Consider the following 228,015-nt stretch of genomic DNA (forward strand, 5'->3'; position numbering starts at 1 on the left):
TTAACCGGTAGCACGTCGCTAGATCTTGTCAGGGATGAACTCTTCACCAGCATGGGTGAGGTAGAGGATCTCCTGCAGCAGTTTCTGGAAGACAGACAGAATGGCAGTCTGTTGCAGCAGTCGATCGAGGGTCTGCAGCAGTTGCGTGGCACCTTGGCGCTGATTGAGCTCAAGGGGGCTGCCGAACTGCTCGACGAGATGATTGAGCTGGCCACCGACATTCCGGTGCATGAAGGCGAGCAACGTAACGAACCTTTGGCGGCCCTGTGTGACGCCCTGTTTCTGCTCCAGCGCTACCTGGATCAGGCGCGCCAGGCTGGCAGCGAACGCCCGGAGTTGCTGCTGCCGATGATCAACCAGTTGCGCCGCCATCGCAGCGGCGCAGCGCCCTTGCCAGACAGCCATTTCTACCCGCTGCCGGTGGCAGGCTTGCCGCTGAATCTGCGCCCCGGGGTGACAGAAGACCCGAACCCGAAAACCTTTGCCCGCCTGCGTCAGATGTATCAGTTGGGCCTGCTGGGGCTGCTGCGCGAAGACGCTGCCGCCGCCACGCCGCTGATGCAGCGCGCGCTGCTGCGTTTTGAAACCTGCATGAGCAGCCGTATGGCGACCCTGTGCTGGGTTGCCGGAGCGGCGCTTGAGGCTCTGGAGCAGGCCGGACTCGAGCTGACCCCGGTGCGCAAGCGCCTGTTTGCCCAGCTCGACCGGGAAATCAAACGCCACGGCGCCGCCAACGATGGCGCTTTCAATGACGAGCTGCTGCGAGAGCTGCTCTATCTGGTTGCGCTGGCCGACTCCAGCTGCATGCGCTGCCAGGAGGTATCACGCGCCTATCAGCTGCCCGATCCGGGCTACACCGAAATCGAAATTCAGGATGCCTTCGCGAAGTTGCGTGGTCCGGGCATTGATGTGATGCATTCGGTCGCCGAAGCCTTGCGCGAAGAAATTACTGCCATCAAGGATTTGCTGGACCTGCTGGCACGCAATGCCGGTGACCCGGAACAGTCGCTTGAAACCCTTAACGGCAGCCTGGAACGTCTTTGGAAGACGCTGAACATGCTGGATATTCGTGCCGAGTCCGAAGGGATCAAAGCGGCTGCCGCCCAGCTCAGCCGCTGGGAGAGTGGCGATATGGTTGCGCTGGAGCAGGTGGCTGATGCCGTGCTGCGCGCAGAGACGGCGGTCAACCGGCTTGATGCGTCCGGCGATGAAGCTGAGACGGCGACCGCCGATGGGGCTGGTTACGGCGAGCCGCTGGAGCTGAAGGAGGCGCGCATCGTTTTGATCGAAGAATCGCAGGCGGGTCTGGCCCTGGCCAAGCGGGCGATCACCGCCTATATGGAATCGGGCAATGATGCCATGCACCTGCTTAACGTTCCGCCGTCACTGGAAACCGTGCGCGGCGGCCTGGTCTTCCTGGGCATGACGCGTGCGGCCAATGTGATTCAGATGGCCGCCAGCTTTATCCGCGAAACCATGCTTGAGCGCAAGCAAGTGCCGCAGGATGCTCAACTGGAGGTGCTGGCCGACGCCTTGACCAGCATTGAATTCTATCTCGAGTCGGCCGAGCGAGCCGCCGTCGCGACCGGCGATGTACTGGCGCTGGCGGAGGAAAGCCTGGCCGAGCTCGGCTACGCCGTATCGGGGACCCCCTCTGCATGAGATCTTTCCGGCTGTTTGAACCAGCCACCCGTTTGCAATCGACCGCCTCGCAAGGGGTGGTTGTGGTCTATCACCAGAATCAGTTTGCAATGTTCGAGGGGCGCTTGCTGCTCGATCCGGATCAGGTGATGTACTTTGGTGATACCGGCCATCGCCTGATGCTTGGGCATGTGGATGGGCGGCCCTGCGAATTGATTCACCTGAGCAATACGCTGGATATGCCCGGTGTCAGCTGGCACGGCCTGCGTACCCTGATCGGTCAGGTGGATGATGCCCTGTTTCGCCTGCTTGGCTTGGCTCAGCAACTGGATGCCTGGTATCGCGGCCACCGTTTCTGCGGCAGTTGCGGCGGTGCGATGCAGCCGCGAGAGGATGAGCGGGCGATGGAGTGCCAAGCCTGCGAGCGCCGGGATTACCCGAAGCTGGCGCCGTGCATCATCGTTCTGATTACCCGTGGTCGAGAGATTCTGCTGGCCCGTGCGCCGCACTTTCCGCCTGGCTTTTTCAGCACCCTGGCCGGCTTTATCGAACCGGGTGAATCCGCCGAGGAATGCCTGCACCGGGAGGTCAAGGAAGAGGTCAATCTGGAGGTCGACCAGCTGCGCTATCTGGGCAGCCAGAGTTGGCCTTTCCCTAATTCGTTGATGCTCGGGTTTCACGCCGAGTATGTGAGCGGCGAGATTGTGCCGCAGCCCGGGGAAATCGAAGAGGCGCACTGGTGGTCAGTGGATGATTTGCCACGGCTGCCACCCAAGGGCACTATTTCGCGCTGGCTGGTGGATTGTTACCTGGCCCAACTTGACGGCGCGCCGGTTCCGCCCGTTCCCGCCTGAGCTACGCAAGGAGTCGCTGGGTATGCAATTTTTCGGACTGGCCTTGATCGCTGCTGTGCTGGCAGCGCTGCTGGTACTGCTGGTCGTGCGCTATGGCTGGCATTTGCGCTGGTTGGCAGGCTGGGTGAAAGGCAACGTGCTGTTGCTGGGCTTGGTGCTGGCGACCCTGATCGGGCTGCTCGCATGGGATCTGCAGTATTTCAGGGTGATCGAGCCACGCACCACGGCGGGCACCCTGACCTTCAGCAAGGTAGGTAATCAGCAGTATGAGGCGGTGCTGTCCGGTGCGGGAGAAGAGCGCAGGGTGCGCTTGACCGGTGATCTCTGGGAGCTTGAGGTAGAGGTGCTGCGCTGGCACGGCCTGGCGAGCCTGATTGGCCTGCAGGACGGCTACCGGATGCATCGGCTGCTGGGGCGCTATATCGCACTGGAACAACAGCGTGATGCCGGTAGCGCGCTGTCAGCCAACTTCAACCCCACGCCGGCCTGGCGTGATCTGTGGGTCTGGGTTGATCGGCTGGAAAGCCAGGCGATGGTGCAGGCTGATGCCTTTGAAGTGCGCTTTGTGCCCCTGGTGGATGGTGCGCGCTTTGCCCTTGAGGTCGGCCCCACCGGCCTGACGCCAGAGCCGTTGAATGCACAGGCACGCGCGGCCATGAAGGGGCTGTGAGCGCTGTCCCCCCGAGCGTGTCGCTACGCAGAAACAAAAAAGGCTGCCCGTGGGCAGCCTTTTTTATTGCCGGCTGGCAATCAGGACAGCATGCCGCCGTCGACGTTGATGGCAGCGCCGGTAGTGTAGCTGGAGGCTTCGCTCACCAGGTACAGCACGGTGCCGGCCATTTCGGACGGGTCTGCTGCACGGGCCAGCGGGATGCGCTCCAGTGCCGGCTTGAGGATCGCGTCGTTGGTGGTCAGGGCTGAGGCGAACTTGGTGTCGGTCAGGCCTGGCAGCAGGGCGTTGCAGCGGATGCCGAACTGAGCGGTTTCCTTGGCGAAGACCTTGGTCATGTTGATGACCGCTGCCTTGGTGATGGAGTAGATGCCCTGCAGCTGGCCGGGCACGACGCCGTTGACCGAGGCGACGTTGAGGATGTTGCCGCCGCCGTTTTTGCGCATCAGCTTGCCGGCTTCTACCGACATGAAGAAGTAGCCACGGATATTGACGTCAACGGTCTTCTGGAAGGCGCCCAGGTCGGTGTCCAGCACGTTACCGAAGTAGGGGTTGGCAGCAGCGTTGTTGACCAGGATGTCCAGTTTGCCGAACTGCGATTCAATCGCTGCAACGGTGGCGACGATCTGCTCCATGTCGCCGATGTGGCAAGCCTGGGCTGACGCCTTGCCACCGGCGGCGACAATGGCGTCGGCTACGGCCTGGCAGTCTTCGACCTTGCGGCTGGAGATGATCACGTGCGCGCCCTGCTGGGCCAGCAGCTTGGCGATGGCTTCACCGATGCCGCGGCTGCCGCCGGTTACCAGGGCTACTTTGCCGTCGAGGTCGAACAGTTGGGTCTTTTGCATGGCTTGATCCTTGATCTCGTTCTGCCTCCTTGCAGAGGCGCTGATTGGATGCCGCGCAGCGGCCGCAGATAACTGCGAGCGCCGGGCAGGGCGACATGACCGCTTAATCTAAAGCAGCGATGGGGCAGTAACAAGGAATGTGTCAGAGGATTAGACAGGGTGTTGCCGGAGCATTGGCTGGATCAATGGGCCACCGGCTGCAGGGCGCAGCTGGTGGCGCTACTTGGGGTTAGTGGTTGTTCTGGCTGGCGATAAAGGCGCGCCAGCCGCCAAAGCTGGTAATGTCGCGTGCGCCCTGCAGTGCGGCTGGCTCGCAGATGAACCCCTTGACCCAACGGCCATCGGCCAGTTGCAGGTTGCCGATGCCCAGCGGCGGCGGAATTTCGGCAACAAATTCGCCGAAGCGGGCTATGGGTACATCCCACAACTCGACGATGATTTGTGCGCCATCCTCGTTGACGCGCGCCAATCCCGGTTTGGGGGGGACGGTGCCGGGCAGGGCATACAGGCGGTAGTCGGCGCAGGTCAGGGTCTGCTCTACCAGGCAGGCGTCGCGGGTGGTGAGCTGGAAGTTGAGCGGCATGCCGGTCAGGTGGGCGCCAACCACCGCAACGCGAACGGAACCGGGTGCGGGCGGGGACGATTCGGCCGGCGGCGGGCAGGGGCGGTCGGTGGCCCCCAGTCGTAGTGCCATGTGCTGTTGCCAGCGTTTGCCGAGGCTGGCCAAGGCGTGGTCGTGCCAGGCTGGAGCAATCAGCGTGACGCCCGCTGGCAGACCGTCTGCGCGGAACCCTGCCGGTACGGCCAGCGCGCTGAGGTCGGCCAGGTTGGTGAAATTGGTGTAGGTGCCAAATTGGCTGTTATACAGCACCGGCTCATCCTGCATCTCGCTGATACGGCGAATGGTCGGTGAGGTAGGGACCAGCAGGGCGTCGAAGTCAGCCAGCAGCAGGTTGATCTGGCGCGACAGCTCGGCACGGGTGTATTCCGCACGATAGGCGTCGCAGGCGCTGTACTGGTCGCCGCCGGCCGTAATCGCGCGTACCACCGGGTCCATGTCGTCCGGGTTGACGCCATCGACAGCAACTGTCCGCTCCGCCACCCAGGAGCCCTGATACAGCTGGGCTGCCAGTTCGGCAAAGGGGCTAAAGTCGATCTCGCACAGCTGGGCTCCCAGCGCCCGCCATTGCTCCAGCGCGGCCTCGTAGGCGGCTTGCATCTGTTGGTCGCCGTGGAACTCGGGGTTGCTGGCAATCGCCAGGCGCGGCGCCTGAGGCATACCGACCGGTGCACTGCCAGGATTGGCGCGGCTATAAGGGTCGGCAGGGTCGAAACCGCCAGCGATGCCGGCGACCTGCTCGGCATCCTCTACGGTCAGGGCGAAAACGGAGATGCAATCCAGCGTTCTGCAGGCCGGCAGCAGGCCGGTATTGGGCAACCAGCCGCGTGTTGGCTTGAGGCCGACGATGTTGTTGAAGCCGGCCGGTACGCGACCCGAGCCGGCGGTGTCGGTGCCCAGTGCAAAGGGCACCAGTCCGCGGGCGACGGCACTGGCTGAGCCCGAACTGGAGCCGCCGCTGACGTACTCGGGGTTGAAGCTGTTGGCGACTGCGCCGTAGGGAGAGCGGGTGCCCACCAGCCCGGTGGCAAACTGATCCAGGTTGGTCTTGCCAATCAAAATGGCACCGGCCGCACGCAGGCGGGTGACCACGGTCGCATCGTTATCGGCGACACGGCCAAAGGCTGGGCAGGCGGCAGTCGTCTGCCATCCGGCAGCATCGATATTGTCCTTGATCGCAAAGGGCACGCCGTACAGCGGCAGTGTTGTCAGGTCACCATTGGCAGTGTCCAGCTGGGCTGCCAGTGCTTGTAGTTGGCCGGTCAGTTGCTCGGCGCTGGCTAGGCTGATCCAGGCGTTGTCTGTCTCGCTTAGCTGGGCGCGCAGAGCGGGCAGCAGCGTGTCGGGGGTGACGCCGGGTTGTTGGTAGGCTTGCTGCCATTGGCTCAGGGTGAAACCGGTGGTGCTGTTGCTCATAGTGTTGAATACCGTCTTGGATACAAGATGGTATTAACTAAAGCAAGTCGCATGCCTCTCTGGCTAATATCAGTGTAATCAGTTGGTTAGATGTTTTTGAAGCAAAGGGGGGAGTCGGTGGAATGGCTGTGTGCCCGGTTCTGGGGCGCTTTGCCTGGTGGTCTGCCTGATTGCGGGGCAGAGAGGGGGCCAGGGCGGCGCCCCTCCTTGGCTGTCGGCCTCAGGCGGGGAACAGTTCGCCCAGCTTGAGGGCCAGCATCATGTCGCCTTCAGCGCGCAGCTTGCCGCCCATGAACGCCTGCATGCCGTCGGTTTCGCCTGTCATGACGCCGACCAGGGTTTCCTTGTCCATGATCAGGGTGACGTTCGGATCGGCGGCTTCGCCTTTGGCCAGAGCGCAGGTGCCATCCTTGACGGTCACGTTGAAGTTCTCGTCGTCGGTGATGTTGAACTGGAATACCAGATCCAGACCGGCTGCAGCGGCTGAGTTGAACTTGGATTCCATCTGGCTGGTGATTTCTGCAACGGTAGTCATCGGTCGTTCCTATGCTGGTTGAAGTGACGGGGCTGGATGCGCCGTCGCGGTTATCTGTAGCTGATCCATTCCGGACGCTGGTGGATGTCCAGGTGCGCCTGGCTGTTGAAGGCAGCCAGGCTGACCTTGTCCGCCCGGTACTGCAACCGGCTGACAGAGGTATTCACGATTTGCCAGTTCAGCTCAAAGGCGCTGGTGGCTGGCATTTGCGTGATCAGTTGCAGGGCGGCGGTAATGGTGCCGCCCGAGGCAAAGATGGCGATGTTCTGGCCGCTGTCGGTGTTGGCTGCCATGACGCGCTGCAGACCGCCGGCTACCTGATCTACATAGCTTTGCCAGGTGGGGCAGCCCTGCGGCGGGTTATCGTCGGTGATCCACAGGGTCACAGCCATGCTGAAAATACGCTGGAATTCCTTGCGGTATTGCCCGGCATTGGCGAGGTAGAAGTCGGTGTCGGCGATGTGATCACGCACCCGGGGCAGGTAGGCTGCCATGACGGGATCAGAGTGGTATTCGTTGAATGCCGGATCGATCTGTATATCGGTTTCGGGTTGGCGCAAGCCCGCCAGGCAGTGACGGGCGGTGTCTATCTGACGGCGCAGATCGCCTGCATAGCAGGCATCAATACGCAGGCCGCAGCGATGCAGAAACTCGCCGCACAGCTGGGATTGGCGCACGCCCAGCGGGGACAGTTCATCGTAGTTGGCTGCGCCCAGCGACGCCTGCCCGTGTCTGATCAGGTAGATACTGCCCACAATCCCCGGTCCCGTTTGCTGTTATGCGTTGAGGTTAGGCTTGAGCTGACGAGGCTGTCAATACAAAATCATACGAGCGTTTGAATTTTGCCAGCGCCGGCGCCGCCCATGGACAGGGCGTTGCTGTATGCTTGAGCGCCAACGCAGGCTATTTGAACAGGGTGGAGAGCGCAGTGGAATGGTTTGATCAGTATGTCTTTTTCCTCGCCAAGGCGCTGACGGTGCTGCTGGTTGTTGGTGCGCTCATCGTGCTGGTCGCGGCCAGCAGGGGCCGTGGCAAGCGGGCAGAGGGGACGCTGCAGGTCAGTCGTCTGAATGACCGTTTCCAGCGTATGAACGAGCAACTGAGCGAGCTGGTGCTCAGTAAGCAGGCACGCAAGGCGCAGCTCAAGGCCCGCAAGCAGGAGGCCAAGGCGCGCAGCAAGGACCCGCAGGCGGACGAGCAGGGGCGCGTCTACGTGCTCAACTTTCACGGTGACATCAAGGCCAGCGCGCTGGAGAACCTGCGTCACGAGGTCAGTGCGGTGCTGGAAATCGCCCGCCCGAGCGATGAGGTGCTGGTGCGCCTGGAAAGTGGCGGTGGCATGGTCCACGCCTACGGGCTGGCGGCTTCGCAGCTGGTGCGAGTGCGCGAGGCAGGGATTCCGTTGACTATCGCGGTCGACAAGGTAGCGGCCAGCGGCGGCTACATGATGGCCTGTATTGCCGACCGCGTTCTGGCAGCGCCCTTTGCCATGCTCGGCTCCATTGGTGTGGTGGCTCAGTTGCCCAACGTGCATCGTCTGCTGAAGAAGCACGATATCGATTTCGAGATGCTGACGGCTGGCGAATACAAGCGCACACTGACTATCTTTGGTGAGAACAGCGACAAGGGGCGGGAGAAATTTCAGGAAGATCTGGAAACCATCCACCGCCTGTTCAAGGCGTTTGTGGCCCGCTACCGCCCGACACTGGATATTGACGCGGTGGCAACCGGCGAGGTCTGGTTTGGTAGCGAAGCCCTGTCGCGCGGCCTGGCCGATGAGATCAAGACCAGCGATCAGTATCTGTGCGAGCGCGTTCGCCAGGCTGACGTCTTTGAGGTGCAGTTTGAACAGCGTAAGCGGCTGCAGGAGCGCCTGTCCGGCGGCCTGTCCCAGACGGCTGACAAGCTGTTGGTCACCTGGGCTTCACGCTTTCACAATCAACGATTCTGGTAGGAGCGAATATGTCTGAATTCAAGGCGTTGGTGGTATCTGAGCAGGACGGACGCTATGTTTCGGCCGTGCAGCAGCGGCACGTGGATGAACTGCCCGAAGGCGACGTACTGATTCGTGTGCGCTACTCCTCGCTGAACTACAAGGATGCCCTGTCCGCCAGCGGCAACAAGGGCGTCACCCGGAACTACCCCCACACCCCGGGCATCGATGCGGCGGGTGTAGTGGAGGCCAGCTCTGCGTCAGAGCTGGTGGCGGGCGATGAGGTGATTGTGACCGGTTACGACCTGGGTATGGGCACCGCTGGTGGCTTTGGCCAGTATATTCGGGTGCCGGCGAGCTGGGTCATCAAGCGTCCTGAGGGGCTGTCCCTGCGTGACAGCATGGTACTGGGGACTGCCGGTCTGACGGCGGCCCTGTGTATCGACAAGCTGGAGCAGGCCGGTCTGACGCCTGGTCAGGGGCCGGTACTGGTGACCGGCGCGACAGGGGGCGTGGGCAGTATTGCCGTGGCCATGCTGTCCAGCCTGGGGTATGAGGTGGCCGCCGCCACTGGCAAGGCGCTGCAGGCCGAGATGCTCAAGCGCCTGGGTGCCAGTCAGATTGTTGACCGTACCGCGCTGCAAAGCGGCACAGAAAAGATGCTACTCAAGGAGCAGTGGGCAGGGGCGGTGGACACCGTGGGGGGCGATATCCTGTTCAACGTGGTCAAGTCGCTGCGCTATGGCGCCAGCGTCGCCACCTGCGGGATGACCGCCGGCGGAGCCTTTGCCGCGACTGTGTTCCCGTTCATTCTGCGCAACGTCAACCTGCTGGGGGTGGACTCGGTCGAGCTGCCACTGGTGGTCAAGGCGTCGATGTGGGATCGGCTGTCGCTGCAGTGGAAGACCGATCTGCACAATCTGGAGCGGGAAGTTTCGCTGGAGGAGCTGCCCAACGAGATCGAGCGTATTCTGGCCGGCAAGATGACCGGGCGCGTGGTGGTCAATCTGGATTAGTCGGCTGGCAGCATGTATCAAGCAGTCATAAAAAAACCGGGGCTCAGCCCCGGTTTTTTTGCGCCTCAGGCGCGGCGGCGGAACAGCGGTAGCGGCTGATCGGTCGCTGCCTGATAGGTGTTGGAAAAGTCTTTCAGGCTTTCCAGCGCCTCATCGGCGTTGCGGTCGGCACGCAGGGCAAAGGCGTCAAAGCCGCAGCGCTGCATGAAGAACAGCTGATCACGCAGGACATCGCCAATGGCACGGACTTCGCCCTGGTACTGGTAGCGGTCACGCAGCAGGCGGGCGTTGGAGTAGTTGCGACCGTCGCTGAAGACCGGGAAGTTCAGCGCGATAACCTGGAACTGCTGCAGGTCATCGGCAATGCTTTCCACTTCCTCGTCGCTGTCCAGCCACACACCCAGACCGCCATCACGGGCTTTCAGGGCATGGCTGTGCTCCAGCCACAGTGCCAGCGGCACGATGATACTGTCGCTATTGGGCAGGCCGTCCAGGGTGGCGTCCTTGTCCAGCAGGTGCCAACTGTCGTTGACCACCTCACCGTTCTTAATTAGCCGCTGCATACACGCGCTCCTTGAAGGGTGCCATGCCGATACGCTTGAAGGTATCGAGGAACTGTTCTTCGGGGGTGCGGTTCTCGATGTAGACATCGATCACCTTGGTCATCACGCTGGGCATATCTTCGGCCGAGAAGGACGGGCCGAGGATCTGGCCGATGCTGGCATCGCGACCGCTGTTGCCGCCAATCGAGACCTGATAGAACTCCTGGCCTTTTTTGTCGACGCCCAGTACGCCAATGTGCCCCACATGGTGGTGACCGCAGGCGTTCATGCAGCCTGAAATGTTCAGGTCCAGATCGCCGATGTCGTGCAGGTAGTCCAGGTCATCAAAGGTGCGCTGGATGGCTTCGGCGATCGGAATCGACTTGGCGTTGGCCAGGGCGCAGAAGTCGCCGCCGGGGCAGCAGATGATGTCGGTCAGCAGGCCGATATTGGGGGTCGCAAAACCATGCTTGCGGCAGGCTTGCCACAGCTCGTACAGGTCGCTCTGGCGTACGTCGGCCAGCACCAGATTCTGCTGGTGGGTAACGCGCAGCTCGCCGAAGCTGAACTGATCGGCCAGGTCGGCAATGGCGTCGAGCTGTTTGTCGTCGGCATCGCCCGGGGCAACCGCGGTCGGCTTGAGCGACAGGGTAACCGCGGCATAGCCCGGTACCTTGTGGGCGTGCACGTTACGCAGCGCCCAGTTGTTGAAGCCCTTTTCGGCTTCACGCTTGGCCAGGTAGTCGGCGTCGTCGCCGCTGAACTGCTCGTAGGCAGGCGCAGAGAAGTGGCCGGCAACACGATCCAGCTCTTGCTGGGTCAGGGTGGCCGGGCCGTCCTTGGTGTGCGCCCATTCGGCATTGACCTTCTCGGCGAAGACCTCGGGAGTCAGAGCCTTGACCAGGATCTTGATGCGCGCCTTGTACTTATTGTCACGACGGCCATAGCGGTTGTAGACACGCAGAATGGCATCGAGATACGTCAGCAGGTGCTGCCAGGGCAGGAATTCGCAAATCTGCGAGCCGACAATCGGCGTGCGGCCGAGACCGCCACCCACCAGCACGCGGAAGCCGATGTCGCCGGCATCGTTACGTACAACGTTCAGGCCGATGTCGTGTACGCCGATGGCGGCACGGTCCGCCTCAGCGCCGTTGACGGCAATCTTGAACTTGCGCGGCAGGAAGGCGAATTCCGGGTGGAAGGTAGACCACTGACGGATGATTTCGCACCACGGACGCGGGTCAACCAGCTCGTCAGCAGCAACGCCGGCAAACTGATCGGTCGTGGTGTTGCGGATACAGTTGCCGCTGGTCTGAATGGCGTGCATCTGGACTTCGGCCAGGTGGGCCAGAATATCCGGCACGTCTTCCAGGGCCGGCCAGTTGAACTGCACGTTCTGACGGGTACTGAAATGTACATAGCCCTTGTCGTACTGACGGGCAATCAGGGCCAGTTTGCGCACTTGTCTGGCAGAAATCAGGCCGTAGGGGATGGCAACGCGCAGCATTGGCGCGTAGCGCTGAACATACAGACCGTTCTGCAGGCGCAGCGGCAGGAATTCGCTCTCGCTCAGCTCGCCGGCGAGAAAGCGGCGGGTCTGATCGCGGAACTGCTTTACGCGGTCCTCGACGATCTGCTGATCATATTCGTCGTAGATATACATACAGAAACCTGTTCATGGGGCACTGCTGGCCCCTTCTTTAGTCATGACCCTTCAGGCTTGGGCGGGCAGACAATAGCAGTTTTTGAATATGCACAAAAGGAATGTTTATCTATATGTTTAGATCGATTTTGTACATAAAAAGCGGCCTTGAGAGCCGTGTTGGAATGGTCTTAACTGTTATCTGACATTGCACTACAACCATAACAACAAGACAGAGGGCTTTTATATGACAGACCACAACCTGCAGGAGAGCAGTGCGGGCGAATCGTCCCTGGACGCCATGGCCGCGGTTGCCTTGATTCTTATCGTGGTGGTGGCTGCTGTGTTCTGGGTCAGTGGCCAGTAGGCCTGCTGTCAGCCAGCAGCGACATGCAATACCAGTTTCACGACCCCCAGTACGCAGAGGACAAATAGCAGGGTAAAGCCAACACCGGCAATAATAAAGTGGCTGGGTTTACCCTGACTGAAGTCGCGCTCGCGGGCCCGGTTGCTCTGCACGCCCAAGGCGGCAGCCAGCACGCTGGAGAGGGTGTCGCGCAGGCGCATCGGCTTGTCGTTCGGCTGTTGTTGATCTGACTCGCTCATGGGCACAGCTCCGTTAGGGTGCTCTGCCAGCTTAGGTGCTTAGCGGCTCAAATGCGAATGTCGGCCCAATGCCGGCGACGCCACATCAGCGCAAAAATCATTGAGTTGATACAGCGATACAGGCTCTGCAGCAGCCACACCAGCAGCAGGCCGCCGCCCAGTAGCGGTCCGGCAATATAGGCGCAGGGCAAAAACAGCAGCCATTGACTACCCAAGTTTACGGCCATGACGGTGCGGCTAGCGCCAGCGCCCAGCAGCGCCTGGGTGAGGACCAGGGCGGTCGCATCCAGGCTCATGCCCAGGCCGGTAATGCGCAGCGGCCATTCGCCGAGGTCGATCAGTGCCGGGTCCTGGGTAAAGAGGCCAAGAATCAGATGTGGCGCCAGCCAGAACGGCATGCCCAGTACAAAGAGCACCAGAATAGCCACGCGGACCACGTCCCAGCCCCAGCGATAGGCCTGCTCCGGCTCTTGCCTTCCCAGGCTGTGACTGACCAGTGTGGTGGCGGCCATGCCGAGGCCCACGCCGGGCAGAATCAGGAACAGCGCCAGGTTGACCAGCACATGGGCGATGGCCAGCTCGTCGGTGCCGATGCGCGCGACAATCCAGAACAGGGTGGTAATTCCGGTGGCGAAGAAGAACTGCTGCAGTGAATTGGGCAGGGCCAGGCGCAACATGGCGCGAATCTCGGTGCCGCGTGGTCGAGCCCGCAGGAAGCCGTGTTCGCGCCCGCCATGCAGGGTGATGCCGAAATACAGCGCCGAGCCCAGCAGCATGGCGATCGCGGTGCCCATGCCCGAGCCTTCGGCGCCCATCTCCGGCAGGCCGAAGCGGCCGAAGATCAGGCCATAGCTGATCAGCACATTGGCGACATGCATGATGATCAGAATCTGCAGGTAGCGGCCGGCCCGGTGGGTGCCGTTCCAGTAGCCGCGAAAGGCAAAGTTGGCGCCCACTGCAACGATGGCCAGCACGCGCCACTGGAAGTAATGGGTGCCTATCTCGACCACTGCAGGGTCGTCGGCGAGAAAGCGAATGATGCGCTCGGCCTGGGTCCAGCACAGCAGAGTGAGCGGCACGGCGAGCAGCAGAGCAATCAGCAGGCCTTCGTTGAGCGGACCGGCAATCCGGTTGGTGTCACCGGCGCCCTGGCGGCGTGCCACCATGGCCTGCACCCCGGCGCCCAGTCCCATGACCAGCGCAACGGCCATGAAGTTGGCGTAGCTGCCCAGCCCCACACCTGCCAGCGCCTCGCTGCCCAGGCTGCCGACCATGGCGGCGTCCACCAGGTTAAGCAGGCTCTGGCTCAGCATGCCGCCCATAATCGGCAGCCCGAGCACGGCGATGCTGCGCAGCCGTGCGCGGGAGGGGAGCAGGGCCATCAGTTGTCGTAGCTGAGGTTGGGTGCCAGCCAGCGTTCGCTGACTGCCTGATCCTGACCTTTGCGGGCACTGTAGGACTCAACCTGATCACGGGTAATCTTGCCGACCGCGAAATACTGGCTTTGCGGATGCGAGAAGTACCAGCCGCTGACGGACGCCGCCGGGAACATGGCGAAGTGCTCGGTCAGGGTCACGCCGCTGGTGCCCTCAGGATCGAGCAGCTTGAACAGCGTGGCCTTTTCGGTGTGATCGGGGCAGGCGGGATAACCAGGTGCCGGACGAATGCCGCGATACTGCTCACGGATCAGGCTGTCATTGTCCAGCTCTTCGGCGCTGTCGTACCCCCAGTAGTTCTTTCGCACCTGCTCGTGCAGCCATTCGGCGCAGGCCTCGGCCAGACGGTCGGCCAGCGCCTTGACCATGATGGCGCTGTAGTCGTCTCCCTTGGCCTCATACTCCTTGGCCAGCTCTTCGGCGCCGATGCCGGCGCTGGTGATAAAGCCGCCGACGTAGTCGGTCTTGCCGCTGTCTGCCGGGGCTACAAAGTCGGCCAGCGACAGGTTGGGCTTGCCTTCGGGCTTGATGGTCTGCTGGCGCAGGTGGTGCAGCAGGGCCAGCGGTTCACCTTGCGGGTCAAACAGCTGGATGTCGTCATGTGCGACCTGCTGGGCCGGCCAGAAACCGAAGACCGCGCGGGCGCTGATCAGTTTCTCGTCGATCAGGCGGGTCAGCATGCTGCGGGCGTCGGCGTACAGCGCGGTTGCCGCCTCGCCAACCACTTCATCTTGCAGGATGCGCGGGAACTTGCCGGCCAGATCCCAGGAGATGAAGAAGGGCGTCCAGTCGATATATTCGGCCAGCACCCGCAGATCGATGTTGTCCAGTGTCTGCACGCCGAGCGCGCGCGGGGTGGGCGGCTGGTAGTCGGTCCAGTCGAGCTGCAGGCGATTGTCGACCGCCTGTTGATAGGTCAGGTATTCGGTGCGCGCCGAGCGGTTGGCGGTGCGCTCGCGGACTACGGCGTAATCCTCGCGAATCTGCTGCACGTAGCCCGGCTTGAGCTCCTTGGACAGCAGCGAGGTGGCCACGCCGACCGCACGAGAGGCGTCGGTCACGTAAATCACCGCGTCGTTGTGATAGTGCGGCTCGATCTTCACGGCGGTGTGCGCCTTGGAGGTGGTGGCCCCGCCGATCAGCAGCGGCAGATGGAAGTCGCGGCGCTGCATTTCCTTGGCTACGTGGACCATCTCGTCCAGCGACGGGGTGATCAGACCGGAGAGACCGATGATGTCGCACTTTTCGTCGATGGCGGTCTGCAGAATTTTCTCCGCCGGCACCATCACGCCGAGATCGACGATGTCATAACCGTTGCAGCCTAGTACCACGCCTACGATATTTTTGCCGATATCGTGCACATCGCCTTTTACCGTGGCCATCAGGATCTTGCCCTTGGCCTCGGGGGTGTCGCCCTTTTCCTCTTCAATAAAGGGGATCAGGTGCGCGACGGCCTGTTTCATGACCCGGGCAGATTTGACCACCTGTGGCAGGAACATCTTGCCGGCACCGAACAGGTCGCCGACCACGTTCATGCCGGCCATCAGCGGGCCCTCGATAACTTCGATCGGGCGCTTGGCCTGCTGGCGAGCCAGTTCGGTATCTTCGACGATCCAGGCGGTGATGCCCTTGACCAGCGAGTGCTCAAGGCGTTTTTCCACCGGCCAGCTGCGCCATTCTTCGTTTTCTGCTTCCTTGGCGGCGCCGTCGCCCTTGAACTGCTCGGCAATGGCCAGCAGGGCGTCGGTGGCATCAGGGTTGCGGTTGAGGATCACGTCCTCAACGCGGTCACGCAGTTCGGCTGGGATTTCGTCGTAGATCTCCAGCTGGCCGGCGTTGACGATACCCATGGTCAGCCCGCTGCGAATGGCGTAGTAGAGGAACACCGAGTGAATCGCCTCGCGCACCGGGTTGTTGCCGCGGAACGAGAAGGACACGTTGGACACGCCGCCCGAGCTCAGTGCGTAGGGCAGGTTGTCGCGGATATAGGCGCAGGCATTGATGAAGTCGACAGCATAGTTGTTGTGCTCTTCGATACCGGTAGCCACGGCAAAGATGTTGGCGTCGAAAATGATGTCTTCCGGCGCAAAGCCGACTTCGTTGACCAGGATATCGTAGGAGCGCTGGCAGATTTCGTTCTTGCGCGCTTCGGTATCAGCCTGACCGGCTTCGTCGAAGGCCATGACGATGACGGCCGCGCCGTAACGTTTACACAGGCGCGCGTGCTGTTTGAACTGTTCAACCCCTTCCTTCATCGAGATCGAGTTGACGATGCCCTTGCCCTGAATGCACTTGAGGCCGGCCTCGATCACATCCCACTTGGAGGAGTCGATCATGATCGGCACGCGGGAAATATCCGGCTCGCCGGCGATCAGGTTGAGAAAACGCACCATCGCCGCCTTGGAGTCGAGCATGCCCTCGTCCATGTTGATGTCGATGACCTGGGCTCCGGCTTCTACCTGCTGCAGGGCAACCTCAAGCGCTTCGGTGTAGTTTTCCTCACGAATCAGGCGGGCGAACTTGGCGCTGCCGGTAATGTTGGTGCGCTCGCCGACGTTAACGAACAGCGATTCCCGGGTAATGGTGAAGGGTTCCAGGCCGGAGAGACGGCAGGCTGGTGCGATCTCCGGGATCTTGCGCGGCGGATATTGGGCAACGGTCTCGGCGATGGCGCGAATATGCCCGGGTGTGCTGCCGCAGCAGCCGCCGACGATGTTGAGGAAGCCGGCGCGGGCAAAGTCTTCGATGACCGCAGCCATTTCTTCCGGGGTTTCATCGTACTCGCCGAACTCGTTGGGCAGGCCCGCGTTGGGGTGCGCCGAAACAAAGGTATCTGCCTTGTTGGACAGTTCTTCCAGATAGGGGCGCAGGTCCTTGGCGCCCAGGGCGCAGTTCAGACCGATGGATAACGGCTTGGCGTGGCGCACCGAGTTCCAGAAGGCTTCGGTGGTCTGGCCGGATAGGGTGCGACCGGAGGCATCGGTAATGGTGCCGGAGATCATGATCGGCAGTTCGATGCCGTCGTCTTCGAAAACCTGCTGCACGGCGAAAATGGCCGCCTTGGCATTCAGGGTATCGAAGATGGTTTCGATCAGAATCAGGTCAGCGCCGCCTTCGATCAGGCCGCGAGTCGATTCAATGTAGTTTTCTACCAGTTCGTCGAACGTGACGTTGCGGTAGCCCGGGTCATTCACGTCCGGTGAGATGGAGCAGGTGCGGCTGGTCGGGCCCAGCACCCCGGCGACGAAGCGCGGGCGGTCCGGGTTTTCGGCGGTCTTCGCGTCACAAACCTGGCGGGCGATGCGGGCCCCCTCGACGTTCAGCTCATAGGACAGCGCCTGCATGCCGTAGTCGGCCTGGGAAATACGCGTCGCGTTGAACGTGTTGGTTTCGATGATGTCGGCGCCGGCGTCCAGATAGGCTTTCTGGATGGCCGATAACACCTCGGTCTGCGTCAGTTGCAGCAGGTCGTTGTTGCCCTTGACGTCGCTGGGCCAGTCGGCAAAGCGTTCGCCGCGGTAGTCCGCTTCTTCCAGCTTGTAGCTCTGGATCATGGTTCCCATGCCGCCATCAAGAATCAGGATGCGCTGCTGCAGGGCGTTACGCAGGGCGGTCAGGCGGGTGCTTCGGTCAGGCATGGGTACTCCGGGAAAGGCGCGCTGAAAAGCCGAAAATCATAGCACGGCGCGGGCTTGGGTGGCAGTTGGCTGCTGCCTGGATAATAACCAAGTAAAAAGGTAGGGCTTTATTCGCGAGCGTGCATCCCTTACACTTGCGCCCTATAAGGTCATTGAGTACGAGGCATTTCATGGCAGGCATTGTTTTTACCCAGGCGGCAGAGGACTACCTCGCTGACCTGCTGTCCAAGCAGGATACTGAAGGCGTCGGCATTCGGGTGTTCATCACTCAGCCGGGCACCCCCTACGCGGAAACCTGTATTGCCTACTGCAAGCCCGGGGAGCAAAAGCCGGAGGACGAGCTGCTCAAGCTGGACTCTTTCAATGTCTGGCAAGACGCCGTCAGCGTGCCTTTTCTCGAAGAGGCGCTGGTGGACTTTGCTACCGACCGCATGGGCGGCCAGCTCACCATCAAGGCGCCGAACGCCAAGGTGCCGATGGTCAACGACGACAGTCCGCTGAACGACCGCATCAACTACCTGCTGCAAACCGAGATTAACCCGGGACTGGCCAGCCACGGCGGTGACGTCAAGCTGGTGGATGTGATTGAGGGCGGTATTGCGATCCTGCAGTTTGGTGGCGGCTGTCAGGGGTGCGGCATGGTCGATGTGACTCTTAAGGAGGGCATCGAGAAAACCATGATTGCGCGGATTCCCGAGATCAACGGTGTGCGCGACGCTACCGACCACAGCGTTACCGAGAATGCCTACTACTGATTTGGCAGCAACCGCTCGTCGTGGCCGTGCATAAATAATCGGCGCCGGCCTGACGTATGCTTGCGCCGGGCCGCAGCTGTAGCGCTATACTGCTGCAAACAGGCTGGCCTCGTGCCAGCGCTTGTTCCATCGGCACGATGAGGCGACGTTATGGCAGGGGTTCTGGATACGGTTGACCAGCGCACGCGACTGGTTGGTGAAAACCGACTGGAAATATTACTGTTCCAGCTTGCCGGACCGCAGCTGTTTGCGCTCAACGTCTTCAAGATTCGCGAAGTCCTCACGCTCCCGGCGTTGACCCAGATGCCCCAGCGCCACCCAAACGTGGTCGGCGTTATCCACCTGCGCGGGCAGACCATTCCAGTGATTGATCTGTCCGGTGCCATCGGTTTGCAGCCGCAGGCTGTGGATGCCAACAGCACCATCATCGTCACCGAGTACAACCTGTCCGTACAGGCGTTTCTGGTGCGGGCGGTCGATCGCATCATGAACCTCAACTGGGACGCCGTGCAGCCACCTCCGCGGGGCGCAGGGCGCGCGCATTATCTGACCGCCATCACACGGCTGGATAACATGCGTCTGGTTGAGATCATTGACGTCGAGAAGGTGTTGGCGGAAATCGTACCGTTCAATACCCGGGTCAGCGATGCCTTGCTGGAAGACCCGCTGCTGCAGCGCGCCCGCGGGCGCGAAGTGCTGGTGGTGGATGATTCGCCGACCGGTGTCAATCAGGTGCGTGACACGCTCGCGCAGCTCGACCTGCAGCTGCATGTGGCTACCGACGGGCTGAAAGCCCTGCGCATGCTGCAGGGCTGGGCCGACGCCGGTGAAGACCTCAGCGAGCGCCTGCTGATGGTGATCACCGATGCCGAGATGCCGGAGATGGATGGCTATCGTTTAACCACCGAGATTCGCAAGGATCCGCGCCTCAAAGACCTGTATGTGGTGCTGCACACCTCGTTGTCCGGCAACTTCAACAAGGCCATGGTCGAGAAGGTCGGCTGTGACGGCTTCCTGTCCAAATTCCAGCCCGACCAGCTGGTCGAGGTGGTACGTACCCGGCTGCAGCGGCTGGAGTCCTGAGCGCTGCTGGCTCAAGGCTCCAGATAGCGCTCGTGCTGTTCCATCACTGGCTGCTGAATGCCGAGTTTCTCACCGTAGATCACTGCATAGCTAAGTACGCTCTGCACGTATTTGCGCGTCTCATCGAAGGGAATGGCCTCAATCCACACGTCTGATGGCAGGCTGCCCATGTCGCGGGTCCACTGACGCACGCGCCCCGGTCCGGCATTGTAGGCGGCGGAAGCCAGTACCCGGTTGCCAGCGAACTGGCGATGCAGGCCAGACAGGTAGGCCGCACCCAGGGCGATGTTGCGCTCGGGGATCAAGGCATCCTCATTACCGGAATAAGGGATGGCGTAGCGTCGAGCAGTTTCCCGCGCGGTGGCCGGCATCAACTGCATCAGGCCCATGGCGCCAGCGTGTGAGCGGGCGTCGGCCATGAAAGCGCTTTCCTGACGGGTGATGGCATAAACCCAGGTGGAATTGATTTGGCGTGTCTGGGCCTGATCCTTGATTGATTGCTGATAGGCCATCGGGAAGCGGATATCCAGATCGTCCCAGTACTGTGCCTGGCTGATGCCGCGGATGGCCGGGAAGTACCAGGCCATCTGGTTGGCCAGGACGGCCTGTGCAATCAGCTGCTCGCGGTTGAAGCGGTCACCCGCGTGATACCACTCGCGGCGAGCATTGATCACTTCATTGCGGTCCAGAAACTCCTTGGCGCGCAGGGTGCCCGGGTCTTGCTGCACGCTCTGCATGACCGCGTCCGGCACGCTGGCGCGCTGATGATTCAGGGCGTAGGGCTGACGCGCTCGTTCTGCTGCGAGAAAGCCGTAGAAATCGCGCTCCTGCGCCAGCGCCTGATAGTCGCTGACCAGTTCGCCCACGCCGTTGTTGGCCAGTTGCGCACTGCGCAGACGCCAGTAGCGCCAGCGGCTCTGCCCGGCCAGTGAAGGCGGCAGTTGCGCGGTAAGCTGGCTGGCGGTATCCCACTGGCGGGTCCGCAAGGCCAGGCGCACGCGCCACTCGCTGACGTCGTCATCTTTCATCTGCGGATCGTTGGCTGCCATGAAGGGCAGGGCGGCCGGGTCGACCTTTTTGGCCAGACGCACGCCTATATCGCGGGTGATCGCCAGGCGGTCTTCCTCGGCGTACGGCAGATCCTTGTATTGCCGCCACAGGCTCAACGCGGTGCTCGCGTCATCGCGGCCGAGTCGGCGCAGTGAGACGGTGGCAATGTCGGCCATGCGCTGGGGCGGCAGGCTGCGATAGGCGCTGGCATCGCGGAGTTTGGTTGGCTGGGTGGCGGTATCGACAAATAGAGTCGCCAGCGCCTGGTTGTCCTGCATTAGCTTGGTCAGGTAGCGGGCCAGGGCGTCTTGGCGGTACAGCAGGGCCAGGCGGATACGTTGCCAGACCACGTCGTCGTTTAAGCCGCCGGCGGCGCGCCAGCGATCAAACAGCGGGTCGCAGGCGTTGGGCTGTGAGCGACCGACAGTCCAGAGTGTCTGGGCCTGCTGCATGGCGCCGGCTTGGTCGCCCATATCCCATTGGTGCATAGCACGGCGGCAATCCAGGCTGGCGTTGCGGTCAGCCTCCTGGTACTGCTGGTCAAATTGCTGCCATTTGCCCTGGCGCGCCAGGCGGGTCAGCCAGCGGTCTTTCAGGCGGCTGGCAAAGGGCAGGGTGCTGTGATCGCGAACAAAGTCGGCCAGGTCCTGATCGGTGGCACTGTCGAAAGTCTGGTTCAGGTAAGCCTGGCGGATGTAGGGGTAGAGCACGTAGTCGCGTAGCCCCGGCTCCAGCTGTCGAAACTGCTCCCACTGCTCCTTGTCGATGGCCTCCAGCGCGCGATCATAATTCAGGCGCTGGCTGTCCAGGCGAGCATTGGCCTGGGCCAGCACGGGCAGCAGCAGGCCGGCAAGAAGAGTACAGGTGAGAAAGGAGCGGGTATGGCGACGCATGATTCTCCTGCCGCGAGGGCGTTGCAAGCTCGGTAATTGTCGTTGCGGCTGTCTGCTTTGCTGGCTGCAGCCGATTTGCGCACAGCTTAGCCTGTTGCCTGACGGCGGCATAGGGCCGGCATGTGAAATGGCGCACAGCGGTTATCGGCACGCCCGCCACAGGGTAGACTATGCGGCTTGCAAACCAACAGGTGAGTTATGGCGCTGCTCTCGTTCTCTGATGTATCCCTGGCCTACGGCCTCAATCCGCTGCTCGACAAGGTGAGCTTTCAGCTCGACCGGGGCGAGCGCGTGTGTCTGATCGGCCGCAATGGCGCCGGCAAGTCCAGCCTGTTCCGGCTGGTGACTGGTGAGCAGGGCGCTGACGAGGGCGATATCTGGTTTGCGCCGGGTTTGAAGATTGGTCAACTGCCGCAGGAGCTGCCGGCGGCCGACGACAAGACCGTTTACGACGTGGTCGCCTCCGGCCTGGCTGGGGTGGGCGAGCTGCTGGCCGAGTACCATCACCTGATTACTGGCGAGATGGGTGATGCGGAGCTGGCGCGGCTGGAGAAGGTGCAGGTTCAGCTCGAAGCCAAAGATGGCTGGCGGCTGGATCAGTTGGTTGATACCACACTGACGCGGCTCGGCCTGCCGGCCGACAAACAAATGTCCGAGCTGTCTGGTGGCTGGCGCCGCCGCGTCTTGCTGGCCCAGGCGCTGGTGGCTGAGCCTGATGTGCTGCTGCTGGATGAGCCGACCAACCATTTGGATATCCATACGATTGCCTGGTTGGAGTCGGTACTGCTGGAGTTTCGCGGTGCCGTACTGTTTATTACCCACGATCGAGCCTTCCTGCAGGCGCTGGCGACGCGCATTCTGGAGCTGGATCGCGGCCAGCTGATTGACTGGCAGGGCGACTACCGCAGCTTTCTTGAGCACAAGGAGCAGCAGTTGGCTGCCGAGGCCACGGCCAATGCGCTGTTTGACAAGAAGCTGGCGCAGGAAGAGGCCTGGATTCGTCAGGGCATCAAGGCGCGCCGCACCCGCAACGAAGGCCGTGTGCGGGCCCTCAAGGCGATGCGGGACGAGCGCGCCCAGCGTATTGAACGTCAGGGCAAGGCGAGCTTCCAGCTGGAAACTGCAGAGGCCTCCGGCAAGCGGGTTATCGAGGTCGAGCATGTCAGCTTTGCCTGGCCTGGCCGCGCGCCGCTGGTGCGTGACCTGTCGCTTAACGTGATCCGCGGTGACCGGATCGGTCTGATCGGCAACAACGGTTCCGGCAAAAGTACGCTGCTCAAGCTGCTGCTGGGGCAACTGCAGCCGACCAGTGGTCGCATTCACAGCGGCACGCGCCTGGAAGTGGCTTATTTCGACCAGCTGCGGGACCAGCTGGAGCCGGAAAAAACGGTCATCGATAACATCTCCGAAGGCCGTGATTTCATCGAAATCAACGGCGAGCGTCGACATATCATCAGTTACCTCGGCGATTTTCTGTTTTCGGCCGAGCGCGCACGTACGCCGGTCAAGGCGCTGTCCGGCGGTGAGCGCGCGCGCCTGTTGCTGGCGCGTCTGTTCAGCAAGCCGGCCAACCTGTTGGTGCTCGATGAGCCGACCAACGATCTGGACGTGGAAACCCTGGAGCTGCTGGAAGAAGTGCTCGCCGGTTTCGACGGCACCGTGCTGATCGTCAGCCACGACCGGGCGTTTCTGGATAACGTGGTCACCAGCAGCCTGGTGTTTGAAGGTCAGGGCAGGGTGCGTGAGTATGTCGGCGGCTATGCCGACTGGCTGCGGCAGGGCGGCAGTGTTGACCAACTCGCGGAGTGGGGTGAGAAGGCGCAGCCGCAGAGTGCACCGGTTGCCGAGCCGACCCCTGAACCAGCTGCGGCAGCACCGGCAGCGGCCGCCAAGCCCAAACTCAGCTACAAGTTGCAGCGCGAACTGGACGGGTTGCCTGCTGTATTGGAGGCGCTGGAGGGTGAGCTTGAAGCCTTGCAGGCGCAGGTCGGCGATCCCGAGTTTTATCTGCAATCGCATGAGGTGACCGCGCCGGTGCTGGCGGCAGTGGAAGCCAAACAGGCCGAACTCGACGCCGCTATGGAGCGCTGGGCGGAGCTGGAAGACCAGGCGGGCGGCTAGACCGCTTCGCTTTAGCTGCAAGCTACAAGCCAGGGTGGGCTGTTCTCCCGGGTTTCTCTTGCAGCTTGAAGCTTGCGGCTTGCAGCTCCCGCAGGGCCGTTAGCCCTTCTTCCCCAGTCGTACCGCAATCACGTCGCACGGCGCGCCGTGCAGCACGTCGTTGGCGGTGGAGCCCAGCAGCAGGGCGAGGCCGTGTCGACCGTGGCTACCCACCACAATGAGGTCGCATTCCTGATCGGTGGCTACCCGATGAATCTCCTGGCGCGGATGGCCAAAGGCGATCTGCAGGCATTCGTCGGGCAGCCCGTAGTCGGCGGCAAACAGCTGCATGCGTTCCTTGGCCTGTTCAAACTGCTGCTGCTGCAGCATTGACAGGTCCATGGGTACATCCCCCCCGTACGCCATCGCAAGCGGCTCGACCACATGCAGTAGCGACAGCTTGGCGTTTAGTGCGTTGGCCAGCTGCATGGCGTGGTCGGCAACCGCCCGACACTCTTCAATCAGATCGACGGCTACCAGAACGTGTTTGTACAGCATGGGCTCTTTCTCCTTTTTTGCTCGGATACTAGGCGTTGCCCCAGCCTGATCGCAAGCGGTGCGTTGTTGATAGCGCTTCAGGTGGCCCGGCAAATGCTGCCGGCCTTTTATTTTCAAGCGCTAGCGCGTTGTTTTGAGCGTTGCGCTTTCACCAGTTTGCGGACGTTTAACAGCGTACAAAGTCAGCATACGCCGCCTGGTAGCGATGGCCCAGCGCCAAGCATGCGACCGAATGGCGCCAGACGCTCTGGCGCGCCGGTCGACCGGCTTCTACAGTAGTCTGTTGGTATGCTGGCGCGTTGATTTTATGCGTGCCGGGCTTTGCTAGGTATACTTCGCAACCTATTGTTTTTTAATGACTTTGAATCTAGGTGCAGAGGGGCGTACGCTAGTGCCTGGCGCTCAGGCGGTGCGCCGGCAATTGACAACCGCCAGGAATTAAAAGAAGGTGTGCGCACCCGAATCAAACGGTCGTATGAATTTTTTGGTTCATCCCGTCCCGGATAATCGGGATCGTTCATGACACGGGCTTGGCCTGACGCCCCTAGCGGCAGTCAGGTCGGTCGGTGTTTCTCATGTGCTTTTCATAGCGTGGAGATCAGTTGATGATTTACGAAGGTAAAGCCATCACGGTTCAAGGCCTTGAAGACGGCATCGTCGAGCTCAGATTTGATCTGCAGGGCGAGTCGGTCAACAAGTTCAACAGCGCCACTCTGTCCGAGCTCGATGCGGCAGTGCAGGCCATCCAGAACAACGCCGACGTTAAAGGCGTTGTTGTCACCAGCGGCAAGGACGTATTCATCGTCGGCGCCGACATCACCGAATTCGTCAGCACCTTCAAGCTGCCTGAAGAAGACCTGGTTGCCGGCAACTTGTCCGCCAACAAGATCTTCAATGCCTTCGAAGACCTGAATGTTCCCACTGTTGCAGCCATCAACGGCATCGCACTGGGCGGTGGCCTGGAAATGTGTCTGGCTGCGGACTTCCGTGTCATGGCCGCCAGCGCCAAGATTGGTCTGCCGGAAGTCAAGCTGGGTATCTACCCGGGCTTTGGCGGCACCGTTCGTCTGCCGCGCATTATCGGTGTCGACAACGCTATTGAATGGATCTGCGGCGGTACCGAGCAGCGTGCTGACAAGGCGCTGAAAGCGGGCGCAGTTGACGCTGTTGTTGCTGATGACAAGCTGAAAGCGGCTGCCATCGACGTGATCAAGCGCGCCATCGCCGGCGAGCTGGACTACAAGGCCAAGCGTCAACCCAAGCTGGAAAAGGTCAAGCTGAACACCATCGAGCAGATGATGGCGTTTGAAACCTCCAAGGGTTTCGTCGCCGGTCAGGCTGGTCCGAACTATCCGGCACCGGTTGAAGCGATCAAGACCATCCAGAAAGCCGCTAACCACGGCCGCGAAAAAGCGCTGGAAATTGAAGCCGCCGGTTTTGCCAAGTTGGCCAAGACCTCGGTTGCTGCCAGCCTGGTCGGCCTGTTCCTGAACGATCAGGTGCTCAAGCACAAGGCCAAGAAGTACGACAAGCAGGCTGCCGACGTCAATCTGGCCGCTGTTCTGGGCGCGGGCATCATGGGTGGCGGCATCGCCTACCAGTCTGCGGTCAAGGGCACCCCGATTCTGATGAAGGATATCCGCGAGGAAGGCATTCAGCTGGGTCTGGATGAAGCCTCCAAGCTGCTGGGCAAGCGCGTAGCCAAGGGTCGCATGAAGCCCGAGCAAATGGCCAAGGCGCTGAACGCCATCCGTCCGACCATGTCCTACGGCGACTTCAAGGAAGTTGACCTGGTGGTCGAAGCGGTGGTCGAGAACCCGAAGGTCAAGCACGCGGTACTGGCTGAAGTTGAAGGTCAGGTGACGGAAGACACCATCATCACCTCCAACACCTCTACCATCTCCATCACCTATCTGGCTGAAGCGCTGAAGCGCCCGGAAAACTTCTGCGGCATGCACTTCTTCAACCCGGTACACATGATGCCGCTGGTTGAGGTTATTCGTGGCGAGAAGTCCAGCGAGAAGGCGGTTGCCACCACCGTTGCCTACGCCAAGAAAATGGGCAAAACCCCGGTTGTGGTCAACGACTGCCCCGGTTTCCTGGTCAACCGTGTTCTGTTCCCGTACTTCGGCGGCTTCGCTCGTCTGATCGGCATGGGTGCGGACTTCCAGCGCGTTGACAAGATCATGGAAAAATTCGGCTGGCCGATGGGCCCGGCGTATCTGATGGACGTTGTCGGCATGGACACCGGTCATCACGGTCGTGACGTCATGGCTGAAGGTTACCCGGATCGCATGGCTGACAAGACCCGCACTGCTGTTGACGTCATGTACGACGCCGGCCGCTTGGGTCAGAAAACCGGTAGCGGTTTCTACGCCTACGAGATGGACAAGAAGGGCAAGCCGAAGAAGGTGGTCGACGCCAAGGCATACGAACTGCTGAAAGAAGTGGTTCTGGAGCAGCGCGAGTTCACCGACGAAGAAATCATCGAGATCATGATGGTTCCGCTGTGCCTGGAGACCGTACGCTGCCTGGAAGACGGCGTTGTCGAGTCTGCAGCTGACGCAGATATGGGTCTGGTCTACGGTATCGGCTTCCCGCCCTTCCGTGGTGGCGCGCTGCGCTACATCGACACCCTGGGTGTGGCCGAGTTTGTTGCCATTGCCGATAAATACGCCGAGTTCGGCGCCATGTACGCACCGACTGAGAAGCTGCGTGAAATGGCGAAGAACGGTCAGAAATTCTTCGGTTAACCGCGGAACGTACAGAGCGAGAGTAAACCTATGAGCCTGAATCCGAGAGACGTCGTTATTGTCGACTTCGGCCGTACCCCGATGGGCCGTTCCAAGGGTGGCATGTACCGCAACGTGCGTGCTGAAACCCTGTCCGCCAACCTGATTACCGGCGTACTGGCACGTAACCCGAAGATCGATCCGGCGGAAGTTGAAGATGTAATCTGGGGCTGTGTAAACCAGACCCTGGAGCAGGGCTGGAACATTGCGCGCATGGCGTCGCTGATGACCCCGATCCCGCACACCAGCGCTGCGCAGACCGTCAGCCGTTTGTGTGGTTCTTCCATGAGCGCGCTGCACACCGCCGCCCAGGCGATCATGACCGGCAACGGTGATGTGTTTGTCGTCGGTGGTGTCGAGCACATGGGCCACGTGGGCATGATGCACGGTGTTGATCCGAACCCGGCCCTGTCGCTGTATGCCGCCAAGGCGTCCGGCATGATGGGCCTGACTGCTGAGATGCTGGGCAAGATGCATGGCATCACCCGCGAGCAGCAGGATGCCTTTGGTGAGCGTTCTCACCGTCTGGCCCACAAGGCCACCGTTGAAGGCAACTTCAAGGACGAGATCATCCCGATGGAAGGTCATGACGAGAACGGCTTCCTGAAGCTGTTCACTGAAGACGAGACCATCCGCCCGGAAACCACCCTGGAAAGCCTGGCTGCACTGCGTCCGGCGTTCAACCCCAAAGGTGGTACCGTGACTGCGGGTACCTCCTCGCAGATCACTGACGGCGCCTCCTGCATGATCGTGATGTCCGCAGAGCGCGCTCAGGCCCTGGGTCTGGAGCCGCTGGCGGTCATTCGCTCGATGGCGGTTGCCGGTGTTGATCCGGCGATCATGGGTTACGGTCCGGTTCCGTCCACCAAGAAGGCGCTGCAACGCGCTGGCCTGAGCATGAGCGACGTTGACTTCGTTGAGCTGAACGAAGCCTTCGCTGCCCAGGCGCTGCCGGTTCTGAAAGACCTGAAGCTGCTGGACCAGATGGACGAGAAGGTGAACCTGCACGGCGGCGCCATCGCCCTGGGTCACCCGTTCGGCTGCTCCGGTGCACGTATTTCCGGCACCCTGCTGAACGTCATGAAACAGAACAACGGCACCATCGGTATCTCTACCATGTGCGTTGGCCTGGGTCAGGGCATCACCACGATCTTTGAGCGTGTCTGACGGCTCTGGCTGGTGACTAAAGCCGAGGCCCTGTGCCTCGGCTTTTTTATTGCTGTGAGGAGGTTGTATATGCGTCCAGGACGCTATCGGCACTATAAAGGAAAGGACTATCAGGTCATCGGTCTGGCGCGGCACTCCGAGACCGAGGAACCCCTGGTGGTCTACCGCACTCTGTACGGTGATTTTGATCTCTGGGTCAGGCCGCTCGCCATGTTCAACGAGCAGGTCGAGGTTGACGGGGAGCAATATCCACGCTTTACCTTTATCAGCGAAGACGTGTAGGCTCTGGCCCTCCAGCCTGTCCGGCAGTGTTCTGCCAGAAGAGGTTGAGTGTCAGCTTCGAGTTCAGTTCGGGTCAGGAAAACAAGTATCCATGGGAAAAGCACTGGTCATTGTGGAGTCGCCAGCCAAGGCCAAGACAATCAACAAGTACCTCGGCAACGAGTTTGTGGTGAAGTCGAGTATCGGCCATATTCGCGACCTGCCCACCAGCGGCAGCGGCAAGACCGAAAGCAAACCCAAAGGCGGGCGCAAGGCTGCTGCCAGTGAGCAGGAAAAGCAGCAGAAGGCGCGTGCCCAGTTGGTCAAGCGCATGGGCGTCGATCCAGAGAACGACTGGAAGGCGCACTACGAGATCCTGCCCGGCAAGGAGAAGGTCGTCGACGAGCTGCGTCGCCTGGCCAAAGACGCTGATACCGTCTATCTCGCGACGGACTTGGACCGCGAAGGGGAGGCGATTGCCTGGCACCTGCGTGAGAGCATCGGTGGTGACGATTCGCGCTACAAGCGCGTGGTGTTCAACGAAATCACCAAGAAGGCGATCCAGGAAGCCTTTGCCGAGCCCGGCGAGCTGGATATGAATCGGGTCAACGCACAGCAGGCACGCCGTTTTCTGGATCGCGTGGTCGGCTACATGGTGTCACCGCTGCTGTGGCAGAAAATTGCCCGTGGCCTGTCTGCCGGCCGGGTGCAGTCGGTAGCCGTAAAGCTGATTGTTGATCGCGAGCGCGAGATTCGTGCTTTCGTGCCGGAGGAGTTCTGGGAGGTTCACGCCAAACTGAACACGCCAAAGGCCGAGAGTGTGCGCTTTCAGGTCGTCAAGCAGAACGGCGAGACCTTCCGTCCGGGCAACAAGGCAGAGGCTGATGCGGCCCTGGCGCTGCTGAACAAGGCGGCCTACAAGGTTGCCAAGCGAGAGGACAAGCCAACCAGCTCGCGCCCCAACGCGCCTTTTATCACCTCCACGCTGCAACAGGCCGCGAGTACGCGCCTGGGCTTCAGCGTAAAGAAAACCATGATGATGGCCCAGCGTCTGTATGAGGCGGGTTACATCACTTATATGCGTACCGACTCGACTAACCTGTCGGCGGACGCAATTGACATGGCGCGCAGCTACATCGAGAGCAACTTCGGCGCGCCATATCTGCCAGAAAAGCCCAACCTGTATAGCAGCAAGGAGGGCGCGCAGGAGGCTCACGAAGCCATTCGCCCCTCCGACGTGAAGCTCAAGCAGACCGATCTCAAGGGCATGGAGCGTGATGCCGAGCGCCTGTACGAGCTGATCTGGCGTCAGTTTGTGGCCTGTCAAATGACGCCGGCCAAGTACCTGTCCACCAATATTCAGGTGGCTGCCGGTGACTTCGAGCTGCGCGCCAAGGGCCGCATCCTCAAGTTTGACGGTTACACCCGCGTGATGCCGCAGCAGGGTAAGGGTGGTGAGGATGAGGTGCTACCCGAGATCCAGGTTGATGACGTCATGGCGTTGCAAGCCTTGGACCCCAAGCAGCACTTTACCAAGCCGCCGGCGCGTTATGCCGAGGCAAGCCTGGTAAAAGAGCTGGAGAAGCGCGGTATCGGCCGTCCTTCGACCTATGCGTCGATTATTTCCACCATTCAGGATCGTGGTTACGTGACGCTCAACAATCGCCGCTTCTACGCCGAGAAGATGGGCGACATCGTGACCGAGCGCCTCAACGAGAGCTTTCCGAACCTGATGGACTATGGCTTTACCGCCAACATGGAAGAGTTGCTGGATGACGTGGCGCAGGGTGAGGTGCTCTGGAAGAAGGTGCTGAACGATTTCTACAGCGACTTCAGTGCCAAGCTCAGCGCCGCCTCTGCATCGGGTGATGACAAGGGAATGCGCGCCAACCAGCCGACGCTGACAGACATTGCCTGTCATGAGTGCGGCCGGCCCATGATGATTCGTACGGCGTCGACTGGCGTATTCCTCGGCTGTTCTGGTTACGCGCTGCCGCCGAAAGAGCGGTGCAAGGCGACCATCAACCTGGTGCCGGGCAACGAAGTGGCCGCCGATGATGACGAAGGTGAGTCACGCGTGCTGCGCGGCAAGCGTCGCTGCGGCCTGTGCGGCACGGCGATGGACAGCTACCTGATTGATGAGCGGCGCAAGCTGCATGTCTGCGGCAATAACCCGGATTGCTCTGGCTTTGAGATCGAAGAGGGGCAGTTCAAGATCAAGGGTTACGATGGCCCGACGCTGGAGTGCGACAAGTGCGGCAGTGAAATGCAGCTGAAGACCGGTCGTTTCGGCAAGTACTTCGGCTGCACCAATAGCGAGTGCAAGAACACCCGCAAGTTGCTGCGCAATGGCGAGGCCGCGCCACCCAAGGCAGACCCGGTGCCCATGCCTGAACTGAAGTGTGAGAAGGTGGACGATGTCTACGTCTTGCGCGACGGGGCTTCTGGTCTGTTCCTGGCAGCAAGCCAGTTCCCGAAAAACCGGGAAACCCGCGCGCCACTGGTTAAAGAGTTGCTGCCGCACAAGAGCGAAATCGATCCCAAGTACCACTTCCTGCTGGATGCGCCAGTTGCTGACCCGGATGGTAACCCGACCGTGGTGCGCTATAGTCGCAAGACCAAGGAGCAGTACGTACAGACGGAAGTTGAGGGCAAGCCGACCGGTTGGCGTGCATTCCACGATGGCAAGCAATGGTCGGTGGATGACAGTCGCAGCAAAAAAGCCAAGCGTTGAGGTGATCAGCCATGGCCAATGAAGCTTATACCCGTACCAATCAGGCGCTGTTCTTTGCACGCAAGGCGATCGAATCCTGGCAGCAGGCCGAGAGCAGCAATGCGCTGGACGCCCTGACCCAGGCACAGTACCACCGCGAGCACGCAGTGTTTCACCTGTATCGGGGAGCGCTGGCGCTGATCCATGAGGTTGCCGACCGCTATCGCTGGCCGCTGGTGGACGCGCGCCAGGTGGAAGCGGTGCTGGTGCCGTCGGTAGTGCAACGTTTTCCCGGCCCGGAGTTGGCTGAGCTGACTGAGTTGGCTGACAGTAACGGCACCTGGCTGGCGGGCGTGATTGGTGCCTGGCAGCGCCTGCAAGCGCCGCCAGTGCCGGCTGACAGTGGTGCTCAGTCGCTGATAGCGAGCAGTGCGGTTGCGACGACCGAGTGGAGCGGCAGTGATGCGCAGGAAGCCCTGCAGGCGCTGTCCGAGCGTGTGGCGGCATACCGCGACGGCATACAGGAGTGGTAGTGCGGATGCCCTGAAGGCGGCGCTGTGTTACACTGCGCCGCTGTCATACAGGAGAACCGCGTCATGTCTTCACCCTTTCTGGAAATCGTCGAACTCGCCAACGGTAAGGTGGCGCTGCGTCGTTCCGACGAGGAAGGGGAGCCGTTGCTGGTAATCGAGTTTTCCGACGATGCACGTGAATATCTGCAGGGTAACTACATTGAAGTCGCCAAGGTCATGATCAGCGCAGGCATGCAAATGGCCGGGCAGATGATGGATGATGAAGACGAGGATGGCGAACTGATCCCGGAGGATCGGGTTCTGCATTGAGTGCCGAACAGACACAAAAAAGGCCAGCTTCTCAGCTGGCCTTTTTCTTTGTGTCAGCCCAAATGCACGTTCAGGCTGTGGCAACGGCCGATACGGGCGGCGCGCTCAAGCCGTGGCGCGCTGCAGCTGTCCTTGTCCAGCCAGCTGACCACGGTATGGCTGCCGCCCATCTTGAGTAGGTCGCAGCACAGGGTCAGCGTGTCCATGCCAGTCTTGGAGCGCACAATCATGATGCGCTGCGGGTCAAGGTTAGCGCCGCGCAGCCATTGCTGGCTTACGGCTGCCGGCGGATCGATCAGTGTCAGCCAGCGGCGGCTGCTACGCGTGCTCAGATCTCGCAGTACCGGGGCAAGCCATTGCAGGCACTGACGCGCGCTGCCTTGCAGGCTCATCTCGCTGTAACTGCCTTCCGTGTCTTCGACTGGTTGCCTGAGCGTGGTATCAAGGCGCTCGTGTTTAAGTCGGCTGGCCATCAGAGCGTTGTGAAACAGGTCGGCCTGGGTCAGGGTCTGTTGTTCGGTGCGGGCGTACTGCATGATCAGCTCCTCAGCGACGGATAACACCGACGCTTAAACCTTCAATGGTAAGTTCCTGTTCGGTGAGGTCGACTTCGATCGGCTTGAAGTCCGGGTTTTCTGCAATCAGTGAGACCTTGCGGCCCTGCTTCTGGAAGCGTTTTACCGTCACTTCTTCGCCGAGGCGCGCCACGACGATCTGGCCGTTGCGGGCTTCGCTGGTGCGGTGCACTGCCAGCAGGTCGCCATCCATGATGCCGATGTCGCGCATACTTTCACCCTGAACGCGCAGCAGATAGTCGGCGCGCGGCTGGAAAAAATCCGGATCAATGCGGCAATGATCCTCGACATTCTCCAGCGCCAAGACCGGGGCGCCAGCGGCAACGCGGCCGATGACGGGCAACTGGCCGTCGCTGCTGTCGGTTTCCGACTCGGGCAGCCTGATACCACGGGAGGCGCCGGGAATCATCTCGATGGCGCCCTTGCGTGCCAATGCGCGCAGATGATCCTCGGCGGCGTTAGGGGATTTGAAGCCCAGTGTCTTGGCGATGTCGACGCGGGTGGGGGGATACCCGTTGCCGTCCATGTACTCCTTAATGAAGGCCAGAACCTGCTGTTGTCGTGCGGTTAGCTTCTGCATGGAAGGGTGCCTGTGTTTTTATCCAGTAGCTGTGATTATATACAGTTAACTGTGCTCGACAACCCTGAATTTGATCTGGCGGTTCACTGGCGCTGTTTAAAGGGCAATGGTGTGGGGTGTGCCTGAGGGTAATGCGGGTGTCCTGCATGAGGGGGTGGGAAGGGTTGACGGTATTTCGTTTTAAACGTATGTTTGAAACGATTGTTCGCTTTTATCCTGTAGGTCAACCGGGGAGGGACGCATGGCGCAGTCTGATACCGTCAAGCGCATTCTGGATGCTGCCGAGCAGCTGTTTGCGGAAAAAGGCTTTGCCGAAACGTCGCTGCGTTTGATTACCAGTAAGGCCGGGGTCAATCTGGCTGCGGTTAATTACCACTTTGGTTCAAAAAAGGCGCTTATCCAGGCGGTCTTTGTGCGCTTCCTTGACCCCTTTGTCAGCAGTCTGGAGCGTGAGCTTGACCTGCGCGAGCAGCGCGGCGATGCGGCACAGCAAAGCCTCGAAACCCTGCTTGAGATGCTGGTCGATCAGGCGCTGGCGGTCAAGCCGCGCAGCGGCAATGATCTGGCAACATTCATGCGCTTGTTGGGGCTTGCTTTCAGCCAGAGTCAGGGGCACCTGCGCAAATACCTTAGCGAGGTATACGGCAAGGTGTTTCAGCGTTACATGGGCTTGGTGGTGGGGGCTGTCCCGGGCATTCCTCCGCAGGAGCTGTTCTGGCGCGTGCATTTCATGCTCGGTAGTGCGGCGTTTACCATGTCCAGCATGAAGGCATTGCGCGCCATTGCTGAGGCTGAATTGGGCGAGCCACGCCCGGTGGACAGCGTTTTGCGCCTAATGGTGCCCTTTTTGGCTGCAGGCATGCGTGCCGACAGCGCCGTCGCCCAGGATCACGCTGCGCTCGCCTGATCATGCCGCATTTACCTCCGCTGCGCTGTCCGCTATGGTGTGCGCAGCGTTGGAGGTGACATGCAGCTCGACCGTATCCATATATCCCTTTCTGACCAGCAACTCGTCGGTTATGCCGAGGGGCAGGTGGTATGTCGTTATTCCGTTTCAACTGCGCTCAATGGTGCAGGCGAGGCTGAAGGCTCCGGTTGTACTCCGCGTGGCCGACACCGAATTCGTGCGCGTATTGGTGGGGGGCAGCCGAGTGGCGCGGTGTTTATTGGCCGCCGGCCAACCGGCGAAGTCTGGTCGCCAGAGCTGGCAGCTGCCTTTCCCAAGCGTGACTGGATTCTCAGTCGTATCCTCTGGTTGTGCGGTGAGGAGCCGGGCTTTAATCGCGGCGGCGATGTCGACTCCCAGCGACGCTACATCTATATACATGGCACTGGCGATGACCAGCCAATGGGGCGGCCCTTGTCCCACGGCTGTGTGCGCATGCGTAACGCCGAGATGGTGGAACTGTTCGCACGCACGCCGGTCGGTTGCATAGTCCAGATCGACGCCTGACTTTGGCTGCTCATTTGGCCTTAGCAGGCGTTTTTTAGTGTTTCATCAGGAGATTTTGCATTGAAACAGGGTGCATTGATGCTGGATCTGCCCGGCCTGTGGCTGCAGGCGGAAGATCGGCAGTTGTTGCGTCAACCTGAAGTGGCCGGTTTGATTCTGTTTGCCCGCAACACCGAATCGCCGCAGCAAGTGACCGAGCTGGTGCGGACCATTCGCGCTGAGCGTCCGGATATGCTGATTGCGATTGATCAGGAAGGCGGGCGTGTGCAGCGCCTGCGCCGCGATGTGCTGCGTTTGCCGGCGTTGGCCGATGTGGCGGCGGTACCGGATGAGCGTGCAGACGAGGTGGCGCGCACAGCAGCCTGGGTAATGGCGACTGAGATGCTTGCCTGCGGTATCGACATCAGCTTTGCGCCGGTGCTGGATCTGGATTACGGCCGTAGCCAGGTGATCGGTAATCGCTCTCTGGGCGGCGACCCTGAGCGTGTTTCCCGTCTGGCCAGTGCCTACCTGGATGGCTTGCATGCTGCCGGCATGGCTGCCACGGGTAAGCACTTCCCAGGCCATGGCTGGGCTGAAGCCGACTCGCATTTCGCATTGCCGGTCGATGATCGTCCGCTGGAGGAAATCCGCCGCACGGACCTGGTGCCCTTCGCACGGCTTGCAGCCAAGCTGGACGGCATCATGCCGGCCCACGTTGTGTACTCGCAGGTCGACAGTTTGCCGGCCGGTTTCTCGCTGCGCTGGCTGCAGGAGATTTTGCGCGCGGAGCTTGGCTTTGATGGTGTGATCTTCAGTGATGACCTGACCATGGCCGGAGCGCACGCGGTTGGCGGTATCCCCGAGCGCATCGACGCCGCTCAGGCGGCCGGTGGCGACATGCTGCTGATCTGCAACGACCGGGCGGCGGCAGAAGAAGGGCTGGTGCATGCCCAGCGCATTGGCTTGCAAGCGCCGGCGCGTATCGCCCGCATGCTGGCTCGTCGGCCTGTCATGTCTGATTACCGCGCCACGCCACAATGGCGTGCGGCTGTGTCCGTACTAAAGGAGTTTGAGCTGGTTTGAATGACTTACTGGAACAGCTGCCTGAGCAGATAGAGCAGCTACCGTTAATTGGTGAATTCTGGATTTACCAGGTCTTTGCCGTGGTGTTTTCGGCCCTGGTACTGGCTTATATCGTCAAGCGCGTGCTGGATCACGTTCAGCGCCGTGCCGAGCAGACTCGTAACATTTGGGACGACGCTCTGGTCGATGCGGCGCGTCGTCCGGCGTGGGTGATGATCTGGAGCATGGGCCTGATGTGGGCAGCCCGGATTACGGCTGTGCAGATGGATCAGGCGCTAGAGCAGGTGCTCGATCAGATTCAGCGGGTGTTGCTGATTGTGCTGTTGGCTTGGTTCCTGTTGCGCTTGATGCAGCAGATCGAGCGCCGACTGGTCGATCCGCGCTACCGCGACAAGCCGGCGGACCAGACCACGGTGAGCGCCATTGGCAAGCTGTTGCGCGCCTCGGTGGTGATTACTGCCGCGCTGGTTATCCTGCAATCGCTGGGCTACAGCGTTTCCGGGGTGCTGGCCTTTGGTGGTATCGGCGGGCTGGCGGTCGGCTTTGCCGCCAAGGACCTGCTGGCCAACTTTTTTGGCGGCTTGATGGTGTATCTGGATCGCCCCTTTGTGGTCGGCAACTGGGTGCGCTCGCCTGATCGCAATATCGAGGGGACTGTGGAGCACATCGGCTGGCGTCTGACCCGTATTCGCACCTTCGACAAGCGCCCGCTGTACATCCCCAACGCGATCTTCAACAACATCGTGGTGGAAAACCCCTCACGCATGACCCATCGACGGATCTACGAGCATATCGGTATCCGCTATGCCGATATCGGTCGCATGGAGCAGATCGTCGGCGACGTCCGGCAGATGCTCCAGGGGCACGAAGACATTGATCAGGACCAGACGCTGATGGTCTTTTTTGATCGCTGCTCGCCGTCGTCGGTGGACTTTTTCATCTATTGCTTCACGACGCCGGTGTGGGCGGAGTTTCATCGGGTCAAGGAAGATGTCTTGCTGAAGATTCTCGACATTATCGAATCCCATGAGGCGCAGGTTGCCTTCCCCACCTCCACCTTGCACCTGCCTGACGCGTTGGCGTTGCGCCGCGCCCAGGCGGGCGAGGGCGAGCCGGGGCCTGAGTCTCGCTCTGAGCAGGCGGTGGACGCATGAGCGGGCTCTGGGGGGTGATTGGCGGCACCGGGCTGAGCCTGCTGGAAGGGTTGCAGTTGACCGGCGAGAGCCGTCCGCAGACACCCTGGGGCGAGCCTTCTGCTCCGCTGGTACACGGCGAGCTGGCCGGCCAGCCGGTCTGCTTTCTGGCGCGTCATGGGCATCCGCATACCATTCCACCGCATCGGGTGAATTACCGTGCCAACCTCTGGGCGCTGCGTGAGGCGGGCGTCAGTCGCATCATGGCGGTCAACGCGGTGGGCGGTATTCACGCTGACCTGCCGACCGGTCGCTTTTGTGTGCCGGACCAGTTGATTGATTACACCTGGGGGCGGCCTTCCACGTTTTACGAGGACGGTCTGGACGACGTGGTGCATGTGGATTTCGCCGAGCCCTATGACGCGTCCGTGCGGGCCGAGCTGCTGCGCGCAGCGGCGGCGCAGGGTATCAGCTGTCGTGACGGCGGCGTGTATGCGGCCACCCAGGGCCCGCGTCTGGAAACGGCGGCAGAAATTCGCCGTCTGGAGCGCGATGGTGCCGATGTGGTCGGCATGACCGGCATGCCGGAAGCGGGCCTGGCGCGTGAGCTGGGTCTGGCCTATGCCTGTCTTGCCTTGGTGGTGAATCCGGCTGCCGGCAAGTCGACTGAGGTGATCACCATGGCGGCGATTGAAGGTGTGGTAAGGGCGGGGATGCAGCAGGTGCGTGACCTGCTGCAGGCCGTGCTGGCGTCGGCGGACTGAGCCGCCGATCGCGGGTCAGCGTCGAATGGTGACCAGCATGCCGAGGCTTTGATGGTCCAGATAATGTACTTCATTCGGACGCAGGGCGCGGGTTTGGTGCAGTTGCTCGGATACCACTGACGAGCTTGTCTGGATGCCGAGTCCGGCAGCAGGGCGGTTGCGCCAGAAGGCGACCTGCAGCTCGGTCAGGTTGTCCTGGCTGAGGCGAACCAGACCCTGCACCGGATAGATGCTGTTGTCAGCCTGGCCGCGATGCAGTGCCACCACCAGGTCGTTGTCCAGCGGCTGCGACCAGGCCTGATGCAAGTAAATTTCATAGCCACTTTGTTCGAGTTTGCGGACCTGACTGTCGAGTTGATAGCGGGTCTTGTCGATGCTGCGTACATCGGCGCGAGCCGTCGAGGTCAGGTCGACCGCGTCGGCGCTCCAGTCCAGGTCTGGCGGGGTGCCTTGCACCAGCGGGGAGGACGGCTGGCCAAAGAAGACCACCTCAACCAGGTAGTCCTCCGCCTGAGCGATTGGCGCGGCGGCCAGCAGGGTGGTCAGCAGTAGCAGGCCGAGCGCGTTGCTCAACTGTTTCATGGGCGTTTTCCTTTGCCTTGTGGGGTGTTGGGCGGGGTTTCTGTGAGGCGCTCCAAGAGTGCCTCCACGGTGTTCAGGCGCAATTCGGCATTGCCCATCGGGGCATTGAAGCGGAATACCGTGGCGCCTTCAAGACGGTAGCGCTGCGGGCTGTCCTGAATCATGCGCACCAGAATCATCGGGTCGATACGCGTGTCGGCGGCAAACTCGATGCGGCCGTGTTCGGCGCCGACGTCGATCTTGCTGATACCCAGCGGTTCGCAGTGCAGCTTGAGTGCAGTAATGCGGAACAATGTCTTGACCTGCTCGGGCAGCAGGCCGAAACGGTCGATCATTTCTACCTGCAGGTCCTTCAGTGCCTCGTCATCGGCCGCGTTGGCGATGCGCTTGTAGAGGATCAGTCGCGCGTGCACATCTGGCAGATAATCCTCGGGGATCAGCGCGGGCAGGCGGAGATTGATGTCGGTGCCGCCGCCCAGCGGTTGTTCCAGCTCGGGCTGCTTGCCCTGCTTGATGGCCTTGACCGCGCGCTCCAGCATTTCCATGTAAAGGGTGAAGCCAACTGCCTGGATTTGACCGCTCTGGCCATCGCCGAGCAACTCGCCGGCGCCGCGAATCTCCAGGTCGTGGGTGGCCAGCGTGAAGCCGGCGCCGAGGTCCTGGGCGGCGGCGATGGCTTCCAGGCGCTTCTCGGCGTCGCTGGTGACCTTGCGGCCCTCCGGTGTCAGCAGATAGGCGTAGGCCTGGTGGTGGCTGCGGCCGACGCGGCCGCGCAGCTGATGCAGCTGCGCCAAACCGAATTTGTCGGCGCGCTCAATGATGATGGTGTTGGCGCTGGGCACATCGATGCCGGTCTCGATAATGGTGCTGGTCACCAGGATGTTGAAGCGGCGATGGTAGAAATCGCGCATCACCTGTTCCAGTGCGCGCTCAGGCATCTGACCGTGGCTGATGCCAATGCGCGCCTCCGGCACCAGTTCGGCCAGGTCTGCTGCGCACTTCTCGATGGTTTCTACCTCGTTGTGCAGGTAGTAGACCTGGCCGCCGCGCAGCAGCTCACGCAGGATCGCCTCCTTGACCACGGGCTTCTGCTGGACCATGACAAAGGTCTTGACCGACAGGCGACGGGCTGGCGGTGTGGCGATGATCGACAGATCGCGCATGCCCGAGAAGGACATGTTCAGGGTGCGCGGAATCGGCGTGGCGGTCAGGGTCAATACATCGACTTCGCTGCGCAGGGCTTTGAGTGCCTCTTTCTGGCGCACACCAAAGCGGTGCTCTTCGTCGATGATCACCAGACCGAGATCCTGGAACTGCACATCACCCTGCAGCAGCTTGTGGGTGCCGATCATGATATCGACCTTGCCCTCGGCCAGCTCGGCAGCGGCGGTTTTGACTTCCTTGGCGGACTTGAAGCGCGACATCACCTCGACGCGCACTGGCCAGTTGGCGAAGCGGTCCTTGAAGCTGTTGTAGTGCTGCTGGGCGAGCAGGGTGGTGGGCACCAGAACGGCGACCTGCTTGCCGCTGTGCACCGCCAGGAAGGCTGCGCGCATGGCGACTTCGGTCTTGCCGAAGCCCACATCGCCGCAGACCAGTCGGTCCATCGGCTGGTTACTGGTCATATCGCTGACCACTGCCTCGATGGCGGCAGCCTGATCGGCGGTCTCCTCGAACGGAAAGTCGTCGGCAAAGCTCTGGTAGTCCTGCTCGGGGTTGGCAAAGCTGAAGCCCTGGCGAGCGGCGCGACGGGCGTAGACGTCGAGCAGTTCGGCGGCCACGTCGCGGACCTTTTCGGCGGCCTTGCGGCGCGCCTTTTGCCACTGGTCGGAGCCCAAGCGGTGCAGTGGCGCGCTGCCGTCGTCGCTGCCGGAGTAGCGCGCAATAAGATGCAGGTTGGCGACCGGGACGTATAGCTTGGCCTCGTCGGCGTATTCCAGCACCAGAAACTCGGCTTGCTGATCCTCGACCGTCAGGTTGGTCAAGCCGAGGTAGCGGCCGACGCCGTGGTCGATGTGCACGACGGGCGCGCCCTCGCGCAGTTCGGTCAGGTTGCGAATCACGGCATCGCCGAGATCGGTGGCCTTGCCGCGGCGGCGGCGCTGCATCACGCGCTGACCGAACAGCTGACTCTCGGCGATCAGGGCTACGCCCGCGCTATTGATCTGCATGCCCTGGTCGAGCGGGGCGATGGTAATGGCGACCTTGCTCTGGCTGGCTGTGAACGCCGGCCAGCTGTCAATCGGTTCTGGCTTGAGCTGAATGCGGGCCAGCAGCTCGGTCAGCGCCTCGCGGCGACCGGCGGTCTCGGCGACAAACAGCGTCCGGCCTGCGTGCTGATCGAGAAAACGCTGCAATGCCTGTAACGGGTTTTCCAGCTTGTTATCGATGGCCAGTTCTGCCGGTGCCGGGCAATCGAACACGTTGGCCTGTGGCTCATTGGGCTGATCCTGATGGCAGATAATGCGGGGTTGGCGCTTGAGCTGGGCAAACGCCTCCTCCACCGGCAGAAACAGTTCGCCCGGAGGCAGTAGCGGGCGCGTAGGGTCAACACCCTGTTCGCTGTGGCGAGTACGCACGTCTTGCCAGAAATGCTCGGCGCTCTGTTCGATGCCGGGCAGGGTAAACAGCCGGGTATTGTCCGGCAGGTAGTCGAATAGGCTGGCCAGCTCGTCAAAGAACAGCGGCAGGTAATACTCGATGCCGGGGGGGACCAGCCCCTCGCTCAAATCCTGATACAGCGGGCAGCGACGGTGGTCGACCTCGAAGCGCTCGCGAAAGCGCGCCCGAAAACCGGTCAGGGCCGACTTGTCGAGCGGGAACTCCTTGGCCGGCAGCAGGTGAATGCGCTCAACCTTGTCGATGGAGCGCTGGCTCTCGGGGTCGAAGGTGCGCAGGGTTTCGATTTCCTCATCGAACAGGTCGATGCGGTAGGGCAGGTTGCTGCCCATGGGATACAGATCCAGCAGGGCGCCGCGCACTGCGTAGTCGCCGTGTTCATACACGGTGTCCACGCAGCGGTAGCCGGCGGCGTCCAGATTCAGGCGCATCTGGTCGATGTCCAGCCGCTGGCCGACTTCCATCAGCAGCACTGAGCCGCCGAGGAAAGCCCGGGGCGGCAAGCGATGCAGGACCGTAGTCATCGGCACCACGAGAATGCCTTGTTCGATACGCGGCAGCTGAAACAGGGTTTTCAGGCGCTGGGAAATGATGTCCTGGTGCGGCGAGAAGCGGTCGTAGGGCAGGGTTTCCCAGTCGGGGAAGCTGATGACCGGCAGCTGCGGTGCAAAGAAGCGCAGCTCCTGTTCCAGGCTGTCGGCCGAGGCGCTGTCGGGGGTGATGACCAGACTCAGGCCGGCGTGCTGCTCGGCTCCTTCGGCGATCGCCAGCGCCCGGGCTGCGCCCTGCAAACCGGTCCAATACAAGCGATTGCCGGTGGTGGTCGTCAGAGGAGGAGATAGCAGCGGCTGTGATGCAGGCATGCGATGACTCTTGGGTTGGTTCGGGTTGCGCTGGCCAGCGGCCGGCTGACGAAGGCAGGCAGTTTACCGCGCTCGCCACCTTTGTGCCCATGTCGGCTGGTTTTTTGCGAATCATTGCCTATGACGGCCACTGAACGCATAATATGCGCCCTTTAGTTACCAAGACTTGGAAGGTATAGCCGTGACTCAAGCGCAATTTGAGCAGTGTCTGGAAAACTGGACGGACCGTGAAGCCACCGCCGAGGCGATGATTCCTCTGATCGGCCGCCTGTACCGTGAACATAACGTGGTGACGTCCATTTATGGACGTGGCCTGGTCAACCGCTCGGTCATCAGCCTGCTGAAATCGCACCGTTTTGCGCGTCAGATCGACGATACCGAGCTGTCCGTTCACGACACCTTCCCGGTCCTCACGGCGCTGCTGGATATGAACCTGGGCCCGGCTTCCATCGATCTGGCTCGTCTGGTCAACAAGTTCCGCGCCAGCGGCAGCGACGATCTGGATGCCTTCCTGCGTGACGAGCTGGCCAGTGTTATCGGCAAGGCTGGCGAGCGTCGCCACGGTCGTGACGTTGTGCTGTACGGCTTTGGCCGTATCGGTCGCCTGCTGGCCCGCATCATGATCGAGAAGTCCGGTGCCGGTGACGGCCTGCGTCTGCGTGCTATCGTTGTGCGCAAGGGCGCTGCCAATGATCTGGCCAAGCGTGCCAGCCTGCTGCGCCGGGATTCGGTTCATGGTTCCTTCCAGGGCACCATCACTATCGATGAAGAAAACAACACCATCACTGCCAATGGCAACCTGATCCAGGTTATCTACGCCAGTGATCCGACCAGCATCGACTACACCTCCTACGGTATTGAAGATGCGATCATTGTCGACAACACCGGTGTATGGCGTGACGAGGCCGGCCTGTCTCAGCACCTGGAGTGCAAGGGTGCCAGCCAGGTTGTACTGACTGCGCCGGGTAAGGGTGACCTGAAAAACGTGGTGCACGGTATCAATCACGCGGTCATCACGCCGGAAGACAAGATCATCTCCGCTGCGTCCTGTACCACCAATGCCATTGTGCCGGTACTCAAGGCGATCAACGACAAGTTCGGTATCGTTAACGGCCACGTTGAGACTGTTCACTCGTACACCAACGACCAGAACCTGATCGACAACTTCCACAAGGGTAATCGTCGTGGTCGCAGCGCGGCGCTGAACATGGTCATCACCGAGACTGGTGCTGCCAAGGCGGTTGCCAAGGCGCTGCCGGAGTTGGCTGGCAAGCTGAGCGGGAATGCCATTCGCGTGCCGACGCCGAACGTCTCTATGGCGATTCTGAACCTGAACCTGGAGAAGTCGACCGATCGCGACGAGGTTAACGACTACCTGCGTCACATGGCGCTGCACTCCGAGCTGCACAAGCAGATCGACTTCACCAACTCGCAGGAAGTGGTGTCGACTGACTTCGTTGGTTCCCGTCACGCGGGTGTAGTGGATGCTGAGGCAACCATCTGCAATGACAATCGCGTCATCCTGTACGTCTGGTACGACAACGAGTTTGGCTACAGCTGCCAGGTTGTTCGCATTCTGGAAGACATGGCCCACGTCAATCCGCCGGCATTCCCGGCCTGATTCGCGGGTACTGACAAAAAAGGCGCTTCGGCGCCTTTTTTGTTGCCTGCTTGCCAGGTTACTTGAGCAGGGCGCTGCGTAAGCCCTCGGATAGCCCGTCTTCGTCGAGCCAGATGCCAAGATACAGAGTCGCCAGCCCGGGTGTGTCGCTGCGGTAGGCCAGGCTGTCGTTGTAGTACAGCTCCAGGCTGCCGTCGGGCCTGCGATCCAGGCTGTAGGTGTCTCCGGCGCTGACATCGCGGAACGCCTCGTGCAGGGCTGTGAGCTCATCTTGCCACTGCTCCACTTGCTCGCTGCCATGCTGACGCTCAAGGGTTGTCAGTGCGGCTTTGGTCAGATCGTCCCGGTCGATGTTGCGGTGGTAGCGCAGCGTTAGGCGCAGCGGTTGCTCGCTGGCCAGCGCCTGCGCAAGAGGTGTGTCGGGGGTGCTGTAGAGCTCGGCGGTGTAGACGTCGACCAGCAGGTAACGGAACAGGTGCTGGTTGCGCAGCTCAAGGGCGGCGTCGGCGGTGCTGGCGCAGCTCATGGTCAGCATCAGGGCAAGGGTCAGGGGGCGCAAGGGTAATGGCATGGCTTGACTCGGCTATGATGGTGGTGCCTGTTCAGTCTAGCCTGCTCTGTTGTCGCCACCCTGAACATACAGTGTTTCCGGGTGTTTCGAGATTGGCGGCAGGGGTGGAGGGCTCCATAGATTTCATCAATGTAAGCCATATAAAAAGGGAAAAACCCAAGTGGCTCAGTAGCATTGAAAAGTCATGCTCTTTATACTTAGAGGGATTTTTTATTGGGGTTTGTGGTCGCCTTGCCCTGTTCGTTTGCACCTGCTGTCAATCGGTTTTCGGCGCATGCATCTGTTCGCGTAAGCGGTCCGCCCTGAAAGATTCCACCAAGTGATTAGGCTAATCGTATGATAAAAATCAAACGGGGCTTGGATCTGCCGATCACCGGTTCTCCTGAGCAGCGTATCGAGGACGCACGTCCGGTACGCAGCGTCGCTGTTGTTGGCTTCGACTACCACGGTATGAAGCCGACCATGGAGGTGCGCGAAGGGGATCGGGTCAAGCTGGGGCAGATTCTGTTCAGCGACAAGAAAACACCCGGTGTCGTGTTTACCGCGCCTGCGGCTGGCACCATCAGTGCCATCAATCGCGGTGAGAAGCGCGTATTGCAGTCGGTTGTCATCGATATCGATGGTGACGATGCGGTCAGCTTTGACGCCCATAGTGCTGCTGCCCTTGAGCAGCTGACCGATCAGCAGGTCCGTGACCAGTTGATCGCGTCCGGTCTCTGGACCGCACTGCGCACCCGCCCGTTCAGCAAGACGCCCGCCGTTGATGCCAAGCCCAGTTCGATTTTTGTCACTGCCATGGATTCCAATCCGCTGGCGGCTGACCCGGCTGTGATCATCAAGCAGCACGCGGCTGAGTTCGAGAACGGCCTGAAAGTCCTGGCCCGTATGGCCAAGGTCTGGCTGTGCAAGGCCGATGGCGTCGCCCTGCCGGGCGAAAGCGTCAGCGGCGTCAGCACTGAAAGCTTTGCTGGTCCGCACCCGGCTGGTCTGGCCGGCACGCATATTCATCACCTGGATCCGGTTAGCGAGACCAAGAGCGTCTGGCAGATCAACTATCAGGACGTGATCGCGTTCGGCGTGCTGTTCACCGAAGGTCGCATCTGGACGGATCGCTACGTTGCTCTGGCTGGCCCGCAGGTTGAAAAACCCCGTCTGCTGAAAACCCGCCTGGGTGCCCAGCTGGACGAGCTGACCGCGGGTGAGCTGAAAAGCGGTGAGAACCGTCTGATCTCCGGCTCGGTATTCGGTGGCCGCGTGGCCCGTGGCCCGGTTGCTTTTCTGGGGCGTTTCCACTCCCTGGTATCCGTGCTGAAAGAGGGCAACGAGCGTCAGATGCTGCATTACCTGCGTGCTGGCGTTAAAAAGCACTCGGTACTGAACATCTTTATTTCCAAGCTGAATCCTTCCCGTCTGTTCGACTTTGACACCAGCACCAACGGCAGTCCGCGTGCCATGGTGCCGGTAGGCAACTACGAGATGGTCATGCCGCTGGACATCCTGCCAACCCAACTGCTGCGTTATCTGGTAGTGGGTGATACCGACATGGCGCAGAAGCTGGGCGCTCTGGAGCTGGATGAAGAAGACCTGGCGCTGTGCAGCTACGTCTGTGCTGGCAAGTACGAGTACGGCCCGATTCTGCGGGATAACCTGACTCGCATCGAGAAGGAGGGCTGACATGGGCCTGCGTTCATTCCTCGACAAGATCGAGCACAACTTCGAAAAGGGCGGCAAGCACGAAAAGTGGTATGCCCTGTACGAAGCCATCGATACCTTCTTCTACCGCCCGGGCAGCGTCACCAAGACCACTGCCCACGTGCGTGACGGTCTCGACCTCAAGCGCATGATGATTACCGTATGGCTGTGCACCTTCCCGGTGATTTTCTACGGGATGTACAACATCGGTTTCCAGGCCAACACCATCTACGCAGGTAACCCTGATCTGCTGGCCGCTCAGGACAACTGGCGTCTGGCGCTGATTGCCCTGTTTGCCGGTTTTGATCCGGCGAGCCTGTGGGATAACCTGATCCACGGTGCTGCCTACTTCCTCCCGGTCTACGCCGTGACCTTCCTGGTCGGTGGTTTCTGGGAAGTGGTCTTTGCCTCCATCCGCAAGCATGAAGTGAACGAAGGCTTCTTCGTTACCTCCATCCTGTTTGCCCTGATCGTGCCGCCGAGCATCCCGCTGTGGCAGGTCGCGCTGGGTATCAGCTTCGGTGTGGTTATCGGCAAGGAAGTGTTTGGCGGTACCGGCAAGAACTTCCTTAACCCGGCGCTGACCGGCCGTGCGTTCCTGTTCTTCGCCTACCCGGCGCAGATGTCCGGTGACGCGGTCTGGACCGCTGTTGACGGTTTTGCCGGCGCGACCGCGCTGAGCATGGCGGCTTCCGGTGGCATCGAGCAGGTAGTCGGTAGCGGCCTGACGTGGCTGAATGCCTTCTACGGCAATATGCAGGGCTCCATGGGTGAAGTGTCCACACTGGCCATCTTCATTGGTGGTGCGGTGCTGCTGATGACCAAGATCGCCAACTGGCGCATCGTTGCCGGCGTGATGCTCGGCATGATCGCTACCAGCCTGCTGTTCAACGGTATCGGTTCTGACACCAACCCGATGTTCGGTGTGCCGTGGTACTGGCACATGGTGATTGGCGGCTTTGCCTTCGGCATGATCTTCATGGCGACTGACCCGGTGTCGGCCTCCATGACCAATACCGGCAAGTGGATCTTTGGTGCGCTGATCGGTCTGATGGTCATTCTGATTCGCGTCGTCAACCCGGCATTCCCTGAGGGCATGATGCTGGCGATTCTGTTTGCCAACCTCTTTGCTCCGCTCATCGACCACTTCGTGGTTCAGGCCAACATCAAACGGAGGCTTGCACGCAATGTCCAGTAAGAAAGAATCCGTTGCCCGCACGCTCACGGTAGCGCTGCTCGTCTGTCTGGTCTGCTCGGTGGTGGTGTCGGCTGCCGCTGTGGCACTCAAGCCGGTACAGACCACCAACCGCCTGCAGGACAAACAACGCAACATCCTGCAGATCGCCGGTCTGTATGACGAAAGTCGCAGCATCGAAGAGCAGTTTTCGCAAATTACGCCGCGTCTGGTCGACCTGCGCACTGGCGAGTTCAGCGATGCACAGGATCCGCTGACCTTCGATCAGCAGAAGGCCTCGAAGGATCCGGACATGTCCCAGCAGCTCACTGGTGAGCAGGACATTGCCAGCATCCGTCGTCGCGCCGACTACTCCACTGTCTATGTTGTCGAGAACACTGATGGCAGCATCAAGACCCTGATCCTGCCGATTCACGGCTATGGTCTGTGGTCGACCCTCTATGGTTTCATGGCGCTGGAAAGCGACCTGCAAACCGTGGTTGGTCTGGGCTTCTATCAGCACGCTGAAACCCCCGGTCTGGGTGGTGAAGTCGATAACCCGAACTGGAAAGCGCAGTGGCAGGGCAAGGTCGTCTACGATGAGTCTGGTGATGTTGATATCAGTGTCGTCAAGGGCAGCGTCGATCCGAACAGCCCGAAGGCCGAACACCAGGTTGACGGTCTGGCCGGTGCCACACTGACCAGCCGCGGTGTTGAGAGTCTGGTGCGTTTCTGGCTGGGTGAAGACGGCTTCGGTCCGTTCCTCGATCATCTTCGTGCAGGGGAGGCATAATCATGGCTAAAGCCACTGCAAGACAGGTTCTGTTCGAGCCTATTTTCAGCAATAACCCGATCGCCCTGCAGATCCTCGGTATCTGTTCGGCGCTGGCGGTTACCACCAGCCTGAGCGTGACCCTGGTCATGTGTATCGCGCTGACCTCGGTAACCGCGCTGTCCAACTTCTTTATTTCCATCGTGCGTAACCAGATCCCCAGCTCGATCCGCATGATCGTGCAGATGGTGATCATTGCGTCGCTGGTTATCGTGGTTGACCAGGTGCTCAAGGCCTACGCCTACAGCATCAGCAAGCAGCTGTCGGTATTCGTCGGTCTGATCATCACCAACTGCATCGTGATGGGTCGGGCTGAAGCTTTCGCCATGCAGAACCCGCCGCACATGAGCTTCCTGGACGGTGTCGGTAACGGTCTGGGCTACAGCTTCATCCTCATCTGCGTTGCGGTTGTGCGTGAGCTGCTGGGTGCCGGCAAGCTGTTCGGTATCGAGATTCTGCCGGTGGTCAACGCCGGTGGCTGGTACCAGCCCAACGGTCTGCTGCTGCTGCCGCCGTCTGCGTTCTTTATCATCGGTCTGATCATCTGGGGCCTGCGCTCCTGGAAGAAAGATCAGGTGGAAGAGGCTGAGTTCAAGATGGCGCCGCAGAGCCGTGCCATGAAGGAGGCAATGTAAGCCATGATTGAACATTACATCAGCCTGCTGGTGCGGGCGATTTTCGTCGAGAACATGGCGCTGGCCTTCTTCCTGGGGATGTGTACCTTCATCGCCATTTCCAAGAAGGTGCAGACGGCGCTGGGCCTGGGTATTGCGGTGGTCGTGGTACTGACCATCACGGTTCCGGCCAACAATCTGATCTACACCTATCTGCTCAAGGACGGTGCGCTGGCCTGGGCTGGCATGCCGAACGTCGACCTGAGCTTCCTGGGTCTGCTGAGCTACATCGGTGTGATCGCGGCGATCGTGCAGATTCTCGAGATGTTGCTCGACAAGTTTGTACCTGCGCTCTACAACGCCCTGGGGGTGTTCCTGCCGCTGATCACTGTGAACTGCGCCATCATGGGTGCGTCGCTGTTCATGGTTGAGCGCGATTACGCTTTCGGTGAGAGCGTGGTTTACGGTGCGGGTGCCGGTATCGGTTGGGCGCTGGCGATCGTTGCCTTGGCGGGTATCCGTGAAAAACTCAAGTACAGCGATGTGCCGGATGGTCTGCGCGGTCTGGGCATCACCTTCATTACCGTTGGTCTGATGTCGCTGGGCTTCATGTCCTTCTCCGGCGTGCAACTGTAAGAGGAGCTGTAACTGATGAACATGGAAATCTATCTGGGCGTCGGGATGTTTACCGCGATTGTATTGTCGCTGGTAGCCATCATTCTGATTGCCCGTTCCAAGCTGGTCAGCAGCGGCGATGTCACCATTGAAATCAATGGTGAGCGCACGGTTACTGTTGCTGCCGGTTCCAAGCTGTTGAATACCCTGTCGGCCAACGGCATTTTCCTGTCTTCGGCCTGTGGTGGCGGCGGTACCTGCGCCCAGTGCAAGTGCATCGTCGAAAGCGGTGGCGGCGAAATGCTGCCGACCGAAGAGTCGCACTTCACCAAGCGCGAGGCGAAGGAAGGCTGGCGCCTGTCCTGTCAGACTCCGGTCAAGCAGGACATGAAGATCGAGGTGCCGGAAGAAGTCTTCGGTGTGAAGAAGTGGGAATGCACCGTGGAGTCCAACCCGAACGTGGCTACCTTTATCAAGGAGCTGACGCTGAAGCTACCGGAAGGCGAGAACGTCGACTTCCGCGCCGGTGGTTATGTCCAGCTGGAATGCCCGCCGCACACCGTCAACTACAAGGATTTCGACATTCAGCCGGAATTCCGTGGTGACTGGGACAAGTTCAACCTGTGGAAGTATGTGTCGAAGGTGGATGAAACCACCATCCGTGCTTACTCCATGGCGAACTATCCGGAAGAAAAGGGCCTCGTGAAGTTCAACATTCGTGTTGCTTCGCCGCCGCCCGGTCGTGACGACCTGCCGCCAGGCAAGATGTCTTCCTGGGTGTTCTCGCTGAAGCCGGGCGACAAGGTGACCGTGTACGGTCCGTTCGGTGAGTTCTTTGCCAAGGATACGGACGCCGAGATGGTCTTCATCGGCGGTGGTGCCGGCATGGCGCCGATGCGTTCGCACATCTTCGACCAGCTCAAGCGTCTGAACTCCAAGCGCAAGATGAGCTTCTGGTACGGTGCACGTTCGCTGCGTGAAGCCTTTTACGTTGAAGAGTACGACCAGTTGGCGGCCGAGAACGACAACTTCAAGTGGCATCTGGCGCTGTCCGATCCGCTGCCGGAAGACAATTGGGAAGGCCCCACCGGCTTCATCCATAACGTGTTGTTCGAGAACTATCTGAAGGACCACCCGGCGCCTGAAGACTGCGAGTTCTACATGTGTGGACCGCCGATGATGAACGCATCCGTGATCAAGATGCTGCAGGACCTTGGCGTTGAACCCGAGAACATCCTGCTCGACGACTTCGGCGGCTAGTACATGCGTCTGAGCGTTATCCGGCCCGTTATTGCTGTTGCTCTGGCAACAGCAATAACGGGCTGTTTCAATTCTGTAGATCCGGTTTCCGAAATGTACGGCGCCACCATGGGCAGCACCTATTCGATCAAATGGGTGCCGGTCGATGATGCGCCGGACACAGAAGCGCTACAGGCCGATATAGACGGCATGCTGGCGCGCTTTGACGCCGAGGTGTCCACCTGGCGTTCCGATTCCACGCTGGCACAGTTCAATGCCGCGCCGGCGGGTACCTGCATGGACATGCCGGAATCCGTCCTGACAATGATGATGCAGTCCGATCGTCTGAGTGCAGAAAGTGATGGCGCGTTTGATGTGACGGTGGCGCCATTGCTCAAGCTGTGGGGCTTTCACGGCGATCCGCAACTGCAGACCGTGCCGGACCAGCAACTGCTTGACGAGGCGATGGCCCAGGTCGGTCAGCAGCATCTGCATATCGGCCATGGCCAGCTGTGCAAGGATGTGGCGGTAACGGTAGATTTCAGCAGTATCGGCGCCGGCTATATGGTGGACCGGGTGGCTGAACGACTCGAGCACTATGGCATCAAAAGCTATATGGTGGAGATTACCGGTGAGCTGAAGGCCGTGGGTCGTAAACCGGGTGACCGGCCATGGCGTATCGCCGTCGAAGAGCCACGGGATGATAATCGCGTGGCCCAGATTATCCTGGCGCTGGACGGTGAGTCGGTGTCGACCTCGGGTGACTACCGCAATTACTTCGAACTCGATGGGCAGCGCTATTCCCATACGTTCGACGCCCGGACCGGTCGGCCCGTGATGCATCGACTGGCGGCGGTGACGGTGCTGGATGACTCGGCCGCCCGTGCCGATGGTCTGTCTACGGTGCTGATGATCATGGGAGAGAAGGCTGGCTGGGATTATGCTGTCAGTCACCAGATCCCCGCGTTTTTTGTCGTGCGTGCGGGCGACGTGTTCGAATCTCGCGCTACCCCGCACTTTAATGCCCTGATTGAGGGCGAGGAGTAACTCATGGTTTGGCTTCTGGCGTTTGCCCTGATGCTGTTGCTGTTCGCCGGCATGGCGGTCGGCGTAATGATGGGCCGTAAGCCGATTGCCGGCTCCTGTGGCGGTATCGGCGCGGTTGGCGTCGACAAGGCCTGTGGTATCTGTGGTGGTGACACCACCAAGTGCGAAGAGGCGAGCGCCAATGCTGGTGTGGTCCAGCGCCCGCGTACGGATCTCGCTCACGACGCGACCAAGGTCGACTAGGGCTCCATCGCCCTGCGTGGCACTCTGAATTGCCTGTTGAAACAAGGAATACCGAATGGCCGTATACAACTACGACGTAGTGGTGCTGGGCTCCGGCCCAGCGGGTGAAGGGGCGGCGATGAACGCCGCCAAGCACGGTCGCAAGGTGGCCGTCGTGGAGGAGCGCAAGGAAGTTGGCGGCAACTGCACGCACCTGGGGACCATTCCGTCCAAGGCGTTGCGTTACTCGGTCAAGCAGATTATCCAGTTCAACACCAACCCGATGTTCCGCCAGATCGGCGATCCGCGCTGGTTCTCCTTTCCGGACGTACTGCGCAGTGCCGAGAAGGTGATGGGCAAGCAGGTTGCCTCGCGTACCAGCTATTACGCACGTAACCGGGTAGATGTGTTTTTCGGTAAAGGCAGCTTTGCCGATGAGCACACGCTGGAGATTGTGGATGGCTCCGGCGTGGTCGACAAACTGATTGCCAAGGAGGTGATCATTGCGACGGGGTCGCGCCCGTATCGCCCCGCAGACGTGAATTTCAGTCACCCGCGTATCTATGACAGCGACACCATTCTCAAGCTCAACCACACGCCACGGACTCTGATTATCTACGGCGCTGGTGTCATCGGCTGTGAGTACGCGTCGATTTTCTGCGGTCTGGGTGTGAAGGTGGATCTCATCGACACCCGTGACCGCCTGCTCAGCTTTCTGGACGACGAGATTTCCGATGCGCTCAGCTACCACCTGCGCAACAGCAGTGTGCTGATCCGGCATAACGAGGAATACGAGAAGATCGAAGGTGTGGACGGCCGCGGCGTGGTGCTGCAGCTCAAGTCAGGCAAACGCCTGAAGGCTGACGCGCTGCTCTGGTGCAACGGGCGGACCGGTAATACCGACGGCCTGGGGCTGGAGAACGTGGGCCTGCACCCCAATGGTCGCGGCCAGCTGGAGGTAGACGAAAACTACCGCACCAGCGTGCCGAACATCTACGCCGTGGGTGATGTAATTGGCTGGCCGAGCCTGGCCAGTGCTGCGTTTGACCAGGGGCGTTCGGCGGCCGGCAACATCGTCAGCAACGATGCCTGGCGCTTTGTCGACGATGTGCCGACCGGCATCTATACGATTCCGGAGATCAGCTCACTGGGCAAGACCGAGCGCGAGCTCACCGAGGCCTGTGTGCCTTACGAGATCGGGCAGGCGTTCTTCAAGAGCATTGCCCGAGCCCAGATCAGTGGTGAGCCGGTGGGCCTGCTGAAGATTCTGTTCCACCGCGAAACCCTGGAAGTGCTTGGCATTCACTGCTTTGGTGACCAGGCGGCGGAGATTGTGCACATTGGTCAGGCCATCATGAACCAGAAAGATGGCGCCAACACCATCAACTACTTCGTCAACACTACCTTCAATTACCCGACCATGGCCGAAGCCTATCGTGTCGCGGCACTGGACGGTCTGAACCGTCTGTTTTGACCAGCAGGGGCGCGCTAGCCGCGCCCCTGACTCACTTCCATCGCTCTTGCCGGGTAGTCCGTGATCAGACTGTCGACGCCCATGTCGATCAATTGCCGCATGCGTGCGGCGTCGTTCACGGTCCAGACCGAGACGTGCAGGCCCTGTGCCTGTGCCTGGCGCAGCCGCTCGATGTTGCACAGCTTCCAGTTGAGTATCAGGTAACGGCAGCCGTAACGGCGCGCGCTTTTCAGCGGGTTGAGCAGCCCATACTCTTCGACCAGCCCGGTAGGCAACGCAAAACCGCTGCGTTTGGCGTAGCGCAGCAGGGTGCGGCTGGCCGAGGTCACCACCACCTTGTCGTGCAGCTGGTAGCGCTCCACCAGCGCCATGATGGCATTCAGCACGATGCGTGACTGGCGCTCGGACCCGCTTTTGACCTCAAGTTGGTAGTGCTCGAGCTGCGGGCAGGCCTGAAACAGCTGCTCCAGGGTTGGGATCGGGCAGGGTTGATCCCAGCCGGGCAGGCCCAGGCGGGCATCCATGCGGTTCAGTTCGGCAGCCGTGTGCTGGGCCACCTTGCCGCGTAGCCCGGTGGTGCGCTTGAGGGTCGGGTCGTGAATGATCATCAACTGCTGGTCAGCCGACAGGTGCAGGTCCAGCTCGACCCGGGTGACGCCGGCTTCAAGCGCCTTGTGGAAACTGGGCAAGGTGTTTTCCGGTGCTTCTGCCCGTGCACCGCGGTGTCCATAAATCAGTGTCATGTCAGATCAGGGCGCCTTGTGCTGCCGGACGCTGTTGATCACCTTGTCGTACTCGAAGTAGACGCTGAAGCCGGGATAATCCCAGCGTGTGATTGGCGGCTGACCGACCGCAGCATGGCGGCGGCTGGGCTCGCCCCAGCGTGCGCTGACGCTGTCGAAGCTGGCGCCGCGTTGGGGCAGGGCGCCCTGGTTGCTGCCAGCCTGTTCTCCAACGGGGATGCGCAGGGTATCAGCCTGGGTGGTGGTGGCCAGCAGCAGGCTGGCGCCAAACAGCAGGGCGGAGAGGCTTTTCATGGTGAGTTCCTTTCAGGTCGATTTGGCGGCGCGTATATCTTGCGCCTGTTTTTGCAGGATATGCCGAGCCAGTAGTTGGCGTTGGGCATCGTTGATGACATCAAAGTTCACTGCAATGCGCCAGGTGCCGGGCGTCTGAGCCGATTCGCAGCGGGTGACGCAGGCTGGCATGACCAATCCAAGTGGCGCGGGCAGCAATACCATGCGCACGGCCAGCCAGCTGTCTTCGGGGAAGGGAGCAGGGTAGTCAAAATCGACGCCGCCCTCGCTCAGACTGACTTGCCGGGGGGCGCCAAGGTCCGCTATCAGCTCCTGCGCCACCGCACGGCCGAGCAGGTCGATGCGTTTATTGATGATCTTCAGGTATTGCGCCAACGCGCGGTCGCGCTCGCTGATCTGGCGCAAAAGGTGCTGCGACTCATAATCGAGCATGTGCATATCGGCCAGCAGGTTGAACAGGGTGCTCTGTTGAGCATCGAGTTCTACCTCTGGACCGTCGATGGGACTGCACTCAAGAAACACCTGATCCTGAATGCGAAAGAACTCACGGCGGTCTTCATGGTCTGTGTGCATGGCGATTCTCGTTGGGCGCTGATGACAGGCGCTGACCAGCCTCCGTCGTTCAGTGTAACATGTCGCGCACAATTCACCGGCTGGGGCCGGATACAAGGTAGCCTGCTTTTCATGTTCAGACCCTTACCCTTTTTTATCGGCCTGCGATATACCCGCGCCAAGCGGCGTAATCACTTCATCTCCTTTATTTCACTGATTTCCATGCTCGGTCTGACGCTCGGTGTCATGGTCATGATCCTGGTGCTGTCGGTGATGAACGGCTTTGATCGCGAGTTGCGAACCCGCATCCTGGGCATGGTTCCGCATGCGACCATCAACGGTTATCAGCCCATCGATGATTGGCGCTCGTTGGCAGAACAGCTGGAGAGCAACCCCAAGGTTGTCGGCACGGCGCCCTTCATTCAGCTGCAGGGCATGCTGACGCATAACGGCAGCGTGGCTCCGGTGCTGGTCAACGGGATTGACCCGCAGGCCGAAAAGCGCGTCTCCATCCTGCAGAACCACATGCAGTCCGGGTCGCTGGATAATCTGGCCGAAGGCGAGTTTGGTATCGTCATTGGCGAGTTGATCGCCAAGCGTTTTGATGTCGCGCCCGGCGACAAACTCACCTTTGTGCTGCCCGAAGCCTCGGTTACGCCGGCTGGCGTGTTCCCCCGTCTGAAGCGTTTCACTGTGGCGGGTGTGTTCAAGGTCGGCGCGGAGCTGGATGGCTCGCTGGCGATGATCCATGTTGCGGATGCGGCGCGCCTGAGTCGCTGGCAGCCGGGACAGGTTCAGGGCGTAAGGCTGCAGTTGCAGAACCTGTTCGAGGCGCCGCAGGTGGCCTGGGATCTGGTGCGCGAGCTGCCGGGCGACTACTACGCTCAGGACTGGACGCGCACCCATGGCAACCTGTTTGCGGCAATCAAGATGGAAAAGACCATGATTGGCCTGCTGCTGATGCTGATCGTCGCGGTGGCGGCGTTCAACATCATCTCGACGCTGGTGATGGTGGTAACGGACAAAAAGGCCGATATCGCGATTTTACGCACCCTGGGCGCCACGCCCGGCTCCATCATGGGCATCTTCATGGTGCAGGGCTCGCTGATCGGCGTCGTGGGTACGGTCAGCGGCTGCATCCTCGGCGTGCTGGCGGCGCTGAATGTGTCCGATATGGTTGCGTGGCTGGAGCGGGTGCTGGGTATCCAGTTCCTCAGCTCGGATGTCTATTTCATCAGCTATCTGCCCTCAGAACTGATCTGGAGCGATGTTGTGGTGATCTGTACCACCGCCCTGAGTTTGAGTTTCCTTGCTACCTTGTATCCCGCTTGGCGGGCATCGCGTACCGAGCCGGCGGAGGCCCTGCGTTATGACTGATGTCGTTCTCGAATGCCGTGATCTGAGCAAGGAATACTCGGTCGGCCCGCAAACCCTGCGGGTGCTGGATGAGGTCCAATTGCGCTTGCTGCGTGGCGAGCGCGTCGCCATTGTCGGCAGTTCCGGCTCAGGCAAGACCACCCTGCTGAACATGCTGGGCGGGCTTGATACGCCTACCTCGGGCGAAGTGCGACTGGCCGGCCAGCAATTGTCGACGCTGAAGGAGTCTGAGCGCGGTCGCCTGCGTAACCAGCAACTCGGGTTTGTCTACCAATTCCATCATCTGTTGCCGGAATTCACCGCCCTGGAGAACGTGTGCATGCCGCTGCTGATCGGTAAAACGCCGATCAGCGAGGGGCGTGAGCGCGCCACCGCGATGCTGGAGCGAGTAGGGCTGGGCGAGCGGATTGGTCATAAGCCGGCCGAGCTGTCTGGTGGTGAGCGTCAGCGGGTGGCCATTGCCCGTGCCCTGATCAGCCAGCCGGCCTGTGTGCTGCTGGATGAGCCGACCGGTAATCTGGATCAGCAGACTGCTGAAAGCATTCAGCAACTGATGCTGGAACTCAGTCAAACCTTGCAGACTGCCTTTCTGGTGGTCACACATGATCTTGCATTGGCGGCTCGCATGGACCGCACCTTCACCCTCAAGCAGGGGCAACTGCGCGAGCAGGTCTGAGCGCCGATTACTCGGGCGACTGGCGACGGCGTCGCAATTTGCGGCGTTGCCAGTTGCGCGATACCCAGATGCGCCAATACAACAGCGTCAGGACGTAGCCCAGTCCGGCGATGACCGTGCCAACGATCAATGAGCCCAGCAGCAGCGGCTGCCAGATGTGCTGCAGCTCGGACATCAGCCAGGTGAAGGACAATTCCATCGGCATGCTGCGCTCTGGTGCGCCCAGCAGCAGCGTGCCGACCTTGTACTGGGCGAAGAAGATCGGCGGCATGGTGACCGGGTTGGTCAGCCAGACCAGGCTGACCGAAATCGGCAGGTTGGAACGCGCAACGATGGCTACCGCGGCTGCCACGGCCATCTGCATCGGGATGGGCAGGAAGGCGACGAACAGGCCAACGGCCATAGCGCGGGAGACGCTGTGGCGGTTGAGATGCCAGAGGTTCGGATCGTGTAGCAGGTTGCCCATGAACTGCAGGGACTTGCTGCCTTTGATCCGATCCGGGTGAGGCATCATGCGTTTGAGAAAACGGCGTGGCATCGCAGGATTCGGCTAGGTGGGCGTGCGCCAATTATGCCCGGATTGATACCTCCGCACTACTGCCTGACAGCCAGGGTCTGTTGCCGTTTCTTTCCCCGGCCTGTCGAGGTGCGTCTGTAACGCCGCGACCCAGCGCCTTGCGCTTCTTGATTGGCCGTTTTACAGGCTGGATAAGGCGGGTCAGCGAAGTCTCGGCAGACGCTAACAGGAAAACAGGATGTTTCCGTGAGCCACCCTCGCTTGCTGCTGACCGCGCTGCTGGCCGGTCTGCTGACTCCGCTGTGCTTGACTCGCTTGCCGGCGCTGCCCTGGTGGGGCTGGCTGCTATTTCCTCTGTTTGCCTGTCTCTTGCGTCGCCGGCCTGCGGGCCGGCTGCTGCTGGTCTTTGCGCTGGGCGCCTGCTGGGCGCTGGCGTGGCACCAGCTGCAACTTGCTCAGCGCCTGCCGACGGAGCTGGATAACCAGACACTGGAACTCGTCGGGACCGTCGCGGCACTGCCTGAGCAGACCGAGACGGGATGGCGCTTCATGGTGCGTGACGGGCATACGCTCGATGGCCGGAGCTTGCCGCTGATGCGCTTGCACTGGTGGGGTGGCGAGGGTGTGCGTGCGGGAGAGCAATGGCAACTGACGGTGCGCTTGCGTGCTCCGCGGGGTATGCGCAACCCGGGCACCTTTGACTATGAGGCCTGGTTGTATGCGCAGGGTATTGGTGCTGTGGGCAGTGTGCGTGCCGGGCGGCGCATCGCGGCTGCGCCGGCCCTGGGGCAATGGCGCGATCGCTTGCACCAACATCTGGGGGGCACGCTGGTGTCCCAGGACAATAGGCGTCTGCTAGCCTTGCTGATCGGGGATCGCCAGGCCCTGTCCGATGCGGACTGGGAGGTGCTGCAGCGCACGGGCACCAGTCACTTGCTGGTTATCTCCGGCTTGCACGTTGGCATGCTGGCTCTGGCCTTCTTTGTGCTGGTGCAACTGCTGCTGCGCTGCTCCCTCTGGCACTGGCCCTGGCCTCAGCTGTGGCTGGCCGCACCGCTCGCGCTGGGCGCGGCGGCCGGCTACGCGCTGTTGGCCGGAATGGCGGTGCCGGTACAGCGGGCGCTGCTAATGTGCGCTGCGGCGCTGTTGCTGCAGTTGTGGCGTCGCTCCGTTGCGCCGCTCACGATCTGGCTGCTGGCGATGTGCCTGGTCGTGCTGGCCAATCCTGCAGCCCCATTGCGCGCCGGCTTCTGGTTGTCGTTTATGGCGGTTGGGCTGCTGATCCTTGCTATGGGCGGGCGGCTGCACAACCGCGGTCTGTGGTGGCGTTGGGGGCGAGCCCAGTGGGTTGCCTTTGTCGGGCTCTGGCCCTGGCTGGTGCTGTGGGGTATGCCGGCCAGCGGCGCGTCTATGCTGATCAACCTGCTGGCCATTCCCTGGATAAGTCTGCTGGTGGTGCCGCTGGCTCTGCTGGGCAGCTTGATGGAATTGGCGCTAGGCTGGAGTCAGCCGCTGCTGCTGGCTGCCTGGTTGCTCAATCTGTTGATGACGGTGCTTGCCTGGGCCGGCAGTTGGAGCCCGCTGATTTATCTGCCTTTTCCGGGTTGGGCGAGTTGGTGTCTGGCGCTGGCCGGCAGTTTGCTGTTGCTGTTGCCCGGCGCCGTTGTTGTGCGGCCGCTGGCATTGCTCTGCCTGTTGCCGCTGCTGATGGCCGAGCAAACGCGGCCGGCACCGGGGGAGTTGCGTGTCGTGACGCTGGATGTGGGGCAGGGCCTGTCGGTGCTGTTGCAGACGTCCGGGCACACGCTGCTGTATGACGCCGGCGCCCGGCTGGCCAGCGGCTTTGATCTGGGCGAGGCGGTTGTCGTGCCCAGCTTGCTGGCGCTGGGAGTTGAGCGGTTGGATGTGCTGCTGGTCAGTCATGGCGACAATGATCACGCCGGTGGTGTGCCCAGCGTGATCCGTATGCTCCCGACCGAGCGGTTGATCGCAGGTGAGCCCGAGCGCCTGCAAGGGCTCGGCGCGCAGGCCTGCCGTCATGGCGAAAGCTGGTCGTGGGACGGGGTCGAGTTTACCTTGCTGCGTGCGGCCCTGTCCGATGCGCCGGCCAATGGTCAGTCTTGCGTACTGCAGGTGCGCGCCGGAGAGCAGGGCCTGCTGTTGCCGGGCGACATTCGGCAGGCCGAAGAGTATGCCTTGCTACCGCAGCTGGAGTCGGCAGACCTGCTGCTGGCACCCCACCACGGCAGCCGCAGCTCCTCAAGTTATGCGTTTATCCGTCGGGTGGCGCCGCACTGGGTGGTATACAGCGCGGCTTATCACAGTCCATACGGGCATCCGCATCCGCTGGTTGTGCAGCGCTACCAAGAATTGGGCAGTGATGCGATTTATACTGGCCACTCGGGGGCGGTCGGTTTTATCCTTGGCCGCTCGGGGTCGATTAGCCCCGAATGGCGCTGGCGGGAGGCCGCACGTCGTTTCTGGCATCAATGATAAAGACGGGTTATTCGCCGGCCGACAGGGCGGCAGCCTGTGCTAGAGTAGGCAACCATTTTGGGGAGGGATCGCTTGTGTGGGAATTGATCAGTTCTGGCGGTTGGTTGATGGTGCCCATCATCCTGTCGTCAGTCATTGCTGTGGCTATCGTATTTGAGCGTTTGTGGGTGTTGCGCGCAGCGCGGGTCGCACCGGCAGGCTTGCTCGGCCAGGTCTGGCAATGGGTCAAGGATGGTCAACTGGACGCAGCCAAACTCAAGTCGCTGCGTGCCGATTCGCCACTGGGCGAGATTCTCGCCGCCGGCCTGGCCAACTCGCGTCATGGCCGCGACATCATGAAAGAGTGCATCCAGGAAGCCGCCGGCAAGGTGGTGCATGAGCTGGAGCGCTACCTCAATACCCTGGGTACTATCGCTGCGATTACGCCTTTGCTGGGCCTGCTGGGTACTGTTATCGGCATGATCGACGTGTTCAGCGCCATCATGGTGCAGGGCACCGGCAATACCGGCGTACTGGCTGGTGGTATTTCCAAGGCTTTGATCACCACGGCGGCGGGTCTGACGGTGGCCATCCCGGCGGTCTTTTTCCATCGTTTCTTCGTGCGCCGTGTGGATGAGCTGGTGGTCGCCATGGAGCAGGAAGCGACCAAGCTGGTTGAAGTCGTACTGGGCAACCGTGAGGTGGATTTCAACGGCAATGGCAACGGTCGCAAGCTGGCTGCCGCCGGTGGCAAGGGAGCCTGAGCGTGAACTTTCGCCGGCAGAAGATTGAAGAGGTCAGCGTCAACCTGACACCGTTGATTGATGTGGTGTTTCTGCTGCTGATCTTCTTTATGGTGTCGACCACCTTTACCCGAGAAACCCAGCTCAAGTTGGAGCTGCCCCAGGCCGCCTCCGGTCAGCGGGTCGAGGACCGCAGCATCCAGCAGTTGGAGCTGACCATCGCCGCCAACGGCGAGATGGCGCTGAATGATCGCACTCTGATGCGCTCGGACCTGGAAACCCTGACCGCCGCGCTGCAGAGAGAGTCAGGCGGGGATACCCTGTTGCCGGTAATCATTACCGCCGACGCGCAAACGCCGCACCAGTACGTCATTATCGCGATGGATGCTGCCGGCCAGCTCGGTTTCAGTCGGCTGCGCCTGACAACCAGTGAAATCGAGGCGGACGCCACGCAGTGAGCGGTTCGTCCCTGGAGCAGCGGTTGCTGCGCGCCTGGTACAGCCGGGCTGGCTGGCTGAAGCTGCTGCGTCCGTTGTCCGCACTGTATCGCCGGGTTGTGGTGCGACGTCGTCAGCAGTATCTGGCTGGGCAACGTGCTCAGTGGCAGCCGCCGGTGCCGCTAATAGTGGTTGGCAATATCACCGTCGGTGGGACCGGCAAGACGCCGATGGTGGTCTGGCTGGTCGAGTTCCTGCGGCGTCAGGGCTATCGCCCCGGGGTAGTTAGCCGGGGTTACGGCGCCGCGCCACCGTCACTCCCCTGGGTGGTTTCCTCAACCGATGCGCCGGCGATTGCTGGCGACGAGCCGCTGCTTATCGTGCAGCGGTGCCAGGTGCCGTTGGTCATTGATCCGAACCGCCCGGCCGCCGCCCGCCGCCTGCTGGAGGAGGGGGTAGATCTGATTATCAGTGATGATGGCCTGCAGCATTATGCCCTGGGCCGAAGCGTTGAACTGGTGTTGCTTGATCAGCAGCGTGACCTGGGCAACCGGCGCTGTCTGCCCGAAGGGCCGCTGCGCGAGCCGGTTGAGCGCTTGCAATCGGTTGATCTGGTGGTGCGCAACGGTGCCGCAGCCGATGGCCCCAAGGGCTATGCGATGCAGCTGGCACCCGGTGTGCTGGTCAATCTTGTGACCTGCGAGCGCGTTGCTGCCACCCGCTGGTCTGGCTCTCGTCAGGTGGCGGCCATGGCGGGTATCGGCAATCCCGAGCGCTTCTTTGTCACCCTGCAGGCGCTGGCCTTTGAGTGCGAGACCTACATCTTTGCTGACCATGCCCGCTATGATGAGCAGGTGCTGGCGCCTTTGCCAACGAACAAACCAGTGCTGATGACTGAGAAAGATGCGGTCAAGTGTGCTGCACTGGCGCGCGACAACTGGTGGTATCTGAGTGTCGATGCGCAGCTAAGCGACGACTTTGCAACAGCGCTGCTGGCGCTGCTGCCTGCGCCCGAAAGGGCTTGCGAATCAATCCAGGAGTGATCGATGGATCCCAAACTGATGGACGTGCTGGCCTGCCCTCTGTGCAAGGGGCCGCTGGTATTGAGCAATGACAAACAGGAACTCTGGTGCCGCGCAGACGGGCTGGCCTTTCCGGTGCGAGATGGTATTCCGGTGATGCTGGAGTCCGAGGCGCGCGCACTGGACGCCGACGAAAAGCTGGGTGATTAGCGCGATGTTTCACGTCATTATTCCGGCCCGTTACGCCTCGACCCGCTTACCCGGCAAGCCGCTGCAGCAGATCGCCGGCAAGCCCATGGTGCAGCACGTCTGGGAGCAGGCGTGCAAGAGTGGGGCGGCGACGGTCACTGTGGCGACGGACGATCAGCGTATTATTGATGCCTGTCGTGCCTTTGGCGCCGAGGTGGTGCTGACCCGCGCAGACCATCCTACCGGCACCGATCGCCTGCAAGAGGTCGTCACCCAGCTGGGCCTGCCCGGCGATGCCTGCGTGGTCAATGTGCAAGGTGATGAGCCACTGATTCCGCCAGCGGTGATCGACCAGGTGGCGGCCAATCTGCTGGCTGCTAGTGATGCCGGCATTGCGACGCTCGCCGAGCCGATCGCTGACAGCGAAACGCTGTTCAACCCTAATGCCGTCAAGGTGGTGACCGATCACCAGGGCTATGCGCTGTACTTCAGCCGTGCGCCGATGCCCTGGTGTCGTGACCAGTTCGCCAATGGCCCGGCGCCGCTGCCCGAGCAGGTTCCCTTTCGACGCCACGTCGGCATCTACGCGTACAAGGTCAGCTTTCTGCATGCTTATGTCGGTTGGCCGGCCAGCCCATTAGAAACGGCTGAGTCGCTGGAGCAGTTGCGTGCGCTCTGGTTTGGCACACGCATTCACGTCGCCGACGCCTGTCAGACCCTGCCTGCGGGGGTGGATACCGTTGAGGATCTGGCGCGGGTGCGGGCGTTGTTGGAGTCCGCATGACGCGCGTGCTGTTTGTCTGTCTCGGCAATATCTGTCGCTCGCCCAGCGCTCAGGGCGTATTCGAGGCACGCCTGGCCGAGCGCGGCCTGCAGTCGGCCTTTGAGGTCGACTCCGCCGGTACCGGCGGCTATCACGCTGGCGAGCCGCCAGACCGGCGTGCTCAGGCGGCGGCCCGCCGACGTGGCTATGACATCAGTGGCCAGCGCGCGCGCGCCGTGCGCGACGGTGATTTTCATCAGTTCGATCTGATTCTCGCGATGGATCGCAGCAATCTGAGCAATCTGCTGCAGCGTGCGCCTGCTAACTGTCGGGCCAAGGTGCGCCTGTTCATGAGTGGGGTCAGAGGCTGGCCGGAAGAAGTACCTGATCCGTATTTTGGTGGCGACCAGGGGTTTGAGCAGGTGCTGGATATGCTTGATGCCGCGTCTGATGCCCTTTTGGCGGAGCAGGGCTACTGATGCGGATGCAAGAGGGCGCGGACCTCAAGCCGTTTAACAGTATGGCGCTATCGGCTCCGGCAGAACATCTGCTGGAGGTAGCCAACGACCGCGAGCTGCGGGAGGCGTTGGCGCTGGCGCAGCGCAACGGCTGGCCGCTGACGTTAATGGGGGGTGGCAGTAATCTGATACTGGCGGGCGCGGTATCCGGCCTGGTGGTACGCATGGTCAGTCGTGGTCGACGGGTTTTGTCTCGTGACGCCGAGCAGGTTGTGATTCAGGCTGAGGCGGGAGAAAGCTGGCACCAGCTGGTGTGCTGGAGTCTCGATCTCGGCTTGAGCGGCCTTGAGAATCTGGCCTTGATACCGGGGACGGTGGGTGCTGCGCCGGTGCAGAATATCGGCGCTTATGGTGTCGAGCTGTGCGATTGTTTTGACAGCTTGCAGGCACTGGACCGTGAAACCGGTGAGTTGTGCTGGTTCGATCGCGAGCAGTGCAGCTTCGCCTATCGGGACAGTCGTTTTAAGCGCGAGACTGGCCGATATGTGATCTTGCGGGTTCGTCTGCGGCTATGGCGCCGGGCGCGGCTGAGGGTGGGGTATGCGCCCTTGGCTGCAGCCTGGGCGGCGACCGGCCTGAGCGAGCCTGATGCGCGAGTAGTGGCTGCGCTGGTTGTGCGCATTCGTCAAAGCAAGTTGCCGGACCCGCAGATCCTGCCGAATGCTGGCAGCTTCTTCAAGAACCCGGTGGTGAGTGTGGGGCAGGCGCGACAGTTGCTTGAGCGCTATCCTTCGATGCCGCAGTTCACGCAGGCCGATGGCACGGTCAAACTGGCTGCCGCCTGGTTGATTGATCAGGCGGGCTGGAAGGGCTTTCGCGATGGGGCGGCTGGCGTGCATAGCGAGCAGGCGCTGGTGCTGGTCAACCATGGCGGCGCAACCGGTGCGCAGATTCTCGAGCTTGCGGCGCGCATTCGTGCCGATGTGCTGGCACGTTACGGTGTTGAGCTGGAGCAGGAGCCTCCGGTGATCGGTCTGCCTTAACGCCACGAAGGTTGCGGCAAAGGCGACCGCACAGCTGCAGGATACGAAAGCCCGGCTAGTCAGCCGGGCTTTTTTTGGGGGTCGTGCAGGCACAAAAAAGGGGATGCCGATCGGCATCCCCTTTTTTGCTTACGCCCCGGTCAGGGCTTCTGGCTGTCGACGGTCTGCTCGTCCTTGCGGACTTGCTCGCTGTCGTCGCTATCGGCGGTGTCGTCTGCGGTCGTCGCGTCCGACTCGGCCTTGGTTTCGCTTTCCGGCTGCGCGGCGTCATCGGCAGCTATGGGCTGCTCGGTGGCACTTGGCTGCTCGTTCAGCAGGTCGGCCTGTTGGGGCTGAGCCGCAGGTGCAGCTTCGGCCACGACTTCCGGTGCCTTGACAGCGTCTGGCTCGGCTGGAGCAGCTTGCGGTGCCTCAACTGCGGCCTCTGCGACAGGTGCCGGCTCGCTCTGAGCTGCCTGGGCGGCTTCTTCGGCCTGGCGCTTGGCCTCAAGCTGACGCTTGCGGATTTCGCGCGGGTCGTTATAGGCGCGGCCGCTTTCGGTCAGTGCCGGAATAGCGGAGTCTTGCGCTGCAACTGGCGCAGGCTGCTCTGCCTCAGGCGCCGCAGCGGGCTGCTCCGGAGCCTGCTCGGTTGCGGGCGCAACGGCTTCTGCCACGGGCTCGGCAGCAGGTGCTGCTTCTGCGGGCGCTTGTTCTGCCGGTGCTTGCTCTGCCTGCGGCGCGTTGTCCGCTGTTGCTTCGGCGCTTGCCTCAGCGACAGGTGCGGTGGCGGGTGCTTGTGCAGGCTGCTCGGACTGTTCTGCGTCGTCCTCTGAGCGGCTGCTGTTGCGCTCGCGACGCGGGCGGCGGTTACGCTCGCCACGCTCACGACGGGACGGGCGAGTCTCTGCCTGCTCGGTTTGCTCGCCAGACTCTTCGCTCTGAACGTCGTCAGCACCAGCCTCGGTAGCCGCCTGCGGTTGCTCTTCGCTGTCGGACTTATCAACCGGTTGGGCCTGGGTGAAGGCCTCGACGGCGGTCTCGATAGACGCTTCCAGTTTGCTGGCCGCTTCGGTCAGCCCCGCTTCAACCGGTGTCTGCACATCGGTGACGGTCTCGGCATCGGCGTCAACTGCGGTGGTGACGGCTGCATCGCTGCTGGGGGCGTCGGCGGAGGTGGCGACGGCTGCGGCGACGGCAGTGGTGCCGGCTTCGCTGTTGTCGCCTTCTTGCTGAGCACCTTCGGCTTGCGGACGGCGGCGGTTGTTGCGACGACGCTGGCTGCTGCGTGAACGGCGCTTGGGACGCTCGCCTTCGTTACCGTCGGCAGCGTTATCCTGGGCCTCGTCAGCAGTGGTCTGCAGGTTGGTCAGCTCGTCGTTTTGCTCGACTTCTTCGGCGCGCGGCTGTGGAGCACGGCGCTCGCGTTGCTCGCGCGGCTGACGGTTCTGGCTGTCGTCCTCGCGGTTGGTGCGCTGCTCGGCGTCAGCCGGGCGGCGGCGGCGGCGAGTGTTACCTGCTTCATTCTTACGGGTTTCGCTGGCTTCGTTCTCGTTGCGCTGCTCTGGCTTGGCGCCTTGTGCCTTGCGTTCACCGTCCTGGCGGTTGCCACGATCGTTGCGCTCACCGCGCTCACCGCGCTCACCGCGCTGGCGACGGTTGCGGTTGTTGCGGCGCTCGTCGGCGTTACGCGGATTGCGCTCACGCTTACGTTCATTGCTGTCGCTCTGCTCCTGCTTCTCGGCTTGCTCTGCAGCTGGCTGCTCGCTGGCGAACAGGCCTACCAGGCTCTTGATCAAACCCTTGAACAGGTTCGGTTGAGCGGCTTGTACGGCTTCGACCGGCGCTGGCGGCGTTGGTGCCGGGCGGGCAGGGGAGAGTGCCTTGACGGCTGCTTCCTGACGCACGATGGCGCGGGTCTGGCTGACCGGAGCGGGTTCTTCTACTTCGACGGTGGCGGTAGCGGTGTAGCTCGACTCGCCGTTCAGTACCGACTCGTGATCGTCACGCAGACGCTGTACGTCAAAGTGCGGGGTGTCCATGTGTGGGTTGGGCAGCACCAGCACGCGCACGCGGGTGCGCGCTTCGGTCTTGGCCAGGGCGTCGCGCTTTTCGTTGAGCAGGAAGGTGGCGACCGGTACGGGTACGTGGGCACGTACTTCGGCGGTGCGGTCCTTCAGGGCTTCCTCTTCGATCAGGCGCAGCACGGACAGCGACAGGGACTCGACGTCGCGGATGGTGCCGCGGCCGTTACAGCGCGGGCAGACGATGCCGCTGGTCTCACCCAGCGACGGGCGCAGACGCTGGCGGGACATTTCCAGCAGGCCGAAGCGCGAGATGCGGCCAACCTGCACGCGGGCGCGGTCGGCTTCGAGGCTTTCGCGTACGCGTTCTTCAACGGCGCGCTGGTTCTTGGCCGGGGTCATGTCGATAAAGTCGATGACGATCAGGCCGCCGATGTCGCGCAGACGCAGCTGGCGAGCGATCTCTTCAGCCGCTTCCAGGTTGGTCTGCAGTGCGGTTTCTTCGATATCGCCACCCTTGGTCGCACGGGCGGAGTTGATGTCGATGGAAACCAGAGCTTCAGTGTGATCGATAACGATGGAACCGCCGGAGGGCAGTTTCACTTCGCGTTCGAAGGCGGTCTCGATCTGGCTTTCGATCTGGAAGCGATTGAACAGTGGCACGCTGTCTTCGTACAGTTTCACCTTGCTGGCGTACTGCGGCATGACCTGGCTGATAAAGCTCAGCGCCTCTTCCTTCACTTCCTCGCTGTCGATCAGCACTTCACCGATGTCTTGGCGCAGGTAGTCGCGGATGGCGCGGATGATGACATTGCTTTCCTGATAAATCAGGAAGGGTGCCTTGCGCTCCTCGGAGGCGCCTTTGATGGCTTCCCAGAGTTGCAGCAGATAATCCAGGTCCCATTGCAGTTCTTCGGCGCTGCGGCCCAGGCCGGCGGTGCGCACGATCATGCCCATGTCGGCGGGCACGTTCAGGCTGTTCAGGGCTTCGCGCAGTTCGTTGCGCTCTTCGCCTTCGATGCGGCGCGAGATTCCGCCAGCGCGGGGGTTGTTCGGCATCAGCACCAGGTAGCGGCCGGCGAGGCTGATGAAAGTGGTCAGGGCTGCGCCCTTGTTGCCGCGCTCTTCCTTGTCGACCTGGACGATGACTTCCTGGCCTTCTTTCAGCACGTCCTTGATGTTGACGCGACCTTCAACTTGCTTGGAGAAGTATTCGCGGGAGATTTCCTTGAGGGGGAGAAAACCGTGGCGTTCGGAGCCGAAGTCGACAAAAGCGGCTTCCAGGCTGGGTTCGACGCGGGTGATACGGCCTTTGTAGATGTTGGCCTTTTTCTGCTCGCGGGCGCCGGATTCGATGTCCAGATCGTAGAGGCGTTGGCCGTCTACCAGGGCGACACGCAACTCTTCGGGTTGAGTTGCGTTAATGAGCATTCTTTTCATGAAGTACCGTTGTGTTTCCAGAGCTATCCGGTCTGCACGGGCACGGCACCTGCGACTCTTCAGTTAGGTGTCAGGTGTGTTTCTGTTATCGGCGGGGCCGAGATACAGAGTTCACATCGCCACTACAGTGGCGACAGTTCTGTCTGTTACTGCTACTGCATACAGAGAAACTGCTTCGGGACTCCCTGCCATGCGGTCTGGCGGGGCGCGGCAGCGGGTATGCTGCCGAATGGGTCCTGGGGCGTCTACGCAAGGTCTGCGGAGGCCGTCGGGCCGTAGTGCCTGCGCGCCGGAGCGCTATTGCAGGGAATCCTTGGGGAGGAATCAGCTGGACTGGGGACGGGGACACGCTGGTTGGCAAGTGTCTACGCTCGTCACATGATCCTGAAGCTGTGCATCTCCACCTAAACACTTACCCATCTGAATCGGGTGCCGCTCCGTATATTGAACGGGAGCGGGTTAATGGTCTGATCGCCCTTCGGCGTCCAGTCGTCTAACACAGGGCCTGTCGACGTTTTGAGTTCTGCTTGCTGCGTCAGGCCGCCGTGTGGTTGTTTCTGGGGGTGGCAGGCATTTGTTTGGCCTGAGTTCCCCGGCTGCAGAATCGGCAGCTCGCCGGACTATAGCAGCATTTTTTAAGTGCTTCAATTGCATGAAAAATTGTATGATGCGCCGATGAAAAACACCGCTTCAGACCTTCCCGCCCAGGTTCAATTCGATGAAATCTCCGCCGATCAGGCGGGGCAGCGCATTGATAATTATTTGATCACGCGCCTCAAGGGGGCGCCGAAAACACTCGTCTATCGCATCTTGCGCAAGGGCGAGGTGCGGGTGAATAAAGGGCGGGTCAAGCCTGACTACCGGTTGCAGGCGGGTGATCTGCTGCGCATACCGCCGGTCCGGCTGCCGGCACCGGATGAGCCGGTGCTGGTAGGGCAGGGCATTCTCAATGCGCTTGAGCAGAATATTCTGTTTGAGGATAAGGGGTTGATCGTGGTCAACAAGCCGGCAGGTCTGGCGGTGCACGGTGGTAGTGGTCTGCACTTTGGCGTAATCGAGGCAATGCGCCAGTTGCGTCCGGACTGCCCGCAGCTGGAGTTGGTGCATCGGCTGGATCGCGATACCTCGGGTTGTTTGATGATCGCCAAAAAGCGCAGCGTGCTGCGCCATCTGCACGCCGCGCTGCGTGGCGATGGCGTGAACAAGCGCTATTGGGCGCTGGTGCGGGGGCGTTGGCCGGGGGCGACAAAAAAGGTGCATGCGCCGTTGCAGAAAAATAACCTGCGGTCCGGTGAGCGTATGGTCGAGGTGGATCCGGCAGGTAAGGAAAGTCTGACCGAGTTTCGTGTGCTGCAGCGCTTTGGTGATCGCGCCACCCTGGTCGAGGCGCGGCCCGTCACCGGGCGTACCCATCAGATTCGTGTGCACGCCAAGCACGCCGGTCACCCGATTGGCGGTGATCCCAAGTACGGTGATGATGAGTTTTCCCGGGAGCTGCGTGAGTTGGGCGGCAAGCGACTGTTCCTGCATGCGCGCTCGCTGGCGGTGACGCTGGCCGATGGCGAAGCGTTGGAAGTGCAGGCCGAGCCGGGCCCCATGTGGGACGATACGCTGCGCAGGTTGGCCGCTGATGGTGATTGATACGCTGATTTTCGATTGGGACGGCACTCTGGCCGACTCGATAGGTCACATCGTCAGCACCATGCAAAGCGCTGCGGTGGCTGTCGGTTTGCCGGTGCCCAGTGACGAGGCGGTCAAGGGGATTATCGGGCTTGGCCTGCCGGAGGCCGCTGCGGTGCTGTTTCCACAGCGTCCTGATCTGGCGGTGCCGGTGGTCGAGGCCTACCGTGACATCTATCTGAGTGATGATCAGCAGGCGGTGCCCTTGTTTGCTGGTGTTCGGCAGGCATTGGATGACTGGCGTGAGGAGGGTTACCTGCTTGCTGTTGCAACGGGTAAAGGGCGTCGTGGTCTGAACCGGGTGCTCGGTCAGCATGATCTGTTGGATTACTTTGACGCCACGCGTTGCGCTGACGAGACTGTCAGTAAGCCGGATCCGGCCATGCTGCATCAGATTTTGCGGCAGCTGGGGCGTGGTTCCGGGGCGGCAGTCATGGTGGGTGATAGCTGTTTTGATATTCAGATGGCCCACAACGCCGGCGTGCGCGCGGTGGGGGTCAGTTATGGCGCGCAGTCGCGCGGTCAGCTCGAGCAGCTGACGCCGGCGGTGTGTGTGGACAGATTTGTCGAGCTTGCGCCCTGGTTGTCCGGGCAGCGGGCAGGGTCTCGTGGTATCGGGTTGGAGAGAGTTTGATGGATCAGGATCGCTGGACGGAAGGCAATATGGTATCGGGTGAGCAACGCCGTGAGGCCAAGGAGGATGCTAAGGCCTGGAAGCTGCTTGAAAATACGCTGACCGCTTCGTTGCAGGAGCAGCGTCGCTCGCGTCGCTGGGGGATTTTTTTCAAGACGCTGACCTTTGTATATCTGTTTGTTGCGCTCTTGCTCATCTCGCCGTTTGGCAAAATGGGTGCGGCAACCAGTGTCGGGCCGCATACGGCAGTGATCGAGGTGCGCGGTGTCATTGCTGATCAGGAGGAAGCCAGCGCCGACAATCTGGTAGGGGCGCTGCGTGAGGCGTTTGAGGATGAAAATACCAAGGGTGTGGTGCTGCGTATCAACAGCCCGGGCGGCAGTCCGGTGCAGTCCGGCTACGTCTACGATGAGATCAAGCGTCTGCGTGCGCTGCATCCGGATATCAAGCTGTATGCGGTGATTACCGATCTTGGTGCATCCGGTGCTTATTACATTGCGTCGGCGGCTGATGAGATCTACGCCGACAAGGCCAGTCTGGTCGGCTCGATCGGTGTGACGGCTGCCAGCTTCGGCTTTGTTGGTACGATGGAGAAGCTGGGGGTGGAGCGGCGGACCTATACGGCCGGCGAGCATAAGGCGTTTCTTGATCCGTTTCAGCCGGAGAAGCCGGAGGAAAGGGCTTTCTGGCAACAGGTGCTGAATACCACTCATCAGCAGTTCATCGACAGCGTGAAAGCAGGGCGTGGAGATCGTCTCAAGGAAAGCCCGGATCTGTTCAGCGGTCTGGTCTGGTCGGGTGAGCAGGCGCTGGAGTTGGGGCTGATCGACGGGTTGTCCAGCACCTCTGCAGTGGCGCGCGATGTGGTCGGTGCTGAAGAGCTGGTTGACTTTACTCGCCAGGAGTCGCCGCTGCAGCGCTTTACCCGTCAGCTGGGCGCCAGTATGGGGGCTGAGCTGGCTACGCGTGCCGGCCTGGATGGTCCGCAGCTGCGTTGATTACGGCAGCTGAACGCCTTCTTTTGCCAGCATCGCGCGCAGGCGGATGAGCGGCAGGCCGATCAGGCTGTTGGGGTCGTCGCCCTGCATGCGTTCGATCAGGGTGATGCCCAGGCCTTCGGACTTGAAGCTGCCGGCGCAATCGTAGGGCTGCTCAGTGCGCAGATAGCGTTCGATTTCGCCGCTGCTCAGCGAGCGAAAGGTGACGTGATAGGGCTCGACGATACCCTGCCCCTGTTTGCTGGCGCTGTTGTAGAGATACAGCGCGGTAGAGAAGGTAAGGGTGCGGCCACTGCTGCGGGTGAGCTGATCGACCGCGCCGGCGTGGTCAAGCGGTTTGCTGACGGGCTCGCCGTCCAGCAGGACAACCTGGTCGGAGCCGATGATCAGATGGGTAGGGTAGCGCTCGGCCAGGGCTTGTGCCTTGTTGCGGGCCAGGCGCTCGGTCAGGCTGGCTGCGGACTCTAAGGGCTGCGCTGTCTCGTCAATGTCCGGCGCTGCGCACTCAAAGGGGAGTTGCAGGCGTTCGAGCAGGGCTTTGCGGTAGATTGAGCTCGAGGCAAGGACAAGTGGCAGCATGGTGACTCTCCGGTTGGCTGGGCGCCCATGGTAGCGGCATCTGTGGGCGGTTTGCGAGCCGCCGAACGGCACGACGATCGAGTCTAAATAGTTTTGACAGGCGGGGCATGTACCCCTAGAATTGCGCGCTTATGTCTGGAACCATACCCCCGCACATCGAGCCGCTCCGGCTGGTAGACCGCAGAATCACGCTGGAAGGCGTGGTGAAGACGTCCAGCCTTGGGCGTTTGGCTGCGCTGCTGGATGCGCCGACGGGCGATGTACAGGTCGAACTGTACTTCTCTCGCGACGAACAGGGTATCGCCACTATGCATGGCCGTTATCAGGTAGATGCACCGCTGGTGTGTCAGCGTTGCCTGGAGCAGGTCGTGGTGCCGATTGACAGTGAATGTGATGTGGGGTTTGTAAAAAGCGACGAGGCCGCCAAGCAGCTGCCGCGTCGGTATGAACCGGTTTTTGTGGGTGAGGAGCCTCTCGATCTGTTTGCGCTGATCGAAGACGAGCTGCTGTTGGCGCTGCCAGCAGTGCCGATGCATCCGCCACAAACATGTCAGCATCCGCCAGGGTATCGCCCTGAGACGGCGGAGCTGGAGGAAAAGTCTGAGAAGCCTAATCCTTTCAGCGTGCTGGCCAATTTAAAACGCGATACCTGAGCTTAGGAGCTTATTAGTCATGGCTGTTCAGCAGAACAAAAAGTCCCGTTCCGCACGCGGCATGCGTCGTTCCCACGATGCGCTGTCCTCCGCTGCCTTGTCTGTCGACAAGACCACTGGTGAAACTCATCTTCGTCACCACGTTTCTCCTGACGGTTTCTACCGTGGTCGTCAGGTAGTGAACAAGGACAACGACGAATAAGTTTTGTCCGCGTCAATCCGCATAGCGATTGATGTGATGGGCGGGGACCGCGGTCCCCGCTGCATTGTCTCCGCTGCCCGGCGCAGCCTCTCTCTGTATCCCTCCCTGCATATCACTCTGGTTGGCGCTGCTGATTGCGTTGAACCGTTGCTGACACCTGCCGATCTCGCCTCCGGGCGGATTGTCTTGCGGCCTGCCCGTGAACAGATTCTTGCTGATGATCCGCCTGCCAGCGTACTGCGTGGCAAGCGTGATGCGTCCATGCGTGTCGCCTTGCAGCTGGTGCGCGATGCCGAGGTGGACGGCTGTCTGAGCGCCGGTAATACCGGGGCGCTGATGGTACTGGCGCGCTCGGTGCTGGGTACACTCGATGGTGTGCGGCGGCCGGCAATCATGGCGGCCCTGCCGGTGTCCGGTAAGCTCTGCCACGTACTGGATCTGGGCGCTAATGTCGACTGTCCGGCCGAGCAACTATTCGAGTTTGCGCTTATGGGCTCGGCTGCCGCTGCGCAGTTGAGTGGTAATTCCGCGCCGCGGGTGGCCTTGCTCAATATCGGCAGTGAAACCCACAAGGGCAACCGTCAGGTGCGTGATGCTGCCGCCTTGCTGGCGTCCTGTGCCCAGCTGAATTACATCGGGCACATAGAGGGTGACGGGCTGTTTCGGGGCGAGGCTGATGTGGTGGTGTGTGACGGCTTTGTCGGCAATGTGCTGCTGAAGGCCAGCGAGGGTCTGGCTGGCTATCTGCAGGCCGAGTTGCGCGCGGCAGTGGCGGGTAGTCGTCTGCTACGCTGGCTGGCACCGCTGGTATTGCATGCGACGCGTGCCGTGCGCGAGCGCCACGATCCGGCGCGCTACAACGGGGCCAGCTTGCTCGGGTTGCGCGGTGTTGTGATGAAGAGTCATGGCGCGGCAGACGAGGCGGCCATGGTGGCGGCCATTGGACATACCATGCGCGCCTGCGAGGTACGGCTGCCGGAGCGCATTGCCGGGTGTGTGCAGGAATATCGGGCTGCGCTGTGACCTTGGTCGGGAGTGGTGCATCCAAAAAACCAGTTGGGGTCTGTTGCTGTTTGTGCGCCTGCTTGTTGCGGTCTGCAAGATCGCCCGTCAGGCGACAAAAAACGCAGCGTGGTCCAGCCCCTTAGCTCTGCAATCTTTTGATAACAGGATGATGATATGACGTATTCCCTCGGCTTTGTTTTTCCCGGTCAGGGGTCGCAGTCGGTTGGCATGCTTGGTGAGCTGGCTGAACAGCACGCCGTCATCAAGGATACCTTTGCCGAAGCCTCTGATGCATTGGGCTATGATCTGTGGGCGCTGAGCCAGAATGGTCCCGAAGCTGATTTGAATCGCACTGACCGCACGCAGCCGGCTATCCTGACTGCATCGGTAGCGCTCTGGCGCCTATGGTGTGAGCAGTCTGCTGCACGCCCTGACTTTGTTGCGGGCCATAGCCTGGGTGAGTATTCGGCGCTGGTTGCCGCCGGCGTACTGCCGTTTGCCGAGGCTGTTCGCCTGGTTGAGCGTCGTGGCCAGCTGATGCAGCAGGCCGTCCCCGAAGGGCAGGGCAGCATGGCGGCGATTCTGGGTCTGGAAGATCAGCAGATCATTGATCTCTGCGCTGCAGCCTCTCAGGGTGAGGTGGTTAGTGCGGTGAACTTTAATGCGCCGGGGCAGGTCGTTATTGCCGGCCAGGTGGCGGCGGTTGAGCGTGCCATTGAGGGTTGCAAGGCCGCTGGTGCCAAGCGCGCGCTGCCGCTGCCGGTCAGTGTGCCCTCGCACTGCGCACTGATGCAGCCAGCCGCCGAGCAGCTGGCGGACGACTTTGCTGCGCTGACCTGGCAGGCACCTGAAATTACCCTGGTGCAGAACGTGACGGCGCGTCCGGCGGCCGATCAGGCGGCGCTGCGTCAACTGCTGGTTGAGCAGCTCTACAGCCCGGTGCGCTGGGTTGAATCGGTGGTATATATGGCTGATCAGGGTGTGACTGATCTGGTCGAATGCGGTCCGGGCAAGGTGCTCGGTGGGCTGAACAAGCGTTGCGCCAAAGGCGTCAACAATCACAGCCTGGAAAGTGCTGCGGGTTTTGAGGCCTGTCGCGCACAGTTTGCTTGAGGAGCAGGACATGAGTCTGGAAGGAAAGGTAGCGCTGGTCACCGGCGCGAGCAGAGGCATTGGGCAGGCGATTGCCCACGCGCTGGCAGCGCAGGGTGCCGTCGTTGTAGGGACAGCAACCAGTGATCAGGGCGCCCAGGCAATTGGCGACAAGCTGGCGGCTGCAGGCTACAAGGGCACCGGCATGAAGCTGGATGTACGTGACCCCGAATCAGTTGCTGCAGTGTTGGCTGCGATCACGGAGAGCTACGGTGCGCCGTCGATTCTGGTCAACAACGCGGGTATTACTGCCGATAACCTGTTGATGCGCATGAAAGATGATGAGTGGGATGACGTCATCGGCACCAACCTGAGCTCGGTCTACCGTTTGTCCAAGGCTGTCCTGCGGGGCATGACCAAGGGTCGCTGGGGGCGTATCATCAACATCAGTTCGGTAGTCGGTGGCATGGGTAATGCCGGTCAGTCCAACTACGCGGCAGCCAAGGCGGGTATGGAAGGTTTTACCCGTGCACTGGCCCGTGAAGTAGGGTCTCGAGCCATTACTGTGAACGCGGTTGCACCTGGCTTTATTGACACCGACATGACGCGTGCGCTTAATGACAGCCAGCGTTCGGTCATGCTGGAGCAGATTCCACTGGCGCGCCTGGGGCAGGCTGAGGAAATCGCAGCCGCGGTTGCTTTCCTGGCGAGCGAAAGTGCGGGCTACATTACCGGTGCTACACTGCCGGTCAACGGTGGCATGTATATGTAACTGGCTGCCGCCGGCGGCACAGCTGTCGGCGGTGACGAGTTTCAATAGGTGGAAGCCGCAGGCTTTGACCTCATTTGCGTCAGATACGATTCACGCTTGAAACCAAGAGAATTGTTTCTATAAACTACCCGCAGTCCGGCTTCTCGGAACTGCAAATAGGAGTGAGAACAAGGTATGAGTACCATCGAAGAACGCGTCAAGAAAATCGTTGCCGAGCAGCTCGGTGTCAAAGAAGAAGAAGTCACCAACAGCGCTTCTTTCGTTGAAGATCTTGGCGCTGACTCCCTGGACACCGTTGAGCTGGTGATGGCTCTCGAAGAAGAATTCGAGACCGAGATTCCGGATGAAGAAGCCGAGAAGATCACCACCGTTCAGGAAGCCATCGACTACGTGAATGCTCACCAGAAGTAATCACGTCGCTTGCTGACATAAAAAGCCGCAGTGCCTCACGGACCTGCGGCTTTTTTGTGTCTGCGTGTTTTGGCCGGGCGCAGCAGGGCCGGCCGGCTTGTTGATGGACGCTGGCCTGTCTTGCCGCTGTCGTCGTTTGCGTCGACAATAGGGCAGTTTCGCGGCCGGTGCCGGCTGTCGTGATGTTCAAGCGTTTAATAAGGAGTGTGCCGTGTCGCGCAGACGCGTGGTAGTAACTGGTCTGGGAATGTTGTCTCCCCTGGGTAATACGGTCGAAAGCAGTTGGCAGGCCGCGCTGGCGGGCAAGAGTGGTATCGGCCCGATCGAGCATATGGATGTCAGTGCCTTTTCTACCCGTATTGGCGGGTCAGTACGCGACTTCGAGGTTGAGCTGTACATGGCGGCCAAGGAAGCGCGTAAGCTGGATCTGTTCATTCAGTACGGTCTGGCGGCCTGTATCCAGGCCATCAAGGATTCCGGTCTGGAAATCTCCGACCAGAACCGTGATCGCATCGGCGTGGTGATGGGCTCGGGTATTGGCGGTTTGACCAATATCGAGAAGAACCACGAGCAGTTGCTGAGCAGCGGCCCGCGCCGGATTTCGCCTTTCTTTGTGCCAGGGTCGATCATCAACATGGTCGCGGGTTACCTCTCCATCCAGTATGGCTTGCAGGGACCCAACTATGCACTGACCACGGCATGCACTACGGGTACGCACAGCATCGGCATGGCTGCGCGCAATATCGCCTACGGCGAAGCCGACATGATGGTCGCTGGCGGTTCTGAAATGGCCACCACCGGCCTGGGTCTGGGCGGCTTCAGCGCGGCGCGTGCCATGTCTACCCGCAATGATGACCCGCAGGGTGCCAGTCGCCCCTGGGATCGTGACCGCGATGGCTTTGTCCTGTCCGACGGTGCCGGCGCCATGCTGCTGGAAGAGTATGAGCACGCTAAGGCGCGCGGCGCGACCATTTACGCCGAGCTGGTCGGCTTCGGCATGAGCGGCGATGCCTATCACATGACCGCACCACCGGAAGACGGTCGTGGCGGCGCCAAGTGTATGGACAACGCTCTCAAGGACGCCGGCCTGAATCCGGACGAGGTGGATTACATCAACGCCCACGGGACCTCGACTCCCGCCGGCGATGTTGCCGAGACGCGTGCGGTCAAGAGCGTATTCGGTGCCCATGCCAGCGAACTGGCGATCAGTTCGACCAAGTCCATGACCGGTCATCTGCTCGGTGCTGCCGGCGCCGTCGAGGCCGTGTTCAGTGTGCTGGCGCTGCGTGATCAGGTTGCTCCGCCGACCATCAACCTGGACAACCCCGACGAGGATTGCGATCTGAACTATGTTCCGCATCAGGCGCAGCAGCGCGAGCTGAATGTGGTGTTGTCCAACTCCTTCGGTTTTGGTGGCACCAACGGTAGCCTGGTATTCCGTCGCTGCGAATGACGGGGGACGGCAAGGTAGCGGGCTGGACCCAGGTCAATGGCGAGCTGGCTGACAGCTTGCCCCTGAGTGATCGGGGGCTGGCCTACGGTGACGGCCTGTTCGAGACGTTGCGGGTGGTTGGCGGACGTATGCCGTTGTTGACGCGTCACCTGCAGCGTCTGCAACGTGGCTGCGCGGCCTTGTCGCTGTCTGTTGATCTGGCGTTGATCGAGGCAGAACTGGTGGCTGCGGCCGCAAGGCTGGGTGAGGGCGTGTTGAAGCTGACACTGACACGTGGTTCCGGCCCGCGCGGTTACGCACCGCCAGAGCAGCCAACGCCCAGTCGCATTCTCTCCGCTGCGCCGCTAGCGGCTACCGATCCCCGTCTTCGCGATGGTATCGCACTCTTTCCCTGCCGCACCCGATTGTCCGAGCAGCCGTTGCTGGCGGGGCTCAAACACCTCAATCGGCTGGACCAGGTATTGGCGCGCGGCGAGTGGCAGAGCACGGAGTTTGCCGAAGGGCTGGTCTGTGACCAGCAGGGACGGCCGGTCGAGTGCACCATGAGCAATCTGCTGGTCTGGCGCGATGGCGGCTGGATTACGCCGTCGTTGGACCATTGCGGTGTGCGCGGTGTCATGCGTGACTATTTGCTCGATACGCTGACGGCGCAGGGCGTGCCGGCTGAAGAGCGGGTTATGGATATGGATATGCTGTACAGTGCGCAGGAAGTCTGCTGCTGCAACAGCCTGATTGGAGTCTGGCCGGTGGTGCGGCTGGGCGAGCGGAGCTGGCCGGTAGGGCCACAGACCCGCCTCCTGCAAACCCTGGCAGAACAGGTTTATCAGTGAAAAGTATTGGCAAATTTTTAGTCGTAGCGCTGTTTCTGGGCGTGGTTACAGCGCTGTGTGGTGGTGTCTGGGGGTTTGTCACCCTGCAGCGAGCGCTGCATCAGCCGCTGCAGCTGAGCGATCCCGAAACGCTGGTGGTTCAGCCGGGCAGCAGCCCGGCGCGGGTGTTCAGCGAACTTCAGCAGCAGGGTGTGCTGCATGATGCCGCCTGGTTGCGGCGCTATTGGCAGTGGCAGATGGAAGGCGCGGTGCTGCACGTTGGTGAGTACCAGCTGCAGCCGGAAATGACTGCGGCAGAGTTGCTGCACATGATGGAGCGGGGCGAGGTGTTGCAGCGCTCGGTGACGCTGGTCGAAGGCTGGAATTTCCATCAGGTGCGTGCCGCACTGCGTGCTGCCGACAAGCTGAAGCAGAGCCTTGATGCTGATCTGAGCGATGCCGAGGTGATGGCGTCCCTGGGTTTTGAGGGTGAGCATCCGGAAGGTCGCTTTTTCCCCGACACCTATCAGTACACCCTGGGTATGAGCGATCAGGACATTCTGCGCCGTGCCCATAAGCGCATGGCCTCGGTACTTGCCGAGGTCTGGGAGACGCGCGCCGACAACCTGCCGATCAAGTCCCCCTACGAGGCGCTGATTCTGGCCTCCATTGTTGAAAAGGAAACCGGCGTGCCCTCTGAGCGTGGCCAGATTGCAGGCGTCTTTACTCGTCGTCTGCAGATAGGTATGCGTCTGCAGACCGACCCCACGGTGATCTACGGCATGGGGGCTGACTATCAGGGCAATATCCGTCGCCGTCATCTGCAGCAGGCCACGCCCTATAACACCTACGTCATTGACGGCCTGCCGCCAACGCCGATTGCCATGCCCGGACGCGAGGCGCTGGAAGCTGCGGTCAAGCCGGAGCCCGGAAAGAGCCTCTATTTTGTCGCCAAGGGCGATGGCTCCCATGTGTTCTCCAATTCGCTGAGCGAACACAACCGGGCGGTGCGTGCCTATCAGCTGCAGCGGCGCAGCGACTACCGCTCCAGCCCGGCGTCGGAGGCAGCGCCATGACTGGCGTCTTTGTCACCCTGGAAGGCCCTGAAGGCGCCGGCAAGTCGACCAACCTCGCTTATATTGCCGCTGCGCTGCGCGCGGCGGGCTGTGAGCCGTTGCTGACCCGCGAGCCAGGCGGTACGCCTATCGCCGAACAAATACGCGGGCTGTTGCTGGCGCACCATGAAGAGCCGATGGACGATGATGCCGAGCTGCTACTGGTGTTCGCCGCTCGCGCGCAGCATCTGAATCGGGTCATTCGGCCGGCCCTGGCGACTGGCCGTGTGGTCATCAGCGACCGCTTTACCGACGCCACCTATGCCTATCAGGGCGGTGGCCGGGGTATTGACCTGACGCGCATCGCCGCGCTGGAGCATTGGACTCAGGGTGACCTGCGACCCGATCTGACCCTGGTGCTGGACGTACCGGTCGAGGTCGGTATGACCAGAGCGCGCGCACGCAGTGCGCTGGACCGCTTCGAAAGTGAGCAGCAGTCGTTCTTCGAGGCGGTGCGCAGTAGCTATTTGAGTCGGGCGGAGCTGGCGCCCGAGCGCTATGTGATCGTCGATGCCAGCGCTGATCTGGATCAGGTCCAGCAGCGTCTGCAGCCGTTCATCGAACAGGTTCTGGAGCGTTGGCGTGGCTGATGTGACCACCGCGATGCCCTGGCACCAGGGGCACTGGCAGGCGCTGGTGGGGCAGCAGCACTTTGCTCACGCCTATCTGTTTACCGGGCCGTCGGGCGCAGGCAAGCGCGCTTTTGCTTCCGCGTTCGCGGCCTGGCTGATGTGCGAGCAGCCAACTGGCGGCCAGGCCTGTCAGCAGTGCCGCAGCTGTCTGTTACGCCAGGCCGGCAGCCATCCCGATCTGCTTAGCATCGCGCCCGAAGAGCAGGGCAAGGCGATTCGTGTTGATGCCATTCGCCGGTTGGTCGACTTTATTGCCCAGACTGCCCAGCAGGGAGGCCGCAAGGTGGTGTTGCTGCAACCGGCCGAGGCAATGAACCAGAATGCTGCCAACGCATTGCTCAAATCGTTGGAAGAACCAACGGCTGATACTTATCTGCTATTGATCAGTGATCAGCCCAGCCGCCTGCTGCCGACCATTCGCAGCCGTTGCCGGGTGCAGCCACTGGGCGCTCCGGGTCAGCAGCAGGCGTTGTCCTGGCTCGCCGCTGAGTTGCCTGACAGCACTGCCGAGCAGCAAGGCTTGCTGCTGCAGATGGCGGGTGGGGCACCTTTGCGTGCGCTGGCGCTGCAGCAGATGGACGCCTTGGCCCTGCGTGACAAGGTTGTTGAGGGCGTCAAGGCGCTGCTTAAGGGGCAGATATCGGCGCCGCGCCTGTGCGAGCAGTGGAACGCGGTGCCGGTAGAGCTGTTGCTTGACTGGTTTGCCGACTGGACGCTGGATTTGCTCAAGCTGCAGCAGCGGGCCCAGGAAACGGCCAGCAACGCGGACATGGACAAGGTGCTGGGTTACATGGCGCAACGTGTGCAGCCGCTGGCGCTGCTACACTGGCAAGAGTGGTTGCTGGCACATCGCCGCCAATTCGATAACAAAGCGAACCTTAATCGCCAACTGTTTCTGGAAAAGCTGCTCGCAGAGTGGAAAACGCTGGCTGAAAGGCGTTAACCTTCCAGCCATTGCCTGATACCAAAAAGGAATAACAGATGACCACCCCTGCTGCTCCGGGTCCGCGTAACGGCATTCTGTCGCTGACCATCAAGGACAAGTCTGTGCTGTACGCGGCGTACATGCCGTTCGTCAAGCACGGTGGGTTGTTCATCCCGACCAACAAAAGCTACCGCCTGGGTGATGAAGTCTTCATGTTGCTTAACCTGATGGAAGAGCCAGAGAAGATTCCGGTTGCCGGCAAGGTCATCTGGGTGACCCCCAAGGGCGCTCAAGGTAACCGCGCTGCGGGCATCGGCGTGCAGTTCAGTGACCAGGACAATACCGCCCGCAGCAAGATCGAAACCTATCTGGCCGGCGCGCTGCAGTCGGACCGCCCGACCCACACCATGTAGTTGTTATGCTGATTGACTCGCACTGCCATCTTGATCGCCTTGATCTGACTCCCTACGACGGTTCCCTTGATGCCCTGCTGGATGCCGCCCGTACGCGCGGCGTCGGCAAGTTTCTGTGCATTGGCGTGGACGCCAACAATGCCGCCACCGTTCAGCAACTGGCTGATGCACACGCCGATGTCTTCTGCAGCGTCGGCGTGCATCCGCTCGACCTGAAGGATGGACGAGCAACAGACCTGGCCTGGCTGCTGGACCAGTTAACGCACCCGCGTACCGTGGCTATCGGTGAGACCGGGCTGGATTATCACTATGAGCCGGAGCTGGCTGAACAGCAGAAGGCGTCTTTTGCCATTCATCTGCAGGCGGCTCGGGAAACCGGCAAGCCCGTGGTGATCCACACCCGCGCTGCCCGTCAGGACACCCTGGACATGCTGCGCGAAGCCGATCTGGCCAATGCCGGTGTGTTGCATTGCTTTACCGAAGACTGGCCCATGGCCCGTGCTGCGCTGGATATGGGCTACTACATCTCGCTCTCGGGTATCGTTACCTTCCGCAATGCCGACGCGCTGCGTGAGGTCGCCCGGCAGGTGCCGGCTGACCGCCTGCTGGTCGAAACCGACTCACCTTATCTCGCCCCTGTACCGCATCGTGGCAAGCCCAATGAGCCGCAGTACGTTTGCGAGGTGGCGGCGTTTCTCGCCGAGCTGCGCGGCGAAACCCTGGAGCAGTTGCAGCAGCAGACCACGGATAACTTCCATCGACTGTTTCCGCTGGCTGCTGGTTGATCACAACCGGGTCCATGCTCGTCGCGTTCACCTATCCTTTCGACAGCACAAAAAAAACCCGAATTCTGGGGGATGAATTCGGGCCAAGACCATTAGGAGTGATACAGAGGCAGGACAGAGCCCGCCCGTTCAGGAATGACACTTGGGGGGTATGTCATTCCTGATAGCTTCAGTATTGTCGAAATTGTCCGGCTTTCCACCGCGCTTTGCCGCTTTTATAAACTGATTTGGAATACGCTCGACCCAGCTTATCGTGAAGGGTTGTTATTGCTTGTTTGGTTGATCAATTCGGCCAGTCGTGCCAGTGCGCTTTCCAGTGTCGACTGCGGTGTGTAGAAGTGCGGCGACCAGCGAATGCCGCCACCGCGCAGCGCACAGACAACCCCCCGATCCATCAATGCCTTGTGCAGTGCCTTGTGGTCTTGGCCGGCTACTGAAAAGGTGATGATGCCCGAGCGGCGCCCGGGGCGCATGTCGCTCAGTACCTGGACTCCAGGCAAGGCTTGCAGGCGCTCAGCCAGCAAGCAGATACGCGCGTCCAGCTGTGCGGCAACCCACGGCATGTCGGCTTCGAGCAACAGCGACAGGCTGGCCGACATGGCCTGCTGGGCCAGAGTATTCGGACTGCCAGCCTCGAACCGGCGGGCTGAGCGGGCAGGGTGCCAGTCGCTGCGGTCGTAGTCGCCGATGGCCTCGACCATATGCCAGCCGTGCTGGGTTAGCTGCAGCTGGTCGCGGACTCTGGCATGGCAGAAGAACACGCCCAGCCCCTCCGGCGCCAGTAGCCACTTGTGCCCGTCGGCCATAGCGAAATCGCAATCGATCTGCTGAACGTCGAATGGCTGCGCGCCGAGGGTCTGGATGGCATCGACGCAGAACAGCACGCCGCGCGCGCGGCAGGCGGTGCCCAACTGTTGCAGATCCAGCCGCAGGCCGGTGCCGTACTGTACCGAGCTGATGCTCAGTAGCCGGGTGCGAGGCCCCATAGCGTCGATCAGCGCCTGCTCGGGCTCGCTTGCCAGGTCAACGGCAATGACCTCTACCCCCCGACCGGCAAGGGCTTCCCAGGGCAGGCGGTTGGACGGGAATTCCTGATTGCTGATGATGACCTGGTCGCCGGGCTGCCAGTCCACGCCTTGGGCAACGAATGAAAGCGCCTCGGAGGTATTCTTGACCAGGGCAATATCGTCACTGTGCGGTGCATTCAGCAGGGTGCGCAGCTGATCGCGCAGCTGGCGTTCGCCGCGGCTCCAGCGAGGGTAATCCTGCGCGCCCTGTTGCAGGTTCTCGCTGGCGAAGGCGCTGACGGCCTCGGCAGCGCGTTTGGGCCAGGGCGCGACAGCCGCGTGGTTGAGATAGCAGAGGCCGTCTGCCTGCGGAAATTCCGCTTGCCAGCGGTGGTCATCAATCATACGAGGCTCCCGGTGTCATTTCTGCCAATGTCCGGACTCCTGGTACCAAGGGGCTCCCCAGGTCCGCCAAATGGCCTTGCAAAGCCTATTTAGACACAGTTGAACTGGATAGTCAGCTTGTAAGCAAATATGGGCACAGGGTCATCACTTTGGCATAATGATGCACTTTGCCAAATTGAATCCGGGTAGCTTAATGCAGAAAGAGTCACGAAAAGTCCGCGAATTTCGTCGTCGCGAACAGGAAATTCTGGATAGTGCCCTGCGCCTTTTCCTGGAGCAGGGCGAGGACAGCGTCACGGTGGAAATGATCGCCGATGAAGTCGGGATTGGCAAAGGCACCATCTACAAGCACTTCAAGTCCAAGGCCGAGATTTATCTGCGCTTGATGCTTGATTACGAGCGCGACCTTGCCGAAATGATGCATTCCGAAGCGATCGAGCGTGATAACGCTGCCTTGCCGCGGGACTATTTCGAGTTTCGCATGAGCGATCCGGAGCGCTATCGCCTGTTCGACCGGTTGGAAGAGAAGGTGGTCAAGTCCAACCAGCTGCCGTCTATGGTCGAAGAGCTGCATCAGATCCGCACCTCCAACTTCAATCATGTAACCGGCATGATTCAGTCGCGTATTGATGACGGCAAGCTCGAAGATGTTCCGGCGTACTTTCACTATTGTGCCGCCTGGGCGCTGGTGCACGGCGCTATGGCCATGTACCACTCGCCGTTCTGGCAGGATGTGATCAAGGATCAGGAAGGGTATATGCAGTTCCTGATGGATGTGGGTGTGCGCATGGGCAACCGCTTCAAGCGGCGCAAGGAAACCGAGGCGGCTGACCCCTCCTGAACTCCCGGTCCAGGCGACAGTCTGAGCTTTCGGAGCCCACGACAGGAGTCGCCCCGTGCCCTTTATTCGCAGTTTCTTGACCGGCGCTGTTTGCGCCGGTTTGCTGTTCTCGACGTCGCTGTCTGCGCGCGAGTACAGCTACAGTGACGCCCATCTGCATTTTGTTGATTTCTTCCAGGAGAGTGCCGGGCTGGACAGCCTGATCGAGGCCATGGATGAGGCCAACGTCGAGCATGTGATGTTGTCCGGTATTCCGGTGGCCAAGCAATGGCATGAGAACGAGCCCAAGCGGCCGCGTTACTATGCCGGTGATGACGGCAGTGCCTACTGGTTCAGCGCCACTGATCTGCTGATTGCCAAGGCGCTGGAGCAGGTGCCGGCTGATCAGCGCCACCGTTTCCATCCTTTTCTTTCCGGCTTCAACCCGAACGACAAGAATGCCGATGCGCACATACGCCGTATGCTGGAGTTGTATCCGGGCGTGTGGCAGGGGCTGGGGGAGGTCTTTACGCGCCATGACACCTTGACCGCGCTGATCCACGGCGAGGCGCCGCGTGCCAATAGCGAAGCGATGAACCGGGTATATGATCTGGCCGAGGAGTTTGATCTGCCGGTGATGGTGCACAGCAACATTACCTCCTGGCGCGAGCGAAATCCGCTGTATCTGCAGGAAATTGAAGAGCCACTGCGTAATCACCCAGGCGTCCGGATCATCTGGGCCCATGCCGGTACCAGCATGGAGATTCACCGCCATCAGGATCGTCTGGAGTTCTTGCTGCCCACGCTGCGGCGCATGCTGACGGCCTACCCCAACCTGTATATCGACATGTCCTGGACGGTGCGCGAACCTTATCTGCTGAATGCAGAGGGCGAGCCTGACCCGGAGTGGGTGCGGTTGGTGGAAGACTTTCCCAGCCGCTTTATGCTCGGCTCCGACGTAGTCGGTCGCTTCGACAGCCTGGGTAAGTATATGAGCGGGTTTGATCCCTTTCTGGATGCCTTGAGCGAGGATGTTGCCCGCGCTGTTGCGCTGGACAACTTCCTGGCGGTATTGCCCCGCGCGCCAAGCGAAGATTGAACGGCCCCGCTCGTGGCGGGGCCGTTGCTGGGGTTACCGCGCTGCCGGCAACGTCAGTGGCGGCGCCTGCCAGTAGGCGCAGTTGTGGTAGCCCAGGAAGGTAAGGGCGCTACTGCTGGCGGCATTGGGTACATCCAGTACCTGCAGGTTGCCGGTGGCGGCCTGGGCCCAGCTGGCAGCAACGCCGTCGGTGGTGTTGGGGTCGCCGGTCTTGGCGAACTGTGTCCAGTAGTCGACCATTTCCTCGGACAGGCTCAACAGATCAGCCGTGTCACCAGAGTAGCGTGTCTGCATTACGCTATCCGGGTAGAGCACGTACGGAATCTCGCCGGCATGGGTGGCGCCCAGCGGGAAACTGACGGCCACTGGCGGCACCAGTGTCCAGGGCGCGTCCTCATCGCGGAACCAGTACTGAAAGGTGTTCATGCTGGCACCCGCGAAGGTGCTGGCATGCACGTAGGCGTTGCAGGCAAACATGAAGTCGGTCCAGATCGCCGACAGCGCCGCTTCAAAGGGCTTGGCGCTGCCGGCTACCCGCGCCAGGTAGTCGGTTGCAATCTGATCGGCGTCGTAGGGGACGCTGGCCTGATAGGGCTGAAAGAAGGCGTCGACACGGCTGCGGTATTCGGCTTCGTCGTCGATCGGGTTGCCGCCAACCTCATCCAGCGCCACGAACAGCGTGCCTTCGTTCTGGTTACTGCCGATCAGCACATCCAGGCTGTCATTGAAGCTGCCTTCGTTCAGTGCCTGCATGATCGACTTGGGTAGCAGGTCGGAGTCTGGGTCGACAGTCGGCATGGATTGCGACCCTTGAGCGGCCAGCAGGCTCGACACCGGCAGGGCGCGCAGACAGTCGGCGGCGGTGTCGAGGTCGGTACAGCCCAGGGCGTTGGCGACGCCCACACCGCCGGCCTGTGCTGCAGCCTTGGGCACCTGGAAGGGAGCGTATGAGCCGCTCTGCACGATGGCGCGCTGGAACAGGCCCTCGGTTTCTGCCCGTGGCGAGACGATGTGGCTCATGACACTGTGGCCGCCGGCGGACTCACCAAAAATGGTGACGTTATCGGCATCCCCGCCGAAGGCTTCGATATTCTGTTGCACCCAGCGCAGGGCCTGCTGCTGGTCCATCAGGCCGAAGTTGCCGCCGTTGGAGACGAGTGAGGGGTGGGCAAGAAAGCCCAGGTTACCCAGACGGTAGTTGAGGGTGACCACTACCACATCCTGCGCAGCCAGACGGGTCGGGTCATACTCGCCACCGCCGTTGCCAAAGACAAAGGCGCCGCCGTGAATCCACACCATCACCGGCAGGTCCTTGGCGTCGGTCGGCGTGTACACATTGAGGTACAGGCAGTCTTCGTCGCCGGCTGCGGCGCCGGTGGTGATGTCGCTCTGCGGGCAGCTGTTACCGAAGTCCTGGGAGAGGGTCAGTGTGCCGTTGCGCGCCTCAGGTGGCTCTGGCGGTGCAAAGCGCCGTTCGCCGACCGGGGGCTTGGCGTAGGGAATGGCGCGGAAGATACGCAGGTTGTCTGTCTTGATGCCGAGCACCTGGCCTTCCGTGGTGCTCACGGCCAGCGGGTTGGGCGTGGTGTCGTCGCCACCGCCACCGCTGGACAGGCAGCCGGTTAATGACAGCGCGGCAACCGCCAGGCTGAGGGTCTTGAATAGGGGGAGCCCGTTCGGGCGCGGGAAAGCAGCGTTCATTATTGTTGTCCTGTGCTTGGAAAAGGTCGGGGCAATTGCTCAGGTTGTCTCGTGATGGAGCAAACGCCTCGGCTGGCACGCAGACTATATGTGAAGTGCATCACGCCGGGCTAAACACGTCCGGGTGGTGTGAAAAGATGGGGCAGGTGGTTATGATGTCCGGTTTTTGTCGTTTGCAGTGCCATAAGAAAGAGATGCCCTGATGATGCAAGAAGCCTTTCCTGTCAGTTACATAGAGCCGGTTTTTCGTCCGCCAAGCGAGGCGCACTCGCTGATACTGCCGGTAACCAACGGCTGCTCCTGGAATAAGTGCACCTTTTGCGAGATGTACACGGCGCCGCAGAAGAAGTTTCGCGCCCGTGATGAGGCCGAGGTGCTGGAAGAGATTCGCAAGGTGGGTGAACGCTATATTGTTCAGCGCATATTCCTCGCCGACGGCGACGCCATGGTACTGCCGACCCATCGCCTGCTGCGCATCCTGCAGGCTATCGCCGAGCACATTCCCAGTGTCGAGCGAGTGACCTCCTACTGCCTGCCGCGCAACCTCAAGCGCAAGTCGGTAGAGGAATTGAGCGAGTTGCGCGATGCCGGGTTGGCTATGCTCTATGTGGGCGCCGAGTCGGGTGATGATGAGGTGCTGGAGCGGGTCAACAAGGGTGAAAGCTATGCCTCCACAGCCGACGCCCTGAACAAGGCCGGGGAAGCGGGGCTGAAGCGCTCGGTGATGATTCTTAATGGTCTGGGCGGCAGCACCTTGAGTGATCAGCACGCCGACCACTCGGCTCGTCTGGTGAATGAAACCCAGCCCGAGTTCGTCTCCACCCTGGTTGTCAGCTTCCCTCAGGGCATGGAGCGTTTTCAGGCCCGTTATCCGGATTTTGCGCCGCTGACACAGGAGCAGCTGTTCCAGGAACTGCTGCGTTTTGTCGGTGCGCTGGAGCTGGACAACACTACTTTTCGCAGCGACCATGCATCCAATGCGCTGGTGCTCAAGGGCGAGCTGGGCCGGGACAAGGCGCAGTTGTTGGGGCAGATCGAACAGGCGATCGCCCGTCCGCACTCGGCGGGTCTGCGGCCGGAGTGGATGCGCGGTCTCTAGCTGATAACTGAGGGCAGGTCACATGCGCACCTTGTTGATTGTATTGGGAATGCTGTCACTGACTGGCTGCATGAAACCGTCTGACATGCAGCAGCAGGCCGGCTACTACATGGGCGATGCGGGCCTGCTCAATCATTATCGCATCGAGCGCAGCAGTACCTGGGTGCTGCAGTCTGACTCCAAACTGTACATCGCTCAGGGGCATTTTCTGCCGATTGGCGAACCCTACGCCCGGCCTAATGTCGTAGCAGAAGAGGCGTTTGCTGCTGCGGTTGAGGTGTTTCCGGTAGTACGTCGCTCACCCCAGCCGTTAGGGCTGGAGGAAGCGCTGGCCGAAGCCGGCAGCTTTGGCTACGACTACCTGCTCTATACCCGCTTTGCCGCCGCCGACGATGCGGTGGGCAGCCGGGAAGAATGGGAAACCTCGGAGCAGTGGGGCGATGTCGGTCGAGACCGCGGTGTGCTGCAGCTGATGCTGCTTGAAGTGGGCTCGCGCCATCTGGTCGACTACGCCCGCATCGAGACCCGTGGCGGTTTTCTGCAGTTTTATAACGCCTCGCCCGATGACCTGCTGCGGCCACCGCTGCAGGACTACACCCGGCAATTGCTGGGTCGGCACTGACAGGCCGGGCAGGGCATTGCGCGCTGCCGGTTCGCAGTTGCCGTCCGGCAGATCCAACAGGAGAGCTCATGTCCCGTCGTGCACCACCCCCGCAATCCCTTCTCGACAGCATTCCTCAGCGTGGCGCGTTGCAACGCCGCGAGCCCGCCCCGGTAGAGCAGTGGGATACACCGTTGAGCGGCGAAATGGACATGCGCATTGCTCGCGACGGCACCTGGTATCACGAAGGTGACGCGATTGAGCGCAAAGCGCTGGCCCAGTTGTTTTCCAGCATTTTGCGGCTGGATGAGGATGGCCGCTACTACCTGGTAACCCCGGTCGAGCGCTGGGGCATCCAGGTCGATGACGCGCCCTTTGTGGCTACCCGCCTGCGTATCGAGGGACAGGGCGAGCAGCAGCGCCTGCACTTCACTACCAACCTGGAAGACGAGGTGACGCTGGACGCCGAACATCCGCTGCGCGTGCAGGTCGACCCCGACACCCAGGAGCCGGCCCCCTACATTCTGGTGCGCGGCAATCTCGAAGCGCTGATCGGACGTAACGTGTTTTACGAGCTGGCCGAGCTGGCTGTCGAGCATGAGCAGCAAGGGACTGCCCGCACCGGCGTCTGGAGCTGTGGTCAGTTCTTTGCCCTGGACGGCAGCCAGACAAACTGAGCGTCTCCTGTACCTGCCTATCAAACTCCCCTATATCCCCCAACAGGGGGGTGAATCCTCTTGGGTGACGTCTTCTAGCATCAGGGTCTGATCAGCCGACCGGAGCATGCGCCCATGGCGTACCTGATGGTGAACGACGTCCGCCTGCATTTCGAGCGTTACCCGCAGCCCGGCAAGCCGGTTCTGGTGCTGAGCCATTCGCTGTTTTTCGATTGGCGGATGTTTGAGCCGCTGATCGAGCAGTTGCACCAGGACTTCGAGATAGTGGTCTACGACCATCGGGGGCAGGGGCTGAGCAGCTGCGCCGGCAACCTGGATATGGATACCCTCACCGACGACGCGCTGGCGCTGATCGACGCGCTGGAGCTCGCGCCCTGCTACTTTGCCGGCAACTCCATGGGCGGCTTTGTCGCCCTGCGGCTGGCGGCACGTTATCCGCAGCGTCTGGCCGGTTGCATCGTGATGGGCAGCAGTGGCGACCTGGAGCGGCAGCTGGCCGAATTCGAGCCATTGGTCGAGCAGCTGGCCCGCGAGGGTGCTGCCGATCAGATCGATACCCTGATGTTCATCATGTTTGGTGACGACACCCTGCGCAGCCCGTCGCAAGCGGCGCTATGCGCTCGCTGGCGGGCGCGCATGCGCGAGCTCGGGCCGCGTATTGGGGAGGCGGCGCGCGGCGTTATCCATCGTCGCTCGGTATTGCCAGAGCTGACCGGCCTGCGCGTGCCGTTGCTGGTGCTTGCCGGCGAACAGGACCATGCCTACAGCGTCGCGCAGTCGCGGCAGATCATCGAGCACAGCGGCCACGGCGACTGCCAGGTGGTTGCTGGCGCAGGGCACTCGGTTGCCCTGGAACAACCCGGCCAGGTGGCCGAAGCCATTCGCCGTTTTGCCGGCAAGACGACCTGATCGCTGCATGCCATCAGGTCTGCACAATAAAAACAATGACAAACGAGTAGCCCATGACACACCTGACCACCCGCGCCCTGCGCAATAGCCTGATCCTTCCCCTGTTTGCCCTTGCTGGCGCCGTGCAGGCCGCGCCAGTGGATACTGCAGCCATGCTGGCCAGCGAAACCGACGGCAGCCAATGGCTCAGCTACGACCGCACCTGGGCCCAGCAGCGCTTCAGCCCGCTGACGCAGATCAGCACCGAGAATGTCCAGCAACTGGGCCTGGCCTGGTCAATCGACCTGGACAACAGCCGGGGGCTGGAGGCCACGCCCCTGTATCACGAAGGTGTGCTCTATACCTCGCTGTCCTGGAGCCGGGTGATGGCGGTGGACGCCGACAGCGGCGAGATTCTCTGGAGCTTTGACCCGGGCGTAGACAAGGCGAAGGGGCGTTCAGCCTGTTGCGATGCGGTTAACCGCGGTGTTGCGCTTTGGCAAGGCAAGGTCTATGTCGGCACCCTGGATGGCCGCCTGATCGCGCTGGATGCCAAGACCGGTAAGCCGCTGTGGACCCAGCAAACCACCGATGACAGCCAGCCTTACACCATTACCGGAGCGCCTCGGGTGCTCAAGGATCTGGTGCTGATTGGCAATGGCGGCGCCGAGTTCGGCGTGCGCGGATATTTTTCTGCCTACGACGCGGCGACAGGGGCGTTGCGCTGGCGCTTTTACACCGTACCGGCGAACCCGGCCGATGGTCCGCAGGACAGCCCGGCGCTGGAGGCAGCGCTCAAGACCTGGAGTGACCAGACGCGCTGGGATCTGGGCGGGGGCGGCACCGCGTGGGACAGCATGGCCTATGACGCCGAGCTGAATCTGTTGTACGTCGGCACCGGCAATGGCTCGCCGTGGAATCGCGAAGTGCGCAGCCCGGGTGGCGGCGACAACCTGTATCTGTCGTCCATTCTCGCCCTGCGACCGGAAACCGGCGAGCTGGTATGGCACTACCAGACGACCCCGGGAGACAGCTGGGACTACACCGCCACGCAGCAGTTGACCCTGGCGGAACTGGAGATCGACGGCAAGCCGCGTCAGGTCATCATGCAGGCCCCCAAGAACGGCTTTTTTTACGTGCTGGACCGGGCGACCGGCGAGCTGCTGTCGGCTGAAAAATTCGGCAAGGTAACCTGGGCAGAGCGTATCGACATGGCGACCGGGCGCCCGGTTGAAGCGCCCAATGCGCGCTATGAGAATGAGCCGGCGCTTATTTGGCCAAGCCCGTTCGGTGCGCACAACTGGCACTCAATGTCCTATAGCCCGCTGACCGGGCTGGTCTACCTGCCGTATCAGGAAATCCCCGCGACCTACGCCAACGAGGGCGGCAACTTTGTTGTGCGCAATGCCTTCAACACCGGCGCTGGCTTGGAGAACCGCTCGCTGCCAAGAGAATATGCCACTGGCGCGCTGATCGCCTGGGACCCAGAAAAGCAGGCGCCGGCCTGGCGTGTAGAACGACCCAATCACTGGAACGGCGGCACTCTGGTGACGGCTGGTAACCTGGTGTTTCAAGGTACCTCGGCTGGGCAGCTGGAGGCTTATACCGCAGACAAAGGTGACCTGCTCTGGCAGTTCCCGACCCAGACCGGGGTCATCGCCGCGCCTATGACCTATCAGCACAATGGTCAGCAGTATATTGCCCTGATGGCGGGGTGGGGCGGTGCGGCGGCGCTGTTCGGCGGTGATGCTGCGGTCGCGACGGGTACACGCAATATCAGTCGGATGCTGGTGTTCAAACTGGATGGCAAGGCGCAGCTGTCATCGCCGCCGCCGCAGCAAGCTATCGACCGGGTGCCGCAGCCGGTGGTTGCTGCCGCCAGCGATATTGAGCAGGGCGCGTTGAACTACGGTATTTACTGCACCGTCTGCCATGGCGTGGGTGCGGTCGGCGGGGGAACCATCCCCGACCTGCGCTATTCCAGTGATGCGGTGCGTGACGCCTGGGAAGCCATCGTGCTGCAAGGCGCCTTCCGTGGAAAAGGGATGGCCTCCTTTGCTGACAGCCTTTCGTCAGAGCAGGCTCAGCAAATCAAGTTGTACATCATGCAACGCGAATACGAGAGCTGGGCCGAGGTGCAGCAAGAGAATGCCCAATAAGCCACCGGTGGTCAGACCGTGACCGTTTGCGCCAATTGAGTATTTACTCTAAATGATGGCGTTCGTATGATGGGGTGACCGTGCCGGCAGGTCACCCCCGGATCGCCCAGTGTTCCTGCCGCGCTAGTGAAAATAACAATAAAAAGGCTGCCGCAGGCAGCCCGTGCTCGGCATGGACGGACTTCATGAACAGGAATCGCGTAGCCTGGATTGCGCCACAATCCACCCCCGGGCAGAACGGGGGAAACGAACTGCCTTTGCTGTTGGCCACCAAGATATCTCCGCCACGCCGTGGTCGAGGCATTCTGCCCCGTCCCCGCCTTGAACTCTACGCAGATCAGCTGCTGGAGCGTCGCCTCGCGGTGCTGGAGGCGCCGCCGGGTTTCGGCAAAACTACCCTCGCAACCATCTGGGCAGAACGTCTGAGCGCGCTGGGTCAGACTGTCGCCTGGCTATCGCTGGACGCCGAGGATGACAGCGCCCAGCGGCTGCTGTACTACATCTGCGCTGCCATCAACAAAGTGCTGCCAGAGGCCGGTCGGCGCTGCCTCGACTTGGGCGCCGAGCTCGGTTTTTTCAGTGCCGAGGCGCTGAGCAGTCTGTTGATCGATGATCTCGCCAGGCAGCCGACGCCACTGACCCTGTTTCTGGATGACTATCACTGTATAGACGACGAGGTGCTGGTCGAGGCGTTGCGCGTGTTTGTGCAGCGCGCACCGGAGCATGTGCATCTTGTGCTGGTCGGCCGCAAGGACGTGCCGGAGCCGATCGTTGAACACCTGTATGCCGATGATCGTCTGGAGATCGACAGCACCATGCTGCGCTTTGAGCTGGAGGAAACCCGCGACCTGTTTCGCAAGGGCGGCGTTCAGCCGGAGTTTGGTGGTGATGTCTGCAGCATCCAGCAGGCATCGGACGGCTGGATTGCTGCTCTGCGGGCCTACCTGCTGACCCCTGCGCAGGGCGCGGGGCGCCATCTGCCGCGCAGCATCAGCAACCTGTTTGATGACATTCTGGCGCAGTTGCCTGAGGCCATGGCGCGCTGCCTGTGTGCGGTCGGCGTGCTCGACAAGTTCAGCGCCGGCCTGCTGCAGGAGCTGCTCGGCGAAGCACAGGCCGATGAACTGCTGCTGCTCATGCGACGACGCCAGTTGTTCCTCAGCGTGCTGGATGAGCACGACACCTGGTTCAGCTTGCATCCGCTGTTCCGTGAGCACCTGCGCGCTGCCTGCCTGCGGCAGGATGAGGTGGCCGCACGCAAGCTGATGCTGCAGGCCGCCCGCTGGTTTGCCCAACGCCAACTCTGGTTTGATGCTATCAGGTTGGGCATGGACAGTGGTGATGTCGCGCAACTGCGCGAATGGATTCAAGATTGCGCCACCACGCTGATCGAACAGGGCGATTTCAGCACCCTGGTCGTGCTGGAAAAGCGCTGGCAGATGCAGGCGAGCGACAGCCCGCTGCCGCTCAAGGTCACCCGCGCCTGGGCCATGGGGCTGGCGCTGGAGCATGGGCCTGCGATGCGGCTGACCTGTGAGCTGGAGGCGGAGATTGAGCAGCAGACACCCAGCGAGGAGTCCAGCGCCATCTACTGGGAAGTGCAGGCGATCAAGGCCATGCTTTGGGCGCTGGATGATCGCTATGCGCTGGCGGCCCCGCTGGCCCGCGAGTGCGTCGAGTCAGGCTACTGCACCCAGTGGGCGGCCAACGTGTTGCTGAATGTCATCTGTGGCGCGCACATGCGTGCCTGCGAGTGGGATCAGCTCTACGCCTTGCCTCCAACCCAGCGCCGCAGTCAGGGCAATCGGGGGTACTTCCTGCATGAATGCTATCGGCAGTCTTTGTATGGCCTGGCCGAGATGTATCAGGGTCGTATCGTGCAGGGAATCGCAGCGCTGGACGAGCTGCTGCAGCAGGCGGCTAACCAGAGCGCCGCTGACATGCGTCGACCCAACCCGGTCTTGACGGCCTTACCCAAAGGCCTCGGTGCATATGGACATTACCTGCGCGGAGACTATGCCGAGGCAGAGAACCTGCTGCAGGAGTGTCTGCCCTACATCAAGATGGGCAGCTTTATCGAATGCACGGCCTTTGCCTATACCGCGCAGGTTCGTCTGCTGGCGCAGCAGGGGCGCTTTGCTCAGGCCCGCCGACTGTTGGATGACCTGGAGTCGCTCGCGCTGGCGCGGGATTGGCCGCGCCTGCAGGCGCGCGCGCTGCTTGAGCGGGTACGCTTGCATCTGCTGGAGCGCAAGCCACGCGAGGCGCAGGTGTGCAGCAATCTGCTGCAGCAACTGGCCAGTCTGGAGTGGCCGGATCAGTGGGTCGACCGGGAGTACTTTGCGCTGCTGGCACGCCTTTGGCTGGCGCTGGATGAGGACTGCTGCGAGCCGGGCCTGCTGGAGCAGGCATCAGCGCTGTTGGGGCGTTTTAAAGCGTCCGGGCTCTGGCTGTACTACCTGGAGTTGGGCGTTGTTGGCGGCTTGCTGATCAGCCGTGATCAAGGCGCCAACGCTGCGCTGCCGTTACTGTCGGCGGAGCTGGACCTGCTAGAGCAGAGTGGCGCCATCAGCCTGCTGACGGATCTGCCGACGCAGGATACCTGTGCGCTTCTGGCGCGCCTGTGCCCGTCCGCGTTGCAGCAGCGGGCCGCCAACCTGCTGGGCATTGATGCGACTGCTCAGAGCGAGCACTGCAGCCAGGCGTTGCTGGCGCTGACAGTCAAGGAGCGGCAGGTCGTTCAACTGGTAGCCGAGGGCAAGTCGAACAAGCAGATTGCCCGGGATCTGAACGTGACCCCGGAGACCATCAAGTCGCATATGAAGAGCATCTTCGCCAAACTCAAGGTGGATAATCGCGCGCAGGCGGCGGTGATGTTGCAGCAGGCGTAGCGGCCCGCGGCGGCTGCCGCGAGCCGCAAGCCGCAAGCCGCAAGCCGCAAGCTTCAAGCGAAAAGCAAAGCAGGGCGGGGGAATGGGTGAGATCAGCTTGCCGCTTAAAGCTTGCAGCTTGCCGCTAAAAGAAAGGCTCCCCCATGCCGCCCGGAGCAGCGGAAACGGCAGGGGGAGAGCAAAGGGAGGGGTTAGCGGATACCGGCGGCGCGCAGCGCGTTGGGAGTAAAGTCCGCAGAGGACGCTTCAAAGCTGAAGTCGTAGTTCTTGCGTTCTTCGTTGGTCATGCCCAGGGCCATGTAGCGGCCGTTCTGCAGGTCGTACAGGGTTTCCAGTGCGTAGCCCGGGATCTTCAGGTCAAAGCGTTGCAGGGCAATAGCCTCGGCCACCCGCCACAGGCCGCTGCGGCCATCGTAGTGGTCGATTTCGCCGGCTTGCCAGTTGTCTTCGTCGATAAAGAAGTGGCGCTTGGCATAAACATGCCGTTGACCTTCCCTAAGTGTTGCTTCCACTTCCCACACGCGATGCACTTCGTAGCGCACCAGGTCCTGATTGATGTGGCCCTGCTGGATGATGTCGTCGTACTTCAGCTCGCGTGAGGCGATGGCGAAGTTGTTGTAGGGAATCAGCAGCTCGCGTTTGCCGACCAGTTTCCAGTCGTAGCGGTCAGGTGAGCCGTTGTACAGATCGTAGTTGTCCGACACGCGGGTACCGTCGGCGCTGAACGCCGGGCCGTCATAGGCAACCTGTGGGGCGCGTCGCACGCGGCGCTGGCCTGCGTTGTACATCCACGCGGCGCGCGGCTCCTTCAACTGGTTGATGTTTTCGTGCACCAGCAACACGTCACCGGCCAGACGCGATGGCGACAGGATGCGCTGGGTGAAGTAGAACATCAGGTTGTCGGAGATCTTCGGGCCGTAGTCAGTCAGCGCGGTGGCGAAGCTGAAGGCATCCTGCAGGATCACCATGGTATTGGAACCGTTGGCCTGTGGTGTGGCCTGGGCAATCACCCGCTCGAAGCTGCCACCCCGGTAGCGAGTGATATGGTTCCAGATGACCTCGACGCCACTCTGCGGGATCGGGAAGGGGTAGGCGGTATCAAAGTTCTCCAGGCCGTTGCCCCCTTCGACCAACCGGGTGTTGACCGCGTTGCGCGCGACCGCATCGAATACTTCCTGCGGTACGGTGGCGCTGCGATTGGTCTGGAAGACGCGCAGCTTATAGGTGTCCGGGTAGCGCTGCAGCATGGCCTTCTGCCCCGCTGTCAGCAGCTCGGCGTACTGGTCCATATTGGCGGCTGTCACGGTATACAGCGGCTGTTCGCCCGCGAAGGGGTCGGCAAAAAAGCCATCACTGTCAACGGCGGCAGCGTCGGTGGCCATGCCGCCGGTCCATTCCGGAATGGTCCCGCTGGCGTTGCCGGCGCGCTCGGCGCCCATCGGCGTCAAGGTGGTTTGCAGTGTGGCGGCCTCCTCGGGGGAGACGGCGGCACTTACAGACAGCGCCAGGGTGCTGAGCAGGGCACCGCCAAGCAGGTGCAGGGATTGTTTATGCATCATTTTCATCGCTTGCTCCGTTTCTTATTAGAAGTTCACGCCGACGCTGACGGCGACGAAATCGCGGTCGGTGTTGGGGTTGTAGTCGCCGCCGAAAAAGTTGGTGTAGTTGATGCTGGCGTTGTACTTGTTGTTGTACACGCCGGTCAGACCAACGCTGGCGGCCATGGAGCCTTCAACAAAGTTCGGGCCAGTGCCGTCGACATCATGAGAGAACGCGAAATTGGGTTTGAGCGCGACGCCAGCGAAACCTTCGTACTCCATATTGACCACGGCGCGGTAGCCCCAGGAGCTGCTGGTGTAGAAGCCGTCGTAGGTACACTCGGACGGGTCGGCTGCGTTCAAACCTTCACAGACGCCGGGAACTGCCAGCGGGCCGGAACCGTAGAGCGAGTCGCGACCGTAGCGCAGTTCGTTGATGCCTTTTTTGACCCCGCTAATATGGTTGTAGCCGACTTCTCCAATGACAGTCATGCTGCGCGCACCCAGGATGTTGTCGAAGATTCGGATCGCAGTGACCTGAGCCTGAGTGACCGGCAGGCGCTTGTAGCCCTGGATGACGGTGCCGGCAGGGATAGGGACACCCAGCGTCGCGCCAGGTACATGGCCGCTGGTGGTGAGCGGGGTGGCGCTATTGCCCAAGGCGGCACCGGTCAGGTCGTTTGAGCTGATCTGTACGGGCTGGTTGGGGCGGTAGCTCACCTCGCCAGATAGCGCAGTGCCCCCCAGGTTGGTCTGGAAGCTCATGCCGTAAATGCGGATGTCTTCCGGATAGGCGAGGAAATAGTTGCCCAGCATCGGCACATCGACCTGGCCAGTTTGCGAGTTCAGCTCAGCGTCACCCAGCTGCGGGAACTGTCCGCCTCCTGAGATCGTGTTGTACGTCGGCAGGCGACTGTGAATGTTCATGAAATACAGGCCAAACTCGGTCTGGTGCAGCTGCTCGGCGTAGTAACGGAAGGACACACCAAATTGACCTTCGTCTTTGGCATCAACGTCACCGGCTCGTGGTACGTAGACAAAGGTCGGGTCACCGTTGGCACCGTTCTGACTGCCGCCAACGCCCACCTGATAGCAGCCGTCAGCCAGGGTGTCGCTGGGTGAGAAAAAGGTACCGCAGTTGTCGATAACGGTCTGATCCCACTCCAGCTGATAAAACGCCTCCATACCCAGGTTGTCGGTCAGGCTTTGGGACAGATAGATCATGTTTACCGGGATCAGGCCTTCCTTGATCTCGGCACCGGGACGGCGGAAGGCGGCAACGTCGATGGGGTTGATGCTGTTGATGCCATTCTGAATAAAGGTACTTTCACCCCAGCTGACCACTTGCTTACCGATGCGCACCGAGCCCGGCATGTCGCCAATCGCGTAGTTGTGGTAGAGGAAGGCATCAAGTAGCTGAATGCCGGATGCCTTGGCGGCGGTCTTGCGGTTGTCGTCGCTGATGTCGTAAAGGTCCTGATGGCCGTCCTTCAGCTCGAAGTCATACCAGTACTTGCCGCGCAGAAATACGCCGGTGTCACCGTATTGCAGTGACAGATCGTGAATACCCTTGAAGATCGTCGAGAACGCGTCGCCCTTGTCGAAGTTGAGTCGGTTGTCGTCGGTATTGGCAGCGTTGGCGTTGCCACCGCTGTTGGCCCAGATGAAGTCCTTGTCGGGGCTGGCAGTGGCCCAGCTTGAGCCTATTGAAATACTGGAATCGAACTGCCCCTCAATATCGCCGATATCAAATCGCACGGCGTGGGCGGGCAGGGCGGTGGCCATTGCAACGGCGACGACCATGGGTTTGAGACTGGCGTGCGCTATGGTTTTTGTTTTTATGCTTTTCATGTCTGTCCTCGCGTCGAGCGCTTGTTGTTATTGAGGAACCTTGCGGGCTGACAGGCGGTTTTTGCCGTCTATCAGGCATCGCTGTCATCGACTCTATGCGGATGTTTTGGTGGTTTATCCCCCCCTAATGGGGGAGCGCCGGGGCGTATGTCGAGTGACTGTGCAGTCAGCGGATTGCCCGGGCGCGCTTGCGCTACCAGCGGCCTGGTACATAATGCGTGCGGAGCAGGTATCCGGGTCTCAAGGAGAGTGGCTGATGACGATTCCCCCGTTGTTTATTGGTGCCAATGCCAGTACTGGCGTTGTTATTGCGCCGCGCATGGCCAATCGCCATGGTTTGATTGCCGGCGCTACGGGTACAGGCAAGACCATTACGCTGCAGGTACTGGCGCAGGCCTTTTCGGCCCAGGGGGTGCCGGTGCTGGTGCCGGACATCAAGGGGGATTTTTCCGGCATCGCCAAACCGGGTGTGGTATCGGAAAAGCTGCAGCAGCGTGCTCAACGCGTCGGCATTGAGGCGCTGAAGCCCAAGGCTGCGCCGGCGGTGTTCTGGGATGTGTATGGCGAGAAGGGGCATCCGCTGCGTCTGACCATCTCCGAGCTGGGGCCGCAACTGCTGTCGCGGTTGTTGGGGCTGAATGAAACCCAGAGCGGAATCATCGATATTCTGTTCCGGGTTGCCGACGATCTCGGCTGGCTGCTGCTCGATATGAAAGACCTGCGCGCGATGCTTAATCATGTATACGAGCAGCGTGCTGAACTGGGGCCGCGTTACGGCAATATTTCACCGGCCAGCGTCGGCGCCATCCAGCGGTCACTGCTGCGGCTGGAGCAGCAGGGTGGCGAGCAGCTATTCGGTGAGCCCGCCGTCTCGCTGGATGACTTTCTGCAGGTGGATGCGCATGGGCAAGGCGTAGTCAATATCCTGCATGCCGAGCGCCTGTACCGCGAAAGCCCGCTGGGGTACGCCTGTATTCTGCTCTGGTTGCTGTCTGAGCTGTTTGAGCAGTTGCCGGAGGTCGGTGATGCCGACAAACCGCGTTTCGTCCTGTTCTTTGATGAAGCGCACCTGCTGTTCAACGACACGCCCAAAGCGTTGCTCGACCGGATCGAACAGGTCGTGCGGCTGATTCGCTCCAAAGGCGTGGGTGTCTACTTTGTCACGCAAAGCCCGCTGGACTTGCCCGACACCGTGCTGGCCCAGCTCGGCAACCGCGTGCAGCACGCGCTGCGTGCGTTTACTCCACGTGACCAGAAGGCCGTGCGTGCGGCGGCTCAGACCTTCCGCGCCAACCCGGCACTGGATACCGAAGCGGTGATTACCGCGCTGGGCGTGGGTGAGGCGCTGGTGTCGGTGCTGGACGAGAAGGGTTCGCCGTCCATCGTGCAACAGATCTGGGTGCGGCCGCCGGACAGCCAGATGGGGCCGATCACTGATGCGGAGCGTGCCGCGATGATCGACGCCTCTGCACTCAAGGGGGCGTACGACGAGCCCGTCGACCGTGAATCTGCCTATGAACTACTGCAACAGCAGGCCGAGCGCTCGCTGTCCGAGGACAAGCCGCAGACACGCACCCAAGGCAGCGCAAGAGCACGCAAGGAGAAGAGCATGACCGATGAGGTCACTGACATGATCACCTCCTTCGGACGCAGCGCCATGCGCTCGATTGGTACTCAGCTGGGGCGGCAAATCGTTCGCGGTTTGCTGGGTTCGCTGCGCAGTCGCTGAGGCGGTTACATTCAGCGCTGAGCACAGGGATAATGGCCGCAGCTTAAAAGGAGAACTGAATGCCCGCGCTTGACTTGACCCTGCTGTTACCCGTGCTTTCACTCGCGCTGTTGGCTGGCTGGGGCGTGACCGCCTGGTTGCTGGTACGCCGCAGCAGCCTTTTGCAGGAGCAACTGAGCGAGACCCAGGCGCGTTTGGCCGAGACGCAGACGCTAGCGCAGCAGGCGCAGCTCGAGCTGCATCAGCAGGGCAGCGAGCGAGTGGCGCAGTTGACTCGCATCGAGCACCTGCAGGAGTCACTGGCCGAGCTGCGTGAGCAGCAACAAACCTTGCAATCCCGGCTCAGCGAGCAGCAGGCCCAACAGCAGCATTGGCAACTACAGGCCGAGCGCGCGCAAACGCTCGGCACAGAGCAGGGGCGTCAGCTCGACGAGCTGCGCAGCGAACGCCAGCGGCTGCAGGGGCGTCTGGATGCAGTGCAGCATGAGCATGAAGCACTCAAGGTGCGTTACTCCACGCTGGAAAGCTCGGTGGAGCAGCGCCAGCAGCACTTTGCCGAGCAACAGCAGCTGCTTAAGGACAGTCGCGACCAGCTGAAGATGGAGTTCGAGCAACTGGCGGGCAAGATCTTTGAAGCCAAGGGGCAGGCCTTTTCGCAAACCAGTCAACAGTCGCTGGATGCGCTGCTTAAACCCTTCCGTGAGCAGATCGACCAGTTCCGCGCCAAGGTTGAGGATATCCACCACAAGGATACCCAGCAGCAGGCGACCTTGGCGGCGGAGCTGAATCACCTGAAAGAACTGAACCGCCAGATTACCCAAGAGGCGCATGACCTGAGCACTGCGCTGCGCGGCCAGAAGAAGACCCAGGGCAACTGGGGCGAACTGATTCTGGAGAACGTGCTGGAACGCTCCGGGCTGCGGGCCGGCAAGGACTTCCAGCGTGAGGTCAGCATCAACAACGCCGAAGGCAAACGCCAGCGTCCGGACGTGCTGGTCTATCTGCCGCAGGACAAACACCTGATCATCGACGCCAAGGTGTCGCTCAACGCCTACACCCGCTATATCAACAGCGAGGACGAGGCCGAGCGGCGCATTGCCCTGAGCGAGCATGTGCAGTCGGTCAGTGATCGTATCCGTGAGCTCTCGGATCGCAATTATTTTGAGCTGCCGGGGCTGAATGCGCCGGAGATGGTGTTTATGTTCATCCCCATCGAGTCTGCCTTTGTTGAGGCACTAAAGGCGGATGAGAGCCTGTTCCAGAAGGCGATTGAGCAGAATGTGCTGGTGGCAACCCCGACCACGTTGCTGACCAGTCTGAACATCGTGCGTCAGTTGTGGCGCTTTGAAGACCAAAACCGGCACACCGCGGAGCTGGCCGACCGCGCCGGCAAGATCCACGACAAGCTGCGCACCTTTCTGTCGAGTATGGACGGCATTGAAAGCAGTCTGGATAAGGCGTCGCAGGCCTATCGCAAGGCGCGGGACCAGCTGGTCGACGGGCGTGGCAATCTGGTCAAACAAGTTAACGAGTTCAAGGAGCTGGGCGTTTCGGTCAAGGCGGAACTCAGTGAGGAGTGGACCGAGCGAGCCGCGCTGGAGCTGTCGCACGAACGCGGCGAAGAGACGCCCTGATACAGTGCATTGCCCCGGGCTGGGGCAAATGCATTAGAGGTGGAAATCACCATTGGCTTCCGGCTGATAGAGCACATCGATAATTTTTAGCCGCAGGGGCCGCCCGGCCGGGCCCTGCCAGTTGATGCTCTGACCGACCTTCAGGCCCAGCAGCGCCATGCCAACCGGCGCGAGCACGGAAATGGTGCCGGGGCGGCCAGCCTGTTCCGGGTAGACCAGGGTCAGCACAAACTCCCGATCGCTGGCCTCGTCAATGAAACGCACCGTCGAGTTCATCGTAACCACGTCCTTGGGAATCTGTCGGTGGCTGATGACGCGTGCGCGCAGCAGTTCGTCCTCCAGCGCTTCGAGCATTTCCAGCGGGGCCGGTATATCGGCCATTACCTTCTCCAGGCGTTGAACATCCAGACGGGTCAAGACGATTGCAGGGGATTTGTTCATGGCGAACGGCACTACTCCTTGATCAGAGTTGGGTAAAAATAAGGTAAGGGAAAACGTCGACAGGACGCCGACCTGTCGACCCTAACAGATTGACGCTGAGTTGCAAGGCGGTGAATGTTTCCAATTGTGCCCCAGAGTAGTGCATAAGAAAGCTGTCCAAATGGTCAGTGACCTGAATTGGTGCGCGCCTCACTGCGCCGTCCTCGTGCATCCCCCGGAACTCGGGAGCGCTTATGTGGCATGGCACTTGCTCTGTAAAAACCGATATTGGGTTGGAAACGAGTACGCATGACACACGCCTGGCACCTTGAGCAGCATGACAGCGCATTGAACTGGCAGGCCGGGTTGCGGCTTGGTTTTGTGCGCTGCGGCGCGCGCACCCAGCTGGCTCACACCAGTCACCGCGGCCCGTTGCGCGTGCAGCGTCCGTTTACTCCGGAAGGGGTTGATTGCCCGCATTTGTACATTTTGCACCCACCGGGCGGGCTGGTCAGTGGCGACAATCTGCGTCTGCAGGCCGATATGCAGGAGAACGCTTGTGCTGTCCTGACTACGCCATCCTCCGGCAAGTTCTACCGTGCCCGTGATAACGGCACCCTGCAGGTACAGCACAATCGCTTTACCTTGGCGGCTGGCAGTAGTCTGGAGTATCTGCCGCAGGACACCATCGCCTTCGAGGGCTGCAACGCGCGCATGATCACCCGCATCGATCTGGCCGTGGATGCTCGCTGCGTGGCCTGGGATTTGCTCTGCCTTGGGCGCCCGGCAGCAGGTGAGGGCTTCAGCTATGGTCAGGTAGACCAGCGGCTGGATGTCTGGCGCGATGGCCGGCCGATTTACATCGAACGCAACCAGTTCGTCGGTGGCGATCCGTTGTTGGCAGCCCGCTGGGGGCTTGGCGGCTGTGGCGTCAGTGGTACCTGGCTGGCGACTGTGCAGCTGGACCGCCAGCAGATGGATGACCTGCGCGAGAGTCTGACCGATTGCCCCGAGCTGGCGCTGACCCAGCGCAACGGGCTGCTGATTGGGCGTTATCTCGGCCTGCATGCCGAGCATGCGCGCAATACCTTTATTCGTCTGTGGCGGCAGTTACGTCCGTTGATCAACGGCCGTGAACCCTGTGCACCACGCATCTGGAACACTTGAGATGGAGCCCTCTTCATGGAGCTTACACCCCGCGAGAAAGACAAGCTGCTGCTGTTTACCGCCGCGCTGCTGGCCGAGCGCCGGCTGGCCCGTGGCGTAAAGCTGAACTACCCCGAGTCGATGGCCTATATCAGTGCCGCCATCATGGAAGGCGCGCGCGATGGTCGCAGCGTGGCCGAGATGATGAGTTATGGCCGCACGCTGCTGACCCGCGAGCAGGTCATGCCCGGCGTGCCGGAGCTGCTGGCCGAGGTGCAGGTCGAAGCCACCTTCCCGGACGGCACCAAGCTGGTCACCGTCCATAACCCGATTCCCTGAGGAGCCCGTCATGATTCCAGGAGAAGTGCAAACCCGGCCCGGTGTGCTGCAACTGAACGAAGGGCGCGAAACACTGGTGATCAGCGTCGCTAACAGCGGTGATCGTCCGGTGCAGGTCGGCTCCCATTACCACTTTGCCGAGACTAACCCGGCGCTGCAGTTTGATCGCGATGCGGCGCGAGGCTTTCGTCTCAACATCGCCGCCGGCACCGCGGTGCGCTTTGAACCGGGGCAGAGCCGCGAGGTAGAACTGGTGGCGCTGGCAGGTGAGCGCAAGGTCTATGGCTTCCGTGGCGACGTCATGGGCAGTCTCTGAGCAGATCTGGGAGAAGCGAACAATGGAAATCAGCAGACAGGCCTATGCGGAAATGTACGGCCCAACCACCGGCGACCGCGTTCGCCTCGGTGATACCGAGCTGTGGATCAGTGTCGAGAAGGACCTGACCCGCTACGGCGAAGAAGTGAAATTCGGTGGTGGCAAGGTCATCCGTGATGGCATGGGGCAAAGCCAGCGTACCCGCGCCGAGACGCCGGATACCGTCATCACCAACGCCCTAATCGTCGATTGGTGGGGCGTCATCAAGGCCGACGTGGCGATCAAGGATGGCAACATCCAGGCGATCGGCAAGGCCGGCAACCCGGACATCCAGCCCGGCATCGACATCATCGTCGGGCCGAGCACCGAGGTGATCGCCGGTGAGGGCATGATCCTTACCGCTGGCGGCATTGATGCGCATATTCACTTTATCTGCCCGCAGCAGATTGATGAGGCGCTGATGTCCGGTGTGACCACCATGATCGGTGGCGGTACCGGCCCGGCCACCGGCACCAACGCGACGACCTGTACGCCGGGTGCCTGGCACATCGGCAAGATGCTGCAGTCGGCCGAATGCTTTCCGATGAACCTGGGCTTTCTCGGCAAGGGCAACGCCAGTCTGCCGGACCCGCTGGAAGAGCAGATTCAGGCCGGTGCCATGGGCATGAAACTGCACGAAGACTGGGGCACCACCCCGGCGGCCATCGATTGCTGCCTGAGCGTGGCCGATGCCTTTGACGTGCAGGTGGCGATCCATACCGACACCCTGAACGAATCAGGCTTTGTTGAAGACACCCTGGCGGCCATCAACGGTCGGGTGATTCACACCTACCACACCGAAGGTGCCGGTGGCGGTCACGCGCCGGACATCATTAAGGCCTGCGGCGAATCCAACGTGCTGCCGTCCTCGACCAACCCGACGCGGCCCTACACCATCAACACCGTCGATGAGCACCTCGACATGCTGATGGTCTGCCACCATCTCGATCCGGCCATCGCCGAAGATGTGGCCTTCGCCGATTCGCGCATTCGCCGCGAGACCATCGCCGCCGAAGACATCCTGCATGACCTGGGCGCCTTCTGCATGATCTCCTCCGACTCCCAGGCCATGGGCCGTGTTGGTGAGGTGATTACCCGAACCTGGCAGACCGCGCACAAGATGAAAGTCCAGCGTGGCCCGCTGGAAGGCGACGATGATTGGTCCGATAACGCGCGGGTCAAACGCTATATTGCCAAGTACACCATTAACCCGGCGATCACCATGGGCGTTGGTCATGTGGTCGGCTCGATTGAAGTCGGCAAACTGGCGGATCTGGTGCTGTGGAAACCGGCGTTCTTCGGCACCAAGCCGAGCCTGATTCTCAAGGGCGGGGCCATTGCAGCGGCGCCCATGGGTGATCCGAATGCCTCCATTCCGACGCCGCAACCGGTGCATTACCGGCCGATGTTTGGCGCCTTCGGGCGGGGCATGGACACCACCTGCCTGACCTTTGTCTCGCAGGCGGCGATTGATGCTGGCGTGGCGGAAAAGCTGGGCCTGAAGCGTCGTCTTGAGGCCGTGCGCAATACCCGCACTATCAGCAAGGCCGACATGAAACTGAACGATTATCAGCCGGACATCAGCGTCGATCCGCAGACCTATGTGGTCAAGGCCGACGGCGTTGAGCTGCTTTGCGAACCGGCTGACGAGCTGCCATTGGCGCAGCGTTACTACCTGTTTTAAGGAGAGCACGATGCTGGAATGTCATGCCTGGCTGGAGGACGAGTCCGGTCCCCATGACCACGTACTGGAGCTGACCTACGAGCTGCGTACCCGCAGCCGTCTGCGTGCCAAAACGGTTGCCGGAGACGAAGTCGGTCTGTTTCTGCCCCGTGGCCGTGTGCTGGCGCAGGGCGATCGTCTGCAGTGCCTCGATGGCAGTGTGCTGATGATCGCCGCCGCGCCGGAAAAACTCTCGCGCGTTGTTTGTGACGACACCCTGAAACTGGCCCGCGCTGCGTATCACATGGGCAACCGCCACGTGGCGCTGGAGGTGCATGCGACCGAGCTGCGCTACCAGTGCGATCACGTGCTGGACGCCATGCTGGTGGGCTTCGGGCTGGAGGTCGAGCAGATCACCGCGCCGTTCAACCCGGAGAAGGGCGCGTATCACAACCACAGTCACAGCGTAGCCACGCCGGCCGCGCCGCTGCTGCGCCTCGCTGGGCATGCCCATGACTGAGGTGAGCCCGGTTGCTGATCTGGCCCTGCTGCGTGTGCTGCAGCTGGCCAGCCCGGCGCTGCCGATTGGTGCCTACGCCTACTCGCAAGGGCTGGAGTACGCCATCGAGCAGAACTGGGTGAGTGACATCGACAGTGCCGCCCACTGGCTGGGCGGTTTGCTTGGTCACTCGCTGGCGAAGCTGGATATTCCGTTGCTGCTGCGCCAGTACGATGCGCTGGAGCGTGATGATGAAGGCGCGCTGTTTTCCTGGAACGACTGGTTGTTGGCCAATCGGGAAACGGCAGAGTTGTACCTTGAAGACAGCCAGCAGGGCGGGGCGCTGCTGCGTCTGCTCAAATCGCTGGCGGTGCCGGCGGCGATGGAATGGCCGCAGGGCGAGCCGATTGCGCTGATGACCGCATTGGCGATGGCCGGGCAGCACTGGCAGACCGGCGCTCGTGCGCTGGCGCTGGGTGCGCTCTGGAGCTGGCTGGAAAACCAGACCGGCGCCGCAACCAAATTGATTCCGCTCGGGCAGACCGACGCCCAGCGGTTGCTGGATCGCATGCTGCCCGATTTGCCTGCTGTGGTGGATACCGCCGCCATGCTGTCAGCCGATGATCTCGGCGCAGGATTACCGGGCCTGGCCTTTGCCAGCGCCCGCCATGAACATCAATACACCCGATTGTTTCGATCTTAAGGAGCACTGACACATGACTTCCAGACCTGCACTGCGGGTAGGCATCGGCGGACCGGTCGGGTCCGGCAAGACCGCGCTGGTTCGCACCCTCTGCGAGCGCCTGTACCCACACTACAACCTGGGCGTGATCACCAATGACATCTACACCCGTGAAGACGCCGATTTCCTGTTGCGCCATCAGGCCCTGCCGGAAGACCGCATTCTCGGGGTAGAAACTGGGGGCTGCCCGCACACCGCGATTCGCGAAGATGCGTCCATGAATCTGGCGGCGGTGGCCGAATTGCAGGAACGCTTCCCGGACATGGAACTGGTGCTGGTGGAGAGCGGCGGTGACAACCTGGCTGCGACCTTCAGCCCCGAACTGTCTGATCTGACGCTCTACGTGATCGACGTGTCTGCCGGCGACAAGATTCCGCGCAAGGGTGGCCCGGGCATCACCCGCTCCGACCTGCTGATCATCAACAAGACCGACCTGGCCCCGCTGGTTGGTGCCGATCTGGATGTGATGGACCGTGACGCCAAGAAGATGCGCGGCGAGCGTCCGTTCGTGTTCTCGAATCTCAAGAGTGGTCAGGGCGTAGAACAGATCATCGAGTTCATCGCCGCCCAAGGCATGCTCAAAGCCCCGCCGAGCGCTGCCGTCGGCCAGTAAGGTTTTTTTAAAGCGCTGATCAGCTCCGGAGCCAAGGGCTTTTGGGGGATCAGCGCTTTTTTGTGCGTGGACTCACCCACGTTTTCCGGAAACTCGTTTCTCTCGACCTGTAAGCGCCGAGTACACTACCGGCTGAATGCAGTGTGGATGGCGAAACGGAGTAGACATGAAAAAAGTACTGGTACTGGCTGCTATGGTCGGCCTGCTGGCAGGTTGCTCGGATAACAACGAGGTCGGGGATGTATCGCTCGGGGTATTCACCCTCAAGGACATCAAACTGCACTCGCTGGTAGATCCTGAGGTGCCTGGGGTGACTTGTCATATCGCCTCTATCGAAGCAAACCTCAGCTTTTCAGATCCCAGCGACAGCGCAATCTCCTGCCGTCAGACCGGCGAGATAACGCCGCAGATGATTGCCCAGATTGATAAAAGTGATTCGGGTGAGATTGTCTTCAGACAGTCCAAGAGTATTTTCTTCAAGACGATGAAGGTGCGGCGTATTTACGATCCGCAGCACCAGACGCTGATGTATCTGTCCTACTCAACCAAGGAAACCACCGGCAGCTTCAAACATAGCCTGTCCACCGTGCCGCTATGGGGCACGGCTGCCTACCAGACTGCTCCTTCAGCAGGTGTGGCGGTCGAATAATAGCTTAACCCGCACCGCAGCAAAACCAGGGAAGCTGGCCTGCGCTTCTTTGGCGACTGGTCAGTGCTTCGCGCCTAAGCGGGGTAGACTGTCAGCACGAATTGTTTCTGGAGTAGCAGGATGCAAAACCTGAAGCAGATAGGGCTTTTTGTTCGCACCAACCTGTGGATTATCCCGTTGGCGTTGCTGCTGGTGTGGCTGTTGTTTCGCTTTCTTGACCCGGCGCCGCCGCGGGTGCTGGTGATGACCACAGGCGACGAAGGCGGCAGCTATCACCGCTTTGGTCTGGCCATGCAGCGGGAGTTGGCCAAACAGGACCTGGAGTTGCAGCTGCGCCCCAGCCGCGGGTCGCTGGATAACCTGCAGCGTTTGACCGATGGCTCAGGTGAGGTACAACTTGGTCTGATCCAGAGCGGCACCGAGCTGCTGCTGGAGCCAGGGCAGCGCAACCAGTTGATCGGCTTGTCGGCGTTGTATCACGAGCCGTTGTGGCTGTTTCAGCGTAAGGGCGAGAACATCACACGGCTGTCGGACTTGCAGGACAAACGCGTGGCGGTGGGCAGCGAAGGCAGTGGCACCTGGGCGGTGCTCAAGGGCTTGTTCGAGCAGCGACAGGATGGCTCGCGACTGGAGCAGCTTAACAATGGCCTGTGGCGCAAGATGGGCAGCTCTGCCGCGACTGACGCGCTCCTGGCCGGTGAAATCGACGCGGCCTTTTTGGTGTTGCCTGCCGACAACCGGCTGGTAACGCGCCTGGCGGCTAACCCGGATATCTCCCTGGTCAACCTCGCCCAGGCCGATGCCTTTGCTGCGCGCTTGCACTTTCTGGAGGCATTGGAGGTGCCCACGGGGCTGCTGAATATTGCAACCAACACGCCCCAGCAAGACACCAAGGTGTTGTCACCGGTAGCCACGCTGGCGGGTAATCAGGACTTTCACCCGGCGCTGACCGCGGTGGTGCTGGAGGCCGCGCGCAAGGTGCTGCGCGAGGGCAACCTGCTCGACAAACCGGGGCGTTTTCCGGCAGGTGAGCCCATGGGGCTTGAACTGAGCAAGGAGGCAGACTACTACCACCGCCAGGGTATGCCTTTTTTGCAGCGCTACCTGCCGTTTCAGGTGGCCTCGGCGATTGACCGCTATGTGGTGCTGATCATTCCCTTTATCGCCATCATGTTTCCGCTACTCAAGACCATGGGGCCACTGTATCGCTGGCGTGTGCGTGCTCGGGTGTATCGCTGGTACGAGCACCTGCGGCGCATCGATAAGCTGATCTACAGCGGCAAGATCAAGCAGCAATACGCCGAGCAGATTCAGGGACTCAAAGCGCTGGAGTCGGAGTTGAATCACGTTGATGTTCCGCTCTCCTATGCCCACGAGCTCTACAGCCTGCACTTGCACGTGCGCTACATGATTTACCGGCTGGAGACGCTGCAGGCCGAGGAGGAGGGCGGCGAGAAACCTTCGCCGGCCTGAGCGCTGACAAAGCAGGTAACCTGCTCGATCACCGGCGCCCAGTGCTGAAAGGGAGCGGCCAGGGCGAGCAGGATTTTGATGTGGCCGAGATCTGCCAGCACCGCCCTCTGGACACTAACGTCCTGTGCCTGCAGCGCACGGGTCAATTGCTCGGTATTGCGCTGCGGATCAACCAGATCGTCATCGGCGCCGGCCAGCAGCAGTGCGGGCGGACTCTTTGCACTGGCGTGGACCAGCGGCTGTGAGTCGACCGGCGTTTGCGGGTGATAAAAAACCGGCTGCACGTCGGGGTTGATGATCGGCAGAAAATCATAGGGGCCGGCCAGGCCGATCCAGCCGTTGATCACCTCGGGAGAGAGGCTCTGCTGGGCCAGCCAACGGTCATCCAGCGCGAGCATGGCCGCGTTGTAGGCGCCGGCGCTGTGGCCCATGACAAACAGCGGGCCGTTCGGACTGTGCCACTCGCCTCGGTGTGCCTGCGTCCAGGCCAGCGCCTTGGCGCTATCGCGCAGAAACTCGGGGTAACGCACCTCGGGGTAGAGTCGGTAGTCGGGGATCACGGCGATCATGCCGCGACTAGCCAGCGCCTGCCCGACAAACCGATAGTCCGCGCGCTCGCCGTTGCGCCAACTGCCCCCGTAGTAGAAAACCACCACGGGGGCGTCCGGTTTCAGCTCTGCTGGCAGGTAAACGTCCAGTCGCTGGCGCGGCAGCTCACCATAGCTGAGACCCTTAAGGGCGTCATAGCCGCTGCTAGGCACCAGCCAGTTGATCGGTGCCAGGGCTGAGCAACCACTCATGAGCGTCGTGATCAGCAGTAACAGAGTGCGAAGTAACGGCATGGAGCCCCCTCAGATTCGCGTGTTTGACAGCCTTAAGGCTGTTACAAGCTATTGCATTTGTCTTTCGCCCAGCAGCGCTTGCACCTACCATGGCATGGTAGCCCGGAGAAGAGGTGAGCATGAAGGATGCGTTAAGCGCGGCGCAGGACGCGATAGACAAGGTACTGCTGGGCAAGTCCCATTCGATCAAGCTGGCACTGGCATGCATTCTGGCCAAGGGGCACTTGCTGATCGAGGATCTGCCGGGTATGGGCAAGACCACGCTGTCGCAAGCACTGGCCCGGGTGCTGGGCATGAGCTATCAGCGTATTCAGTTCACCAGCGACCTGTTGCCCGGGGATATCCTCGGCACCTCTGTGTTCGATCGCAACAGTGCCCAGTTTGTCTTTCATCCGGGGCCCATCTTTGCCGAGTTGATTCTCGCTGACGAGATCAACCGCGCCACACCCAAAAGCCAGAGTGCACTGCTGGAGGCCATGGAGGAAGGGCAGGTAACGGTGGACGGGGCAACCCGTCAACTACCCGATCCCTTCTTTGTGATTGCCACGCAGAACCCGGTATCGCAGTCCGGCACCTTTGCGTTGCCTGAATCCCAGCTCGACCGCTTTCTCATGCGTCTGTCGCTTGGCTATCCGAGCGAGGCTGCTGAAAAAAATCTGCTGATGGGGGCCGAGCGCCGTACCCGTCTTGACGCGGTGGAGCCGCTATTGGGGCATGAGCAGTTGCGCGCGCTGCAGGCGCAGGTGCCGCAGGTGACCGCCAGCGAGGCGTTGGTCGATTACATCCTGCGCCTGGTCAACCACACCCGTAACAGCGACAGCTGCGCCTGGGGATTGTCTCCGCGTGCCAGCCTGGGCTTGCTGGCGGCGGCGCGGGCCTGGGCTCTGCTGGAACAGCGCCATTACGTGATTCCTGAAGACGTGCAGGCCGTGCTACCCGCGGTTGTCAGTCACCGCTTGCGTGCAACCAACGACCCGACAGGGCATGGCGGTGACAGTTTGGCGCGCTGGTTGCTCAACGAGGTATCGCCGGTGTGACTGCCGCTATCCGCGCCAGAGCACGGCGCTGGCACCAAGGCTGGCTGCGTCGCAGAATCCCGCCGGCCCGCTCTCTGCGGCTGGACCATCGGCGGATATTTATCCTGCCCAGCCGCGCCGGCATGGCCTTTTTACTGTTACTGCTGATCATGCTGATCGGCGCCATCAACTATCAGAACAGCCTGGTATACGGGCTCACTTTTACCTTGCTTAGCCTGTTCTGGGTTGCCCTGCATCACACCTATCGCAATCTGGCTGCCGTGCAGCTACGAGCCACCGGCGGACGCGCCGTGTTTGCCGGGGAGCAGGTGCCACTGGGGCTGACACTGCGCTCAGAGCGCCGCGAGCACCAGGCACTGAAGATGCGCTGGCCGGGGTTGGATGCCGTATCGGTAGACGTGCCGGCCGGTGGCGAGCAGGCGCTGACGCTGTTTCATCCCACCGAGCGCCGCGGTTGGCTGGCATTGGAGCGTCTGCGCATTGAAACCTGTTACCCGCTCGGCTGGTTTGTTGCCTGGAGTCTGGTTGATCTGGACTGGCAGGTACTGGTGTATCCCAAACCGGTCAGCGCCCCGCTGCCGGTCGGCGCAGCGCCCGAAGGCGAGGAGGGCGACCAGCCCCACGCACAGCAGGAAGGGGTGGCCGACTTTCAGGGGCTGCGCGCCTACCGCCCGGGTGACTCGCGCAGACGCCTCGATTGGCGCGCCTGGTCTCGCGGTCAGGGGCTGCATAGCAAGGTGTTTGCCGAGCCACAGCAGCAAAGCCTGTGGCTGGATCTGGCCGCCGCTGCCGGCCGCGATCTGGACGAGCGCCTGGGTGTTCTGACGGGCTGGGTGCTGGAGATGGAGCGTGAGCAGCGTCCTTATGGCCTGAGCCTGCCCGGTGTACGCATCGAGCCGGCTCAGGGCGATAGCCATCGCGAGGGCTGCCTGCGAGCGCTTGCACTCTATGGGCTGGAGGCGCGAGCGTGAGCACGGCATTGATTCCGCGTAATGCGTTGGCCTGGCTGCTGGGAGCCCAGCTGGTGGTGCTGTTGCCGCATTTGCCGCGCCTGCCCTGGTGGGTAGCCGTGCTGTGGCTTGGTTGTGCGGCCTGGCGCGTGCAGATTCAGCGCATGCGCTGGGGTTATCCCGGGCGCATTCTGCGGGCCGGAGGGCTGCTGCTGACAGGGGTTGCGGTGTTCTTTACCCAGGGCACGCTGATCGGCCTCGATGCCACAGTGATGCTGCTGTTGTTGCTGTTCATGCTCAAGCTTCTGGAGATGCGTAACCCGCGTGATGCGCTGGTGGTTATCTATCTGGGCTTCTTTATCCTGGCCACGGCCTTTCTGTTTGATCAGGGAATTCCCCTGACGCTCTATCAGTGCGTGGGCGCCGTGGTGCTGGTGGCTGCGCTGATCGGCCTGCAGCAAAGCCCTGCGCGCAATGACCCTTGGCACGCGCTGCGCAGCGCGGCAGCCATGTTGCTGCAGGCGCTGCCGTTGATGCTGCTGATGTTCCTGTTCTTTCCCCGGCTGGCGCCACTGTGGACGATCAACCTGCCGAGCGCCGAAAGTCGCACCGGGCTGTCTGACACCATGGCGCCGGCGGATATCGCCAATTTGGCGCAGTCCCCTGAACTGGCATTCCGCGCGAGCTTTGAGGGGAATATCCCGCCGCCCAACAGGCTCTACTGGCGCGCTATGACCCTTAGCCGCTTTGATGGCCGGGTGTGGTCGCAGGACCGTCTGCTGGAGGGGCACCAGCCGCTGGCTGTGGAGCGCAGTGGCGCTGCGCTAGATTACCAGGTGATAGCGCAACCTACTGGCCGTAACTGGCTTTACAGCCTGCCCGGCAGCGTCTCCGACAGTCCGGAACTACGAGCGCTGCGCGATGATACCCTGCGTGCCAATCGCCCGCTGAGCAGTACCTTTGGCTATACCGCTACTGCCTTTGAGCGCGTTCAGCGCCAGCGTGACGGCCTGACCGAGGACGAGCGTCAGCGCCTGTTGCAACTGCCAGAGGACAGCGATCCGCGCAGCCGCGCCTGGGCGGAGGAGTTGCGCCAGCGCCATGCCTCTGACGCCGAGCTGGTGAACGCATTACTACGGCATTTCAACCAGCAGCCGTTCCATTACACCCTGCGTCCGCCCACCCTGGGCAGGCACAGCAATGACGAGTTCCTGTTTGATACTCAGCGCGGCTTTTGTGAGCACTATGCCGGTGCCATGACCTTTGTGCTGCGCGCCGCCGGGATTCCCGCCAGGGTCGTGACCGGCTATCAGGGCGGCGAATTGAACCCGCGCGGTGGCTATCTGCTGGTTCATCAGTTTGATGCCCACGCCTGGATTGAGGCGTGGCTGCCGGGACAGGGCTGGCAGTCCTTTGATCCGACTTTTCAGGTGGCCCCGAGCCGTATCGAGCGCGGGTTGGAGGAGGCGATGCGCGAGGAGGGGAGTTTCCTGGCTGATGCGCCATTGGCCGGCTCGCGCTACCGCGACATCGGTTGGGTCAACAACCTGCGTCTGACCTGGGACGATATCAACTATCAGTGGCAGTTGCGGGTGCTCAACTTTCAGTCAGAGGAGCAACTGGCGCTGTTCAAACGCTGGTTGGGCACCGCCGACTGGCGGCGCATTGGCGTGGTGGTGCTGTCCCTGGTTGGCCTGGTCATGGTGGTGCAGGCGCTGATCTGGCTGCGGCCCCGGCGCTTGTCCGGCTCGCCGGCGCAGCTGGCCTGGCAGCAGCTGGATCAGCGCCTAGGCAAGCTAGGTCTTGGCGTGCGTGCCGGTGAGGGGCCACGGGATTGGCAGCAACGCCTGCGACAGGCATTGCCGCAGCAGCGCGCGGCCATCGATGGCTTTTTTGACCGCTTTGTGGAGCAAAGTTACGCGCAGCGTCAGCCAGGCGAGGCGCAGGCGCAACTGAAGCCCGCGCTGCAGACGCTGTTACGCTCCTTGCCCAGGCGACGCCCGCCCGCACCAAGCCAGGCACTGGATTAGCGCTGTTGCCTGGCCGCGGCGGCGCCCTATAATCAGACCCACCCCGGGACCATTTTGCAGCGGAGTTTGCATGCATCCATTCAATGCGACACAGCCCCCCAAACTGGCTTTTGCACTGGGCCTGGCGGGTCTTGTGCCTTTTGTCTCCGGGGCATTGGGGCTGTGGGTGACGCCCGAGGCCTGGCGCGAGCGCGTATTGGAGGAGTTGTTGAGTTACGCGGCCATAACGCTCGCTTTTCTCGGTGCCATCCACTGGGGGCTGGCGATGCGCGCGGAAGAGAACAGTGACAAGGCGCCAGTGCAACTGGGGCTTTCGGTCATCCCGCCGCTGCTGGGCTGGTTTGCTCTGGCGCTACCTAACGATCTGGGTTTGCCGGTTATTCTGCTGGCCTTTGCCGCCCTGTATTTTGCCGATCTCTGGGCCGTTGACCATGGTGTCGCGCCCGTCTGGTACCCAGCCCTGCGCAAGCCGCTGAGCCTCACGGCGGTGTGCTCGTTGCTGATTGCCTGGTTCGCTACCTGGCAGTAGCTCTGCACCGATTGCGCGACAAAATGCGCACTGTATCGCCTTTTGCCGGTTTATCACCTGCCAAGCTCGCCCCCGATACGTAACCTCGGCTCACGCATTTGCAGCCGAGGAACAACGGATGTTCTCCCCCGCCAATCAGGCGCACTTTATTCTTGAAATCGACGGTGCCGAACACGACTTCAAGGTGCTTGAGTTCACTGCCCGTGAATCGCTCAATCAGCCCTACGAGGTGCTGCTGACTTTGGTCAGCGAGCGTCCGGATGTTGACCTGCAAAGCCTCCTACACCTGCCAGCCTGGCTGGATACCGGCGCAGGCAGCGGCTTTCACGGCTTTATCGATCAGCTCACTCAGGGCGAGTCAGGCCGCCGGCTGACGCGCTACCAACTGCGCCTGCAGCCGCAGCTGGGGTACCTGCAGCACCGTATCAACCAGCGGATTTTTCAGCACCGCAGCGCCGCCGAGATTATGGCCGCTGTGCTGCAGGAGCACGGCATCCACAGCGATGCCTATCGCTTCAGCCTGAACACGCCGCTGCCCGCGCGTCGCTACTGTACCCAGTACGATGAGAGTGATCTGCGCTTTATCCAGCGCCTGTGTGAGGAGGAGGGGCTGCACTTTCACTTTGAGCACCAGCGTGACGGCCATATCCTGGTGTTTGGTGATGATCAGACCTGCTTTGCGCGTCTGCCCGAGATCGGCTACAGCCAGGGCACTGGTCTGGTCGCTGATCAACCGGTGGTCAAGCGCTTCAGCCTGACCGCCGCCACCCGACCAGACCAGGTGACACGCCGAGATTATGAATTTCTGAAACCGCGCCTGCACATGGAAGCCGAAGCCAGACTGGAAGACGGCCCGCCCCAGCCGGCACTGGAAGACTATGACTACCCGGGGCGCTTTGGCGACCGCGAACGCGGCAAGCAACTCAGCCGCATCCATCTGCAGCGCCACCGCAGCCATCAATTGCAGGCCAACGGTGAGAGCGATCAGCCGGGCCTGCGCAGCGGGTATTTTCTGCCGCTGTCCGGCCACCTGCGTGATGACTGGAACGACCTCTGGCTGCTGACCAGCATTGAGCATCAGGGCAAGCAACCGCAGGTGCTGGAAGAAGCGGTGACCAGCGACACCAGCTCCAGCGACGGTTTTACCCAGGGCTACCGCAATCGCTTTATTGCCACACCTTGGCAGGCCATCTGGCGCCCCGCACTAGAGCACCCCAAACCGCGCATCGCCGGCAGCCAGAGCGCCGTCGTCACCGGGCCGGAGGGCGAAGAGATTCACTGCGATCCGCACGGCCGGGTGAAGGTCCAGTTTCACTGGGATCGTGAAGGCCAGGCGGACGACACCACCAGTTGCTGGCTGCGGGTGGCCAGCGGCTGGGCTGGCGACCGCTATGGTGCTCTGACCATTCCCAGGGTTGGCATGGAAGTGCTGGTGAGCTTTCTCGAAGGTGACCCGGACCAGCCGCTGATCACCGGCTGCCTTTACCACGCCGAACACGTGCCGCCGGTTGATCTGCCTGCCCACAAAACCCGTAGCACCTTCAAAAGCCTCAGCTCCCCCGGCGGCAAGGGCTACAACGAGCTACGTATCGAGGACAAGAAAGGTGCCGAGCAAATCTACCTGCATGCCCAGCGCGACTGGGACCAGCGCATCGAGCACGATCAACGCCTGCACGTTGGCAATGAACGTCACGATCACATCGTCGCCAACCATTACAGCCAGCACCTGGCCGAAGTGCACCGCACCGTCCACGCCAACCGCCTGACAGACCTCAAGGCCAATGATCATCTGACGATTGCCCAGAGCCAGCACACGCGCATCGGCCAACGCCAGCTCACTGAAGCCGGACAGGAAATTCACCTGGCCAGCGGCCGCAAGATCGTGATCGACGCCGGTATGGAAATCACCCTCAGGGCCGGCGGCAGCTTTATCAAGATCGACCCCAGCGGCGTCACCGTCACCGGTGCCAACATCCGCCTGAACTCCGGCGGCAGCCCGGCGCAGGGCACACCGGCTGAGCCGGTGTTGCCAGCTTTGCCTGCGCACGCCGCATTGGATAGCGCAGGGGACACTACCGGAGGGGCCACGCCTAACGCGCCGCCTCCCGAGTCGAATCAGAAGTCCGGGCTGGAGCAACTGATAGTAGACGTGTGGGGAGATCCGGCGTTTGGCGGGCAGGTCCAGCTGCTAGACCCGGAGGATAAGCAATGAGCGAACTCAAGGACGAGTCAATTGAGCAAGGCACGCGCAAGCGGGCCCAGTACGACAGTGCCCAGCGAGCCAACCTGGCATTGAACCTCGAGCGAGAGGACGGCGGCACCCTGCAGATTCTGGTCGAGCAGGACATGCGCAGCCACGAGGAAGAGCCGGATATTCAGCAAAATACCTTTCTGGCAATTGTACCCATGGCGCGCCTGCCTGCTATCGATGGCGCTGACCAGCAACCTGTTGGTGCGTTGATCAGGCCGGGGCGCATCTATGTTTTTCGCAAGGGCAAGCTCTGGCGTGAACAGGTCTGTGATGGCAAAGGGGCGCTTGCCGACGTTGATGTGAGCTACTGGCGCAGTCAGTCGGCGGCGGGCCAACCCTGCGACGATCGTGCTGCCGTAGGCAAACCACTGGCGCTCACGCTGGTGCCCGTATTGCTCCAGGGGCATTACGTGGGCGATCAAGTGGACATGGCCTATAGCGAGATGCCCTGGAGTTGGGAGTACATCAAATGGCTCGAAGCGGACAGTAGCCGGGTCAAGGCACGCTGCCAGAATGTAGCGCCTGCCTGGGCGGCAGCCGTTGTCGGCAAGGAGCACTGGCGAGCGACTCTTGCGATGCCCGCCGTGCTGGTCGACGCCTTGGAGGGCGGCCTGCGCCCTCGAGACCTGCATCTTGAGTGCCTGCTCAGCAGTCCTGACACTTTCACGCCCGCACTGCTGGAGCTAAGCCCTGACGAGCCGCTTGTACGCTTGCACCGCCACCAGCAGGCCCTGGCCGAACACATGTCCGCAGAAGGCCCACAGGCGCTGCCGGATCTGCCGGCTGCCAGTGATTTGCTGGCGGATAAGGCCTTGCGCGGCTATCCCAAGCTGGTCGGCCTGTTGCTGAATGATCCGCTATTCGAATTTCGCCATGCTGTTGAGCAGTCCCGTTTGGCGACTGAAACCCTGCAAACCTGCAACGCGCTGATTCCCTATCAGCCCCATGGCCGGTATGCCGAGCTACTGCATCAGTGGGCCATGTCGACCGATGCGCCCTTGGCGAGCTTGCGCGCGCAGGTCGACACCCAGGCACTGGACAAGTCGATGATGGAGCAGGAGCGGCGCATGGCGCGCGATTGTCTGCACCGGCAACTCGATCGCACCATGTCGCTGTGCCACGGCGGTCTGTCGGTCGTCTGGAACGACTGGATTTATACCCGAGATGAACGGCTGCTTGAGCCCTACAGCCTGTTGATAGAGCTATTGGAACAGCTTGGCCGCCTGCCGCACGATACCGATGCCCGCAGCACTGCGGCGGACAGCCGCCGGCTGTCGCGCTCGATAGAACGCCTGGTAACCCACCTGGCTGAAGCCAGTCACCCGCTGACGCGCACAGCGCTTGTCGCAGGGGAGGGTGAGCTGCCGGAGCTGGCGAGCCGCTTGGCTGAGCTTGCTGCAAAAGCGCAGCCGGCAGACCCAGAGAATATGGGTATCAGTACCCTCGCGCTGTTTGCAGGAATGGAAAGTCAGGGCGATGCCAACTATCAGTACTCCACCCAAAATCTGGCGCTGGCAGTTGATGAGTGGCTGGCGCACTTGTCGAAAGTGATGCTGATGACGTTGCGAAAGTTGCGAGTAGATCCCTCTACTGTGCAGGTGGAGTTGCCGCGCCTGTTTACACCCACAATGGGGCTGCTGAAGTCGCTTCACTCCAAGGCAAAGTCGCTTCAGTTTCTACCCCAAGGTCAGGCGCTGGCGCAGGATATGGTGGTGCTGGGCGTACATGGCGCTGGCCTGAGTTTTGGACTGACCCAGTGAACGAGCCACGCTGACTCGAGAAAACTACCTTTACAGCAACCTGCAAGGCCGTTCCGGAGACGTGCTCGGCACCTCCAGCGGCAAGCTCGCAAAGGCGAACCATTTTGCGAGCAAAGACCTGGGCCGCCTGATGGTGGTCGCTGCCCCGGCAAACGACCCGCTGGTGCAGGAGCTTAATAGCTGGCGGGTGGGCGCCGCCAATGTTGGACGGGCTACGCAACTAGCCAAGTCGCCCGCGTTGCCGCTGTTGGCGACGGTGATGGCTGCTTATAACTTGCATGTGAACGTTGAGGGGGCCTCAGGGATTAGAAGGGTAGGCGTTACCCTGTCAGCCTCCGCGGACCTTTTGCTGGCGTCCAATAATGTTGCGCTGAAAGTCATTGAGGGCTCCGGAGGGAGGTCTCCCTGGTATGTGCTTTGGGAAAAAGGGCGCATTGATGTCTCAAAAGTATCAGAACGCTGGGCCGGAAACTTGCAGCGTCGTACCGGTAGTACTTTGCTAAATGCCTCCCGTGCTGCTGGTACGGTGGCCATGGTATTTACTTCAGCAATTTTTGTTTGGGACGCTAAGCGCGCTTTTGATGCAGGAGACAAAGACGTTTCGGTTGCGAACGCCATCGCCGCAGGAGGGAGTGCGGTTTGGGCGTTGTATACGATAGGTGTGCTGGCAAGTCCCTGGGTGTTGGCGGCGGGTGTTGTGCTTCTAATCGGCGGAGCGTTAGCGGCGGCGCTGATGGCCGACGGTGCGATTGAGCAGGCGATCAAACATGGCCCCTTCGGCATTGAACATCGCCTGCCACATATGAACGACCCTAGAATCGCCTACCAGCAGCTGCTGGGGGCGATTGGCGAGCCGCAGGCAAAGATCGCTCGCTTGAGCGTCTGGACCGCGGCAGCGCCGGAAGAGGAACGCCGAAAGCTGGAGCTGGCTGCGCGTGAGAGCCAGCGCGAGTTACACCCCCTCGACTGGGTAGTTGAGCTGCAGTCAGGTTTGCTGGGCCAATATCCTAACGACAGCCGGTTCCGATTGATGGCCTCGGAGCTGCAGTGGGTTCGGGGCCATCAGACCGGCTGGAAGCGCTTGCCAGCTAGGCCGCTCTCTCATTACAAGCTAGGCGCAGTGGTTATGGACGCCAGCCGCGTTGTCTATATCCTGCCGCATATTGGTAGCCAGGCGCACACTGGCCTGATGCAAATGCAGTACGGCCTTAAAGTGAGGGCGCAGTTTGCGTTGGGGCGGCAAGAGTGCAGGCCGAATGACCCCTTTCCTGCCTTCGATGATCTGGTGCTACCGCAACCCGCCGCCCGTGACTGGGCTGCCTTTGACCCGCAACGATTTCCCGAGGAGCGTGATGTTGATGGCAGCGTCCCCTACTGGCTGATTGCGCTAAGTGAGCGAGACTCTCTATGAGCCAAACACTGAGTAGTAGTGTATATGCAGCCAGTGCCTATGATTCGCGCCAAATACCCAGGCAGCCTCCGCATAAGTGGCGGCAAGACGAAAATCGTACCGACTTGCGTCGTACTCAGTTGAACTGGGGATATTACGCCGGCCTAGATCCCTGGCAGGTGGTTGATATGCAGTTGCAGGGAAAAGATCAAACTTGGTTGGAGCGTACTGGTGATGGTGACATTTACTGTGATCACCAGCATTGGCGGTTCGAAAACTTCAATAAGATACTTTTGCTTTTTATCTTGTTTAAGTATGTTGCGCTGCTTGGGGCGACTTGGGTGTTTTGGCTGTTCTCTGTGATGGCAGCGGTGGCAGAAGCTTATCAAGAGTCTAAAGTAATACTATTTCTAGGGGTTTCTATTGCTTTTATTATGATTGGGATAAGTGCCTGGCTATATTGGGAGAAAAGCTTTAAATCATACTTGATACACGCAATCTCGGGCCTAGGAATAAGCGTTGTATGTGTATCTATTGCGCACTTTGGACTTGACAAGGACGTAGAAATTTTCTGGTTTCCAGTGGTCATGGGACTATCCATATTTATGGCCGCCATCGGTTTTGACCTATTGATCGCTCTTTACCTGCGTCTTTTCAAATACGACGGCAGCGGATTTAACCGTCAGACCGGAATGGTGACCGTTGCACGTCGCTTTCGTAAGCCCTTTGTGGCGCCGTTCTATGAGTTTGATGTCACCATGGAGTACCGCCCCGGCTCCCACGGCAGCGGTGGTATGGCGCTCTGGCTACACCACAGATACACCACCTGTGAGGTGTTCCTGGGCGGCAAACTGCATCCCTTGGGGCTGTCACCAGAGGAGGCGATGGCGTTCTGGGACTGTCTGCAGCGCTATATGGACACCAGTCAGCCGCTGCCGGATTTGCCGGTGCTGGAGCAATTCCGCCACCTTGATCCGACCACCGCGCAGTACGATGCCCAAAGCGGCAGGCCACCACGCCGCTGGCGCGATACCAATGCCCGCGCCTGGCAACGGCGCGGCCAGCATGAATCCATGCGACGCAACGCAGCCTATCGCTGGCAACAACACCCTTGCATTCTGCGCGCTCGCATCGACCCAGAGTTAAGCATTGAGGCTTACTATCGGGAACAAGAGGCGCGTGGCGTTCAGGCTACGCCGAAGGCGGATGACTATGACAACGTTCATCGCGGCTGAGAGCTGGGGCCCTATGCTACTCGCTCCGCTACCCATCCCTACCGGCCAGCCCGCCAGCGATCTGATGAATGTCCTCTGGCGCAAGAATGACGTTTACCTGGATATCGGCAGTTTTGCTATGGGCGCGGGTTGGATGACGTTGCATATGGGCTCCGTTATGTTTCTGGCTATTTCAGTTTGGGTTGTTGCGAGTGGAGATATCTGGCTTAGCCTGATGACATTGGCCGTTATGGGGTTCGGATTTATGGGCACCCTCTGGTACTTGTTCATCAAGCAGTGGCGCAAGCCGCTTTACTCCCCTATTCGCTTCAACCGTCATCGCCGAGCAGTCTGTATTACCGAGCCTAGTGGTGAGTATTGGTTTGTGCCTTGGGAGCGGGTACACGCGATTGCTCCTAGAGCCCTCAGCCTCAATGCCGGTGGTGCAAGCCAGCACGGTAGCCTTGTGTTGTGGTTTCCGCTTAAAGGGCAAGAGTACGAGGACTACGCGCCGAATAAAGAAGGCTGGGTTCTGGCGGTCAATGCCGGTGGTGGTATTTCATCCATGGCGCAGTGGGAGTGCATTCGCAGCTTTATGGAAGTTGGTCCGGAAGTGGTGCCCAACAGCTCAATTCCTGAGACGTCTGAAAAAATAGAGCGGGAGGGTTATTGGGGCGCATGGAAGAGCTACTTTGCGCAATTCGTTGATGAGGTTAAAGCTAAATCCGTCGGTCCTGCTTTAACTACATTATGTGGCCTCACTATTTTTGGTATCCCTTGGGTGGCTGTATTGATGAGCCGAAAATTAGAGCACATCCCCGACCTATCCGCTCCCGAAGTCATTGAATGGTCCAAGCCCTTGCCTCCCGAGCAGTGGGCCAAGCGCTCGCCTGAACTGGAACGTGCGATAGCCGAGCAGGAGACCATCTTGAAGGTCGATGCCGATTCGCCGTCGTCGAATAAAGAAAACGTCTAGTGGCCATCCGCGTTTAAGCATCGAGACCTACTAACGAGAACTAGAGGCGGGTGGTATTCAGGCACGCCCAAGGCTGACGTCTTTGACAAATATTCACTAAGCCAATGCATGTTTTACATGCAACGCAATAATCGTGTTTTGTTAGAGTGCAGAACCTTGCGCAGCTGGTCTCACTCGCTGTTTTTTTTACCCATGGAAAGTAAGCAAAGGAACTGCATTGAATACTGCACAGACTGAACTTTCGTATGCGGCTAGCGCATACGATTCAACTAACATACCTAGCCAACCGCCGCACAGATGGCGGGAAGATGAAAATCGAACCGGGTTGCGACGTACCCAGTTAAATTGGGGGTATTACGCCGGCTTGAATCCTTGGCAACTGGTGGATGGCCAACTGCGAGGGCAAGAGCAGACCTGGCTCGAGCGCACCGGTGATACTGATGTTTACTGTAACCATCAACGATGGCGGTTCGAGAACTTCAACAGGATTCTTATCCTTGTCCCCTTTTTTAAGTACATAGCGCTATTACTTTTGCCGTGGCTATTTGCTGTTGTTTCCTTGCTGGAGTTTTTCCCGGAAGTGGAGCTTGCCTATTTTGTTATGGCGTTTGCAGCGTTACCCCTCTGCGCGTTCAGCGCTTGGCTTTATTGGGGGCGAGGTTTAAAGGCGTATTTGTATCTGATGAGCCTACCCTTGGCTTTGGCGGCACTTGGTGGAGCCTATAATTACCTTGATTCCGGCGATTACGCTTCGCTAGTTATGTGTGGCTATATCGTTTTGGCCGTGTTCATGGGGGTGGTCGGCTTTGACTTTCTGCTTGACCTGTATCTGCGCCTGTTCAAGCACGACGGAAGTGAAATCAACCGCCAGACCGGTATGGTGACGATTGCACGTCGCTTTCGTCAGCCCTTTGTAGCTCCGTTTTATGAATTTGATGCGACCATGGAGTACAGACCAGACCCTCTTGGCGGCGGTGGCATGGCGCTCTGGCTGTATCATAGGTACACCACCTGTAAGGTGTTTTTAGGTGGCAAACTGCATCCGTTGGGGCTTAAGCCGGAGGAGGCCATGGCCTTCTGGGACTGTATGCAGCGCTATATGGATGTGAGCCAGCCTTTACCTGAGCTGCCGGTGTTGGAGCAGTTTCGTCACCTTGATCAAACCTCCGCCCAGTACGATGCAAAGAAAGCCAAGCCTTCACGCCGCTGGCGCGACTTCGATCCTCGTGCCTGGCAGGAGCGCGGCCTGCCTGACGTCATGCGCCGCAACGCAGCCTATCGCTGGCAACAACGGCCTTGCATTCTGCGCGCTCGCATCGACCCAGAGTTGAGCATCGAGACCTACTACCGCGAACAAGAGGCGCGTGGCATTCAGGCTACGCCCAGGGCGGATGACTATGACAATGTTCATCGCGGCTGAGGAGGGTGTGCCTTGTCTGGTTTACCTCTTTGCCCTCAGTTGCTGAATACCCCTTTATAGCCGCCGGCTGACCGTCATCAGCCGCCCTGTTTGTTGTGCTACCGTCGGCGAATAACAAGTCGAGGTTTCATGCAGGAGGAGTGCAGCGGTGAATTACGATGATGTGGTGTTGGGGCGGCGCAGTATCCGTGCTTTTCGGCAACAGCCGGTGCCGCGCGAGGTGCTTGAGGAGGTCATCAGTCTGGCCACGCGGGCGCCGTCATCAATGAACTCCCAGCCCTGGCACCTGCATGTGCTGACCGGCGAGCCGCTGGACCGCATTCGTGCGGAGAATACCGAGCGTATGGTCACCGGCGTAGCGCCGTCCAAGGAAACCCGTGACTCGGGCAGCTACGAGGGGGTTCACCGCCAGCGCCAGGTGGAGATCGCGGTGCAGCTGTTTGAGGCCATGGGGATTGCCCGAGACGATAAGGAAAAGCGGCAGGACTGGGTCTTACGCGGCTTTCGGCAATTCGATGCGCCGGTCTCGGTGGTGGTGACCTATGATCGCCAACTGCGTGAGGGCGACATTGCCCAGTTCGACTGTGGGGCTTTGGTCAATGGTCTGGTTAATGCGGCCTGGTCTCGCGGTTTGGGCTGTGTGGTCAACAGCCAGGGCATCATGCATTCACCGGTGGTGCGCGAACACGCGGGTATCCCGGATGATCAGGTGATCATTATCTGCGTGGCGATGGGCTACCCCGATGACAGCTTCCCGGCCAATGCGGTGGTGTCACGGCGCCGTGAGGTGGCAGAGGTGGCCAGTTTTGTGGGCTTTGCCGAGTAGCACGCGCGTTGGCGTGACCTTTTGGGACGCCTTTCGGGCGTTCCCAGCTTGAAGACTGTGAGGGCATAAGCGTGAAAGGTAAAACTCTGGAACTCGCTGCCTTTGATTGGCATCGAGACGTGATCACTCCGCAGACGCCAGTCAATGCGGGGTATCGCAACACCCAGAATGTGCGTCGCTTTATGCGTGAGGCTTGCGGCCCGGCGTTCCGCTTTGACAGGTCCTTTATGGCTTGGATGCGTGACGGCACGCCGAAAACCATGGGGGATGCGGCAGCTGAGTGGCTGAAGCGAAATGCCTGATTATCGGCGCGCGCCAGTGTGTAGGCGACGGCTTGTCTATACAGCAAAGACGTTAAGCGGGTGAAAGCGCTTGCCGAGCTTTTTCTTTCCAGCTTCCAGCTGCCAACTGCTAACTGCTCCTCAGTCGTCCCTTCCTTCAAGCATGTTTCTGCGCAGCAGCACGTAGACTGATCCGGTACCGCCATGCCGGGGAATGCAGGAGGTAAAGGCGAGCACCTTGTCGTGCTGCCTGAGCCAGGTGTTGACGTGGCTTTTCATCATCGGTTTGCGACCGTCCAGCCGGCGGGCCTTGCCGTGGGTAACCCGTACGCAGCGGATCTCCTGCTTGACCGCTTCGGCTAGAAAGGCCCAAAGCAGCTCGCGGGCGCGCTCGATCGTCATGCCGTGCAAATCGATGGAGCCGTCGAAGGGGATCTGCGCTTGCTTGAGCTTGCGCAGCTGCGCGTCTTGCACACCGTTTGCTGCCCAGGCCAGCTCCTGCTCGGGGTCGACATCTATGACGAACTGGTCTGACAGGCCATCGACCACGACGGCGCTGTCCTTGAGGGTCGCACGCTGGCGACTGGCGGCGATGCTGGCGCGGTCGCGCGGGGCTTTGCCGACCTCGGCCCGGTCGTGCTTAAGACGCTTGGCGCCCTGCACGGCTTGACGGAAAAGGTCGAGATCGTCGTCGGGAGAAAAGTCCTGTGTCATGCTGCTGGCCGCTACGCAAAAAGGCTAGTGTAACAGCTGCAGCTTATCGAAAAGCCTGCCTGGCGCCCGATACAGCCGGTGTTTGTTTTCATTCGCGGCTGGTCGCCGGCGGCCTGGCGGGTAAAATGGCAGCCTGCTTTGAACAAGGACTCTTCCATCATGAGTGAATACGCCGCTTTGCACAGCATTCAGGATCTGGTTCGCTGGGGCGTCAGTCGCTTCCATCAGGCCGAGCTGTTTTTTGGTCATGGCACCGACAATGCCTGGGACGAGTCGCGGCTGTTGGTGCTGCACGCCCTGTACCTGCCCTGGGAAACGCCGCAGGAGTATCTGCATTGTCGCATTACCGACGAGGAGCGTGACGCCGTTGTGGCGTTGTTGGAGGAGCGCATTCGGCTGCGCATGCCTGCCGCCTATCTGACCGGGCATGCACGTTTTGCCGGGCTGGATTTTGTGGTGGATGAACGGGTGCTGGTGCCGCGGTCTCCCATTGCTGAATTGATTGATGGTCGCTTTGAACCCTGGCTGGAGCGAGAGCCGCTGCGTATTCTGGATCTGTGCACGGGCAGTGGCTGTATTGGCATCGCTTGTGCCTACGCGTTTCCTGAGGCCGAGGTAGTGCTGGCGGACCTGTCTGCCGATGCGCTGGCGGTGGCCGAACAGAATATCGAGATGCACGAACTGGCCGAGCGTGTTGAGGCGCGCTGGTCGGATGGCTTCGACGGGCTAGCCGGTGAGCGCTTTGATCTGATTGTCAGCAATCCGCCCTATGTGGATGCAGAAGACATGAGCTTGCTGCCCGACGAGTATCGACACGAGCCGGAAATGGGACTGGCCGCAGGGGACGACGGCCTGGATCTGGTGCGCCGGATGCTGGCTGAAGCGGCGGATTATCTGACCGAGGACGGTGTGCTGGTGATCGAGGTGGGTAACAGCATGGTGCATGTTATGGCCGAGTGGCCAGAGGTGGACTTTGAGTGGGTCAAATTCCGGCAGGGTGGCCACGGTGTGTTTGTGCTGAGCGCAGAGCAGTGCCGTCACTTTCAGTCACTGTTTGCCGAGAGCCTGTGACGCGTTTTAGCGGCTCCTGCGTGGCGTTCGCTGCGCAGGTCGTTGCTGGGTGTGGGCTCAGCGAAGTACTACCCACAGCAGCATCAACGCCTGGAAAATCGAGAAGACAATCAGACAGCCGATGGCGAAGCGGTTGCCCAGGTCGGCGCGCTTGTAACTGGCGATAGCTGACTCGAGCTGGTTGATCTGGGCGCTTTGCTTTTGGTTCAGCCCTTCGTGCTCACGCAGTTGGGCCAACAGGGTATTGATTTGAAGAGGTTGTATGCGCTCGGTATTCCAGCTGCCGATCAGATCGTTGACCCGGTTGGCCTGGGCGAGGGCGGTACCGGCCTCGCTGTCCAGCGGGGTGATGCTGAAGCCGGCGTGGCTGAGGATGGTGTCACGGGCCTTGCGGGCATCTTCGGTGGCGCTGTCGCTGTCGCGCAGAGTGATTGGGGTCACAGCGTAGTCCCCGCAATAACGCTGGCACCAGTGAATCAACTGGGCCAGCATGAAGGTGCCCAGTCCGCGTTGACTGGGCTGGATCTGCACACCGTCAATCGGGCCGAAGCGCACCCGCTTGCGCTTGTGGTCTACCAGTACTTCCATCCGGTTGCCGGACTCGGCGAGCGGTTCGCCTTCAAAGCGCACCTGCAGGCGCAGCAATTCGAGCAGGCCTGCCTGTTCCTGGGTGACGGCGATCTGCGCAAGTTTCTCCGGATGTACCAGCATGCGCGCCTTGAACACCGGTTTGAGTTGCACCCAGTAGGCATCCGACGGTTTGGCGCGGGCGAACGGATCCCGCGGGGCGCTTTGCTCCGGGGGAGTGCGGTCAGCCAGTGCGTCGGTTGAGGTCATGCTGTCATCCTGGGGGACTACGGGTGCTTGTGCACCTCTCCAGCCTGTATCGGCCGAATGACGGTTTTCTGTAATGTCACCACCAGGTGGACGCAGCTTCCCAGATCAGGCGAGCAGCCAGCAAGCTGAGCACCAAGTTAAAAAGTCGTCCAAAGTGCGTGTCACTCATACGCTTGAGCAGATGCAGGCCGAGCCAGGTGCCCAGTGCGCCAGCGGCGATCATGGCTGCCATCAGGGCGAGCCAGTCATAGAAGATAAACCCTGCGGCGCTAAAGGCAAAGGCCTTTGGCAAGTGTTGCAGGCTCATGGCAGCAGCGAAGGTTGCCACGGTCTGCAGGCGCTGATGCGCCTGTTGCTGCTTGATAAACGCGGCCACCAGAGGGCCGGTGGCGCCGACAAACAGGCTGAGAAAACTGGTAATTACCGACGCGAGCAGGGTGCCGACAGACCCGGTGGCCACCTTGGGTATTGCCGGCCCCCAGCACAACAGCAGAATGAACAGCGCGATACTCAGCTGTACCACGGCCAGCGGCAGGCGTACCAGCAGCAGGCTGGCGGCCAGCGCGCCCAGCACCACGCCCGGGAAAAACCAGGCGATGACCCGCATGTTGATATGCCGCCAGGTCATCAGGGCGCGATTGGCATTGGACCCTAGCTGCACCATGCCGTGGACTGGAATGATCGCGGCAGCCGGCATGATCAGCGCCATGATGGCCAGTAGCATGACACCACCGCCGGCGCCCATCGCAGCAGTTACCGCAGAAGTGAGGGCGGCGGCGAGGATCAGTATCAGCGCCCAGTGCGGAGCCAGGTTGTCGGGTAGCAATAACGGCAGCAGCTCGCTCATGAAGGCTCCGGCGTTAAATGAGGAGGGCGTAGCCTACCCGCCGGGCCGCAGACTGTCACCGTTAACGGCCAGCGGGTATACTGCCGCACTGCCCATGTTCAGCTCAGGTTCTTGGTATGTCTGGAAACACGCTCGGTACCCTCTTCACTGTTACCACGGCCGGCGAAAGCCACGGCCCGGCGCTGGTCGCCATTGTTGATGGCTGCCCGCCCGGTCTGCCGTTGTCGAGTGAGGATCTGCAGCGTGATCTGGATCGCCGCAAGCCCGGCACCAGCCGCCACACTACCCAGCGCCAGGAGGCCGATGAGGTCGAGATCCTGTCCGGGGTGTTTGAAGGGGTGACGACCGGCTGCCCGATTGGCTTGCTGATTCGCAACACCGATCAGAAGTCCAAGGACTACTCGGCGATCAAGGACCTGTTCCGCCCGGCCCACGCCGACTACACCTACCACCACAAGTACGGCCTGCGCGACTACCGCGGTGGCGGCCGTTCGTCTGCGCGAGAAACCGCAATGCGTGTTGCTGCCGGTGCGATTGCCAAGAAGTACCTGGCCGCCCAAGGCATCCAGGTGCGTGGTTATATGAGCCAGCTGGGGCCCATCGAGATCCCCTTCAAGAGCTGGGATGGTGTCAACGACAATGCCTTCTTCAGCCCCGACCCGGACAAGATTCCCGAGCTGGAGGCCTACATGGATCAGCTGCGCCGTGACCAGGACTCGGTCGGCGCCAAAATCACCGTGGTTGCCGACGGTGTGCCGCCCGGGCTGGGCGAGCCGATCTTTGATCGTCTGGATGCCGAGCTGGCCTACGCGCTGATGAGCATCAACGCGGTCAAGGGGGTCGAAATTGGTGCCGGCTTTGCCTCCGTAGCCCAGCGCGGCACCGAGCACCGTGATGAGTTGACGCCGGAAGGCTTCGTCAGTAACCAGGCTGGCGGCGTGCTGGGCGGCATTTCCTCTGGTCAGCCGATTGTCGCCAGCCTTGCGCTCAAGCCCACCTCCAGCATTACCACCCCTGGTCGCTCCATTGACGTGAACGGTGAGTCGGTCGATGTGATCACCAAGGGTCGCCACGACCCCTGCGTGGGCATTCGTGCCACGCCGATTGCCGAGGCGATGATGGCGCTGGTGCTGATGGATCATCTGCTACGCCATCGCTCGCAGAACGCCGACGTGAAGGTCACCACACCGGTATTGGGTCAACTCTGATCCGGCGCGGGCAGCCGTGAGTGCGGTCGCGGGGGCACCGCTGCCTTACTGGCGGCTGTCCGGTTTCTACTTTGCCTACTTCGCCCTGCTGGGCGGGGTAGCGCCCTTCCTGTCGCTGTATTTCGAATCGCTCGGCTTTTCGCCGGCGCGCATCGGCGAGCTGGTTGCGATACCCATGCTGATGCGCTGCATTGCGCCCAACCTGTGGGGTTGGCTGGGGGACGCTACCGGGCAGCGTCTGCTGATTGTTCGCGTCGGCGCGCTGCTGACCGCGCTCTGTTTTGCGGGCATCTTCTGGCGGCAGGACTATTGGTGGCTGGCGGCGATCATGGCGCTGCACAGCTTCTTCTGGCACGCCGTCTTGCCGCAGTTTGAAGCCATTACACTGGCACACCTGGGTAGTCAATCAGCGCGCTACAGCCAACTGCGTCTCTGGGGGTCGGTTGGCTTTATCCTTACCGTAGTCTTGCTGGGCCTGTTGCTGCAGCGTGCCGGCATGGCTGTTTATCCCATGGCGATGTTCGGCATCATGCTGCTGATTGCAGTGTGCAGCACCTTGGTACCGCAGCCGCCACGCCAGCCTGCCAGCGCAGCAGTGGCCGGTGATGGATTCGTGCAGCGTCTGCGCCAGCCCGGCGTGCCCGCGTTTTTTGTGGCCGTGGCGTTGATGCAGCTGTCGCATGGGCCCTATTACACCTTTCTCAGCATTCACCTCGAGGCGCTGGGCTACAGCCGTGGACTCATTGGCATGCTCTGGGCTCTGGGTGTGCTGGCCGAGATTGTGCTGTTTATGTTCATGCACCGCCTGCTGGCCTGGATAAGCCTGCGGCAACTGCTGGTGGTCAGCTTTGCGTTGGCGGCGCTGCGTTGGCTGTTGCTCGGTAAGCTGGCCGAGGAGATGCTGGTTCTGGTGTTTGCCCAGCTGCTGCATGCCGCGACTTTCGGCGCATTTCATGTTGCCTCCATTCATCTGGTGCAACAGCGTTTTGGCGAAAGGTATCAGGGACAGGGGCAGGCGCTTTATGCCACGCTGGCCGGCATTGGCGGTGCGCTGGGCGCACTGTGTTCCGGTTATGCCTGGGCTGGCATGGGGCCCACGCTGACGTTTGCCGCTGCCGCGCTGGCAGCCTTTGTCGGCATGCTGCTATTGCTGCTGCGCCTGGGCGACCAATCAACCAAGGGGGCTGGATGAGCATTCTGGCGGTCTACGGCGCGGAGGACTTGCAGTGTCCGCGTCGGGTACTGACTCACAGGCAGGATATTGAAACCGAGCTGGCGGCGATGGGCATAACGCTGTTGCCGGCCGGGGCGCCGGTTACGCCCGGTGCCCAGTGTAAACACGAGTGCCACGGTGCGCCTGCCTATGAACAGCCGGAGGAGTGCATTGATGGTGCCCAGGTTTTTGTTTGCGGGGCGCTGGAGCGCCGTATAGAGCGGGGGCGGGTGAGGCTATGCCTGCTCAGTGAGTCGTCGGTACTGCTCATTGCTCTGCGGGCTGGTGATCGCCTGGCCTTGCCGGCCGGTTTGTCGCAATGCATGTTGCCCACGCCCGGCGACACCTGCAGCTGGGTGGATACGGCCGCAGCAGAAAGTGCCCTGGCGTATCAGCCGGTTGCCCAGTCTGCGTTGGTCCAGCTGGCGCCGCTGGAGATCTGACAGCGAAATTCGCCAGGCTTCCTATACTGTGGATACACCCAATAAAGGAAGTGCTGCATGAACATGAATACCGGTGGTGGGCTGATCGGTCTGCTGATTCTGATTGGCGATATCTGGGCCATTATCAACATCCTGCAGAGTAACGCGGGCATGGGAGCCAAGCTGTTGTGGATTCTGCTGGTGGTGCTGCTACCGCTACTGGGGCTGATTATCTGGTTTGTTGCGGGGCCGCGGGGCGGCAAGGCATAAAAAAGCCCCGGCGCGTGAGCGCCGGGGCTTTTTCGTGACGGCGGGCCGCTTATTTCTCGACGAAGGCTCGCTCGATCACGTAGTGACCCTGGTCGCCGTGGCGGGCTTCCTGGAAGCCGTGAGCGTCGAGGATCTCGCAGCAATCCTTCAGCATGCTGGGGCTGCCGCAGAGCATGAAGCGGTCCTGCTCCAGATCGAATTTCGGCAGGCCGATATCCTCGAACAGCTTGCCACTGCTCATCAGGTCGGTCAGGCGGCCTTCGTTGCGGAAGGGCTCACGGGTGACCGTGGGGTAGTAGATCAGCTTCTCGCGTACCAGATCACCGAAGTACTCGTTGTTCGGCAGGGTGTCGGTAATCAGTTCCTGATAGGCCAGGTCGCTGACATTGCGGCAGCCGTGGGTCAGAATGACCTTGTCATATTGCTCGTAGGTTTCCGGGTCCTGAATGATGCTGATGAACGGCGCAAGACCGGTGCCGGTGCTCAGCAGATACAGGTTGCGTCCGGGGATCAGGTGATCCAGCACCAGAGTGCCCGTCGGCTTGCGGCTGATCATGATCTGATCGCCGGTCTGAATGTTCTGCAGGCGCGAGGTCAGCGGGCCGTCCTGCACCTTGATGCTGAAGAACTCCAGGGTTTCCTCGTGGTTCGGGCTGGCAATGCTGTAGGCGCGCATCAACGGGCGACCTTCCACTTCCAGACCGATCATGATGAAGTGTCCGTTCTTGAAGCGGAAACCCGGGTCACGGGTGGTCTTGAAGCTGAACAGGGTATCTGTCCAGTGGTGCACGCTGAGTACTTTCTCGGTGTTGAAGCCTGCCATGACGCCTCCAGAAGTGAACATCTCTTGGCCGGGGAGTCTACGCGCGGTTAGTCTTGGCGTTAAAGAGAATTATTCTTATATAACTATTCGGTAAAATCGATAATGAAATATACCCTGCGCCAGCTTGAGGTTTTTCTGGCTACGGCGCATTACGAAAACCTGACCCGCGCCGCTGCCAGTCTCTCGATGTCGCAGTCTGCGGCCAGTAGCGCGCTGAAAGACCTGGAAAGCCAGTTTGACGTTCAGCTGTTTGATCGGGTTGGCAAGCGTTTGCAGCTCAATGCCTTGGGCGACAGCATTCGTCCGCGCGCGCAAGCCCTGCTGGAGCAGGCAAGCAGTCTGGAGGAGGCGTTGGCCCGCCATCAGGGCACCGGGCACCTGCGTGTCGGCGCCACCCTGAGTATCGGCAACTACCTGGCGGTCGAGATCATGGCGCGTTACATGAGCGAGCAGGAGGGGGCGCGGGTAGAGCTGGAGGTCGCCAACACCGAGACCATCGTGCGCAAGGTGGCCAACTTTGAACTCGACCTGGGGCTGATCGAGGGCGAGAGCCGGCATCCCGACCTGGAGATGGTGCATTGGCGCGATGACGAGCTGGTGGTGTTCTGCGCGCCAGATCATCCACTGGCAGGCAAGCCCTGGCTATCGGATGAAGATTTGCTGAATGCCGCCTGGATCGTTCGGGAGCCCGGTTCAGGCACCCGTCAGCATTTCGACTGGGCGATGCATGGGCTGCTGGCCAATCTGGATGTCAAGCTGGAGCTGCAGCACACCGAGGCCATCAAGCGTGCAGTGGAGGCGGGGCTGGGGCTGGGCTGTCTGTCGGAGATCACTCTGGTTGATGCGTTCAATCGCGGGCGCCTGGTGCCGCTGCCTGTCCCGCATCGGGATTTTCACCGCCGCTTCTACTTTGCGCTGCACAGGCAGAAGTTCCGCAGCGCGGGTGTGGAACGGTGGCTGGAGTTGTGCCGTGAGAGCACCGAGGGGCTGGAGTGAGGTTGCGCAGTACTCGCGCGGTGTGAATGGCTGGGGCGCGTGGCGGCGTAAGCACCTCCCGAACGTGCAAGGCCGCGATGCTTACGCATGGCGGCCTTGAGTCTGAAGGGGCGAGAAATCAGTTGCTGCTGAGCACCAGCTGGCCATCTTTCAGCGGAATACTGCTGCCGGGTTTTTCGTCCATGCGGACGGTGCCGGTTTCATCGCCGATGCGGTATTTCACGTTATAGCCAACCACTTCGTCGTGGCTGTCGTAGACGGTTTCGCAGCGACGCTCGGTAGTGGTGTAGGTGCTGTTGTTCTGCATGTTTTCCTGCACTCGGTTGCCGGCGTAGCCACCAGCGGCGGCACCAGCGACGGTGGCGATCTTCTTGCCGCTGCCGCCGCCAACCTGGTTGCCCAGTGCACCGCCGACGACCGCGCCGGCAATAGTGCCAAGGATGCGATTCTGGTCCTGCACAGGTTTTTGCCGGGTGACGGCGACGTCATTGCAGACTTCGCGCGGGGTCCGTTGCGTTTCCGTGATTTCGGCTACATCAAGAACTTCAGCCTCGGTAGGGGTGGTGTCCACAAAGGCGGTGTAGCCGGCAATGGCGCCGCCAGCTGTGGCTACTGCCGCGCCGATCAGGACGCCTGTCAACATAGACTTGTTCATGATGAATACTCCTTTCCTGCCTATGATCTGTGGTCGCAACACGGTGTCGCGCTCCATGCCGTTGAGACAGCAAAGGTTGGCAGCCGTTCCTTTGGAGGCCGCTAATCCCGTCGCTTTGTGATCGAGTTGGCGGTTCAGGTGACAGCGTAATCGGGCGGATTTTGCAGCAGGCTGCGCAGTTGGCTGGCGTCCATCGGTCTGCCGAAGAGGTAGCCTTGAAATTGCTCGCAGCCTTGCTGATGCAGAAATTGCAGTTGTTCCCGGGTTTCCACGCCTTCTGCGATCAGGCCCAAGTGCAAGCTGGTGGCGATTGCGATGATCGCGCGGATGATCTCGGCGTCGTTGGGGTTGTGTGGACAGTCGCGAACAAAGGATTGATCAATTTTTAGCAGGTCAACAGGCAGCTGTTTCAGGTAGCTCAGGGAGGAGTAACCGGTGCCGAAGTCGTCGATGGCAAAGTGCACGCCATGACTGCGCAGCAGGTTCATCTTGTCGATGGTGTCGTTGATATTCTCGATGACTATGCCTTCAGTGATCTCCAGGCTCAGGCAACTGGTCGGGATGTCGTGCAGGGCGATGGCGCCCAAAACGTCGTCGACAAAACTGGCGTGGCGGAACTGGCGCGGGCTGATGTTGACGCTCAGGCGGAAGTGTGGGGTGATCAAACCAGCCCCAAGCAGTTCGGCGATGAAGGTGCAGGCCTGATGCAGAATCTGGCGGCCGGCCTCAAGTATCAGGCTGCTTTGCTCCAGGACGTCGATAAAGGCGCCGGGGCCGATCAGGCCACGCTCCGGATGTTGCCAGCGCAGCAGCGACTCGGCGCCCTCGATGCGTTGGCTGCGATAGTCGAACTGTGGCTGGTAGTGCAGACAGAACTGGCCTTTGCTGATGGCCCTGCGCAGCTCGGATTCGATGGCCAGGCGTTCGCTGGCCGCCACCTGCATCGATTGTTCAAAAAAGGCGATGCCGTCACGTCCGCGCTCTTTGACGCGGTACAGGGCGATATCGGCGCGTTTTAGCAAGTCCTCGGCACTGTCGCCGTGATCCGGTATCAGCGCAATCCCGATGCTGGCGCTGAGTTGCAGAGCGTGGCCTTCAATCTGCATCGGCGCAGAGATGGCGTCGAGCAGCTCACGGGCGGCGCGTTCTACCTCCTGCGCCAGGGCAGGGCCTGTGCTGGTAAAGCCGCTGAGCAGCACGACAAACTCATCACCGCCAAGGCGTGCAACGGTGTCTTCGGCTCGCACGCGGCAGAGCAGGCGGCGGGTTACTTCCTGCAGCACCGCATCGCCACAGGAATGCCCCAGCGAATCGTTAATGTGCTTGAAATGGTCAAGGTCAAAGAACAGTAGGGCGCCTCTCAGGTCGTGGCGCTGGTGCAGGGCGTTGAGTTGACTGAGGCGGTCGCTAAGGAGCAGGCGATTGGGCAGGTTGGTCAGCGCGTCGTGGTAGGCAAGATGCTTGACGCGGGCCTCGATGCGTTTCTGTTCGGTGATGTCGCGGGCGGTCAGCAACATGCAGTCGAGGCCATCCAGGGTGAGTGGCTGGGCCGAAACAGAGACCAGAATCTCCTTGCCGTGGCGCGTGCGAATACGCATTTCGCGTCCGTAGACCCCGCCCTTTTCGTCCATTGTGCGGATCAGGTCGTCGCGCTCGTTTGCGTCTATCCAGATGCCGAGTTCATTGACGGTGCGGCCGATGGCTTCTTCTGGGCTGTAGCCGGTCAGGCGGCAGAAGCCGTCGTTGACTTCGAGCTGGCGTCCGGTTTTCAGCTCGCTGATGCTGATTGAGTCAGGGCTGCCCTTGAATGCGCGGGCAAACTTGTCTTCCGAGGCGCGTAAGGCCGACTCGGCCTGGGTGCGTGCGGTGATATCGCGGAAGCTGAACAGTACGCACTGTTGGTGGTTGATGCGAATGCGTGTGCTGCCCACCTCGCATAGCAGCAGATGACCGTTGCTGGTGGAGAAGGTCTCGGTAAAACCGTGCAGCTCGCGCTCGCCTCGGGCTGCCTGCTGCAGACTGCGGTGTGCGCTGTGTGAGCTCCACAGGCCGATCTCTTCGGGTTGACGGCCAATCAGGTCGATAGCGCTGTAACCAAAGGTGCGGGCAAAACTCTGGTTGACCTCAATGACGCGCTGATTGTGCACCAGGCAGTAGGGGTCAGGGGCGTTCTGAAACAGGATGGCGAACTTGGCTTCACTTTCAACCAGGGCGTTCTGATTGCGACGTTGGTCGGTGATGTCGACCAGCGTGCCAATCATGCGGGCCGGCTGGCCCTGCTGATTGAGATGCAACGTGGCCGTGGCCTGCAGCCACCGCTGACGTTTGTTGGCAACGACGCGATAAGTCAGACGATAGCGGGGTTCGCGCCCCCGACAGATAGCGATGAAGGCGCGGCGAATGGCCTGCCTGTCTTCGGCGACGACATGCTGCAAGAAGTGGCTGGCACAGCCATCCCAGTCGGCTGGCTGGAACCCGTGCAGCTCTGCGCTGCGGGCAGAGCAATGCAGGGCGTCGGTTGCTATCTGCCAATCCCAGATGCCCATCTGTCCGGCCTCCAGCGCCATTCTCAAGCGGCTGCGGCTGTCTTTGAGGGCTTGGTCGCTGGCGTTGCTGCTTGCGCGCGGCTGCAGGCAGAGCAGCAGTTGCTGGTTGAGCTTAACGATGCTCACCTGATAGCTGAGCAGGCCGCCATCACGGCGCAGCAACTCGATGGGCTGGTCCCGCAGCGAGCCTTGGCGCGCCTGACTGCGCATCATGGCGTGCCAGCGCCGTGGGTGGCCCCACAACGGGAAGTCGCCGGCGGGTTGCCCGAGCAGTTGGTGGCGCTCGTACTGCGTGGCCTGAATAAACGCCGGGTTGACGTCGATGATGAGTTGGGTCTGGCTGTCAATAAGCAGTGCAGGCCCAGGCATGCCGTTGAATAACAGCACAAAGGAGGCGTCGTTTACGGTGGAGGGGGTCGGCGGCGCGACTCCGGTTGTGCCTGGCATTGATGTCTGATCCATTCTGGGACCAACCAGCCCGGCGCAAAGCGATGATTGGCCCGCTGCCGAGCAGGGAGGCTGGGCGTCTTGCCCGCAGTTTCCGTCTACCTTGACCTTAGCTCTTGCCGCGCCGGCCAACAAGCCATTGTGCCTACACCATTGGTCGGGTAGCCGAGCGGTCTGCCTCGCCGTCGGTACGGGCGGCGCGGAGCAGGGTAATCAGTTCGCGGGCAGCGTTGGACTGGGTGCGTCCGCTGTGCCAGATGCAGCCCAGCTCGCGCTGCAGGTGCACCCCCGGAAGCTGCAGCACACTGACCTGGCTGTCGAGCATGCTGCGTGGCAGCACGCTCCAGGCCAGGCCGATGGAAACCATCATCTTGATGGTCTCCATATAGTTGGTGCTCATGCTGATCTGTGGCTGAACGTGATAGTGCTCGAACAGATCGCTGACCACCTTGTGAGTAAAGGTGTTGGCGCCCGGAAATACCGCCGGGTAGGCCGCCAGCTGGGCCAGTTCCAGATTGCGCTGCCGGGCAAGCGGGTGCTCTGGCGCGATGACAAAATCCAGTGGGTCATGCCAGATCAACTCGCTCATTACCGGCGGCGCAACCTCCGGCGCCAGGGTGATGACGGCGAGTTCAATCTCGCCATGCAGCACCTTGTCGTAGGCGACTTCCGAATCCAGAAACTGGATATCGAAGGACACCTGCGGGTGGCGGCGGGTGAACTCGCGCAGCACTGGAGGCAGGCGATGCAAACCGATGTGGTGGCTGGTGGCGATGCTCAGACGACCGGAGACTTCGCTGGATAGATTGCTCAGGGCGCGGCGCGTATCATTCATCAGGCTGAGCACCTGCTCGGCTCTTGGTCGCAGGGCAAGGCCTGCCTCGGTCAACGAAACGTGGCGGCCAATGCGGTCGAACAACCGGGCATCGAGCTGTTGCTCCAGCATGGCAATGCGCTTGCTGACCGCCGGTTGGGTCAGGTGGAGCTGTTCGGCTGCCCGCGAAAATGAGCCAGTGTCGGCAACGGCAAGAAAGGCCTGCAGGTTTGCTGTGTCCATATCGCATTCCACTTGGTTATCTGTTTAATAAATAATATTCCTTTGTTTTATCTTTGGGCGGAATTTATTCTGTTGCCTGTAGAAGAGCCGCCGCAGGACCTGTATCCGCAGGGGACGGTGGCCAGAGTCTGATGCCAGGAGTAACCCATGTCTGCAAAAACGCTGTACGACAAATTGTGGGACAACCATCTCGTCAAGGAACGGGATGACGGTTCTGCGTTGATCTATATCGATCGTCACATCCTCCATGAGGTGACCTCGCCACAGGCGTTTGAAGGGCTGCGACTGGCTGGCCGCAAGCCGTGGCGCATCGACGCCAATATTGCGACGCCCGATCACAACGTGCCGACCACCAAGGCCGAGCGCCAAGGCGGGCTGGACGCCATCGCCGACGAAGTCTCGCGTATTCAGGTCAGAACGCTGGATGAGAACTGCGACGCTTTCGGCATCCTCGAGTTCAAGATGAACGACGTGCGTCAGGGCATCGTGCACGTTGTCGGCCCGGAGCAGGGCGCGACGCTGCCTGGCATGACGGTGGTCTGCGGTGACTCGCACACCTCAACCCATGGCGCCTTCGGCGCGCTCGCACACGGTATCGGTACCTCCGAGGTTGAGCATGTGCTGGCGACCCAATGCTTGGTCGCCAAGAAGATGAAGAATATGCAGGTGCGTGTTGAGGGGCAGTTGCCTTTCGGTGTCACTGCCAAGGACATCGTGCTGGCTGTCATCGGCAAGATTGGCACCGCTGGCGGTAACGGTCACGCGATGGAGTTTGCCGGCAGCGCGATTCGCGAATTGTCGGTTGAAGGCCGCATGACACTGTGCAATATGGCCATTGAAGCTGGCGCCCGCGTCGGCATGGTGGCGGTCGACGAGAAAACTATCGACTACGTCAAGGGTCGCCCGTTTGCCCCGCAGGGGGCCGATTGGGATCGCGCCGTTGCAGCCTGGAAAGACCTGGTATCTGACGCCGGTGCGCACTTTGACACCGTCATCGAGTTGCGCGCCGAAGACATCAAGCCGCAGGTCAGCTGGGGTACGTCTCCAGAGATGGTGCTGGCGGTTGATCAGAACGTGCCGGACCCGGACGCGGAGGCTGACGCCGTCAAACGTGGCTCGATCACCCGCGCGCTCAAGTACATGGGCCTGACTGCCAATCAGCCGATCACCGATATCAAGCTGGACCGCGTATTTATCGGTTCCTGCACCAACTCGCGCATCGAAGACCTGCGCGCTGCGGCCGCGGTTGCCAAGGGCCGCAAGGTGGCTGCGACCGTCAAGCAGGCGCTGGTGGTGCCGGGCTCCGGCCTGGTCAAGGCGCAGGCCGAACAGGAAGGGTTGGACCAGATCTTTATCGAAGCCGGCTTTGAATGGCGTGAGCCGGGTTGCTCCATGTGCCTGGCGATGAACCCGGATCGGCTGGAAAGTGGCGAGCATTGCGCCTCCACCTCCAACCGTAACTTCGAGGGGCGTCAGGGCAACGGCGGTCGCACCCACTTGGTCAGCCCGGCGATGGCGGCGGCGGCGGCGGTCACCGGCCACTTTATTGATGTCCGTGAATTGATGCAGGCCTGAGGAGTGTCCCGATGAAAGCCTTTACCCAACATACTGGTCTGGTCTGCCCACTTGATCGTGCCAATGTCGACACTGATCAGATCATTCCCAAGCAGTTTCTCAAGTCGATCAAACGCACCGGTTTCGGTCCGAACCTGTTCGACGAGTGGCGTTATCTGGACGTCGGTCAGCCGAATCAGGATTGCTCGACCCGTCCAATCAATGAAGACTTTGTGCTGAATTTTCCGCGCTACCAGGGCGCAAGTGTGCTGCTGGCTCGCGAGAATTTTGGTTGCGGCTCCTCCCGCGAGCATGCGCCGTGGGCATTGGACGAGTATGGTTTTCGCACGGTGATTGCACCGAGCTTTGCCGATATTTTCTACAACAACAGCTTCAAGAACGGTCTGCTGCCGATCATCCTGGCAGATGCGGACCTCGACGAGCTGTTCGCCCAGTGCGAGGCCACCGAAGGCTATCAGCTGACGGTTGATCTTGAGGCGCAGGTTGTGACTCGTCCCGACGGCAAGCAGTACCCCTTTGAGGTGGACGCTTTCCGCAAGCACTGTCTGCTCAACGGTCTGGATGACATTGGCCTGACGTTGCAGGACGCCGAGGCCATCAGCGCCTTCGAGTCTGGCCATCGTCAGCGTCAGCCCTGGCTGTTTCGCGAGGCCTGAGGCAGGTTGATTTCAGCACAGAGCCACAGTGCTCTGTGCGCAAGCACATTATGAGGAATGCAATGAGCAAACAGATTCTGATTCTGCCGGGTGACGGCATTGGCCCGGAGATCATGGCTGAGGCGGTCAAAGTGCTTAATCTGGCCAACGACAAGTTTGGCCTGGGCTACGAGTTGAGCTTTGATGATCTCGGTGGCGCAGCGTACGACCGCTACGGCTCGCCCCTGGCCGACGAAACCCTGGAGCGCGCCCGTGCTGCCGATGCGGTGCTGCTGGGGGCGGTTGGCGGCCCCAAGTGGGACACCATTGATCCGGCACTGCGCCCCGAACGTGGGCTGCTGAAGATTCGCTCCGAGCTGGGGCTGTTCGGCAATCTGCGCCCGGCGATTCTGTACCCGCAACTGGCTGAAGCGTCTACGCTCAAGCCGGAAGTCGTTTCCGGTCTGGACATCCTGATCGTCCGTGAGCTGACCGGCGGTATCTACTTCGGTAAGCCGCGCGAGCGCACCACGCTGGAAAGCGGCGAGCGCATGGCCTATGACACACTGCCCTACAGCGAAAGCGAAGTGCGCCGTATTGCCAAGGTCGGTTTCGACATGGCGATGGTGCGTAACAAGAAGCTGTGTTCGGTCGACAAGGCTAACGTGTTGGCCTCCAGCCAGCTGTGGCGCGAAGTGGTCGAGGAGGTCGCCAAGGATTACCCGGACGTCGAGCTGTCGCACATGTACGTCGACAACGCTGCCATGCAGCTGGTCCGCGCGCCCAAGCAGTTCGACGTGATCGTCACCGACAACATGTTTGGTGACATTCTCTCCGACCAGGCCTCCATGCTGACCGGTTCGATCGGCATGCTGCCGTCGGCGTCGCTGGATGTGAACAGCAAGGGCATGTATGAGCCGTGTCACGGCAGTGCGCCGGATATCGCCGGTCAAGGCATTGCCAACCCGCTGGCGACCATCCTGTCGGTCTCGATGATGCTGCGTTACAGCTTTGGTCAGGTGGCGGCTGCTGATGCCATCGAGCAGGCGGTCAGCCAGGTGCTGGACCAGGGCCTGCGCACCGGTGATATCCAGTCTGAAGGTTGCCGCAAGGTGGGCACTGCGGAAATGGGTGATGCCGTGGTCGCAGCACTGAAAAACCTGTAATCTGTCCGATTATCCATTTACGCCCGGCCTCGGCCGGGCGTATGTGTCTTTGAATCTGTTACCCCACGGGGGTTGTTGTTATGAAGCAAGTTGGTTTGGTTGGTTGGCGTGGCATGGTCGGCTCTGTGCTGATGCAACGCATGCGCGACGAGAATGATTTTGCCGATATCGATCCGGTGTTTTTTACCACCTCCAACGTAGGTGGCAAGGGTCCGGATATTGGTAAGGACATTCCTGCGCTCAAGGACGCTTTTGACCTTGAAGCACTCAAGCCGATGGACGTCATCATTACCTGTCAGGGCGGTGATTACACCAGCGAGGTGTACCCCAAGCTGCGTGCCGAGGGCTGGAAAGGTTACTGGATCGATGCTGCGTCCACGCTGCGCATGGAAGATGAGGCCGTCATCGTGTTGGACCCGGTCAACCGTCGTAATATCGATCAGGCGTTGCGTGATGGTGTCAAAACCTACGTGGGCGGTAACTGCACCGTCAGCCTGATGCTGATGGGGCTGGGTGGGCTGTTTGAGCAAGGCCTCGTCGAGTGGATGAGCGCCATGACCTATCAGGCAGCCAGTGGTGCCGGTGCCCAGAACATGCGCGAGCTGATCAGCCAGATGGGCGCGATCAACGCCTCCGTGGCCGACAAGCTGGTGGACCCGGCTAGTGCCATTCTGGACATCGACCGCACTGTTGCCGAGACCCTGCGTGGCGACGCCTTCCCGGTTGACAACTTCGGCGTACCGCTGGCCGGCAGCCTGATCCCCTGGATCGACAAGCAGCTGGCTAACGGTCAGAGCCGTGAAGAGTGGAAGGCGCAGGCTGAGACCAACAAGATCATCGGCCGCAGTGGTCGTCCGATCCCGGTCGATGGTATCTGCGTGCGTATCGGTGCCATGCGCTGCCACAGCCAGGCGCTGACCATCAAGCTGAACAAAGATGTGCCGCTGGCAGATATCGAGTCACTGCTGGCCGAGCACAACCCCTGGTCCAAGGTGATCCCCAATACCAAGGAAGACACCCTGGCGGGCCTGACCCCGACCGCCGTTACCGGTACGCTGAGTGTGCCTGTTGGCCGCCTGCGCAAGCTCAACATGGGCTCGCAGTATCTGTCGGCGTTTACTGTGGGTGACCAGTTGCTGTGGGGCGCCGCCGAGCCGCTGCGCCGCATGCTGAGGATCTTGCAGGAAGGCTGAGGTCGTGCGCGGCCGAGGTTAATCAGGGCACCCCGTCGCTGGCGGGGTGCCCTTTGTATTTGTGCAACATGAACATGCAGGGCAGGACGATGAGCAACGTAGCGGATATTGCAATTGTTGGGGCGAGCAGCCTGGTTGGTGACATGCTGATCAATGTGCTGGAAGAGCACAGTTATCCCTTTGGCCAGGTGCGGCTCGTTGATATCGATGACGAGGCTGGCGAGCGGCGGATGATCAATGGCCAGAGCGTGCGTGTCGAAGCGCTAAGCACCTTCGACTTCGCCAGCGTCAAGCTGGCCATTGTCGCGGGTGATCGCGATGTTGCCTTGCAGCATATCGCGGCAATCCGCGACGCGGGTGCGCTGGTGATCGACACCACCGGTTTGCTGATCGGCCAGGGCGTCACTGTTGTCGCCGAAGTGAATCCGGCAACCTTGGCTGATGCCGTGCAGCGACGGGTGGTTGCCTGTCCGGACAGCCAGGTGCTGCAAAGTGCGCTGGTGCTCAAAGTGCTCGATGGCATGTCGCCGGTGCAGCGCGTGAGCATTGCCACCTATCAGTCGATGTCGACCCATGGCAAGGCGGCAGTTGAAGGTCTGGCCATGGAGACCGGGCGACTGCTCAATGGGCAGCCGATCGAGAAGGGTGGGGCGCTGGCCAAGCAGTCGGCCTTTAACCTGCAGCCGTGTGTCAGCGATCTGGATGAGGCTGGCGCCAGTCGCGAGGAACGGGATCTGGTGGCGGGCATTGGTGAGGTGCTTGGTCTGCCATCCCTGCCGGTGCTGGCCAACTGTGTCATGGTGCCGCTGTTCTACGGAACAGCGCAGATGATGCAGGTCACCACCGCCGAGCCGTTGGAGGCTCAAAAGGTGATCAATGTGCTGCGCCGGGCCAAGGGTATCAAGGTGTTGGACAAGGCTGAAGCGGGTGGCTACCCGACGCCGGTGACCGATGCTACAGGCTCCGATCAGGTGTGGGTCGGACGTGTTCGTCAGGATGCGGGTCAGCCCAACACTATCCATTTGTGGATTGTGTCTGATAATTTGCGTAAAGGTGTCGCACTTAACAGTCTGATGATTGCTGACTTGTTGATAAAAGACTATTTGTAATCGATACTTGCTAGAGTTTTTGTATCAAGCAGGTTAGGTTTGCAGGAACTGAAACCGTTTGGCCGTCGTGACTGCGCGTGGCAAAGCCGGGTGGGGAGATAGAACAATTGGCCGGTTTGTCGCAACAGGCACGTCGAAGCCTGGAAAAACGATAAAAGCAAAGGATTTACGCTATGGTTCGCAAATTGGTTATCGCTGTTGCCGCAGCAAGTGCCGTGATGTCGTCCGGAATGGTTCACGCGTTGGGGGTCGGCGATATCCATCTGCAGTCGTCATTGAACCAGCCGCTCGAAGCAGAGATTGATCTGCTGCAGGTGCGAGACCTGTCCAACGAGGAAATTCGCACCACGCTGGCCTCTCCCGACGACTTCGGTCGTGCCGGCATAGACCGTAACTTCTTTCTCACCGATCTCAAGTTTCAGCCTGTCGTCAAACCGGATGGCCGTTCGGTTATTCGCGTCACCTCCAGTCGCCCTGTCAGCGAACCGTTCCTGAATTTCCTCATGGAAGTACGCTGGCCCTCAGGTAAGGTGCTGCGCGAGTTCACCGTGCTGCTTGATCCTCCGCTGTATCAGCCCACGCCGGTCGTCAGCAGCAGCTCCGTCCGTCCGCCGTCCAGCAGCGGCGCGCTGCCCACCCCGCGTGTAGCGCCTGCGCAGCCCAGTGCTGCTGGCCGGGCATCGGCAGCAGCAGTCTCCGCAGGCACTGCGCAAACCACCACGGCCCCTGCGCCAGCCCGTGATGGGCGCGTGACGACCAACCGCTCTGACACGCTCTGGGAGCTGGCGCTGCGCAACCGGCCGCAGGGTGCCAGTGTCCACCAGACGATGCTGGCGATCCAGGATCTCAACCCTGGCGCGTTCAGTAACGGCAATATCAACCAGCTCAAGGCGGGGCAAAATCTGACGCTGCCTACCGCTGAGCAGGCTGCTCGCCGCAGTAACAGCGAGGCGGTTGCCGAGGTGGCTGCGCAGAACCGTTCCTGGCGTGAAGGTCGGGCACCGGCAAGCGCTGAAGCCAGTGCACCGCAACTGGACGCGCGTGCGCGCGAGAGCGCTGGTGCCGCGCCCGAGGCGGTCAGCGGCGAAGACTCTCTGCGACTGGTGTCGGGTGCCGATGAAAATGCCGCTGAAGGGGGGGGGGACTCCGCCGCCGGTAATGGTGCCGAGTCGGCGCAGCTGCGTGATGCGCTGGATCGCACCAAAGAACAATTGGACTCGGCGGAGCGAGAGAAAGCCGAGTTGAATGATCGCCTCAGCGATGTGCAGGGGCAGGTAGAAACCCTGCAACGCCTGCTTGAGCTGAAAGATGCGCAGTTGGCTTCACTGCAGGAGCAGGTCGCTGAGGGTGGCGAAAACACCGAGCTGACGGCCGAGCCGCAAGCTGACTTGCAGGACATTGCCGATAGCGAAGATCAGGCTGTCGAGGCTGAGCCGATGTCAGCGGATGAGGCTGCTGCCGAGGCGGGCGAGCCTGCCGGAGCTGCCGCCAGCGCTGATGAGCTGGCCGCTGACGTCGACGCCATTGATGGCGCGCCTGTGGATGAGCCTGTCAGCGAACAGGCTCCGGTCGTCGATGCAGAACCGGCGGAAGCTGAGGCTCCTGAAGCTCCTGAGGTATCGGAGCCGGCGCCATTAGCCGAGCCGGTTGCTCCGGCAGAGCCCGCTGCCAAGGATCCAGCCTCCCTGCTGCAGGGCTTGATGCAAAACCAGATGCTGCTTATCGGCGGTGGGGTGGTTGCCATTCTGCTGCTGTTGCTGGTGTTGATGTCGCTGTCTCGCCGTAATGCACGACGCGAAGCCGAAATGGCCGACAACTTCATCGCCAATGCGGCTGACGACAAGTCGGATGCGGCGGAACCCGAATCGGACGACTTCAACGTGGCGCTGGCCGGCGGCGATGACGGTGATCAGGATGACATGAACCTGGCGGCCGACTCGCTCGTTGAAGCTGATGCGTTGCTGGCCTATGGCAAACCTCAGGAAGCACGTGACGTGCTGGCTGATGCGATTGCCGCCGAGCCTGAGCGTGATGATCTGCGCTTGAAGCTGATGGAAGTCGAAGGTCTGTTGGAGAACGCCGAGGGTTATCGTGACCAGCGTGCGGTGCTCGAAGCCAAGGGCAACCAGGGCGATCGTATCGCCGAGCTTGATGCACGCTTCCCGCTGATGGCTGCTGCTGCAGTCGGCGCTGCGGCGGTGGTCCTGCAGGAAGACGACGAGCTGGATGCCCCGGCACCAGCGGTTGATGTCGCTGAGGACGACATGGATTTCGATTTCAGCGAGTTTGATCTGGGCGACGATGCCACGGACAAATCGGCGGATGAAGTGCCCTTCGAAGACGTCCTGGCTGAGTCGCCCGCAGAGTCGGTCCCCGCTGAAGAGGCCGGCTTCGATCTGGACTTTGATCTGGACGAGCCCACACTAGAGCAGCCGGTAGAGGTGTCGCCCGACGTTGCTGCTTCCGGTAAGCCCGAGGCGGCACCCGCAGAGGCAGCAGACGAATTTGACCTGTCCGACTTTGAATTGGATACCGACAGCCTTGACCTGCCTGAGCAGGCGACAGAGCTGCCGCCAGAAGAGCCGGCGGCCACCCTCGACGCCGACTTTGATTTGTCCATGACCGAGGATCTTGAGGCGGACAGCCTGATTGCCGAGTTCGAGTCCATGGATTCGCCAGCCGCATCGGGCGAGCCGGCGGCCGAGTCGCTGGATTTGTCTGACGCGTCCCTGTCCGGTCTGGACGCGTCCCTGTCCGGTCTGGACGCGGAGCTGCCACCGACCGATGCGCTTGATGATCTGGAGCTGCCGGTTGCTGATGAACAGGACAGCTTGGACTCCTTCGAGCTGCCCGAGCTGGACGACGCCGACCTGACCCCGATTGACAGCGCCACGGAGGAAGCAGTGGGCGATACTTTGGATGAAGACGACGAGTTCGACTTCCTGTCCGGCACCGATGAGTGTGCCACCAAGTTGGACCTGGCCCGTGCCTACATCGATATGGGTGACCAGGAGGGGGCTCGCGATATCCTTAACGAAGTCGTCGAGGAAGGCAGTGAGCAGCAGCAGCAGGAAGCGCGCAGTCTGATGGAGCGCCTGACTGACTGATGGTAGATGATGCGACAAATCCAGCGGCCGCCCCTGAGGCGGCCGCTGTTGTTTCCAGGGTGGCGGCCTGCGTGGAGTACCGAGGTACGGCCTACCGTGGCTGGCAGCGTCAGCAGAAGGGCGTGCCCAGCGTACAGGAAGCGGTTGAGAAGGCGTTGAGCCGGGTTGCCAATCACCCCGTACAGATTTTCTGCGCTGGGCGCACCGATGCCGGCGTGCATGCGTCCTGTCAGGTCATTCACTTTGACAGCGACGCCGTTCGCTCCCCACGCAACTGGATTCATGGCGCTAATGCCAATCTGCCGCCGGATATCTCCCTGAGCTGGGTACTGCCCGTCGGGCAGGATTTTCATGCGCGTTTTTCTGCCCAGGCGCGCCGATATCGTTACGTGATTTATAACGATCCGGTTCGACCGGCCCACCTTGCCCATGAGGTGACCTGGAATTACCGACCCTTGGATATCGAGCGGATGCGTGCTGCCGCCAAGGTGCTGGTGGGGACTCACGACTTTACCTCCTATCGGGCGGTTGGCTGCCAGGCCAAATCGCCCATCAAGACCATTCATCATCTCGAGCTGCTGGAGTTTGGTCGGTTCATCGTGCTGGATATCCGCGCCAATGCCTTCCTGCATCACATGGTGCGCAATATCGCCGGTGTACTAATGCAGATTGGCTGTGGCGAGCATCCGGTCGGCTGGGCTGCTCAGGTGTTGGCCGCCCGGGATCGCGCCCAGGGTGGCCTGACGGCGCCAGCCTATGGTTTGTATCTTGTGGATGTAACCTATCCGGCGCACTTCGATCTGCCGCACCGCTATCTGGGGCCGCATTTTCTATCTGCGCTGCCGGATGTGCTGGACTGACGGTGGTGCCCCTATCTGCTAACATCGATTCCCTTTGCAACCAGACAGGCAAGCCTTCAGGCGATGACCCGAATCAAGATATGTGGCATTACCCGTGAGCAAGACGCGCTGGCCGCCGCTGCCGCCGGCGCCGATGCCATCGGCCTGGTGTTTTACCCACCGAGTCCGCGCGCAGTCGATGCCGGCCAGGCGGCGCGCATCGTGGCCGCTTTGCCACCTTTTGTAACGACGGTCGGTTTGTTTGTTGATGCCGAGCCTGCAGCCGTGCGCGCGGTCTTGGCCGAGGTGCCGCTGGATCTGCTGCAGTTCCATGGTGAGGAGAGCGACGACTATTGTCGTCAGTTCGGTCGTCCCTATCTCAAGGCAGTACGGGTTCGCAGCGCTGATCAGCTGCAAGACGTAGCTGCGCAATGGCCTGGCGCAGCCGGTATTTTGCTTGATAGCTACAAGCCTGGTGTGCCCGGCGGTACCGGCGAGGTCTTCGACTGGCGTCTGGTGCCGCGCGAGCGTGACTGGAATCTCGTGTTGGCCGGTGGCTTGGTCGCAAGCAATGTGCGCCAGGCAATTGATGAAATGCAGCCTTGGGCCGTGGATGTCAGCGGTGGTGTCGAGGCGGCCAAGGGCATCAAGGATGTGGCAAAAATTAACGCGTTTGTTCAAGAGGTGAAGCGTGTCTGACTCCAACCCCATCGATTTTTCTGCGGTGCCCGACGCGCGAGGCCACTTTGGCCCGTATGGCGGCCGCTTTGTTTCTGAAACCCTGATGGACGCGCTGGATGAGCTGGAGCGTCTTTATCGCACCTTGTCCGATGACCCTGCCTTTCAGGCGGAGTTTGACCGGGATCTGGCCTTTTATGTGGGCCGGCCTTCGCCACTGTATCTGGCTGAACGCTTAACGCAAAAGGTCGGTGGTGCGCAGATCTATCTCAAGCGGGAAGACCTCAACCACACTGGCGCCCACAAGGTGAACAACACTATCGGCCAGGCGCTGCTAGCCAAACACATGGGCAAACCGCGAGTGATTGCCGAAACCGGTGCCGGTCAGCACGGTGTGGCGACGGCGACCGTGGCTGCACGTCTGGGGCTGAAATGCCAGGTTTACATGGGCGCAGAAGATGTTCGGCGTCAGGCGCTCAACGTGTATCGCATGAAGCTGCTGGGTGCCGAAGTGATTCCGGTCACCTCCGGCTCGCGTACGCTGAAAGATGCCATGAATGAGGCAATGCGCGACTGGGTCACCAACATTGATGACACCTTCTACATCATTGGTACCGTCGCAGGCCCGCATCCATACCCTGAGCTGGTGCGCGACTTTCAGTGCGTCATTGGCCGTGAGGCACGCGAGCAGTGCCTGACCCAGGCCGGCCGCCTGCCTGACGCGCTGGTAGCCTGTGTCGGTGGTGGTTCCAACGCGATTGGTTTGTTCCATCCGTTCCTGAATGATGAAAGCGTGCGCATGTACGGGGTCGAAGCCGGTGGCCACGGTATCGCCACCGGTGAGCATGCTGCGCCGCTGAGCGCCGGTCAGCCTGGGGTGCTGCACGGCAATCGTACCTATCTGATGTCGGATGAAGCAGGGCAGATCATTGAGACTCACTCGGTCTCTGCCGGCCTCGATTATCCGGGCGTTGGTCCGGAGCACAGCTGGCTGAAGGACATTGGCCGGGTGGACTATGTCGATGCGACTGACGATGAGGCATTGCACGCGTTCCGCGAGCTGACCCGTGTCGAGGGCATCATGCCGGCACTGGAGTCCAGTCATGCGGTGGCCTACGGCATGAAGCTGGCAGCCAGCATGAGTCCTGAGGAGATTGTCGTGATCAACCTGTCCGGTCGTGGCGACAAGGACATTCACACCGTCGCCGGCATTGACGGCATCAGCATCTAGTCGAGTTATCCATGAGCCGAATTCAAGCCCGTTTTTCCGCCCTGCAGGCCGCCGGTCGCAAGGCGCTGATCCCTTACATTACTGCCGGTGATCCTGCCCCGGCGGTAACCCTGCCGCTGATGCATGACCTGGTTGCTGCCGGTGCAGACATCATTGAGCTGGGTATCCCGTTCTCCGACCCGATGGCTGATGGCCCGGTGATCCAGCTCGCTATGGAGCGCGCGCTCGCGCACGAGGTGAGCCTGCGACAGGTGCTGGAGATGGTTGCCGAGTTTCGCCAGCGTGACAACGATACGCCGGTCGTGCTGATGGGGTATCTGAACCCGGTCGAGCGTATGGGCTATGATGAATTTGCCCGTGAAGCTGCTGAAGCCGGTGTTGACGGTGTGCTGACCGTTGATCTGCCGCCGGAAGAGGCTGTCGACGTCGTGCCGCTGTTCAAGGCGCGCGGACTGGACACGATTTTCCTGTTGGCGCCGACCACCACGGCCGAGCGCGCGCGCTCAATTTGTCAGCAGGCCAGCGGCTATGTCTATTATGTTTCCCTGAAAGGTGTGACCGGGTCCAGTGCTTTGGACGTCACCGATGTAGCAAACAAATTGGACATGCTGCGTACGGTCACCGACTTGCCGATTGGCGTTGGCTTCGGTATCCGCGACGGCGCTACTGCCGCAGCGGTTGGTGAGGTAGCCGATGGCGTTGTGGTCGGGTCTGTGCTGGTCAATCAGATTGCGGCCAACGCCGATAATCCGGATGCAGCGCGCAAGGCGATCTCGGCCATCATTGCCGAGATGCGCGGCGCCATGGACCACTGAACAACGTCCACTGCCCGCTGGCAGTGTTGACTGAGCTGACAACAGAGAAGGAAAGGCGATGAGCAACTGGTTGGTGGACAAACTGATTCCCTCCATTGTGCGCTCCGAAGCACAGAAGAGCAGCGTACCCGAAGGGCTCTGGCGCAAATGCCCGTCCTGTGACGCGGTACTGTATCGGCCGGAGCTGGAGAAAAATCTGGATGTCTGCCCCAAGTGCAGCCATCACCTGCGTATTGGCGCTCGCCGCCGTCTGGACATCTTCCTGGACGCCGAGGGGCGTAACGAGATCGGCGCCGAGCTGGAGCCGGTGGATCGCCTGAAGTTCCGCGACAGCAAAAAATACAAGGACCGTCTGGCTGCCGCCCAGAAAGAAACCGGTGAGAAAGATGCGCTGGTTGTCATGCAGGGCGCGCTGAAGGGGTCTCCGATTGTGGCCAGTGCCTTTGAGTTCAACTTCATGGGCGGCTCGATGGGCAGCGTGGTCGGGGCCCGCTTTGTACGCGGCGCAGAGGTCGCCCTGCAGGAACGTATCCCCTACATCTGCTTCTCCGCCTCCGGCGGCGCGCGTATGCAGGAAGCGCTGTTTTCCCTGATGCAGATGGCCAAGACCAGTGCCGCGCTGGCGCGCCTGCGTGAAGAGGGTATTCCCTTTATCTCGGTCATGACTGACCCGGTTTACGGCGGCGTGTCCGCCAGTCTGGCGATGCTGGGTGATCTCAACGTGGCTGAGCCCAATGCGCTGATCGGTTTTGCCGGTCCGCGAGTGATCGAGCAGACCGTACGCGAGAAACTGCCGCCGGGCTTCCAGCGCAGTGAGTTCCTGCTGGATCATGGTGCGCTGGATATGATTGTTTCGCGCAGTGAAATGCGTGATCGCCTGGCCAGCATCCTGGCCATGCTGACCGGCACGCCGGCACCGGAGGGCAGTGCGGAGGTGGTCGAGGCCTGATATGAGTGCGCGCAGTCTGGCCGATTGGCTGGTTCGGCTGGAAGGGTTGCACCCCAGCGAGATCGACATGGGGCTGGAGCGGGTCCGTTTGGTCGCAGCGCGACTGGGCGTGCTTACTCCAGCCCCGCTGGTTTTTACCGTCACCGGTACCAACGGCAAGGGCTCAACCTGTGCCGCATTGGAATCCCTGTTGCGCCGCAGCGGGCTTAGTACCGGCTGCTATACCTCGCCGCACCTGGTGCGCTACAACGAGCGTGTGCGCCTTGACGGGCAGTTGGCCGATGATGCCAGTCTGTGCGCGGCGTTCGCCGCCATTGATGACCTGCGTGGCGATATCTCCCTGACCTATTTCGAGTTTGGCACCCTGGCGGCGCTATGGCTGTTCAAGCGTGCCGAGCTGGACGCCGTGGTGCTGGAAGTGGGGCTTGGCGGCCGTCTGGACGCCGTCAATGTGGTCGACGCTGATGTTGCGGTGGTGACCAGCATCGGCATTGATCATCAGGAGTATCTGGGCAATACGCGGGCCTCGGTGGCGACCGAGAAGGCCGGGATTTTGCGCTCTGGGCGTCCGGTCGTCAGCGGCGAGCGCGACCTGCCTGATACCTTTGTCCAGGCGGTTGAGCGACTTGGCTGTCAGTTGGTTCAGCGCGATCGGGACTTCGCTGTGCAGATGCAACCTGATGGCCAGTGGACGCTGAACGGCGAGGGGGGCTTGGGCGCGGCGCGGTCGCTGCTGCTGCCGCCGGTGCGCTTGCCGCGTGACAATCTGGCGGTGGCTGTTCAAGCCTTCTGGGCAGCCGGGCTGGACCTGCCGGATGCGGCTCTGGGTGAGGCGCTGGCTGCAGCCAGTGCAGCCGGGCGGCTTGAGTCGCGCGAGATAGACTGGCAGGGCCAGCGCCGTAGCCTGCTGCTGGATGTGGGGCATAATCCCCACGCGGCCGCCTTTCTGGCCGAGTCCTTGCGGCAGCAGGGCTCGCGCCCACGGGTTGCGGTGTTTGGTCTGTTGGCGGACAAGGACCTGCAAGGCGTGCTGGCGCCGTTGGGCGGCCTGTTCGAGCGCTGGTATGTGGCACCCTTGCCAAGTCCGCGCAGTCGTTCGGCGCACGAGCTGAAACAGGCTCTCGAGGCTTCTGGTGAGCAGGGACAGGTGGCGGCTTCGGTCGCCGCAGCGTTGGCGTTGGCGTTGAGCGAAACATCCGCTGATACCGAAATTGTCATTTTCGGGTCGTTTTTCTGCGTCGCCGACGCCATACTCTGGCTATCGTAAATAGCCGGGGTAAGCAGGATGGATGAACGTCTCAAACAGCGCATCATTGGTGCTGTGGTACTGATTGTCGCTGCCGTGGTTTTTCTGCCCATGCTACTGTCGGGGCAGGATGAGACGGTGCAGGTCGAGGTGGAAGTGCCGGAGGCGCCCCTGCTTGATCGCGAGCCGATTGCCCCCGTCGAGCCCGCTCAGCTGCCGCCCGCGCCGACGGTAGCTGCCATGCCGGAGACGCTTGAGTCCTCCCCCGTGGAGCCGGTTACTGCACCCGAGCCGACGCCAGCGGCTGAGCCTGCCCCAGCGCCTGAAGCGGTCGTCGCTGCCCCTGAGCCGACCCCCGCACCCACACCTGCGCCGCCGGCGGTCAACGGCGACTGGGTGATCCAGTTGGGCAGCTTTTCCAGCGCTGCCAACGCCGAGGGGCTGAGTCAGACGCTGCGCACCCAGGGCTACAACGCCTATACCCATGCCGTGACTGTGCAGGGCAAGGCTATTACCCGTGTTTATGTCGGGCCGCTTGCCAGCCGCGAAGCAGCCAACCGCTTGCGCGACGAGCTGGAACGCAAGCGCGGCAACAAGGGGTTGGTGGTAGCCTATGACGCCTCGAGTGGGCGTGGTTGAGTTGTCGCGTTTTTGCCTGTTTCGATGGCCCGAACAGCTCTGCTAGAATGTCGGCCTTTGTTGAGCAGAGTATTTAATCGTGTCTTTGACCTGGGTTGACTGGGCAATCGTCGCCATCATTGTGGTTTCCGCCCTGATTAGTCTGACCAGAGGGTTCGTCAAGGAAGCCTTGTCTTTGCTGACCTGGGTTATCGCCGGGCTGGTTGCCTGGCTATTTGGTGGCGCCCTGGCCGAGTTGCTGGCCCCGTACATCGAGACACCGTCGCTGCGAGTCATTGCAGCTTGTTCCATTCTTTTTGTGATGACGCTGTTGCTGGGCGGCTTGATCAACTATTTGATCGGCCAGCTGGTGATAGTGACCGGATTGAGCGGTACTGATCGCTTCCTCGGCATGGTGTTTGGTGCTGCGCGGGGCGCGCTGCTGGTCGTGGTGGCCGTCGGATTGCTTAGCCTGGCTCCAGTCGAGGCTGACACCTGGTGGCGTGAGTCCGTTGTCATTCCGCATTTTCTACTGGTCGCGGACTGGTCGAAAAACCTTATTCTGCAAATGGCGGGACGCTGATCCGGGTGTCCCGGAATGCGCCGCCTCCCAATCAAGAAGGTACTCAGGCATGTGTGGCATTGTTGGCATAGTGGGCAAGTCGAACGTCAATCAGGCGCTCTATGATGCTCTGACCGTCCTGCAGCATCGCGGCCAGGACGCCGCCGGCATTGTGACCTGCGAACACGGTCGACTGTTTCTGCGCAAGGACAATGGTTTGGTGCGGGACGTTTTTCACCAGCGCCACATGCAGCGTCTGGTGGGGAATATGGGTATTGGCCATGTGCGCTATCCGACCGCCGGTAGCTCCAGCTCGGCTGAGGCGCAGCCGTTTTATGTCAACTCGCCCTACGGCATTACGTTGGCTCACAACGGTAATCTGACCAATGTCGAGCGCCTGTCGCGCGAGATCTACGAGTCAGACCTGCGTCACGTCAACACCACCTCTGACTCCGAAGTGCTGCTGAACGTCTTTGCCCATGAGCTGGCAGTACGCAACAAGCTGCAGCCGACCGAGGAGGATGTGTTCGCCGCGGTCAGTCAGGTGCACCGCCGCTGCGTGGGTGGCTACGCCTCCGTGGCTATGGTTACCGGGTACGGTATCGTCGGCTTTCGTGACCCCCACGGCATCCGCCCGATCGTGTTCGGCCAGCGCCACACTGACCAGGGTGTCGAGTACATGATTGCCTCCGAGAGCGTGGCACTGGATGTACTGGGCTTTACCCTGATTCGTGATCTGGCGCCGGGTGAAGCGGTATACATCACCGAAGACGGTCAGTTGTTCACCCGTCAGTGCGCTGAGAACCCGCAGTACGCCCCCTGTATCTTCGAGCACGTTTATCTGGCCCGGCCTGACTCGCTGATGGACGGTGTATCCGTCTATAAGGCGCGCCTGCGGATGGGTGAGAAGCTGGCAGAGAAAATCCAGCGTGAGCGCCCTGAGCACGACATTGATGTCGTCATTCCGATTCCTGATACCAGCCGCACCTCGGCGGTCGAGCTGGCGAACCAGTTGGGCGTGAAATTCCGCGAAGGCTTCGTCAAGAACCGCTACATCGGCCGCACCTTCATCATGCCGGGGCAGGCGGCTCGCAAGAAATCAGTACGCCAGAAGCTCAACGCGATTGACCTGGAATTCCGTGGCAAGAATGTATTGCTGGTGGATGACTCCATTGTTCGCGGCACCACTTGCAAGCAGATTATTCAGATGGCCCGTGAGGCCGGGGCGAAGAAGGTCTACTTCTGCTCGGCGGCACCGGCGGTGCGCTACCCCAACGTCTATGGGATCGACATGCCCAGTGCCCATGAACTGATTGCGCACGGGCGCACCACCGAGGAGGTGGCGGAGCTGATCGGTGCCGACTGGCTGCTGTATCAGGATCTGGAAGACCTGAAAGAGGCCGTTGGCGGGGGCAAGGTCAAGATTGATGCCTTCGACTGCGCGGTGTTTGACGGCCAGTACGTGACCGGTGATGTCAACGAACAGTATCTGGATCGGATCGAGCAGGCGCGCAATGATGCGGCAAAGTCGACCGTTGAACGCGTCAGCGCCATCATCGATCTGCACAACAATTGAGATCGGCGGTACTGGCCGCTGTGAAGGGGTTTTAACTGATGAGTGAAGAATGGCAAGCGGGGCGCCTGGACAGTGATCTGGAGGGGGTGGGCTTCGACACTCTGGCTGTGCGTGCCGGTCAGCGCCGTACGCCCGAGGCCGAGCACGGCGAGCCGCTGTTCCTGACGTCCAGCTATGTCTTTCGCAGCGCCGCAGATGCTGCCGCCTGCTTTGCCGGCGAAGCCAAGGGTAATGTTTACTCGCGCTACATGAACCCGACCGTGCGCACCTTTGAGGAGCGCATGGCGCAGCTTGAAGGTGGCGAACAGGCAGTGGCAACCGCATCGGGTATGGCGGCCATCATGGCGACGGTCATGAGCCTGTGTTCGGCGGGTGACCATATTCTGGTTTCGCGCAGCGTCTTCGGCGCTACTGTCACGCTGTTTGAAAAGTACTTCAAGCGCTTTGGCATCGAGGTCGATTATGTCGCGCTGACGGACTCGGCGGCTTGGCGCGGGGCCTGCAAGCCGAACACCCGGATGCTCTTTATCGAGTCGCCGTCCAACCCGTTGGCCGAGCTGGGCGATATTGGCGCGCTCGGCACAATTGCTCGCGAGCATGGCGCGTTGCTGGTAGTAGACAACTGCTTTTGTACGCCAGCGCTGCAGAAACCGCTGGCGCTGGGAGCTGATATCGTCGTGCACTCGGCAACCAAGTACATTGACGGACAGGGCCGCAGCATGGGGGGCGTGGTGGTAGGGCGCAGTGAGCACATGCAGGAGCTGGTGGGCTTTTTGCGTACCGCAGGACCGACCCTCAGCCCCTTCAATGCCTGGGTATTTCTCAAGGGCCTGGAAACGCTGCGCCTGCGCATGCGCGCGCATTGTGAATCTGCGCAGCAGATTGCCCAGTGGCTGGAGCAGCGCCCTGAGGTGGAGCACGTTTACTACAGCGGTCTGCCGTCGCACCCGCAGCATGAGCTGGCCAAGGCTCAGCAGACGGCCTTTGGTGCGGTCGTGAGTTTCGAACTCAAGGGAGGGCGTGAAGCGGCGTGGCGCTTTATCGATGCGACTCGGCTGGTGTCCATTACCGCTAACCTGGGTGATGCCAAGACCACCATCACACATCCGGCAACCACCACCCACGGACGCTTGACGCCGGAAGCACGTGAAGCCGCAGGTATTCGCGACGGACTGATTCGTCTGGCGATCGGGCTGGAGGAGGTCGCCGATCTCCGGGCCGACCTGCAGCGCGGGTTCGACGCTCAGTAAGTTTCTGCCGGGCAAGCTGCGAGGCAGGTCACATCAAAGCCGCAGAGCGTATCGCTCTGCGGCTTTTTTTGTTCTAGCTTGCGGGAGCCGCAGGGATAGTGGCTGAAGTCTGTTCCTTCAGTGCGGCATTAACCAACTACATGGAGGAAGTAACATGCGTCAGTTATTGAGTGCGATGGCTCTTGTGTTCAGCTGTCTATTGGCTGGCCCGACCTGGGCTGATGAGGTGGCAGGTCCGACCGTCAACATCAACACGGCCAGCGCCGCTGAAATGGCCGAAGTGCTGCAAGGTATTGGCGAAGCCAAAGCAGAGGCGATTGTCGCTTACCGCGACGAGCACGGCGCCTTTGCGTCGGTTGAGTCGCTGACGGCGGTCAAGGGTATTGGGGTCAGCACGCTGAGCAACAATGCCGGTCGTATCGTGCTGGAGTAGACGGGGAAAGGCCGGGCGGCGAGTCGCCGCCCGGCATATCTCAGGTGCGCAGACGGCTGACAGCGTCGCTCAACTGATTGGCCAGGCGGGCCAGCTGGTCACTGGTTTCAGCGCTGCTGATCGTCTGCTGAACGGTGCGTTCGGTGACGTCGCGAATCTCCACCACGCTTTGGGTGATGGCATCGGCCACCTGACTTTGCTGTTCCACGGCAGACGCAATTTCGCTGTTGCCCTCGCTGATCTGACTGACAGCGGCGGCAATTTCGTGCAGCGATTCACCCGCGTCGGCTACCTGGTCGACGGACGCGTGGGTCAGCCCTGCGCTGGCCTGCATGTCTTCCACCGCGACGGCTGTACCGCCTTGCAGTGCTTCGATCATGCGCTGAATGTCATCGGTCGACGTCTGCACCCGTTGTGCCAGCGCACGGACCTCGTCGGCGACTACCGCAAAGCCGCGGCCTGATTCGCCCGCTCGTGCGGCCTCAATTGCGGCGTTCAAAGCCAAGAGGTTGGTCTGCTCGGCAATCTCGCGGATGACCCTGACAACGCCGCTGATTTCCTGGCTGTGACTCGACAACTGATGCATGTGCTCGGTGCAGCGATCAATGCTGGTGACCAGCCCGGTGATGGTCTGACGCACCTGAAGTACCTGATCGCGCCCTCGTGTGGCCAGGCTGTTGGCCTGGGTGGATTGGTCGCGCGACAGGGCGGTACTGCCAGCGATATCCTGCACGGTGGCGCTCATTTCGTTGACCGCAGCGGCCACCTGGTCGGTTTCGCCCTGTTGCAGCACCATGCCGTCACGGACCTGACTCATCAGTCCAGCGAGCGCCATGGCCCGCTGGTCCAATTCTTGGGCGGCCTGGCGTACCGATGAGACGACCTGTTGCTGGGATTGTTGCATGGCGTTGAAAGCGCGGGCCATGGAGCCCACTTCATCGCGTGAGTCCGCCTTGGCCCGCAGGGTTAAGTCGCCGCTGTTCTGTACTGACATCATGACGTCGCGCAGGGCAAGAATGTGCTGGGTGATAAACGAAATCAGCATTTGCGAGACGAGCAGCACCAGCAGCATCAGCACGAAGACTACTCCCGCATACAGGGGGGCTCTGGCCACCAGCAGCGGCATGAAACCCTGTCGCTCGACCGCCAGCGCCTTGCCGTCGCCGGCCAGCCAGGCCCCGGTAAAGCGCTGTGCCTGTTGGCTGCCCAAGGCTGTAGCGTCGATCCAGCGGTTGCTGCCGCTGTGCCCGGCGGGTGCGTTGATCCACTGTAGCCCTTCCGCTTGCGCCTGATTGGCAGGGCTGGCGGCGATGGCCTGGGCCAGTTGCTGTCGGCTGTGTTCAATCGTTCGCTGTTCTACGCCGAGGGCAACCAATACCAGTGCCAGGGTGGCAGCAAAGGCGACGCCATTGACTGCCCAGAATTTGTATTTCAGCGGCAGGTGTTGAAGAAAACGCATGCATACTCCAGAGCACGGTGGAAACAGGAACGGTCGGCAGATTGGCGTCAACAGAGCGCCAGTATCCGGTGTCACCCTGTTATATCGGTTGATCCCGGTCAAACTTGAAGCGCTCTATCAACGACGTGCTGGCCGACCTTGTATTTTATCTGCGTATTGCCGGTCTTTAGAGGTGGTTGGCGATGCGCAGCGGGCCTTGCCACCTCCGGTCAGCAGCTCGGCGTGGTTGATGCAGGCACGCGGATCAGTGCGTCCAGAGCGCGGCAGGGCGGCGGTCGATCAGTTATACTGCGGCCAGTTTACACATAAGGCCGCCCATGACTACGCCCTTGGCAAAAACCCTGATGATTGATGATAACGCCGAGCTCGCGCGCTGGTGCCGACACTGGCAGAGCCTGCCCTTTGTTGCGGTGGATACTGAGTTCGTTCGTACCGAAACCTTTTATCCCATCGCCGGCCTGATTCAGGTCGGCGATGGCGAGCAGGCGGTATTGATTGACCCGCTGGCGATTACCGACTGGGCTCCGCTGGTTGCCTTGCTGGAGGACCCTGCGGTGGTCAAGGTGCTGCATGCCTGCAGTGAAGACCTAGAGGTCTTTTCGCGTTTGTGTGGCGCCTTGCCAAGCCCGCTGTTTGATACGCAGCTGGCAGCTGCGTTTCTAGGCATGGATTTCTCCATGGGGTATTCACGTTTGGTCAGCGAGTTGCTGCAGATCGATTTGCCCAAGGATGAAACCCGCTCTGACTGGCTGCAGCGGCCGTTGAGCTCGGCGCAGGTCGAGTATGCCGCGCGTGATGCCCAGCACCTGGCCGAGCTGTACCGCATTATGGCGCCGCGTCTGGAGTCCGCCGGACTGACTGACTGGCTGCTTGCCGATACCGCCGAGCAGGTGGCGGCCAGTGGGCAGGTCATCGAACCCGCATTAGCCTATCAGCAGGTGAAGCAGGCTTGGCGCCTGGAGCCAGCCGACCTCGCCGTGTTGCAAGTCATCGCCGCCTGGCGCGAGCGCGAGTCTCGTGCGCGTGACGTCGCGCGTAATCGGCTGCTGCGTGAGCGGACGCTCTGCCCGCTGGCCCAGCGTCGGCCCGACACGCTGCAGGCGCTGTCGCGCATCGAGGATATGCATCCGCGTACCGTGCGCCATGAAGGTGAAACCCTGTTGCGTCTGATCCGCAAAGGCCAGGCTGTGGCGCCGGCGGACTACCCCGAGGCGTTGGCCGAGCCCTTGCCGGCCGCCGCCAATCGTTTGCTCAAGCGTCTTCGCAAGGTGGGGCAGCAGGAAGCCGAACGTCGCGGTATTGCGCCGGAAATCATGCTGCGAAAAAAGGTTCTGGAGGCGATGGTGCGCACCGGATATCCCAATGGGCCCTACAGCCTGCCTGATGAATTAACGGGGTGGCGGCGCGCGCTGCTGGGAGATGCGTTGCTCAATGCAGCCAATAATGCGCTGGAGGTGGCCGAATGAGCTTGTCTTGCTCGATCTATCGCAGCGGCAAGCGCCAGGGCATGTATCTGTATGTTCTCTCGGGTGCGCCGCTGGATGAATTGCCTGCCGCGCTGTTGCAGTACGTCGGGCGGCTGGAACACGCTATGGACCTGGAGTTGAGTGCCGGGCGAAAGCTGGCGCAGGAAGACGTGCTCAAGGTGATGGAGAACCTGAACGCCCAAGGCTTTCATGTGCAGATGCCGCCCCAGCAGGATGATTACATCCAGCATCTGCCGGACGAGTTGCTGACCCGTAACGACCCGGTATAAGTTGCGCTCATACAAAAACGCCGTCGCTTGGCGACGGCGTTTTTTTGTGCCCGGTGCTGGCGCGCCTACCACTCGCGCCGCATGTTCTCGACAGAAATCTGTTCGTTAAGCGTCCAGTAGTCATACAGCACTCCTACCAGCAGCAGGCCGCCGGTGAAGAAGTAGATAATGGCGGTGATCCACTTGCCCATATACAGGCGGTGGGCACCAAATACGCCGAGGAAGGTCAATAGGATCCAGGTCAGGTTGAAATTGATCCGCCCGGTACGAAAGCGACGGTCAGCGGCGCGATCCATGCTCGGGATCAGAAACAGGTCAATAATCCAACCGATAAAGAACAGCCCAAGGGTGAAGAACCACAGTGTTCCGGTCCAGGGTTTGCCGTAGTAGAAGCGGTGTGCACCCATAAATCCGAAAATCCAGAGAAGGTAACCGATAGCCTTGCTGTGGGAGTCCGAATACGCCATTAGGGGGCCTCTTTGCCTGGGGTGGTTGTGTAATACTGGTCATAGACCATAAATGATTTCTGGAGTGCCTGCACTGTGGCAAATAATTCTGCGAACTGGTTCAAGCAAGTGGCACAGCGTGCCGAGGGACTGGGACAGCAGCGTTTAAGGGTCGGGGTAACCGGTCTGAGTGGGGCCGGCAAGACCACTTTTATCACCAGTTTGATTAACCAGCTGGAGAACCACAACAAAGGTCTGCTGGCGCGACGTGCGCCCTTTGACCGGTTGGAATCGGTGCGCTGGCAGCGCGATGATGTGGAGCGCGCCTTTCCCTATCTGGAGTCGCTCGGCGCCTTGTCGGCCGAGCCGGCACGATGGCCCGATTCCACCAGCGATCTCTCGCGTGTGCTGATAGATCTGCGCTTTCGCCCGCAAGGCCTGCTGCGCAAGCTGCAATCGACTCGCCAGCTGCGGCTGGAGATTATCGATTATCCAGGTGAGTGGTTGCTTGACTTGCCGCTGCTGCAGCTTGACTACGGGCAATGGTGCGAGCAGATGCGTCAATGGCTCGATACCGAACCGCGGCGCTCCCTGGCGGGTCCGTTGAGAGACATACTGCTGGGCCTTGATCCCGCGGCCCCCGAAGATGCCGGCCAGTTGGCTGAGCTGACCGAGCAGTGGCGGCAGTTCTTGCTGCGTTGTCGCAGTGAGGCTGGCTTGTCGCGCAACCAGCCCGCACGCTTTCTCCAGCCCGGTAGTGATGTTGCACCGCAGATGCTGCAATTTGTCCCGTTGTTGCTGGCCAATCGGCACAGCACGGGCGAGCAGGGCAGCTGGTGGGCGGTGTGCCAGGCGCGCTTCAACTATTATCGCGATTTTGTTGTGCGCGGCTTTTTCGAACAGCACTTTCGGCATTTGGATCAGCAGGTATTGCTGGTGGATATGCTTGGCCCAATGGACGCTGGCGAGGCGGCGTTGACTGACCTGCGCGATGCGATGGAAGCGGTTCTGACCAGCTTTGACTATGGCCGCAGTGGCTTGCTGGCGCGACTGCTCAGGTTTCGCCCACGGATCGGCCGGCTGGCCTTTTGCGCCACCAAGGTCGATAAGGTCAACCCGGCCCAGCAGCGCGCTGTGCAGCAGTGCCTTGAGGATCTGATGGTCGACCGTCTGGCTGATGTGCGCCATGGCGGGGTCGAGGTGCGAGGGCTACCCCTGTCCGCCATTCGTGCTACCCGTCAGGAGGGCGATGCCCTGGTCGCCGGGTTGCAGGGAGAGGAGGGTTGGGTCCGTTATCGTCCGGGCGATATTCCGGCGCATCTGCCACAATCGCTGCAAGTCAGCAGCCCCGACCTGTTGCCGCTGCGCCCACCGCCAGGCCTGCATCGCAGCGAGCCGTTTCCGCATTACCGCATGGACGATCTGATTGCCTGGCTGATTGAGGGGGCCGAGCCGTGAGCAGTGACCAGAAAACCCGGATTCTTGATACCTGGCAGACCGCAGCCGATGACCCTATCCGGCGTACCGAGTTGCTTGGTAGTGCTGATGCGCTGCCTGGTGAGCAGCCCCAGGACATACCGGAACTGCCGTCCACGCTCAATGCGCCACCGCCGAGTCGCTGGCCGCGCCGGCTGTGGGGGTTGGGTTTGGGGGTTGCGCTGGGCGGGGCTGCCCTGCAGTGGGGGGAGTGGACGTGGCAGGCCTGGCAGTGGCAGCCGCTGTGGGGCGCGCTGGTAGGCGGCGTAGGCACCGCGCTGGCGGGTACCGGGCTGTTGGCCTGGCGTGACCTGCGGCGTCAGCGTCACCGCCTGAACGAACTGGAGCAATTGCGCGGTGAAATGCAGCAGGCACAGCGCGAGCCGGGGCAACGCGTGGCGGTGGATTGGCTGGATCGCTTGCAGGGCGTGTACGCAGACAGCCCGCTGGCCAGCCTGTTGCAACGCGCCTGCGCGGATCTTGATGGGTCCCATGACGCGCGTGAAATCAGCCAGCGACTTAATCTGCAGTTCTATCAGCCGATCGACCAGCGTGCCCGGCAGATCATCCGCCAGGAGTCGGTCAGCACCGGGGTATTGGTCGCCTCCAGTCCCTGGGTGGCGGTCGATTTGTTGTTGGTAGTGTGGCGCAATATCCGACTGATGCAGCGTGTTGCGGTGTGCTACGGACTGCCGATTGGCCGCCTCAGCCGCTGGCGTCTCGCACGCCATGTGTTGCGTAATATTGCCCTGGCCGGGGGCACCGAGGTGGCGGTCAGTGCACTCAGTGACTCGCTGCTGTCTGGGCTGCTGGAGAAGCTGGCGGCGCGGGTAGGGCAGGGCGTTGGGGTTGGTCTCTACAGCTCGCGACTGGGGCACTTTACGTTGGATCTGTGCCGCGCCGTGCCAGTGGCGGAGGCGCAGATGCTGGTTGAAGATAACAAGGGCATTATTCGCATGATGAAAGAACGATTGGGGCAACTGAACGATGGGCGCCTATAAGTCGCGGCGTCGCTGGCTGGCCGAGCGTTGGGTGGCTGGCAAGCAGGCCGAACTGGGCGCGCGCTGGGACGCGCTGCGTGAGCAACTGCTGCCGGCCAGCTGGCCGCGACGCATGCAGCGCGTCGCCGGGTTGAGTGAGCAGGAAACCGTCAGCTGGCAGCCCCGAGCCGGCTCCAGCAGCGCTGAGCTGCTGGTCTGGGTACGGCAGCTGCCGGGCTTTCAACGCCGCTGGCTGGCCGCCTTGCTCGACGCCCCCAGCGCCGGCCCCAATACCCTGATTGAGTCGATAGAACGGGTGCAGCTGGACTGGCGCAGTCAGCTCAACCCGGTGACGAGCCACCGTGAGTACGCCGCCCAACTAGCTATTCTGGCTGCTCAGATGGGCCTGCAACCGGCTGCTCCGGCAGCGTATCTGGAAAACGAGCAGCAGATATTCATCAGGCTGGATGAGTTGCTGTTTGCTTCGCTACCGATGCGCTTGCGGGCCCAGTTGGCGGGACAGCACGCCACCGGTCAGGGGTTCTATCTGGTCTGGTGGTATGAGCGATTGATGGCCCGCGCTGGCGAGGCGGGCTTTGAGCTGCTGGATATCGGCGCAGCGGATTGGCCGGATATGCCGCCGGCCTGGCTGGCACTGGGCTGGCTGTGCGGGTTACGACTGCAGCACCAGAGCCGCAGCTAGCTGGTCAGCGAGTAGCGGCTCGCCTATGATGGTCGGCTTTGTTCGACTATCTGGAACCAGACCATGAATTTTGCCGCTCTTCTTGCTGCTTTTGATCAGTCCTCCAACTGCACTGTCACCGTGCCGCCCGAGTGGGCCCAGGGCCGTGCTGGCTATGGCGGCCTGGTTGCCGCGCTGGTGCTGCGTGGCATGCGAGCCAGCCTTGCCGAGCCGCGGCCGGTGCGCTCATTGGCGATTACCTTTGTTGGTCCAGTTCAGCCCGGTATTCCGGTACAGGTTCAGTCAGAGGTTCTGCGCGAAGGCCGTGCGGTGACTCAGGTGCTGGGGCGCGCGGTGCAAAATGGTGAAACCATGTGTATCGTGCAGGGCAGCTTTGGTGCGGGTCGCCCCTCTAGTGTGGATGTGCCCGCTGAGCCGGCGCCTGCCGCGCCTGCACCAGATGCCTGTCAGCGCACGCCCTTTGTCGAGGGGGTGATGCCGAACTTCCTGCGCTATTTCGATACCCGCTGGACCTTTGGCGACTATCCCTGCACCAACAGTCGCAAGCGTGAGATGGGTGGATGGATGCGCTTTGACGAGCCGCTTGCGCAGTTCGATGAGGTACATCTGGTCGGGCTTGTCGATGTCTGGCCACCAGCAGTGCTGCCACACCTCAAAGAGCGTGCTCCGGCCAGCTCGTTGACCTGGACCATCGAGTTTGTGCAGCCCCAACCGCCGGTTGGCGCAGACGGCTGGTTGCTCTACAGGGCGATCATTGAGCATGCGCGTGACGGTTACGGACACTGCTCGGCGATGATCTGGAATCCGGCTGGTGAGCTGGTGGCGATCAGTCGGCAGACGGTTACGGTGTTTGGGTAACTTACTGTCGTGCTAGGGTGCTTGTGTCGAGCGGCGTACAAAAGATATCTCTTGCTGCTGTAGTGCATTCCGCCTTTCTCCTTTTACGGCAAGCCAAGGGAGGCTGCCCGCCCAGCCCCCAAAGGGAAGCGCTAACTCATTTCATATGCCCTCTGTATGCTTGAGCGCTCGCCCTGCGGGGCGCTCTGAGTGCCAGAAGGCGTATGAAATGAGTTAGCACTTCCCCGAATCCCCCGGGGCACCCGACTACGCGGTCCTTCGGGTTCGCTGCGTTGCTCGGTTGGGCGGGGGTGGCCGGCTAGGTAGTCGTAGAACTCGTCGCTTCGCTCCTCAGACATGCTGCGACTCTTTTTCCCGCCAGCCCTGCGCTACTCGCCCGCGTAAACGGGACGAACCCCGGTGCACACTTCACCATTCGCGTTTTGATAGGCGTTACTCAACGTTACGCCTAAGACTCCTTACTTACGCGCCACCAACGTCGCACGCAGCGGGGCAGGGTAGCCTTCAATGGTCTTGCTACTGTCCGCCGGGTCAAGGAAGGATGGCAGCGATTGAAAGCGCATCCACGCGGTGCTGCGCTGCTCCTCGACGCTGGTGCGGTTGAGGTCGACGCAGCGCACGTCGCTGTAGCCCGCGCGGCGCAGCATGCGCTCGAGCATAGGCACCGACGGCAGGAACCAGATGTTGCGCATCTGCGCATAACGGTCTTCGGGTAGCAGACAGTGCTGCTCGTCACCCTCGATAACCAGTGTCTCCATCACCAGCTCGCCGCCAGGGCGCAGGCACGCCTTGAGTTGCAGCAGGTGGTCGAGGGGCGAGCGCCGGTGGTACAGCACGCCCATGGAGAAGACGGTATCGAAGGCGGCTGTCGGTTCCGGCAGCTCTTCCAGAGTGAAGGGCAACTGCCATACCGGCGCTTGCGGAAGGTAATGCTTGACCGCCTCAAACTGGTTGAGGAATAGCAGGTTGGGGTCTACTCCGATCACCAGTTCGGCGCCGGCCTGCCACATCCGCCACATGTAGTAGCCGTTGCCACAGCCGATATCCAGCACCCGCTTGCCGTTGAGGTCGATGTGCGGTGCTACGCGTTGCCATTTCCAGTCGGATCGCCATTCGGTATCAACATGCACGCCGAACAGGTCGAATGGGCCTTTGCGCCAGGGATGCAGCCCCTGCAGCGCGTCGTGTAGCTGCTGGCTGGTGGTTTGGCTCAGCGGCGAGGTGCTGTGCAGACGAACACCCTCGGAGAAGTCGCATTCCACGCCGTCGAGTGGCGGTAGATTGCGCAGGCTTAGCTGCCAGCGCTCCAGGTCGCCGTGATGCAGACCCTCCAGGCGATTTTGCAGGCCTTCGGCCAGGGCGCTGTGCCAGTGGGCAAGGGGAGAACGGCTGAGGGTGTCGAGCAGGGGGCTGTAATCAATCACGCGTGGGCAATCATCGAACAAAAGTTGAGGCACTGGAACCAGAGGTGGCTGTGGCTGAAACCGGCGTCGAGCAGGCGCTGCTGGTGCACTTCGAGCGGGTCCGGGCGCATGACGTTTTCAATAGCTGTGCGTTTCTGGGCGATTTCCAGCTCGCTGTAGCCATTGGCGCGCTTGAAGCCATAGTGCAGTGCTTCAAGACTGTTCTGGGTCTGGCTGTCGGTAAAGGTCAGCTTTTCTGACAAGATCAGTACACCGCCGGGCAGCAGAGCCTGGCGAATCTGGCGCAGCAGTGCCAGGCGTTGTTCCGGCGGCACAAACTGTAGCGTAAAGTTCAGCACCACCAGCGAGCAGGGTTGCAGTGTCAGCTCGGTAATATCGGCACAGATCACCTCGGCGGCAATCGGCTCCTCAAGCATGGCGTCTTGCGCGCTCAGGTATTCGCGGCAGCGCTCGACCATGGCTTCGGCGTTGTCTACGGCCAGAATGCGGTTTCCCTGCTGCGGCAAATGACGGCGCATGGACTGGGTTGCCGCGCCGAGCGAGCAGCCAAGATCGTAGATTAGCGTGTCGGGCTGGGCATATTGCCCGGCAATGACGCCGATGCTTTCGATGATGGTCGGATAACCGGGTACCGAGCGCTTGATCATGTCCGGGAAAACCCGCGCAACGGCATGGTCGAAAGTGAAATCATTGACCTTGCTGAAGGGGTTGGCGAACAGGTTGTCGACCTCGGACATGCCGGCTTTCCACGTGGCTGAATGGGTAGCGCATTCTAGCAGGCTTGACAGGGTGGCGGGTGGGTTGCTTGACTTGTTGAGGAAGTGTGCGCTGTGTCACATGGCCAAGTTATTGGCTTTGCAGCTCCAAAGTGATCGTTTTCACTGTTTTTTTGACTATAAATGACCCTGTGGCATTCGATTCGCGTAACGCTGGTGGCATAATGCCGACTTATGCGGTACCTGTGTCGGACTGCATGGGTAAAACCGCTGATACTAATAGCAATGGACGCACCGGGTAGCGGGGCATGATGCCGTTACCGACAGGCAAACGAGGAAAGGGTATGGCTGCCAAACGCCAGATAGTTATTGGGGCCGCTTCGCTAGCGGTACTCTATGCCGGAGTTGCAAATGCGCTGGGGCTTGGGGAGATCCAGCTCAAATCGGCTCTGAACCAACCGCTTGACGCGGTGATTGCGTTACAGGGCGCCGAGGGGTTGGGGCCGTCCGATGTCGTGATCAAGCTGGCAGACTCGTCTGCCTTTGATGCTGCTGGCATCGAGCGACCGTATTTCCTAACCGGGCTGCAATTCACGCCGGTGGTGGAGAATCGTCAGCTGACGGTACATGTCAGATCATCTCAGCCGGTACGCGAACCCTATCTGAACTTCCTCGTCGAGCTGCGCCGCCCGAGTGGCACCCTGCTGCGCGAGTACACGGTATTGCTGGACCCGCCGCTTTACTCCGGGACAGCCCCTGTTGCTGTGAACCCGGTTGTCAGTGCGCCGCCACCGCGCTCGCGCATTGCTGATCGCCCGGCCGAGTCGGCACCGCGTCCTGAAGCGGCTTCGCTGCCTGACTTCGAGCCCCAGCCAGGCGCCGAGAAGTACACCACGGTATCTGGCGATACCCTCTGGACCATTGCCGAGCGCACGCGTCCTACCCCGGCGGCGTCGATCAATCAGACCATGACAGCGATCCACTCGCTGAACCGGGGGGCTTTCGTCAACGGTGATATCGATCGCCTGAAACTGGGGCAGACCCTGGTGCTGCCGACCGCCGAGCAATTGGGCGGCACCCCGGAAGCGGCTGCCAGCAGCGTCGCAGAGGCCGCCGACGCTGATGCCGCTGGTGAGCAGCGTGCGGCGTTGCCGAGCACTCAGGCGAGCGTTGGCGAACAGGTCGATGGCGCCTCCTCCGACGAAGCGCCTTCTGCGCCGACGGCTGCCCAGACCAGCGAGGCGCGACTGCGCATCGAAGAAGACGAAGTGACTGAGGCGGAAGCCGAGTCGGCCCAGTTGCAAAGCCGTCTGACCGACTTGGAGGGCCGCTTCAACGCCCTGTTGAGCGAGCTGGATGCTCGTGATCGTCAGATTGCTGCTCTGCAGGCCGAGCTGGAAGTCCTGCGCGCTGCCCGTGAGGCCGAACAGGAGCAGGCAGCCATGGCCGGCGCCGCTGGCTCTTTGGGCAGTGGCGGCGGCGGTTCTGATGCGTCCCCTTACGGCAGTGATGATCCGGCTGCCGGTGCCATCGCCGCCGAGATGCCTGCGGCAGCTGAGGAGTCCAAGTCTTCCGGTGGCATGCTGTGGTGGTCTCTGCTGGTCGGCCTGCTGGCCTTTTTGATCGGTTGGGTTGTGTCCCGCCTGCGCGGCAAGCCTCAGCCGGCAGCACCTGCGCCGGCCGGCAGCGCGCCGCTGTCGGGTTCGGATAATCGGCTTGCCGCCGTTGGCAGCGCTACTGCCGTTGGCGCCGCGGGTGCCTCCACCAGCGCCGCATTTGAAGACAGTGCAGAAGGTGTTGATCTGTACATCACCTATGGGCGCTTTGCCGAAGCGCGTGAGCTGCTGGACAAGTCGATTGCCGAAGACCCGGACAACCTGGACCTGCGTTACAAGCAGGCGCGCGTGACCGGCGAGCTGGGTGACGCAGAGGGTTTTGCCGAGCAGTCCGCTGCGATCGCGCGCCTGGATGGCGACATGCAACGTGTCGATCAGCTGAAGGCCCGTTTCCCGCAGTTGGAGGCCCCGAATGCAGCGCCGCTGGACACCGTTGAAGACGTGCTGTCGGGTGATGACCTCGGGCCTGCTGATTTGGATGACGACCTGGATGCCAGCGATACGCCGATGAATCTGAACGACTTCACTCTGGACCCTGATTGGGATCTGATCGAAGGCTTGACTCCGACCCCGGCACGCAAGAACAGCAAGTCAGACTCTGCGCCAGTAGACGATGAGCCGTTCGAAAGCAGCCTGCACGAGTTCCCTGAGATCGAGGAGCTGGACGAGCACGATTCGTTCAATCACCTTGAGCGCGAGGACTCCAAGCGCTGAGTCGGTGGGAATGAACAGGGCGACCCTCGGGTCGCCCTTTTTCGTTCAGGCAAACAGCTCCTTGGCAACATCGCGGAAGTGTTTGGCGAAGTGCACGATCATGCCCTCGCGCAGGTAATCCGGCAGTTCCTCATAGTCGCCCCGGTTTGCTTCCGGCAATATCAGCTCGTGAATGCCCTGGCGACGGGCCGCGATAACCTTCTCGCGAATGCCGCCCACGGGCAGTACGTGGCCGGTCAAGGTTATCTCGCCGGTCATCGCCAGGCCACTTCGGGGCGCTTGCTGGCGGGCCAGCGAGAGTAATGCGCTGGCGATGGTAATACCGGCGGACGGGCCGTCTTTGGGCGTTGCTCCCTCGGGAACGTGCAGATGAACAAAGGCCTCGTCAAAGAAGCTGTGGTCTGCCTTGTAGGTGGCGAGGTTGGCGCACAGATAGCTGTAGGCAATTTCTGCGGACTCCTTCATCACGTCACCCAGCTGTCCGGTCAGCTTGAAACCGCGGTTGAGCGTATGAATGCGGGTTGCTTCGACCGGCAGCGTAGCACCGCCCATCGAGGTCCAGGCGAGGCCGGTGATGATGCCGGTGCCCTTGAGTTGCTTCTCGGTACGAAAGGCGGGGGTGCCTAGCAGCGCTATGAGATCAGCAGGCTTGATGCTGATGCGCTTGTCAGGCTGCTCCAGCAATTGCACGACGGATTTGCGCACCAGCTTGCCGAGTTGCTTCTCCAGATTGCGTACCCCGGCCTCGCGGGCATAGCCCTCAATGACCTCGCGTAGCGCCTTGTCGGTGATGCGTAGCTGGCTTTTTCGCAAGCCGGCACGTTCCAGCTGACGTGGCCAGAGATGATGCTTGGCGATGGCGAGCTTTTCTTCGGTGATGTAGCCGGATAGGCGAATGACATCCATGCGGTCGAGCAGAGGGCCCGGGATGCTGTCCAGGGTATTGGCCGTGCAGACGAATACCACTTTGGACAGATCCAGCCGCAGATCCAGATAGTGGTCCAGAAACTGGCTGTTTTGCTCGGGGTCTAGCGTTTCCAGCAAGGCGGAGGCGGGGTCGCCCTGATGGCTGCTACCCAGCTTGTCGATCTCATCGAGCATGATGACCGGGTTCATTACGCCAACATCCTTCAGTGCCTGTACGAACTTGCCCGGCATGGCGCCAATGTAGGTGCGGCGATGGCCCTTGATCTCGGCTTCATCGCGCATGCCGCCAACGCTGAAGCGATAGAAGGGACGGTCAAGGCTCTCGGCGATGGAGCGTCCGATGCTGGTCTTGCCGACACCTGGTGGGCCCACCAACAGGATAATTGAACCCGCCACCGAGCCACGGAATGCGCCTACGGCAAGGAATTCGAGAATTCGCTGCTTGACGTCTTTCAAGCCGTCGTGGTCGCGATCCAGTACCTTGCGCGCATGGGCAAGGTCGATCCGGTCGGGTGGTGTGATGCCCCAGGGCAGCGCGGTAGCCCAATCCAGGTAGTTGCGGGTGACGGCGTATTCGGGGGAGCCGGTCTCCAGTACCGAGAGCTTGTTCAGTTCCTCGTCGATGCGCTTTTGGGCATCGTCGGGCAGCGTCTTGCCCTCAAGCCGCTCGCGGAACTGTTCGATATCGGCGGTGCGGTCATCCTTGGACAACCCCAGCTCCTTCTGAATGATTTTTAGCTGCTCTTTCAGGAAAAACTGACGCTGGTGTTCGCTAATGCTGCGATTGACCTCGGCGGTGATCTCGCCCTGCAGGCGCGCCACTTCAATTTCCTTTTTCAGCAGACCCAGCACTTTCTCCATGCGGCGCAGGATGCTGACAGTATCCAGCACGTCTTGCAGCGCCTCTCCCTTGGCCGACGTGAGGGCGGCGGCAAAGTCGGACAGCGGCGAAGGGTCGTTCGGGCTGAAGCGGTTGAGGTAGTTCTTCAGCTCTTCGCTGTAGAGCGGGTTGAGCGGCAGCAGCTCCTTGATCGCATTGATCAGCGCCATGGCATAGGCGCGCACCTCATCGCGCTCATCGGCGGGCGCTTCAGGGTACTGGACCTCTACCCGATACGGCGGTGTTTTGCTCAGCCAGCGGGTGATGCGGACCCGGGTCAGGCCCTGGGCGATGAACTGGATCTTGCCGTTCTCACGCACGGCATGGTGGATGCGCACCGCGCAGCCGGTGTTCGGCAGCTGTTGCGGGTCAATCTCACCGTCGGCGTCCAGGGGGCTGTCGACGTAGAACAGTGACAGCGCCTTGTGCTCGGTTCCCGCGACCTGCTCGATGGTTTCATGCCAGGGCTGTTCATTGACGACAACCGGCATAACCTGGGCTGGAAAGAAGGGGCGGTTGTTGATGGGTAACAGATGCAGTGTCTTGGGCAACTGCTGGTTCGGTAACGCCAGCCCCGTGCCGTTGCCCTGGCTGGGGTGGTCTGCGTTGTGTTCGATGTAGTCTGAATCCTGATCACTCATGGGGTGGCCTTTTCAGTGGTTCATGACTCCGACATGGCGGCGGCTGAGGGCAATTTCAATAGCGGCTTTTTTCGGGCGCTTGTGGCAGCATGGGCGTCTGCTTTGATGGATGGCCCTGCATGCACACACGCATTCTCGATCTGCCGGTTCAAACCGCGACCCATGCCCACCCCGAGCACCAGTTGGTGATCGGCCTGCGTGGCTGCGCGGATTTTGAGGTGCAGGGGCAGGGCGGGGCGGTCAATCGTCTGCACGCGTGTGTGGTGCCCAGCGGCGAGGCTCATGCCTTTTCCGGGCGTGGGCACAACAACATGCTGATCATGGATTTGCCGGTGGCTGCTGCGGGTGCGCTGGCCAGTGCTGGCGCACACCGGTTGTTCGAACGGCCACGCTTTGTCCAGCTTGATCATCAGTTGCAGGGGCTGCTGGACTTTGCGCAGTACGCGCTGGCCGCGCCGCAGGCGGCCGAGGACGGCCTTGAATGGCATCTGGGCGGCGTGTTGCTGGCCTCTTTGCAGCGGCGTCTTGGCCTTGATGGCGATGTTCAGCGTGCACCTGGCGCGCTCAGCGCCGAAGAGCTGCAGCGGCTCGACGCTTATGTGCTGAGCAACCTGGATCGACCGCTCAGCGTCGCAGCGCTGGCTGCGCAGGTCTGTGTCAGCAGCAGTCATTTTCATGCGCTCTATCGACAGGCCACAGGCATGACGCCGCACCAATATGTACTGTCGCTGCGGGTGCGCGAGGCGGCGCAATTGCTGCGTGAGACTCGCCTGCCCCTTGCCGAGGTCGCCAGCCGCTGCGGCTTCTCCAGTCAAAGCGCGCTGACCCATGCGCTGCGACGTCAACTCGGTGAAACGCCTCGAGCGGTCCGTCTGGGCGCTTGAGTTCCGAGTTTTTTGCAAAAAGATCAGAGGTTTTCGCAAGATTCCCGCGGGTTCTGCTTCTACAGTCGATGATCGTGCCTGCCGCTCTGGCAGTGGCGATTTCACATCACAACAACGCGGATGGTTCGTCGCCGGCGCCCTGATGGTCTAGGGTGGTAGTAGGGCGAACTCATAACCCGCCCGCTTATTGCCGAGCGCGGGTCGATCCAGGAGCATGCCAGAATGTTTAAAGCCAGCGAGGCGTTGCAGGGTGACTTCCTGCGTAGCCAGCCCAGTGAATTTCTGCACACCGTCAGTGCCAATTACGCCGTCGATGAAGACAGCTATCTGCGTGAGCTGATAGAGCTGGCGCAGGCGCAGGACCTTGCCGCGCTGTCGCGCAAGGCCAACCAGTTGATCATTGACGTGCGCAAGCGTGACAACGCCGTCGACAGTATCGACGCCCTGCTGCAGCAGTACAGCCTGGATACCCAGGAAGGCATCATGCTGATGTGTCTGGCCGAGGCGTTGCTGCGCGTGCCCGATGCTGACACCGCCGACGCCCTGATTCGCGACAAGCTCAATGCCGCGCAGTGGGACCGTCACGTCGGCCAGAGCGAGCATACGCTGGTCAATGCTGCGGCCTGGGGGCTGGTCATGACCGGCAAGGTCGTCAACCTGGACAAGCGCCACGACGGTACGCCGGGCACTGTGCTGGGTCGTCTGGTCAAGCGCAGCGGTGAGCCGGTTATCCGCAGCGCCATGATGCAAGCCATGAAAATCATGGGCCGCCAGTTCGTGCTGGGCCGCACCATCACCGAGGCCCTGAAAAACGGTAAGGCGCAGCGTGATCAAGGCTACACCTATTCTTTCGATATGCTCGGCGAGGCGGCGCTGACACGCGCCGATGCGGCCAAGTATTTTGCCGACTACAGCAAGGCGATTGCAGCGCTGGTCGACGATAAGTACAAGGGTGCGAGTCCCAAACCGACCATCTCCATCAAGCTTTCTGCATTGCACCCGCACTACGAAGTCGCGCGTGAAGAGCAGGTGATCGAAGAGCTGGGCGAAAGCGTGCTGGAGCTTGTGCGCCAGGCGCGCAAGGGGGATGTCGGTATCACGATCGATGCCGAAGAGGCGGATCGTCTGGAGCTGTCGCTCAAGCTGTTCGAAAAGGTCTATCGCCACCCTGACGTACAGGGCTGGGGCAACTTCGGCCTGGTCGTGCAGGCATACTCCAAGCGCGCGTTGCCGGTACTCTGCTGGTTGACACTGGTGGCCCGCTCTCAGGGTGACCGTATTCCGGTGCGTCTGGTCAAGGGCGCCTACTGGGATTCGGAGATCAAGTGGTCGCAGCAGGCCGGCCTGAGTAATTACCCGGTATTTACTCGTAAGGAAGCCACCGATGTGTCCTACCTGGCCTGTGCTCGCTACCTGCTCAGCCCGCTCACCGACGGCCATATCTATCCGCAGTTTGCGACTCATAATGCACATACGGTGACCTGCATCCTGTCGATGGCCAAGGAGCGCGAGTTCGAGTTCCAGCGCCTGCATGGCATGGGCGACGCGCTGTATGACACCGTCATTGAGCAGGCGGGCTGCTCGGTTCGTATCTACGCACCGGTTGGTGCGCACAAGGACCTGCTGCCTTACCTGGTGCGCCGGCTGCTGGAAAACGGTGCCAACTCGTCTTTTGTACACAAGCTGGTCGACCCGCGAGTGCCGGTCGAAACACTGACTGCCCACCCGGTGGCAACCTTGCAGCGCCATACGGTGCTGGCCAATCCTCGCATTCCCCTGCCGCCGGCCATTTACGGTGAAGGGCGCCGCAACTCCCGCGGTATCAACATGAACGTATTATCCGAATGGCTGCCGTTGAAAGAGCAACTCGATAGCTGGTGGAACAGCCGCTGGAGCGGTGCGCCGCTGGTCAACGGCAAGCGGCTGACTGGTGACGTGCGGCCTGTGCTTTGCCCTTATCAGTTGTCGCATCAGGTGGGTGAGGTGGTCTGGGCTACTGCCGATCAGACCCGCGAGGCGATCGACGGCTTGAGCAGCGCCTTTGTGCGCTGGAATGCCACCCCGGTGGATCAGCGTGCTGCGATTCTGGAGCGCACCGCCGACAAGCTTGAGGAGCACATGCCTGAGCTGATGGCGCTGTGCACCCTGGAAGCCGGCAAATTGCTGCAGGACGGTATCGATGAAGTGCGCGAAGCGGTGGATTTCTGCCGCTATTACGCCGCTCAGGCTCGTCAGCGCTTTGCCACCATCACCTTGCCCGGCCCGACCGGCGAGAGTAACGAGATCTATCTGCAAGGCCGCGGTGTGTTTGCCTGCATCAGCCCCTGGAACTTCCCGCTGGCGATCTTCCTGGGCCAGGTCAGTGCTGCGCTGGTCTGTGGTAACACCGTGGTTGCCAAGCCCGCAGAGCAAACCAGTCTGGTGGCGGTGCGCTGCGTCGAGCTGATGCACGAAGCCGGCCTGCCGGGTGATGTGCTTGCGCTGCTGCCAGGCGATGGCAAACAGGTGGGCAGCGTGGTTACCGCCGACCCGCGTATCACCGGCGTTGCCTTTACCGGCTCAACCCAGACGGCGCACATCATCAACCGCGCCCTTGCTGCCCGCGACAGCGCCATCGCGCCTATGATTGCCGAGACTGGCGGGCAGAACGCGATGATCGTTGACTCCACTGCGCTGCCTGAACAGGTGGTCAAGGATGTTGTGCACTCTGCCTTCCAGAGCGCCGGCCAACGCTGCTCGGCGCTGCGTGTTCTGTTTGTGCAGGAAGATATCGCCGAGCGCGTGATCGAGCTGCTCAAGGGGGCTATGGCTGAGCTGCATGTAGGCGATCCGGCGCGTCGTGACACCGACGTGGGCCCGGTCATCGATGCTGAAGCGCGCGAGGGGCTGTTGGAGCACGTGCGCGAACTCAAGCAGGCAGGGCGACTGATCGCCGAGACACCGGTTCCGCCGGGCCTGGATGGGCATTTCATTGCGCCGGCGGCTTTCCGCCTGGATAGCATCAATGAATTGACCAAGGAGCACTTTGGGCCGATTCTGCACGTGGTCACCTGGCGCAATCGTGACCTGGACAAGGTTATCGATGACATCAATGCAACCGGCTTTGGTCTGACGCTCGGGGTGCACAGCCGCAACGAGGATACGGCTGAGCACATTGATGCGCGGGTGCGTATCGGCAACGTGTACATCAATCGCAACCAGATTGGCGCTGTGGTTGGTGTTCAGCCGTTTGGCGGGCAGGGCTTGTCGGGCACCGGCCCCAAGGCCGGCGGGCCGCACTACCTGCTGCGCTTTGTGACCGAGCGCACGCGTACAATCAACACCACCGCAGTGGGTGGTAATGCCAGTCTGTTGTCCCTCGGCGATGGGGAGCCTTGAGGCGCCGGGCGACAGGAGTGCAGCAACAGGGATGGATCAGCAGCAGGGATAGTTCAGCAACCGAGGGTGCAAGGCGCGATCAGGGTTGCCACAATAAGTGGCAGCCCGCCGCAAATCGGCGGCATCAGACTTCGCATCTCTGAGAGAGAGAACAAAAAATGGAAGGTAATACTGCAGTCGTTACGGCGACGTTCGTTGTCTACATCGGGGTAATGCTTGCGCTTGGCTATATTGCCTACAAGCGCACTACCAACCTGTCCGACTATATCTTGGGTGGTCGCTCGCTTGGCCCGGGTACCGCCGCGCTATCGGCGGGGGCGTCGGACATGAGCGGCTGGCTGCTGCTCGGCTTGCCGGGTTACGCGCTGTCGGCGGGTTACGAGGCGTCATGGATTGCGATGGGTCTGCTGGCGGGGACCTGGGCCAACTGGCTGATCGTGGCGCGTCGCCTGCGGGTTTACTCGCACCTGGCCAGCGATTCGCTGACGCTGCCGGCGTACTTTGAAAACCGCTTTGAAGACAGCAGTCGTCTGTTACGGGTGATCTCGGCGATCTTCATTCTGCTGTTCTTCCTGTTCTATACCAGCTCCGGGCTGGTCGCGGCAGGCAAGCTGTTTGAAAGCACCTTCGGCTTCGGCTACAGCATTGCGGTCATTGTGGGGACGGTGGCGATCATCTCCTACACCTTCTTTGGCGGCTTTCTGGCGGTATCCTGGACCGACGTTATTCAGGGGCTGCTGATGGCCGCTGCACTGATTGTCGTGCCGGTCATGGCACTCAACATCATGGGCGGCTGGGATGCAGTACATGGCGCTATGGAAGCCCGCAACCCCGAGTTGCTGAACATGTGGACCAACGTTGAGGGTGAGCCGCTGGGCTTTATTGCGATCATCTCCTTGCTGGCCTGGGGCTTGGGCTACTTTGGTCAGCCGCACATTCTGGCGCGTTTCAAAGCGGTAGAAAGTGATGCTGCCTTGCCGACAGCCCGTCGTATCGCTGTGCTGTGGTCGGGTGTGTGCCTGCTTGCTGCTCTGGTTATCGGTTGGGTGGGGATCGGCTACTTCGGTGAAGAAGGGCTTGCCGACTCGGAGACCGTGTTCCTCTCACTGGTTCAGGCGCTGATGCATCCGTTGGTGGCGGGTATTCTGCTAGCGGCGGTGCTGGCGGCAATCATGTCTACCGCTGACTCCCAGTTGCTGGTGTCGTCGTCCGCACTGGCCGAGGACTTCTACAAGGCGCTGTTCCGTCGTGATGCGACCCAGCAAGAGCTGGTTTGGGTTGGCCGGGTCGCGGTGGTGGGTATCGCTGCCATCGCGTTGATGCTGGCATTCAACCCCGATAGCACGGTGCTGGGGCTGGTGTCCTATGCGTGGGCAGGCTTCGGGGCTGCCTTTGGCCCTGCGGTGATCCTGTCCCTGTTCTGGCGCCGCATGAACCGCTTTGGCGCGCTGGCCGGTATCGTTGTCGGCGGTGTGACTGTGGTGCTGTGGAAGCAGTTCGACAGCAGCGGTCTGTACGAGATCGTGCCGGGCTTCATTCTGGCGACTATCGCCATTGTTGTTGTGACCCTGGCAACGCCAGCGCCTTCTGCACACGTGGAAGCACAGTTCGACGATATGAAGTCCCGCTTCTAACCTCAGCCCCCAAGCCCGCCCGCTGCTAGGCATCGGGCGGGCTTTTTTGTGCCTGCGGCGTGCTCAGCTGAGAACACTGAGCAAAAACGCATACTCCTCCGCGATCTCTCGCATAGCCTGATAGCGACCGCTTGCGCCCCCATGACCGGCGCTCATCTGCGTGCGCAGCAGCAGCGGCTCATCGTTGCTGCGTGTGGCGCGCAGGCGGGCTACCCACTTGGCTGCTTCCCAGTATTGCACGCGCACATCGTGGTAGCCCGCGGTCACCAGCATGGCAGGGTAGGCCTGCGGCCGAACGTTTTCATACGGCGCGTAACCCTTGATGCGAGCGGCTACCTTAGGGTCGGACGGGTCACCCCATTCCTCGTATTCGCCAATGGTCAGCGGCAGCTCCGGATTGTTCATGGTGTTCCAGACATCGACAAAGGGTACGTCCGCCACGGCAGCGCGGAACAGCTCGGGGCGCTGGTTGATTACGTTGCCGATCAGCAAGCCGCCAGCGCTGCCGCCAGCGATGACCAGCTGGCGGCTGTCGGTCTTGCCGAGCGAAATCAGTTGCTCGGCGCAGCGGATAAAGTCGCTGAAGGTGTTTTCCTTGTGCTCCAGCTTGCCTTGCTGATACCAGTGCTCGCCCATCTCGGCACCACCTCGTACGTGGGCGATTGCAAAGCGCCAGCCGCGTTGCAGCAGGGACAGGCGAGCATGGGAGAACCAAGGATCCATGCTGGCACCATAGGCGCCATAGCCGTACAGATACAGCGGGCTGCTGCCTTGGGCATTCGCGGGTTCAATCAGGCTGATGGGGATACGAGCACCATCGTCGGCCACGGCCCACAGGCGCTCGACATGATAGTCGTCAGGTGAGAACTGTCCTTCCACCGGCGTGGTACGCAGTACGCGCTGGCTGCCATCTGCCAGGGTCAGAGCCCGGATCTCGGCCGGGCGGTTAAGTGATTCATAGCGCAGCCGAACCTGCGGACTGCTGTATTGTTCCCCGCCTTGCACATGCAGGCTGTAGACCGCGTCGGGCATCGCTACCAGATAACCTGGACCGCTGTTGGGTTGTACTTCCAGCTGAATCAATCCGGCGTTGCGGTACTGCAAAATCAGTGCGCTACGCTGCAGTTCGACGCCTTCGAGTGTGCGGTTGTCATCAACGGCGCGCAGTGCTTGCCAGTGCGGTTCTCCGGGCGTTGCCGGGTCGCATGCAAACAACCCGAAGTTCTCGCCCTGGCTGTTGCTGCGAATTACGAAACCCTGTTCGCCGTGGTCGGCGTCGTACTCGTGGCCGCTGCGACGAGCCGCCAGGCACTGTAGCGGCGACGCTGGCTCGTCTGCTGGCAGATAGTGCAGCTCGCTGGTGTTTTTACTACTGCTGGCGACACAGATATAGCGTTCCGAGCTGCTGCGGTACACATCCAGATAGAACAGCGGGTCGCGCTCCTCGAATACGGCAACGGGTTCGGCATCCTGGCGCAGGCGCCAGAGTGTGGCTGGACGAGCGCTGGCGTCCAGGCTGATGGCAAACAGCGTGCGGTTATCGTTGGCCCAGCATAGGGTACCGGCAGCTTGCTCCAGAGGTAAGTTATATTCCTGCTCGTCGGTCAGGCTGCGTACAAAGAGCTGATAGACCTCGTTGCCCTGGGTGTCGATGCTGTAGGCCAGCCAGTTCTGATCCGGACTGACAATGAAGTCGCCCAGCTCTAGAAACGGATGCTGTTCGGCCAGCGGGTTTGGGTCCAGCAGCAACTGCTCGCTGGCTGTATCGATCTCAAGGTTGAACTCGGACTGTCGCTGGCAGCGGTAGTAGCGCGGATACTCTGCGCCTGCCTCGGTACGCTGATAGTAAAGCCAGTTATCGCGCACGCTGGGCAGGCCGAGATCGGTCTCGCGGATGCGTCCACGAATCTCTTGGAATAGCTGCTCGCGCAGTGACTGGGCGGGCGCCAGCCATTGCTCGGTGTAGTGATTTTCTGCTTCCAGGTAGGCGGTGACATCGGTACTGTCACGCTCCTGCAGCCATTGATAGGGATCGGTGCCGACATCGCGGCGAGCGTGCGGGGCTTTCAGGTCAGGACGCATGTTGTAAAAACCGTTATGATGGCGCGGTCATTTTTGGGTTAGGTGCCGGCCAATGTTCAATGAAGCAGAGTATCAGTCAGTTTGGTGGGTCTATCTGGCCGCTGCCGGTGGTTGCTGGTTGGTCTGGTGGAAGATGACCGCGTTGGCGAGCTGGTGGTTTGTACGCGAGCCGTTGTGCGTGATCATGGCTGTGCTGCTGTTTACGCCGATGCCGGTAGAGCAGGGCGGCGGCTGGTATGCCCCCGCGTTTCTCATCTATTTGCTCGATACGATTTTGTCGACCGGTGATAACGGCCCCCGCGCTTTGGCTGAGATCAGCATTACGCTGTCGATCGCAGCAGTTTGCTGGCTGGTTTACGCCGCTGTTCGGGTCGTGGCGACGCGCTGGTGGCGCCGCACGCATCCGGCCGAAGAGCAGGCTCCGGCCGAATCCTGAGCCCGGCTTACTCGCCGTTGCGTTGCTCGTGCATCATGCGCGCCAGGCGCATGACCTGCTCCTGAAACTCGGTGCGCTGGGCATCGGTCATCGGGCACATGCCCAATTGCTCAAACAGACGATAGCCACGTACCGAGAAGAACAGAATCGCCGCCTGAGCCAGGCCCAGCGGCGACTTCTCAAGAATATCGAACAGACCTTCGACGTTGTCGGCACTGGTTTGCAGCAGGGCCGGGTTGCTGGCGGCGGCGGCAAAGATGGCCGAGTCCAGGTTCTTCTCTTCGCTTGACTCGCTCATGTTGCTCAGCAGCAACGCCTTGAGTTCGCGCATCGGCTCATCGGGCAGCACGCTCTCGTATGCACCCCAGCGGACACGGAAGCGCTCAAGGCGGTATTCAATCATGGCGGTCAGCAGGGCATCCCGGTCCGGGAACATCTGCTGCAGGGTGGCTTCTTCGATCTTGCTGCGTTCGCTCAGGCTGGCAAAGGTGAGTTGCGATGCGCCAAGCTCGCTGACGATGGCTTCTGCCGCGCGGAAAATGATGACTTTGAGTGCATCCGGGTTCTGACTGCTGACCGTGGTATCCACTGGTGGCCCCCTGTGAAAGACTGTCCTGCTCGCCGCCGACGGTCAGGTCATCGGGCGAGGGTGGTAGAGGTGATCAAGTTGCGGCATCCAGGGGCTGCCCAGGACGGGAGCGGGAGGTTGGATAGCCTATGCAATAGCGCATAGGGTAGCCCGTTGGGGCGAAGGAGGCGAGTGCTTTTTGGCTGATGTTCAGGCAATAAAAAACCCGGCCGGAGCCGGGTTTTCTTCAGCGCATCGGATTAGCCGATGATCTGAATGTTTGCAGCCTGCTTGCCCTTCGGACCAGTGGTCACGTCGAAAGACACTTTCTGGTTCTCAGCCAGGGACTTGAAGCCCTGAACCTTGATCTCGGAGAAGTGAGCGAACAGATCGTCTCCACCGCCATCCGGAGTGATGAAACCAAAACCTTTAGTGTCGTTGAACCACTTGACTGTACCAGTTGCCATTTCAGCTAATTCCTATCAGATTGAAATACTTGAGCTTTCACTCAATTAAGCGTGGGAATCAAAGATTACGAGATGACAAACTTACGTACTGAGAAGTGCGTTTGCAGCCTACAACTCTATCTCTTGAAAACCTACGCGCTCACTCTGCGCCTTTCAGTACAACAAGTCAAGGGATCTTGACAGCCGTCCTTGGACGCGAATAAACAGCATTGAGTATACGTCAGATTCAGAAAATCACACCCTTGTTCCACATTTTTTTTAAGCCCGCGTAAAACCCCGGTTTCAGGGCGTTGCAGCCGCTCTGCGGTAGGGGTAGACGTCGATCACCTGACCCGCTTCGATCTGGGCCTGCAGGCTTTTCCAGTAGCTGGCCTCAAACAGGTCGCCATGCATGCCGGCGAACTGGCGGCGGTGACGAATATCGGCAAACAGAAATACCGGGAACTCCTCCGGAAAGACGTCATTGGGCGACACCGAGTACCAGGGCTCGGAGGCCAGCTCCTGTTCCGGGTACAACGGCTCTGGAATGACACGAAAGTTAACTTCGGTCAGGTAGCTGATTTCGTCATAGTCATAGAACACCACGCGCCCGTGCCGGGTGACGCCGAAGTTCTTCAGCAGCATGTCGCCAGGAAAGATATTGGCCGCGGCCAGCTCTTTGATTGCCTTGCCGTAGTCGAGCAGGGCATCGTGCGTTTGCGTTTCGCTGGCGTGTTCCAGATAGATGTTCAGCGGGGTCATCCGGCGCTCGGTCCAGCAGTGGCGAATCAGGATGCTGTCGCCTTCTTCTACCACTGTCGAGGGCGCCACCTCCAGCAGCTCTTTCAGGCATTCGGGGTCGAAGCGGTCGCGGGGGAAGCGGAAGTCGGCAAACTCCTGGGTGTCGGCCATGCGACCGACGCGGTCGTGGCGCTTTACCAGTCGGTACTTTTCGATAACGGTGGCGCGGTCGATGTTCTTGGACGGCGCAAAGCGGTCCTTGATGATCTTGAACACGGTATTGAAGCCGGGCAGGGTGAATACGCTCATCACCATGCCGCGCACGCCGGGCGCCATGATGAAGCGATCGTCGGAGTTGGCCAGGTGAGCAATCAGCGCGCGGTAGAACTCGGACTTGCCCTGCTTGTAGAACCCGATGGCGGTATACAGTTCGGCCAGGTGCTTGCCAGGTATCAATTGCTTGATGAAACCAATCAGCTCGCTGGGCACTGCGCACTCGACCATGAAATAGGAGCGAGTAAAGGAAAAGATGATTGAGACTTCCGACTCGTCAGTGATGACGGTGTCAACGCTGATGCCGCGGTTTTCCCGATGCACCAGCGGCAGAACAAAGGGCCATTGTTCGTGCTGGCTGATGAGTCGGCCGACGAGGTAGGCGCCTTTATTGCGGTAAAAGACGCTTTGTACCATTTCGGCGGTCAAGCCGCGGTCCATTTGCGCCCAGTCGGGCAAGCCCTGCTGCAGCTCGTTGACGATCATGCCTACATCACGGGTCATGTCCTCCCAGGGCACATCGAAGCTGTACTCGCTGAGAATCTGGTGTGCCAGCCCTTGCAGTGACCCTTCGGAGATGAAACCGCGCGTCAGCGCGATGCGCGACGGCGGACGGGTGACCGGGCGGGTGCTATGCACGAACATGGTGTTGTCGCTGATCTGGTCGTGCTGGTGCAGGCTGCAAAAGATGGAGTTGAACCAGGTTTCGGCCAGCTCGTCGTCAAAGCGCTGATCAATTAGCTGGATATAGGCCTCACGAATGCCCGGCCAGGTGTCGACGCTCAGTATCTGGGGGCCGAAGGTGCTGCCCGCCAGCCCGTCGGCTGTTTCCTGCACCTGTTCCTCATAGGCATTGATGCGCAAGGTGGACGCTTCCTGGATATCGTTCCAGCGCGCTTGCTCGAAGCGCGCCCGGGCGCCGGAGGTAAGGTCGCGGAAGAGTCGGCGGTAGCGATCGAAGCCGGACAGTATCTGCTGGGCTATCTGGTCTGAGGATTGGGGCATGGAGGGCCTGCGAGCTGAGGGGCTAAAGCTCGCAGCATAGCCAGTTGGCTGCCTGCGCGGCAACACCGTCGCGGTGGGCGACGGTGTTGTTCGATGGGCTGGCGCTTACTGAACGGTTTCCTGCTCGGTAAACAGGTCGGTGAACAGCATTGAGGACAGGTAGCGCTCGCCCGAGTCGGGCAGGATGACGACAATGGTCTTGCCCTGCATGCTTGGCTCTTCGGCCACCCGCACCGCAGCGGCCATGGCTGCGCCGCAGGAAATGCCCACCAGGATGCCTTCTTCGCGCATCAGCCGCAGGGCCATGTCCTTGGCTTCCTCGTCACTGACCTGTTCGACCCGGTCGACTTGGCTGAGATCCAGGTTGGCGGGGACAAAGCCGGCGCCGATGCCCTGAATCTTATGCGGGCTGGGTTTGACTTCGTCGCCCTGCAGGGTTTGGGTGATCACCGGCGAGGAGCTGGGCTCGACGGCGATGGAGATGATCTGTTTGCCGCAGCTCTGCTTGATGTAGCGCGATACCCCGGTGATGGTGCCGCCGGTGCCAACGCCGGCGACCAGGGCATCAATGGCGCCGTCGGTATCTTTCCAGATCTCGGGGCCGGTGGTTTTTTCGTGGATTGCCGGGTTGGCCGGATTTTCAAACTGCTGCAGCAGTACGTAGGTGTCCGGGTGCTGGCTGGTCAGTTCCTGCGCCTTGTCGATTGCCCCCTTCATGCCTTTGGCCGGCTCCGTCAGCACCAGTTCGGCGCCGAGTGCCTTGAGTACCTTGCGGCGTTCCAGACTCATTGAGGCGGGCATGGTCAGCACCAGTTTGTAGCCGCGCGCGGCGGCGACGAAGGCCAGGCCGATGCCGGTGTTGCCGGACGTCGGCTCGACGATGGTCATGCCGGGCTTGAGCCGTCCGCTGGACTCGGCATCCCAGATCATGCTCGCGCCGATACGGCACTTGACCGAGTAGGCGGGATTGCGGCCTTCGATCTTGGCGAGAATGGTGACGCCCTTCGGACCAAGGCGGTTGATACGAACCAGCGGCGTGTTGCCGATGGCCTGGGAGTTGTCTGCGAAAATGCGGCTCATGATGGCGACTCCTTGTAAACAATGGCAGCAGGGTGGGCCAATCAGCCTATGCTGGGCAGGTATTAACGTCAATTGGCTGAACCCTGGGCCGCTGCGCTGGTCCATTGGGCATGACACGTCGATCCAAGCTAGGTTGGTCTTTTCTGGTGCTACTGGCGCTGCTGTTGCTGGCGGTGCACCTGCTGTTGCCTTATTTCATCAAGGACCTCATGAACCGCAAGATGGCCGATATGGGCGATTATCGCGGTCATGTTGAAGACGTTGATATTGTGCTCTGGCGTGGGGCTTATCGGCTCAACCAATTGAATATCGTCAAGGTGGATGGTGAGCAGCAGGTGCCTTTTGTGCGACTGCCGCGTACTGATATCAAGATGCGTCTGCGCCCGTTCTGGGAAAGCGGCAGTATCGTCGCTGAAGTAGACCTCTACTCCCCGCAGCTGAACTTTGTCGACGGCGATAGCGATGAGCAGAAGCAGACGGGGAAGGGCGTAGGCTGGCGTCAGGCGTTGCAGGAGCTGATTCCGGTGCGGCTGGATCGGGTAGAAGTCTACGATGGTGAAGTGGCCTTCCGTAATTTTCACTCCGAGCCGCCGGTCAATCTGTACGTCAATCAACTGCACCTGACCGCCCACAACCTGACCAACGCTGAGCAGCGCGAAGGCGCGCGTGATGCGGACCTGGAAGGCGAGGGCCTGTTGCTTGCGCACGCACCTGTGCAGTTTTCCTCACGCTTCGATCCCTTGGGGGACTGGGAGAATGCGGATATGCGCCTGCGCGTAACCGATGTCGAGCTACCGCGACTGAATGACTTTGCGACCGCTTATGGGCGCTTTGATTTCAACGCCGGTACCGGCGATCTTGTCCTGGAAGCGGAGGTTCGCGACGGTCAGATGCAGGGCTATATCAAGCCGCTGGTGCGCGGTGCGGACATCTTTGACGTGCAGCAAGATTTGCGCAACCCGGAAAAGAGCCTGGTTCGCGGGTTGTGGGAAGCCGTTGTCGGGGGCGGACAGCAACTGTTGCAGAACCAGCAGGCCGATCAATTTGCCACCCGTGTAGACCTGGAGGGCTCCGTCCGCTCCCCTGATGTCAGCGCCTGGCAGGCGTTTTTCAATATTTTGCGAAATGCCTTTGTTGAGGCGTTTACCAGCCGCTTCGAACGAGTCGACCCGGACCAGTAACAGCGCCTGAATCTATCTCGCAGTGACTGATAACCCGGCATCAGCCGGGCTTTGGTTCCCGTAGCCTGCGTTTACAGTGCAAACAGGCACAGGCTATAGTTTTCGATCTTTTTTCTGGTTTAACACGGCTCCGGCCCAAGGAATATCCGATGAAGTTCGAAGGTACTCAGTCCTACGTCGCTACCGACGACCTGAAACTGGCGGTTAACGCCGCTATCACACTGGAACGCCCGCTGCTGATCAAGGGTGAGCCGGGCACCGGTAAAACCATGCTGGCTGAACAACTGGCCGAGTCCATGGGCGCCAAACTGATTACCTGGCACATCAAGTCCACCACCAAGGCGCACCAGGGCCTGTACGAGTACGACGCCGTCAGCCGCCTGCGTGACTCCCAGCTCGGTGTCGACAAGGTTCACGACGTCGCCAACTACATCAAGAAAGGCAAGCTGTGGGAGGCTTTCGAGTCGGAAGAACGCGCCATTCTGCTGATTGACGAGATCGACAAGGCCGACATCGAGTTTCCGAACGACCTGCTGCAAGAGCTCGACAAGATGGAGTTCTATGTCTACGAGACCAATCAGACCATCAAGGCCAAGCAGCGTCCGATCATCATCATTACCTCCAACAACGAGAAAGAGCTGCCAGACGCCTTCCTGCGCCGCTGCTTCTTCCACTACATCGCTTTCCCCGATCGCGACACCATGAAGAAGATTGTGGAAGTGCACTTCCCTAAGATCGAGAGTGCGCTGCTGTCCGAAGCCATGGATATCTTTTTCGATGTACGCAAGGTGCCGGGTATCAAGAAGAAGCCGTCTACCTCCGAGCTGGTTGACTGGCTGAAGCTGCTGATGGCTGACCAGATTCCCGAAGCGGTGCTGCGTGATCGTGACCCGACCAAGGCGATTCCGCCACTCTACGGCGCGCTGGTCAAGAACGAGCAGGATGTCCAGCTGCTGGAACGTCTGGCCTTTATGACCCGTCGCCAGAATCGCTAGCAGGCGGTTGAAAATCGACCTGCGGAGCGAGCGCGACCATCCAATAGCAGCCTGGTAACTGAACCCGGCGCTGGCCGCATCGCCCGCGTTTTTCAACAACCTGCCAAGGGGGTGCCCGATGTTACTGGGCCTGTTCAATGAAATGCGTGCAGCCAAGGTACCGGTGTCGGTCCGCGAGCTGCTCGATCTGATCAATGCGCTGAAGCACCATGTGGTGTTCGCCGATATGAACGAGTTTTACTATCTGGCGCGCACGGTCATGGTCAAGGATGAACGCCATTTCGACAAGTTCGACCGTGCCTTTGGTGCCTATTTCAAGGGGCTGGAAAACCTCGATCAGCTGATTGAGGCGATGATTCCCGATGATTGGCTGCGCAAGGAGTTCGAGCGCATGCTGACTGAGGAAGAGAAGGCCAAGATCCAGACCCTTGGTGGTCTGGACAAGCTGATCGAAGAATTTAAGAAACGCCTCGAAGAGCAGAAAGAGCGCCACGAAGGCGGCAACAAATGGGTTGGCACCGGTGGTACCAGCCCGTTTGGTTCCGGTGGTTTCAACCCTGAGGGTATTCGAGTCGGAGACGCCGGCAAACGCCAGGGCAAGGCAGTCAAGGTCTGGGATCAGCGCGAATACAAGAACCTGGATGATCAGGTGGAACTGGGTACGCGCAACATCAAGGTGGCGCTGCGGCGTCTGCGCAAATTCGCCCGTCAGGGCGCTGCAGACGAGCTGGATATCGATGGCACCATTGACCACACCGCCAAGGATGCGGGCCTGCTGAATATCCAGATGCGGCCGGAGCGGCGCAACGCGGTCAAGCTGCTGCTGCTATTTGATATCGGCGGGTCAATGGATGCACACATCAAGGTGTGCGAAGAACTGTTTTCCGCCTGCCGTACCGAGTTCAAGCATCTGGAGTACTACTACTTCCACAACTGCATTTACGAGTCAGTCTGGAAGAACAACATGCGCCGTACCAGCGAGCGTACCTCGACGCTGGACCTGCTGCACAAGTACGGGCCGGACTACAAGGTGGTGTTTGTCGGTGACGCGGCCATGGCGCCTTACGAGATTACCCAGCCGGGTGGCAGCGTGGAGCATTGGAACGAGGAGGCGGGCTACGTCTGGATTCAGCGCTTCATGGAAAAATACAAGAAGCTTATCTGGATCAATCCGTATCCCAAGGATGCCTGGGAGTACACCTCGTCGACCAAGCTGATTCGCGAGTTGATTGAAGACAAGATGTACCCGTTGACCTTGCAGGGTCTGGAAGACGGCATGAAGCACCTCAGCAAGTAGTTTGCCTGTGCTCTCGACCTCAGGCTTGCCTGAGGTCGAAGGCTACCGGCGTCCACGCTTTGCACAGCAGGCCCCACCTGCTGGACTGGCGCGCTGCCTTCTGGGCGCTGGTCTCCTCACGTGATGTTTCTACCTAATCGGTGTTGCCCCGGTTGCTAACCACTACGGGTGATGGGCGCAGGCGTCAGCCTGTGGTCAAGTGGCGAGAAACAACCAAGGCAGGTTTCTTGTGCACCCCCACACCATTCCCCATAGCGTTGACGGTCGCTGGCTGCTGGCGCTGTATCTGATCATTCCTCTGTCACTGCTTGTGGTGCTGGCCGACCTGCTGCTTTTGGGTCGTCACTGGCAGCAGCAATGGCTTCCGGATGACCCCAACGATTGGGCTGTGTGGGCGCTGCTGTTCGGGCTGCCGCACATTGTGGCCAGCGCGCTAACCGTTGCTAAACCGGCCTACATCGGCCACTTCTGGCGGCGCCTGTTACCTGCATTGCTGGTGTTCTGCGCTATCAGCCTGCTGGGGCTACTGGGGCCGCAGCCGCTGAGTTATCAGGTGCTTTTCGTCTTCTTCGCTGCTTTCACGGTGTATCACGTGCTGTCGCAGCAGTTAGGGATCGGGCTGGTACTGGCCGGGCGACGCCCGGATGCGCTGTTTTTGCGCTGGAAGTGGACGGCCATCGTCTGCGGTCTGGCCATTTACCTCAACGTGTACGGCCAGCAGTTTCTTGGGCGGGTGCAGATTGCAGGAGTAGACCTCTACCAGCTGCTGGGTGTGGCTGGCGCTCTGCTTTGCGCGGCGCTGATGTTGCTGACCTGGCAATTGGCGCGGCTGACTGAGGGGCGACTGGGGCGCGCCTACCTGTGGGCCAACGCGCTGCTGTTGCTCTCGGCACTGTTGATCGATCGGCTCGGCTACACGCTGTTCGTGATTTTGATGCCGCGCCTGATCCATGACCTGACCGCGTACAGCGTGTACATCACCCATGATCGCAACCGCAACCAGGGGGGTGAGCCTGGCTGGTTATACCGTTGGTTGCCGCGCGGGCGCTGGGTGCCGATGCTCTGGTTGCCGTTGTGTTCGGTTGCCATTGCCTGGCCGCTGAACAACCTGCAGCACTACTGGCCGGTGGCGGCGGTCGTGCTGGTGGTGTCGTTCATGCATTACTACTACGAGGGCTTTGTCTGGCGCGGGGACAGTCCGCTGCGCAGACATGTGCGATTCAGTCGCTAGTGCGGTGCCGCGGCCTCAGGCCTTTTTGACAAACTCGGACTTGAGCTTCATCGGGCCGATGCCGTCGATGCGGCAGTCGATGTCGTGATCGCCGTCTACCAGGCGAATGTTCTTCACTTTGGTGCCCACCTTGACGACCAGAGAAGAACCTTTGACTTTCAGGTCTTTGATCACGGTGACGCTGTCCCCATCGCTCAGCGGGTTGCCGTTGGCATCAGTGATGGTTTTGCTGTCATTGCTTTGCTCATCTTCTGACCACTCGTGCGCGCATTCCGGGCAGACATACAGCAGGCCATCCTGGTAGGTATAGGTTGATTGGCAGGCAGGGCAGTGGGGCAGATCGCTCATCATGAACACCTTTTACTGGCGATGACCCTGCGTGGTGCAGGGTCTTTGGCGCGGCATGATGCACCAAGCGTGCGGCGCTGTCCAATTGGCCAGGTCGCACGCCCGGACTTATTCCTGCGGTTTGGCGACGATACGCCGGTCATCGCTGCTGATCAGCAGCAGATTGCCTTGTTCGTCCAGATCAAAGCGGTGCAGGTGTTGCAGCAGGTCAAACATCTGCTGGTCCTGTTGCATCAGCGGGTCCATACAGGCCCGCAGGGTGGCCGCGACCGCTTTGGTACTAAGGCTTTCGCCATCAAGCTGATAGCTGCTGGTGAACTGGTTGCAGGCGCCCTGGCCACCAAACAGGCCGTCGGCGTTGAACTGCAGGGTGGCCGGATGATCCGGATCAACCGCAGCGCCGTTGATGCTGACGACTTGCCAGGGTTGGGCCGTGAGCAGGCTCTGTGGTGAACCTCCGCAGCCTGTCAGCGGAGTCTCGCCGCTGTGCACCGTTACCTGATAGGGGTGTGGCATGCCGGTCATGCTGTCACGGCATAGCTGCGGGGTCACGTCGACTCGCAGCTGGTTGCTTTGATTGCTGGCATCAAACTGGTAGCTCTCACCGGCCATGGTGGCGGTAGGGGTGGGCGTCAGCTGTGTCGCAGTCTGTCCCTGGCGGTTGAGGGCGATGCGCTGGGCGTCCATCTCCAGCGTCCAGCCGGGCTCGTTGCCTCCGGCCCGCAGCGGCAGCAGTGCGCTGACGTCTACAATCTGCGCGTCGTCCGCGACGCGCCCATTCACCTGGATCATGGTCAGCAGCCCCATATTGTTGACCTGCTGAGTGACGTCAATAGGGTTGCTGGTATCGGTGGTCCACAGCAGTTGTCCTGCAGCATCGCGGATCTGCGCCGAGACGCTGTAGCGCAGGCGAGCATCGAACATTCGGGGCTCAACGTCCAGTTCGAAGGGCACTGGTACCTGCGTGCCGATCAGGGTGATGGTCTGCTCGGCCAGCACTGCGGCGGGCGCATCTGCGCGTGAAACATCAGACAGTTTTACCTGAGCGACGCTGCCCGGAGGCAGGGCGATGCGTTCACGGTAGCCGATCGAGCCGGTGACCAGGCTGGTACGAGGTGTCACCTGTTCTTCGAGGGTGTCGGGCTGTTCACCGGCGCCGTCTGTCTGGTTGCTGTTGTTGGCGCAGGCGCCGAGCGCTGCGCCAAGGGCAATCGGCAGCAGGTAGCGGATTGAGGGGTTGGGCATGGGATTCCCTCCAGCAGGGTCGCCGAGGCGACAAGGTCCATAGGTCAGCTTTGAGTGTAAACCAATTCGCCCGGCGTGCCGGGCGCTTTGGTTTTGCCGTGATTACAAGTTTTGGTAACGGTTGATATCGAATAGACCCGCCTGGGTCGGATCAGTTTCTTCTACGTACTGACGGAAGTCAGACAAGATCTCCCAAAACTGCGGGTGTGTGCGGCGCACGCCCCAGCGGTCAGCGATGCTGTGCAGCTGCTCAGTAGTCCGGGCTGCTTGCAGAGCAGCGACAAAGTCCGGTAGTGCTTCCAGCTCCACGTCAAAACTGAAGTTGGGGTAGCTGCCGAGGGTGCCCTCCATGATGGTCAGATCATCGCGCTCGGGTTGCAGGCGATCCTTCTCGCCGAACATGAACGCGACGTTGGTGTGCGCGCGGTTGTGCACCAGGCTGTACACCCAGCGTTGCTCTGCGCTGGTGATGCGCAGAAAGCTGACTTCCGGCAGCTGTTGGATCACCGGCAGGGTGGCACCGGTGCCTTGAGCCAGTGGCTGCAGCAAGCGCTGGATTTCCTGCTGCTCGGGCCCGAGGTCGGGGCGCTGGCAGTTATTCTGCGGGCAGCGGTTCAGGGTGTCCGGTGTGCCGGAAACGGCTCCGGCACGCTCGGCCAGCAGCACAGCAAAGCGCCGCATCACGGCTGCGTTGTTGCCCTGGGTGTCGCCGTAGTCCAGGGCGGTGGGTGTATTGCGATCCAGGTCGGTGTAGGCAATCGCGTCCTTGAGCTGCGCATGCCCCTGATACCACTGGTCATACAGAGCCCGACGTTGTGCGGCTGGGACGAAGCGCAGGAAATTCTGCTCCGAACCGTTGCGGATCAGGTCAAAGTAGAGGCGGGTCTGGGCCTGATGCGAGAGGCTGCCGAATACGTTGAAGTTGACCACCAGCTCGTAATAGGTGCGCTCGAGCAGCGGGTAATCCATGACCCAGATCGTATCGGGCACCTTGCCCCACAGCCCCTTGCGTACCGAGGCACTGTCGTGATGGCGGAAAATGGTTAGCAACGCGTCCTGGTTGTAGCCGTCACCATCCCACAGCTCATCCAGGGTCGCACCGCCGGTTTTGCGCTGTCCGTAGTGCTGGTGACGCAGTTGCAGATACTGGTTGCGCTTGCCGCTGTACTTCAGCCAGGCGCTGCCCAGGTCCAACAGGTCGCTGTCCTGGCCCGGCAGGCCCAGTAGCGGCGTGGTCTGACTGCGATACAGCGGATTGTTGACGTAGGCTTCCTGAGCCGGATCCTCGAAAATGGCCCAGAAGTGATCACGAATCACGTCAGTCGCCACTTGTCCGCGGCACACCGGGCCGCGAATGAAGGTGCGAACAAAGTACTCTGCGGTATCCAGCATGAACTCGTAACGTGCCTTGGCCGGAATGGAGATGAAGGTAGCGAAGGGGTTGGCGCGTTCGCTGTAACCGTAGCCGGGCAGCACCGCCAGGTCCCAGTCGTCGCCCAGAAACAGCTGTTGCCAGCGCTGCATGCGCTGATCGTCCAGGCCGTAGGTGATGTGGGTTTTCTCTACCAGGGTTTCGCGCAGGGGCCGTAGCCGATAGTAAAAAGCCTGCTCCGGAGCGTCATTGGGCCGCACAGTGCGCAGCGGCACCACCGGCTCGCCCGGCGGCGTGCTGGAGCGCACCAGCTCGTAGAAGCTGCTGCCATTGATGGTCGGGAAGTGGATGTGTGCCACAAACAGGTGCTCGAACAGATAGCGGGCGACCAGTTGCTCGCGTCGGCCTGTCTGGTTGAAGAAGTTTTCCCAGCGCTCAATGCTGGCGGTCTCGGCGGCTGAGGGCTGCCAGGGCATGGGTTCGGTGACGGCGCCTTCGGCAATCCACTGGCTCAGGCGGGCAAACTCGTCGGCGCTCAAACCGGTGGTGGCGTACGGCATCCCGCCGTGCGGGTTGGCTTGGGCGTAGTCAGCAAAGGTATCCAGGGTGGGGCAGCTGAAGCTATGGGCAGTGCCGATCTTGATCTCGTCCGGCAGGCGGCTGTTGGCAGGCAGCGGGTTACGTTGGCCGAGCTCAAGCATGCGGAACAGTAAAGAGCCGTCGAGCCCCGCGGCGGCCCCCTGATCGGCATCGTGCAGTACCGAGAAGAAACCCTGCTCACGCCACTGGGCCTCGCTTTGTGCGTCGGTACCCAGGCGGGTTGGCGGCATGTCCTCCAGGCGCATGGCATTGTAGACCTGCTGCTGTGAGGCGCCCCGCTTGACGCCGTCGGCGCTGGTCAGCTTGAGCTGACAGGGTGCGTCGTAGCAGCCGTGGCAAGCCATGCAGCGATTTTCCAGAATGGGTTTGATGTCGCGCTGATAGGCAAAGCTCTGTTGCGGCGATACCGCAGGCTCGCTGTGGGGGTATTGGGGTATCTCGCTGCAGGCGATGATCAAGGCGGTGAGCGTTAACAAACCAAAGCCGATCAACCCGCGAAACGGGCGTGAGGCTAACTTCATGGCGGTAATCCTTTGGGCGTAATCAGCGGCCCGGGTATGGTGCATGAAGCAGGCCCGCCAACGCCAGTGCCGACGGAGTTAGTGGCTGGCTGGTTTGGGACCCGCTATCACCAGTGCAATACCGCCCAGAATTGCTAGCGACGACAGTGCCAGCGTCACGCTTGGTGTTTCACCAAGCAGCAGCAGGCCGCCAACGGCGGTGATCACCGGCACGCTGAGCTGGACGCTGGCTGCGGCACTTGCGCGCAAACCGGGGAGCGCGGCGTACCAGATGGCGTAGCCCAGCCCGGAGGTAAAGGCGCCTGATGCCAGCGCGAGGAGCACTCCGTTGGTGTCGAGCGTCAGCCTTGGCAGCGTGAGCAGCGTCAGCAGCAGAGTCACCGGGACCGCGCGGGCAAAGTTGCCGGCCGTGGCCGCCAGCGGGTCGGTGGCACCGCGTCCACGCAGTGAATACAGCCCCCAAGCGACACCCGCGCTCAGCATGCTCAACGCGGGCATTGCCGGCGGCGCGCTGGCGCCGGGCAGCAGCAGGACAGCCAAGCCAGCCAGCGCCAGCAGGAAACCGCCGGTCTGCAGTACACCGAGCCGTTCGCCGCGCAGTAGGCCAATGCCGAGCATGCTCACCTGTACCGCAGCAAACAGCAGCAAGGCGCCGCTGGCGGCATCGAGCTGGATGTAGGCCCAGGAAAAGGCGGCGGCGTAGACGAACAGTGCGATGGCCGAACCCCAGTTGCCGCTGGCCACCACGGGTTGACTGCGGCAGCGCAATAGCAGCCAGAGTACGGCTGCGCCGGAGACCAGACGCAGGCTGGTGAAGCTCGCCGGGTCGATCGCGGTATCGCGCAATGCCATGCGACAGAGTACCGAGTTGCCGGCAAACGCCAACATCGCGAGGGTTGTCAGTAGAGACAGGCGGGCAAGTGACATGGTGCGCTCCAACGAGACCAGCCCCCATCTGGCCTGTTTTGCCCGTGCATAGCAATGCTACTTTGGGGTGGCGGCGGTCACGCCCAGGCGCTGCATGCGATACAGCAGGGTGCGGCGCGGCAGGCCTAAGGCCTGGGCGGTCAGAGTCTGGTTGCCGCCATGCAGTTGCAACCCTTCGATCAGCAGGTTGCGCTCCACCACGTCAAGCTGCTCGCGCAGTCCAAGACGGTGCGCGTGCTGCGGGGTACCCGGCAGCTGCAGATGCTCAGGCAGCAGCAGATTGCCGTCGCACAGCAATAGCGCGCGGGCAATCAGCCCCTTGAGTTCGCGCACGTTGCCGGGGAAGCGGTGGCTGGCCAGGTAGGCGAGTGCACTGTCACTCCAGTGGCAGGGGCTGCGTTGCAGGAAGGTGCAGGTGTCTGCAGCAAAGTGCAGGGCCAGCTGACGGATATCGGCGCCGCGCTCGCGCAGCGGCGGCAGCTCGATCGGGAAGTGGCCCAGCCGGTAGTACAGGTCTTCGCGAAACAGGCCTCGTTGCACCTGCTCGTGCAGGCGCTGATGGGTGGCAGCGATGATGCGTACGTCCACCCGGTGGCTGCGGGTGCTTCCCAGTGGGCGGATCTCGCCTTCCTGCAGCACGCGCAGCAACTTCGCTTGCAGTGCCAGCGGCATGTCGCCTATTTCATCGAGAAACAGGGTGCCGCCGTCGGCGGCATCGAACAGGCCGGCGCGATCCTGCATTGCACCGGTGAAGGCGCCCTTGCGGTAGCCGAACAACTCGCTTTCAAGCAACTGCTCGGGTAGGGCGCTGCAGTTCTGGGCAATAAACGCCTGACTACGGCGAAAGCCGTAGTCGTGAATCGCCCGGGCAACGAGTTCCTTGCCGGTGCCGGTTTCGCCGCCGATCAATACTGTCACCGGGTTGTGCAGTACCTTGCTGATCAGGCGGTACACCTGCTGCATCGCCGGGCTTTGGCCAATCAGCCCGAAGCTACCGTGCGCTGGCTGGGTGCTGGGCAGAGCGGGGGAGTCGCCGCGAGCGTGCTGCAGGTCCCGTTGCTGCTGCAGCAGCCGCAGCCGACCCAACCCGATACTGCCCAGATGGCTCAGCGGCTCGCTCAGTGCGTCGGCGATGTCGCCCTGGTGCCGCGCCAGCACCAGTAAACCGGCCAGTTGCTGGTTGGCGTCATGCAGGGGCAGGCATAGCAGGCTACGCCAGGGTTGCACGGTTTCAGGCAGGAAGGGCGTTGCGTACAGGCTGCGGTCGAGCGCGCGCAGGTTCAGGCTGCGGTTCTGGGACAGGCAGTATTGCAGCAGTTGCTGATCAAACCAGTTGACTGGGTCTTCCTCCGGTTCGATCTGCAACGGCGCACCATCGAGCCACTGGCTGTTCAGGTGCAGCCCGGTGTGGGTCTTGTCCAGCAGGTAGAGTTGCGCCAGTGCGCACTGGCTGAAATTGCTGGCGCAGGCCAGCAATTGATGCTGCAGCTGTCGCGGGTCGCTGGCGAGCTCGGCCAGGCAGGCCAGTACAGGTGCGGCGCAGGTCAATGGGTGCAGGGTCTCCGGTAGCCCAAGTGATTCAAGCGAAGTCACAGCAAATGCCTCCCTGTTCGGCAACAGACAAGTGGAGGGTTCGGGGGCTGGGGGCGTTGGCCAGCAGCTGATTGGCAATGGGTGTCTGGATATGACGCTCTATCCAACGCTCGATCAGACGCGCGCCGCCTTCGGTATGGCATTGCGTGGCGATATGAGCCGCTAGCGGGGCCTCGTAGGTCACGCTCAGTTGGCGGGCGCTGAGGCGGTCAGCAAGTCGCTGCAGGCGTTGTCTTGCCACCGCCGCCAGCGCATCGGTACCCATGGGGTAGTAGGGCAGTACGCGCATGCGTGCCAGCAGCGCTGGTTTGAAGTGCGCACGCAGGCTGGGCTCAATGTGTTTCAGCAGGCTGGCAACTTGTGGTCGCTGGGCTTGGCAAAGGTGGTTGATCTGTTCGCTGGCCAAGTTAGAGGTGAGCAGGATCAGGGTATTGCGAAAGTCGATCTCGCGACCCTCGCCGTCGTTGGCAGTGCCCTTGTCGAAGATCTGGTAGAACAGATTCAGTAGTTGGGGGTGTGCCTTTTCGACTTCGTCCAGCAGTACCACCGAGTAGGGGCGCCGCCGCACTGCTTCGGTCAACTGGCCACCTTCGCCGTAGCCCACATATCCGGGAGGGGCGCCAATGAGTCGGGCCAGACTGTGTGGCTCCTGATACTCGCCCATGTTGACGATGGTGAGAAAGTCGGGCCCGCCGTACAGCAACTCGGCAATGGCCTCTGCCGTCGCGGTCTTGCCGACGCCACTGGGGCCGACCAGTAAAAACACACCGCTGGGGCGATCCGGACGGCTCAGGCCCAGAGCGGCGGCGCGCAAGCCCTGATCCAGCTCGACGATAGCCTCCTGCTGGCCATGCAGTCGTTGGGCCAGCTGGTCGGCAAAGCGAGCAATCTGCTCACTGCGGCTACCCTGCAGGCGCGTCAGCGGAATGCCGGTCCAGCCGCTGACGACCTCGGCGACGGCGCGGCGGTCTACTTCAGCGCTGACCAGCGGCAGGTCTTGCTGCAGGGCGACCAGGTCGGCGCGCACGCTGCCCTGCTGCTGATCGTCCTGATGCAGTTGCTCAGCCAGGGCGCGTTGCCTGGCCCAATGCTCGTGCAGTGCCTGAGCTTGCTCCAACGCGGCGGGCTGGGCGCTCTGCAGGTGGTCCAGCTCGGCGAGGTCAACGGTCAGGCCGCGTCGGTGATCGTGCTCCAAGGCGGCGCCATGCTGCTGCAGCTGTTGTGCCTGCGCCTGCAGGTGTTCCACCTCCAGCGGAGCGCAGGCCAGGTTGACGCGTGTCCGGGCGCAGGCGGTATCCAGCAGGTCTATGGCCTTGTCTGGCAGTTGCCGATCAGGCAGGTAGCGCGCAGCCAGCTCGACAGCGGCGACGATCGCTTCGTCTGTGATGTGCAAGCCGTGGTCTGCCGCGTAGCGGGGGGCCAGGCCACGCAGAACGGCTGTTGCCTGAGCTACATCGGGCGCATGCAGTATGACTGGCTGAAAGCGCCGGGCCAGCGCTGGGTCCTTGTCGATGTGCCTGCGGTACTCGCTCCAGGTGGTGGCTGCAATGGCCTTGAGGTTGCCTCTGGCCAGCGCTGGCTTGAGCAGGTTGGCTGTATCGGCAGTACCGGCGTCACCGCCATGGCCGATCAGGGTGTGCGCCTCATCAATGAACAGAATGATGCGTGCACCAGGCTGGCTTGCCGCGCGAAGGACGCCCTGCAGGCGGCGCTCCAGCTCGCCACGCATGCCCGCGCCGGCCTGCAGCAGGCCTAGATCCAGTGCCAGCACCCGGTAGTCGCGCAGTACGCCCGGCACCGTGCCGGCGATGATGCGTTGTGCCAGGCCCTCGACCAGCGCACTCTTGCCCACGCCTGCCTCGCCGAGGATCGCCGGGTTGCTTTTGCGGCGCCGGCACAGGATATCTATCAACTGTCGCAGCTCGCTTTCGCGCCCCAGGACCGGGTCCAGCTCCCCCTCTTTGGCTTGCCGGGTAAGGTCCTGGGTAAATTCCTCCAATAGCTGGTCCGGTGGCTCAGACTCGGCGCCGTGCCCCTGGTTATCCTGCTCAAGCACCTGCTCGGCGTTGAGCGTCGCCAGTAGCTCGGGGTTGGCTGGCGGGCTGCGCAGCCAGGCAAGCAATAGGGCTCGCTGGTCGATAAGGCGCTGTTGCAGCTCGGTGCTGGCGAGCAGCAGTGCCTGTTGCAGCCAGGCAATCAATGCGCTCGACAGCACCGGATTGCGCTGCGCCTCGGCGGGTGAGCCTGCTAGCTGCAGGGCAGATGCAATAACGTCGGGTTCCTTGCCGCTGGCAAGTAGCGCGCGCTGCAGCAGGCTGTCTGGTCGTTGCAGCAGGCACAGCAGCAGGTCTTCCGGTTGCACGCTGTGGCCACCACGCTGCAGGCAGTGCGCTGCGGCAGCTTCAAGGTCGCGGCGCAGGTCCTGGCTGAGCAGGCGTATGAGTTGGTGCAGGTCGATATTCAGCATGGGGCGGTGTCTCTTCGGTTGGGTGCCAGCCTGATCAGCGCATCGCTGTCAGGCTCTCCGAGCCAGCTGGTCCAACCCAGGTGACATGGGTTGCGTTGGCCGATGCGCAGTTCACGCAGTTCGTCTCGGCGCAGATGCAGCTGCAGGTCGTACTGCAGGGGAGTGCGCAGTACGAATGCGAGCAGAGCGCAGAGGGGGGCGTGGTCCTGCCCGGGGGGTAAAAAGCGGTGAAAGTCGTTCCAGTCCAGGTGACGCAGGTGAACCCGAAAGCGGCCGCTGCCATCGACAACGGCGCGACCAATGACACAGTCGCGGGACAGCGTGCTGCTGCTTTGGCCGAGCTGGCATCGCTGCTCTGGCGGGATCTCGATGTGCTGGGCCAGGCACTGCTCCAGGTCGATATGCGGGTAGCGGAAGTAGTAGCGCAACACGGCGCAGACCAGCTCGGCCGACTGGCTGCGCATGCCGATGAGCCCCAGATAGGGCAACAGTCGGCGCGGCTCCAGGCCGGCATCGGTGTTGCCGCAGTCCAGCCCGGCTGTGGCCAGCAGGCGCAGCGATAGCTGATCGCTCGCGCCACCCTGAAATCGGCTGTAGTAACGGTACTTCTGCCATATAGGCAGCAGCAGGCGTTGCAGACGGTCGTTGAACAGGTCCAGCAGGTCGCGGATGCTGCGGCTGCCAGCATCTTCACCAAGGGCCTGCTCGACGTAGCTTGCCGGCAGCGGCGAGGCGGCACCGCTGAGGGCGATCAGGTTGAGCTGCAGATGGCAGTGAAGACCGTCGGCGCGCTGTTCGAATGTCAACTTCTCGATATCGCGTGTGGCGAAGCCCAGGCTCGGGTTGGCGCTGAAGCTGATGTGGCGGTACAGCGCTTGCGGGCTCAGTGTGGGGTGTTGCAGTTGCAACTGGTCCAGCAGCCGCAGCAGGGCCTGGTAAAGACTGTAGTGCTGAATGTCCCGCTGCAGACGGGTCAGAACAGGGGCTGGTGGCCCAAGCGCGGCACCCATTGATAGGCATCCCCCTGTAGTGTGCTGACAGACAGTTCGTGGTAGGTGTTCAGGCAGGCGTGATGGGCCAGAAACTCGTTTAGCACCGAGCAGAACAGGTACAGGTCGCCTGCGCCGTTATAGTGTTCCGCGTCGAGCTGCAGTTCGGTGCGAATGCCGCGCAACGGCAGGCCCTGTTGAAGCCGGGCAATCTGCCGGTGGCTGACCCGGGTCAGGCCATCCAGGCGCTGTTGGCTGACGCGCGCGGCCTGCTGGTCGTAGTGACGCGGCAGGTCGTAGGAGCCGAGCACTCGGCGTAAGGCGCCGATGTCTTCCAGGCTCTGGTAGTTCAGGGCCATGTTGCTGATCAGCCGCCATAGGCCGTCTTCATGCAGTGGTGGCGCGTAACTGGGCGTTACCCGCCCGATATTGTGAAACTGGATGAACTCGGGCGTGCCCTCGCAGGGCAGGCAGATGTCACCTTGCGCGAGACGGGTGGGCAGGTGGTGATTGGTACAGGTCAGCTCGACCGAGAGGGTTTCCTGCTGGTCCTGTGTCTGCGGAGCAAAACACAGGTAGCTGTCGGGGTTGTCGCCAAGCAGCGAGGGATATTGTCGCAGACTGTAGCAAGGCACGGGCTCGCTGCTGCCTAGTTGCCGGTCATGTTCGAAGGACTCGAACGGCGCGTAGCGCCGGTAGCCCATGCCGCCCGGTTTCCAGCCTGTGACGCGGTCAACCGAGAAAATGCCGCAGTGCTCGCCCGCCAGCTCCGATGGACGCAGCAGGTACCGGTCTTGTCGGCCATCCAGTCGAATGGGGGTGGCGTCGTGGGCGAACAGGTTGACGACCGGCGCGCAGTGCAATCGCAGGTGCTCGCGGCCCGGACTGATCTGCCGACAGCCTGGATGACGTAGCTCGAACTGCAGGGTCAGGGCACGCGCGGCCTTGAGGTTGTCGCCGGCCTGATGCTGCCACTGCTCCAGACCCTTGAGTTCGACGAACAGAAATTTTTCCGCAAAGGCGAAATATTCCTGCAGGTGTCGGTAACCGCTAAAGGTGTTGTCAGGGTAGGGCAGCAATGCCTGCTCAGCCTCGAAGCCGGCGGCCTGCAGGTGTTCCGATGGCAGCGTGAGAGCGCTGTGCGCTGTGTTCAACGGCAGACCATCGGCATCCAGTGCCTGTACCTTGATGCTTTGCAGGTGCTGGGTCAGAAACAGGTAGAGATTGCGGCTGACGTGTTCGTCACCGCTGAGGTGCAGGCGCAGGCTGTCGAGTTTGACGCTGTGCAGGCTGCCTTCGCTGGTCAGTTGCAGGCGCAGGTCCAGCCGCGCGCCCAGTCTATGGCTTTGGTAGTCAATGTGCTGAATGTCCAGTGGCAGCAAACGCGTTGGGCCTGCGGTGCGAAACCGGCAGCGCACGCCATCTACCGGTTGGGACTCCACCGGTGTCTCTGCCGGGATCAACAGCTCCGGCTGCGGGCGCTTGAGAGGGGCAAACTGCAGCATGGCGAACGACGGCAGGGGACGCATGCAGTTGGGCCACAACAGGTGCATCAGCGAGTGAGTCAGCTCGGGCAGTTCGTCGTCCAGCTTCTGGCGCAGTCGCCCTGTCAGAAAGGCAACCCCTTCGAGCAGGCGTTCAACGTCCGGGTCGCTGCTGCTGCTCGCCAGATAGGGTGCTAGCGCTGGATTGCGGCGGGCAAACTCACGGCCCTGCTCGCGCAGGGCGCTGAGTTCGCTTTGATAATAGTGATTGAACGACATGCTCAGTACGACCCGCTATGCATGACCCGAGTCTGACCCTGGCCGTCCAGCTCGACGCAAAAGCTGACGGGCTGTTGCAGGTCGGCAAGATTCAACTTTGCTTGGATATCGAATGTCAGGTGCAGGGGATCAGTGCCGCTGCCTTTGCTGATCACGCGCACTTGTTGCAGACGGGGTTCGTAGCTGCTGATGAAGCGCTCTATAGCCAGGCGGGCCTGCTGGCGGGTGTCGTGCAGCGACAGGCGCATGTCGTTGAGCTCTGGCAGGCCATAGTCCGGTAGCATCTGGACGCTGCCGGCCCGTGCACTGAGCATGCGCGCCAGGTGGCTGGCGATAGAGGCGCTGACACTGAGCTCACGTGGCTGTTGTCCGCGCGCCTCGGCGCTTGCGCCCAGACGCTCGAACAGGGTGCCGTAGTACGGAGCCGCCATCAGTCTCGATCCAGTTTGCCGACCAGCGACAGGGTAAAGTCAGCGCCCATGTACTTGAAATGCGGGCGCACGCTGAGGCTGACTCGGTACCAGCCCGGTTGTCCGGCCACGTCCTGCACCTGCACTTCGGCGGCGCGCAAGGGGCGGCGTCCGCGCACCTCAGCGCTGGGGTTATCCTGGTCAGCCACGTACTGGCGAATCCACTTGTTCAGCTCCAGCTCCAGATCGGTGCGCTCCTTCCATGCGCCGATCTGTTCGCGTTGCAGCACTTTCAGGTAGTGGGCCAGGCGGTTGACGATAAACAGGTAGGGCAGTTGAGTACCCAGGCGAAAATTCAGTTCGGCGTTCTTGCCTTCTTCGCTGTTGCCGAAAAAACGAGCCTTCTGAGTGGAGTTGGCGGAGAAGAACGCCGCGTTGTCGCTGCCCTTGCGCATGGTCAGGGCGATAAATCCGGCGTCTGCCAGTTCGTATTCGCGCCGATCGGATACCAGCACCTCGGTGGGGATCTTGGTTTCGATTTCGCCCATGCTGGCAAAGTGGTGCAGCGGCAGGTCGTCGACCGCGCCGCCACTCTGCGGGCCGATGATATTGGGGCACCAGCGGTAGCGCGCAAAGCTGTCGGTCAGGCGGGTAGCGAAGGTAAAGGCGGTGTTGCCCCAGAGGTAGTGCTCATGGCTGTCGCTGACCGACTCGCGGTAGGCGAAACTGCGGACTGGGTTGTCTTCGGGGTCGTAGGGCGTGCGCAGTAGAAAGCGCGGCAGGGTCAGGCCGACATAGCGTGCATCCTCACTGTCGCGAAAGCCCTGCCACTTTGCGAATTGCGGACCGTCGAAGTGATCCTTGAGGTCCTTCAGGTCGGGCAGGCCGGTGTAGCTGTCCAGCCCAAAAAAGCTGGCGCCAGCGGCAGCGATAAAGGGAGCGTGGGCCATGCTGGCAACCCCGGCCACTTGCTGCAGCAGGCGGATGTCCTGGGTACCGGGGCCGAACTCGTAATTGGCGATCATGGCACCCACCGGCTGCCCGCCAAACTGGCCGTACTCGGCGGTATACACATGTTTGTACAGGCCGGATTGAACCAGCTCCGGGCTGTCTTCAAAGTCATCTAGCAGGTCTTGCTTGGAGGCGTTGATCAGCTCCAGGCGAATGTTCTCGCGGAAGTCGGTGCGTTCGACCAGCAATTTCAGGCCCCGCCAGGCGGACTCCAGCTGCTGAAAATCGGGATGGTGCAGAATGCTGTCCATCTGCCGGCTGAGTTTGCTGTCGATTTCGGCGATCATGCGATCTACCAGCGCTTTTTTTACCGGCTCGCGTTGGTTGTGAGGTTTCAGCAGCTCGCTGATGAAGGCCGAGACGCCCCGTCGAGCGATGGCATAGGACTCGTCCTCGGGGTGCAGGTGGGTTTCGGCGATGACGCGATCCAGCAGGCTGTCGCTGGTGTGGCTGGCGCTGCGTTGTGCGGCGGCGTGTGTACTCATGGCGGTCTCCGGTCAGGCGTTGTCGGCCAGCCCCAGCTCAGCCAACACCTGGCTGCGGGCTTGTTCATCGTTGAGCAGGGCTTCGATGGCGCGGCGAAAGGCGGGGGTGTTGCCCAGCGGCCCCTTGAGGGAGACTAGGGCTTCGCGCAACTCCATCAGTTGCCGCAGCTCGGGAACCTGCTGCACGAGACTGGCGGGGTTGAAGTCACGCAGGGAGCGAATGTCCAGCTGCACCGGCAAATCGTTTTCGCTGTCGGCCTCCTCCTGCAGGCGATTGGGGACGGTGAATGCCAGCGACAATTCCTGCTTGGCCAGCACGTCGTCAAAGTTGCTGGCGTCTACCGTGATCGGTTTGCGCTGCTCGATGCTGCGCTCGTCCTGGCGTTGGGTGAAGTCGCCGAGTACCACCAGCTTGAGCGGCAGCTCGACATCCTGCTGCACGTCGCCGGTATTGGGCGTGAAGGTAACGTTGACCCGTTCACGCGGGGCGACACTGTTGTCTTTGGCCATCAGGGCTCTCCTTGCAGGGCAGGCCGGGCGGCCTGATCGAGGGTGTGTTCGATATCCAGCCAGGCCAACTGCTGTTGCAGCGCCTGCTGGCTGGTTTTGTCACGGGGCTGGCTGGCACTGCTTTGCTGCAACAGGCGCAGGGTGTCGATCAGCAGCGTGGGCTCCCACAGCGTCAGAGCCTGGTTGGCTTGCAGCTGCTGGCGGAGGCATTCGAGCAGAGCGCGCGCCTGATCGGCCTGGCCGCTGTGCAGTTGCAGGCGCGCCAACTCAAGCCGAGCAATCACCCGTGAACGCTCGCCCGGTTGGCTTTTTATCTGGCGTTGCAGCTCGGCTGCGGCCGCCGCAAAGCCATCACGTTGCAGCACTTCAAGCGGGCCGGCACTGACGCTTGGTGCAGTGGCCTCGGGTACAGCTGAGGGCGTGTTGGCGATCCATTGGCGTGTGCTCTGACTAGCGAAGGGAGTGCCGTCGCTGAACCGCAGGTGCTCCAGCCCGGGCAGATCGCACAGCAGTTGCTGCAGGTGCAGTCGTATCTGCTCGGCGGCGACGCTGGCGCCGATGGCCTGGCAGCACTGCCAGGCCAGATGGTGTCCGTCCAGCCAGAAGGGCGCGCGGCGCAGGCTGTTTTCGATGTCCTGCAAGAGCTGGCGCGAGTCGCCGCTGTGCAGCGCCTCGGTATAGCGCTTTACTAGCTCCAACGGCGGGGGGCGCAGTTGGGTGATGAGCTCCGCATCATGGTTGGGCAGCGCGGACAGGCTGGCGCGTATCAAGGTGTGGGCCAGATTGATGGCGTGGTGCTCGCGGGCCCCGTCGCCCAGCCACCATTGTACTAGCGGTGCGGCGCTATCCTGCAGCTGCTTCAGGTGCTGTAGCGCCTCGCGCTCGCTGGTGACGGCGCTGCGGTCGACGGCTGATGCCGATTTAGCGGTCGGCGCTGTTTCACTGGTCGGCGCTGGCGCAGGCTCTTGCTGCGCTGTTGCGGCGCTTTCCAGCTGTTGGGCCAATTGCTGCCAGCCCGCATGCTGCTCGCTGTCGATTGCCTGCAGGGCGTTGGCCAATTGCTCAAAACTGCTGCGCAGCTGACTGCGACTGGGCTCTTCGCTGGATGCGAGCAGGGGGTGGCCGACAAGCCGGCCGTGCAGCCAGCTGAGGGCGGCCAGTCGCCCGCGCAGACGCGGTGGTTGGCTGGTTGCCCAGTGATGGGTGACTAGCCTCACAAGCGATTGCAGTGCCGCCGCCAACCCGGAGCAACCCTGCAGGTGCAGGCAGCTGAGGCTATGCCAGCAACTGACGTGCAGGTCGTGACCCAAGAGCAGCAACTGCTCAGTGAGCTGCTGCACCTGCTGCCAGTCGGGCGTCTGGTCAGCATGAACGGATGCCAGTTTGCCGATCTCGCTTTCCAGCAGCAGAAACTCTTCGCTGGCGCGCAGATCGCTGTTGGCTGGTTGCTCGAGGCTGGGTGATGGCAGCATGTTGACGTTCCTGTCTCCTGGTTGGCGATACGTCCTGTTCGCCCTTGATGCATGACGTTGTCTGTCGAGCGGCGCATGCTAGGTAGCCCGGCATGCCGCTGGCAAACGTCGGGCATGTGAGCTGGTTAGCGCTCTGGGAGTAAATTAATCGAGTCCTGCTGGTTGTTTTTCTGGTTTTTATTTATTTAAAACAAAGCGTTATGTTGGTTTTATGAAGCGCTTTATCGCGCTTGCAGCTGTCTGTGGAGGGCTGCGGATTCTGTGCACCAGTCATCATTTATTGGGTGTAGTACTCCGCTGTTACCCCTTTGGGAGGGTGCGGGCGCATGATTGGGTTCTATCCAAACGCATGGAGGATGCGACGTGTCGACCAAGAAAATTCTGCTGCTCGCTGGTGACTTTGCTGAAGACTACGAGACGATGGTGCCGTTTCAGGCGCTGACCATGCTCGGTTATCAGGTTGATGCGGTGTGCCCGGACAAGGCGGCGGGGGATACCGTGAAAACCGCCATTCACGATTTTGAGGGTGATCAGACCTACACCGAAAAGCCTGGCCACCTGTTCGCCCTGACCGCTGATTTCGCCAGCGTGAAGGTGGAGGACTATGTGGGGCTGGTGGTGCCGGGTGGCCGCGCTCCGGAGTATCTGCGCCTCAATGAGCGCGTGCTTGAGATCGTGCAGGGCTTTGCCGCTGCGGACAAACCTATCGCCGCGGTGTGCCATGGTGCTCAACTGCTCGCTGCTGCTGGTATCCTGAAAGGCCGGGAATGCAGCGCTTATCCGGCATGTGGCCCGGATGTCCGTATGGCGGGCGGTACCTATATCGATATTCCCGCCGATCAGGTTCATGTACAGGGCAACCTGGTGACAGCGCCTGCTTGGCCGTCGCATCCGCGCTGGCTGGCGGCGTTCGTCAACGTGCTGGGCGCGCGCATCGAGCTGTAGGTGCACTGAGCCAACCGAATTTGCCGGGCTGTTAACGCCTGCAGGAGAGCAGTATGTGTGAACTCTACGTCAAGGCCGATCCGATTCTCTACGAGTCGCGCTCACGCTCGTTGCGTATCCGCGGTGTGGTCACAACGCTGCGCCTGGAGAATCAGTTCTGGGACATCCTGCAGGAGATCGCCGAGGTCGATGGCATGACTACCAATCAGCTGATCACCAAGTTGTACGATGAGGTGATGGAGCTGCGCGGGGAGGTGGTCAACTTTGCTTCGTTTCTGCGCGTCAGCTGTACCCGATACCTGGCCCAGCGTGAAGCGCGTGTGGTGCCCCTGGCACTGGTCGGGCGCAGTACAGCGCAAGGCTGAATTGCTGCCCAGCTGTACGGTTGGCCCAAGACGGCATCCTGTTAGGATGCCGTTTTCATTTCTGGCAGAACCTGTCATGTCACTTGATACCTGGCTGGCTTTTTTCGTCGCGTGCTGGATCATCAGCCTGTCTCCGGGCGCTGGCGCCATCGCCTCCATGTCCAGTGGGCTTAATTACGGTTTCGCCCGAGGCTACTGGACTGCGCTGGGCCTGCAGCTGGGGTTGGTATTGCAGGTGACGGTGGTGGCAGCAGGTGTTGGTGCACTGCTGGCTGCCTCGGCGCTGGCATTCACCCTGATCAAATGGTTTGGCGTGCTCTATCTGCTTTATCTTGCACTGCGCCAGTGGCGGGCGCCGGTGCAGGCGCCTGACAGCGCGGCGCTGAGCGGTGCAGCTGGCGTCAGCCCTTGGAGCCTGCTGCTGCGCGGCCTGCTGGTCAATGCCGGCAACCCCAAGGCAGTGGTATTCATGCTGGCAGTACTGCCGCAGTTTCTCGCTGTACAGCAGCCATTGCTGCCGCAGTACTTGGTGATGGGGGCGACCATGATCGCGGTAGATCTGATTGTCATGGCAGGTTACACCGGCCTGGCGGCGAAGCTGCTGCGACTATTGCGCTCACCGCGTCAGCAGCGGGTACTGAATCGCACCTTTGCCAGTCTGTTTGCCGGCGCCGCTGGCGCTCTGACGCTAGTACGTCGCGGCGTCAGCTGATGCTGCGGCGGTAGTCTGAAGGGCTGATGCCCATGGCCTGGCGGAAGCGGTTACTGAAGTGGCTGGCTGAACTGAAGCCACAGCGTAAGGCGACTTCCTGCAGACTGATGTGGCGGTTGCCGAGTAACTGCCGGGCCAGTGCCAGGCGGCGCTGGCTCACGTACTGGTGAGGCGCGAGGCCGATGCTGCGTTTGAACATGCGAGCAAAGTGGTAGTCGCTGAGCTGGCACTGGGCGGCCAGTTCACTCAGCGGCAGGGGCTGGTCCAGGTGCGCCTCGATGTAGTCACAAATGTGCTGGCGCTGTCGCGGCGCAAGGCCTCCGGTGATGCCGGGCAGTTGCCAGCTGACCTGGGTGTAGTGACGCAGCACGTGGCTGAGGAGCAGGGTGCTGGCGCTGCTGAGGGTGAGTTGGTCGCTGGTGTCGTGCCAGTTGGCCCGCAGCAGAAAGTGGCGGTAAAGCAGGGCGATCTGCGGGTCATCGGCGAACAGTCGCTCATCGACGCTGAGGTTGAAGGGGCTGCGATCCCAGGTTTGCTCGGCCAGTTGGCGCAGATGCTGATCGGTGAAGTACAGATGGACAAACGACAGTGGCCCGCGAATGTTCCAGGTGGAGGTGTACTGTCGAGGTAGCAGACACAGGCGATCTGGCCCGCCGCCGTTGTGCCAGCCATCGGCTGCCTTGAAGTAGGACTGGTAACCGTCAGCGGTGTACAGGCTGAGGGTGTGGTGGTCGGCATTCTCCAGGGCAATCAGGTCCCGCTCGTTATACCAGGCTGCCAGGCCGGTGCCGTTCGCCAGGTACGCGTTGTCGAGCAAGCGGGTGTTGTGTTGGCGCAGGCTATCGAAAACCGCAAACCTGTCGTCTGTCATTGCCTCACCCGTCATGCTGTTGCCCAGCATGCATGGTATGCCTGTCAGCCTCAGGCGCCAAGAGATCGCCCGTACGTCGAGCAAAAAAAACGCAGCAATCTGCAAGTGGGCGCAAGCCCGTGCAAGCGTCCGCGATCAGCTCGGGGAATACTGCATCTTTGCATGTGCTGATCTGTTTGAGGATGGGAAATGAACGCTACGCTGTATGCGGCCACTGTACTGATTTGGGGGACTACCTGGATTGCCATCGCGATGCAGTCCGGTCCTGTGCCCTCGGCGGTGTCGGTCTTTTATCGATTTGCCCTGGCGAGCCTGCTATTGCTGGCGGTCCTGTTGCTCAGCCGCCGCCTGCGTCGCATCGGGCCGCGTGATCATCTGTTTTGCCTGCTGCAGGGCCTGTGCGTCTTCAGCTTCAATTTCTACTGCTTTTACAGTGCCAACGCCTATATCAACAGCGGTTTGGAGGCGGTGTTGTTTTCGATGGCAACGCTGTTCAATGCCATCAACGGGGTGATCTTCTTTGGCCAGCGTCTGGAGAGCCGGCTGATACGTGCCAACGTGCTCGGGCTGATCGGAATAGTCTGCCTGTTCTGGCATGACCTGAGCGCTGCCGACCTGAGCCGCGAAACGCTGATGGGGATCGGTTTGAGTCTGCTGGGGACCTATGGCTTCTCCCTTGGCAACATGATCAGTGTCCGGCACCAGGCTCGGCAGCTGGATTTGCTGTCGACCAACGCTTACGCGATGGGCTACGGCGCCTTGGCCATGCTGCTGCTGGCATGGTTGCGCGGCGATGCCTTCGCACTGCTGTGGACTCCCGCCTACCTGGGCTCGCTGGTGTATCTGGCGGTGGTCGGATCGGTTGTCGGGTTTGCCGTTTACTTCGCCCTGGTAGGACGTATCGGTGCCGGGCCGGCGGCCTATGCGACGGTGCTGTTTCCGCTGATTGCGCTGGGCATGTCAACGCTGTTTGAGGGCTATCGCTGGAGCGGCATGGCCGTGGTCGGTCTGCTCTTGATCATCGGCGGCAACCTGCTGCTGTTCCATCGCCCGCGACCCTCTGCCACGCCGCCGGTGCAGGTTGAGCGGGTATAGTCTGCGGAGCAGAGGAGGGGCTATGGACTATTTCATCATCGCCGCGGTGAGCTTAAGCGGCTTGTATTTTCACTGGTGGTTGTATCGTCGCATTCGGCGCTGGACGGATCGCGACCTGGCATTGTCGATGGCCGGGGGAGACGCCGGCAAACGCGATTACATGCTGGCGTGCCTGCAACAGGCGCAGCAGCAAAAGGTGCCGCGCAAGGCACTGGAGGCGTGGCTGCAAGATGCCGCTGAGCGCTATGACCGCGAACCGCGATAAATAAATGTGGAACTCAGGCGGGGCGGTTGCACTCTGTTTTGATACGACACCTTTTTCAACTGTCGAGCAAGGAGAGTCACGATGGAGCTGCACAACAAAGATCTGAGCACCCTGTTTGAGCAACTGGGCCTGCCGGCAGACCAGGCCAGTATGGACGCCTTTTTCGCCAGCCATTCGCTGGCCCACGACACCAAATTGATCGATGCGCCGTTCTGGAATGAATCCCAGGCCGCCTTCTTGCGTGAAGAGATGCGCGAGGACGCTGAATGGGCCCCTCTGGTCGATGAGCTGAACGCGCGCCTGCACGAGCAGTAATAATGTCGAACCTGTGACAAGTAACCCCTTTTTTCAATAGAGCGAGGATCTGTCATGACCAGTACAACTGACAAGCTGAAAGGCAAGTACGACGAAACCGCCGGCAAGGCCAAGCGTGAAACCGGCCGTGCGCTTGATGACGAAGAGCTGCAGGGCGAAGGCGAGCTGCAGAACCTCAAGGGCAAGGCCGAATCGCTGAAAGGCAAGACCAAAGAAAAACTGAAGGATGTGATCGACCGCAGCTGATTTTTCTCCCTCAACCAGCGCCCGGGCTCGACCCGGGCGTTGTTGTTTGTGGCGGACCGGGACACAAGCGCCGGTTTCTGGCATCATGTTGGTCTTTCGCCTGCTAAGCTTATTGTGCACCCGATCAGAACCCCTTTCTGTCGAGCGTGTATCGTCTTGCGTTGCGTCCGACTGGACCTTCGTGCAGCAACCGCGCCGCATGAGCCTCATACGCTCTGCTCGCTGCGGCTGCAGTTATTACGGAACTCTGCCTAATGCCCCTCTACATTCTGCTCATTCTGGGCGGTCTCAGCGCCTTTGGTCCTCTGTCCATCGACATGTATCTGCCTGCGTTTCCAGCCATCGGCTCGGCGCTGGGTGCCAGCAGCGAGCAGGTACAGCTAAGCCTGTCGGTTTATTTCATTGGCCTGGCCAGCGGGCAGCTGGTGTACGGCCCGCTGGCTGACCGGTTTGGCCGCCGCAAGCCGCTGTTGTTTGGCATCGGACTGTTTTGTCTGGCCTCGGTTGCCTGTGCCTTGGCGCCCTCGCTGGAGTGGCTGCTGATAGCGCGTTTTGCTCAGGCGCTGGGCGGTTGCGCGGGCATGGTGGTCAACCGCGCGGTGGTGCGGGATCTGTGTGAGCCGATTGATGCGGCCAAGGCGTTTTCCCAGTTGATGCTGGTCATGGGCGTGGCCCCGATACTGGCGCCGCTGGCCGGTACGGCCTTGCTGGGCCTGGCTGGCTGGGCGAGCATCTTCTGGTTTCTGGCGGTATTTGCTGCGCTGTTTGCACTGGCGGTCTACTTCTTCCTGCCTGAGACGCTGCCGGTACACATGGCAGTGCCGCCTCTGCGCAGTGCCTTTGGCCGGTACACGCAGTTGCTGCGCGAGCCGCTGTTTATGTTTCATGCGCTGACGGGCGGGGTGGCGATGGCGGGCATGTTTGCCTATATCTCAGGCTCCCCCTACGTTTTCCTGGAGCTGTATCAGGTACCGGTAGAGCGTTATGCCTGGCTGTTCGGCGGTATTGCCGCCTGCTTTATCCTGTCCGCCCAGCTCAACTCCCGCCTGCTGCGGCGCTGGAGTCAGCTGGCACTGATTCGAGGGACCACGCTGGTCTACATGCTCTCGACGGGCTCGTTGCTGCTGGTTGCCTGGCTGCAGGTGGAGAGTCTGTGGCTGTTCCTTCCTCCGCTCGTACTGAGCGTAGCGATCATTTCCCAGGTGTTGCCTAACGCCTCTGCCTGCGCGTTGGCTGGCCACGGTCACCAGGCGGGGATTGCATCCGCGCTGATGGGCACGATGCAGTTTGCCATTGCGGGGGTCACCTCAGCGGCGGTCGGCGTGTTACACGACGATACCGCAGTGCCTATGGCAGGGGTGATGGCCAGCTGTGGCCTGTTGACTGTCCTCATGGCGGCACTGGCACGGCGCGCGGATGTCCGGCTAGCGGGGTAGGTGTTAGATAGGTGTTAGACAAGTCGGTTATCGACGCCACAAACGACAAGGCCGCAGCATATGCTGCGGCCTTGTCGGTATTGCGGGTTAGCTCAGATCAGGCTGCCCAGCGCTTGAGGATCAGGGTGGCGTTGGTACCACCGAAACCGAAGCTGTTGGACATGATCAGATCAACCGCCTGGTCGAGACGTTCACGCAGAATCGGCAGATCACCGGCGTTTTCGTCCAGCTCGTCGATATTGGCCGAGGCGGTCAGGAAGTTGTCACGCAGCATCAGCATGCAGTAGATGGCTTCCTGTACACCGGCCGCGCCCAGCGAGTGACCAGAGAGGCTCTTGGTGGAGCTGATCTTCGGTGCCTTGTCGCCAAATACCTCGCGGATCGCCTTCAGCTCGGCAACGTCGCCAACCGGCGTCGAGGTGCCATGGGTGTTCAGGTACTCGATGGTGCCCTCAACGGTCGCCAGCGCCTGCTGCATGCAGCGTACCGCGCCTTCACCGCTCGGCGCGACCATGTCGTAGCCGTCCGAGGTGGCACCGTAGCCAACTACTTCAGCGTAGATCTTGGCGCCGCGAGCCAGCGCGTGTTCCAGCTCTTCGACAACGACCATGCCGCCACCACCCGCGATGACGAAACCGTCACGGTTGGCATCGTAGGCGCGGGAGGCTTTGGTCGGGTTCTCGTTGTTCTGAGTCGACAAGGCGCCCATCGCATCGAACAGCATGGTCTGGGACCAGTGCTCTTCCTCGCCACCGCCAGCAAAGACGATGTCCTGCTTGCCCAGCTGGATCAGTTCGGCAGCGTGGCCGATGCAGTGTGCGCTGGTGGCACAGGCAGAGGAGATGGAGTAGTTGACGCCCTTGATCTTGAACGGCGTTGCCAGGCAGGCAGATACGGTGCTGCCCATGGTGCGCGGTACGCGGTACGGCCCGATCTTCTTGACGCCTTTCTCGCGCAGAATATCGATGGCTTCCATCTGGTTCAGCGTGGAAGCGCCACCGCTGCCAGCGACCAGACCGGTGCGCACGTTGCTGACCTGGTCTTCGCCCAGGCCTGCATCGGCGATGGCCTGCTGCATGGACAGATAGGCATAGGCAGCCGCATCACCCATGAAGCGCTTGACCTTGCGATCAATGGCGGCTTCGAGGTCGATGTCTACGGAGCCGGAAACGTGGCTACGCAGACCCATTTCGGCGTACGAGGGATTGAAACGGATGCCGGATTTGCCTTCTTTCAGGCTGGCAGAAACGGAGTCCAGGTCCTGGCCCAGGCAGGAAACAATGCCCATGCCGGTAATCACGACGCGACGCATAGTGAAGATCCTCAGAAGCTATCGGTAGAAGTGAACAGACCTACGCGCAGGCCTTCGGCGCTGTAGATCTCGCGACCATCGACGGCCACGCTGCCGTCGGCAATACCGAGGGTCAGTGCGCGATTCATGGTGCGTTTGATGTGGATGGTGTAGGTGACTTTCTTGGCGGTCGGTAGGACCTGGCCGAAGAACTTGACCTCACCGGAGCCCAGCGCGCGGCCACGGCCTTGATAGCCGAGCCAGCCGAGGTGGAAACCAACCAGCTGCCACATGGCATCCAGACCCAGGCAGCCGGGCATGACCGGATCGCCTTCAAAGTGGCAGGCGAAGAACCAGAGGTCTGGATTGATGTCCAGCTCGGCGACGATTTCGCCCTTGCCGTACTTGCCACCGGTGTCGCTGATGTGGGTGATGCGGTCGATCATCAGCATGTTGGGGGCTGGAAGTTGTGCGTTTCCGGGGCCAAACATCTCGCCACGGCTGCATTTGAGCAGCTCTTCCCGGGTGTACGCATTCTGTTGTGTCATTAGTGGCTCCTGCTCATCCCCGTTTACGGGGGCTGTTGATTCGGCTTGTTCTGTGTCAGCAAGTATCCGAAAGGGCGCATGGCTGTCCATGATAGTCGAGCCTGCCCTGATTGACTGCTGCACCGGGCTGACCTGGGTCAAGTCAGATGCATGCGCCTCAGGTTGTACCGCACTTTCGGTTACCAACTGACGGTAACCAAATGGTCTGGCAACGTGGACCTATGCTCTGACTTCGCGTTTTTCGAGAAAGTCACAACATCGGATCCGAGGCGTTGAGGATACGCGCGAAGGCCGCCGAGGACAAAGGTTCTTCGCCTCGGCGCCGCGCGTGGGAGAGAAGGGGGGAGGCTGGTTATCAAGCCTGGTATCAGGCGAGTACGCCGAACTCGGTCTGGAACTGATCACGCAGCTCGCGCTTGAGGACCTTGCCGATGGCGCTGCGTGGCAGCTCATCGGTAATGATCACGCGGTTCAGGCGCTGGATCTTGCCGACGCGCTCATTGAACCAGCCCAGCACTTGCTCGGCATCCACACCGCGGCCTGCAAAGGGCACGACATAGGCCACCGGGGTTTCTCCCCAGCTGGTAGAGGCGACACCGACCACGGTGACGTCCTGCAAGTCCGGATGCTTGCGCAGTTCCGCTTCCAGGTCGCTTGGGTAGACGTTGAAGCCGCCGCTGATGATCATATCCTTGCGGCGATCCATCAGGGTCAGAAAGCCCTCTTCGTCGAAGCGGCCGACGTCACCGGTGCGGATGAAACGCTTGCCTGTGCTGTCAAACCACTCGGCTTCAGCTGTTTTCTCCGGTTTGTTCAGATAGCCGGCCATCATCGCCGGTGAATGACCGACGACTTCGCCGATCTCGCCACGCGGCAGCTCCACGCCATTTTCATCGATCACCCGCATGTCATGGTTTTCCATCGGCAGACCAACGGTGTGCAGCTTGTCCGGGTAGGTGTGTGCTGCCAGCGCGCAGGAGCCGCCGCCCTCGGTCATGCCGTAGAACTCGACCAGCCCGCCCGGCCAGCGCTTGATGACGTCGGCTTTAAGCTCGGCGTGGAAGGGTGCGCTGGTGCTGAACTTCATCATGTAGCTACTCAGATCGTAGCTGTCGAAGTCAGGGCGAGCCATGATGCGCTGGTACTGCACGGGCACCAGCATGGTGTGGGTAATGCGGTGCTCTTCCGCCAGCTTCAGGTAACGCTCGGCGTCAAACTTGGCCATGATCACTACGGTTCCGCCCAGCCCGATGGTGGGCAGAAAGGACACCAGCGTGGTGTTGGAATAAAGCGGCGTCGACATGAGGGTGCGGCATTCCGGACCATAACCCATGGTCAGGCCGCGCTGGATGTGCGACCAGCGCATGCCGTGGGACTGCACGATGCCCTTGGGCTCGCCAGTGGTGCCGGATGAGTAGATGACGTTGAACGTCATCTCCGGGGTGATCTCTACCGCAACAGGCTGCGCACCCTCTTCCGCCAGCCAGTCATTGAAGTGACGCTCGCTGCCGCTGTTGTCCAGTGTCAGCAGCGGCATGCTCAGGCGGTCACGGACACCGGCGATGGCCTTGTTGACGCTGGCGTCGACGAAGAACAGTTTGGAGGCGGAGTCGGCGAGCATGCCGAGCAGACTTTCCGGGCTGGAAGAGGGGGCCAGCGGAGCGACGGTCAGGCCGGCGCGCAGTGCACCGACGAAGAGCACGGCATAGTTGATCGAGTTGCTGCCACAGATGGCGATGGCGTCGCCGGCTTTCAGGCCGTCACGCTGCAGGGCGGCGGCAACACGGTTTGCTTCGGCATCCAGCTGTCGGTAGGTCATCTGTTGATCGTCTTCGATCAGAGCCGGGTGCTCTGCGCGGTCAATGGCGTGCTGGGCGATCAGTACAGGAAGAGTAGAAAAGGGCGATTCTAGCGTGATGGTCGACATGGTCTGGATGCTCAAAATTATTGGGGTTGTGGGAGCAGGCTGTCTGCGCCGAGCTGATACAGCCTTTTTTAAGCGACCTAGTGTCTCGGTTTGAGGACACTGAATCCAGCGTCGCAGGGCCTTAATTTGTTGGGGAAATGTTAAGGAATTACTGATCGACTCCGCATGAGGTCTGCGAGCGCTCAAGTGTGCAGATGCTTTCTGCCATGACTCATGGTTTTCTTGGCGGGCAGCGCGACACAGCTAGCTGTCCGCCTGATCTGTACGGACGTTAGGCTGTGACGCCGGCGTGCTCTGACCGGTCAGCTGGGCTGTGCTACTGCGCGGCCGTCCAGGGGCTGAGCGCCTGCAGCAGCGCCTGGCGGTTGACCGGCTTGCTGAGAAAGTCCTGCATGCCTGCTGCTTCGCAATCGCGCCGATCGACGTCAAAGGCGCTGGCCGTCAGGGCGATGCAGGGGAGCGGTTTGAGCTGGTTCTCGGTGCAGTGCTCGTTGTAGCGGCGCCAGACCTCGAGGCCGTCAATGTCGGGCAGCTGGATGTCCATCAGCACGGCGGCATAGGCCGCCGACCGGTCGGCAAGATGGCGTAGCGCATCCTCGCCGCTGGCAACCGCGACCACGCGAATGTCCGCCGTATTGAGCATGCCTTCAATCACCATCTGATTGACCGGGTTATCCTCGACCAGCAGCACCGGGCGGTCACTGCCCTGATGTGCGTGAGCCGGTGTTTCGCTGGGCTTGCCCAAAGGCTTCTCGCGCAACGCCAGCGGTATCTCGAAGGTAAATACTGAGCCCCGGCTTTCGTGGCTTTCCGCGACCAGCTTGCCGCCCATCTTCTCGGCAAAGGTACGGGCGATGGACAGGCCCAGCCCGGTACCGCCAAAGCGCCTGGATGTACTGCTGTCGGCTTGCTGGAAGGCATCGAACATGCGTTCAAGGCGCTCCGGTGCGATGCCGATACCGGTATCGGCTACTGCGCAGCGTAACCATAGGGCGTCGGTGCCAGTCAGCTGCCAGCTCGCATGCACGGCAATGGACCCCTGTTCGGTGAACTTCATCGCGTTGCCGACCAGGTTCACCAGTATTTGCCGGATCCGGGTCGGGTCGCCCACCACCTCGGCGTGGCTGTCGTTGCCTTCCAGTTTGGTGATCAGTTGCAGTTTCTTTTGGCGCGCGGTGTGTTCGAACACATTGACCGACGATTGGATCAGCTGCGGCAGGTTGAAAGGGATGTGCTCGAGCTCCAGCGCGCCGCGCTCAATGCGCGAGAAGTCGAGGATGTCGTTGATGACCTTCAGCAGGTGGTCGGTAGACTCGCCCGCGATGTGCACGTATTCGCTCTGCTCACTGTTGAGATCGGTGGTTTCGAGCAGCTGCAGCATGCCGAGCACGCCGTTCATGGGCGTGCGCAGTTCGTGGCTCATCATGGCCAGGAACTCCGATTTTGCGCGGTTGGCGGACTCGGCTTCTTCACGGGCGCTGATCAGCTCCTGCATAGCGCGTTGCTGCTGCGTTTCTGCGCGCTCCAGGGTCTCGGCCAGGCTGTTGATGTTGTGCATCAAGTGGCCGATTTCATGCTCGTCGTTGACTTCCAGGCGGGTATCCAGCTCCCCTTGCTGCAGGCGCGCAACGGCGTGCCCCATGCGTTCCATCGGATCAGCCAGGGCCTTGGCCAGACGGATGGCAAGAAATAACGTTGCCACCAGCACCAGTGCTGCCAGCGCGAGCGTCTTCAGCAGGATGCTCTGCTGGCGCTCGATGAAGGCGGTGCTGCTCAAGCCCACATGCACCTGACCCAGATAGCGTTGCTGGTCGCTGTCTCCGGCGCTGGGTGCGTCCAGAAGGAACAGATCGTTCTGCAGCGGGATACGTTCGCGCAGGATGTCGGCAACGAACACCTGCATGCCCTGGCGCTCAACCTGATCCGCTTGTCCCAGGTGCAGCAGCGCTCGCCCGGTGCGGTCGTAGACCTCGACATAGCGGACGTGCGGCACGTTGAGGGCGCCCTTGACCAGGCTTTCCAGGGTGCGCAGGTTGCCACTGATGACGCCGTACTCGGCGGCTGGCGCAAGCTGGTCGGCAATCAGTTGACCGGTGACCTGCAGCTCTCGATTCACATCGTCCAGACGGGCGGTGGTGAAAAAGGTGAAACCCACGACGCCCATCAGCAGGGCCGGCAGTGTGGCGATTAGAATCAGGCGGCTGTATATGGTGCCGCGTTGCAGAAAATTCATGGCTCTTGCTCCAGCTCGGCCAGGCGGCGGGCGAGGGTGGCGTCGTCTGGCAGCGGGATACCCAGGGAACGGGCGACCTGGGCGTTGCTCAGCACGGAAAAATAGCGGGGGTAGGATGTGGTTTGGGGGGGCAGCCCCTGTTCAAGCAGGTAGGCGACGCTGCGCGCCATGTCCTGGGGACTGCTGTAGGTGGTACTTAGGCTGCCAGCGTCGATAAAGGGTGCACTGGGGCCGATCAGTACCTTGTTGCGCGAATAACTGGTCAGCAGGATGGTTTTCAGATTGTCGGCGTTGTAGATGCTGCTGTCGTCGGTGCCGAGCAGGATGTCGCTTCGACCAAGCAGGCCCAACAGCTGTCGAGACAGGTCATCCGGGCCGTCCACTTCGGCGATGGTGAGCGTGATGCCTTGCTGGTCGGCCGCCGCTTGCCAGCGCGCTCGTTGCCAGCGACTGTCCCGGCTGAGCAGTATGCCTGCGCGGTCGAGACGAGGTGCCAATAGGCGGCTGAGCTGTAGCTGTCGTGCGGGTTCTGGGTCAGCGTAGAGCGCAGATAGCCAGGGAGGAGCCGTCTGACTGCGGGGATGCCAGTATTCCGATGTAATATAGGTCGCCAGGGTGCGGCTTTGCGCACGCTGGCGAAGGCGCCAGTCCAATGCGTCCTGACCCATGGTGATGATGTACTGGTAGCGCGCCTCGGGTGGCAGAGTTGCGGTGGCAGTGGTTATCACCTCCACGGGGGTGCCCAGCGCGGCCTGCAGCTCGCTGACAAAGGCGGTTGTGAGGCTGCTTTGTGTCGGTAGCACGACCAGTGCCTGGGCGGCCCGAGCTGGCTGGATGGTCAGCACCAGGATCAGGCAGGCAAGCAATAGACGCAGGGCTTTCATTAAAGCCAATGCCTACTTTGGGTCATGGGTAGGTCAGACATTCCTTGTCCATTCGCTGCTAGGTGGTAAGCGCATCGGGCTCAGAACGAGAGTTCTGCGCTCAGATAGTATTGGCTCTGGCTGTCATAGAGGTTCTCATCCCAGGTTAGGGCTTCATCATCCAGCCTTTGTTGCCAGGTCAGGGCAAGACTCAATGCCGAGTTGGCCGACAACTCGAAGCGTTTTTCCAGCCGCAGGTCGGCACGCTCAAACCGGCGTTCGTTCAGCTCATCAGCTCCGTAGTAGAAAAGGCTGCTGGTAAAGCCTGCTGGCCACTCGTGAATCCAGCCGGCACTTCCGGAGTGTCGAGGTGTAAGGCGCTGGTCCAGATTGTTGCTGGCATCAAAGACAATATGAGCATAGGTCAGTCTCAGTCGGTCGGCGTAACCGAGCCGCCAGTCTATTTCCGCTTCTGCGCCGCGAAACTCTACCCGAGAGTCATTGTTGGGGTAAAAGTCGGTGATCTTAAGCGGCTCGCTATTCATGTTGTCGATGCGCTCGTGGAACAGACGCAGGTCCAGCGCCAGGCCCTGGCGATGAAAGTTCCCGTGGTAGCCCAACTCAACTGCACGCATGCGCTCTTGTTCAAGATCGCCTGGGCCGATGCCTGTTGCGTAATAGACCGGATTCGGGGGTATCGGGCCGCTGGCGTTTTTTATGGGATAGGTCCAGTGGGCGTTGTTCTCGTACATGTCAGGGGAGCGCACTGCTTCGGAGTAAACTGCGCGCACGCTGTGCAGAGGATTGATGAAGAAGTGCCCGGCAATACGCGGAGAAAACGACGTACCTATGAGTTGGTCGTCCTCGAGCATGCCCCCGAACTGAAATAGCCAGCGGTCATGAGGGCGGTACTCGATATTGGCAAAGCCCTGCAGGATGTAATTGTCGACCGTGCCGGCGAACAGTGTCTCTGAGGTGGCTCGGTCATAGCGATAGCTGAGACCGCTCATCAGGCGCAACTGGTCGTTTAGCCGCAGGGTGTCCTGGACCTCCAGATGAATCCGGCTCTCCTCAAGGTTGTGATCTATATCCCAGCATACCGGTGCGCTGTTTCGGTAGGTGCTGCGCGCCTGTTTGATTGCCTCGCCAAGGTCGCCAAGCTGAGGGGTGTACTCGTCTGCTAGGCTGATTTGCATGGCAGTGCGCATATCATAGGCAGCGTCTGCATATTCCAGAAAACGGCTCACTCGGCGCGCGGCGGTGGGGTTGAGGGCATAGAGTTGTTTCAACTCGTCGATGAATACAACAGGGCTGTCGCATGCTCGCCATGCTTGCTCGCGGTTCATCTGCTGAGCATAGGCCAACACCTGCAGACTGTGGTTTGGGTTGATGTCGTTTTTCCATAACCCCTGGATGGAGTAATCGCTGATTTCACTGTCTGAGTCAGGCTGGTGGGCTGCGACGGCGTAATCATAAGCACCCAAGGTGTCCCGGCTGGGGCGCAATGGCTTTAAAAAAGGCTCGTAATCGTAATAGTACTGCTGGCGAGCCTGGCTGGCGGCAAGCTGCAGCTCCAGCGTTTGTTGGCTGTTGATTGTGAAGGCACCGCTCAGGTTGATGCGTTCCAAACGGCGGCTGTCGCGGTAATCCACCCCCGGCTCCAGCAAGTCGAAGCCATCATCGGCTGCGCCCGACAGACTTAAGCGCCAGTCACTGTCGACGAGACTGAAATGCTGACTGCCATACCAGTCTCTCACGCCGCGCTTGCCCGCCGTGTACTTGAGCGTTGTACCCGAATAGTCGCGAGGGTGGCGCGAGACGATGTTGATCACCCCCATCAGCGCGTTTGCTCCGTACGCAGCGGTGTTTGGGCCGCGAAACACTTCAATGTGTTCTATGTCCTCAATGGCTAGCGGAATGGCTGACCACTCGACAGTGGCAAAGCCTGGTCTGTAGACGGAACGGCCATCTACCAGCACCTGCATGCGTCTGGCTTCGCTGATGTTGGTGCCATGCAGGTTCACGTTCATCTGGTTGCCGGAGCGATAGCCCACCATCATGCCGGGCACTAGGCGCATCAATTCCGGGATATCCCGGGCCCCTGAAGCACGAATCAGCTGCCGGTCGATCACCGTCATGCTGCCAGGCACTTCTGCCGGGCTTTGCTTCAAGCGGGTGGCGCTGAGTACGGTGGGCAGCTGCAAGTCGTCGAGTAATGGGTCGTTCAGGGACTGGGCGCTGAGAGGGGCGCTGCAGCACAACAGGACGGCGGTAGCGGCGAGGCGCGGCTTGAGCATAGTGATGGCACTTGGATTCTTTTATACGAATGCGCCCATATTAACCAGCCGAGCAGGTTTTTCCAGCGGCAAATCGCGCCGTCGGCGTGCTCGGCTTATACTGGCGCCAGATTCACTGTCTAAGGATGTTGCATGACCGATCGCAAAGCATCTGTCTGTGTGTTGGGTGGGGGCAGTTTTGGCACCACCCTGGCCAACCTAATGGCCTCTGAGGCTGTGCCGGTAACCCTCTGGTTGCGTGATCCCGAGATGGCCCGGCATATCAGCGAGCAGCACGAAAACCCGCGTTACCTGCCCGGCATTGCGCTGGATGAGCGGCTGCAGGTAACCACCGACCTGAATGCGGCGCTGGCGACGGCAGAGATTGTCTTTCTGGCGATCCCGTCCAGCTCTTTCCGTACCGTACTCCAACAGATCGGCCCGCAGCTGGCCGGCAAGCAGGTTGTCAGCACCACCAAGGGTATCGAGCAGCCGGGCTTTCTGATGATGAGCCAGATTGTCGAACAGGAAGCACCTGAGGCCCATGTAGGCGTGCTGTCAGGGCCTAACCTGGCCAAGGAAATTGCCGCAGGAGAGCTGACTGCGACTGTGGTCGCCAGCGAGGATGAGCAGCTGTGCCGTGATGTGCAGGCCGTGCTTGGCTGCGCCAACCTGCGGGTCTATGCCAGTCAGGACCGCTACGGGGTAGAACTGGGGGGCGCGTTGAAGAATGTCTACGCCATTATTTCCGGTATGGCCTCGGCGCTAGGTATGGGCGAGAACACCAAGGCCATGCTGATTACTCGAGCGCTGGCAGAAATGACCCGCTTTGCCGTGCACATGGGGGCCAATCCGCTGACGTTTCTTGGGCTGGCCGGTGTCGGCGACCTGATTGTTACTTGCGTCTCGCCTCAGTCGCGCAACTTCCAGGTGGGGCATGCCTTGGGTAAGGGGGAAACCCTGGAGCAAGGCGTAGCCCGGCTGGGACAAGTCGCCGAGGGCGTCAATACGCTCAGGGTACTCAAGCAGAAGGCGGCTGAAGAGGGCGTTTACATGCCGCTGGTCGATGGCCTGCATGCGATCGTCTTTGAGCACAAGCCGCTGCCGGCGGTGATTGCCCGACTGATGTCGGCTGAACAGAAAAATGATGTTGAATTTGCCGCCTTCATGTCTGCGGCACCGGTCAAGTCTTGAGGAGTTTCTGTGAACACGTTTTTGAATAACCTGTGCTCCGCCGACTTTTGGCTGCGGTTGCTGTATGTCGTTTTCTTTGCCCTGGCCTGGCAAGTAGCTGAGGTCGCTCTGGCTGTTCTGACCCTGATCCAGATTGCCTACCGTTTGTTCCGTGGTGAACCGGATGCCGATTGCGCCCGCTGGGGCAGCAGTCTGTCGCAGTATGTCTGGCAGAGTGGTCGCTACCTGACTGGCGGCAGTGAGCAAAAGCCCTGGCCCTTCAGCGAGTGGCCGAATGGTGACGCGCGCTGGGTGCGCCAGTCCCGCGACCAGGAGTCGCCATGAGACTCTGGATTCTGCGCCATGGTCAGGCTGCGGCTCAGGCCGCGACCGATCCCGAGCGGCCGTTGACCGGCGCCGGTGAACAAGAGGTGCGCAGCATGTGCCAGATACTTGCCGGGCAGCCTCTTGATGCGATTCTCGCCAGCCCTTATCTGCGAGCGCAACAGACCGCGTCATTGGTAGCTGATCAGCTGAATTTTGCCCGGGGCGTTGCCACCGCGCCCTGGCTGACCCCCGATGATGCGCCGGCTGATGTGCTGCGGTATCTGAGCGAACGCAGCGAGCAGCAATTGCTGCTGGTGAGTCACCAGCCGCTGGTCAGCCAATTGCTGAGTCTGTTGTGTGAGGGGCACCGGGGAGGGCATTTTCCGATGCCTACTGCCGGGCTGGCCTGTCTAGATATGGACGTGGTTGCCGCCGGCCTTGGCCAATTGCAGCTGCTGCAAAGCCCGGCGCAGCTGGCTGACTGAGCGCCGACTGTGAGCTCGGCCGCGTTAGCTCTGCGCCGGCCTTGTAGGCGCCTCCCCGCTGGGATAGTGTGAAGGCAATTCCTACCGGCGGGTCGCTCACAAAGGCGACCGTCGCAACAATAATAATGATTCGGCGGAGCAGGGCATGGGTGCATTGGCAACGCAGCCTGCGACGGCGCTTGAGGCCTTTTTACGTCAGGAGGCCCTGCGTCCGAGCACTACCTATCTGGTTCAACCGCTGCCTGACGGCAGTGTTCAACGTCTGACGTGGGCTGAGGTTGGCGAGCAGGCGCGCCGCGTCGCTGGTTATCTGGACAGCTTGCAGCTGCCGGCCGGCAGCTGTATTGGCCTGCTGGCGCGTAACTGCGCCCACTGGATCATTGCTGACCTGGCTATCTGGATGGCCGGTCATGTCTCTGTCCCGCTGCATCCCGGCCTCACTGTCGACTTTATTTCTCAGGTTGCGCGTCACGCTGATCTGCGGGCGGTGTTTCTTGGTCGCCTGGAAGGCTGGCCGGCTCAGCGTGCGGGTTTGCCTGATGAGGTGGTGCGCCTGGCCTTGCCGCAGGGGCCGGAGGAGAGAGGGGTTGTGCCCTGGTCCGCGCTGCAGCAACAGGCGCCGCTGGTGCCGCAACAGCCCGTCGCGGATCAGCCTGCTACCATCATTTACACCTCCGGCACGACCGGTGTGCCCAAAGGGGTGGTCTTGAGCTTTGCCAGCATGTACCTGGCGGCCAGCAATTTCCTGCGTCTGTTTACCATTTCTGCGTCAGATCGCATGTTGTCCTGTCAGTCATTCAGCCATATTGGCGAACGGCAGTTTGTCGAGATGACTTCGTTGCTTGGCGGTCAGCAGGTGTTCTTTGTCGAGCGTGCTGCCAGTTTCCTGGAGGATTGTCGTCGAGCAAGACCAACCCTGTTTATTGCTTCGCCCAGGGTTTGGCAGGACTGCATGGATGTCTGCGATCGGCGTTGGCCGGCGCGCTGGCTGCAAACCCTGCTGAGCCTGCCTGTACTTGGGCCGCTTCAGGGCAGGCGCGCGCTTGCCTATCTAGGCTTGGATCAGGTGCGCTATGCCGTGAGTGGTGCCGCACGCCTGAACCCGGCGTTGCAGCGTCGATTCGCCGCCCTTGGCCTGCAAGTGGTGGAAGCCTACGGCATGACCGAGAACTGCGGCTACTCTCATCTCGGGCGTCCGAGCCGCCAGCGGCCCGGGTATATCGGTTTGCCGAACCCAGGCGTTGAATGCCGTTTGGGACCGCAGGGGGAGCTGCTGGTGCGCAGCAAGACGCTGATGCTGGGTTACCACAAGGACCCGGTGCGCACTGCGGAGGTATTGGATGAGGATGGATTTCTGCACACTGGGGATGCCGCAGAGATTGACCAGGAAGGCTTTCTGCGTCTGACCGGACGCCTGCGCGACATCTTCAAGACCTCCCGGGGGCGCTATGTCATCCCGGCCCCCATAGAGCAGCGGCTGATGGACGACGCGTTGATAGAGGAGGCCTGCGTGGTCGGACAGGATCTACCTCAGCCGCTGGCTCTGGTCCGGCTGGCCCCCGGGCTGACAGCCGACAAGACCAACCGTGGTCGTCTGCAGGCGCTGTTCGATTCGGTCAATCAGACGTTGCCGGAGACCGAGCGCCTGGGTTGCCTGGTCATTGTGCAAAGCGCCTGGGATATCGCCGGCGGGTTTCGCACGCCAACGCTGAAGCTGCGCCGCAATGTGGTGGAGGCGACCTATCACGCCCATTTCCAGTATTGGCTGGTCAGCGGCAAGAGCATTGTTTTGGAGGAGAGTGAGGTATGAGTGTCATTTGGCATCGCCCCCTGGATATCGAGGCCATGAATGCGCCCGGCCCCCATATCAACACGCTACTGGGTATTCGTATCGAGGAGGCGGGAGACGACTGGATCAGCGCGAGTATGCCGGTGGATCAGCGCACTCATCAGCCTTACGGCATCCTGCATGGCGGCGCCTCGGTGGTGCTGGCCGAAAGCGTGGGCAGCATGGCGTCCTACGCCTGCATTGATACCCGTACCCATTACTGCGTGGGGCTGGATGTGAACGCCAATCACCTGCGCGCGGTGCGCACGGGGCGAGTCACCGCCCGGGCAACGGCGGTGCACCTGGGGCGCACGACGCATGTCTGGGACATTCGCCTGCGTGATGAGCAGGGCAAGACCACCTGTATCGCCCGGCTGACCATGGCCATCGTGCCACTGAATACGGACTGACAGCCGGCGATCCGCTCGTGTATGTGGCTGTATTCACGGCCGCTCAGGTGCTTGTTCGCACGGTGCCAAGACAGTAGATTCCTGCAGCATCCGTTCTCTACTCAGCAACCGGAGGCTGCATGCCCCTTACAAGCCATGAAGTACGTTTTTCCCTGCCGCATATTGAAGTCGCCGGCAAGGCTTGGGGGGAGCCCGGCGGCTTGCCGGTGATTGCACTGCACGGCTGGCTCGACAATGCCGCCACCTTCGACCGGGTGGCGCCGGCGCTGGAGGGCGTTCACCTGGTAGCGCTGGACTTGCCTGGCCACGGCCTGTCGGGGCATATGCCGGCCACCGGTTACAGCCTCTGGCAGCAAGCGGCCAGCGTACTGCAGGTGGCGGAGGACCTGGGCTGGGAGCGTTTCGCGTTGCTCGGGCATTCCATGGGCGCGATTATCAGCGGCATTCTGGCCGGCAGTCTGCCGGATCGTATCATCGGGGCCGCGATGATTGACGGGCTGATGCCGTTCACCTCCGAAGCCGATGATGCGCCCCGGCAGATGGCGCGTTTCTTCAACTCCAGCCTGCAGTTGGGCAATAAACGTAAACCGATTTATGACAGCGCGGAGAAGGCCGTGTCGGCACGCGTGCTGGGCGGAACGACGCCGATCAGTCGCGAGGCGGCGGGTTTTCTGGTCGAGCGCGGATTGATGCCGCACGACGGCGGCTGGACCTGGCGCACCGACCCCCAACTGATGCTGCCCTCACCACTGCGCTTCACTCAGCGCCACGCCGTGTCTTTTATCGAAAATATCACGGCGCCGGCGTGCCTGGTGCTGGCCAATCAAGGTGTGATGCACAAGCATCCGGACGTACTGGATCGTATTGATGCCTTCAATAATCTGACGGTGCACCGCATCGACGGCGGCCACCATCTGCATTTGGAAGCCCAGGCGCCGGAGGTGGCGGCGATTCTGAAAGACTTCTACACAAGCCTGAGCTGACCCACAGGTCCAGTCGCGGTATCCTCGGAACTGAAGTGGCGCGTGAGCGCCCGCTTAATGACGCCCGCAGGTGGGGGCGCTGAGGAGATGCATGGGGTCCATAACACGAAGTGCGCCGCTGCTGTTCGCCGGCCTGTTGTCCGCTGGGGTACTGCAGGCCGAAGACGCCGTCTCGACACTGGTTGTCGAACCTTTCACCCATTCACAGCTCGTCGACCAGACGCTGCAGTCCCAGGCGGACCAGCCGGTGGTTATCGGCAGTATCCGCCGTATCAACAACCAGCTGCGTGCCGAGCGAGAGGTGCGTGCCAGTGGTGAATTGGCTTCGGTCAGCTGGGAAGTCCTTGACGGCTACGCCCCTGAAGCTGCCTTCAGTCATGTGCTGGGGCAACTGCTGGCGCAACCGCATACGCTGCTGTACGCCTGCGATGGTCGTGAATGCGGCAGCAGCAGCCTGTGGGCCAATCAGGTGTTGCATAACGCGCGTCTGTACGGGCCAGACGAAGACCAGCGCTACCTGGCGCTGCGCCTGGATAACGAACCGCAGCGCTTTATCACCCTGTACAGCATCACCCGGGGCAACCGTCGCAGCTACCTGAACATGACCCAGCTGACGCCGGATCAGGCAGTCCAGCAGGCGCTATACCCAACGCCGTCAACCTTGCTCAAGGTGCTGCGCAGCGAGAATAGCCTGGCGCTGCCGGCGCTGGACAGCGAGGCGCTTCAGGATGACTGGACGCGGTTGCTGGTACGGATGATGCGTCTGGACTCATTACTGCGCGTGCAGTTTGACGGGGCCGATGCACCGCAGCTGGTCAATGCCATGAAAGCGGCCGGCGTGTCCGCGTCGCGCCTGCAGCTGGGTGAGCCGGTGCCGGCCCAAGGTGTGGTGTTGCAGCGCATTCGCTAGGGTAGTAGCTCCAGCTGATCAGGCAGGGCGCGAATCGATAGCCAGTCGAACAACTGCGCACGGTAGCGCCCTTCGTTGAACATGTCCGCCTGATCCCAGGCGTGGACGTCCAGCGGGTTACCGGCCTGGCCCAGCGGGTTGATACCCAGGCTGGCGTTCAGGTCTGACAGGTCGATCAGGCGGCGGGTCGAGGGGCCGGCCTTGATCTGATATTGCTCAGTACCGCGGTCGAAGACCATGTTGTTCAGGGTTTCGTTGCCGCCATCTACCGCCACCGGCTGGCTGCTCAGCAATGCTCCGAAGGGCAGGCGCTCACTGAGTGCATGCTTGTGTTGCAGGCTGGTCAGTCGTGACCATTGCCACTGTTGCGGGTCTGCACCCAAATCCTTCACCAGCCCCTGCAGCGCGTTCTTCCAGGCATGACCGATGGCTGCCTGACGACCGTCCAGGCTCGGATGCTCGCGATTGTCCCACCAGGGCGAAGTGGGCTTCCAATACAGGCTGGCCAGTGTTTTCTCGGCCATGAAGGTGTTGCGGAAGTAGCTGTAGCGTGGGCCTAGCTCATCGGCAAAAAGGGCCTCGGATAGCGCATCCTGCCAGCGCTGGAAAATGCTGGCAGCCTGACTGTCGCGTCGGTAGTGGCCATCCCAGCTGGCGAGCAGAGCGAGTGCCTGAGTACCTGTCTCGCGGAGCTCCTCCGGCAGCTGCTGTGGGTCCAGTAGTGGCATGGCGTCGGCGAGCATGCTCAGGGCCAGTGGCCGCTGATCGTCAAGCTGGAAGGCCTTGAAGTCCGACAGGTCGAAGGGCGCTTCACGGTTGAGCAGGACTTCCAGGCGCTGCGCCCGATCCGTTGGTGCGTAGTAGCCTGGCAGCTTGCGGCGCGGGTTGCGCTCTGGGTAAGGGTTGTTGGTGGAGAAGATCACACCCTCGCGGGGGTTGATGATGCGCGGGTTGGTCTCGAAGGGTTGATAGCCCAGAAAGTCATCCCGGCCTGAACCGCCGTTGAGCAGGGAAAAACCATTGCTGCTCTGTGGCCAGCGTTTGAGCTTGCCAATTGCCCACATGGCGATGTTGTCATCAACGTCGGCATACACCAGATTCAGGCCGGGCGCGCTGTGCAGCGCGGCTGCGGCCTGAAACTCGTCGAGGCTGGTGGCGCGGGTAAATCCGTAAAAGGCGCTGGCCGAATCGTTCTCCGGGTCGAGGAAGCTCCAGAACAGGCTGACAGGTTCGCGCTCCATGCTGCCGGGCAGATCGTTGACGATAGGGCCGTGGCGGCTGCTGCGGGTGCGAATCAGGCGATCTTCCTGGCCGCGAATCTTGATGACCTCTTCATGCACACGCAGCTTCTGCCAGCGATCGATTGCCCAGACCTGCTCCGGGTCGTCCGGGTTGACGCGTTCGCGGTAGAAGTCCACGTCATCGTTCATCAGCATGGTCAGGCCCCAGGCGTGATGGCGAGTCTGCCCCAGCAACGGAAACGGGATGCCAGCGAGGAAATGACCGTAGACTTCGCTGTCCGGGGTGCGGATGTGTGCTTCGTACCAGACTGCTGGCGCGGCAAAGCCGATATGCGGATCGTTAGCGAGTAGCGGGGCGCCGCTGGCACTGCGCTCGGCGTTCACGACCCAGGCGTTGGAACCGAGGAACTGGCCTACCGGCAGGGACTGTTCTACCTGGCTGATCTGCTCCAGCATGGGGGTCAGCAGCTCGATATAGGGCTGCCCGGAGGAGCGCACTGGCGGCAACTGGTCCGGCCAGCTGGGCACCAGATCACGGTAATGACGCTCGCTCAGGGTGCCGCGAATGGTGTCGACCAGGGCGTCGGTCTTGAATGCTTCGGCAAAGGAGTACGCCATGTAGCCCATGGTGTTGGCGATGTCCTGGGTACTGAAGTAGTCCGGCGTGGTCATCAGCAGGCGGTATTCCAGTGGCCGGCCACCCTGGTCAATATATTGGTTGATGCCGTCCTGATAGGCGTGGATCAGCTGCACGTGGGGGCTGTCGGCCTGCTGCTGCAACCGCTCGGCGTATTGGCGAGCGTAGCGGCTGATACCCAGAGTGCGAAAGAACCGGTCGGTGGCGAAGGACTCGGCGCCAAACAGCTCCGACAGCCGCCCGCCGCCAATACGCCGCAGCAGGTC

The 228,015-nt window shown here is 61.2% G+C and carries 204 protein-coding genes (1 of these 204 only partly in view); 139 read left to right on the top strand and 65 right to left on the bottom strand.

What is annotated here, in order from left to right; translation table 11 throughout:
• Nucleotides 1-51 precede the first annotated feature (51 nt).
• From ASB58_RS04655 to ASB58_RS04665, 3 genes are read left to right on the top strand one after another with little or no spacing between them, the layout of a single operon-like run.
• Complete coding sequence (locus ASB58_RS04655) at nt 52-1,662, top strand: FimL-related protein (protein ID WP_118129510.1); 1,611 nt, start codon at nt 52-54, stop codon at nt 1,660-1,662.
• On the top strand, nt 1,659-2,495 hold the full coding sequence (gene nudC, locus ASB58_RS04660) for an NAD(+) diphosphatase (protein WP_096004620.1): 837 nt from the start codon (nt 1,659-1,661) through the stop codon (nt 2,493-2,495). The genes ASB58_RS04655 and nudC overlap by 4 nt, the downstream gene beginning before the upstream one ends.
• Before the next feature lie 22 nt (nt 2,496-2,517).
• Nucleotides 2,518-3,165, top strand: coding sequence for a hypothetical protein (locus ASB58_RS04665; RefSeq protein WP_096004621.1), 648 nt, complete (start codon nt 2,518-2,520; stop codon nt 3,163-3,165).
• An 80-nt stretch (nt 3,166-3,245) separates the two neighbouring features.
• Here ASB58_RS04665 and ASB58_RS04670 read toward each other — a convergent pair whose 3' ends face one another.
• From ASB58_RS04670 to ASB58_RS04685, 4 genes are all read right to left on the bottom strand, one after another.
• Nucleotides 3,246-4,013 (bottom strand): SDR family oxidoreductase, encoded by a 768-nt coding sequence (locus ASB58_RS04670; RefSeq protein WP_096004622.1) that lies wholly within the window; start codon nt 4,011-4,013, stop codon nt 3,246-3,248.
• Nucleotides 4,014-4,242: 229 nt separating this feature from the next.
• The gene (gene atzF / locus ASB58_RS04675; RefSeq protein WP_118129511.1) at nt 4,243-6,048 is read right to left on the bottom strand and encodes an allophanate hydrolase; all 1,806 of its coding nucleotides are present in this window, start codon (nt 6,046-6,048) and stop codon (nt 4,243-4,245) included.
• A gap of 220 nt (nt 6,049-6,268) precedes the next feature.
• Nucleotides 6,269-6,583, bottom strand: a complete 315-nt coding sequence (locus tag ASB58_RS04680) for an SCP2 sterol-binding domain-containing protein (RefSeq protein WP_083729026.1) — start codon at nt 6,581-6,583, stop codon at nt 6,269-6,271.
• A gap of 50 nt (nt 6,584-6,633) precedes the next feature.
• Entirely contained in the window at nt 6,634-7,338 is a 705-nt protein-coding gene (locus ASB58_RS04685) for a histidine phosphatase family protein (RefSeq protein WP_118129512.1), read from the bottom strand.
• 173 nt (nt 7,339-7,511) lie between these two features.
• Here ASB58_RS04685 and sohB point away from each other — a divergent pair, with 173 nt between their 5' ends.
• Nucleotides 7,512-8,537 (top strand): protease SohB, encoded by a 1,026-nt coding sequence (sohB, locus tag ASB58_RS04690; RefSeq protein WP_118129513.1) that lies wholly within the window; start codon nt 7,512-7,514, stop codon nt 8,535-8,537.
• A gap of 8 nt (nt 8,538-8,545) precedes the next feature.
• Entirely contained in the window at nt 8,546-9,532 is a 987-nt protein-coding gene (locus ASB58_RS04695) for a YhdH/YhfP family quinone oxidoreductase (RefSeq protein WP_118129514.1), read from the top strand.
• A gap of 65 nt (nt 9,533-9,597) precedes the next feature.
• On the opposite strand, the gene ASB58_RS04700 is transcribed toward ASB58_RS04695, so the two are convergent.
• From ASB58_RS04700 to metH, 5 genes are all read right to left on the bottom strand, one after another.
• Complete coding sequence (locus ASB58_RS04700) at nt 9,598-10,095, bottom strand: DUF934 domain-containing protein (RefSeq protein WP_096004627.1); 498 nt, start codon at nt 10,093-10,095, stop codon at nt 9,598-9,600.
• Nucleotides 10,079-11,737: a nitrite/sulfite reductase gene (locus ASB58_RS04705; protein WP_096004628.1), complete on the bottom strand. Its 1,659-nt coding sequence runs from the start codon at nt 11,735-11,737 to the stop codon at nt 10,079-10,081. Before ASB58_RS04705 ends, ASB58_RS04700 begins: the two co-directional genes overlap by 17 nt.
• A 354-nt stretch (nt 11,738-12,091) precedes the next feature.
• Nucleotides 12,092-12,322: a DUF2970 domain-containing protein gene (locus tag ASB58_RS04710; RefSeq protein WP_065335795.1), complete on the bottom strand. Its 231-nt coding sequence runs from the start codon at nt 12,320-12,322 to the stop codon at nt 12,092-12,094.
• Between the two features lie 47 nt (nt 12,323-12,369).
• Nucleotides 12,370-13,704, bottom strand: coding sequence for an MATE family efflux transporter (locus ASB58_RS04715; protein WP_118129515.1), 1,335 nt, complete (start codon nt 13,702-13,704; stop codon nt 12,370-12,372).
• On the bottom strand, nt 13,704-17,396 hold the full coding sequence (gene metH / locus ASB58_RS04720) for a methionine synthase (protein ID WP_096004630.1): 3,693 nt from the start codon (nt 17,394-17,396) through the stop codon (nt 13,704-13,706). The genes ASB58_RS04715 and metH overlap by 1 nt, the downstream gene beginning before the upstream one ends.
• A gap of 170 nt (nt 17,397-17,566) precedes the next feature.
• Here metH and nfuA point away from each other — a divergent pair, with 170 nt between their 5' ends.
• Nucleotides 17,567-18,151 carry a Fe-S biogenesis protein NfuA gene (gene nfuA, locus ASB58_RS04725; RefSeq protein ID WP_096004631.1) on the top strand — a complete coding sequence of 195 codons (585 nt, stop codon included), beginning with the start codon at nt 17,567-17,569 and terminating at the stop codon, nt 18,149-18,151.
• A gap of 150 nt (nt 18,152-18,301) precedes the next feature.
• A complete protein-coding gene (locus ASB58_RS04730) occupies nt 18,302-19,234 on the top strand; it encodes a chemotaxis protein CheV (RefSeq protein WP_096004632.1) in 933 nt (310 codons plus the stop codon).
• Between the two features lie 11 nt (nt 19,235-19,245).
• Here the strand turns inward: ASB58_RS04730 and ASB58_RS04735 are convergent, their stop codons facing one another.
• Nucleotides 19,246-21,177, bottom strand: coding sequence for a transglycosylase SLT domain-containing protein (locus tag ASB58_RS04735; protein WP_181977863.1), 1,932 nt, complete (start codon nt 21,175-21,177; stop codon nt 19,246-19,248).
• A gap of 198 nt (nt 21,178-21,375) precedes the next feature.
• On the opposite strand from ASB58_RS04735, the gene ASB58_RS04740 reads away from it, so the two are divergent.
• Nucleotides 21,376-23,298 (top strand): ATP-binding cassette domain-containing protein, encoded by a 1,923-nt coding sequence (locus tag ASB58_RS04740; protein ID WP_118129517.1) that lies wholly within the window; start codon nt 21,376-21,378, stop codon nt 23,296-23,298.
• Between the two features lie 99 nt (nt 23,299-23,397).
• On the opposite strand, the gene ASB58_RS04745 is transcribed toward ASB58_RS04740, so the two are convergent.
• Nucleotides 23,398-23,835 (bottom strand): universal stress protein, encoded by a 438-nt coding sequence (locus ASB58_RS04745; RefSeq protein ID WP_083726005.1) that lies wholly within the window; start codon nt 23,833-23,835, stop codon nt 23,398-23,400.
• A 605-nt stretch (nt 23,836-24,440) separates the two neighbouring features.
• Here ASB58_RS04745 and fadB point away from each other — a divergent pair.
• The 6 genes from fadB to ASB58_RS04775 all read left to right on the top strand — a co-directional run bounded on the left by fadB (nt 24,441) and on the right by ASB58_RS04775 (nt 31,610).
• Nucleotides 24,441-26,588: a fatty acid oxidation complex subunit alpha FadB gene (fadB, locus tag ASB58_RS04750; protein ID WP_096004635.1), complete on the top strand. Its 2,148-nt coding sequence runs from the start codon at nt 24,441-24,443 to the stop codon at nt 26,586-26,588.
• A gap of 30 nt (nt 26,589-26,618) precedes the next feature.
• Nucleotides 26,619-27,794, top strand: a complete 1,176-nt coding sequence (gene fadA / locus ASB58_RS04755) for an acetyl-CoA C-acyltransferase FadA (protein WP_118129518.1) — start codon at nt 26,619-26,621, stop codon at nt 27,792-27,794.
• A 69-nt stretch (nt 27,795-27,863) separates the two neighbouring features.
• Nucleotides 27,864-28,076 carry a DUF1653 domain-containing protein gene (locus ASB58_RS04760; protein ID WP_174704249.1) on the top strand — a complete coding sequence of 71 codons (213 nt, stop codon included), beginning with the start codon at nt 27,864-27,866 and terminating at the stop codon, nt 28,074-28,076.
• A gap of 91 nt (nt 28,077-28,167) precedes the next feature.
• Nucleotides 28,168-30,789: a type I DNA topoisomerase gene (topA, locus tag ASB58_RS04765; protein ID WP_118129519.1), complete on the top strand. Its 2,622-nt coding sequence runs from the start codon at nt 28,168-28,170 to the stop codon at nt 30,787-30,789.
• 11 nt (nt 30,790-30,800) lie between these two features.
• Nucleotides 30,801-31,301 (top strand): DUF6586 family protein, encoded by a 501-nt coding sequence (locus ASB58_RS04770; RefSeq protein WP_118129520.1) that lies wholly within the window; start codon nt 30,801-30,803, stop codon nt 31,299-31,301.
• 63 nt (nt 31,302-31,364) lie between these two features.
• Nucleotides 31,365-31,610: a hypothetical protein gene (locus ASB58_RS04775; RefSeq protein WP_083725993.1), complete on the top strand. Its 246-nt coding sequence runs from the start codon at nt 31,365-31,367 to the stop codon at nt 31,608-31,610.
• A 53-nt stretch (nt 31,611-31,663) separates the two neighbouring features.
• Here the strand turns inward: ASB58_RS04775 and sulA are convergent, their stop codons facing one another.
• The gene (gene sulA / locus ASB58_RS04780; protein WP_118129521.1) at nt 31,664-32,146 is read right to left on the bottom strand and encodes an SOS-induced cell division inhibitor SulA; all 483 of its coding nucleotides are present in this window, start codon (nt 32,144-32,146) and stop codon (nt 31,664-31,666) included.
• A 10-nt stretch (nt 32,147-32,156) separates the two neighbouring features.
• The gene (lexA, locus tag ASB58_RS04785) at nt 32,157-32,765 is read right to left on the bottom strand and encodes a transcriptional repressor LexA (RefSeq protein WP_096004640.1); all 609 of its coding nucleotides are present in this window, start codon (nt 32,763-32,765) and stop codon (nt 32,157-32,159) included.
• Between the two features lie 241 nt (nt 32,766-33,006).
• Here lexA and ASB58_RS04790 point away from each other — a divergent pair, with 241 nt between their 5' ends.
• From ASB58_RS04790 to ASB58_RS04810, 5 genes are all read left to right on the top strand, one after another.
• Nucleotides 33,007-33,672 (top strand): TetR/AcrR family transcriptional regulator, encoded by a 666-nt coding sequence (locus ASB58_RS04790; RefSeq protein ID WP_118129522.1) that lies wholly within the window; start codon nt 33,007-33,009, stop codon nt 33,670-33,672.
• A gap of 60 nt (nt 33,673-33,732) precedes the next feature.
• A complete protein-coding gene (locus tag ASB58_RS04795) occupies nt 33,733-34,218 on the top strand; it encodes a L,D-transpeptidase (RefSeq protein WP_118129523.1) in 486 nt (161 codons plus the stop codon).
• A 78-nt stretch (nt 34,219-34,296) separates the two neighbouring features.
• Nucleotides 34,297-35,283 carry a beta-N-acetylhexosaminidase gene (nagZ, locus tag ASB58_RS04800; RefSeq protein WP_118129524.1) on the top strand — a complete coding sequence of 329 codons (987 nt, stop codon included), beginning with the start codon at nt 34,297-34,299 and terminating at the stop codon, nt 35,281-35,283.
• Nucleotides 35,280-36,437: a mechanosensitive ion channel family protein gene (locus ASB58_RS04805; protein WP_202974588.1), complete on the top strand. Its 1,158-nt coding sequence runs from the start codon at nt 35,280-35,282 to the stop codon at nt 36,435-36,437. Before nagZ ends, ASB58_RS04805 begins: the two co-directional genes overlap by 4 nt.
• Nucleotides 36,434-37,180 (top strand): S-methyl-5'-thioinosine phosphorylase, encoded by a 747-nt coding sequence (locus tag ASB58_RS04810; RefSeq protein WP_118129525.1) that lies wholly within the window; start codon nt 36,434-36,436, stop codon nt 37,178-37,180. Before ASB58_RS04805 ends, ASB58_RS04810 begins: the two co-directional genes overlap by 4 nt.
• Nucleotides 37,181-37,195: 15 nt before the next feature.
• Here ASB58_RS04810 and ASB58_RS04815 read toward each other — a convergent pair whose 3' ends face one another.
• Together ASB58_RS04815 and mfd are read right to left on the bottom strand one after the other, a co-directional pair.
• Nucleotides 37,196-37,762 carry a CsiV family protein gene (locus ASB58_RS04815; RefSeq protein ID WP_118129526.1) on the bottom strand — a complete coding sequence of 189 codons (567 nt, stop codon included), beginning with the start codon at nt 37,760-37,762 and terminating at the stop codon, nt 37,196-37,198.
• Nucleotides 37,759-41,244, bottom strand: a complete 3,486-nt coding sequence (gene mfd / locus ASB58_RS04820; protein WP_118129527.1) for a transcription-repair coupling factor — start codon at nt 41,242-41,244, stop codon at nt 37,759-37,761. The genes ASB58_RS04815 and mfd overlap by 4 nt, the downstream gene beginning before the upstream one ends.
• A gap of 175 nt (nt 41,245-41,419) precedes the next feature.
• Here mfd and ASB58_RS04825 point away from each other — a divergent pair, with 175 nt between their 5' ends.
• Nucleotides 41,420-42,865 (top strand): glyceraldehyde-3-phosphate dehydrogenase, encoded by a 1,446-nt coding sequence (locus ASB58_RS04825; protein ID WP_407920319.1) that lies wholly within the window; start codon nt 41,420-41,422, stop codon nt 42,863-42,865.
• Nucleotides 42,866-42,923: 58 nt separating this feature from the next.
• Here ASB58_RS04825 and ASB58_RS04830 read toward each other — a convergent pair whose 3' ends face one another.
• Nucleotides 42,924-43,436, bottom strand: coding sequence for a chalcone isomerase family protein (locus tag ASB58_RS04830; protein ID WP_118129528.1), 513 nt, complete (start codon nt 43,434-43,436; stop codon nt 42,924-42,926).
• A 336-nt stretch (nt 43,437-43,772) separates the two neighbouring features.
• Between ASB58_RS04830 and ASB58_RS04835 the strand changes: the two genes are divergently transcribed.
• The 9 genes from ASB58_RS04835 (at nt 43,773) to sthA (ending at nt 52,345) form a co-directional block, all read left to right on the top strand.
• Nucleotides 43,773-45,110, top strand: coding sequence for a Na(+)-translocating NADH-quinone reductase subunit A (locus ASB58_RS04835; RefSeq protein WP_096004648.1), 1,338 nt, complete (start codon nt 43,773-43,775; stop codon nt 45,108-45,110).
• Nucleotide 45,111: 1 nt separating this feature from the next.
• On the top strand, nt 45,112-46,326 hold the full coding sequence (locus ASB58_RS04840; RefSeq protein WP_096004649.1) for an NADH:ubiquinone reductase (Na(+)-transporting) subunit B: 1,215 nt from the start codon (nt 45,112-45,114) through the stop codon (nt 46,324-46,326).
• Entirely contained in the window at nt 46,316-47,095 is a 780-nt protein-coding gene (locus ASB58_RS04845) for a Na(+)-translocating NADH-quinone reductase subunit C (RefSeq protein WP_096004650.1), read from the top strand. The genes ASB58_RS04840 and ASB58_RS04845 overlap by 11 nt, the downstream gene beginning before the upstream one ends.
• 2 nt (nt 47,096-47,097) lie before the next feature.
• A complete protein-coding gene (locus tag ASB58_RS04850; RefSeq protein WP_083725963.1) occupies nt 47,098-47,769 on the top strand; it encodes an NADH:ubiquinone reductase (Na(+)-transporting) subunit D in 672 nt (223 codons plus the stop codon).
• Nucleotides 47,770-47,775: 6 nt separating this feature from the next.
• Nucleotides 47,776-48,384 carry an NADH:ubiquinone reductase (Na(+)-transporting) subunit E gene (gene nqrE, locus ASB58_RS04855; RefSeq protein ID WP_083726043.1) on the top strand — a complete coding sequence of 203 codons (609 nt, stop codon included), beginning with the start codon at nt 47,776-47,778 and terminating at the stop codon, nt 48,382-48,384.
• Between the two features lie 15 nt (nt 48,385-48,399).
• Nucleotides 48,400-49,623, top strand: a complete 1,224-nt coding sequence (gene nqrF / locus ASB58_RS04860) for an NADH:ubiquinone reductase (Na(+)-transporting) subunit F (protein WP_096004651.1) — start codon at nt 48,400-48,402, stop codon at nt 49,621-49,623.
• Nucleotides 49,624-49,731: 108 nt separating this feature from the next.
• On the top strand, nt 49,732-50,649 hold the full coding sequence (locus ASB58_RS04865; protein ID WP_328587539.1) for an FAD:protein FMN transferase: 918 nt from the start codon (nt 49,732-49,734) through the stop codon (nt 50,647-50,649).
• A 3-nt stretch (nt 50,650-50,652) separates the two neighbouring features.
• The gene (gene nqrM / locus ASB58_RS04870) at nt 50,653-50,892 is read left to right on the top strand and encodes a (Na+)-NQR maturation NqrM (RefSeq protein ID WP_083725957.1); all 240 of its coding nucleotides are present in this window, start codon (nt 50,653-50,655) and stop codon (nt 50,890-50,892) included.
• 55 nt (nt 50,893-50,947) lie between these two features.
• The gene (gene sthA, locus ASB58_RS04875) at nt 50,948-52,345 is read left to right on the top strand and encodes a Si-specific NAD(P)(+) transhydrogenase (protein ID WP_118129530.1); all 1,398 of its coding nucleotides are present in this window, start codon (nt 50,948-50,950) and stop codon (nt 52,343-52,345) included.
• Between the two features lie 14 nt (nt 52,346-52,359).
• Here the strand turns inward: sthA and ASB58_RS04880 are convergent, their stop codons facing one another.
• The 3 genes from ASB58_RS04880 to ASB58_RS04890 are packed head-to-tail and all read right to left on the bottom strand — an operon-like array spanning nt 52,360 to nt 53,955.
• Nucleotides 52,360-53,088: a glycerophosphodiester phosphodiesterase gene (locus ASB58_RS04880; RefSeq protein WP_096004654.1), complete on the bottom strand. Its 729-nt coding sequence runs from the start codon at nt 53,086-53,088 to the stop codon at nt 52,360-52,362.
• Nucleotides 53,089-53,094: 6 nt separating this feature from the next.
• Entirely contained in the window at nt 53,095-53,382 is a 288-nt protein-coding gene (locus ASB58_RS04885; RefSeq protein WP_096004655.1) for a phosphodiesterase, read from the bottom strand.
• 12 nt (nt 53,383-53,394) lie between these two features.
• A complete protein-coding gene (locus tag ASB58_RS04890; protein WP_118129531.1) occupies nt 53,395-53,955 on the bottom strand; it encodes a PilZ domain-containing protein in 561 nt (186 codons plus the stop codon).
• A gap of 111 nt (nt 53,956-54,066) precedes the next feature.
• Here ASB58_RS04890 and ASB58_RS04895 point away from each other — a divergent pair, with 111 nt between their 5' ends.
• Both ASB58_RS04895 and lolD read left to right on the top strand, forming a co-directional pair.
• A complete protein-coding gene (locus ASB58_RS04895; protein WP_118129532.1) occupies nt 54,067-55,311 on the top strand; it encodes a lipoprotein-releasing ABC transporter permease subunit in 1,245 nt (414 codons plus the stop codon).
• A complete protein-coding gene (lolD, locus tag ASB58_RS04900; RefSeq protein ID WP_096004658.1) occupies nt 55,304-55,987 on the top strand; it encodes a lipoprotein-releasing ABC transporter ATP-binding protein LolD in 684 nt (227 codons plus the stop codon). Before ASB58_RS04895 ends, lolD begins: the two co-directional genes overlap by 8 nt.
• 7 nt (nt 55,988-55,994) lie before the next feature.
• Here the strand turns inward: lolD and ASB58_RS04905 are convergent, their stop codons facing one another.
• Nucleotides 55,995-56,525 carry a DUF2062 domain-containing protein gene (locus ASB58_RS04905; RefSeq protein ID WP_083725943.1) on the bottom strand — a complete coding sequence of 177 codons (531 nt, stop codon included), beginning with the start codon at nt 56,523-56,525 and terminating at the stop codon, nt 55,995-55,997.
• A gap of 225 nt (nt 56,526-56,750) precedes the next feature.
• Here ASB58_RS04905 and ASB58_RS04910 point away from each other — a divergent pair, with 225 nt between their 5' ends.
• The 8 genes from ASB58_RS04910 to murB all read left to right on the top strand — a co-directional run bounded on the left by ASB58_RS04910 (nt 56,751) and on the right by murB (nt 63,634).
• Nucleotides 56,751-58,997, top strand: coding sequence for a DNA internalization-related competence protein ComEC/Rec2 (locus tag ASB58_RS04910; RefSeq protein ID WP_118129533.1), 2,247 nt, complete (start codon nt 56,751-56,753; stop codon nt 58,995-58,997).
• A gap of 77 nt (nt 58,998-59,074) precedes the next feature.
• Complete coding sequence (locus tag ASB58_RS04915; protein WP_096004660.1) at nt 59,075-59,743, top strand: flagellar polar localization protein PocA; 669 nt, start codon at nt 59,075-59,077, stop codon at nt 59,741-59,743.
• Nucleotides 59,744-59,745: 2 nt separating this feature from the next.
• Nucleotides 59,746-60,180, top strand: a complete 435-nt coding sequence (locus ASB58_RS04920) for a flagellar polar localization protein PocB (RefSeq protein WP_096004661.1) — start codon at nt 59,746-59,748, stop codon at nt 60,178-60,180.
• Nucleotides 60,177-61,202: a tetraacyldisaccharide 4'-kinase gene (gene lpxK, locus ASB58_RS04925; RefSeq protein WP_118129534.1), complete on the top strand. Its 1,026-nt coding sequence runs from the start codon at nt 60,177-60,179 to the stop codon at nt 61,200-61,202. The genes ASB58_RS04920 and lpxK overlap by 4 nt, the downstream gene beginning before the upstream one ends.
• A gap of 3 nt (nt 61,203-61,205) precedes the next feature.
• The gene (locus tag ASB58_RS04930; RefSeq protein WP_065335674.1) at nt 61,206-61,391 is read left to right on the top strand and encodes a Trm112 family protein; all 186 of its coding nucleotides are present in this window, start codon (nt 61,206-61,208) and stop codon (nt 61,389-61,391) included.
• Nucleotides 61,387-62,154 carry a 3-deoxy-manno-octulosonate cytidylyltransferase gene (gene kdsB, locus ASB58_RS04935; RefSeq protein WP_118129995.1) on the top strand — a complete coding sequence of 256 codons (768 nt, stop codon included), beginning with the start codon at nt 61,387-61,389 and terminating at the stop codon, nt 62,152-62,154. The genes ASB58_RS04930 and kdsB overlap by 5 nt, the downstream gene beginning before the upstream one ends.
• Nucleotides 62,151-62,612: a low molecular weight protein-tyrosine-phosphatase gene (locus ASB58_RS04940; RefSeq protein ID WP_096004663.1), complete on the top strand. Its 462-nt coding sequence runs from the start codon at nt 62,151-62,153 to the stop codon at nt 62,610-62,612. Before kdsB ends, ASB58_RS04940 begins: the two co-directional genes overlap by 4 nt.
• Nucleotides 62,612-63,634 (top strand): UDP-N-acetylmuramate dehydrogenase, encoded by a 1,023-nt coding sequence (gene murB, locus ASB58_RS04945; protein WP_118129535.1) that lies wholly within the window; start codon nt 62,612-62,614, stop codon nt 63,632-63,634. The genes ASB58_RS04940 and murB overlap by 1 nt, the downstream gene beginning before the upstream one ends.
• A gap of 140 nt (nt 63,635-63,774) precedes the next feature.
• Here murB and rne read toward each other — a convergent pair whose 3' ends face one another.
• Nucleotides 63,775-67,077: a ribonuclease E gene (gene rne, locus ASB58_RS04950; protein ID WP_118129536.1), complete on the bottom strand. Its 3,303-nt coding sequence runs from the start codon at nt 67,075-67,077 to the stop codon at nt 63,775-63,777.
• Between the two features lie 675 nt (nt 67,078-67,752).
• Between rne and rluC the strand changes: the two genes are divergently transcribed.
• Genes rluC through sppA form a run of 3 tightly spaced genes read left to right on the top strand, consistent with a single transcriptional unit; the run spans nt 67,753 to nt 70,389 of the window.
• On the top strand, nt 67,753-68,718 hold the full coding sequence (rluC, locus tag ASB58_RS04955) for a 23S rRNA pseudouridine(955/2504/2580) synthase RluC (RefSeq protein WP_118129537.1): 966 nt from the start codon (nt 67,753-67,755) through the stop codon (nt 68,716-68,718).
• Entirely contained in the window at nt 68,708-69,391 is a 684-nt protein-coding gene (locus ASB58_RS04960; RefSeq protein ID WP_118129538.1) for an HAD-IA family hydrolase, read from the top strand. The genes rluC and ASB58_RS04960 overlap by 11 nt, the downstream gene beginning before the upstream one ends.
• 29 nt (nt 69,392-69,420) lie before the next feature.
• Nucleotides 69,421-70,389, top strand: coding sequence for a signal peptide peptidase SppA (gene sppA, locus ASB58_RS04965; protein ID WP_118129996.1), 969 nt, complete (start codon nt 69,421-69,423; stop codon nt 70,387-70,389).
• On the opposite strand, the gene ASB58_RS04970 is transcribed toward sppA, so the two are convergent.
• Nucleotides 70,390-70,968: a Maf family protein gene (locus ASB58_RS04970; protein ID WP_118129539.1), complete on the bottom strand. Its 579-nt coding sequence runs from the start codon at nt 70,966-70,968 to the stop codon at nt 70,390-70,392.
• Between the two features lie 131 nt (nt 70,969-71,099).
• Between ASB58_RS04970 and ASB58_RS04975 the strand changes: the two genes are divergently transcribed.
• From ASB58_RS04975 to ASB58_RS05035, 13 genes are all read left to right on the top strand, one after another.
• Nucleotides 71,100-71,621, top strand: a complete 522-nt coding sequence (locus ASB58_RS04975; protein ID WP_118129540.1) for a YceD family protein — start codon at nt 71,100-71,102, stop codon at nt 71,619-71,621.
• 19 nt (nt 71,622-71,640) lie between these two features.
• Nucleotides 71,641-71,823, top strand: coding sequence for a 50S ribosomal protein L32 (gene rpmF / locus ASB58_RS04980; RefSeq protein ID WP_065335934.1), 183 nt, complete (start codon nt 71,641-71,643; stop codon nt 71,821-71,823).
• 3 nt (nt 71,824-71,826) lie between these two features.
• Nucleotides 71,827-72,846, top strand: a complete 1,020-nt coding sequence (gene plsX / locus ASB58_RS04985; RefSeq protein WP_118129541.1) for a phosphate acyltransferase PlsX — start codon at nt 71,827-71,829, stop codon at nt 72,844-72,846.
• 156 nt (nt 72,847-73,002) lie between these two features.
• Nucleotides 73,003-73,941 (top strand): ACP S-malonyltransferase, encoded by a 939-nt coding sequence (gene fabD / locus ASB58_RS04990; RefSeq protein ID WP_118129542.1) that lies wholly within the window; start codon nt 73,003-73,005, stop codon nt 73,939-73,941.
• A 10-nt stretch (nt 73,942-73,951) separates the two neighbouring features.
• Nucleotides 73,952-74,692, top strand: coding sequence for a 3-oxoacyl-ACP reductase FabG (gene fabG / locus ASB58_RS04995; protein ID WP_118129543.1), 741 nt, complete (start codon nt 73,952-73,954; stop codon nt 74,690-74,692).
• A 174-nt stretch (nt 74,693-74,866) separates the two neighbouring features.
• Nucleotides 74,867-75,103, top strand: a complete 237-nt coding sequence (gene acpP, locus ASB58_RS05000; RefSeq protein ID WP_088275384.1) for an acyl carrier protein — start codon at nt 74,867-74,869, stop codon at nt 75,101-75,103.
• Between the two features lie 211 nt (nt 75,104-75,314).
• Entirely contained in the window at nt 75,315-76,556 is a 1,242-nt protein-coding gene (gene fabF, locus ASB58_RS05005; protein ID WP_096004673.1) for a beta-ketoacyl-ACP synthase II, read from the top strand.
• Nucleotides 76,553-77,386: an aminodeoxychorismate lyase gene (gene pabC / locus ASB58_RS05010; RefSeq protein ID WP_118129544.1), complete on the top strand. Its 834-nt coding sequence runs from the start codon at nt 76,553-76,555 to the stop codon at nt 77,384-77,386. The genes fabF and pabC overlap by 4 nt, the downstream gene beginning before the upstream one ends.
• A 5-nt stretch (nt 77,387-77,391) precedes the next feature.
• Nucleotides 77,392-78,441: an endolytic transglycosylase MltG gene (gene mltG / locus ASB58_RS05015; protein ID WP_118129997.1), complete on the top strand. Its 1,050-nt coding sequence runs from the start codon at nt 77,392-77,394 to the stop codon at nt 78,439-78,441.
• A complete protein-coding gene (tmk, locus tag ASB58_RS05020; RefSeq protein WP_118129545.1) occupies nt 78,438-79,070 on the top strand; it encodes a dTMP kinase in 633 nt (210 codons plus the stop codon). The genes mltG and tmk overlap by 4 nt, the downstream gene beginning before the upstream one ends.
• Nucleotide 79,071: 1 nt before the next feature.
• Nucleotides 79,072-80,055 carry a DNA polymerase III subunit delta' gene (locus ASB58_RS05025; RefSeq protein ID WP_407920669.1) on the top strand — a complete coding sequence of 328 codons (984 nt, stop codon included), beginning with the start codon at nt 79,072-79,074 and terminating at the stop codon, nt 80,053-80,055.
• A gap of 38 nt (nt 80,056-80,093) precedes the next feature.
• Nucleotides 80,094-80,450: a PilZ domain-containing protein gene (locus ASB58_RS05030; protein WP_096004676.1), complete on the top strand. Its 357-nt coding sequence runs from the start codon at nt 80,094-80,096 to the stop codon at nt 80,448-80,450.
• A 5-nt stretch (nt 80,451-80,455) separates the two neighbouring features.
• Nucleotides 80,456-81,235, top strand: coding sequence for a TatD family hydrolase (locus ASB58_RS05035; protein WP_118129546.1), 780 nt, complete (start codon nt 80,456-80,458; stop codon nt 81,233-81,235).
• A 248-nt stretch (nt 81,236-81,483) separates the two neighbouring features.
• Here ASB58_RS05035 and ASB58_RS05040 read toward each other — a convergent pair whose 3' ends face one another.
• A complete protein-coding gene (locus ASB58_RS05040) occupies nt 81,484-82,647 on the bottom strand; it encodes an aminotransferase class V-fold PLP-dependent enzyme (RefSeq protein WP_118129547.1) in 1,164 nt (387 codons plus the stop codon).
• Between the two features lie 193 nt (nt 82,648-82,840).
• Here ASB58_RS05040 and ASB58_RS05045 point away from each other — a divergent pair, with 193 nt between their 5' ends.
• On the top strand, nt 82,841-83,488 hold the full coding sequence (locus ASB58_RS05045; RefSeq protein WP_096004679.1) for a TetR/AcrR family transcriptional regulator: 648 nt from the start codon (nt 82,841-82,843) through the stop codon (nt 83,486-83,488).
• Nucleotides 83,489-83,552: 64 nt separating this feature from the next.
• Complete coding sequence (locus ASB58_RS05050; protein WP_235827255.1) at nt 83,553-84,566, top strand: amidohydrolase family protein; 1,014 nt, start codon at nt 83,553-83,555, stop codon at nt 84,564-84,566.
• Between the two features lie 33 nt (nt 84,567-84,599).
• Here ASB58_RS05050 and ASB58_RS05055 read toward each other — a convergent pair whose 3' ends face one another.
• Complete coding sequence (locus ASB58_RS05055) at nt 84,600-86,267, bottom strand: carboxylesterase/lipase family protein (protein WP_118129549.1); 1,668 nt, start codon at nt 86,265-86,267, stop codon at nt 84,600-84,602.
• Between the two features lie 202 nt (nt 86,268-86,469).
• Between ASB58_RS05055 and ASB58_RS05060 the strand changes: the two genes are divergently transcribed.
• The 6 genes from ASB58_RS05060 to ASB58_RS05085 all read left to right on the top strand — a co-directional run bounded on the left by ASB58_RS05060 (nt 86,470) and on the right by ASB58_RS05085 (nt 94,582).
• Nucleotides 86,470-87,366: a radical SAM protein gene (locus tag ASB58_RS05060; protein ID WP_407920656.1), complete on the top strand. Its 897-nt coding sequence runs from the start codon at nt 86,470-86,472 to the stop codon at nt 87,364-87,366.
• Nucleotides 87,367-87,388: 22 nt separating this feature from the next.
• On the top strand, nt 87,389-87,988 hold the full coding sequence (locus tag ASB58_RS05065; RefSeq protein ID WP_096004682.1) for a DUF4823 domain-containing protein: 600 nt from the start codon (nt 87,389-87,391) through the stop codon (nt 87,986-87,988).
• Nucleotides 87,989-88,056: 68 nt separating this feature from the next.
• On the top strand, nt 88,057-88,644 hold the full coding sequence (locus ASB58_RS05070) for a DUF1285 domain-containing protein (RefSeq protein WP_096004683.1): 588 nt from the start codon (nt 88,057-88,059) through the stop codon (nt 88,642-88,644).
• Nucleotides 88,645-88,758: 114 nt separating this feature from the next.
• Entirely contained in the window at nt 88,759-89,553 is a 795-nt protein-coding gene (locus ASB58_RS05075) for an alpha/beta fold hydrolase (RefSeq protein ID WP_118129550.1), read from the top strand.
• A gap of 53 nt (nt 89,554-89,606) precedes the next feature.
• Nucleotides 89,607-91,691 carry a PQQ-dependent dehydrogenase, methanol/ethanol family gene (locus ASB58_RS05080; RefSeq protein ID WP_118129551.1) on the top strand — a complete coding sequence of 695 codons (2,085 nt, stop codon included), beginning with the start codon at nt 89,607-89,609 and terminating at the stop codon, nt 91,689-91,691.
• A 185-nt stretch (nt 91,692-91,876) separates the two neighbouring features.
• Complete coding sequence (locus ASB58_RS05085; protein ID WP_118129552.1) at nt 91,877-94,582, top strand: winged helix-turn-helix domain-containing protein; 2,706 nt, start codon at nt 91,877-91,879, stop codon at nt 94,580-94,582.
• 191 nt (nt 94,583-94,773) lie between these two features.
• On the opposite strand, the gene ASB58_RS05090 is transcribed toward ASB58_RS05085, so the two are convergent.
• Nucleotides 94,774-96,147: a DUF1329 domain-containing protein gene (locus ASB58_RS05090; RefSeq protein WP_407920657.1), complete on the bottom strand. Its 1,374-nt coding sequence runs from the start codon at nt 96,145-96,147 to the stop codon at nt 94,774-94,776.
• 18 nt (nt 96,148-96,165) lie between these two features.
• On the bottom strand, nt 96,166-97,971 hold the full coding sequence (locus ASB58_RS05095) for a DUF1302 domain-containing protein (protein ID WP_118129553.1): 1,806 nt from the start codon (nt 97,969-97,971) through the stop codon (nt 96,166-96,168).
• Between the two features lie 256 nt (nt 97,972-98,227).
• Here ASB58_RS05095 and ASB58_RS05100 point away from each other — a divergent pair, with 256 nt between their 5' ends.
• Together ASB58_RS05100 and rmuC are read left to right on the top strand one after the other, a co-directional pair.
• Entirely contained in the window at nt 98,228-99,700 is a 1,473-nt protein-coding gene (locus ASB58_RS05100) for a helicase HerA-like domain-containing protein (RefSeq protein ID WP_118129554.1), read from the top strand.
• A 59-nt stretch (nt 99,701-99,759) separates the two neighbouring features.
• Entirely contained in the window at nt 99,760-101,334 is a 1,575-nt protein-coding gene (gene rmuC / locus ASB58_RS05105; RefSeq protein ID WP_118129555.1) for a DNA recombination protein RmuC, read from the top strand.
• A gap of 33 nt (nt 101,335-101,367) precedes the next feature.
• Here rmuC and rnk read toward each other — a convergent pair whose 3' ends face one another.
• A complete protein-coding gene (rnk, locus tag ASB58_RS05110) occupies nt 101,368-101,775 on the bottom strand; it encodes a nucleoside diphosphate kinase regulator (protein ID WP_118129556.1) in 408 nt (135 codons plus the stop codon).
• A gap of 288 nt (nt 101,776-102,063) precedes the next feature.
• Between rnk and ASB58_RS05115 the strand changes: the two genes are divergently transcribed.
• The 9 genes from ASB58_RS05115 to ASB58_RS05155 all read left to right on the top strand — a co-directional run bounded on the left by ASB58_RS05115 (nt 102,064) and on the right by ASB58_RS05155 (nt 109,233).
• A complete protein-coding gene (locus ASB58_RS05115) occupies nt 102,064-102,921 on the top strand; it encodes an urease accessory protein UreD (RefSeq protein ID WP_118129557.1) in 858 nt (285 codons plus the stop codon).
• 15 nt (nt 102,922-102,936) lie between these two features.
• Nucleotides 102,937-103,239, top strand: a complete 303-nt coding sequence (ureA, locus tag ASB58_RS05120) for an urease subunit gamma (RefSeq protein WP_104737604.1) — start codon at nt 102,937-102,939, stop codon at nt 103,237-103,239.
• Nucleotides 103,240-103,249: 10 nt separating this feature from the next.
• Entirely contained in the window at nt 103,250-103,555 is a 306-nt protein-coding gene (locus tag ASB58_RS05125) for an urease subunit beta (protein WP_088275339.1), read from the top strand.
• A gap of 22 nt (nt 103,556-103,577) precedes the next feature.
• Nucleotides 103,578-105,278, top strand: coding sequence for an urease subunit alpha (gene ureC, locus ASB58_RS05130; RefSeq protein ID WP_104737603.1), 1,701 nt, complete (start codon nt 103,578-103,580; stop codon nt 105,276-105,278).
• 10 nt (nt 105,279-105,288) lie between these two features.
• Nucleotides 105,289-105,777: an urease accessory protein UreE gene (gene ureE / locus ASB58_RS05135; protein ID WP_104737602.1), complete on the top strand. Its 489-nt coding sequence runs from the start codon at nt 105,289-105,291 to the stop codon at nt 105,775-105,777.
• Nucleotides 105,770-106,459, top strand: a complete 690-nt coding sequence (locus tag ASB58_RS05140) for an urease accessory protein UreF (RefSeq protein ID WP_202974589.1) — start codon at nt 105,770-105,772, stop codon at nt 106,457-106,459. The genes ureE and ASB58_RS05140 overlap by 8 nt, the downstream gene beginning before the upstream one ends.
• Nucleotides 106,460-106,472: 13 nt before the next feature.
• Nucleotides 106,473-107,111, top strand: coding sequence for an urease accessory protein UreG (gene ureG / locus ASB58_RS05145; protein WP_118129559.1), 639 nt, complete (start codon nt 106,473-106,475; stop codon nt 107,109-107,111).
• 166 nt (nt 107,112-107,277) lie between these two features.
• On the top strand, nt 107,278-107,760 hold the full coding sequence (locus tag ASB58_RS05150) for a CreA family protein (RefSeq protein WP_118129560.1): 483 nt from the start codon (nt 107,278-107,280) through the stop codon (nt 107,758-107,760).
• Nucleotides 107,761-107,880: 120 nt separating this feature from the next.
• A complete protein-coding gene (locus tag ASB58_RS05155) occupies nt 107,881-109,233 on the top strand; it encodes a TAXI family TRAP transporter solute-binding subunit (RefSeq protein WP_118129561.1) in 1,353 nt (450 codons plus the stop codon).
• Here ASB58_RS05155 and ASB58_RS05160 read toward each other — a convergent pair.
• Nucleotides 109,173-110,075, bottom strand: coding sequence for an alpha/beta hydrolase (locus tag ASB58_RS05160; RefSeq protein WP_118129562.1), 903 nt, complete (start codon nt 110,073-110,075; stop codon nt 109,173-109,175). The two genes, ASB58_RS05155 and ASB58_RS05160, sit on opposite strands and share 61 nt — an antisense overlap.
• 119 nt (nt 110,076-110,194) lie before the next feature.
• On the opposite strand from ASB58_RS05160, the gene ASB58_RS05165 reads away from it, so the two are divergent.
• From ASB58_RS05165 to ASB58_RS05220, 12 genes are all read left to right on the top strand, one after another.
• Entirely contained in the window at nt 110,195-111,112 is a 918-nt protein-coding gene (locus tag ASB58_RS05165; RefSeq protein ID WP_118129563.1) for an AAA family ATPase, read from the top strand.
• Nucleotides 111,082-112,083, top strand: a complete 1,002-nt coding sequence (locus ASB58_RS05170) for a DUF58 domain-containing protein (protein ID WP_407920670.1) — start codon at nt 111,082-111,084, stop codon at nt 112,081-112,083. The genes ASB58_RS05165 and ASB58_RS05170 overlap by 31 nt, the downstream gene beginning before the upstream one ends.
• Nucleotides 112,080-114,092: a transglutaminase TgpA family protein gene (locus ASB58_RS05175; RefSeq protein WP_118129565.1), complete on the top strand. Its 2,013-nt coding sequence runs from the start codon at nt 112,080-112,082 to the stop codon at nt 114,090-114,092. The genes ASB58_RS05170 and ASB58_RS05175 overlap by 4 nt, the downstream gene beginning before the upstream one ends.
• A 70-nt stretch (nt 114,093-114,162) precedes the next feature.
• Entirely contained in the window at nt 114,163-114,621 is a 459-nt protein-coding gene (locus tag ASB58_RS05180; protein ID WP_118129566.1) for a DUF3429 domain-containing protein, read from the top strand.
• A gap of 118 nt (nt 114,622-114,739) precedes the next feature.
• On the top strand, nt 114,740-116,833 hold the full coding sequence (gene tssI, locus ASB58_RS05185; RefSeq protein ID WP_118129567.1) for a type VI secretion system Vgr family protein: 2,094 nt from the start codon (nt 114,740-114,742) through the stop codon (nt 116,831-116,833).
• The gene (locus ASB58_RS05190; RefSeq protein ID WP_118129568.1) at nt 116,830-118,632 is read left to right on the top strand and encodes a toxin VasX; all 1,803 of its coding nucleotides are present in this window, start codon (nt 116,830-116,832) and stop codon (nt 118,630-118,632) included. The genes tssI and ASB58_RS05190 overlap by 4 nt, the downstream gene beginning before the upstream one ends.
• A 61-nt stretch (nt 118,633-118,693) precedes the next feature.
• Nucleotides 118,694-120,043 (top strand): hypothetical protein, encoded by a 1,350-nt coding sequence (locus ASB58_RS05195; RefSeq protein ID WP_118129569.1) that lies wholly within the window; start codon nt 118,694-118,696, stop codon nt 120,041-120,043.
• The gene (locus ASB58_RS20160; protein ID WP_235827220.1) at nt 120,040-121,257 is read left to right on the top strand and encodes a hypothetical protein; all 1,218 of its coding nucleotides are present in this window, start codon (nt 120,040-120,042) and stop codon (nt 121,255-121,257) included. The genes ASB58_RS05195 and ASB58_RS20160 overlap by 4 nt, the downstream gene beginning before the upstream one ends.
• The gene (locus ASB58_RS05205; RefSeq protein ID WP_118129570.1) at nt 121,235-122,212 is read left to right on the top strand and encodes a hypothetical protein; all 978 of its coding nucleotides are present in this window, start codon (nt 121,235-121,237) and stop codon (nt 122,210-122,212) included. The genes ASB58_RS20160 and ASB58_RS05205 overlap by 23 nt, the downstream gene beginning before the upstream one ends.
• A gap of 217 nt (nt 122,213-122,429) precedes the next feature.
• The gene (locus ASB58_RS20165; RefSeq protein WP_235827221.1) at nt 122,430-123,632 is read left to right on the top strand and encodes a hypothetical protein; all 1,203 of its coding nucleotides are present in this window, start codon (nt 122,430-122,432) and stop codon (nt 123,630-123,632) included.
• Nucleotides 123,633-123,780: 148 nt separating this feature from the next.
• The gene (locus ASB58_RS05215) at nt 123,781-124,458 is read left to right on the top strand and encodes a nitroreductase (RefSeq protein WP_083728191.1); all 678 of its coding nucleotides are present in this window, start codon (nt 123,781-123,783) and stop codon (nt 124,456-124,458) included.
• A gap of 71 nt (nt 124,459-124,529) precedes the next feature.
• On the top strand, nt 124,530-124,760 hold the full coding sequence (locus ASB58_RS05220) for a DUF6434 domain-containing protein (RefSeq protein WP_235827222.1): 231 nt from the start codon (nt 124,530-124,532) through the stop codon (nt 124,758-124,760).
• Between the two features lie 120 nt (nt 124,761-124,880).
• On the opposite strand, the gene ASB58_RS05225 is transcribed toward ASB58_RS05220, so the two are convergent.
• Complete coding sequence (locus ASB58_RS05225; RefSeq protein WP_118129571.1) at nt 124,881-125,453, bottom strand: Smr/MutS family protein; 573 nt, start codon at nt 125,451-125,453, stop codon at nt 124,881-124,883.
• A gap of 159 nt (nt 125,454-125,612) precedes the next feature.
• Between ASB58_RS05225 and prmB the strand changes: the two genes are divergently transcribed.
• Nucleotides 125,613-126,524, top strand: a complete 912-nt coding sequence (gene prmB, locus ASB58_RS05230; protein ID WP_118129572.1) for a 50S ribosomal protein L3 N(5)-glutamine methyltransferase — start codon at nt 125,613-125,615, stop codon at nt 126,522-126,524.
• A 57-nt stretch (nt 126,525-126,581) separates the two neighbouring features.
• Here the strand turns inward: prmB and ASB58_RS05235 are convergent, their stop codons facing one another.
• Both ASB58_RS05235 and ASB58_RS05240 read right to left on the bottom strand, forming a co-directional pair.
• Nucleotides 126,582-127,361: a hypothetical protein gene (locus ASB58_RS05235; RefSeq protein ID WP_096004704.1), complete on the bottom strand. Its 780-nt coding sequence runs from the start codon at nt 127,359-127,361 to the stop codon at nt 126,582-126,584.
• Between the two features lie 76 nt (nt 127,362-127,437).
• The gene (locus tag ASB58_RS05240; RefSeq protein WP_118129573.1) at nt 127,438-128,208 is read right to left on the bottom strand and encodes a sulfite exporter TauE/SafE family protein; all 771 of its coding nucleotides are present in this window, start codon (nt 128,206-128,208) and stop codon (nt 127,438-127,440) included.
• Between the two features lie 116 nt (nt 128,209-128,324).
• On the opposite strand from ASB58_RS05240, the gene aroC reads away from it, so the two are divergent.
• The 4 genes from aroC to ASB58_RS05260 all read left to right on the top strand — a co-directional run bounded on the left by aroC (nt 128,325) and on the right by ASB58_RS05260 (nt 131,321).
• Nucleotides 128,325-129,416, top strand: coding sequence for a chorismate synthase (aroC, locus tag ASB58_RS05245; RefSeq protein ID WP_118129574.1), 1,092 nt, complete (start codon nt 128,325-128,327; stop codon nt 129,414-129,416).
• Nucleotides 129,417-129,432: 16 nt separating this feature from the next.
• On the top strand, nt 129,433-130,608 hold the full coding sequence (locus ASB58_RS05250; protein WP_118129575.1) for an MFS transporter: 1,176 nt from the start codon (nt 129,433-129,435) through the stop codon (nt 130,606-130,608).
• Entirely contained in the window at nt 130,605-131,072 is a 468-nt protein-coding gene (locus ASB58_RS05255) for a hypothetical protein (RefSeq protein WP_118129576.1), read from the top strand. The genes ASB58_RS05250 and ASB58_RS05255 overlap by 4 nt, the downstream gene beginning before the upstream one ends.
• A gap of 63 nt (nt 131,073-131,135) precedes the next feature.
• Nucleotides 131,136-131,321: a PLDc N-terminal domain-containing protein gene (locus ASB58_RS05260; RefSeq protein ID WP_096004817.1), complete on the top strand. Its 186-nt coding sequence runs from the start codon at nt 131,136-131,138 to the stop codon at nt 131,319-131,321.
• Between the two features lie 49 nt (nt 131,322-131,370).
• On the opposite strand, the gene ASB58_RS05265 is transcribed toward ASB58_RS05260, so the two are convergent.
• Nucleotides 131,371-132,144 carry a ferredoxin--NADP reductase gene (locus ASB58_RS05265; protein WP_118129577.1) on the bottom strand — a complete coding sequence of 258 codons (774 nt, stop codon included), beginning with the start codon at nt 132,142-132,144 and terminating at the stop codon, nt 131,371-131,373.
• Nucleotides 132,145-132,246: 102 nt separating this feature from the next.
• Between ASB58_RS05265 and ASB58_RS05270 the strand changes: the two genes are divergently transcribed.
• On the top strand, nt 132,247-133,140 hold the full coding sequence (locus ASB58_RS05270) for a LysR family transcriptional regulator (protein WP_096004711.1): 894 nt from the start codon (nt 132,247-132,249) through the stop codon (nt 133,138-133,140).
• Between the two features lie 118 nt (nt 133,141-133,258).
• Here ASB58_RS05270 and ASB58_RS05275 read toward each other — a convergent pair whose 3' ends face one another.
• The 3 genes from ASB58_RS05275 to ASB58_RS05285 form a co-directional block, all read right to left on the bottom strand.
• Nucleotides 133,259-133,795 (bottom strand): glycine zipper 2TM domain-containing protein, encoded by a 537-nt coding sequence (locus ASB58_RS05275; protein ID WP_083728181.1) that lies wholly within the window; start codon nt 133,793-133,795, stop codon nt 133,259-133,261.
• Between the two features lie 134 nt (nt 133,796-133,929).
• Nucleotides 133,930-136,788, bottom strand: a complete 2,859-nt coding sequence (locus ASB58_RS05280) for a bifunctional diguanylate cyclase/phosphodiesterase (RefSeq protein ID WP_181977864.1) — start codon at nt 136,786-136,788, stop codon at nt 133,930-133,932.
• Nucleotides 136,789-136,933: 145 nt separating this feature from the next.
• A complete protein-coding gene (locus tag ASB58_RS05285; RefSeq protein ID WP_096004713.1) occupies nt 136,934-137,845 on the bottom strand; it encodes a LysR family transcriptional regulator in 912 nt (303 codons plus the stop codon).
• Between the two features lie 147 nt (nt 137,846-137,992).
• Between ASB58_RS05285 and leuC the strand changes: the two genes are divergently transcribed.
• The 17 genes from leuC (at nt 137,993) to ASB58_RS05370 (ending at nt 156,827) form a co-directional block, all read left to right on the top strand.
• The gene (gene leuC, locus ASB58_RS05290; RefSeq protein WP_118129579.1) at nt 137,993-139,420 is read left to right on the top strand and encodes a 3-isopropylmalate dehydratase large subunit; all 1,428 of its coding nucleotides are present in this window, start codon (nt 137,993-137,995) and stop codon (nt 139,418-139,420) included.
• An 11-nt stretch (nt 139,421-139,431) separates the two neighbouring features.
• Nucleotides 139,432-140,076: a 3-isopropylmalate dehydratase small subunit gene (gene leuD / locus ASB58_RS05295; protein WP_096004715.1), complete on the top strand. Its 645-nt coding sequence runs from the start codon at nt 139,432-139,434 to the stop codon at nt 140,074-140,076.
• A gap of 62 nt (nt 140,077-140,138) precedes the next feature.
• Nucleotides 140,139-141,221, top strand: a complete 1,083-nt coding sequence (leuB, locus tag ASB58_RS05300) for a 3-isopropylmalate dehydrogenase (protein WP_118129580.1) — start codon at nt 140,139-140,141, stop codon at nt 141,219-141,221.
• 80 nt (nt 141,222-141,301) lie between these two features.
• Nucleotides 141,302-142,414: an aspartate-semialdehyde dehydrogenase gene (gene asd / locus ASB58_RS05305; protein WP_118129581.1), complete on the top strand. Its 1,113-nt coding sequence runs from the start codon at nt 141,302-141,304 to the stop codon at nt 142,412-142,414.
• 89 nt (nt 142,415-142,503) lie between these two features.
• Complete coding sequence (locus tag ASB58_RS05310) at nt 142,504-143,523, top strand: aspartate-semialdehyde dehydrogenase (RefSeq protein WP_181977865.1); 1,020 nt, start codon at nt 142,504-142,506, stop codon at nt 143,521-143,523.
• Between the two features lie 173 nt (nt 143,524-143,696).
• On the top strand, nt 143,697-146,630 hold the full coding sequence (locus ASB58_RS05315; protein WP_118129583.1) for a motility hub landmark protein FimV: 2,934 nt from the start codon (nt 143,697-143,699) through the stop codon (nt 146,628-146,630).
• Nucleotides 146,630-147,490 (top strand): tRNA pseudouridine(38-40) synthase TruA, encoded by an 861-nt coding sequence (truA, locus tag ASB58_RS05320; RefSeq protein WP_118129584.1) that lies wholly within the window; start codon nt 146,630-146,632, stop codon nt 147,488-147,490. Before ASB58_RS05315 ends, truA begins: the two co-directional genes overlap by 1 nt.
• 27 nt (nt 147,491-147,517) lie before the next feature.
• Nucleotides 147,518-148,168 (top strand): phosphoribosylanthranilate isomerase, encoded by a 651-nt coding sequence (locus ASB58_RS05325; protein ID WP_268877909.1) that lies wholly within the window; start codon nt 147,518-147,520, stop codon nt 148,166-148,168.
• Nucleotides 148,161-149,378, top strand: a complete 1,218-nt coding sequence (gene trpB / locus ASB58_RS05330) for a tryptophan synthase subunit beta (protein ID WP_096004722.1) — start codon at nt 148,161-148,163, stop codon at nt 149,376-149,378. The genes ASB58_RS05325 and trpB overlap by 8 nt, the downstream gene beginning before the upstream one ends.
• An 11-nt stretch (nt 149,379-149,389) precedes the next feature.
• Nucleotides 149,390-150,193: a tryptophan synthase subunit alpha gene (gene trpA, locus ASB58_RS05335; protein ID WP_096004723.1), complete on the top strand. Its 804-nt coding sequence runs from the start codon at nt 149,390-149,392 to the stop codon at nt 150,191-150,193.
• A gap of 58 nt (nt 150,194-150,251) precedes the next feature.
• The gene (gene accD / locus ASB58_RS05340; protein WP_118129585.1) at nt 150,252-151,142 is read left to right on the top strand and encodes an acetyl-CoA carboxylase, carboxyltransferase subunit beta; all 891 of its coding nucleotides are present in this window, start codon (nt 150,252-150,254) and stop codon (nt 151,140-151,142) included.
• A gap of 1 nt (nt 151,143) precedes the next feature.
• Nucleotides 151,144-152,409: a bifunctional tetrahydrofolate synthase/dihydrofolate synthase gene (gene folC / locus ASB58_RS05345; RefSeq protein ID WP_118129586.1), complete on the top strand. Its 1,266-nt coding sequence runs from the start codon at nt 151,144-151,146 to the stop codon at nt 152,407-152,409.
• A gap of 18 nt (nt 152,410-152,427) precedes the next feature.
• Complete coding sequence (locus ASB58_RS05350) at nt 152,428-153,027, top strand: SPOR domain-containing protein (RefSeq protein ID WP_118129587.1); 600 nt, start codon at nt 152,428-152,430, stop codon at nt 153,025-153,027.
• A 79-nt stretch (nt 153,028-153,106) separates the two neighbouring features.
• On the top strand, nt 153,107-153,589 hold the full coding sequence (locus tag ASB58_RS05355; RefSeq protein ID WP_096004727.1) for a CvpA family protein: 483 nt from the start codon (nt 153,107-153,109) through the stop codon (nt 153,587-153,589).
• A 49-nt stretch (nt 153,590-153,638) separates the two neighbouring features.
• Complete coding sequence (purF, locus tag ASB58_RS05360; protein ID WP_096004728.1) at nt 153,639-155,144, top strand: amidophosphoribosyltransferase; 1,506 nt, start codon at nt 153,639-153,641, stop codon at nt 155,142-155,144.
• Nucleotides 155,145-155,182: 38 nt separating this feature from the next.
• On the top strand, nt 155,183-156,394 hold the full coding sequence (locus ASB58_RS05365; RefSeq protein ID WP_118129588.1) for an O-succinylhomoserine sulfhydrylase: 1,212 nt from the start codon (nt 155,183-155,185) through the stop codon (nt 156,392-156,394).
• A 154-nt stretch (nt 156,395-156,548) separates the two neighbouring features.
• On the top strand, nt 156,549-156,827 hold the full coding sequence (locus ASB58_RS05370; RefSeq protein ID WP_118129589.1) for a ComEA family DNA-binding protein: 279 nt from the start codon (nt 156,549-156,551) through the stop codon (nt 156,825-156,827).
• A gap of 40 nt (nt 156,828-156,867) precedes the next feature.
• Here the strand turns inward: ASB58_RS05370 and ASB58_RS05375 are convergent, their stop codons facing one another.
• Complete coding sequence (locus tag ASB58_RS05375) at nt 156,868-158,286, bottom strand: methyl-accepting chemotaxis protein (protein ID WP_118129590.1); 1,419 nt, start codon at nt 158,284-158,286, stop codon at nt 156,868-156,870.
• Between the two features lie 317 nt (nt 158,287-158,603).
• Here ASB58_RS05375 and rnd point away from each other — a divergent pair, with 317 nt between their 5' ends.
• Together rnd and ASB58_RS05385 are read left to right on the top strand one after the other, a co-directional pair.
• Nucleotides 158,604-159,752: a ribonuclease D gene (rnd, locus tag ASB58_RS05380; protein ID WP_407920658.1), complete on the top strand. Its 1,149-nt coding sequence runs from the start codon at nt 158,604-158,606 to the stop codon at nt 159,750-159,752.
• Nucleotides 159,749-160,042, top strand: a complete 294-nt coding sequence (locus tag ASB58_RS05385) for a YcgL domain-containing protein (RefSeq protein ID WP_118129591.1) — start codon at nt 159,749-159,751, stop codon at nt 160,040-160,042. Before rnd ends, ASB58_RS05385 begins: the two co-directional genes overlap by 4 nt.
• Nucleotides 160,043-160,107: 65 nt before the next feature.
• Here ASB58_RS05385 and ASB58_RS05390 read toward each other — a convergent pair whose 3' ends face one another.
• On the bottom strand, nt 160,108-160,509 hold the full coding sequence (locus ASB58_RS05390; protein WP_118129592.1) for an NINE protein: 402 nt from the start codon (nt 160,507-160,509) through the stop codon (nt 160,108-160,110).
• A gap of 75 nt (nt 160,510-160,584) precedes the next feature.
• Between ASB58_RS05390 and ASB58_RS05395 the strand changes: the two genes are divergently transcribed.
• The 4 genes from ASB58_RS05395 to ASB58_RS05410 all read left to right on the top strand — a co-directional run bounded on the left by ASB58_RS05395 (nt 160,585) and on the right by ASB58_RS05410 (nt 164,505).
• Nucleotides 160,585-161,946 carry a YcjX family protein gene (locus ASB58_RS05395; protein ID WP_181977866.1) on the top strand — a complete coding sequence of 454 codons (1,362 nt, stop codon included), beginning with the start codon at nt 160,585-160,587 and terminating at the stop codon, nt 161,944-161,946.
• Nucleotides 161,943-162,965, top strand: a complete 1,023-nt coding sequence (locus ASB58_RS05400) for a TIGR01620 family protein (protein ID WP_118129594.1) — start codon at nt 161,943-161,945, stop codon at nt 162,963-162,965. The genes ASB58_RS05395 and ASB58_RS05400 overlap by 4 nt, the downstream gene beginning before the upstream one ends.
• Entirely contained in the window at nt 162,952-163,647 is a 696-nt protein-coding gene (locus ASB58_RS05405) for a hypothetical protein (RefSeq protein ID WP_096004737.1), read from the top strand. The genes ASB58_RS05400 and ASB58_RS05405 overlap by 14 nt, the downstream gene beginning before the upstream one ends.
• 63 nt (nt 163,648-163,710) lie before the next feature.
• Entirely contained in the window at nt 163,711-164,505 is a 795-nt protein-coding gene (locus tag ASB58_RS05410) for an acyl-CoA thioesterase (RefSeq protein WP_096004738.1), read from the top strand.
• A gap of 458 nt (nt 164,506-164,963) precedes the next feature.
• On the opposite strand, the gene cmoB is transcribed toward ASB58_RS05410, so the two are convergent.
• Nucleotides 164,964-165,929, bottom strand: a complete 966-nt coding sequence (cmoB, locus tag ASB58_RS05415) for a tRNA 5-methoxyuridine(34)/uridine 5-oxyacetic acid(34) synthase CmoB (RefSeq protein ID WP_118129595.1) — start codon at nt 165,927-165,929, stop codon at nt 164,964-164,966.
• Entirely contained in the window at nt 165,926-166,666 is a 741-nt protein-coding gene (cmoA, locus tag ASB58_RS05420; RefSeq protein ID WP_118129596.1) for a carboxy-S-adenosyl-L-methionine synthase CmoA, read from the bottom strand. The genes cmoB and cmoA overlap by 4 nt, the downstream gene beginning before the upstream one ends.
• Before the next feature lie 323 nt (nt 166,667-166,989).
• Between cmoA and ASB58_RS05425 the strand changes: the two genes are divergently transcribed.
• The gene (locus ASB58_RS05425) at nt 166,990-168,975 is read left to right on the top strand and encodes a type IV pilus assembly protein FimV (protein WP_181977867.1); all 1,986 of its coding nucleotides are present in this window, start codon (nt 166,990-166,992) and stop codon (nt 168,973-168,975) included.
• A gap of 45 nt (nt 168,976-169,020) precedes the next feature.
• Here ASB58_RS05425 and lon read toward each other — a convergent pair whose 3' ends face one another.
• Nucleotides 169,021-171,423, bottom strand: coding sequence for an endopeptidase La (gene lon / locus ASB58_RS05430; protein ID WP_118129598.1), 2,403 nt, complete (start codon nt 171,421-171,423; stop codon nt 169,021-169,023).
• Between the two features lie 119 nt (nt 171,424-171,542).
• Between lon and ASB58_RS05435 the strand changes: the two genes are divergently transcribed.
• The 3 genes from ASB58_RS05435 (at nt 171,543) to putP (ending at nt 177,319) form a co-directional block, all read left to right on the top strand.
• Nucleotides 171,543-172,307 (top strand): AraC family transcriptional regulator, encoded by a 765-nt coding sequence (locus ASB58_RS05435; protein WP_118129599.1) that lies wholly within the window; start codon nt 171,543-171,545, stop codon nt 172,305-172,307.
• A 222-nt stretch (nt 172,308-172,529) separates the two neighbouring features.
• Nucleotides 172,530-175,685 (top strand): bifunctional proline dehydrogenase/L-glutamate gamma-semialdehyde dehydrogenase PutA, encoded by a 3,156-nt coding sequence (gene putA / locus ASB58_RS05440; RefSeq protein WP_118129600.1) that lies wholly within the window; start codon nt 172,530-172,532, stop codon nt 175,683-175,685.
• Nucleotides 175,686-175,843: 158 nt separating this feature from the next.
• Nucleotides 175,844-177,319 carry a sodium/proline symporter PutP gene (putP, locus tag ASB58_RS05445; protein ID WP_096004745.1) on the top strand — a complete coding sequence of 492 codons (1,476 nt, stop codon included), beginning with the start codon at nt 175,844-175,846 and terminating at the stop codon, nt 177,317-177,319.
• A 63-nt stretch (nt 177,320-177,382) separates the two neighbouring features.
• On the opposite strand, the gene ASB58_RS05450 is transcribed toward putP, so the two are convergent.
• Nucleotides 177,383-179,401 carry a S9 family peptidase gene (locus tag ASB58_RS05450; RefSeq protein WP_118129601.1) on the bottom strand — a complete coding sequence of 673 codons (2,019 nt, stop codon included), beginning with the start codon at nt 179,399-179,401 and terminating at the stop codon, nt 177,383-177,385.
• Nucleotides 179,402-179,453: 52 nt separating this feature from the next.
• Between ASB58_RS05450 and ASB58_RS05455 the strand changes: the two genes are divergently transcribed.
• On the top strand, nt 179,454-179,837 hold the full coding sequence (locus ASB58_RS05455) for an MFS transporter (protein ID WP_118129602.1): 384 nt from the start codon (nt 179,454-179,456) through the stop codon (nt 179,835-179,837).
• Between the two features lie 7 nt (nt 179,838-179,844).
• Here ASB58_RS05455 and ASB58_RS05460 read toward each other — a convergent pair whose 3' ends face one another.
• From ASB58_RS05460 to cysK, 4 genes are all read right to left on the bottom strand, one after another.
• Entirely contained in the window at nt 179,845-180,426 is a 582-nt protein-coding gene (locus tag ASB58_RS05460; RefSeq protein WP_096004748.1) for a TetR/AcrR family transcriptional regulator, read from the bottom strand.
• A 239-nt stretch (nt 180,427-180,665) separates the two neighbouring features.
• Nucleotides 180,666-180,872 (bottom strand): cold-shock protein, encoded by a 207-nt coding sequence (locus tag ASB58_RS05465; RefSeq protein WP_083727464.1) that lies wholly within the window; start codon nt 180,870-180,872, stop codon nt 180,666-180,668.
• A gap of 282 nt (nt 180,873-181,154) precedes the next feature.
• Nucleotides 181,155-182,870, bottom strand: coding sequence for a bifunctional isocitrate dehydrogenase kinase/phosphatase (gene aceK, locus ASB58_RS05470; protein WP_118129603.1), 1,716 nt, complete (start codon nt 182,868-182,870; stop codon nt 181,155-181,157).
• 105 nt (nt 182,871-182,975) lie between these two features.
• Nucleotides 182,976-183,950: a cysteine synthase A gene (cysK, locus tag ASB58_RS05475; protein WP_118129604.1), complete on the bottom strand. Its 975-nt coding sequence runs from the start codon at nt 183,948-183,950 to the stop codon at nt 182,976-182,978.
• A gap of 110 nt (nt 183,951-184,060) precedes the next feature.
• Here cysK and ASB58_RS05480 point away from each other — a divergent pair, with 110 nt between their 5' ends.
• From ASB58_RS05480 to ASB58_RS05495, 4 genes are all read left to right on the top strand, one after another.
• The gene (locus ASB58_RS05480) at nt 184,061-185,131 is read left to right on the top strand and encodes a DUF748 domain-containing protein (RefSeq protein WP_118129605.1); all 1,071 of its coding nucleotides are present in this window, start codon (nt 184,061-184,063) and stop codon (nt 185,129-185,131) included.
• Between the two features lie 149 nt (nt 185,132-185,280).
• Nucleotides 185,281-186,126 (top strand): AAA family ATPase, encoded by an 846-nt coding sequence (locus ASB58_RS05485; protein ID WP_096004752.1) that lies wholly within the window; start codon nt 185,281-185,283, stop codon nt 186,124-186,126.
• 118 nt (nt 186,127-186,244) lie between these two features.
• On the top strand, nt 186,245-187,423 hold the full coding sequence (locus ASB58_RS05490) for a vWA domain-containing protein (protein ID WP_096004753.1): 1,179 nt from the start codon (nt 186,245-186,247) through the stop codon (nt 187,421-187,423).
• 229 nt (nt 187,424-187,652) lie between these two features.
• Nucleotides 187,653-188,654, top strand: a complete 1,002-nt coding sequence (locus ASB58_RS05495; RefSeq protein WP_118129606.1) for a hypothetical protein — start codon at nt 187,653-187,655, stop codon at nt 188,652-188,654.
• A gap of 15 nt (nt 188,655-188,669) precedes the next feature.
• Here ASB58_RS05495 and ASB58_RS05500 read toward each other — a convergent pair whose 3' ends face one another.
• From ASB58_RS05500 to tssA, 12 genes are all read right to left on the bottom strand, one after another.
• Entirely contained in the window at nt 188,670-189,002 is a 333-nt protein-coding gene (locus ASB58_RS05500; RefSeq protein ID WP_096004755.1) for a zinc ribbon domain-containing protein YjdM, read from the bottom strand.
• A 108-nt stretch (nt 189,003-189,110) separates the two neighbouring features.
• A complete protein-coding gene (locus ASB58_RS05505; RefSeq protein ID WP_118129607.1) occupies nt 189,111-190,247 on the bottom strand; it encodes a YbaY family lipoprotein in 1,137 nt (378 codons plus the stop codon).
• A 102-nt stretch (nt 190,248-190,349) separates the two neighbouring features.
• Entirely contained in the window at nt 190,350-192,740 is a 2,391-nt protein-coding gene (locus ASB58_RS05510) for a fatty acid cis/trans isomerase (RefSeq protein ID WP_118129608.1), read from the bottom strand.
• 78 nt (nt 192,741-192,818) lie between these two features.
• Nucleotides 192,819-193,667: a DMT family transporter gene (locus tag ASB58_RS05515; protein WP_118129609.1), complete on the bottom strand. Its 849-nt coding sequence runs from the start codon at nt 193,665-193,667 to the stop codon at nt 192,819-192,821.
• 57 nt (nt 193,668-193,724) lie between these two features.
• Nucleotides 193,725-195,260: a sigma-54 interaction domain-containing protein gene (locus ASB58_RS05520; RefSeq protein ID WP_407920659.1), complete on the bottom strand. Its 1,536-nt coding sequence runs from the start codon at nt 195,258-195,260 to the stop codon at nt 193,725-193,727.
• A complete protein-coding gene (gene tssH / locus ASB58_RS05525; protein WP_118129610.1) occupies nt 195,247-197,727 on the bottom strand; it encodes a type VI secretion system ATPase TssH in 2,481 nt (826 codons plus the stop codon). The genes ASB58_RS05520 and tssH overlap by 14 nt, the downstream gene beginning before the upstream one ends.
• The gene (tssG, locus tag ASB58_RS05530) at nt 197,721-198,737 is read right to left on the bottom strand and encodes a type VI secretion system baseplate subunit TssG (protein ID WP_118129611.1); all 1,017 of its coding nucleotides are present in this window, start codon (nt 198,735-198,737) and stop codon (nt 197,721-197,723) included. The genes tssH and tssG overlap by 7 nt, the downstream gene beginning before the upstream one ends.
• On the bottom strand, nt 198,701-200,479 hold the full coding sequence (gene tssF, locus ASB58_RS05535) for a type VI secretion system baseplate subunit TssF (RefSeq protein WP_118129612.1): 1,779 nt from the start codon (nt 200,477-200,479) through the stop codon (nt 198,701-198,703). Before tssF ends, tssG begins: the two co-directional genes overlap by 37 nt.
• 2 nt (nt 200,480-200,481) lie before the next feature.
• Nucleotides 200,482-200,910, bottom strand: coding sequence for a type VI secretion system baseplate subunit TssE (tssE, locus tag ASB58_RS05540; RefSeq protein WP_118129613.1), 429 nt, complete (start codon nt 200,908-200,910; stop codon nt 200,482-200,484).
• Nucleotides 200,910-202,385 (bottom strand): type VI secretion system contractile sheath large subunit, encoded by a 1,476-nt coding sequence (gene tssC / locus ASB58_RS05545; protein WP_118129614.1) that lies wholly within the window; start codon nt 202,383-202,385, stop codon nt 200,910-200,912. Before tssC ends, tssE begins: the two co-directional genes overlap by 1 nt.
• Nucleotides 202,386-202,397: 12 nt before the next feature.
• Nucleotides 202,398-202,895 (bottom strand): type VI secretion system contractile sheath small subunit, encoded by a 498-nt coding sequence (tssB, locus tag ASB58_RS05550; protein WP_118129615.1) that lies wholly within the window; start codon nt 202,893-202,895, stop codon nt 202,398-202,400.
• Nucleotides 202,895-204,367 carry a type VI secretion system protein TssA gene (gene tssA, locus ASB58_RS05555; protein WP_118129616.1) on the bottom strand — a complete coding sequence of 491 codons (1,473 nt, stop codon included), beginning with the start codon at nt 204,365-204,367 and terminating at the stop codon, nt 202,895-202,897. The genes tssB and tssA overlap by 1 nt, the downstream gene beginning before the upstream one ends.
• A 363-nt stretch (nt 204,368-204,730) precedes the next feature.
• On the opposite strand from tssA, the gene ASB58_RS05560 reads away from it, so the two are divergent.
• The 3 genes from ASB58_RS05560 to ASB58_RS05570 all read left to right on the top strand — a co-directional run bounded on the left by ASB58_RS05560 (nt 204,731) and on the right by ASB58_RS05570 (nt 206,389).
• Entirely contained in the window at nt 204,731-205,312 is a 582-nt protein-coding gene (locus tag ASB58_RS05560; protein WP_096004766.1) for a DJ-1/PfpI family protein, read from the top strand.
• Nucleotides 205,313-205,365: 53 nt separating this feature from the next.
• Nucleotides 205,366-205,677, top strand: a complete 312-nt coding sequence (locus tag ASB58_RS05565) for a ribbon-helix-helix domain-containing protein (protein WP_096004767.1) — start codon at nt 205,366-205,368, stop codon at nt 205,675-205,677.
• A gap of 76 nt (nt 205,678-205,753) precedes the next feature.
• Nucleotides 205,754-206,389, top strand: a complete 636-nt coding sequence (locus ASB58_RS05570; protein WP_096004768.1) for a LysE family transporter — start codon at nt 205,754-205,756, stop codon at nt 206,387-206,389.
• Here ASB58_RS05570 and ASB58_RS05575 read toward each other — a convergent pair.
• A complete protein-coding gene (locus ASB58_RS05575) occupies nt 206,382-207,260 on the bottom strand; it encodes an AraC family transcriptional regulator (RefSeq protein ID WP_118130005.1) in 879 nt (292 codons plus the stop codon). The two genes, ASB58_RS05570 and ASB58_RS05575, sit on opposite strands and share 8 nt — an antisense overlap.
• A 189-nt stretch (nt 207,261-207,449) precedes the next feature.
• Between ASB58_RS05575 and ASB58_RS05580 the strand changes: the two genes are divergently transcribed.
• The 5 genes from ASB58_RS05580 to ASB58_RS05600 all read left to right on the top strand — a co-directional run bounded on the left by ASB58_RS05580 (nt 207,450) and on the right by ASB58_RS05600 (nt 210,617).
• Nucleotides 207,450-208,355, top strand: a complete 906-nt coding sequence (locus ASB58_RS05580; RefSeq protein WP_118129617.1) for a DMT family transporter — start codon at nt 207,450-207,452, stop codon at nt 208,353-208,355.
• Nucleotides 208,356-208,377: 22 nt separating this feature from the next.
• Nucleotides 208,378-208,620 (top strand): hypothetical protein, encoded by a 243-nt coding sequence (locus tag ASB58_RS05585; protein WP_096004770.1) that lies wholly within the window; start codon nt 208,378-208,380, stop codon nt 208,618-208,620.
• A gap of 81 nt (nt 208,621-208,701) precedes the next feature.
• Complete coding sequence (locus ASB58_RS05590) at nt 208,702-208,935, top strand: DUF2789 domain-containing protein (protein WP_096004771.1); 234 nt, start codon at nt 208,702-208,704, stop codon at nt 208,933-208,935.
• 54 nt (nt 208,936-208,989) lie between these two features.
• Nucleotides 208,990-209,181 carry a CsbD family protein gene (locus ASB58_RS05595; protein ID WP_096004772.1) on the top strand — a complete coding sequence of 64 codons (192 nt, stop codon included), beginning with the start codon at nt 208,990-208,992 and terminating at the stop codon, nt 209,179-209,181.
• Between the two features lie 254 nt (nt 209,182-209,435).
• Complete coding sequence (locus tag ASB58_RS05600; protein ID WP_118129618.1) at nt 209,436-210,617, top strand: multidrug effflux MFS transporter; 1,182 nt, start codon at nt 209,436-209,438, stop codon at nt 210,615-210,617.
• Nucleotides 210,618-210,714: 97 nt separating this feature from the next.
• Here ASB58_RS05600 and fabB read toward each other — a convergent pair whose 3' ends face one another.
• The 6 genes from fabB to ASB58_RS05630 form a co-directional block, all read right to left on the bottom strand.
• Nucleotides 210,715-211,929 carry a beta-ketoacyl-ACP synthase I gene (fabB, locus tag ASB58_RS05605; protein WP_096004774.1) on the bottom strand — a complete coding sequence of 405 codons (1,215 nt, stop codon included), beginning with the start codon at nt 211,927-211,929 and terminating at the stop codon, nt 210,715-210,717.
• 11 nt (nt 211,930-211,940) lie between these two features.
• Nucleotides 211,941-212,456 carry a 3-hydroxyacyl-[acyl-carrier-protein] dehydratase FabA gene (fabA, locus tag ASB58_RS05610; RefSeq protein WP_096004775.1) on the bottom strand — a complete coding sequence of 172 codons (516 nt, stop codon included), beginning with the start codon at nt 212,454-212,456 and terminating at the stop codon, nt 211,941-211,943.
• A 367-nt stretch (nt 212,457-212,823) separates the two neighbouring features.
• Nucleotides 212,824-214,383 carry a class I adenylate-forming enzyme family protein gene (locus ASB58_RS05615; RefSeq protein ID WP_118129619.1) on the bottom strand — a complete coding sequence of 520 codons (1,560 nt, stop codon included), beginning with the start codon at nt 214,381-214,383 and terminating at the stop codon, nt 212,824-212,826.
• A 316-nt stretch (nt 214,384-214,699) separates the two neighbouring features.
• Entirely contained in the window at nt 214,700-216,616 is a 1,917-nt protein-coding gene (locus ASB58_RS05620) for an ATP-binding protein (RefSeq protein WP_118129620.1), read from the bottom strand.
• Nucleotides 216,613-217,500: an ABC transporter substrate-binding protein gene (locus tag ASB58_RS05625; RefSeq protein WP_118129621.1), complete on the bottom strand. Its 888-nt coding sequence runs from the start codon at nt 217,498-217,500 to the stop codon at nt 216,613-216,615. Before ASB58_RS05625 ends, ASB58_RS05620 begins: the two co-directional genes overlap by 4 nt.
• Before the next feature lie 80 nt (nt 217,501-217,580).
• Nucleotides 217,581-219,776: a TonB-dependent receptor plug domain-containing protein gene (locus ASB58_RS05630; RefSeq protein ID WP_118129622.1), complete on the bottom strand. Its 2,196-nt coding sequence runs from the start codon at nt 219,774-219,776 to the stop codon at nt 217,581-217,583.
• A 132-nt stretch (nt 219,777-219,908) separates the two neighbouring features.
• Between ASB58_RS05630 and ASB58_RS05635 the strand changes: the two genes are divergently transcribed.
• The 7 genes from ASB58_RS05635 (at nt 219,909) to ASB58_RS05665 (ending at nt 225,871) form a co-directional block, all read left to right on the top strand.
• Complete coding sequence (locus tag ASB58_RS05635; RefSeq protein ID WP_118129623.1) at nt 219,909-220,949, top strand: NAD(P)H-dependent glycerol-3-phosphate dehydrogenase; 1,041 nt, start codon at nt 219,909-219,911, stop codon at nt 220,947-220,949.
• Nucleotides 220,950-220,958: 9 nt separating this feature from the next.
• Entirely contained in the window at nt 220,959-221,273 is a 315-nt protein-coding gene (locus ASB58_RS05640; RefSeq protein ID WP_096004781.1) for a DUF4389 domain-containing protein, read from the top strand.
• A complete protein-coding gene (gene sixA, locus ASB58_RS05645; protein ID WP_118129624.1) occupies nt 221,270-221,740 on the top strand; it encodes a phosphohistidine phosphatase SixA in 471 nt (156 codons plus the stop codon). The genes ASB58_RS05640 and sixA overlap by 4 nt, the downstream gene beginning before the upstream one ends.
• A gap of 145 nt (nt 221,741-221,885) precedes the next feature.
• Nucleotides 221,886-223,550, top strand: a complete 1,665-nt coding sequence (locus tag ASB58_RS05650; RefSeq protein ID WP_118129625.1) for an AMP-binding protein — start codon at nt 221,886-221,888, stop codon at nt 223,548-223,550.
• Entirely contained in the window at nt 223,547-223,978 is a 432-nt protein-coding gene (locus ASB58_RS05655) for a hotdog fold thioesterase (RefSeq protein ID WP_118129626.1), read from the top strand. The genes ASB58_RS05650 and ASB58_RS05655 overlap by 4 nt, the downstream gene beginning before the upstream one ends.
• A 119-nt stretch (nt 223,979-224,097) precedes the next feature.
• Nucleotides 224,098-224,961, top strand: coding sequence for an alpha/beta hydrolase (locus ASB58_RS05660; RefSeq protein WP_096004785.1), 864 nt, complete (start codon nt 224,098-224,100; stop codon nt 224,959-224,961).
• 91 nt (nt 224,962-225,052) lie between these two features.
• A complete protein-coding gene (locus ASB58_RS05665) occupies nt 225,053-225,871 on the top strand; it encodes a DUF4892 domain-containing protein (RefSeq protein WP_118129627.1) in 819 nt (272 codons plus the stop codon).
• On the opposite strand, the gene ASB58_RS05670 is transcribed toward ASB58_RS05665, so the two are convergent.
• On the bottom strand, nt 225,868-228,015 hold the 3' portion of the coding sequence (locus ASB58_RS05670) for a penicillin acylase family protein (RefSeq protein ID WP_118129628.1). It continues 258 nt past the right edge of the window; the window shows 2,148 of its 2,406 coding nt (coding positions 259-2,406); the start codon falls outside the window, past its right edge — the gene reads right to left on this strand; its stop codon occupies nt 225,868-225,870. The genes ASB58_RS05665 and ASB58_RS05670 overlap by 4 nt on opposite strands.

Origin of the sequence: Pseudomonas abyssi (assembly GCF_003444685.1) — a bacterium.
GTDB lineage: Bacteria > Pseudomonadota > Gammaproteobacteria > Pseudomonadales > Pseudomonadaceae > Halopseudomonas > Halopseudomonas abyssi.

Excerpts from the sequence above, each read along its gene's own strand:
- ASB58_RS05630 (WP_118129622.1), bottom strand. The coding sequence starts at position 219,776 with ATGCTCAAGCCGCGCCTCGCCGCTACCGCCGTCCTGTTGTGCTGCAGC.
- ASB58_RS05180 (WP_118129566.1), top strand. The coding sequence starts at position 114,163 with ATGCATCCATTCAATGCGACACAGCCCCCCAAACTGGCTTTTGCACTG.
- sulA (WP_118129521.1), bottom strand. The coding sequence starts at position 32,146 with ATGCAGTACGCCCGCACCGAACAACAGACCCTGACCCAGGCCGACCTG.
- ASB58_RS04735 (WP_181977863.1), bottom strand. The coding sequence starts at position 21,177 with ATGCGTCGCCATACCCGCTCCTTTCTCACCTGTACTCTTCTTGCCGGC.
- acpP (WP_088275384.1), top strand. The coding sequence starts at position 74,867 with ATGAGTACCATCGAAGAACGCGTCAAGAAAATCGTTGCCGAGCAGCTC.
- cysK (WP_118129604.1), bottom strand. The coding sequence starts at position 183,950 with ATGAGCCGCATTTTCGCAGACAACTCCCAGGCCATCGGCAACACGCCG.
- ASB58_RS04880 (WP_096004654.1), bottom strand. The coding sequence starts at position 53,088 with ATGACACTGATTTATGGACACCGCGGTGCACGGGCAGAAGCACCGGAA.
- tssC (WP_118129614.1), bottom strand. The coding sequence starts at position 202,385 with ATGAGTACACACGCCGCCGCACAACGCAGCGCCAGCCACACCAGCGAC.
- tssH (WP_118129610.1), bottom strand. The coding sequence starts at position 197,727 with ATGCTGAATATCGACCTGCACCAACTCATACGCCTGCTCAGCCAGGAC.
- lolD (WP_096004658.1), top strand. The coding sequence starts at position 55,304 with ATGACTGATGTCGTTCTCGAATGCCGTGATCTGAGCAAGGAATACTCG.
- ASB58_RS04815 (WP_118129526.1), bottom strand. The coding sequence starts at position 37,762 with ATGAAACAGTTGAGCAACGCGCTCGGCCTGCTACTGCTGACCACCCTG.
- ASB58_RS05370 (WP_118129589.1), top strand. The coding sequence starts at position 156,549 with ATGCGTCAGTTATTGAGTGCGATGGCTCTTGTGTTCAGCTGTCTATTG.
- ASB58_RS05365 (WP_118129588.1), top strand. The coding sequence starts at position 155,183 with ATGAGTGAAGAATGGCAAGCGGGGCGCCTGGACAGTGATCTGGAGGGG.
- ASB58_RS04665 (WP_096004621.1), top strand. The coding sequence starts at position 2,518 with ATGCAATTTTTCGGACTGGCCTTGATCGCTGCTGTGCTGGCAGCGCTG.
- nudC (WP_096004620.1), top strand. The coding sequence starts at position 1,659 with ATGAGATCTTTCCGGCTGTTTGAACCAGCCACCCGTTTGCAATCGACC.
- ASB58_RS04975 (WP_118129540.1), top strand. The coding sequence starts at position 71,100 with ATGTCTGGAACCATACCCCCGCACATCGAGCCGCTCCGGCTGGTAGAC.
- ASB58_RS05155 (WP_118129561.1), top strand. The coding sequence starts at position 107,881 with ATGCAAAACCTGAAGCAGATAGGGCTTTTTGTTCGCACCAACCTGTGG.
- ASB58_RS05570 (WP_096004768.1), top strand. The coding sequence starts at position 205,754 with ATGTCACTTGATACCTGGCTGGCTTTTTTCGTCGCGTGCTGGATCATC.
- ASB58_RS04740 (WP_118129517.1), top strand. The coding sequence starts at position 21,376 with ATGGCGCTGCTCTCGTTCTCTGATGTATCCCTGGCCTACGGCCTCAAT.
- ASB58_RS04970 (WP_118129539.1), bottom strand. The coding sequence starts at position 70,968 with ATGCTGCCACTTGTCCTTGCCTCGAGCTCAATCTACCGCAAAGCCCTG.
- ASB58_RS05515 (WP_118129609.1), bottom strand. The coding sequence starts at position 193,667 with ATGTCACTTGCCCGCCTGTCTCTACTGACAACCCTCGCGATGTTGGCG.
- ASB58_RS04835 (WP_096004648.1), top strand. The coding sequence starts at position 43,773 with ATGATAAAAATCAAACGGGGCTTGGATCTGCCGATCACCGGTTCTCCT.
- nfuA (WP_096004631.1), top strand. The coding sequence starts at position 17,567 with ATGGCAGGCATTGTTTTTACCCAGGCGGCAGAGGACTACCTCGCTGAC.
- ASB58_RS05615 (WP_118129619.1), bottom strand. The coding sequence starts at position 214,383 with ATGTCGACCATCACGCTAGAATCGCCCTTTTCTACTCTTCCTGTACTG.
- mfd (WP_118129527.1), bottom strand. The coding sequence starts at position 41,244 with ATGCCTGCATCACAGCCGCTGCTATCTCCTCCTCTGACGACCACCACC.
- tssF (WP_118129612.1), bottom strand. The coding sequence starts at position 200,479 with ATGTCGTTCAATCACTATTATCAAAGCGAACTCAGCGCCCTGCGCGAG.
- aroC (WP_118129574.1), top strand. The coding sequence starts at position 128,325 with ATGTCTGGAAACACGCTCGGTACCCTCTTCACTGTTACCACGGCCGGC.
- cmoA (WP_118129596.1), bottom strand. The coding sequence starts at position 166,666 with ATGTCCGAGGTCGACAACCTGTTCGCCAACCCCTTCAGCAAGGTCAAT.
- ASB58_RS04710 (WP_065335795.1), bottom strand. The coding sequence starts at position 12,322 with ATGAGCGAGTCAGATCAACAACAGCCGAACGACAAGCCGATGCGCCTG.
- ASB58_RS05035 (WP_118129546.1), top strand. The coding sequence starts at position 80,456 with ATGCTGATTGACTCGCACTGCCATCTTGATCGCCTTGATCTGACTCCC.
- ASB58_RS05065 (WP_096004682.1), top strand. The coding sequence starts at position 87,389 with ATGCGCACCTTGTTGATTGTATTGGGAATGCTGTCACTGACTGGCTGC.
- ASB58_RS05225 (WP_118129571.1), bottom strand. The coding sequence starts at position 125,453 with ATGACACAGGACTTTTCTCCCGACGACGATCTCGACCTTTTCCGTCAA.
- ASB58_RS05270 (WP_096004711.1), top strand. The coding sequence starts at position 132,247 with ATGAAATATACCCTGCGCCAGCTTGAGGTTTTTCTGGCTACGGCGCAT.
- metH (WP_096004630.1), bottom strand. The coding sequence starts at position 17,396 with ATGCCTGACCGAAGCACCCGCCTGACCGCCCTGCGTAACGCCCTGCAG.
- ASB58_RS05575 (WP_118130005.1), bottom strand. The coding sequence starts at position 207,260 with ATGACAGACGACAGGTTTGCGGTTTTCGATAGCCTGCGCCAACACAAC.
- nqrM (WP_083725957.1), top strand. The coding sequence starts at position 50,653 with ATGGTTTGGCTTCTGGCGTTTGCCCTGATGCTGTTGCTGTTCGCCGGC.
- ASB58_RS05255 (WP_118129576.1), top strand. The coding sequence starts at position 130,605 with ATGAGCATTCTGGCGGTCTACGGCGCGGAGGACTTGCAGTGTCCGCGT.
- ASB58_RS05265 (WP_118129577.1), bottom strand. The coding sequence starts at position 132,144 with ATGGCAGGCTTCAACACCGAGAAAGTACTCAGCGTGCACCACTGGACA.
- pabC (WP_118129544.1), top strand. The coding sequence starts at position 76,553 with ATGACGGGGGACGGCAAGGTAGCGGGCTGGACCCAGGTCAATGGCGAG.
- rmuC (WP_118129555.1), top strand. The coding sequence starts at position 99,760 with ATGCCCGCGCTTGACTTGACCCTGCTGTTACCCGTGCTTTCACTCGCG.
- ASB58_RS05405 (WP_096004737.1), top strand. The coding sequence starts at position 162,952 with ATGGGCGCCTATAAGTCGCGGCGTCGCTGGCTGGCCGAGCGTTGGGTG.
- ASB58_RS04715 (WP_118129515.1), bottom strand. The coding sequence starts at position 13,704 with ATGGCCCTGCTCCCCTCCCGCGCACGGCTGCGCAGCATCGCCGTGCTC.
- prmB (WP_118129572.1), top strand. The coding sequence starts at position 125,613 with ATGAGTGAATACGCCGCTTTGCACAGCATTCAGGATCTGGTTCGCTGG.
- ASB58_RS05650 (WP_118129625.1), top strand. The coding sequence starts at position 221,886 with ATGGGTGCATTGGCAACGCAGCCTGCGACGGCGCTTGAGGCCTTTTTA.
- sthA (WP_118129530.1), top strand. The coding sequence starts at position 50,948 with ATGGCCGTATACAACTACGACGTAGTGGTGCTGGGCTCCGGCCCAGCG.
- ASB58_RS04830 (WP_118129528.1), bottom strand. The coding sequence starts at position 43,436 with ATGCCATTACCCTTGCGCCCCCTGACCCTTGCCCTGATGCTGACCATG.
- ASB58_RS05055 (WP_118129549.1), bottom strand. The coding sequence starts at position 86,267 with ATGAACGCTGCTTTCCCGCGCCCGAACGGGCTCCCCCTATTCAAGACC.
- ASB58_RS05080 (WP_118129551.1), top strand. The coding sequence starts at position 89,607 with ATGACACACCTGACCACCCGCGCCCTGCGCAATAGCCTGATCCTTCCC.
- ASB58_RS05425 (WP_181977867.1), top strand. The coding sequence starts at position 166,990 with ATGGCTGCCAAACGCCAGATAGTTATTGGGGCCGCTTCGCTAGCGGTA.
- fadB (WP_096004635.1), top strand. The coding sequence starts at position 24,441 with ATGATTTACGAAGGTAAAGCCATCACGGTTCAAGGCCTTGAAGACGGC.
- rluC (WP_118129537.1), top strand. The coding sequence starts at position 67,753 with ATGAAAAACACCGCTTCAGACCTTCCCGCCCAGGTTCAATTCGATGAA.
- ASB58_RS05595 (WP_096004772.1), top strand. The coding sequence starts at position 208,990 with ATGACCAGTACAACTGACAAGCTGAAAGGCAAGTACGACGAAACCGCC.
- ASB58_RS04770 (WP_118129520.1), top strand. The coding sequence starts at position 30,801 with ATGGCCAATGAAGCTTATACCCGTACCAATCAGGCGCTGTTCTTTGCA.
- tssB (WP_118129615.1), bottom strand. The coding sequence starts at position 202,895 with ATGGCCAAAGACAACAGTGTCGCCCCGCGTGAACGGGTCAACGTTACC.
- topA (WP_118129519.1), top strand. The coding sequence starts at position 28,168 with ATGGGAAAAGCACTGGTCATTGTGGAGTCGCCAGCCAAGGCCAAGACA.
- sixA (WP_118129624.1), top strand. The coding sequence starts at position 221,270 with ATGAGACTCTGGATTCTGCGCCATGGTCAGGCTGCGGCTCAGGCCGCG.
- ASB58_RS04745 (WP_083726005.1), bottom strand. The coding sequence starts at position 23,835 with ATGCTGTACAAACACGTTCTGGTAGCCGTCGATCTGATTGAAGAGTGT.
- rnk (WP_118129556.1), bottom strand. The coding sequence starts at position 101,775 with ATGAACAAATCCCCTGCAATCGTCTTGACCCGTCTGGATGTTCAACGC.
- ASB58_RS05660 (WP_096004785.1), top strand. The coding sequence starts at position 224,098 with ATGCCCCTTACAAGCCATGAAGTACGTTTTTCCCTGCCGCATATTGAA.
- leuB (WP_118129580.1), top strand. The coding sequence starts at position 140,139 with ATGAGCAAACAGATTCTGATTCTGCCGGGTGACGGCATTGGCCCGGAG.
- fabD (WP_118129542.1), top strand. The coding sequence starts at position 73,003 with ATGACGTATTCCCTCGGCTTTGTTTTTCCCGGTCAGGGGTCGCAGTCG.
- ASB58_RS04795 (WP_118129523.1), top strand. The coding sequence starts at position 33,733 with ATGCAGCTCGACCGTATCCATATATCCCTTTCTGACCAGCAACTCGTC.
- ASB58_RS05160 (WP_118129562.1), bottom strand. The coding sequence starts at position 110,075 with ATGCCGTTACTTCGCACTCTGTTACTGCTGATCACGACGCTCATGAGT.
- nqrF (WP_096004651.1), top strand. The coding sequence starts at position 48,400 with ATGAACATGGAAATCTATCTGGGCGTCGGGATGTTTACCGCGATTGTA.
- ASB58_RS04905 (WP_083725943.1), bottom strand. The coding sequence starts at position 56,525 with ATGCCACGCCGTTTTCTCAAACGCATGATGCCTCACCCGGATCGGATC.
- murB (WP_118129535.1), top strand. The coding sequence starts at position 62,612 with ATGCGGATGCAAGAGGGCGCGGACCTCAAGCCGTTTAACAGTATGGCG.
- ASB58_RS04810 (WP_118129525.1), top strand. The coding sequence starts at position 36,434 with ATGAGCGGGCTCTGGGGGGTGATTGGCGGCACCGGGCTGAGCCTGCTG.
- ASB58_RS05095 (WP_118129553.1), bottom strand. The coding sequence starts at position 97,971 with ATGAAAAGCATAAAAACAAAAACCATAGCGCACGCCAGTCTCAAACCC.
- ASB58_RS05510 (WP_118129608.1), bottom strand. The coding sequence starts at position 192,740 with ATGAAGTTAGCCTCACGCCCGTTTCGCGGGTTGATCGGCTTTGGTTTG.
- ASB58_RS04885 (WP_096004655.1), bottom strand. The coding sequence starts at position 53,382 with ATGAAAAGCCTCTCCGCCCTGCTGTTTGGCGCCAGCCTGCTGCTGGCC.
- ASB58_RS05070 (WP_096004683.1), top strand. The coding sequence starts at position 88,057 with ATGTCCCGTCGTGCACCACCCCCGCAATCCCTTCTCGACAGCATTCCT.
- aceK (WP_118129603.1), bottom strand. The coding sequence starts at position 182,870 with ATGCCCCAATCCTCAGACCAGATAGCCCAGCAGATACTGTCCGGCTTC.
- ASB58_RS05665 (WP_118129627.1), top strand. The coding sequence starts at position 225,053 with ATGGGGTCCATAACACGAAGTGCGCCGCTGCTGTTCGCCGGCCTGTTG.
- ASB58_RS05045 (WP_096004679.1), top strand. The coding sequence starts at position 82,841 with ATGCAGAAAGAGTCACGAAAAGTCCGCGAATTTCGTCGTCGCGAACAG.
- tssA (WP_118129616.1), bottom strand. The coding sequence starts at position 204,367 with ATGCTGCCATCACCCAGCCTCGAGCAACCAGCCAACAGCGATCTGCGC.
- nagZ (WP_118129524.1), top strand. The coding sequence starts at position 34,297 with ATGCTGGATCTGCCCGGCCTGTGGCTGCAGGCGGAAGATCGGCAGTTG.
- ASB58_RS04850 (WP_083725963.1), top strand. The coding sequence starts at position 47,098 with ATGGCTAAAGCCACTGCAAGACAGGTTCTGTTCGAGCCTATTTTCAGC.
- ASB58_RS05060 (WP_407920656.1), top strand. The coding sequence starts at position 86,470 with ATGATGCAAGAAGCCTTTCCTGTCAGTTACATAGAGCCGGTTTTTCGT.
- asd (WP_118129581.1), top strand. The coding sequence starts at position 141,302 with ATGAAGCAAGTTGGTTTGGTTGGTTGGCGTGGCATGGTCGGCTCTGTG.
- ASB58_RS05620 (WP_118129620.1), bottom strand. The coding sequence starts at position 216,616 with ATGAATTTTCTGCAACGCGGCACCATATACAGCCGCCTGATTCTAATC.
- ASB58_RS05465 (WP_083727464.1), bottom strand. The coding sequence starts at position 180,872 with ATGGCAACTGGTACAGTCAAGTGGTTCAACGACACTAAAGGTTTTGGT.
- ASB58_RS04680 (WP_083729026.1), bottom strand. The coding sequence starts at position 6,583 with ATGACTACCGTTGCAGAAATCACCAGCCAGATGGAATCCAAGTTCAAC.
- ASB58_RS05075 (WP_118129550.1), top strand. The coding sequence starts at position 88,759 with ATGGCGTACCTGATGGTGAACGACGTCCGCCTGCATTTCGAGCGTTAC.
- ASB58_RS05585 (WP_096004770.1), top strand. The coding sequence starts at position 208,378 with ATGGACTATTTCATCATCGCCGCGGTGAGCTTAAGCGGCTTGTATTTT.
- ASB58_RS04730 (WP_096004632.1), top strand. The coding sequence starts at position 18,302 with ATGGCAGGGGTTCTGGATACGGTTGACCAGCGCACGCGACTGGTTGGT.
- ureE (WP_104737602.1), top strand. The coding sequence starts at position 105,289 with ATGCTGGAATGTCATGCCTGGCTGGAGGACGAGTCCGGTCCCCATGAC.
- ASB58_RS05240 (WP_118129573.1), bottom strand. The coding sequence starts at position 128,208 with ATGAGCGAGCTGCTGCCGTTATTGCTACCCGACAACCTGGCTCCGCAC.
- rne (WP_118129536.1), bottom strand. The coding sequence starts at position 67,077 with ATGAAAAGAATGCTCATTAACGCAACTCAACCCGAAGAGTTGCGTGTC.
- ASB58_RS05275 (WP_083728181.1), bottom strand. The coding sequence starts at position 133,795 with ATGAACAAGTCTATGTTGACAGGCGTCCTGATCGGCGCGGCAGTAGCC.
- ASB58_RS05580 (WP_118129617.1), top strand. The coding sequence starts at position 207,450 with ATGAACGCTACGCTGTATGCGGCCACTGTACTGATTTGGGGGACTACC.
- ASB58_RS04775 (WP_083725993.1), top strand. The coding sequence starts at position 31,365 with ATGTCTTCACCCTTTCTGGAAATCGTCGAACTCGCCAACGGTAAGGTG.
- ASB58_RS04695 (WP_118129514.1), top strand. The coding sequence starts at position 8,546 with ATGTCTGAATTCAAGGCGTTGGTGGTATCTGAGCAGGACGGACGCTAT.
- leuC (WP_118129579.1), top strand. The coding sequence starts at position 137,993 with ATGTCTGCAAAAACGCTGTACGACAAATTGTGGGACAACCATCTCGTC.
- ASB58_RS05385 (WP_118129591.1), top strand. The coding sequence starts at position 159,749 with ATGAGCTTGTCTTGCTCGATCTATCGCAGCGGCAAGCGCCAGGGCATG.
- ASB58_RS05485 (WP_096004752.1), top strand. The coding sequence starts at position 185,281 with ATGAAGTTCGAAGGTACTCAGTCCTACGTCGCTACCGACGACCTGAAA.
- putA (WP_118129600.1), top strand. The coding sequence starts at position 172,530 with ATGTTTAAAGCCAGCGAGGCGTTGCAGGGTGACTTCCTGCGTAGCCAG.
- ASB58_RS04670 (WP_096004622.1), bottom strand. The coding sequence starts at position 4,013 with ATGCAAAAGACCCAACTGTTCGACCTCGACGGCAAAGTAGCCCTGGTA.
- ASB58_RS05190 (WP_118129568.1), top strand. The coding sequence starts at position 116,830 with ATGAGCGAACTCAAGGACGAGTCAATTGAGCAAGGCACGCGCAAGCGG.
- lon (WP_118129598.1), bottom strand. The coding sequence starts at position 171,423 with ATGAGTGATCAGGATTCAGACTACATCGAACACAACGCAGACCACCCC.
- ASB58_RS05655 (WP_118129626.1), top strand. The coding sequence starts at position 223,547 with ATGAGTGTCATTTGGCATCGCCCCCTGGATATCGAGGCCATGAATGCG.
- ASB58_RS05505 (WP_118129607.1), bottom strand. The coding sequence starts at position 190,247 with ATGCCCAACCCCTCAATCCGCTACCTGCTGCCGATTGCCCTTGGCGCA.
- ASB58_RS05315 (WP_118129583.1), top strand. The coding sequence starts at position 143,697 with ATGGTTCGCAAATTGGTTATCGCTGTTGCCGCAGCAAGTGCCGTGATG.
- ASB58_RS05480 (WP_118129605.1), top strand. The coding sequence starts at position 184,061 with ATGACACGTCGATCCAAGCTAGGTTGGTCTTTTCTGGTGCTACTGGCG.
- ASB58_RS05280 (WP_181977864.1), bottom strand. The coding sequence starts at position 136,788 with ATGCCAGGCACAACCGGAGTCGCGCCGCCGACCCCCTCCACCGTAAAC.
- ASB58_RS05565 (WP_096004767.1), top strand. The coding sequence starts at position 205,366 with ATGTGTGAACTCTACGTCAAGGCCGATCCGATTCTCTACGAGTCGCGC.
- ASB58_RS05490 (WP_096004753.1), top strand. The coding sequence starts at position 186,245 with ATGTTACTGGGCCTGTTCAATGAAATGCGTGCAGCCAAGGTACCGGTG.
- ASB58_RS05450 (WP_118129601.1), bottom strand. The coding sequence starts at position 179,401 with ATGCGTCCTGACCTGAAAGCCCCGCACGCTCGCCGCGATGTCGGCACC.
- ureG (WP_118129559.1), top strand. The coding sequence starts at position 106,473 with ATGACTTCCAGACCTGCACTGCGGGTAGGCATCGGCGGACCGGTCGGG.
- ASB58_RS04760 (WP_174704249.1), top strand. The coding sequence starts at position 27,864 with ATGCGTCCAGGACGCTATCGGCACTATAAAGGAAAGGACTATCAGGTC.
- ASB58_RS04890 (WP_118129531.1), bottom strand. The coding sequence starts at position 53,955 with ATGCACACAGACCATGAAGACCGCCGTGAGTTCTTTCGCATTCAGGAT.
- ASB58_RS05375 (WP_118129590.1), bottom strand. The coding sequence starts at position 158,286 with ATGCGTTTTCTTCAACACCTGCCGCTGAAATACAAATTCTGGGCAGTC.
- ASB58_RS05455 (WP_118129602.1), top strand. The coding sequence starts at position 179,454 with ATGTTCAATGAAGCAGAGTATCAGTCAGTTTGGTGGGTCTATCTGGCC.
- ASB58_RS04700 (WP_096004627.1), bottom strand. The coding sequence starts at position 10,095 with ATGCAGCGGCTAATTAAGAACGGTGAGGTGGTCAACGACAGTTGGCAC.
- ASB58_RS05040 (WP_118129547.1), bottom strand. The coding sequence starts at position 82,647 with ATGATTGATGACCACCGCTGGCAAGCGGAATTTCCGCAGGCAGACGGC.
- folC (WP_118129586.1), top strand. The coding sequence starts at position 151,144 with ATGAGTGCGCGCAGTCTGGCCGATTGGCTGGTTCGGCTGGAAGGGTTG.
- ASB58_RS04960 (WP_118129538.1), top strand. The coding sequence starts at position 68,708 with ATGGTGATTGATACGCTGATTTTCGATTGGGACGGCACTCTGGCCGAC.
- ASB58_RS05435 (WP_118129599.1), top strand. The coding sequence starts at position 171,543 with ATGCACACACGCATTCTCGATCTGCCGGTTCAAACCGCGACCCATGCC.
- ASB58_RS20160 (WP_235827220.1), top strand. The coding sequence starts at position 120,040 with ATGAGCCAAACACTGAGTAGTAGTGTATATGCAGCCAGTGCCTATGAT.
- truA (WP_118129584.1), top strand. The coding sequence starts at position 146,630 with ATGGTAGATGATGCGACAAATCCAGCGGCCGCCCCTGAGGCGGCCGCT.
- sppA (WP_118129996.1), top strand. The coding sequence starts at position 69,421 with ATGGTATCGGGTGAGCAACGCCGTGAGGCCAAGGAGGATGCTAAGGCC.
- ASB58_RS05100 (WP_118129554.1), top strand. The coding sequence starts at position 98,228 with ATGACGATTCCCCCGTTGTTTATTGGTGCCAATGCCAGTACTGGCGTT.
- ASB58_RS04940 (WP_096004663.1), top strand. The coding sequence starts at position 62,151 with ATGACGCGCGTGCTGTTTGTCTGTCTCGGCAATATCTGTCGCTCGCCC.
- ASB58_RS05310 (WP_181977865.1), top strand. The coding sequence starts at position 142,504 with ATGAGCAACGTAGCGGATATTGCAATTGTTGGGGCGAGCAGCCTGGTT.
- ASB58_RS05590 (WP_096004771.1), top strand. The coding sequence starts at position 208,702 with ATGGAGCTGCACAACAAAGATCTGAGCACCCTGTTTGAGCAACTGGGC.
- ASB58_RS05500 (WP_096004755.1), bottom strand. The coding sequence starts at position 189,002 with ATGAGCGATCTGCCCCACTGCCCTGCCTGCCAATCAACCTATACCTAC.
- ASB58_RS05205 (WP_118129570.1), top strand. The coding sequence starts at position 121,235 with ATGACAACGTTCATCGCGGCTGAGAGCTGGGGCCCTATGCTACTCGCT.
- tmk (WP_118129545.1), top strand. The coding sequence starts at position 78,438 with ATGACTGGCGTCTTTGTCACCCTGGAAGGCCCTGAAGGCGCCGGCAAG.
- tssG (WP_118129611.1), bottom strand. The coding sequence starts at position 198,737 with ATGGGTGCCGCGCTTGGGCCACCAGCCCCTGTTCTGACCCGTCTGCAG.
- tssI (WP_118129567.1), top strand. The coding sequence starts at position 114,740 with ATGTTCTCCCCCGCCAATCAGGCGCACTTTATTCTTGAAATCGACGGT.
- fadA (WP_118129518.1), top strand. The coding sequence starts at position 26,619 with ATGAGCCTGAATCCGAGAGACGTCGTTATTGTCGACTTCGGCCGTACC.
- ASB58_RS04705 (WP_096004628.1), bottom strand. The coding sequence starts at position 11,737 with ATGTATATCTACGACGAATATGATCAGCAGATCGTCGAGGACCGCGTA.
- ASB58_RS05090 (WP_407920657.1), bottom strand. The coding sequence starts at position 96,147 with ATGAAAATGATGCATAAACAATCCCTGCACCTGCTTGGCGGTGCCCTG.
- lexA (WP_096004640.1), bottom strand. The coding sequence starts at position 32,765 with ATGCAGAAGCTAACCGCACGACAACAGCAGGTTCTGGCCTTCATTAAG.
- ASB58_RS05235 (WP_096004704.1), bottom strand. The coding sequence starts at position 127,361 with ATGACCTCAACCGACGCACTGGCTGACCGCACTCCCCCGGAGCAAAGC.
- trpA (WP_096004723.1), top strand. The coding sequence starts at position 149,390 with ATGAGCCGAATTCAAGCCCGTTTTTCCGCCCTGCAGGCCGCCGGTCGC.
- ASB58_RS05085 (WP_118129552.1), top strand. The coding sequence starts at position 91,877 with ATGAACAGGAATCGCGTAGCCTGGATTGCGCCACAATCCACCCCCGGG.
- rnd (WP_407920658.1), top strand. The coding sequence starts at position 158,604 with ATGACTACGCCCTTGGCAAAAACCCTGATGATTGATGATAACGCCGAG.
- fabA (WP_096004775.1), bottom strand. The coding sequence starts at position 212,456 with ATGACACAACAGAATGCGTACACCCGGGAAGAGCTGCTCAAATGCAGC.
- atzF (WP_118129511.1), bottom strand. The coding sequence starts at position 6,048 with ATGAGCAACAGCACCACCGGTTTCACCCTGAGCCAATGGCAGCAAGCC.
- fabB (WP_096004774.1), bottom strand. The coding sequence starts at position 211,929 with ATGCGTCGCGTCGTGATTACCGGCATGGGCATTGTTTCCTGCCTGGGC.
- ASB58_RS04845 (WP_096004650.1), top strand. The coding sequence starts at position 46,316 with ATGTCCAGTAAGAAAGAATCCGTTGCCCGCACGCTCACGGTAGCGCTG.
- ASB58_RS05600 (WP_118129618.1), top strand. The coding sequence starts at position 209,436 with ATGCCCCTCTACATTCTGCTCATTCTGGGCGGTCTCAGCGCCTTTGGT.
- ASB58_RS04865 (WP_328587539.1), top strand. The coding sequence starts at position 49,732 with ATGGGCAGCACCTATTCGATCAAATGGGTGCCGGTCGATGATGCGCCG.
- ASB58_RS05350 (WP_118129587.1), top strand. The coding sequence starts at position 152,428 with ATGGATGAACGTCTCAAACAGCGCATCATTGGTGCTGTGGTACTGATT.
- ASB58_RS05030 (WP_096004676.1), top strand. The coding sequence starts at position 80,094 with ATGACCACCCCTGCTGCTCCGGGTCCGCGTAACGGCATTCTGTCGCTG.
- rpmF (WP_065335934.1), top strand. The coding sequence starts at position 71,641 with ATGGCTGTTCAGCAGAACAAAAAGTCCCGTTCCGCACGCGGCATGCGT.
- accD (WP_118129585.1), top strand. The coding sequence starts at position 150,252 with ATGAGCAACTGGTTGGTGGACAAACTGATTCCCTCCATTGTGCGCTCC.
- tssE (WP_118129613.1), bottom strand. The coding sequence starts at position 200,910 with ATGGCGGCTCCGTACTACGGCACCCTGTTCGAGCGTCTGGGCGCAAGC.
- ASB58_RS04790 (WP_118129522.1), top strand. The coding sequence starts at position 33,007 with ATGGCGCAGTCTGATACCGTCAAGCGCATTCTGGATGCTGCCGAGCAG.
- ASB58_RS04895 (WP_118129532.1), top strand. The coding sequence starts at position 54,067 with ATGTTCAGACCCTTACCCTTTTTTATCGGCCTGCGATATACCCGCGCC.
- ASB58_RS05165 (WP_118129563.1), top strand. The coding sequence starts at position 110,195 with ATGAAGGATGCGTTAAGCGCGGCGCAGGACGCGATAGACAAGGTACTG.
- purF (WP_096004728.1), top strand. The coding sequence starts at position 153,639 with ATGTGTGGCATTGTTGGCATAGTGGGCAAGTCGAACGTCAATCAGGCG.
- ASB58_RS05115 (WP_118129557.1), top strand. The coding sequence starts at position 102,064 with ATGACACACGCCTGGCACCTTGAGCAGCATGACAGCGCATTGAACTGG.
- ASB58_RS05150 (WP_118129560.1), top strand. The coding sequence starts at position 107,278 with ATGAAAAAAGTACTGGTACTGGCTGCTATGGTCGGCCTGCTGGCAGGT.
- ASB58_RS04930 (WP_065335674.1), top strand. The coding sequence starts at position 61,206 with ATGGATCCCAAACTGATGGACGTGCTGGCCTGCCCTCTGTGCAAGGGG.
- ASB58_RS05260 (WP_096004817.1), top strand. The coding sequence starts at position 131,136 with ATGAATACCGGTGGTGGGCTGATCGGTCTGCTGATTCTGATTGGCGAT.
- putP (WP_096004745.1), top strand. The coding sequence starts at position 175,844 with ATGGAAGGTAATACTGCAGTCGTTACGGCGACGTTCGTTGTCTACATC.
- ASB58_RS05285 (WP_096004713.1), bottom strand. The coding sequence starts at position 137,845 with ATGGACACAGCAAACCTGCAGGCCTTTCTTGCCGTTGCCGACACTGGC.
- ASB58_RS05635 (WP_118129623.1), top strand. The coding sequence starts at position 219,909 with ATGACCGATCGCAAAGCATCTGTCTGTGTGTTGGGTGGGGGCAGTTTT.
- ASB58_RS05410 (WP_096004738.1), top strand. The coding sequence starts at position 163,711 with ATGAATTTTGCCGCTCTTCTTGCTGCTTTTGATCAGTCCTCCAACTGC.
- ASB58_RS05390 (WP_118129592.1), bottom strand. The coding sequence starts at position 160,509 with ATGGCGTATTCGGACTCCCACAGCAAGGCTATCGGTTACCTTCTCTGG.
- leuD (WP_096004715.1), top strand. The coding sequence starts at position 139,432 with ATGAAAGCCTTTACCCAACATACTGGTCTGGTCTGCCCACTTGATCGT.
- ureC (WP_104737603.1), top strand. The coding sequence starts at position 103,578 with ATGGAAATCAGCAGACAGGCCTATGCGGAAATGTACGGCCCAACCACC.
- ASB58_RS04655 (WP_118129510.1), top strand. The coding sequence starts at position 52 with ATGGGTGAGGTAGAGGATCTCCTGCAGCAGTTTCTGGAAGACAGACAG.
- ASB58_RS05625 (WP_118129621.1), bottom strand. The coding sequence starts at position 217,500 with ATGAAAGCCCTGCGTCTATTGCTTGCCTGCCTGATCCTGGTGCTGACC.
- ASB58_RS05125 (WP_088275339.1), top strand. The coding sequence starts at position 103,250 with ATGATTCCAGGAGAAGTGCAAACCCGGCCCGGTGTGCTGCAACTGAAC.
- fabG (WP_118129543.1), top strand. The coding sequence starts at position 73,952 with ATGAGTCTGGAAGGAAAGGTAGCGCTGGTCACCGGCGCGAGCAGAGGC.
- ASB58_RS05140 (WP_202974589.1), top strand. The coding sequence starts at position 105,770 with ATGACTGAGGTGAGCCCGGTTGCTGATCTGGCCCTGCTGCGTGTGCTG.
- ureA (WP_104737604.1), top strand. The coding sequence starts at position 102,937 with ATGGAGCTTACACCCCGCGAGAAAGACAAGCTGCTGCTGTTTACCGCC.
- ASB58_RS04840 (WP_096004649.1), top strand. The coding sequence starts at position 45,112 with ATGGGCCTGCGTTCATTCCTCGACAAGATCGAGCACAACTTCGAAAAG.